The sequence below is a fragment of the Lentzea xerophila genome (assembly GCF_051094245.1).
GTDB lineage: Bacteria > Actinomycetota > Actinomycetes > Mycobacteriales > Pseudonocardiaceae > Lentzea > Lentzea xerophila.
The window spans coordinates 6537144-6767829 of sequence record NZ_CP194934.1; the positions used below are offsets into that span (position 1 = coordinate 6537144).

Below are 230686 nucleotides of genomic sequence, written 5' to 3' on the forward strand. Positions count from 1 at the left end.
GCAGGTCCATCCAGCGCTCGTGCAGGTCCGCCATCACGTCCAGCTCGACGAGCAGGACGGACAGCTCGGCCAGCGGGCTCACGCCCATGCGGTCCAGCGCGAAGCGGGCGGCGGAGACGATGGAACCCTCGTCGACTCCGACACCCGACTCGTTGGCGATCTCGATGCTCACGGCGCCTATCGTCCCCGCCGCTGGTTCCCCCGGCGCGCACCGGGTCCGTGGTGTTGCCCGTTCTGGTCGATGGTGTCCTGCTCGACCTGCCACTTCTCGTACGCGTCGACGATGTCGCCGACCAGCCGGTGACGCACCACGTCCTGGCTCGTCAGCACCGAGAAGTGCACGTCGTCGACCCCTTCGAGGATGTCCCTGACGACCTTCAGGCCGCTGCGCTGGCCGCCGGGGAGGTCGACCTGGGTGATGTCACCGGTGACGACCACCTTGGAGCCGAAGCCCAGCCGGGTGAGGAACATCTTCATCTGCTCGGGCGTGGTGTTCTGCGCCTCGTCGAGGATGATGAACGCGTCGTTGAGCGTTCTACCACGCATGTAAGCCAGTGGCGCGACCTCGATCGTGCCCGCCTGCGTGAGGCGCGGGATCGACTCGGGGTCGACCATGTCGTGCAGCGCGTCGTAGAGCGGGCGCAGGTACGGGTCGATCTTCTCGTAGAGCGTGCCCGGCAGGTAGCCCAGGCGCTCGCCGGCCTCGACGGCCGGGCGGGTGAGGATGATCCGGTTGACCTGCTTCGACTGCAGCGCCTGCACGGCCTTGGCCATGGCGAGGTAGGTCTTGCCGGTGCCGGCGGGGCCGATGCCGAAGACGATGGTGTTCTTGTCGATCGCGTCGACGTAGTGCTTCTGGTTCAGCGTCTTCGGCCGGATCGTGCGGCCGCGGCGGCTCACGATGTCGAGGCTCAGGACCTCGGCGGGCGACTCGGCCTCGTTCGCGCTCAGCATCGCGACGATGCGGCGGACGGCGTTCTGGTCGATGGCCTGGCCACGGCCCGCGAGGGTGATGAGCTCGGAGAAGACGCGTTCGGCGAAGGCCACGTCGGCGGGGTCGCCGGACAAGGTGATCTCGTTCCCGCGCACGTGCACGTCGGCGTCGAGCAGTTCCTCCGCGAGCCGGAGGTTCTCGTCGCGCGATCCGAGCAGCGTGAGCACCGCACCTTCCGGCACGGCGAACCGGGACTGACCTTCCTTGTTGCTCTGCTGTGTTTCTTCGGCCACGTGGCCCCGGCCTGCTTCCTGTCGCTCGGATCTGGTGCCGTCGATGCTAGTCCGGCCGAAAATGAGTGGCTACCGGATTGCTCACCGTGTGTGCTCAGGAATCGTGGAGATTCGCAGGCTTGGTGTCGACGACATACCCGAGTGCATGAAGCTCATCACGGACCGGGGTTGGGCGTGGACGCCCGCGCAGTGGGAGTTGATGCTCGAACTGGGTCCGGGTTTCGGCGCGTTCGACGCGACGGGGCTGCTCGGCACCGCGTTGACGACGCCGTATCCCGAAATCCAGGCGATCAGCGGCGTTCTGGTCGGATCATGGGCGGAACGGCGCGGAATCGGGACGGCACTGATGTCCAATATATTGGATATCAGACCGTCGGTTCTCTACGCGACTTCCATGGGTGAGCCGCTGTATGCCCGGCTCGGCTTTCACCCGGTCGGGGCCACGGCCGACTACCACGGCGTGTTTCCCGGATCCGCTCCCGGCGTGTCGCGGGAGGCGACCCCTGCCGACGGGGAGTCGCTGGCGGCGCTCGACCGCGAGGTGAGCGGGTACACACGGCCCGTGCTGTGGGAGCGGCTGCTGGACCCGTCGTCGCCGTATACGGTGCGGATGTCGGAGGCCGGCGTGATCGCCACCCGCCCGAACCCGGTGGGCCTGACCATAGGTCCGGTGATCGCACCCTCCGCCGCGGCCGCGTTCGAGATGATCGCGGACGTGTCCGCCGGCGCGGGCGAGGTCCGGGTGGACACGGACAACGCCGACGTGGCCGCGTTCCTGGTGGGGCAGGGCTTCGAGAAGCGCACCGGCGGCTGCACGTTGATGGTGCGCGGCACCGCGGACGTGCCGGGCGACCGCTCGCGCTACTTCGCACCCGCCTCGCACGCGTTGGGATGACTTGGGGATCTGGTGGAACTGCGACGACTGACGCTGGACGACCTCACCGCGTGCTCCGACCTGGCCGAGAGCCGGTCGTGGCCGCGCGAGGAGAACAAGTGGGAGTTCCTGCTGACCTACGGTGAGGGCTGGGGCCTGTTCGACTCCGAAGGCCTGGTCGGCACGACGATCGTGACGCGCTACCCGGAGCTGGCGTCGATCAGCATGGTGCTGGTCGCGGAACGCGCCGCGCGTCAGGGCCACGCGCGCCGGCTGGTATCCCATGTACTGGATACGGGTGTCTCGACGTTGTTCGCGACGGCGATGGGCCGTCCGCTCTACGAGCAGCTGGGTTTCCGCACCGTCGGCTTCACCGACATCCACGTGGGCACGTTCACGGGGCCGGTATCCGATATATCGCAGCTCGCGACAGCCGCCGACCTCGACGAACTCGTCGCGCTCGACACGAAGGCCACCGGCATCACCCGGCCGTACCTGTGGGAGTCGTTGCTCGCCATGGGCTCCGTCCGGATGTCCGAGCACGGCGTCGCCGGCTCGTGGCGCGTCCGCGACGACCTGCTGCTGATCGGCCCGGTGCTCGCGGACTCCCCCGCCGACGCGTGCGCGCTGATCGCCGACTCCGCCACAGGCAACGGCCGTGTGCGCGTGGACGTGCACGACCCGGAGGTGGTCGCGTTCGTGCGCGAACACGGCATGGAGTCGTGGGGCGAGTGCACCTGGATGGTCCGCAACGCCGAGCAGTTGCCCGGCGACCGCGCCCGCTACCACGCGCCGCTGTTGCAGGCCCTGGGTTAGAGGCGCTGGCCGCCCAGCAGGTGCAGGTGGGCGTGGAAGACCTCCTGCCCGCTGTCCGGTCCGGTGTTGAACAGCAGCCGGTAGCCCGTTTCGGCCACGCCCTCGGCTTCGGCGACCTCCTTCGCGGCGGCGAAGAGGTCGCCGAGCTGGTCACCGTTCAGGTCGACGGCGTTCGGCACGTGCTCGCGCGGGATGAGCAGCACGTGCACGGGCGCCTTGGGCTGGATGTCGCGGAACGCCAGCGTCGTCTTGGTCTCGTGGACGACCGTCGCGGGAATCTCACCGTCGACGATCCGGCAGAACAGACAGGACATGGCCCCGACGTTAGGCGAACAGCCGGTCCAGCTGCTCGTCGACGGCCTCGACCATGTCCTCGGCCGTGAGCTCGTCGGGTCCGAGCGCGTGGTGGATGTTGAGCCCGTCGATCAGCACGATGAACCGCCGGGCGGCCTTCATCGGCACGACGCCGTCCCGCAGTTCACCGGCTTCCCGCGCGGCGACGAGAACGCGCGCGATCCCGTCGTACAACTCGCGCGTGCCGAGGCGCTCCAACTCGTGCAGCGACGGTTCCACCATCGCCCGCGGCAGGAACGACAACAGCACCGCGGCCTCGACCCGGCGCTCGTCGTCCAGCGCCAGCATCTCGTGCGCGAAGCGCCGCAACACCTCCCGGTGACCGGCGGTGGTGTCGATCTTCTCCAGCCGTGCGATGAACCGCCGGTACGCGAGCTCCATCGCGAACCCCAGCAGGGCGTCCTGCGTCGGGAAGTAGTGGCGCAGCGACCCGCTCGACCACCCGGACTCCGCCGCGACGGCACGCACGGACGCGCGGTCTATCCCGTCCCGCCGCACGATGCGCCAGACCGCCTCAGCGAGTTCGCGGCGGCGCTGCTCGTGGTCGACAACCTTGGGCACCGGCTCCCCTTCTACCTGCCGCGCGCGAGCCGGACGACCGCCGCGCGACACCTCTCCCACGACTCGGTGCCCGGCGTGATCATGTCCATGTGCCCGGCCCCTTCCACGACGACGAGCTCGGCCTGCGGCTCGGCGGCGCAGAACCCGATCGCCTGCCGCACCGGAACGTCCTCGTCCTGGTCACCGTGCACGCAGATCACGGGCTTGCCGATGGGCACCAGCGCGGCCGGCGAGGCCTCCGCGAACTGCTCCTCGGTGCACAGCTCCAGCGCCCGGGGTGTGATGTCCTTGGTGAAGTCCAGCACAGCCGCCTGGGCCACCGCTCCGACCACTCGCGCGCTGTGCTTGGCCGCCCACACAGCGAGATGTCCTCCGGCGCTGTGGCCGAGCGTCACGACGGGCCCGATGTCGACGGCGTCGATGGCGGCGAGCACGTCCTGTCCCGTCCGCGGCCACCCACCGCCACCGCTCACGCGCCGGTATTCGATGTTCCAGACGGCGAATCCGTCGTTCACGAGCGCGTCCGCGAGCGGCCGCCCTAGTTCCAAGCCGTAGCGCTGGTGCCAAAAACCACCGTGAATGACGACAACGGCACCCTCAGCAACACCGTCGGGAAGGTAAAGCTCGCCGAACTGACTGGGGTGGTCACCGTAAGCAATTCTCTGCACACGCAGAAACTACGGGAAAGGCCACCGATCTTGTCGGACTCGTGGCGCGGGGTTTGAGCCTCGACCCCACGCTTTTGGTGCAGAGGCAACGACGGCGCGCAGCGCCAAGCAGCCAAACCCAAGAGGGATGCCCCCCCGCTGAACAGGGCCTTGCCGAGGCCGAAGGCGAGTTGCCCGCCGAACAGGGCCTGCCGAAGCCGAAGGCGAGGCGGCCGGGGGTCCGGGGGCTGGCCCCCGGCGCGGGGTTTGGGGGCTCGGCCCCCAAAAGACACGCTTTTGGTGCGAGCAGCGAAGGCGCGAAGCGCCGAGCAGGCAGGCACCAACCAAAAGGGGCGCCCCGCGGTCCGAAGCCTGGGGGTCGCTTCGCCGCGAGGCGCCGACGCCGGACCGAGGGGGGAGGTGTCCGGCGAGTCTTTTGGTCAGAAAGGCCTAATCGTCTACTCCGTTTCCGGATAGACCAATCAGCCCCTCTGCGAACTAGGGTAACCCCATCGGCCTGGGATTCGCTACAACTTCCGTCAAGCCAATCCATCCGATGTTCACCTGGGAAGTGATTGGGGTCACCACCGTGACGTGAGTACCCCAATGGCACCGAGAGCAACCGCGGCGGCGGTAGATGCACGCAGAACAGTTGGGCCCAATCGGACGATCCGCGCGCCCGAAGATCGCAAAGCGTCGAGTTCCTCGGGCGTGATCCCGCCCTCGGGACCGACGACGAGCAGCACATCTCCGGACGCGGGCAGCTCGACGTCGGCGAGGCGCTCGGTCGCGCTCTCATGCAACACGAGCGTCAACGCCGACGACGACACGCGATGAGAAAGCTGGTTCGTGCTCACGGGTTCGTCGACCACGGGTACCCGCGAACGGCGGGCCTGCTTCGCCGCCTCGCGTGCCGTGGAACGCCAGCGCCCCAACGCTTTCGCGCCGCGCGGGCCGTCCTCCCACTTCGCCACGCACCGGGCGGCGCGCCACGGCACCACGCCGTCCACGCCGGCCTCGGTGGCGAGCTCGACCGCGAGTTCGCCGCGGTCGCCCTTCACCAGGGCCTGGGCGAGCACCACGCGCGGCGTCGGTTCAGGCTCCGTCCAGCGCTCCACCACCCGCAAGGACAGGGCATCGCGCTCGACCGCGGCCACCGCGCACCGCACCTGGGTGCCGGAACCGTCGGACAGCACGAGCTCCTCGCCGACGCGCAGACGCCGGACCGTCGCGGCGTGGCGGCCTTCCGGGCCGTCCAGCACGAACTCCTCGCCCGACGGCAGCGCCGGGACGAGGAAGACGGGCAGGGTCACCGGTTGCCGCGGGAGGCACGCAGGCGGGAGAACAGTCCGCCGCCGCCCTTGCCGTTGTGGGACAACGAGGGCTCGCTCTCGCCGCGCAGCTCGGCCAGGTCGCGCAGCAGGGTCGCCTGCGCGGCGTCGAGCTTGGTCGGCACGACGACCTCGAGGTGCACGTGCAGGTCGCCGCGGCCGTCGACGCGGCCGGTGGAACGCAGCTTCGGCATGCCGCGGCCCGTCAGCACGAGCTGCGTGTTCGGCTGCGTGCCGGGGTCGATCTGAAGGTCTTCCTCGCCGTCCAGCGTCTTCAGCGGCAGCGTGGCGCCCAGGGCGGCCGTCGTCATCGGGATCTGCACCACGCAGTGCAGGTCGGCGCCGTCGCGTTCGAAGATCTCGTGCGGGTGTTCCTCGACCTCGACGTAGAGGTCGCCGGCCGGGCCGCCGCCGGGGCCGACCTCGCCCTGGCCCGCGAGGCGCACGCGCATGCCCTCGGCGACACCGGCGGGGATGTTCACGGAGATCGTGCGACGCGAGCGCGTGCGGCCGTCACCGGCGCACTGCTGGCACGGGTCGGGGATGACCTCGCCGAAGCCGCGGCACACCGGGCACGGGCGCGAGGTCACGACCTGGCCGAGGAACGAGCGCTGCACCGACTGGACCTCGCCGCGGCCGTGGCAGGTGTCGCATTGGACGGGCTTGGAGTTGTTCTGGGTGCCGGCGCCGTGGCAGCGGTCGCACAGGATCGCGGTGTCGACGGTCAGGTCACGGGTGGTGCCCGACGCGCACTCCTCCAGCGTCATGTCGAGCCGGATCAGGGCGTCGGAACCGGGCTGCACGCGGCTGCGCGGACCGCGGCCGCCGCCGGGCGTGGCGCCGAAGAACGCGTCCATGATGTCGCCGAGGCCGAAGCCGGCGAACGGGTCACCGCCACCGCGGCCACCGCCGCCCGAGTCGAGGGGATCGCCACCCAGGTCGACGACGCGGCGCTTCTCGGGGTTCGACAACACCTCGTAGGCGGCCGTCACCTCCTTGAAGCGTGCCTCCTCGTTGGGATTGACGTCCGGGTGCAGCTGCCTGGCGAGCTTGCGATAGGCGCGCTTGATCTCATCCTGTGTCGCGTTCTGCGAAACACCGAGGATGCCGTAGTAATCCCTGGCCACCTTGTTCGCTTTCATGTTCATCAATTACTTCAAGTACGTGTGGTCAACGACCGGTCAGGATCTCACCGACGTAGTTGGCAACCGCGCGTACGGCCGCCATAGTCCCGGGGTAGTCCATCCGCGTCGGTCCGACGACGCCGAGGCCCCCGAGCGGATTGTCGCGGCTGCCGTAGCCGATGGACACCACGGAAGTGCTGCGCATCTCAGCGGCCTCGTTCTCCTCACCGATGCGCACCAGCACGCGACCGGGGTCGCGGGAGGCGGCGAGCAGCTTGAGCACGACGACCTGTTCCTCCAACGCCTCCAGCACCTGACGCAGCGAGCCGGGGAAGTCGGTGATGCTTCGTGTGAGGTTCGCGGTGCCACCGAGCACCAGCCGTTCCTCCGGGTGCTCCACCAGCGTCTCGATCAGCACAGTAGCGACCCGCAGCATCGGGTCGCGCAGGTTCGTCGGAACCTCGTCGGGCAGCTCGGCGACCTTGGCGCTCGCCTCGGCCAGCCGCTGCCCCGCCATCGCCTGGTTGAGCACACCGCGCAACTGGCTCGTGTGCTCCTCACTGATCACGTCACCCAGCTCGACGATCCGCTGGTCGACGCGCCCGGTGTCGGTGATCAGCACCAGCATGAGCCGCGACGGCGTGATCGGCAGCACCTCCAGGTGACGCACGGCCGCACGCGACAACGTGGGCACCTGGATCACCGCCACCTGCCGCGTGAGCTGCGCGAGCAACCGCACGCTGCGCCGCATCACGTCGTCGAGGTCGATCGCCCCGTCGAGGAAGCTGCGGATCGCCCGCTTCTCCGCCTGCGAGAGCGGCTTGACCTCGCTCAGCTTGTCGACGAAGAGCCGGTACCCCTTGTCCGTGGGCACGCGACCGGCACTGGTGTGCGGCTGGGCGATGTAACCATCGTCCTCCAACGCGGCCATGTCGTTGCGCACGGTCGCGCTCGACACACCCAGGTTGTGCCGCTCGACCAGGGCCTTCGAACCCACGGGCTCCTGGTTGGACACGTAGTCGGCGACGATGGCGCGCAGCACCTCGAACCGACGCTCATCGGCGTTCACCGCTGTTCACCTCCGTGTCCACTACGCCGAGTTTACCCAGCCGGTTTCGTGAGGGGTGCCCGCTGCGGAAGTCGTGCTCGATCCGGGCTCCTGTTTTTGTCGGTGGTGGTCGCTAGGGTCCAAACCATGAAGGAGGACAGGCGCAGGCACCTGTCAGTGGTGAGGGACGGCGATCCACCGCCGACACCGGGCAAGGCCTGCCTGGTGCACAGCGACGACGAGTGGTGGCAGGGCACGGTGACGTGGGAGGACGCCCGGCGCGACGACGGGCTGTGGTGGGGCACCGTCACCTACCGCAAGGGCGGCCAGGTGCTCATCGAGGTGCACAGCCAGCACGACCTGCGCGCCCGCTGAGGTCAGGGCAGCAGGCGTCGCACCACGGCGTCGGCCAGCAGGCGGCCGCGGTCGGTCAGCACGCAGCGGTCGTCGGACGGCTCGAGCAGCCCGTCGGCGATCGCCTGCTTCGCCTCCTCGCGGCCGGCGTCGTCGAGCACGTCCATCGGCAGGCCCGAGGCGAGGCGCAGCTCCAGCAGCACCCGCTCCACGCGCTGGTCCTCGGGCGACAGCACCTCGCGGCCTGCCGCCGGCGACGCTCCGGAGGCCAGCAGGGACGAGTAGCGGGCCGGGTGCTTCACGTTCCAGAAGCGCACCCCGCCGACGTGGCTGTGCGCGCCGGGGCCGAAGCCCCACCAGTCGGCGCCCTTCCAGTACAGGACGTTGTGGCGGCACTGGGCCTCCACGGAGGTCGCCCAGTTCGACACCTCGTACCAGCTGAAGCCGGCACCGGAAAGAACCGAGTCGACCATCTCGTAGGACGACGCCAGCACGTCGTCGTCGGGCATCGGGAGGTCGCCGCGGCGGATGCGGCGGGCGAGGCCGGTGCCGTCCTCCACGATCAACGCGTAGGCGGACACGTGGTCCACGCCCGCGTCCAGCACGGCGTCCAGCGAGGCCGCCAGGTCCGAGGGGCGCTCCCCCGGCGTGCCGTAGATCAGGTCCAGGTTCACGTGGGAGAAACCGGCGACACGAGCCTCACGAGCGGCGTCGACCGGACGGCCTGGCGTGTGTTTGCGGTCGAGCACCTGCAGCACGTGCCGGGCCGCGGACTGCATGCCGAGTGACACGCGCGTGTATCCGGCGGACCGGATGCCTTCGAAGAACTCGACGGAGGTCGACTCCGGGTTCGACTCCGTCGTCACCTCGGCGCCGGGAGCCAGGCCGAACGACGCGCGCACCGCGCCCAGCACGTCCGTCAGGCCCGCGGCACCCAGCAGGGACGGCGTTCCTCCGCCCACGAAGACGGTCGAGACAGCCGGAGCGGATCCCAGCACCGCAGCGGCCAGGTCCAGTTCGCGGCGCAGCCCCTCCAGCCACGACTCGGGTGACGCGGACGAGCCGAGCTCGCCGGGCGTGTAGGTGTTGAAGTCGCAGTAGCCGCAGCGGGTCGCGCAGAACGGCACGTGCACGTAGATGCCGAACGGGCGGGAGCCGACACCGGTCAGGGCGGACGGGGGGAGCGAACCGTCGGCGGGCGCGGGCTCGCCTTCGGGCAAAGCGGAGGGCATGACTCCCAGTGTCCACCACGCCCCCCGAACGGCGGTGCCCAGCCAGGAGACATCTCTGTCGGTGACAGAAATATCACTCTGCGAAACCGGCGAAGAATGTCAACTTCCCCTGCGAAATCCCAGCATTCGGTTGGCGGTGGACCATGCTCTGGACGCCATGCACACTGAGGTCATGCATTCGACTGGAGTCCGCCTCGTGGCCCGCCGCCACGTCGACTTCCGTCGTGTCTCCAGCGCGATGTGCCGTCGTTCGGCCTGACCGCGCGCTGATTTGTTCCCGTCGGCGCCCGGCGCGCTGACGACGCCCCCACCACAAGCACCTCCGGGCTCGCACGCGCACCGAGCGCCTCAAACCCCGGAGGATGGCGATGGTCCCGCCGCAGACGTCACCGCGCGCCAAGCAGCGTCGCGGCGAGGGGCAGTGGGCGCTCGGTTACCGAGAGCCGCTGAACCCCAACGAGCGGAGCAAGAAGGACGACAACCCGCTCAACGTCCGCACCCGCATCGAGAACATCTACGCCCACGGCGGTTTCGACTCCATCGACCCGGCTGACCTGCGCGGGCGGTTCCGCTGGTACGGGCTCTACACGCAGCGCAAGCCCGGCATCGACGGCGGCCGCACGGCCACGCTGGAACCGGAAGAGCTGGACGACGAGTTCTTCATGATGCGGGTGCGCAGCGACGGCGGCGCGTTGACCACGCAGCAGCTCAAGGTCCTCGGCGAGATCTCGCAGACGTACGCGCGCGACACCGCCGACATCACCGATCGGCAGAACATCCAGTACCACTGGATCCGGATCGAGGACGTTCCCACGATCTGGCAGCAGCTCGAGGACGTCGGCCTGACGACGATGGAGGCGTGTGGCGACAGCCCGCGCGTCATCCTCGGCTCGCCGGTCGCGGGTATCGCGACGGACGAGGTGCTCGACGGCCAGCCGGCGATCGACACGATCCTCGAGCGCTACATCGGCGACCCGCGGTTCTCCAACCTGCCGCGCAAGTTCAAGACCGCCATCTCCGGCCTTCAGGACGTCGCGCACGAGATCCACGACGTCGCGTTCGTCGGCGTGCACCACCCCGAGCACGGTCCCGGCTTCGACCTCTGGGTCGGCGGCGGCCTGTCCACGAACCCCATGCTGGGCAAGCGTCTGGGCGCCTGGGTGCCGCTGGACGAGGTGCCGGACGTGTGGGAGGCGGTCATCAGCGTCTTCCGCGACTACGGCTACCGCCGGCTGCGGCACCGCGCGCGCATCAAGTTCCTCGTCGCCGACTGGGGCCCGGAGAAGTTCCGCCAGGTCATGGAGGACGAGTACCTCAAGCGCAAGATGATCGACGGCCCGGCGCCGGAGGTGCTGAACCAGCAGCTCGACCACGTCGGCGTGCACCGGCAGAAGGACGGCCTGTTCTACGTCGGCGCCGCGCCGGTCGCGGGCCGCGTGTCCGGCTCGATCCTGGTCGAGGTCGCGAAGATCGCCGAACGGGTGGGCTCCACGCGCGTCCGGTTCACGCCGCAGCAGAAGATCATCGTGCTGGACGTGCCCGAGGCCGAGGTCCCGGCGCTCAAGAGCGACCTCGCCAAGCTGGGCCTGCAGGTCGACCCGTCGCCGTGGCGGCGCGGGATCATGGCCTGCACCGGCATCGAGTTCTGCAAGCTCGCGATCGTCGAGACCAAGGCCCGCGCCAACGACCTCGTCACCCAGCTCGAAGCCAACCTCAAGGACATCGTCGACGGCGTCACGGCGCCGATCACCGTGCACATCAACGGCTGCCCCAACTCCTGCGCCCGCATCCAGACCGCGGACATCGGGCTGAAGGGCCAGATCGTCACGGACGACCAGGGCAACCAGGTCGAGGGCTTCCAGGTGCACCTGGGCGGTGGCCTCGGCCTCGACGCCGGGTTCGGCCGCAAGCTGCGTGGTCACAAGGTCACCGCGGAGGAACTGCCCGAGTACGTCGAGCGGGTCGTGCGGAACTTCGTTGCCCAGCGCGAAGAAGACGAGCGCTTCGCGCAGTGGGTCGGCCGGGCGGAAGAAGGTTCGCTGCGATGAGCGAGCGCGCGACGCCGTTCTACTGCCCCTACTGCGGTGACGAGGACCTCCGGCCGCAGGAGGAACCCAGCTACGCGTGGCTGTGCACCGGATGCCGCCGCGTCTTCAAGGTCTCGTTCGTCGGGCTCAACCTGCCACAGGAGGTGAAGAAGTGAGCGATCTCAAGGAAGACCTCAAGATCGTCGCCGAGGCCGCGCGGGAAGAGCTGGCGAACGCCTCCGCGACCGAAGCGCTGGAGTGGGTCGCGCGGACGTTCGGCGACAGCTACATCGTGGCCTCCAACATGCAGGACGCCGTGCTGATCGACCTCGCCGCCAAGGTGAAGCCGGACTTCGACGTGCTGTTCCTGGAAACGGGTTACCACTTCCCGGAGACCATCGGCGTGCGTGACGCGGTCGGTGTCGTCTACCCGGACGTGCGGATCGTCAACGCCGCCGCCGAGCAGTCCGTCGCGGACCAGGAGGCGGAGTTCGGCCTGCTGTACCAATCGGATCCGGCCAAGTGCTGCAACCTGCGCAAGGTCGTGCCGCTGCGCCGCGAGCTCGCGAAGTACGACGCGTGGGTCACCGGAGTGCGCCGGGTGGACGCGCCGACGCGGGCGAACACGCCGATCGTGCAGTGGGACGACCGCAACGGCCTGGTGAAGATCAACCCGATCGCGCCGTGGTCGGACGACGAGTTCAACGCCTACATCCGCGAGCAGGGCATCCTCGAGAACCTGTTGGTGCAGGAGGGATATCCCTCCATCGGCTGCCTGCCGTGCACCGCGAAGCCGTTGCCGGGACAGGACGCGCGCAGCGGCCGCTGGGCCGGTCAGTCGAAGACGGAATGTGGGTTGCACGGATGACAGTCACCAGAACCGCAGGCGCACTCGACACCCTGGGGCGCCTCGAATCCGAGGCGATCCATATCTTCCGCGAGGTCGCGGGCGAGTTCGACCGACCGGTGATCCTCTTCTCCGGTGGCAAGGACTCGACGCTGCTGCTGCACCTCGCGATCAAGGCGTTCTACCCGGCGCCGGTGCCGTTCCCGTTGCTGCACGTCGACACCGGGCACAACTTCGACGAGGTCATCGAGTTCCGTGACCGCGTTGTGGCGCAACACGGTCTGCGCCTGGAGGTCGCGAAGGTCCAGGACTGGATCGACGACGGCCGCCTCGAAGAGCGTCCGGACGGCACGCGCAACCCGCTGCAGACCGTGCCGCTGCTGGACTCCATCACGCAGCACAAGTTCGACGCGGTCTTCGGCGGCGGGCGGCGCGACGAGGAACGCGCCCGCGCCAAGGAGCGGATCTTCAGCCTGCGCACGGCGTTCGGCCAGTGGGACCCGAAGCGCCAGCGCCCGGAGCTGTGGAACCTCTACAACGGCCGGCACCGCGTCGGTGAGCACGTCCGCGTGTTCCCGCTGTCCAACTGGACCGAGCTCGACGTGTGGAACTACATCGAGCGCGAGGGCATCGAGCTGCCGGACATCTACTACTCGCACCAGCGCGACGTGTTCCTGCGCGACGGCATGTGGCTCGCCGAAGGCCCGTGGGGCACGGCGCGCGACGGGGAGACGTTGCTGCGCAAGACGGTTCGCTACCGCACGGTCGGCGACGGCTCCTGCACGGGTGCCGTCGAGTCCGACGCCGCCGACATCCACGCGGTGATCGCCGAGGTCGCCGCGTCCCGGCTGACCGAGCGCGGCGCCACGCGGGCCGACGACCGGCTGTCCGAGGCCGCCATGGAAGACCGCAAGCGGGAGGGCTACTTCTAAATGAGCGACCTGTTGAGGCTGGCTACCGCGGGCAGCGTGGACGACGGAAAGTCCACGCTCGTCGGCAGGCTGCTCTACGACACCAAGTCCGTGCTCGCGGACACGCTCGACGCCGTGCACCGCGCGAGCGCCGACCGCGGTCTCGCGACGCCGGACCTGTCGCTGCTGGTCGACGGCCTGCGGTCGGAACGCGAGCAGGGCATCACGATCGACGTGGCGTACCGGTACTTCGCGACGCCCAAGCGATCGTTCGTACTCGCGGACACCCCAGGCCACGTGCAGTACACCCGCAACACGGTCACCGGCGCCTCCACCGCGCAGCTCGCCGTGCTGCTCGTCGACGCGCGCAAGGGCGTCATCGAGCAGACCCGGCGCCACGCGGCGGTTCTCGCGCTGCTCGGCGTGCCCCGGCTCGTCCTCGCGGTCAACAAGATCGACCTCGTGGACTACGACGAGGTGACGTTCTCCCGCATCGCCAAGGAGTTCACCGCGCACGCCACCGCGCTCGGCTACACCGAGGACGCGGTCGTCGAGATCCCGGTGAGCGCTCTGGCCGGTGACAACGTCGTGGAGAAGTCCGCGAACACGCCGTGGTACTCCGGCCCGACTCTGTTGGAGCACCTGGAGACCGTGCCGGTCGAGCCCGACCCGCAGGACGCGCCGTTCCGGTTCCCGGTGCAGTACGTGATCCGCCCGCGCACCGCCGAGCACCTCGACTACCGGGGCTACGCCGGACTGGTCGCGGCGGGCACGGTCAAGCCGGGCGACGAGATCGTCGTGCTGCCGTCGGGCCGCCGTTCGACCGTCACGAAGATCGACACGGCGGACGGCGAACTCGCCGAGGCGGCGGCGGGCCAGTCCGTCACGCTGCTGCTGACCGACGACATCGACATCTCGCGCGGCGACCTGATCGCCACCGCGGGCAACGCGCCGACCGTCACCGACGACTTCGAGGCCACGCTGTGCTGGCTCGCGGAGAAGTCGCTGCGGCCCGGCGCCAGGGTTCTCGTCAAGCACGGCACGCGGACCGTGCAGGCGATGGTCACCGAGCTGCGCGACCGCTTCGACGAGCAGAACCTGTCCAGTGTGGACAGCCCGGCCTCGTTGGAGCTCAACGAGATCGGCCGCGTGACCCTGCGCCTCGCGGAGCCCGTCCCGCTGGACGACTACAGCTTCAGCCGCCGCACCGGATCGTTCCTGGTGATCGACGCGAGCGACGGGAGCACGCTTGCCGCCGGGCTGGTCGGGGCGCCGCTGCCGGAGCTGGACGGTGTCGCCGACGACGCGCTTGTCGGTGCGGAAGGAACACCGTGAACCTCCGCTCCGCTGTGGTCGCGGCACTCGTGCTGCTGACCGCGGTCAGCGCGTGCAGCCGTCGCGTCACCGACGACGAGCCCGTGGCGTCGAAGGGACCCGCGACCGAGGTCCGGCTCGGGTACTTCCCGAACGTGACCCACGCCGCCGCGCTGATCGGAGTCGAGAAGGGCTTGTTCACCAAGGAGCTCGGCACCACCAAGCTCACGACGCAGGCGTTCAACGCCGGCCCGGCCGAGGTGAACGCGCTGCTGGGCGACTCGCTCGACATCGCGTACATCGGCTCGGGTCCGGCGATCAACGCCTACTCGAAGTCCAAGGGTGAGACGGTGCGGCTGATCTCGGGCGCGACCTCGGGCGGCGCGCAGCTCGTCGTGCGGCCCGGGATCGACTCGGTCGAGGACCTCAAGGGCAAGACCGTCGCCACGCCGCAGCTCGCGAACACCCAGGACGTGGCGCTGAAGAAGTACCTGGCGCAGAAGAACCTCACCGGCCAGGTGACTGTGCAGAACGTGGAGAACGCCGCGTCGCTCGACCTGTTCAAGAGGGGCGACGTCCAGGCCGCGTGGGCACCGCAGCCCTGGGCCGCGCGCCTGGTCGAGGAGGCCGGCGCGAAGGTGCTGGTCAACGAGAAGGAGCTGTGGGAGGGCGGGCAGTTCCCGACCACGGTGATCATCGTGCGGACGAGGTTCCTCCAGGAGCACCCGGAGACCGTCGAGTCGGTGCTCAAGGGCCACGTCGCCGCCACCGAGTGGGCGAAGGCGAACGCCGCCGACGCCAAGACGACCGTCAACGCCGCGCTGGAGAAGCTCACGTCGAGGAAGCTCGGCGACAGCATCCTCGACGCCGCGTGGAGCGACATCGAGCTGACCACCGACGCGCAGGCCAGGCACTTCCCGCAGCTCGCGAAGGACGCCGTGACCGCCGGTGTGGCCGGCGAGACCGCGAACGTCGCCGGGTACGCCGACTTCACGGTGCTGAACAAGGTTCTTCAGGCACAGGGCAAGCCGATCGTGCAAGCAGCCGGACTGGACCAGAAGTAGCTCTGAGGGGACACGGACATGACCGCCACGCTCGAGACCACTGCTCTGTCCACGATGGACACCGCCGTCGAACTGGCGGGCGTCCGCAAGGTGTTCGGCCACGGCAACTCCGCGGTGGTGGCACTCGACGGGGTCGACCTCAAGGTCAAGCCCGGCGAGTTCGTCTGTCTGCTCGGCGCGTCCGGCTGCGGCAAGAGCACCCTGCTGAACATCGTCGCGGGCCTCGACGGTGCGACGTCCGGTGAGTTGCGGCTCAACACGTCCCGTCCCGCCGTGATGTTCCAGGAACCCGCGCTCATGCCGTGGCTCACCGCCACCCGCAACGTCGAACTGGCGCTGCGCTTCGCCGGCGTCGGCCGCCTGGCGCGCAAGCGTCGGGCGCTGCAACTGCTCGAACTGGTGCGGCTCGGCGACGTCGCGAACAAGCGTCCGCACGAACTCTCCGGCGGCATGCGCCAGCGCGTGGCCCTGGCTCGCGCGCTGGCGTCCACCACCGTGTCCCCGGACGGCGCCCCCGCCCTGCTGCTGATGGACGAGCCCTTCGCGGCCCTCGACGCCATCACGCGCGACGTGCTGCAGGCCGAGCTGATCCGCGTGTGGGAGACCACGAACACCGCGATCATCTTCGTCACGCACGACGTCCGCGAGGCCGTCCGGCTGGGCCAGCGCGTCGTGCTGCTGTCGTCGCGCCCCGGCCGCGTGGTGCGCGAGTGGGACGTGCGGGACTCGCGCGACGGGCTGCTGGACGAGATCAACACCCACCTCCGAGAGGTCATCAGTGGCCACGCCTCCTGACACGCTCGACAAGGTCGGCGCCGGCCTGGACGCGCTGGACGTGCCCGTAGAGGCGCACAAGCCGCCGTTGTGGCGCCGCTTCCTGAAGACGGGCGTGCCACCGCTCATCGCCTTCGCACTGCTCCTGGGCGTGTGGCAGGCGCTGTGGGCCTCAGCCCTGCTGCCCGAGTTCCAACTCCCCGCGCCGGTCAACGTGTGGAACGAGCTCGTCCGCTCGATCGGCACGGGCGAGGCGTTCAGCATCCTGTGGACCTCGTTGCACCGCGCGGTGTTCGGGTTCATCGCGGCGGTGCTGATCGCGACGCCGCTGGGGTTGCTGATCGCCAAGGTGCGGGTGGTGCGCGCGGCGATCGGGTCGTTGCTGACCGGCCTGCAGTCACTTCCCTCGGTGGCCTGGGTTCCGGCGGCGATCCTGTGGTTCGGCGTCACGCCGTCCACGATCTACTTCGTCGTGCTGATGGGCTCGGTGCCGTCCATCGCCAACGGCCTGGTGTCGGGAATCGACCAGATCCCGCCCCTGCTGCCGCGCGTAGGACGGGCCCTGGGCGCCGGAAGGCTGGCTTCCGCCCGCCACATCCTGCTGCCCGCCGCCCTTCCCGGCTACCTGTCCGGCCTGAAGCAGGGCTGGGCGTTCTCGTGGCGGTCGCTGATGGCCGCGGAGATCATCGCGACGTCACCCCAGCTGGGCACCGGTCTCGGCCAGTACCTGCACAACGGGTCGTCGCTGAACGACATCAACATGGTGATCGCGGCGATCTTCCTGATCCTGTTGGTGGGCATCGGGATCGAGCTGCTGCTGTTCCGCCCGCTGGAGCGCACCGTGCTGCGGGCTCGAGGCCTGACGGGGGCACTGTGATCCCGCTCGTCGCTGTCGCACACGGCAGCCGTGACCCGCGATCGGCCGCGTCGATCCACGCGCTGCTCGACGTCGTCCGGTCGCTGCGGCCGGAACTGGACGTGCGCGGCTGCTTCCTCGACCTGTGCGCGCCCCGGCTGAGCGACGTGCTGCGCGGCCCCTCGGTCGTCGTACCTTTGTTGCTGGGCAAGGCTTATCACGCCCGAGTCGACGTGCCGGCCGCCGTCGCCGAGTCGCGGGTTCCGGCCGTGGTGACCGACGTGCTGGGACCGGACCCTCGGCTGGAGTCGGCCGCGTTGCGCCGGCTGTCCGAGGCTGGAGTCTCGTTCGGCGACAAGTCTTTGGGCGTGGTGCTCGCCGGTGCCGGTTCGTCGCACGCGCCCGCGAACGAGGCCGTGGCTCGTGTGGCCCGGCGATGGGCGCGCGAGTCGGGGTGGGCCGGGGTCGAGGCGGCGTTCGCGTCCATCGCCTCGCCGACCGTTCCGGAAGCCGTCGAACGGCTGAAGGCTCGCGGTGCCACGCGGATCGCCGTCGCGTCGTGGTTCCTGGCGCCGGGGATGCTGCCGGACAAGGTCGCCGCGCTGGCCGGTGACGCCGTGGTGGCGCGGCCGTTGGGTGACGACGTCGAGGTCGCGCAGTTGGTGGTGGACCGGTACGACGAGGCGTTGGCGCGTCAGACGGTGGCCCGCTCAGCCTGATGACGGCTGCCGGTCGAGGGCTGAAAGCGCGAAGCCCAGGCAGCGACCGTCCGGACGCGCACCTGGGCTCACTTCTTCCACCTAGCGGCAGAAGCTAGGTGGCGATGATAGCACATTTGACCCCAACCGCTGCCACCCCCGAACGAGTGGCGAAATGCCCCTTCCGGCCGCCGCCGCAAGATCGAATGAGCAGGGCCGTTCGGGCGATGTGAAGTGTGAACTGTTGACGTGAAACCTACTCATGAGTAGTCAGGTGATTACGCCGCGTGCTGGAAGTGTCCCTCGTCCACTCATCGGGGAGAGGCCATGAAGCTAGCCGGAATCGCAGCAGTCGCACTGGTGCCGATGCTGATGTTCGCCACCACCGCGTCAGCTGATCCGCAGACCATCACCTACAAGCTCCGGGCGAGCGCCGCCGGGCAGTCGTCGGACTTCACGCTCGACCAGGGTGTCGACGCCTCGGCGCCCACGAGCGTCGCGCCGAACGGGGCACTCGCCGTCACCATCGACCCCGCGCCCAACACGATCCCGTCCGAGGCCGCCGGGCGGCAGGTGCGTGAGATCAAGGGTCTCGCGCTGAAGCTGCCGGTGCCCGCCAACTCGACGTTCCAGTCGGCGTCGCTGGCCGGCGGCTCCGGGCTGGGCGGCACGCCGACGGTCGCCTTGCAGGGCACCGACGTCGTGCTGAGCGTGCCCGGTCCGATCAAGGGCGGCGCGGACTTCGAGCTGCCGACCGTCACGATCAACCTGACGGCGGGCGGCTCCGGGACGATCACCACGCAGCTGGGTGGCACCAGCTACGACGCCCCGGGCCTCACCTTCACCGCCGTCGTCGTGGTCTTCGGGTTCCCGATCGACGCGGCCGCGAAGGGTTATCCGGACCCCAACCCGGTGCTGACGACCACCACGATCGGCTGACTGGTGCCCCACCCCCTGCCGGGCATCAGGAAGTAGCAGCGACCAGTTTGGTCATGGTGTCGAGCGTCGTGCGCAGGTCTTCGAGCGAGACCTGCGCACTGACGCGGTTCGCCCACTCGTGCTGCGCGTCCCGCAGCCGCGCGATCGCCTCGTAGCCCTCGGAGGTCGGCCGGACCAGCTTCGCCCGCTGGTGTGCGGGGTTCGGCAGGTACTCCGCCAAACCTTTGTCCACCAACAGGTCCGCGATCCGCTGCACGGACTGCCGCGCCAGCCCCATCTCCCGCGCGATGCCGGAGACGGACAACGGCTCGCGCAGCACCGCGCCGAGCACCTGCCACCACGCCGCGGTCAGCCCGACCGGCTTCGTCATCACCTCGGCCGCGTCGAGGAACGCCCCATACAGGCGGAAAGTCCTCATCACGACGTCGGTCAGCACATCACCCGACTCAGTCCTGGACACTCGCCACCAGCTTCCCGAACGCCTCGGCCGTGTCGTCGCGGTTGAACTCGTACCAGGCCTGCAACGTGCGCGGCGAGTACGCCTCCAGCTCCGCCAGCACCTCGCGCGCGAACTCCAGCGCGCTCGCGCCACCGGCCGTGATCACGCCTTCGGAGCGCACCACGCGTTCGTCGCGGTACAGCGAGGCACCGCCGTAGGAACCAAGCCCCTCCAGGAAGTTCGACGTGTGCGCCACGTCGTCCAGCAAGCCTTCCTCAGCGAGCCCGACCGTCGCGCCGCAGATCGCCGCGACCGGCTTGCCCGCCTCGCGGAACCGCCGCGCGAGCTTCCCGAACGCCGCCAGCGCGCCGCTCTCCCATCCGTCACCACCCGGCAGCACGAGCATCGCCGCGTCCTCCACCGAGACGTCTTCGAGAGCGATGTCCGGCAGCATCCGCACGCCGCCGATCGTGCGGACCGGGTCCGTCGTCAGGCCGACCGTCCTGATCTCGTAGCGGCCGGGCTGCAGCTGGAACCGCTGCATGCTCACCTGCGCCGCCACATGGCCGTACTCCCAGTCCGCGAGCTGGTCGTAGAGGCCGAGATACACCGTCCGCGTTGTCATGACAGTAGGCTGTCATAAGTGACAGCATCCTGTCAACAACGCCGGGAGCTAAGGTCAGCGACATGGCAGACGAGCTGGTCCACTACGAGGTGCAGCGCGGCATCGCGACGGTCACGCTGGACTCCCCCCACAACCGCAACGCCCTGTCCGCGCAGCTACGCCGGGAGCTCCGCGAGCACCTGACGACAGCGGCGAACGACGCTCAGGTGCGCGTGGTCGTGCTGACCCACACGGGCTCCGTGTTCTGTTCCGGCATGGACCTCAAGGAGGCCGCCGGCGCGAGCGCGGGAGACCAGGGCGTCAACGAGTTCCCCGCGATCCTCGAGCAGCTCTGGACCAGCCCGAAGCCGGTCGTCGCCGCACTCAGGGGCCCGGCCCGCGCGGGTGGCGTCGGCATCGTCGCGGCGTGCGACATCGCCATCGCCGCGAACGAGGCCACGTTCGCGTTCAGCGAGGTCCGGATCGGTGTCGTGCCGGCGGTCATCTCGGTGACCGTGCTGCCCCGCCTGCTGCCCCGCCAGGCGCACGAGCTGTTCCTCACCGGCGAGACGTTCGACGCGCCCAGGGCGGTCGAGATCGGTCTGCTCAACTCCGCGGTGCCGGTCGACGGCGTGGACGCGGAGGTCCGCCGCTACACGGACATGCTCGCGCTCGGCGCACCGAACGCGCTGGCGGCCACCAAGGAGATGTTGCGGCAGGAGCGGTCCACGAACCTCGGCGAGGTCTTCGCGGACATGCTGAAGCTGTCGGCCCAGCACTTCGGCGGACCCGAGGGCCAGGAGGGCATCACGGCGTTCCGGGAGAAGCGCAAGCCCTCCTGGGTTCCCACAGAGGATTAGAACCAGCCGGTGCACTCGATGACGCCCTGCGACGAACCGCAGGCGCGCATCACCTTGCCCTCGTTCTTGAACGCCTCGGTGTACTTCGCGGTGCCCGAGTCGATCCTGGTGTACCCGAGGAACCCCTCGTGCTCGGTGCCCGAGGGGTCCTTGCGGTCGGTCCAGATCTCCTCGCCGGGAGTGCCGGAGGAGATGCGGCCCCACGCGCACTGCGACTTGTTCGACGCGCGCAGCTCGATCACGCGACCGCTCTGCATCGTCACCGGGTTGTCGCCGTCGATCGTCTCGAACGGCGTGAAAGGCTTCTCCTGCGAGCAGTCCGGGTCACCGGCCCACGCCACGGCCGGACAAAGCACTGCGACTACTGCTACGACACCGAGCGCACAGCTCAAGCGACGGAATTGCGTTCCCATGGAACCGCACTGTCCACTCCGGACGGGAAACCCGCAGCGCCTGTCACCGTTCTGTGCGAATCACGCGCAGTTTCCGGTCACCTGATTCAGCGGTCCGTTTCGCAGCGTCACGCAGCACGTCCGCAACGGAGGAGTCCAGCTCCGCGGGCACGACCAGCACGTACTCGCCCTCGGGCAACCACGAGAGATCGGTCAGGCTGTCGTACAGCGCGTCCAGGTTCTGCCCGAACCAGCCGGGGAAGTCGAGCGCCTCGGCAATGGCCGCGATCGCCGCCTTCTTCTCCGAAACGAGAATGTGCCGCTTCACTTTGTCACGTCCACGACGACGAACGTCGAATAGTGGTCGCCGGTGTAGAAGACTTCCTTTTCCGAACCGGTCACGATGCGGCGCGCACCCCGGTCCTTACTGCCCGGCGTCGGCACCGTGTACTCCTTGTAGTACCCGGAGTCCTTGGCGGGCAGCCGCTTCTCGCGGTTCTGGAACGTCACGCCGTCGTTGCGCGGGTACGGGAACGGCCCGTTGGCCTCGATCAGCTTCCAGGTGGCGCCCGCCTCTGCGGGCAGCGAGGACAACGCCTCGACGTCCAGGCCCGACGACGAGCCGGGCACGGCCAGCCGGGACGCGGACGGCTGGTTGCTCGCGGGCGGCGTCTCCGAGGAGGTGGTGTCCTTGACGAACCACCCGACAACGACCAGTGCGATGAGCCCGACCAGTGCGACGGTCAGGCGGCGACCAGGACTCACGCGGCGACCTTCTCCGGTTCGGGCTCGGCGTCAGCGACCGACGCCGGGTTCTTCGCTCCCCAGTCCGCCACGCGGTCGATCAGCCGCGCCACACCCAGGCAGAGCGGCAGCACCACGATCATCACGACGGGAAACTGCACGGCGACGGGTAGCTGGACCACCCACAGCTCGACCCCGTCCCACCACTGCACCAGCCAGTCCACCAGCTCCACCCTAGTCTCGTGACGGGTGTCACGGCATTTGGCCACGATCCAGGTGGGTATGTTGCGAACCATGTTCGCCGTTTACGCAGCAGAACCCAGTCCCGAGAACCCGCTGGCCTCGCTTCGCGTCGGCGAGCGCCCCGACCCCGAGGTGCCGGACGGGTGGGTGCGCGTCGCGGTCAGGGCGGCCAGCCTCAACATGCACGACCTGTGGACGTTGCGCGGCGTCGGCATCAAGCCCGAGCAGTTCCCGATGATCCTGGGCTGCGACGGCGCCGGCACCCTCGACGACGGCACCGAGGTGGTGCTGCACTCCGTCATCGGCGACCCGAACTGGTCCGGCGAGGAGACCCTGGACCCGAAGCGCACGCTGCTCACCGAGAAGCACCAGGGCACGTTCGCCGACCACGTGATCGTCCCCGCCCGCAACGCGCTGCCGAAGCCGGCGGACCTGACGTTCGCCGAGGCAGCCTGCATGGGCACGGCGTGGCTGACGGCGTACCGGATGCTGTTCGTGAAGTCCGGCCTGCGCCCCGGCCAGACGATGCTCGTGCAGGGTGCGTCGGGCGGTGTGTCGACCGCGCTGATCCAGCTCGGCCGCGCCGCCGGGTTCCGCGTGTGGGTCACGGGCCGGTCCGAGGAGAAGCGGGCGCTGGCCCAGTCGCTGGGCGCGCACGAGACCTTCGAGTCCGGCGCCAGGCTGCCGGAACGGGTCGACGCGGTGTTCGAGACCGTCGGCAAGGCCACCTGGTCGCACTCGATGAAGGCACTCAAGCCCGGCGGCATCGTGGTGATCTCCGGCGCGACGTCCGGCGACGCCTCCGCGGCCGAGCTCCAGCGGCTCTTCTTCCTGCAGCTGCGCGTCGTCGGCTCGACCATGGGCACGCGCGAGGAACTGGGCGACCTGCTGCGGTTCTGCGCGCTCAACGGCCTCAAGCCGCAGATCGGCGCCGAGCTGAAGTTCGAGGACGCCGAGCAGGGCTTCCGTTCGATGCTGGAGGGCGACACCGCCGGCAAGATCGTGTTCAGCAGGCCGTAAACAGCCCGAAGAGCCAAAAATCGGTCCCCTGATTGGTGGGTTCGGACAAACCGCGTGACAGTTGACGCGATTAGGTTCGCCCGGACCCACCAACCACGGGAGCTGACGGCATGACGACGCAGGGCGTGTTCCGGCGCAAGCCCATCGAACAGATCTCGGAGGAGAGAGGCGACGGGCTCACCAGAACCCTGGGCCTGTGGCAGCTCACCGCGATCGGCATCGGCGGCATCATCGGTGCGGGAATCTTCTCCCTCGCGGGCGCCGTCGCGAACAAGACGGCGGGCCCGGCCGTGCTGATCTCCTTCCTCATCGCCGGTATCGCGAGCGCGGCGGCGGCGTTCTCGTACGCGGAGTTCGCGGGCCTGATCCCCAAGGCCGGCAGTGCCTACACCTACGGCTACGCGGTGCTGGGCGAGATCGTCGGCTGGTTCATCGGCTGGGACCTGCTGCTCGAGTACACCGCGATCGTGGCGGTGGTCGCCATCGGCATCTCTGGCTACTTCACCGAACTCCTCAGCTTGCTCAACATCCAGCTGCCGCAGTGGATGCTGGGCGCGCCGGGCACCGAGACCGGTGACATCGCCGCGGGGACGTACAAGGTGAACCTGTTCGCCGTGGTGCTGTGCCTGCTGATCGCGTACGTGCTGAACATGGGCATGAAGAACGCGGCACGGTTCGAGACCACGTTGGTGTACCTGAAGGTCGCCGTGGTGCTGCTGGTGATCGGCGTCGGCGTGTTCCACATCGACACCGACAACTACAACCCGTTCTTCCCGTTCGGCATCACGGGTGCGCTCACGGGTGCGGCGACGGTGTTCTTCGCGGTGTTCGGCTACGACGCGATGTCCACGGCGGCCGAGGAGTCGAAGGACTCGCAGCGGCACATGCCGAAGGCGATCATCTACTCGCTCGCGATCTCGATGGTGCTGTACGTGCTGGCCTGTCTGGTGCTGACGGGCATGGTGAACTTCAAGGACGTCGACGCGGAGTCCGCGTTCGCCACGGCGTTCGCCGACGTCGGCCTGCCCGCGCTCGGCATCATCATCAGTGTCGGCGCGATCCTCGGTATCACGACGGTGTTGTTCACGTTCCTGCTGGGCGCGGCCCGCGTCGGCTACTCGATGAGCCGCGATGGCCTGCTGCCGCGGTGGTTCGCGAAGACGCACCCGGTGAAGCACGTGCCGTCACGCATCACGTGGGTGCTGGGCATCGCCTCCGCGGTCATCGCCGGGTTCCTGCCGATCGCGGAGGCCGCCGAGCTCACCAACATCGGCATCCTGCTGGCGTTCGTCGTGGTCTGCATCGCCGTGATCGTGTTGCGCTACAAGCAGCCCGACCTGCCGCGCACGTTCCGGACGCCGGGCATGCCGGTGGTGCCGATCATCGGCGTGATCTTCTCGCTCTGGCTGATCACGTTCCTGACGCCGGAGACCTGGCTGCGGTTCGGTATCTGGTTCCTGGTCGGTCTGGTGATCTACTTCGCCTACTCGAAGCGCCACTCGCTCATGGAGCGTGAGTCCAAGCGCTGACCTGCTGGTCGAGCACGGACAACGGCACGGGTCCGAGCCCGATCACGAGGTCGTGGAACGCCCTGACGTCGAAGCGGTCGCCCAGCCGGGCGGCCGCTTCGGCGCGTACGCGCTGGATCTCCAGCCGTCCCACCATGTACGCGAGCGCCTGTCCCGGCGACTCGATGTACCGGTCGATCTCGGCGTTGATCTCGGGTTCCGGCATGACGGTGTTCTCGCGCAGGTAGTCGACGGCCTGCTGCCGCGTCCACCCGAACGCGTGCAGGCCCGTGTCGACCACCAGCCGCCCGGCGCGCATCGCGTCGAGTCCGAGCATCCCGAGGCGTTGCTCGTCGGACGAGTACAGCCCCATCTCGTCGGCGAGCCGCTCGGTGTAGAGGCCCCAGCCCTCCAGGTACGCCTCGATGAACGCGAACCGGCGCATGGGGTGCATGTCGGTCTCGGCAGCGATCGACAGCTGGTAGTGATGGCCCGGCACGGCCTCGTGGAACGCCGTCACCTCGGACAGCGTGCGGCTGCGTTCGGTGGCGCCCAACGGGTTCAGCCAGTACGTGCCGGGACGGGAGCCGTCCAGCGGAGCGGGCTGGTAGAACGCGATCGCCGCCGTCCGCCGTTCCGCCTCGTCGACCGGACGCACCTGGCAGCCGGCCTTCGGCATGCGACCGAACCAGTTCGGCGCCTCGGCCTCGGCCCGCGCGATGGCTTCGACAGCGCTCTCGACCATCTGGTCTTCGTTGTCCCACAACAGTTCCGTGCGCAACCGGCGGAAGATCTCCGGCACGTCCGTGGTGCCCCACACCCGCGAGCCGATCTCCGCGTACTCCTCGCGCAACGAGGCGATCAGGTCCACGCCCAGCCGGTGCAGCTCCTCCGGGGTGCGGGAGGTGGTCGTGTAGTTGCGGGCCAGGTTGGCGTAGTTCCGCTCACCGTCGGGCAGCCAGCAGATGCCCGGCCTGTCGTCACCACGGCCGTCCTCGACCGACGCCAGCACGTCGCGGAACCCGGCGACGGCCGTGCGGATCTCGGTGGAGTACTCCCCTTCCCACTCCTGCGCGGGCGAGGCCAGGAAGCTGTCCATGCGCCGGGTACCGGCTTCCAGGTGCCTGCGCAACGGCCTGCGGTCGGAGTCGCGAATCCGTTGCCCCGCCTGCCCGATGTACCGCGCCATCCCGGCGCGCCGCTGCGACACGTCGAGCTGCGACGCGACCATGAGCAAGCCGTTCACCGGCGCGCTCAGCCCGGTGGCGACGGTGTGCTCGACCAGCCTGGCGTCGATCCGGTCGACGATCGCCCGGCCCTGGTGCCTGATGACGGCGAGCGTCACCGGGTCCTCGTCGCTGGTCCCGGCGCGGCGCAGGACGTCGGCGATCCGCGCCCGCAGCGCCTGTTCGCCCTCGACGCTCAGGTCCTGCAGCTTGTCGTCCCAGCCCTCCAGGCCGTACATCGTCGGCATGAACGGCGACCAGTCCATGGCTGCCTGGAACATCTCGTCGGCGAGCGACATTCAGACCCTTCCCGACCAGGCGGTGACGAGCTTTCCGAGGGTGGACAACGGTACGACGCCGTTCTCCAGCACGAGGTCGTGGAACGCCCTGATGTCGAACCGATCGCCCATCGCCGCCCTGGCCTCGGCGCGCAGCCGCAGGATCTCCAGCCGCCCCACCATGTACGCCAGCGCCTGTCCCGGCGTCTCGATGTACCGGTCGACCTCACCGTTGATCTCCGTGTCGTCCATCACGGTGTTCTCGCGCAGGTAGTCGACGGCCTGCTGGCGCGACCACCCCAGCGCGTGCAGGCCCGTGTCGACCACCAGCCGGCCCGCGCGCATCGCGTCGAGGCCGAGCATGCCGAGCCGTGCCTCGTCGGAGGAGTACAGGCCCATCTCGTCGGCCAGCCGCTCGGTGTAGAGGCCCCAGCCTTCGAGGTAGGAGTCGATGAACGCGAACTTGCGCAGGTTCGACAGCTCGGTCTCGGCGGCGATCGACAGCTGGAAGTGGTGACCGGGAGTGGCTTCGTGGAACGCCGTCACCTCGGACACCGTGCGGCTGCGTTCGGTGGCGTTCAACGGGTTCAGGAAGTACGTGCCCGGACGGGACCCGTCGAGTGCGGCGTCGAGGTAGTAGGCGAACGCGGCGCTCTCCCGGTCGACCTCGGGCACGAACCGGACCTCGCAGCGCGCTTTCGGCAGCCGCCCGAACCAGTTCGGAGCCTCGGCCTCGGCCCGCGCGACGGCCTCCACCGCACTGGCGAGCATCTCGTTCTCGTCCGCCCACAACAGCTCCGTGCGCAACCGCCGGAAGATCTCCGGCACGTCGCTGGTGCCCCACACCCGCGAGCCGATCTCCGCGTACTCCTCGCGCAACGAGGCGATCAGGTCGAGCCCGAGCCGGTGCAGCTCGTCCGGGGTGTAGGCGGCGGTCGTGTAGTCGCGGACCAGCTTGCGGTAGTTCTCCTCGCCGCCGGGCAGCCAGCAGAGACCGGCCTGCGCGTCGTCACGTCCGGGCAGGTTCAGGAGGATCTCGCGGTACCGGGCGAACTCCCCGCGCACGTCCAGTTCGCCCTCCCACTCCTGCTTCGGGGAGGCGAGGAACCGTTCGACGTGCGCCGCGCCGTTCTCCGCATGCCGGCGCAACGGCCTGCGGTCGGTGTCGGTCAGCCGCTGCCCCGCCTGCCGCAGGAAGCGCGGGACCAGGTGCCGCCGCCGCGAGAAGTCCACCTGGGAGGTGAACCTCAGCAGGGACGAGACCGGCGCGTTCAGCCCTCTCGACACGGTGTGCTCGACCAGCCGCGCGTCGATCCTGGTGATGATCGAGGTGGCCTGGTGGCGGATCACGTCCCGCGCGACCGGGTCCTCGTCACTGGAGTCGACGCGATCGAGGATGTCCACCAGCCTCGCCCGCAACGCCTGGTGGCCGTCGACGCTGAGGTCTTCGAGCCGGTCGTCCCAGCCGGGCACGCCGACCAGCGTGGCGAACAGCGGGTCGAAGTCCATCATCGCGCGGAACGTCTCATCGGAGAGCGAGGTCACGCTCTCCTTCTTAGCCGCGCTGGAAGCGCTCTGCCAGCGAATTGACCACTTCCGTCAGCTCGTCGCCGAGCCGCTGAACGATCTCCGCCGCCGGTGCGGCCGTCGCGAGCGAGTACGTCGTGCCCGCCCACAACGACATCAGCTCCAGCTCACCGGTCGCGCGCAGCGGCTTCGTGAGGTGGTGCACGTTCGGGTACGCGGCAGGGGCGTGCGGGGTGTGCTCGATCAGGAACCGGTTCACGAGCCCGCGGGCAGGCCGGCCGCTGAACGCGCGCGTGAGCGCCGTGCGCCGCCCTCCTTCGGCGAGCGCTTCCCGTTGTGCCGCAGCGGTTCCCGCCTCCGGGCAGCCGAGGAACGCGGTGCCGAGCTGCGCCGCGACCGCCCCCGCGGCCAGCACGGCGGCGACGTCGGCGCCGGTGACGAGGCCACCGGTCGCGATCACCGGCAGGTCGACGGCGCTCTGCACGAGCCTGATGGCCGCGAGGATGCCATACAGCTCACCGCCACCGGGAGAGATGCCGTCGTCGCTGAACGTGCCGCGGTGACCGCCGGCGTCCGCGCCCTGCACGCACAGGACGTCCGCACCGATCTGCTTCGCCTGCCGCGCCTCGCTCGGCGTGGTGACCGTCACGACGATCGTCGATCCGGCCGCCTTGAGCCGCTGCACGTCGTCGACGTCGGGCAGGCCGAAGGTGAACGACACCACGGGAACGCGCAGCGCGAGGACCAGTTCGAGCTTCGCCGCGTAGTTGTCGTCGTCCCAGCGCGGCTCGCCGGGCACCGCGCCGACCTTCTCCGCGTAGGACGTGACCCGTCGCACGTACGACGAGATGTCCGCCGTCGGGCGCGGGCCGGGCACGAACAGGTTGACCCCGAACGGTTTGCTCGTGAGCTCGGTGGTGCGGGTGATCTTCTCCGCGAGCTGCTCCACCGTGAGGTAGCCGGCCGCGAGGAAACCGAACCCGCCCGCCTCGTTCACCGCGGCGACCAGCTCGGGAGTGGAGGCGCCGCCTGCCATCGGCGCGGCGATGACGGGCACGGCGAGCGTGTGGAACATGAGCCCAACTTAGTGGGATGACGCGGTAGGTGCCTGGTGGAGCCGCTGTGTCCTTGGCGACCCAACGGGCACCCGCTCCGAGCGCCGTCGGCGCCGCGTCCACTGTGGACGTGACGCCGACGGGTCCATCATCTAGGGCAGGGAGTCCAGATGAGGGGCAACGGTGTTCGCGAACTGCCAGTTGTTCGAGGCGTCCCAGTTGATCGACCACGTCATGGCGCCACGGATCGACGGCCAGGTCGTGCTCGGCTTGAACGTGCCGCAGTTCGTCCCGCGGGCGAGGCAGCTGAGCGCGTTGTTGACGTTGGACGGCGACTGGTAACCGCCACCGGCACCGGACGGCGACGCGGGCAGGCCGAGGCCGACCTGGTCGGCGCGCAGGCCGCTCTGCAACTGGATGCACGCGAGCGCGGTCAGGAAGTTGACCGTGCCCTGGGCGTGGACCTGCTGGTCGCAGCCGAGCATCGTGCCGGAGTTGTAGTACTGCATGTTGACGATGGTCAGGATGTCCTTCGTGGCCAGCGCCAGCTTGAAGTACTCGGCGTTGACGTTCTGCATGTCGATCGTCTGCGGCGCCATGGTGATGACGGTGCCGCCACCGGCGTGGATGCTGCGCAGCGCCTGCTCCATGTAGGTGGCGTTGACGCCGTTCTCCAGGTCGATGTCGACGCCGTTGAAGCCGTAGGTGGAGATCAGGCCCTTGACGCTGTTGGCGAAGTTCGTCGCCGCCGTCGAGTTGCCGACGCTGATCGTGCCCTTCTCACCGCCGACGGAGATGATCACCTTCTGACCGCGGCCCTGCAGCGTCTTCACGTCGGCACGGAACTGCGCGTCGGTGTAGCCGCCGAGCTGGCTGCTCAGACCGGGGTCGAGGTTGAACGCGACCTGTCCCTGCACCGCCGTCGCGTCGGCGAACGAGACCGCGACGATGTCGTAGGTGGTGGGGACGTCCGAGAGCCGGAGAGCGCGCGCACCGTTGTAGAAGTTCTGCCAGTAGCCCGTCAGGACGTGCTTGGGCAGACCGGTGTTCGGCGGGGTCGTGGTCGTGGTGGTGGTCGTCGTAGTGGTGGTGGTGGTGGTCGTGGTCGACGTCGTGGTGCTCGTGGTCGTCGGCGGCGTGCCGGGACCGTCGAGGCTCACGTCGTCGGCGTAGTACGCGGGCTGGCCGTACCAGCCGTGCAGGTAGATCGTGACACTGCCGGCACTGCCGCTGTTGAAGTCGACCGTGAGCTGGGAGAAGCCGCTCGTACCCGGCGTCCAGGTGTTCTTCTCCACGCCGCCGGTGACACCGAGGTAGACGTAGCTGCCCTGCACCCACGCACTCAGCTTGTAGGCCGTGTTCGGTTGCACCGTCACGGTTTGCTGGCACCGCGAGTTGCTCTGCCCCACCGGTGCGCCCTGGAGGGCGTACGTGCCGGTGCGCTTCGTGCTGTTGTTGACGCTCGTGCCCTCGGTGCAGGTCCAACCGCTGAGGTTGCCGGCCTCGAAGCCGCTGTTGGCCGCGAGGTTCGCGGCGGCGGCGCTGCCGTTGATCACCAACACCAGACCGGCGCAAGCGAACAGCGCGGACAGCAGCGCTATAGCTGCTCGTCTGGTCTTGGACATGGTCCACCTCCACACATCATGCGGCGACCATGTTGTGAGTTGGACTAAAAATGGACTAGACCACTACGCCGGGTCAAGCCCTGGTTTAGCTTGATGCGCGTGTTCATCCTCGAAGACGCCATCGCGATCGCCACCGCGGCCCACGACGGCCAGGTCGACAAGTCGGGCCGGCCGTACATCGGGCATCCGTTGCGGGTGATGGCCTCCGTGACGGGCGAGCACGAACGGATGGCGGCCGTCCTGCACGACGTCATCGAGGACACGCCGGTGACGGCCGCCGATCTCCTCGAACGGGGCTGCCCCGCGGTCGTGGTCGACGCGGTCGTGGCCCTGTCGCACCTCCCGGACGAACCACAGGAGGACTACCTGCGCCGCGTGGCCGCGAACCCGTTGGCACTCACGGTGAAGCGGGCGGACATCGGCGACAACCTCTCCCCCACCCGCATGGCCCGCCTGGACGCGGCCACGCAGGACCGCCTGAAGCTCAAGTACGCGCGGGCGCTGAGGTTGCTCGACCAGTACGTGAGCTAACTCGCCTTCTTCATCGGTACAGACCTCGTGAACAGGGTGTATTATCGAATCGTAACCAAGATTGGAAGGATCAGATGACCCGCCACGACCTGTCCGTGAAGTCCCTGCGCTCGAGCCTGGCCTCCCGCCGTGACGCTCGACTGAAGCGTCAGAGCCTGGAGCGGCAGTTGGCCAGCTACACCACCGAGAGCGACCGACTCGAACTGGACGCCATCCTGTCGCGCCACAGCGCGGAGGAGACCGGCGAACTGCGTTCGATCATCAACCGCCAGGCGATGGACCGCCTCCTGCGCTCCGCCTGACGAATCCCCTTGGGCCACCCCGGCAACGCTGCCGAGGGTGGCCTTCGCGTTTCCAGGGCTTGACAGAAGCGGAAAACAAGGCTAACGTTATATTTGTCAGGTGTGGGAGATCGAACTGCATCCAGAGGTCGACGGCTGGCTGCTTGACTTGGCTCGGACGGACCCGATGTCCGCGGACCTGGTCGAGTGCGCCATCGACCTTCTGGCGGAGCGAGGCCCGCAACTGGGGCGACCGCTCGTGGATCGCGTCAAAGGATCGCGATACCACAACATGAAAGAGCTCAGGCCGGGCTCAGCGGGAACGAGTGAAGTGCGGATCTTGTTCGTCTTCGATCCGGCACGATGCGCCGTTCTCCTGGTGGCGGGCGACAAAGCAGGCAGCTGGAACAGCTGGTACAACTCGAACATCCCGCTGGCAGAGCAACGATACGACGAGCATCTCGCGATCGCGGAGAAGAGGTGACGCATGGGCCGCTCGTGGAAAGACGTGAAGGCGGACAAGGAAGCCATCGACCACGCCGCCGGACGCGATGTCGAAGCCACCCGAACCACTGCGCGCAACCGGACGCAGGCGTACGTGCTGGGATTCCGGCTCGCCGAACTGCGCAAGAAGGTCGGTCTGACCCAGGTCGACGTGGCCGAGCACATGGGAGTCAGCCAGGCACGGATCAGTCAGCTCGAGCAGGGCGAAGTGGATCAGCTCGAGGTGGACACGGTGCGGAGGTACATCACCGCGCTCGGCGGCACGCTCAAGATCGTGGCTGACATCGACGGCGAAGACGTGAACCTCGCGACCAGCCAGGTCGCCTGAAGCGCGGTGACTCTCTCCTCCTGATCCCGTGCTAGAACAGCCTCTTGACGGTCAGCACGTTGTCCTTGCGCGTCTCTTCCTGACCGTCCGGCCCGACGAGCGGCCGTTCCACCACCTCGTCGGTGATGATGATCCAGTTGTCCTTGAGCGCGAGGTGGTCGAGGACGTCCTTGGTCGTCGGGAAGTAGTAGTCCTGGTGCTCGGACCACGACGGCGCGCCCGCGTGCCCGCCGATGATCAGGTGTCCGCCCGGCGCCACCGCCTGCGACGCCTTCCTGAGGATGCTGTTGCGCTCCCCGTCCTCCTCGACCGGCGAGTGCAGGAACTGCGCACTGACCAGGTCGTACAGTCCCTCGGGGAACGTGACCTTCAGGTCGTGCCGTTCCACCGAGATCTCGACGCCGGCGTCGTACGCGTGCTTGAGCGCGCGGTCCAGCGCGACCTGCGACACGTCGACGCCGAGCACGCGCCATCCCCTCTTGGCCAGCCAGATGGCGTCACCACCCTCGGCACACCCGATGTCGAGCGCGCTGCCGGGCGTGAGCCGCTCGGCCTCGCGCACCAGCAACGGGTTCGGCTTGCCGGACCAGACCTGGTCCCGCTCCGAGTAGAAGGTCTCCCAGAACTCCTGTGCGGTCGTCATGCTCCCAAGATGCCTCCAGCAGTGCCGTGCTGGCAATCTACGTTGCCGTTTTAGCAACGCCAGGCGGGAGGCGGAGGCGTCCGTCCTGGACTTCGGCGATCTGGTCGACCGAGGTCACGTGGGCGCGGTCGTGCGTGACCAGGACGGTGGCGGTCGCCTGTTGGTGGGTGAGGCGGGTGACGAGGTCGATGATCGCCGCACCACGTTCGTGGTCGAGGGCGCTGGTGGGTTCGTCGACCAGCAGGACGGTGGGGTCGTTCATCAGGGCGCGGGCGATGTTGACGCGCTGCCGCTGGCCCCCGGAGAGCTGGTGGGGGCGCCGTCCTGCCTCGGCGGTGAGGCCGACGGCGGCGAGCAGTCCCCTGGCCCGGTCGCGGGCCTTGACCGGGGAGCGGCCGTCGAGCTGAGCCATGACCTGGAGCTGTTCGGCCGCGGTGAGGGACGGCAGCAGGTTGGGCTGCTGGAAGACGATGCCGATCTTGTGGCGGCGCAGGTCGGTGAGCTCGGCGCGGGTCATGCAGGTGGTGGAGGTGCCGTCGATGGTGACGGTGCCGGTGTCCGGGGTGATGAGGGTGGCGGCGACGGCCAGCAGGCTGGACTTGCCGGATCCGGACGGGCCGACCACGGCGGTCAGGCTCCCCGCGGGGACGTCCAGGGTCACCTGGTCGAGAGCCGTCAGGCGGGAGTCGCCGTCGGGGTAGGTGAGGGTGATGCCGGTCAGGTTCAGGCTCATCGAACACCTCCCAATGCGGTCAGCGGGTCGACGGAGGTGATGCGGCGGACGGACAGGGCAGCTCCCGACGCGCCGAGCAGGATCATCACGGCGGCGGGGACGAGCATGGTGGCAGGGGTCAGGACGAACGGCACGGCCGAGCCGGAGATGACGGCTCCCAGTGCCGCGGCGAGGCCGGTGCCGATGAGCGTGCCGCCGGCGAGCAGGACGACGGCTTGCCCGAGAGCGTCCTTCAACAGGCCGGTCGTGGTGGCCCCCAGGGCTTTGAGAACGGCGATGTCGCCACTGCGCTGGATGGTCCAGACGGTGAAGAAGGCACCGATGACCAACGCGGAGATGGCGAACAGGAAGCCGCGCATCAGTTGCAGGGAGCCGTTTTCGGACGTGTAGCTGCCGATCGCGGACAGCGAGTCGTCCGTGGAGACCGTCTTCGTACCCACCGCCTGGTCCGTGGCCGTGACGTCGAGAGCGGAGGTGGTGCTCAGCGCGATCACCGTCGCCGCCGGGCTGTCGCCACCGGCCGGCGCGATCTTGCGCCAGACCTCGAGGCTGGTCCAGACGACCGGCGTGTGGCTGAAGAACGCGTCACCCGCCACGGCGGCCACCGTCAGCTGCTGCCCGGCCAGCGTGAGGCTGTCGCCGGGCAGTACTCCCAGGTCCTCGGCCGCGGTGGTGGACAGCACCGCGGAGTGCTCGCCGAGTTCACCGTCCGGTGCCAGGGCCGATCCCGGCCGGACCCCGAACGCGGAGACCCCGGCACTCCGGTCACCGGCGGCCGCCTTGGTGGTGGTGATGCCGAGCGGTTCGGCGCTGGTGACGCCAGGGGTGGCGGCCCAGCGCCGCCACTGCGTCTCGTCGACGGCCGAGTTGGCGTACGACAGGTCCTGACCACCGCTGGGAGCGGCGAAGGCGATCCTGTCGGCGGGCAGGCCGGTGATCGCGGAAACGTTCTGCCGGCCCAGCCCGGCGGTCAGTCCGGACAGCAGCCCGACCAGCAGGGTGATCAGCACGATGACGGTCCCCATCAGGACGAACCGTCCCTTGGCGAACTTCAGGTCTCTCCAGGCGACGAACACGATGTCCTTTCCGACGGAACTGGTGTGTGGCTCCACCGTCGCCGCCGGCCCCCAGTGACGGCATCTGCCCTGGGACGGCACTTTCCGGGCCGGAAGACGGCCCGCCGGTTCTACCTTTCGACAGAGGCGACCCCAGCCCCCTCTCCGTAGGCTGGACACACTGTGAACGCCGTCGCCCCCGCCCTGACGCCGACCAGCCGGGTGCTGGACTGGTGCCTGCATCTGCTGGTCACGGGCCTGCTCGCGCTGGCAGCCGGGCGGGCCGTCGCCGACGGCCGGGAGCAGGCCGGGCTGGTCGTCGCCGTGGCGGTGGTGTGCGCGCTGACCTACGCGGCGGGACCGCTGCTGCCTCGCATCCGCACGTCCCGCCGGGCCGCCGGCGGATGGCTGGCGACCGTGAGCGCGGTGTGGCTGGTGCTGATGGCACTGACACCCGACGGGGTGTGGGTCGCCTTCCCGCTGTACTTCCTCCAGCTCCACCTGCTGCCCCGCCGGGCCGGGCTGACCGCCGTGGCCGCGACCACGCTCGCCTCGATCACCGCCTTCGCCGCCCACCAGGGCTCACTCAGCCCGGCCATCGCGCTCGGCCCGGCACTCGGCGCCGCGGTCGCGGTAGCGGTCGTCCGGGGTTACCAGGCCCTGTACCGGGAGAGCGAACACCGCCGACGGCTGATCGACGAGCTCACCGCCACCCGCGCCGACCTGGCCGAGGTCCAGCACACCGCCGGAGTCCTGGCCGAACGCGAACGCCTGGCCCGCGAGATCCACGACACCCTCGCCCAGGGGTTCTCCAGCATCCAGCTGCTGTTGCGTGCCGCCGAACGGGCACTGCCCGGCACCGCGGTGAACGCCGCCCGCTACGTGGAGCAGGCACGCCAGGCCGCGGTGGACAACCTCGCCGAAGCCCGCCGCTTCGTCGCCGCCCTCAGCCCGCCCGCGCTGGACGACACCACCCTGGCCGGCGCTCTGGAACGCCTGTGCGCCAACACCAGCGCCCGCCACCAGATCACCGCGCACTTCCACCTCACCGGCGAGCCGGCACCGCTGCCGACCGCACACGAGGTCGCCCTGCTCCGCATCGCCCAGGCCGCCCTCGCCAACACCGTCCGCCACGCCCGCGCCAGGACCGTCGAGACCACCCTCAGCTACCTCGGCGACCACGTCGCGCTGGATGTCGTCGACGACGGCACCGGTTTCGACCCGGACCGGCTGCCCAGCCCCGACGCGGAGAACGGTGGCTTCGGACTGGCGGCCATGCGCAGCCGCACGCACGCGCTCGGCGGCACGCTCACCATCGAGTCCGCCCTCGGCCACGGCACCGCGCTGGCGGCTCGACTCCCCCTCAACCCACCCGGCGAGACCGAGGGCCATTCGTGACCGACGCACCCATCCGCCTGCTCCTCGCCGACGACCACCCCGTGGTCCGCGCCGGCCTCCGCGCCGTGCTGGAGACCGAACCCGGCCTGGTAGTGGTCGCCGAGGCCGCGACCGCAGAAGACGCGGTCGCCCGCGCCGCCGAGGGAGACATCGACGTCGTGCTGATGGACCTGCAGTTCGGCGCCGGCATGAACGGCGCCGAGGCCACCGCCGCGATCACCAGCCGGCCAGGCGGCCCGCGCGTCCTCGTCGTCACCACCTACGACACCGACGCCGACACCCTGCCCGCCATCGAAGCCGGAGCCACCGGCTACCTCCTCAAGGACGCCCCGCCCGAGGACCTGGCCGCCGCCGTGCGCACCGCCGCCGCCGGACGCACCACCCTGGCCCCCACCGTCGCCGATCGGCTGATGAACCGGCTGCGCACGCCCGACACCGCTCTGACCCGCCGCGAAACCGAGGTCCTCGTCCTCGTCGCCGGCGGCCTGTCCAACCGGGCCATCGCGCACCGGCTCCACCTCACCGAGGGCACCGTCAAATCGCACCTGGCACGGATCTACACCAAGCTCGGCGTCGACTCCCGTACCGCCGCCGTCGCCACCGCCACCGACCTCGGACTCATCCGCCGGTGACCAGGCAGGAACGACAAACGGCCGCGCTCCCCCAGGTCCGGGGGAACGCGGCCGTCAGTCGGTGAAGGCTACTTCTTGCCCTTCGGCTCATCAGTGGACAGCGCGGCGACGAAGGCCTCCTGGGGCACCTCGACGCGGCCGACCATCTTCATGCGCTTCTTGCCTTCCTTCTGCTTCTCGAGCAGCTTGCGCTTACGGGTGATGTCACCGCCGTAGCACTTCGCGAGAACGTCCTTGCGGATCGCGCGGATCGTCTCGCGGGCGATCACGCGGGCACCGATCGCGGCCTGGATCGGCACCTCGAACTGCTGCCTGGGGATGAGCTCACGCAGACGGGTAGCCATGCGCGTGCCGTACGCGTAGGCGTAGTCCTTGTGCACGATCGCGCTGAACGCGTCGACGGTCTCACCCTGCAGCAGGATGTCGACCTTGACGAGCTCCGCGTCCTGCTCGCCGGACTCTTCGTAGTCCAGTGACGCGTAGCCGCGCGTGCGAGACTTCAGCGAGTCGAAGAAGTCGAAGATGATCTCGCCGAGCGGCATGGTGTAGCGCAGCTCGACGCGGTCCTCCGACAGGTAGTCCATGCCGCCGAGCTGGCCGCGCTTGGACTGGCAGAGCTCCATGATCGCGCCGATGTAGTCGGACGGGGCGATGATGGTGCACTTGGTGATGGGTTCGTAGACCTCGGCGCGCTTGCCCTCCGGCCAGTCGGACGGGTTCGTCACGACGTGCTCGGTGCCGTCCTCCATCACGACGCGGTACACCACGTTCGGCGCCGTGGAGATGAGGTCGAGACCGTACTCGCGCTCCAGGCGGTCGCGGGTGATCTCGAGGTGCAGCAGGCCGAGGAACCCGCAGCGGAAGCCGAAGCCCAGCGCCGCGGACGTCTCCGGCTCGTACGTCAGAGCGGCGTCGTTGAGCTGGAGCTTGTCCAGCGCCTCGCGCAGCTCCGGGTAGTCCGAGCCGTCGACCGGGTACAGGCCGGAGTAGACCATCGGACGGGGTTCGCGGTAGCCGGCCAGCGGCTTCGTGGCGCCCTTGCGCTCCGACGTGACGGTGTCGCCGACCTTGGACTGGCGCACGTCTTTCACGCCGGTGATCAGGTAGCCCACCTCGCCGACGCCGAGGCCCTGGGACGGCTTGGGCTCCGGCGAGACGATGCCGACCTCGAGGATCTCGTGGGTCGCACCCGTCGACATCATCTTGATGCGCTCGCGCGGCGTGATCTTGCCGTCCACGACCCGGATGTAGGTGACGACGCCGCGGTAGGTGTCGTAGACCGAGTCGAAGATCATCGCGCGGGCCGGGGAGTCCGCCTCGCCGACCGGCGGCGGAACCTTCCGCACGACCTCGTCGAGCAGCGCCCCGACGCCGATACCGGTCTTCGCCGAGACCCGCAGCACCTCCTCGGGCTCGCAGCCGACGATGTGCGAGATCTCCTTGGCGTACTTGTCCGGGTCCGCGGCGGGCAGGTCGATCTTGTTCAGCACCGGGATGATGGTGAGGTCGTTCTCCATCGCCAGGTACAGGTTCGCGAGCGTCTGCGCCTCGATGCCCTGCGCGGCGTCGACCAGCAGCACGGCGCCCTCGCAGGCCTCCAGCGCGCGGGACACCTCGTAGGTGAAGTCGACGTGGCCAGGCGTGTCGATCATGTGCAGGACGTGGTCCTGCCCCTCGAGCTGCCACGGCAGGCGCACGTTCTGGGCCTTGATGGTGATACCGCGCTCACGCTCGATATCCATGCGGTCGAGGTACTGCGCGCGCATCGCCCGCGCCTCGACGACGCCGGTGAGCTGCAGCATCCGGTCGGCCAGGGTCGACTTGCCGTGGTCGATGTGCGCGATGATGCAGAAGTTCCGGATGAGATCCGGCGGCGTGAACGTCGTGTCGGCGAACGTGGTCAAGGCGGTCCTCAGCAGGAAATCGGACGGGTGTCCCCTTATGGTCCCATAGAGGTCGGCGTGCTCCGCACCACTAGGGTGCGTTCGTGCTGATGAACGGTGAGGACCCCCGTCCCGCGAAGGGCGCGGTCCGCGAGATCTTCGACGCCGCCAACGCCGCGAAGCTCGAGTACGAGCCCTCGCTGGACGGCGACGCGGACCCCGGTGAGGTCGTCTGGGCCTGGGTACCCTTCGAGGAGGACGCGAACCGCGGCAAGGACCGCCCGCTGCTGGTCGTGGGCCGCGCGAAGAGAGAACTGATCGCGTTGATGCTCTCGTCCAAGGAGCCGCGCGACGACTACATCGAGCTGGGTGCGGGCACCTGGGACCGCGAGGCCCGGCCGTCGTTCCTGCGCCTCGACCGCGTCTTCGCCCTCGACTCGGACGACGACATCCGGCGTGAGGGTGCCGTGCTGGCACCCGCCGCCTTCGGCCTGGTCGTGGACGCCCTACGCGAACGTCACGGCTGGCGCTGAACGAACACACGCCACGCGGGTGCGCTGAACATCAGCGTGCCCGCGTCGGCGTTCTTGGAGTCACGTACCAGGACGTCCTGAGCGATCGAGACCTCGACGCACTCGCCGTGCTCGGTTGCTCCGCTGTAGCTGCTCTTACGCCAGACGCGGTCCCCGGCCATCGTATTCCTCTCGCGGTGGGCTGACGTACTCCGCCAACTTCGTCCGCGATTGTCCCGCATCCAAGGCGACCTGCTCTAGGTGATTGAAGAGAAGCCTGGTCCGCGCGATGGCCCCCGGATCTTGCACAAGCAGATTCCCCAGGTCGCTTTCACTCAGGGCAACCGGCAGCACCTTGTCGTACTCCCAAAGCACGCATCCGGACGAGGGAACCACAACATCCGCGGGGACGATCCTGATGGCATGGGACTCGAACAAGAGCCTTGCGTACTGATCTTCCATGATCCGCTCGTCACCGACCCGCTGCCGTAGTGCCAGCTCATGGATGTAGAACACGCAAGTCGGCCGATCGCGTCGCCGCAGGATCGTCTGCCGATCCGTACGGATCCTCACGAGGTTCGGGATTCGTTCCTCCGCCACGAATCCGCCCACGCGGTACAACGCGTCGGCGTACTCAGAAGTCTGCACAAGACCTGGCAACGACAGCTGTGTGTAGCTGGTCATCGTCTTGGCCGTGGACTCGGCGAACACAACCGTGCGCAGATCCTCGTGCACCTGCACCACGTACTCGTCGAAGGCGTTCTTGTACCGCCTTCGGAAGTCCTCGAAGAAGTCGATGTCCTTGCCGCACATCGTCAGGTACTGCACCAGGTCGATCTCGCTGGCGCGCGCCTTGCCCTTCTCGATGTTGGTCACCTTGCTCGGGTGCCACCCCAGTTGCACGGCCAGGTGGGCACCGCCCAGATCGGTGCAGGTCTCTCGCAGCCGCCGCAGCTCGTCCCCCAACGCCCTGCTGCACGCGGTCGATGTGATCACAGTCATACGGCCGACGTTAGGGGTTGCCCCTGGTCCAAAGAAGAAGCTCATTCGGGTGAAAACGGTGCGCCCTATGCAAGTCGTGTGATGTCCACGGTGACCTCAAGCGCGGTCGCCGCCCCACCCGAGTAAATCCCCTTCAACGGCGCCACATCCGCGTAGTCACGCCCGAGCGCCACCCACACGTGCCGAGGCCCGACCGGAATCGCGTTGGTCGGGTCGTACCCCCACCAACCACCGGTCCACGCCTCGATCCAGGCGTGCGACTCACCACGCACCGTCTCTCGCAGCGCGCCGTCCTCCTTCGTGTGCAGGTACCCGGAGACATACCGCGCCGGAATCCCCATGCCACGCAACAACACCAACGTCAGATGCGCGAAGTCCTGGCAGACGCCCTTGCGTTCCCGCCACGCGTCGACCGCCGAGCTGTGCACGCCCGTCGATCCCGGCTGGTACTTGAGCTGCTCCCACACCCACTGCGACCCGGCCAGCACGGCCTCGGACGGGGTCCTGCCCTTCTTCAACTCACGGGACTTGGCCAGCAACTCGCGGTCGCGCGGCGTGTAGCGCGTGGGTTCGAGGAACTCCGTGTACCGGTCGAGGACGTTGTCCTGCTTCAGGTCCTGCCAGGTGCCGGTCGTCACCGGCTCGATCTCCGCGCTCGTCTCGACGACCGACGACGCGACGACCTTCAGTTCCGTATGCGGTGCGTGCAGGTCGAACGACGTGACCTCCGTGCCCCAGTAGTCGGTGTACCGATACGCACGGGTCGCAGGGCTCGTTTCGACGCGTGAGACCACCACGTTCTGACGGCGGTCACCGCGCGGGGTGAGCCGTGCCTCGTTGTACGACTGCACGACCGGTCCCTCGTACTCGTAACCAGTCGTGTGCACGACACGCACTCGCCAGCTCATGGTCAGCCCACCTCGGTGTTCGTCCAGGCGACCCACGGCGCCACGTGGAAGTACTGGGCCGAGACGGCCTCACCGACCTCACGGACCGTTTTCTGCAGCGCCGCAAGCCGTTTCGGCAGGTCGTCGAGCAGATCGCGCGGCCGCAGGAACTCCAGTTCGCTGCGCGCCTTGCCCAGCAACCGCAACGCCTCCGCCCGTGCGCCGACCCGCACCGACGGCTGGTTCTCCAACTGCTCCAGACACGCCTCCGCCTGCCTCAGCGCGTGGAACACCGAACGTGGGAACAGCCTGTCCAGCAACAAGAACTGCACCACTCTCGACGCGTCCAACGCACCGCGGTAGGTCCGGAGATACGTGTCGTGCGCCCCGGCCGACCTCAACACCGTCACCCAGCCAGGAGACGACGCCCGGTCCCCGACGTGCGCCAGCAGCAGCCGCACGATCATGTCCACCCGCTCGACCGACCGTCCCAGCACCAGGAACCGCCACCCGTCGTCCCGCGACATCGTGGAGTCGGCCAGCCCGGCGAACATGGCCGCCCGCTCCTCCACAAAGCTGAAGAACGCGTGCGGCCCCATCGTGCGCGCGTAGGTCTGCCGTTCCGCGACGGCGTTCCACATCGCGTTGAGGCACTCCCACATTTCGGTCGACACGACCTCGCGCGCGCCACGCGTGTTCTCTCGCGCGCTGTTGACCGACGACACGATCGAACTGGGGTTGTCCTTGTTGTACGCCACCAGTTCCGTCAACGACCACACGTCGAACTGGTCCGCCCCGACCGGCGGCGTGATGCCGAGGACGGTGAGGAGCTGCCGCGATGTCGCGTCCGGGTCGACAGTGGCGTCCTCCAGCAGCTGGTGGACTGAGACGTCCAGGATGCGCGCCGTGTCGTCCGCCCGTTCGACGTAACGGCCGATCCAGTACAGCGACTCCGCGTTGCGTGCCAGCATGCCGCGCGCCTCCCTACTGCTGCTGTTGTTGCTGTTGCTGGGAAGTGGTCAGCTCCGGCCCCTGCTCGGCCGCCGCGGCCTCCATTTCGGACGGTCCGGCGAGTCCCGGTTCCGCGAGCTCCCGCTCCTGCGTCGACGACTTCGCCGCCAGCACCCACGTGTCCTTGGAACCGCCGCCCTGGGACGAGTTCACGACGAGACTGCCCTCCGGCAACGCGACGCGCGTCAACCCACCCGGCAGCACGAAGATGAAGTTGCCGTCGTTCACCGCGAACGGCCGCAGGTCGACGTGCCGCGGCGCCAGCTTGTCGCCCACCTTCGTGGGCACGGTGCTCAGCTGCACGACGGGCTGCGCGATCCACCCGCGTGGGTTGCTCCTGATCCGCCTCCGCAGCGAGGTGAGCTCCTTCGCGCCGGCGTCCGGTCCGAACACGATCCCGTACCCGCCCGACCCCTCGACGGGTTTGACCACCAGTTCGTCGAGCTTGTCGAGCACGTGCGCCCGCTCGTCCGGCAACCAGCAGCGGAACGTGTCCACGTTGGACAGCAACGGTTTCTCGCCGAGGTAGTACTGCACGATCTCCGGCAGGTAGGTGTAGACGAGCTTGTCGTCCGCCACCCCGTTGCCCACGGCGTTGGCGACGACGACGTTGCCCGCCCGCGCCGCGTTCAGCAGTCCCGCGATGCCCAGTACCGAGTCCGGCCGGAAGTGCACCGGGTCCAGGAAGTCGTCGTCGATGCGCCGGTAGATGACGTCGACCTGCCGCTCGCCCTCCGTCGTCCGCAGGTACACGAAGTTGTCGCGGCAGAACAGGTCTCGCCCCTCGACCAGCTCCACCCCCATCTGTCGTGCCAGCAGCGAGTGTTCGAAGTAGGCGGAGTTGGCCAGACCAGGCGTGAGCACCACGACGTTCGGGTCGGCCGCGTTGGGCGCGGCGGCGCTGCGGAGCGCTCGTAGTAGGTGAACCGCGTAGTCGCCCACCGCGCGCACGCGATGCCGCGCGAACAGGTCCGGGAACACCCGCGCCATGGTGCGGCGGTTCTCCATGACGTAGGAGACGCCGCTCGGGCACCGCAGATTGTCCTCGAGGACCCGGAACGTCCCCTGCTCGTCCCGCACCAGGTCCACGCCCGCGACGTGGATGCGCACCCCGTTCGGCGGACTGATTCCGGCCGCCTCGCGGTGGAAGTGCTCGCAGCTCGTGATGAGACGCCGCGGCAACACTCGGTCCCGGACGATCTGCGCGTCACCGTAGATGTCCGCGAGGAACATCTCGAGCGCCCGCACCCGCTGAACGATGCCCTTCTCGAGCTTCGACCACTCGCCGGCCGTGATGATCCGCGGGATCAGATCGAGCGGAAACGGCCGTTCCTGCCCGGACAGCGAGAACGTGATGCCTTGGTCGACGAACGCCCGGCCCAGCGCTTCACTTCGCGCGTTCAGCTCGTTGAGCTGCGACGGAGCCACCGACTCATACAGCGCGCGGTACGCGGATCGCACCCCGTTGTCGGTGGAGAACATCTCGTCGTAGGCGTCAGCGTGCGGCCGTTGCGGGTTCAGGTACCCGTTGAACAGCTCACCGAGCCTCGGTGTCGTGACCGTGCGGCTGCGGCGCGGTCCTGAGGTGCGGGCCCGGTGCTCCATGGTCCACATCTTCACCCTGTTCACGGCGATTTCGCACTAGTCCGACCGGACAGAAACCTCCCGGAAACGAAACCCGGTCCTATCCCGACCATGGAGGCGTGACCTCAGCCGAGCCGCCGCGGATGGAACTCGAACGCACGATCGAGTTCGACAAGCCCATCACCGAGTTGGTCATCGACAACTCGTCCCCGCAGAACCCCGTGCTGTGGGTGTTCTTCGCCGAGGGCAACCCGGAGACGGTCCTGACGAACACGGGCGAACGGCACGCGAGCGAAACCACCATCAGCCTCAGGAACGCCGCCCGCCCCCAACGATCGCTGCGGGTCGCGGACCTGGTGGCCAGAGCAGACGGCACGGACGTCGTCGTCCTCGGCAACGGCGAGGAGATCCGCCGGCTGACCGGGCACTCCACCCCGGTCACCACGTTGACGCTGTGCCCGACCGCGGGCGGGCCGCTGGTGGTGTCGGGAAGCGAGGGCGGCACGATCCGGATCTGGAACCCGCGCACCGGCGAGCTGGTGCGGGGAAGTCAGCCGGCCCGCGTCACCGTGCTCCTCGCCTACCTCGGCCTGGACGGACGTCCGCGCATCGCGTCCGCCGGCCCGACGGGCAAGGTACGCATCTGGAACCCGCGCCTGCCCGCACCCTCCCGAGCCGGATCGGTGGCCATCCGAGGCTTCAACGACCGTGTCGCCCCGGATGACCTGCTCGGCCGCCGCACGCTCGCCGACACGTTCAGCCACCTGCTCAGCGTCGACGACAACGGACCGACCGTGATCACGGTCGAGGGTGCCTGGGGTTCGGGCAAGAGCACGCTGCTGGACTTCATCCGCCGTGCCCTGGCCACAGAGCCCGAAGACGCGCCCGACGGCCCGAAGCTGACGGTGTCCGCCGCCACCTGGATGCTGTTGTGGCCGCGCGAGCGCACGCCGGCGAAGAAGACGCCGACCAAGCCGTTGGTCGTGACGTTCAACCCGTGGCGGCACCAGTCGAGCGAACAGGTGTGGGCGGGCCTCGCGAAAGCCGTCGCGGCGGGCGCCGAACCCGCGCTCATGCCGGACCAGGACGCGAAGGAGCGGTACTGGTTCGAGAGGAACTCCGACCGCGTCGATCGCCGTCATCTCCAGCGCCAGCTGGTGAAGCGGATCTACTCACCGGTGTCGTCGCTGGCCGTCATCGGCGTCGCCGTGGCTCTCCTGGGGCACCTGACCAGGATGAACCTCTGGTGGGCGTGGATCCCGGCGGTGTCGATAGGTGTCGCCGGCCTGCTGCACACCGCGTGGCGGTTCTTCTTCGCGAGAGCGTCGGCGTTCCTGCCGGGCGAGCTGTTCGCGGGCCCGGTCGCCAGCAACGCCTTCTCCAGCACCACAGTCGATCCGTTGATCCGCGACCCCTACTACCACGCCAAAGCCGGGTACCTGTACCTCGTGCAACACGACGTCAAGGCGTTGCTGGAGGACCTCAAGGGCCACGGCTACCAGGTTGTACTGCTGATCGACGACCTCGACCGGTGCATGCCGCGGACGACGGCCCAGGTGTTCGAGGCCATCAACGTGTTCCTGTCCGACGACTTCCCCACGACGCGCTTCGTGCTGGGCCTCGACTCGTCGGTGGTGGCCTCACACGTCGACCACGCCTACAAGGAGCTCGCCGACGCGAAGATCGTGACGCATCCTGACGACCCGAGTCCGGGTTGGACGTTCCTCCGCAAGCTGGTCCAGCTCCCCGTGCGGTTGCCGCGCACGACCGAGGACAACATCGACAACGTCCTGCTCGACCAACTCGGAGCAGTGCACAGTGACGAGCTCGACCTGACGCCCCTGCCGAGTTCCGGAAACGGTACGACCACCGCACCGGCGGTGACCGAGGTGCCCGAGCAGCTGGTCGTGGCGATGGAGCGTCACCACCAGGTCCGCGACCACCTCAGACGCCGGCTCATGGCGCAGCCCGAGCAGTCGGTGCGGGAGGAGAAGCGACTGCTCAACGTCTGGCAGTTCTACCTGCGCGTGCTCGGCTCGGACGTGCCGCAGGCGTGTCACCTGGTCGCCGTCGCCGAGATAGCCACGCGCTGGCCGGCCTACCTGCATCGGCTGCGCGGCCGATGGCAGGACCTGGCCGACGCGGTCCACGACGACATCCGGTGGGGCGCCACGATCGCCAAGCTCGGGTACGGACACGACGACCGCAAAGCCGCGGCGAACCTGCGGGAGCTGCTGCGGGACTGCGACGCACAGGCGGTCGCGGGGCTGGCGAACAGATTGTTCTGAACATGAAAATGCCCTGCGGGGAGCGCTTGTGGCGCTCAACCCGCAGGGCAAATTAAGTTCGGCGGCGACCTACTCTCCCACACCGTAACCAGTGCAGTACCATCGGCGCAGAAGGGCTTAACTACCGGGTTCGGAATGGGACCGGGTGTTTCCCCAACGCTATAACCACCGAAACACTATGAAATTACAACCTGAACCCCGAACAGCCGGGTTCGATCGGTCCTGGTTGTTCTTCCAGAACCGCACAGTGGATGCGTAGCGTCTTTGTAACAAGTCCTCGGCCTATTAGTACCAGTCAGCTCCAACCGTTACCGGTCTTCCACCTCTGGCCTATCAACCCAGTGGTCTAGCTGGGGGCCTTAACCCACGAAGGGTGGGATACCTCATCTTGGAACGAGCTTCCCGCTTAGATGCCTTCAGCGGTTATCCCTTCCGAACGTAGCCAACCAGCAATGCTCTTGGCAGAACAACTGGCACACCAGCGGTCCGTCCGTCCCGGTCCTCTCGTACTAGGGACAGCCTTCCTCAAGTATCCTACGCGCGCGGCGGATAGGGACCGAACTGTCTCACGACGTTCTAAACCCAGCTCGCGTACCGCTTTAATGGGCGAACAGCCCAACCCTTGGGACCTACTCCAGCCCCAGGATGCGACGAGCCGACATCGAGGTGCCAAACCATCCCGTCGATATGGACTCTTGGGGAAGATCAGCCTGTTATCCCCGGGGTACCTTTTATCCGTTGAGCGACCACGCTTCCACAAGCCATGGCCGGATCACTAGTTCCGACTTTCGTCCCTGCTCGACCCGTCAGTCTCACAGTCAAGCTCCCTTGTGCACTTGCACTCGACACCTGATTGCCAACCAGGCTGAGGGAACCTTTGAGCGCCTCCGTTACTCTTTGGGAGGCAACCGCCCCAGTTAAACTACCCACCAGGCACTGTCCCTGATCCGGATCACGGACCGAGGTTAGACATCCAATACGACCAGAGTGGTATTTCAACGATGACTCCACACTGACTGGCGTCAGCGCTTCACAGTCTCCCACCTATCCTACACAAGCCGAATCGAACACCAATACCAAGCTATAGTAAAGGTCCCGGGGTCTTTCCGTCCTGCCGCGCGTAACGAGCATCTTTACTCGTAATGCAATTTCGCCGGGCCTGTGGTTGAGACAGTCGAGAAGTCGTTACGCCATTCGTGCAGGTCGGAACTTACCCGACAAGGAATTTCGCTACCTTAGGATGGTTATAGTTACCACCGCCGTTTACTGGCGCTTAAGTTCTCAGCTTCGCCCCGAAGGACTAACCGGTCCCCTTAACGTTCCAGCACCGGGCAGGCGTCAGTCCATATACATCGTCTTGCGACTTCGCATGGACCTGTGTTTTTAGTAAACAGTCGCTTCTCGCTGGTCTCTGCGGCCGTCTCGCCCTAGCCTGCAAGAGGCTTCAAGCGCTACGGCCCCCCTTCTCCCGAAGTTACGGGGGCATTTTGCCGAGTTCCTTAACCACAGTTCGCCCGATCGCCTCGGTATTCTCTACCTGACCACCTGTGTCGGTTTGGGGTACGGGCCGCGTGAAAGCTCGCTAGAGGCTTTTCTCGGCAGCATGGGATCACTCTACTTCGCCTCAATCGGCTACGCATCACGTCTCAGCCTATGTGAAGCACGGATTTGCCTATGCTTCGGCCTACACGCTTGCACCAGTACTACCACTCACTGGCGGAGCTACCCTCCTGCGTCACCCCATCGCTTGACTACTACAAGTTCAGGTCCCGCGCTCCACAACCCAGCTAGTCCCGAAGGACATCGCCGAGCGCTTCGGGCGGTTAGTATCACAAGGTTCATCATGGGCGCGTTCACACGGGTACGGGAATATCAACCCGTTGTCCATCGACTACGCCTGTCGGCCTCGCCTTAGGTCCCGACTTACCCTGGGCGGATTAGCCTGGCCCAGGAACCCTTGGTCATCCGGCGGACGAGTTTCTCACTCGTCTTTCGCTACTCATGCCTGCATTCTCACTCGCATAGCGTCCACGGCTGGATTACTCCGCCGCTTCAACCGCTACACGACGCTCCCCTACCCATCCCGAGTCAAGCTCGAAATGACACAGCTTCGGTGGTGTGCTTAAGCCCCGCTACATTGTCGGCGCAGGACCACTTGACCAGTGAGCTATTACGCACTCTTTAAAGGGTGGCTGCTTCTAAGCCAACCTCCTGGCTGTCTGTGCGACCCCACATCCTTTCCCACTTAGCACACACTTAGGGACCTTAGCTGGCGTTCTGGGCTGTTTCCCTCTCGACTACGAAGCTTATCCCCCGCAGTCTCACTGCCGCACTCTCACACCACGGTATTCGGAGTTTGGTTGATTTCGGTAAGCTTGTGGGCCCCCTAGACCATCCAGTGCTCTACCCCCGCGGTGAAACATACGACGCTGCACCTAAATGCATTTCGGGGAGAACCAGCTATCACGGTGTTTGATTGGCCTTTCACCCCTAACCACAGCTCATCCCCCAGGTTTTCAACCCTGGTGGGTTCGGGCCTCCACGCGGTCTTACCCGCGCTTCACCCTGGCCATGGCTAGATCACACCGCTTCGGGTCTAGACCACGCGACTCAAGCGCCCTATTCAGACTCGCTTTCGCTACGGCTACCCCACACGGGTTAACCTCGCCACGTAGCACTAACTCGCAGGCTCATTCTTCAAAAGGCACGCCGTCACCCCTAAAGGCTCCGACGGATTGTAGGCACACGGTTTCAGGTACTATTTCACTCCCCTCCCGGGGTACTTTTCATCTTTCCCTCACGGTACTAGTCCGCTATCGGTCACCAGGGAGTATTTAGGCTTAGCGGGTGGTCCCGCCAGATTCACAGCGAATTTCACGAGTACGCTGCTACTTGGGAACACTCTAAACAGACGCTACGTTTTCGAGTACGAGGGTTTCACTCTCTACGCCCGTGCTTTCCAGACACGTTCCTCTAACGATGCGTTTTCTGACTGTTTGCTAGCTCGGCAGAACTAGCCAAGAGGTCCCACGACCCCGCGAATGCAACCCCTGCCGGGTATCACACAGACGCGGTTTAGCCTCATCCGCTTTCGCTCGCCACTACTCACGGAATCACGGTTGTTTTCTCTTCCTGCGGGTACTGAGATGTTTCACTTCCCCGCGTTCCCTCCACATACCCTATGTGTTCAGGTATGGGTGACCCCACATGACTGGGGCCGGGTTTCCCCATTCGGAAATTCTAGGATCTCAGCTCGGTTGACAGCTCCCCTAGACTTTTCGCAGTCTCCTACGTCCTTCATCGGCTCCTGGTGCCAAGACATCCACCGTATGCCCTTACTAACTTGCTACAAAGATGCTCGCATCCACTGTGCAGTTCTCAAAGAACAATCAGACCCACCAGAACCACTGCGAACGCCGGCCTGACCAAAGCCAGGTGGTCCATCCGCGTCTGATGACCGATCACTGAAAGACACAAAAAGCGTGTTCCCTCAGGACCCAACAGCGTACCGATCCGTTCACCCAGCCCCCCGATGACCTTTCCACGCAGGCGAACCTGCAGTACTCACTCATCCGGCAACCGGACGTCTAGCCAGCCAGCATCCACTAATGAGCCCTACCTCGCTTAAGCGAGTGCAGGTTCTGACCAGCGCTGAGACGTTCGCTCAGAACACTGGTAGATGCTCCTTAGAAAGGAGGTGATCCAGCCGCACCTTCCGGTACGGCTACCTTGTTACGACTTCGTCCCAATCGCCAGTCCCACCTTCGACCGCTCTCCCCCTTGCGGGTTGAGCCACGGGCTTCGGGTGTTACCGACTTTCGTGACGTGACGGGCGGTGTGTACAAGGCCCGGGAACGTATTCACCGCAGCGTTGCTGATCTGCGATTACTAGCGACTCCGACTTCACGGGGTCGAGTTGCAGACCCCGATCCGAACTGAGACCGGCTTTATGGGATTCGCTCCACCTCACGGCTTAGCAGCCCTTTGTACCGGCCATTGTAGCATGTGTGAAGCCCTGGACATAAGGGGCATGATGACTTGACGTCATCCCCACCTTCCTCCGAGTTGACCCCGGCAGTCTCCCATGAGTCCCCGGCATTACCCGCTGGCAACATGGAACGAGGGTTGCGCTCGTTGCGGGACTTAACCCAACATCTCACGACACGAGCTGACGACAGCCATGCACCACCTGTGAACCAGCCACAAGGGAGGCTCTATCTCTAGAGCTTTCTAGTCCATGTCAAGCCCAGGTAAGGTTCTTCGCGTTGCATCGAATTAATCCACATGCTCCGCCGCTTGTGCGGGCCCCCGTCAATTCCTTTGAGTTTTAGCCTTGCGGCCGTACTCCCCAGGCGGGGTGCTTAATGCGTTAGCTGCGGCACAGAGGGCGTGGAAGCCCCCCACACCTAGCACCCACCGTTTACGGCGTGGACTACCAGGGTATCTAATCCTGTTCGCTCCCCACGCTTTCGCTCCTCAGCGTCAGTGTCGGCCCAGAGACCCGCCTTCGCCACCGGTGTTCCTCCTGATATCTGCGCATTTCACCGCTACACCAGGAATTCCAGTCTCCCCTGCCGAACTCAAGTCTGCCCGTATCGACCGCAGGCTTGGGGTTAAGCCCCAAGTTTTCACGGCCGACGCGACAAACCGCCTACGAGCTCTTTACGCCCAATAAATCCGGACAACGCTCGCACCCTACGTATTACCGCGGCTGCTGGCACGTAGTTAGCCGGTGCTTCTTCTGCAGGTACCGTCACTTGCGCTTCGTCCCTGCTGAAAGAGGTTTACAACCCGAAGGCCGTCATCCCTCACGCGGCGTCGCTGCATCAGGCTTTCGCCCATTGTGCAATATTCCCCACTGCTGCCTCCCGTAGGAGTCTGGGCCGTGTCTCAGTCCCAGTGTGGCCGGTCACCCTCTCAGGCCGGCTACCCGTCGTCGCCTTGGTAGGCCATTACCCCACCAACAAGCTGATAGGCCGCGGGTCCATCCCATACCGCCGGAACTTTCCACCCTCCACCATGCGGTAGAAGGTCGTATCCGGTATTAGACCTCGTTTCCAAGGCTTATCCCAGAGTACAGGGCAGGTTACCCACGTGTTACTCACCCGTTCGCCGCTCGTGTACCCCGAAGGGCCTTACCGCTCGACTTGCATGTGTTAAGCACGCCGCCAGCGTTCGTCCTGAGCCAGGATCAAACTCTCCAATAAGGATTGTGTGATCGCTCCAGACGGAATATGTCTGGCATCTATCTTCTCAAAGGAACTACCTCGACGAGGAGGTAATTCATATATTACTGGCTGTGTTTCGGCACGCTGTTGAGTTCTCAAAGAACACGCGCTCACCGGATCCAATCTCCGTTTCCGGAGACATTCACTCGGGGCTTGTGTTGCTGAAGCTTATTGGTCTTGCCAGCCGGTGTCAAATCTGCCTCTCAGAGGCTCTTCTTCTTCCGGTTTTGCCAGGCTCGTTCCGGTTTGTATTTCCGGCCCGCTTCGCTCTGACATGGAGAACATTACACGGGGGTGTTTCGATCTCCAAATCGGGGGTCCTGGTGGCCGCGAGACGTGCGGCCACCAGGACAAATGCGTCCGTCAGGGCGCTGAGACCCCGACATCGGCCTTCGTCAGCGGCTTCCGCACGGCCGACGAGCTGTACTCGTCCGCCCCGGCATCGGGCTTGCCCGAGCGCGACTGCGGATCGAAGTCCCTCGTGACATACGAGTACGTACCCGCGGAAGAGTCGATCGCCGGGCTCCCGGACGAGAGACGCAGCAGGCCGTTCGAGTCGCGCACCAGCTTCGGGTCGACCGAGCGGTAGCCGGACGGGATGCCGGCGGTGCCGCCCCACACGATGTTGCCCTCGTACCTGACCGTCGAGCCGCTCATCATGTCGATCAGCTTGGAGGACGAACCCTGGATGACGTTGTTCGCGAGTACGCAGTCCTTGGGTGCATAGGTACCGGTGTCGCTGTCGACCACGGCGCCCGTTCCGATCAGGGTGTTGAACGCGACCGTCACGCGGTCGGGACGGTCGTGCGACGTGGAGCTCGGACCGCTGTCCTTCTCCGACCCCTTGCCGAACACGATCGCCCGGTCGCCGGTGTTCTGCACGTAGTTGTTGAACACCTTGTGGTCGTTCCCGTGGAACCGGATGCCGCTGCCGAACAGCAGGTTGCCCTCGACCGTGGTGCGGTGGCCGTGACGCAGGACGATGTAGCCCTTGCTGTCGCGGATCGTGTTGAAGCGGACCGTGTTGTCCGAGGCCTTGACGGAGATGGCCTCGGGATCGCCGTTCGCCTTCTCGAACAGGTTGTGCTCGATCACCGCGTACGCCGACTTCGACTGCTTGTGGCTGTAGCCGAGCCGGATCGACTCGCCGCCGTTCGCGCCGGAGAAGCTGTGGTTGTAGAAGTAGTTGTGGTGGATCCAGGTGCGCTGGGCGATCTCGCTGCCCGGCCCGGTGATCTGCAGGTACACGCCCTGGTTGCTGCGGTTCGAGAACGTGTTGTGGTCGACCTGGACGTCGTTGGCGCTCACGGTGAGCGAGGCGCCGTCCTTGTCGCCGTTGTAGGTGTTGCGGGTGATGCGCGTGGCCTGCGCCTCGACGGGAACCGTCATCGAACTGGTTCCGTTGAAGACGAACCCTTCGATCGTCACGTCCCGGACGGCCCCCAGTTCGAAGCCGCCGCGCGTGAACACCGTGCGGCCGGCGTTCTTCGCGGCGACGGTGATGCCCGACTTCGTGATCTTGATGGGCCGCTCGGCGGTGTGCACGCCCTCGGCCAGCACGATGCGCTGGCCAGGTCGCGCGGTGTCGATCGCGGCCTGCAGGGAGGACACGGTCGACACGCCGACGACAGCCGCGAAGGCAGGCACGTGGACGAAGGACGACAGCAGGGCGGCCGCGCCGACTGCGGCCAGTGATCGGATCATTCGCCAACTCCGGTGTTGGGTCGTCGGCGGCGGTAGAAGGGAAGCTACCGCAAAACTCCGGCAGGTGGGGTAGTCCGATACAACCCCAGGGCCGTGTCGAGGGACGGCACCCGCTCCAGTTGTCCGATGTCTGCGACCGGGAACCACTGCGCGAGGTCGGTCGTGCCACCTACCTCATGGCGCAGCTCGCCACCCACGATCCGGACCTCGTACATGATCCGAAGAGCGTGGTAGTCGCGGTCGGGCTCCTCGCGGAGCTCGGAGTCGATGCCCAGCAGGCGGACCACCTCGACGGTGAACCCGGTCTCCTCCTCGACCTCCCGGATGACCCCGTCGTACGGGTGCTCGCCGTGGTCGATGCCGCCTCCGGGCAGGATCCAACGTTTGCCCTTTGGGCCAAGCCAGCGGGCCAGCAGGATCTCGTCGTCCTCGTTGATGCACACCCCGTACGCCGCCACGCGCTGCTTCTTCGCCCTCATGCGATCCAGCCTAACTGGCGATCACCCCGAAAAAGTGATATCACTTAGCTACTACTTCGATAGGGGGACCTGGATGAGCGCGACGGTTGAGACGACGGTGCACATGCCTGCACCCGTAGTGCGCGAGAAGCACGCACGGGACTTGCCCGGTCTGCCGATGTTCTTCGCAGGATTGGTGGTGTACGCGGTGGGCGTGTGGCTGCTGGTCGACGGTGTCATCCGCACGGCGGCGGACGGCCGTGACCCGTCCGGCGCGATCATCGTGGTGATGGTGCTGCTGTTCCTCGCGGGATCGCTGGTCCTGAAGGGGCTCTTCACGGTGGCGCCGGGCGAGGCGCGGGTGCTGCAGTTCCTCGGTCGTTACGTGGGCACGGTGCGCACGGACGGTCTGCGGTGGGCGAACCCGCTCACCACGAGGGAGAAGATCTCCACCCGGATCCGCAACCACGAGACGCAGACGCTCAAGGTCAACGACGCGGACGGCAATCCGATCGAGATCGCGGCCGTGGTCGTGTGGCAGGTCGAGGACACCGCGCGCGCACGGTTCGAGGTGGACGACTTCGTGCGGTTCGTCGGCATCCAGACCGAGACCGCCGTGCGGCACATCGCGACGAGCTACCCGTACGACAACCACGACGAAGCTGGTCTGTCACTGCGGGAGAACGCGGACGAGATCACCGAGACGCTCGCGATCGAGATCTCGGCACGCGTGCAGTCCGCGGGCGTGAAGGTGATCGAGTCACGGCTCACCCACCTCGCGTACGCGCCGGAGATCGCCCACGCCATGTTGCAGCGGCAGCAGGCGGGCGCGGTCGTGGCGGCACGGACGCGGATCGTGGAAGGCGCCGTCGGCATGGTCGAGCTCGCACTGCAGCGGCTCGCCGAGCAGCACGTCGTCGAGCTCGACGAGGAACGCAAGGCGGCGATGGTCTCGAACCTGCTCGTCGTCCTGTGCGGTGACCGCTCCACTCAGCCCGTGGTGAACGCAGGGTCGCTCTACACCTGATGGCAGATCGCAAAAGCGTTCTGCTCAGGCTCGATCCGGCCGTGCACGACGCGTTGAGCAGGTGGGCGAACGACGAGCTGCGCAGCACCAACGCGCAGATCGAGTTCCTGCTGCGGCGTGCGCTGGCGGACGCGGGACGGCTGCCCGGCGAGGCGAAGAAGATGCCTCGCCGGGGCAGGCCACCGAAGAAGCCCGACGACGAACCAGAGGATCCGGCCTAGTGGTGTGGCTCCGGGCCACACCACTAGAACTCCGGTGGTGCCTCCAGGTCATGGGCGCGGAAGAGCACGGCGTGCTCGACGCCCATGACCTCGCCGCTCATCGCGAGGAACTTCGGGATGAAGTCGGCGGGAGCGGGGTGGTCCGGGAGTGCGGCCAGGTACGCGGCGTGTGCCTCGAGTGAGGCGACGCCGCGGCGCAACGGGTCACCGGTCACGTCGACGCCATGGGTGGCGCCCGAGCCGGCGAACCCGGGGGTGATGTACCAGCGTGCGGAGTGCGGTTCGAGACCTTCGTCGTCGATCTGTTCCGGGAAGACCCAGCGGTTGCCCGCGTCGCGCAGCGCGTCGAGGGTCGCGAGCCCGGCCGCGCGGTGGTCGGCCTGGTCGAACCCGTAGGGCGTCTCGACCTCGAAGCTGCCGCCGAGCACGACGTCCGGTTTGAACCGGCGGATCTCCCGGCAGATGTCGCGGCGCAGGTCGAGGCCGTAGACGAGGACGCCGTCCGGATGTTCGAGGACGGTCAGGTGCCGCACGCCGACCACCGCGCAGGCGGCCTGCTGTTCGGCGACGCGCAGGCGTGCCGTCTCCTCGGGTGGGTTCGGCATCCCCGCCTCGCCGCGGGTGAGCAGGAGGTAGCCGACCTCGATGCCGCGCTCGATCCAGCGAGCGACGGCGGCGGACGTGCCGTACTCCATGTCGTCGGGGTGCGCGACGACGCAGAGCACGCGCCGGAATGACTCCTCCGGAAGGGCAGGCAGTGTCATGCCGTCCATCCTCCCGCGCAGGACGGGCCCGGTCTCCGCATTTGCGGAAAACCGGTCGCCGGCGTAAGGCGTCCCCGCACCTCTGAACAGGCGTTTCACCTGCATGAAACCGCTTTCGCCGAGTTCCGCCGTTCGGGGGTGTTTCCGTCCACCTCCGCCACGCGATCGTGGGCGGCGGGCGCACGGGAACGTGGAGGAGTCTTGTCGTTCTTTTCCCGCAGGCGCGCCGGTTGCGGCGTGCTGGGCGTTGCTGTGGTGATCGCGTCGCTGACCCCGGCCGGAGGTCTGGCGGCGGGCAAAGAGATCTATTTGGACAGTCGGGCGTCGACGGAACGGCGGGTCGAGGACCTGCTGCGCAGGATGACGCTCGAGGAGAAGATCGGGCAGATGGCCCAGATCCGCGTCGGGAAGGTGCGCGGTGACTGCAACAACGTCAACGGGCCGTTGGTCGAGTCCTGCCTGAAGGCGGTGCTCTCGGACGCGCACGTGGGTTCGATCCTGTCCGGTGGCGGTGACGCGCCGGTCGAGAACACGCCCAGGGCGTGGGCCGAGATGAACAACGCGATCCAGCGCTATGCGTTGGAGAAGAACAGGTTGAAGATCCCGATCATCTACGGCGCGGACGGCGTGCACGGGCACAACAACGTCGTCTCCGCCACGATGTTCCCGCACCAGATCGGGCTCGGCGCGACGTGGAATCCCGGCCTGCAGGAGCAGATCGGGGTGTCCGCTTCGAAGGCGTTGCGCGCCACGGGTGTCTTCTGGAACTTCGCGCCGGTCTCGGACATCGCGCGCGACACGCGTTGGGGTCGTTACTACGAGACCTACAGCGAGGAGCCGTTCCTGGCCGGGCAACTGGCGGCCGCGAACGTGCGCGGGCAGCAGTCCAAGGTGGACGACACCGCGCAGCTGACCGCGACGGCGAAGCACTTCGCGGGTTACTCGGCGCCGGCGAACGGGCACGACCGCGCGGCCGCGCAGATCCCGGTCCGGCAGCTGCAGGACCTCGTGCTGCCGCCGTTCCAGGCGCAGTTCGACGCGGGCGTGAAGACCGTGATGATCAACTCCGGGTCGATCAACGGTGTGCCGGTGCACGCGTCGAAGTACATGCTGCAGACGCAGCTGCGTGACCGCATGGGGTTCCGGGGCGTCGCGGTCTCGGACTGGCAGGACATGAGGTACCTGGTGGACCGGCACAAGGTCGCGCCCGACTACAAGACCGCGATCGCGATGAGCGTCAACGCCGGCGTGGACATGGCGATGGAGCCGTCGAACGCGGCCGAGTTCACCTCGCTGCTGCTGGCGAACGTGAGGGACGGCTCGGTGTCGCGCGGGCGGATCGACCAGGCCGTGCGGCGGGTGCTGAAGCTCAAGTTCGACCTGGGGCTGTTCGAGAAGCCGTACGTGGACCCGGCGAAGGCCGACGGCAACGTGGTGAACGTGGACCGCTCGCTCGCGCGTCAGGCGGCCGCCGAGGGCACCGTGCTGCTGAAGAACGACGGCGTGCTGCCGTTGCCGACATCCGCCAGGAAGATCGTCGTGACCGGGGAGACGGCGGACGACGTGCGCCGTCAGCTCGGTGGCTGGACCGTCGAGTGGCAGGGCGTGCCGGACGACTCGCCGTTGCCGCCGACCGCGACCGTGCTGACCGGTGTCCGTGAGGCTGTCCCTGGTGCGTCCGTCGTGCACGCTGCGACTCCTGCTGCCGCGGTGGCTGCCGCTGCCGATGCGGACGCGGTCGTCGTCGTCCTGGGTGAGAAGCCCGGTGCGGAGGGTCCCGCCGACACGGAGAACCCGGTGCTGACGCCGGAGCAGCAGGCGTGGGTGGACGCGGTGCAGGCGACCGGCAAGCCGGTGGTCGTGGTGCTGCTGACCGCGCGCCCGCAGGTGCTCGGGGCGGCGGCGGACGCGAACGCGCTGGTCGCGGGCTGGTTGCCGGGCAGCGAGGGCGGCAGGGCGATCGCCGACGTGCTGTTCGGCGCGGTCAACCCGAGCGGCAGGCTGCCGGTGTCGTGGCCGAAGGCACTGGGCGACCCGACGCTGACCTACGACCAGCTGCCGGGCGCGAACACCTCGGCGGGCGCGAAGTACGACCCGCTCTACGCTTTCGGGCACGGGCTGTCGTACACGTCGTTCACGACCTCGGGGACCTCCGTGTCCGTTGATCGTCGTGATGGCGTGGTGAAGTTCACGGTGGCGAACACCGGCGGGCGTGCGGGGGCTGTCGTGGTGCCGGTCTACGTGCGGCAGCCGGCCTCCCCGGTGCTCACGCCGGACCTGCGGCTGGTGGGCTTCAGCCGCGTGGAACTCGCCGCGGGGCAGTCCAAGCAGGTCGAGGTGCCGTTCACGCTCTCGCAGCTCGCCCTGACCGTCGGCGACGTGGACGGTGACGGACGTCGTGAGGTCGCCCGCGGCGGCTACGAGGCCGTGGTGGGTGCGGAGAAGGCCACTTTCGCGGTGCGCTGAGCTGGCCTGATATCCTTCGTCGTCGTGAACGCGCGGCTCTCCGCCGTGGAGGAGACCCGGCCCTTGTGGCCGGTGCCGACGAAGCGCGTCACGAACTCCGGTTTCGACAAGAAGGGTGATGTCGCATGGCGAACATCAAGTCCCAGCTCAAGCGGATCAAGACCAACGAGAAGGCGCGCCTTCGCAACAAGTCGGTCAAGTCGTCCCTGAAGACGGCCATCCGCAAGTTCCGCGAGGCTGCCGAGGCCGGTGACAAGGCGAAGGCCCTGGAGCTGCTGCAGGACGCGTCCCGCAAGCTCGACAAGGCCGCCACCAAGGGCGTCATCCACGCCAACCAGGCCGCCAACAAGAAGTCGGCGATGGCCCTGCGCGCGAACGCCCTCGAGGGCTGATCTCGCTCGTAGAGCTCGCTTCGAGCTTCTGAAAGGGCTCCACTTCCTCCGGGAGGTGGAGCCCTTTCGCATTCGGTGCCGCGCACGGTAGGCGTAGACCCCATGGAATCGCTGCCGCGCATCGACTTCTTCGAGCTCCACGACCTCGAACGCACCCCGGCTGTGCTGCGGACCCTGCACACGGAGTCGATCGCGTTCATCTACGTGCTGACGGACGCCGCGCGGACGTACGCACGGCCGTTGGCACTGGCTCTGCGCTCGGGCGCGGACCACCGGATCGTCGATCTTTGTGCGGGCTCCGGCGGACCGGTGCCGCTCATTCAGCGCCGGCTGCACGCAGAGGGCGTCCACACCCAGGTCACGCTGACGGACCTGGTGCCGAACGTCCGCGCGTTCGAGCGCGTGGCCGCCGAGAACCGGCGCCGCCTGCCCGATTCGTGCTGCTCAGTGGACTACGTGACCACTCCGGTCGACGCCACGGACTGCCGGGTGGAGGGGACGCGCACGATCTACGGCGCCTTCCACCACTTCCCGCCCGCGCTCGCCACGCGCATGCTGCAGAACGCCGTCGACACCCGTCAGCCGATGGTCGTCGTCGACACCAAGCGGTCGTTCGTCTACCCGCTGCTCTTCCCGTTCCTGCTCACGCTGGCCGTGCTGGTGTCGGCGCCGTTCCAGCGCAATCCGCTGCCGCGCTACCTGCTGCGACTGGTGCTGACCTACGTCGTGCCGGTGCTGCCGTTCATGATGTTCTTCGACAGCGTCGTGTCGTTCCTGCGCATGTACGGACGCGCGGAACTACGTCGGATGGTCGACGGCCTGGACGGCACCGAGTCGTTCACGTGGACGATCGGCGTCGAACCCGGCTTCACCGGAGCCCAGTACCTGATCGGGATCCCGCGCGCCCAATGATCTGCGCGGTGACCTCGCCCGGTGATCTCTCTGGTCAGCGGCGGCCGTGCGAGGCGACGATCCGCAGCACGGCCCGCTCCAGCGCGTAGTCGGCGTCGGCCGCCACGCCCTTCACATCGGCGTTCAACCCCGCGACCACCTGCATAGCGTCGGCGAGACCCGACTGGTCCCAGCCGCGGGCCTGCGCCTGCGCCTTCTTGATCTTCCACGGCGGCATGCCGAGCGGCCCGGCCAGGCTGAACGGGTCGGCGCGCCCCACCGCGGACACGCGCGCGACCGTGCGCACCGCGTCGGCCAGCGCGTCCGCGACCAGCACGTGCGGCACGCCCAGCTGCATGGCCCAGCGCAACGCCTCCATGGCACCCGCGCGGTCACCCGTGACGGCCTTCTCCGCCACGGCGAACCCGGTCACCTCGGCCTTGCCCTGGTGGTAGCGGCGGATCTCCTCGACCGTCACCTTGCCGTCGGTGTCGGAGACGAGCTGCGACGCCGCCGCTGAAAGCTCACGCAGGTTCGTGCCGACCGCGTCGATCAGCGTGGCGACGGCCTCCGGGTCGATCTTGCCGCCCGCCTGCCGCACCTCGTTGCGCACGAACGCCTCGCGTTCGGCGGACTTGGTGACCTTGGCGCACTCGGTGACCACGGCACCGGCCTTCTTCAGCTGTCCCGGCAGGTCCTTGGCCGCCTTGCTGCGACCACCACCCGTGTGCACGACGACGAGCGTGACCCCGTCCGCGGGCGCCTTGACGTAGGAGAGCACCGTGTCGGCGACCTCCTTGCTGATGTCCTGCCCGTTCTGCAGGACGATCACGCGCCCCTCCGCGAACAGCGACGGGCTCACCATCTCGGCCAGCTCGGGAGGCGTGAGATCAGTCACCTGCACACGGGTCAGGTCGGCGTTCGGATCGACCTTGCGTGCCGCCTCGAGAGCCGCCCGAACAGCACGTTCGACCAGCAGCTCCTCCTCGCCGACGACGAGGTGCAGTGACTCCGGTGCGCTCACGCTCCGCATCCTCCCACGTCTCGGATCGTGGGCATCTGTGGCTGAGCAACGGAGTGATGCCGTAGCTTGGTGGCCACAACTGAACACCGCTCATCCAGAGGGGCAGAGGGACCGGCCCGTAGAAGCCCCGGCAACCGGCGTCAGCGCGCTATGCGCAGACGATCACGGTGCCAATTCCGACCCGTTCGATTTCGCGGGAAAGATGAGGAGATACCTCGCGATGACTGCTGTCTCTGTGCCCACGAGCACCAAGTTCGACCTCGGCCCCGCCCGCGCACTGCTGTGTCGGGAGTGCGGAAATGAGACTCCTCTCGCTCCTGAGTACGCCTGTCTGGAGTGTTTCGGGCCGCTGGAAGTGGCCTACGACTTCGGCAAGATCCGGCGCGAGGACATCGAAGCCGGCCCCAGGTCGATCTGGCGCTACCGCGGCCTCCTTCCCGTTCCGTCCACTGTGGAACAGCACCCGAACACCGATCCCGGCGGCACCCGCCTGGTCGAGGCGCACAACCTCGCCAAGGCCCTGGGCGTCCGCAAGATCTGGGTGAAGGACGACACCGGCAACCCCACCCACTCGTTCAAGGACCGCGTGGTCGGCGTCGCGCTGGCCGCAGCCCGTGAGCTGGGCTTCAAGGTGCTGGCCTGCCCGTCCACCGGCAACCTGGCGAACGCCGTCGCCGCGGCCGCCGCCCGTGCCGGCTGGAAGTCGGTCGTTCTCGTCCCCTCCAATCTCGAGCGCGCCAAGATCCTGATGAGCGCCGTCTACGAAGGCGCGCTGATCGCCGTCGACGGCAACTACGACGACGTGAACCGCCTCGCCCAGGAGCTCGCCGCGGAGAACGAAGACTGGGCGTTCGTGAACGTCAACGTCCGCCCGTACTACGCGGAAGGCTCGAAGACCCTCGGCTACGAGGTCGCCGAGCAGCTCGGCTGGCGCCTGCCCGACCAGATCGTCGTGCCGATCGCGTCCGGCTCGCAGCTCACCAAGGTCGACAAGGCCTTCCGCGAGCTCGGCCAGCTCGACCTGGTCGAAGCCACCCCGTACAAGGTGTTCGGCGCGCAGGCCACCGGCTGCTCCCCGATCTCCGCCGCCTTCAAGGCGGGCCACGACGTCATCCGCCCGGTCCGCCCGGACACGATCGCCCGCTCACTGGCGATCGGTGCCCCGGCCGACGGCCCGTACGTGCTCGACGCGGTGCGCCGCACCAACGGCGCCATCGAGGACGTGACCGACGAAGAGGTCGTCGAGGGCATCAAGCTGCTCGCCCGCACCGAGGGCATCTTCGCCGAGACCGCCGGCGGCGTGACCGTGGCGACGGCGAAGAAGCTGATCGAGTCGGGCCAGCTCGACCCGGACGCCGAGACCGTGCTGCTGATCACCGGCGACGGCCTCAAGACCCTCGACGCGCTCGGCGACACGATCGGCCCGCGCGCGACGGTCCCGCCGTCCGCGGAAGCCGTCATCAAGGCACTGGGTTAACCACCTCCTCCCGGACGGGATCTCCCTGGCTCACATGGAGATCCCGTCCGTCTTCAGCCAGGATGTCCGCGGGAAGCGCTGCAGGCCGTCCACCACGTGCGGCCCGACCCGTTCGACGTCCGCCCGCCACGCCACCACCCGCTGCGGCCACGGGGCTTCCGCTTTGAGCCCGTTGTAGTGGTAGCTGTGCCAGACGTGAGGCGCGATCCGCAGGCCGCCGTCGAACACGTGCTCCGCGACAAGGTCGTAGGCCTCCTCCGGTTTCGCGGTCTTGGTGGGCGGCAGCACGTGCGTGGCCGTCGCCCTGTAGGTGACGGCGCGTGTGCCGTCTTCGAGCGTTTCGCAGATGTAGTAACCGAAATCGGGTTTGAGTTCGTCGTGCGGCCACGGCGTCGCCGAGTAGTTCATCTGCCACAGCGCCCACGCGAGTCCTGGCGTGCCACCGGGAATCGGGTAGCGCGCGTTGAACAACCTGATCCAGACCATCTCTTCTCCTTCGTACGACTCGGTTCCCCGGCAACACAGCCAGGTCTCCGTCCTTGTCCGTGCGCAACACCAACGCACCGCCCGCCCGCAACACGTCGATCACGTGCGGACTCGGGTGCCCGTACCTGTTGCCCGTGCCGACACTCACCAGCGCCACCCGTGGCCGCACGGCCTTGAGGAACGCGGGCAGCGAGTACCGCGACCCGTGGTGCGGCACCTTGAGCACCTCGGCGGCGAGGTCCCGCTCCCCCAGCAACGCCGCCTGGCCGGCCAGTTCGACGTCACCGGTGAGCAACACCCGGCCTGCCCTCGTGTGTGCCTTGAGCACGAGCGAGTAGTCGTTCACCGTCGTGTTCCCGTCCTCGGCGACCGGCGGCCGCCGCGGTCCCATCACCTCCATCTCCAGTCCGGGCAGGGCGAACCGCTCGCCCGCCTTCGGTTCCACGACCCGCACGTTGCGGGCACGGGCTTGCCTGCTGACCTCCCTCCACGCCCACGCGGGCTCTTTGAGCGGCCCGACCGCGATCGCACCCACCGCACGCCCGGTGAGCACGGCCTCCAGGCCGCCGACGTGGTCCGCGTGCAGATGCGTCAGCACCACCAGCGGAATCCTCTTGACCCCCAACGTCTTCAGGCACCGATCCACCGCGCCGGGGTCAGGCCCGGTGTCGACGAGCACCGCGGTCTCGGCGTCGTCCGTGGCGAGGACCAGCGCATCGCCCTGCCCCACGTCACAGCTGTGGACCTTCCACCCGTCCGGCGGCCAGACCGGCGCCACGACCCTGAGCGGCACCAGCACCACGAACCCGCCGACGAGCACCGCGACGACCAACGTCCGCGTCTTCTTGAGCCACAGCAACAACACCACCACGGCGGTGACGACGGTCAGAGCGATCGCCCCGACCCAGCCGTCAGGCCAGCCGACCGCCGCACCGGGCACGGCGGCCGCCTGCCGTCCGACCTGGACCAGCCACGTCACCGCGGGACCGGCCACGCGGGTCACCACCTCGGCCGCCGTGGACGAGAGCGGCGCCACGACCGCCGCGACGACACCCAGCACCGTCGCCGGCGCGACCACCGGCCCGGCGACCAGGTTGGCCACCACCGAAACCAGGCTCACCTGCCCGGACAACCCCGCCACCAGCGGAGCCGTGGCCAGACTCGCCGCCATCGGCACGACAATCGCTTCGGCCAACCCGTTCGGCACGCCACGGCGTTTGAGCGCCCGCGCCCACCTCGGCGCAACGAGCACCAACGCCGCCGTCGCCACCACGGACAACGCGAACCCGGGATCACCGCCCAGCGCCGGATCGTGCATCACCAGGACGAGCACCGCGGCCGCGAGACTCGGCACCGCGGACCGTTCCCGTCCCAGCACCAACGCCAGCAACACGACAGCTCCCATGACCGCGGCCCTGAGCACGCTGGGCTCAGGCCCGGCGAGCACCACGAACCCCAGGAGCGCCACCATCGCCGCCACTGCGGCTTTGCGTGGCCCGAACCGCCTTGTCAGCAGGTAGACCGCACCGCACACGATGGCGAGGTTCGCGCCACTCACGGCGAGCAGATGGGCAAGGCCCGCAGTCCGGAACTCCTCGACGACGCGCGGCACCATCTGCTCGGTGTCGCCGACCACGAGCGCCGGCAGCAACCCGGCCTCCTCGTCGCCGAGGACCGCACTCGCTCGTCGCAGACCATCACGGTGCTCGTCGGCCCAGGTCTGCCAGGCCGGTGGCGACCGCGGGTCGATCGGCGGCCCTCTGACTCTCAGCAACGCCGACGCCAGGTCGCCACCTCTCGGCGGGGCGAGCGTGCCTTTGACCGTGACCTCCTGACCTGGCAACAGATCCCGCCACTTGTCCGCCGGTGCCAGCAGCACGAGCTGGGCGCCGCTTGCCGTTGCCCTGATCACCACGTTGTCGACGCCTGCCTGGTGACCGCCGAAGCCCGCGGCCCTGATGCCCTTCGGCCTGGTGGTGAGCTCGACGACCAGGGTGGTGCCGCGCCCTTCGTTGGCGGCCAGGCGAAGCGGGTGGGTCTCGGCTCGCAGGACGTGGCCGCCGACCCAGGCCGCGGCCACCGGTCCGGAGATCAACAGGGCGATCGCGCAGGTGCGGGTCCACCACGCTCTCCGCCACGCGGCCAAGCCGATGGCGCCGGCGGCCAGGCCGGTGATGACTGCCGCCTGCCAGCTCAGGAAGAGGCCGGCGATGGCGGTCGTCCACACCGCGGCTGCGGCTGGGACGAGGCGGTAGTCGTTCGTTATCTGGTGTTTGCGGACCACCGGTGCCTCCGTTGGTCGGTCGGAGGTTTGGGGTCACGGGTGGGGCTTCCTTGGCGGGGGCGGGGAAGTCTGGGGCGTGGGGCTGGGCCGCGGTGGGGAAGCGCTTGCGGCTGGATGAGCGGGCGGCTGCCGGTCGGGTGGTGCCAGGCGGTCTCGATGCGGGACTGGCGGGTGATGCGGACGGACGGCATGGCTTTCTCCGGTTGGTGGGTAGGGAGGGATGCCCGGCGGGGCCGGGCTTGCCGGGCGTGAGTGGGGGTGGCGGATCGGGCGACGAATCACGGCTCGGACCGCGTGGCGAGCGACGCCGACCGGACCACGTGACTCGGACTGGCCGGAGCTGGCGGCTGGGTTCTGCGCTGAGCGGCAGCAGGTTCGCTCTGGACGGTCACCGCACAGGTGATGGGTGAGGTGAGCCGGGAGGACTGTTCGCCGGTGGAGCGGCAGGAAATCAGGGGCGGACCGTTGCCGCGCAGAGGCGGCAGGGCGGCTTCGCCGGAGCGGGAGGGGTGGGTGGGGCTGGGTTCGGTGGCGGGAGTGGGGGCGGCGGGACTGGGTTGGCCGGCGACAGTGAAGGCGGCGGGGCTGGGTTCCGTGGCAGCAGTGGGGCTGGGTCCAGTGGGAGGGAGGCCGGGTTCGGCGGAAGCGGGGCCAGCCGAAGCGGGTGCGGTGGGAAGGCCGCCAGCAGGTGGCGGATTACTGCGGCTAGCGGGCGGCCGGCGCGGCGGGCCGTTGTGGGGTGGTGGAGGGGGAAGGCGATGGTCAGTGGGCGTGACGGGCGGGTGTGGTCGAGGGGTGTGAGGGGTGCGGGGCGGGTCAGGAGGTGGAACTGCGCCCTGACGTGGTGGTAGAGGGCCAGGACCGTGGCGGTGAGGGTCATGTGTGGACCAGGTCGGCGAGTTTGGCGAGCTTCGAGTCGCCGATGCCTTCGACCTCGCGGAGTTGGTCGACCGAGGCGAAGGGGCCTTTGCGGTTGCGGTGGTCGACTATGCGCTGGGCCGTCACCGGGCCCACGCCGGGCAGGGCGTCCAGTTCGGTGGCGGTGGCGGCGTTCAGGTTCAGCTTGGACGGGACGGCGCCTGCCGGGGCGACCGCTGGGGGTGGGATGCCCACCGCTATCTGTTCGCCGTCGGTGAGTTTGCGGGCCAGGTTCAGGTTGTGCAGGTCGGTGCCGGGCTTCGTGCCGCCGGCCAGGCGGATGGCGTCGGCCACGCGGGCGCCCGACGGTGCCGTCACCAGGCCTGGGGACGCGACCTCGCCGATCACGTTCACGACCAGTTCGGGGGCGGGGGCCGAGGTGCTCACCAGCGCGAGGTCCGGGGCGGGTTCGGCGTCGGGGCTCCGCCACCAGCTGCCCAGGCCGATCACGGCGCACGCCACGGCCACGCCCAGGGCCAGCAGGCCTCGGCGAGGGAGGCGGGGCAGGTGGAAGCGGCGACGGGGCGGGCCGTGTTCGTCCGAGTCCTCTGATCGTGCGTACACCAGGGTCGGGTCGGCTCTCACCTTGTCCGCCAGGGCGGCCAGGCGTTCGTTCGGGAGGGTGTCCGGGTGGGAGCGGGGGAACATGCGAGTGACGTTACGGAGCGGGGTGGGTGGGGAGGTGGGGTGAACTCCGTGGCTGTGGATTACTCGCGGGTTGTGGACAGGTCGCGATCACTCGCGCCTCGGGAACGGGGAATTGTCGGGGGTCTATGGGAGACTGTCGGGTCCTCCCGGCAGCGCCACGACACCCAGCACCCCTGGGCCCGTGTGCGCGCCGATCACCGCGCCCACCTCCGAGATCACGCATCCCGTCGAGCCGGGCAGCCGTTCGTCCAGGCGGGTCGCCAGTTCGGCGGCGCGTTCGGGAGCGGCGAGGTGGTGCACGGCCAGACCGACGGGGCCGTCCCCCGCCGCGGCGGCCGCCAGGTCGACCAGGCGGCCAACGGCACGGCCCATCGTGCGCACCTTCTCCAGTGGCACGATCCGGCCGTCGTCCATGTGCAGCAACGGTTTCACGGCCAGCGCGGTCCCCACCAGCGCCGCCGCCGTGCCGATCCGCCCGCCCCGGCGCAGGTGCTCCAGCGTCTCGAGGCAGAAGAACATCCGCGTCTGCTGAGCGGCGGAGGTGGCCGCTTCCTCCACCTCGGTGTGCGAGCACCCGGCCGCAACGGCCGCGCACGCGCGCAACACCGAGAAACCGAGCCCCATGCCCGTCGAGCGCGAGTCGACCACGCGAACGCGCGAAGAACCGACCTCTTCGGCGGCAAGCCGTGCGGCCTCCCACGTCCCGGAGAGCTCACGAGAGAGATGCACGGACACGACCGCATCCGACGACGACAGCACATCCCGGTACACGGCGGCCATCTCGCCAGGCGTCGGACGCGACGTGGTCACCCGGCGGTGCTCGGCGAGGGCACCGGCCAGTTCGGACGGACCGAAGTCGACACCGTCGAGGCGGCCGGCACCGTCCACCGCCACGTGCAACGGCACCACGGTGATCGAATGGCGCTTCGCGAACCCCTCGGGCAGATATGCCGTGGAGTCGGTGACGATGGAGATGCGCACGAGCGACGAGCCTACGGGGCTCACTCCTCCGAGGGACTCAACGCCACGGACGAGATGACGCCGGGCGAAGAGATCAACTCCGCCATCGCCTTGCCCACGAGCTCATGGCCCTCCCAGCCCCAATGCATCCCGTCCGGATTACCGGCACCGGACCGCACGTGCTCCCCGATCACGGCAGGCAGGTCCAGCAGCGGCACTCCCGCACCCGCGGCCCAGCCACGCACAGCCGCGACCGCAGCCGCGTGGCCCTGATGCGCATAGGCGTAGGTTTCCGCCCGGTGCACCGACGGCACGATCCCGACCGCCGGCATCGTGTACTGGAGATTGCGGACCGACTGCAGCATGTCCCGCAGGTACCGCGCGGTCAGCGCGGGAGGCAGAGACGCGCGCGTGTAAGGCGCCAACCGCGGTTGAAGCTCCTGATAGCGCGCACGCACCCACCGCCGCAGCCAGTCCGGCCGCACATAACGCAGCCCCTCACGCAGGTACGTGGGCAACGGCGAGGGCAACGTGTCCATGCTGCCCACCGCGAACACCAGCACGTCCGTGCGGGGCAGCAACGACCAGATCCGCGGGTCCCCGGTCAACGCCCACCAGGCGTCCCTGGCCGTCCACCCGAACCCGGCCGCCAGCTCCGCCGAACCACCCAGCTCGGCGGCACAGATGTTGTGCCACAGCCGCGGGTGATCAGCGGGCAACGGCCCCGACGGCCCGAAGAACGACAGCGAGTCGCCGAGGACCAGCAGTCTCAACGCGTGGTGCCCGCGTTGTACGACGACAGCCGCCACCGGTCGTTGCGCCGGGTGAACACGGTCCAGTGGCAGTTCGAGATGCCGCCGAGCTGCGACCAGTTCTCCACCGGCAGGTCGAGCAACCGCCCGGTCAACGCGCTGATCAGGCCACCGTGCGCACACAGCAGCACGGTCTCGGAGAACTCCGCGTCGACGTCCCGCACGACCTGGATCGCCCGCTCCGCCACCTCGACGCGCGACTCACCGTCCGGCGGCGTGTAGGTCGGGTCGGTGCGCCACACCGTGACGGCGCCCGGCCACTCCCGCTCCACCTCGGCGGTGGTCAGGCCCTGCCACTTGCCCAGGTGGGTCTCGCGCAGCCGCTCGTCGATCCGCAACGGCACGTCCGCGGACGTGGTGAACACCCGCGCGGTGTCACGCGCGCGTTGCAGGTCGGAGGCGACGACGATCTCCGGTTCGAACCCGGCGAGCACCGGCACGGCGAACCTGGCCTGGTTCAAGCCGGTCTCGGTGAGCGCCGAGTCCAGATGACCCTGCAGACGACCTGTCGCGTTGTAGTCGGTCTCACCGTGCCGCCACAGCACGAGCCGGCTCAGGGCCATCAGCTACCTCATTCAGCCGTGGACTCGGCGGGGACGTCCGCTTCGAACTCGATGCGCGGGCAGTCCTTCCACAGCCGCTCCAGGCCGTAGAAGCTGCGCTCCTCGACGTGCTGCACGTGCACCACGACGTCGACGAAGTCCAGCAGCACCCACCGGCCCTCACGGGCCCCTTCGCGGCGCACCGGCTTCGTGCCGGCCTCCCGCAGCTTCTCCTCGATGTTGTCGACGATCGCGCCGACCTGCCGCTCGTTGGGAGCGGACGCGATCACGAACACGTCCGTGATCACGAGCTGGTCGGAGACGTCGAGCACCGTCACGTCGTGCGCCTTCTTGTCGGCCGCTGCGTTCGCCGCGACCAGCGCCAGCCGTCGTGCCTCGTCGGTGGCTGCCACGTCACTCCTCTGACTTCCGGCGGGCGTCGATACGCCCACACGAGTTACTGAGGGTACCGGCGCACGCCAACGGGTACTTCGCGCCCACGCATGACGAAGGCCACCTCAGCGCCCTGAGGTGGCCTTCACCGGTGCCGAAGCTTAGAGCGGGCGGACCTGCTGGGCCTGCGGCCCCTTCTGGCCCTGACCGACCTCGAACTCGACCTTCTGGTTCTCTTCGAGCGAACGGAACCCCTTGGACTGGATCTCCGAGTAGTGCACGAAGACGTCAGCCGAGCCGTCGTCGGGGGCGATGAAGCCGAAACCCTTCTCGGCGTTGAACCACTTCACGGTGCCTGTAGCCAAAGTCTTGCCTTCCACGAACCAGCAACAACCCGCTGATTGTTGCTCCCCGCGCGCTCGGATGCACGCAAAATCCACTCGAACGTGGTCACGACTCGGAGTACAGGCCCGTTTTCGCGATGTACTGGACCACCCCGTCCGGAACCAGGTACCACACAGGCTGACCCGACGCGGTCCTGGCACGACACCCCGTGGACGAGATCGCCATGGCCGGGACCTCGACGAGCGAGACGGACCCCGGCGGCAGGTGGTGGTCGTTCAGCACGTAGCCCGGACGGGTGACACCGATGAAGTGGGCGAGGTCGAACGCGTCCGCCGCGCGCTTCCACGACAGGATCTGCTCCAGCGCGTCGGCGCCGGTGATGAAGAACAGGTCGGCGTCCGGGTGCTGCTTCGAGAGGTCGGTGAGCGTGTCCACCGTGTACGTGGGGCCCTCGCGGTCGATGTCGACCCTGCTGACCGAGAACCGGGGGTTGGACGCGGTGGCGATGACCGTCATCAGATAGCGGTCCTCGGCGGGGGAGACCTCCCGCGACGCCTTCTGCCAGGGCTGACCCGTCGGCACGAAGATCACGCGGTCCAGGTCGAACCTGGACTGCACCTCGCTGGCGGCCACGAGGTGGCCGTGGTGGATGGGGTCGAACGTGCCACCCATGACGCCGATGCGCATCGAAACAGCGTAGACCGGCGCCGGGCCGCTCCCATGGCCCAGCGCCGGTCGTGCTGATCACACCGCACGGCCCAGGGGGAGGACGGGCCGTTCGGGTCGCGGCCCACCCCGAAGCAGAGCCGCGCGCACTGGAGGAACGCGGGGACCGCTCCCCCATGACGCGACTGGCCCAAGATTTTTCTCACCAGGCGACGACGAGCCTCAACGGGCCCCTGACCAGCGAACCCTTGCGGAACTCGACGGGTTCCGCGAGCCGCAGACCGGGCATCCGGCGCAGCAGGGTGCCCAGGGCGACGTGCAGTTCCATCCGCGCGAGCTGCGAGCCGAGGCAGAAGTGGATGCCGTGCCCGAACTGCAGGTGCTGGCCGACCTCGCGCTCCAGGTCCAGCTCCGCGCCGCCGGGGTACACCGACTCGTCGTGGTTCGCCGACGACACCACCACCAGTACGGCGTCGCCCTCCTTGACCAGCGCGTTGCCGACCTGGACGTCCTCGGTCGCGATGCGCGTGAAGCCGGCACCACTACCCAATGGGATGAACCTCAGCAGCTCCTCGATCGCGTTCGGCAGCGTCTCCGGGTTCTCCCGCAGGCGTTCCACGGCGTCCGGGTGCTCGAACAACGTGACGACGCTGTTCGCGAGCATGTTCGCCGTCGTCTCGTGTCCTGCGACCAGCAACGTGATGCCGAACCGGACGAGCTCGTCTTCGGTCAGCCGGTCGTCGTTGTCCCGTGCGACGACCAGTGCGCCCATCAGATCGTCCGTGGGATGTGCACGGCGCTTCGCCACAAGTTCGGTGAAGTAGGCGTGCAGCTTCATCATGCCGTGCATCGCCTCTTCAGGCGTGTAACCGCCGACCGTGGACAGCACCTGGTTCGACCACATGCGGAACTCGTCGCGGTCCTCGAACGGCACCCCGAGCAGCTCGCAGATGATCGTGATCGGGAACGGCATGGTGAAGCCCTCGACCAGGTCACCGGGGTTGTCCAGGCGGTCGAGCAGCTCGTCGGTGATCTGCTGCGCGCGCGGCCGCAGCTCCTCGATCCGGCGCACCGTGAACGCCTTGGAGACCAGCCGGCGCATGCGTGCGTGGTCCGCGCCGTCGTGCGTGAGGATCGACCCGCCCGGTGCGATGAGGGGCTGCATCCTCGGCACGTCCCGGCCGACCGTCCGCGCACGGCTGAACCTTGGGTCACCCAGGACGAACTTCGTCTCTTCGTAGGACGTGACAAGCCAACCCTCGCCGCCGTACGGATACGTCACGCGCGTGACGGGCTCTTCACGCCGTAGACGTTCGTAGGTCGGATCGAGGGTCAGGCCGTCGGTTTCGGAGAACGGGTAGGTGGGAGCCATGTCTCCGAACGTAGAGCTACGCCTTCGGGCGTGTGTGTCCTTCGCCCCACACGACCCATTTAGACGACGTCAGCTCGGACAGTCCCATCGGACCGCGGGCGTGCAGCTTCTGCGTGGAGATGCCGATCTCCGCACCCATGCCGAACTCGGCGCCGTCGGTGAAGGCCGTGGAGGCGTTGACGAACACCGCCGCCGCGTCCACGCGGGTCGTGAACTTGCGTGCTGCCGCGACGTCGTTCGTGACGATGGCCTCGCTGTGGCCGGAGCCGTAGGTCGCGATGTGCTGCACCGCCTCGTCCAGCGAGTCGACGACCTTGGCCGCGATGTCGAGGCTCAGGTACTCGGTGCCCCAGTCGTCGTCGGTCGCCGTGACGACGTCCGGCTGCTGGGCGAACTGCTCGTCGCCGTGGATCGTGACGCTCTCCTGCTGCAACGCCTTGGTGATGCGCGGGACGAAATCCGCCGCGACGTCCTTGTGCACCAGGAGTGACTCCGCCGCGTTGCACACGCTCGTGCGTCGTGTCTTGGCGTTGAGGACGATCGCCTCGGCCATGTCGAGGTCGGCGTGGGCGTCCACGTAGACGTGGCAGTTGCCGACGCCGGTCTCGATCGTGGGAACCGTGGCCTGCTCGACGACGGCGTTGATCAGGCCGGCGCCACCGCGCGGGATCACCAGGTCCACCAGGCCGCGCGCGGTGATGAGGTGCGTGACGGACGCGCGGTCGTGGCACGGCAGGAGCTGCACGCAGTCGGCCGGCAAGTTCACGCTTTCGAGTGCGTCGCGCAGGACGGCGACGAGCGTGGTGTTGGAGTGCTCGGCGGTCGAGGAGCCCCGCAGCAGCGCGGCGTTGCCCGACTTCAGCGCGAGCCCGGCGGCGTCGACCGTGACGTTCGGGCGGGCCTCGTAGACCATGCCGACGACGCCCATCGGGACGCGGACCTGCTTGAGCTCGAGGCCGTTCGGGAGGATGCCGCCGTTGAGCACCTGACCGACCGGGTCGTTCTGCCCGGCAACGGTTTCGAGGCCCTTGGCCACGCCTTCGATGCGGGTCTCGTCGAGCGCGAGGCGGTCGAGGATGCCCTCCGGGAGACCCGCTGCCCTGCCTGCTTCGAGGTCCTTCGCGTTGGCCTCGATGATCTCCGGCGCGCGCCGGCGGAGCGCGGCGGCCATCTCGAGAAGCGCGGCGTCCTTGCGCTCACGGGTGGCGAGGACGAGTTCGTCGGCGGCGACGCGGGCGCGGCGGGCTGCTGCGTGCACCTGGTCGCGCAGGTCATCAGTCACGCTGCACAGCTTACGACCAGCGACAATCACAATTGTCAGACCCGCCTGGCAAGCTTGCTTCCACGACCACGACCGATCGTGCGAGTTCGCGTCGGTCGTCCGGCCACCGGTTCAGGTCAACCGCCGAAGGCGATTCGGCCCGAACCGGTGGCTGGACGACCGACTTCCCGGCGAACTCGCCGCCGCTGCGGAGCAGCGGCCGACAAACACAGGCTGGCAAGCTTGCTCCCCATGGACGACATCGCACTGCGAGAACTGGCGGAGGAACGGCTCCGGGCACTGGCGGGCCCGCAGGCCGTGCTGCGCGAGGACCAGTGGACCGCGATCCACACGCTCGTGGCCCAGCGCCGCAGAGCTCTCGTCGTCCAGCGCACGGGCTGGGGCAAGTCGGCCGTGTACTTCATCGCGACGGCGTTGCTGCGTCAGCTCGGTGAGGGCCCCACGGTCATCGTGTCGCCATTGCTCGCGCTGATGCGCAACCAGATCGACGCCGCGGCGCGGGCGGGTGTACACGCGGTGACGATCAACTCGGCGAACCCCGGCGAGTGGGACGCCGTGCAGCAGCAGGTCGCAGCCGGCGAGGTCGACGTGCTCCTGGTGAGTCCGGAACGGCTGAACAACCCTGATTTCCGCGACTCGGTGCTCCCGTCGCTGACGGCGTCGGCGGGCATGCTCGTCGTCGACGAGGCGCACTGCATCTCGGACTGGGGACACGACTTCCGGCCGGACTACCGCAGGCTGCGGACGTTGCTGACGGAGCTGCCACCGGGCGTGCCGGTGCTGGCGACGACGGCCACGGCCAATAACAGGGTGGTCCACGACGTCACCGAGCAGCTCGGGCTCGGCGCCGACGAGGGCACCCTGGTGCTGCGCGGCCCGCTGGACCGCGACAGCCTGCGCCTGTCGGTCGCCCTGCTGCCCACGGCCGAGTCCCGCCTCGGGTGGCTCGCGGAACAGCTCGACCGCATGCCCGGCTCCGGGATCATCTACACCCTCACGGTCGCGGCGGCGGACGACATCGCGGCGTTCCTCGCCTCGCGTGGCTTCGCGGTGGCGGCCTACTCAGGCAAGACCGAGCCCGCCGAACGCGAACGCGCCGAGGAGGACCTCCTCGGCAACAGGGTCAAGGCACTCGTCGCCACCTCCGCCCTCGGCATGGGGTTCGACAAGCCGGATCTGGGCTTCGTGGTGCACGTGGGCGCCCCGTCGTCCCCGATCGCGTACTACCAGCAGATCGGCCGGGCAGGCCGTGGTGTCGAACGGGCCGAGGTGGTCCTGCTGCCAGGCCACGAGGATCGCGACATCTGGGCGTACTTCACGTCGCTGGCGTTCCCGCCCGAGGTGGTGGTGCGCCAGGTGCTGTCCGCGCTCGACGGTGCGGGCAGGCCGCTCTCGACGGCGGCGCTGGAGCCGATGGTCGAGCTGTCGCGCGGCAGGCTGGAGGTGGTGCTGAAGGTGCTGGACGTCGACGGCGCGGTCCGGCGCGTGAAGGGCGGCTGGGAGTCGACGGGCCGGCCGTGGGAGTACGACGGCGAGCGGTACGCGCGCATCGCGGAAGCGCGCAAGGCCGAACAGCAGGTGATGGTCGACTATCTCCGCACCGGTTCGTGCCGGATGAAGTTTCTGCAGGACCAGCTCGACGACCCGACTTCGCACGAGTGCGGCCGCTGCGACAACTGCACGGGCGAACGCCTGTCGGTCGAGGTGTCCGAGGTGGCGGCGGAAGCGGCCCGCGAACGGCTGCTGCGCCCCGGCCTGGACGTGGCGCCGCGCAAGATGTGGCCGACGGGCATGGGCGCGATCGGCGTCCCGCTGTCCGGCAAGATCCCCGCGGCCGAGGTGGCGGCGACGGGCAGGGCGCTCGGCAGGCTGACCGACATCGGGTGGGGCAACCGCCTGCGCGACCTGCTCGCCGACGGGAGCGACCGCGAGATCCCGGACGACGTCTTCGCGGCCTGCGTGAAGGTGCTCTCGGCCTGGGGCTGGGACGAACGCCCTGTCGGCGTGGTGACGGTCGGGTCGCGCAGGCGCCCGCAGCTGGTCGGCAGCTTCGGCCAGAAGATCGCATCCATCGGCCGGCTGCCGCTCCTGGGCACGGTCTGGCTCGGGGAGTCGACGCACCGGGCCAACAGCGCGCAGCGGCTGGCCGGGCTGGTGCGGTCGGGCGAGACTCCGGACCTGTCCGGTGTGGACGGTCCGGTTCTGCTGGTGGACGACCACATCGACACCGGGTGGACGATGACGGTGGCAGCTCGGATGCTCAGGAAGGAGGGGGTGTCCGCGGTACTGCCGTTCGCGCTGGCGGTGACGAACTGACGTAAGCCGGGGCGCTTCTCCGGCGCGGTGTGGCACTGTCGTCGCCATGACTCCGGACGTCGTGCGGTTCCGGCAGGCCGACCTGCTGTCCGGCCTGTACCGGCGGTTCGGGCCGGTGGTGCGGGTGGGTCCGTACACGTACCTGCTCGGGCCCGAGGCCAACCAGTTCCTGTTCGCCCACTCCGAGCTGTTCGAGGTGGAGCGCGCGTTCCAGTCGTTGGTGCCGGTGGACGGGCCTACGTCGTTGATCGTCAGCGACGGCGAGGACCACAAGCGCCGGCGGCGGTTCGTGCAGCCCGCGTTGGCGCACCGACAGATCGCGGGTTACGTGCCGGTGATGTGGGCCAACGCGGAGGCGGCGCTGGACGCGTGGCGGCCGGGCGAGGTCGTCGACGCCTACCAGGAGTTCCGGAGGGCGATCCGGCGCAGCACCATCCACGCGTTGTTCGGGGAGGAGCTGGCTCGGGACTCGGACTTCTTCGGCGCTCACCTGCAGGTGCTGATCAACCTGATCGACCGCAACCCGGCGGTCGTCAAGGTGCTCAGGACGCTGAAGGCGCCTGCCTGGCGCGACGCGATGAGGGCGCGCAGGGCCGTGGACGCGCGGGTGTACCAGGCGATTGAGGAGACGCGTCAAGGCAAGACGGCCGGTGACGTGCTCACCTCTCTCGTGCAGGGCGACGGGCTGAGCGACCTGGAGGTGCGCGACCAGATCGTCACGCTGATCGCGGCCGGGTACGAGACGACCAGCGGCGCCATGGCGTGGGCGGTGTTCAACCTGTTGCGGCACAACGGCGTGTGGGAGCGCGCCAGCGAGGACGACGAGTACCTGGGCAACGTCGTCAACGAGACGCTCAGGTTGTATCCCCCGGCGGTGGTCTCGGCACGGGTGGCGGCGCAGTCGTTCGAGTTCGCCGGGAAGAAAATCAAGCAGGGCACGTTCCTGCTGTACAGCCCGTACGTCACGCATCGGCTGGCCGAGGTGTGGCCGGACCCGCTGCGGTTCGACCCCGACCGGTGGGAGCGCAAGCCGGCACCGCACGAGTTCCTGCCGTTCGGCGGTGGTCCGCACCGCTGCATCGGCGCGGGGCTCGCGACGACGGAGCTGTCGGTGATGCTGAAAGCGTTGCTGCAGCGGCCGAAGCCGGAACTGCTCCCCCAGCGCATCACGCCGACCGGTCTCGCCGCGATGCGTCCCAAGCACGGCCTCAGAATCCGAGCAGCAGGATGACCGCCGAGGCGAGGCACGCGACGGCGCGCACGTGGTTCCAGATCGTCCACTTGCTCAGGTACTCGGGCCAGTAGGCGTCGTCCGTCTGCTCGAGACGGTTGTTCATCGGCACGTTGACGACCATCGTCAGCACGAAGCAGCCGACGATGTAGAGCAGGCCGCCGACGACCCGGCCCTGGAAGACCTCGACGGCGCTCAGGACCACGGTGCCGACGAACAGCAGCAGGAACACCGGGTTCTGGATGCGCACGTTGATCCGGCGCATGGCACCGCGGGCGTGCTCGGGCGGCAGGTCCGCGAGGCCCGGCATGACGGCGACGGAGAAGGCGAAGAACAGGCCGGCCAGCAGACCGGTGGCAGCGACCGTGATCAGCGTGATTGTCCCCATGCCGGTAACTCTGGCCGGAATCAGGCGGACTCTCAATGCCAATTCATCGCGCGGTCTTGCTCGTTCGTCCAGAATCAACGCCATGACCGACGCGCTGGGCGAAGCACTGCACTTGTTGAGGATGTCCGGCACCTTCTACTGCCGCAACGAGCTCACCGAGCCGTGGGGCGCGACGATGCCCGACATGGCGGACTGCCTGTGGTTCCACGTGCTCACCAGCGGTCGCTGCGACGTCGAGGTCGACGGTGAGGTCACCTCGCTCGAACCCGGCGACGTGCTGCTCGTCCCCGGCGGACAGCGCCACCGGCTCTTCCACGGCGAGGCGGAGTCGCCGGTCGTCACGACGTTGCCGCACACGTTCGAGACGGAGAACTACGCGATTCTGCGGCATGGCGGCGGTGGAGCCGTGACACATCTTGTGTGTGGCGCGGTGCGCTTCGACCACCCGGCCGCGAAGCATCTCATCGACATGTTGCCGCACGTGCTGTACGTGCGGCGCGCCGACCACATGCGCGCCACGATCGACCTCATGGCCGTCGAAGCGCGGAACCTGCACCCCGGCGGCGAAGCGGTCATCACGAGGCTCGCGGACGTGCTGGTGATCCAGACGATCCGCTCGTGGCTCGCCACCGATCCCGCGGCGCGCACCGGTTGGCTGGGAGCGTTGCAGGACAAGCAGATCGGGCAGGCGCTGGCGTTGATCCACCGCGATCCCGCGCAACCGTGGACGGTCGAACGGCTCGCGCACCACAGCGCGATGTCCCGCTCGGCGTTCGCGGCGCGGTTCACCGAACTCGTCGGCGAACCGGCGATGCGTTACGTCACGCGATGGCGCATGCACGTGGCCATGAACCGGCTCAAAGACCGCGACAGCACGGTCAGCGAGATCGCGCGCGGCCTCGGGTACGAGTCGGAGGCCGCGTTCAGCCGGGCGTTCAAGCGGATCGTCGGGGTGTCGCCTGGTCAGGCGCGGGCGGGCTGAAGCAGGTCCCAGCGGTTGCCGTAGAGGTCCTCGAACACGGCCACGCGACCGTAGACCTCGTCGCGCGGCGTTTCGAGGAACCGCACCCCGAACTCGGTCATGCGGGTGTGGTCGCGGTCGAAGTCGTCGGTGTGCAGGAAGAACCCGACGCGGCCGCCGGTCTGGTCGCCGACTCGTGCGGCCTGGCGATCCGAGTCGGCCTGAGCCAGCAGCAGGGACGCGCCCTCGCCCGCCGACACCACCACCCAGCGCTTGTGCCCCTGCGGGATATCCTCGACCAGCGTGAACCCGAGTCCTTCCACGTAGAAGCGGATCGCCTCGTCGTAGTCGCGGACCACCAACGTCACCAAGCTCAATGAACGCATGCCGACGAGTATCGACGACGAGTGGATATTCGCTTCGAGCACTGTATGTGATTGGGTGCGTCTATGGCGGTTACTTCGGAGACGCATCGACTGCCCGTGCGCACGCTTGTCGCCTCGTCGGCCGGCAACGCCGTCGAGTGGTACGACTGGGGCATCTACACGGCGTTCAGCATCTACTTCGCCACGCAGATCTTCCCCGCGGGCAACGAGGCCGCCGCGCTGCTGAGCACGTTCGCGACGTTCGCGCTCGCCTTCTTCTTCCGCCCGCTCGGCGGGTATCTGCTGGGGCGGTTCGCGGACCTCAAAGGCCGCCGCACGGCGATGCTGCTGACGATCGTGCTGATGTCGGGTGGCTCGGTCATGATCGGTCTGCTGCCGACGTTCGAGCAGGTCGGCTGGCTCTCACCGGCGCTCCTGGTACTCGCTCGCATCGCGCAGGGCATGGCCCTGGGCGGGGAAGTCTCGAACGCGTCGGCGTACCTGGCGGAGATCGCGCCCGCCACCCACCGCGGGCGGTACTCGTCGTTCTTCTACATCTCGACCGGCGCGGCGGTGCTGATCGCGTCGCTGCTCGGGTTCTTCCTGTCGCGCAACCTCGACAAGGCCGCGATGGCCTCCTACGGCTGGCGCGTGCCGTTCCTGATCGGTGGCGTGCTCGGCCTGATCGGGTTGTGGCTGCGCCGGGAACTGAAGGAGACCGAGCAGTTCGAGGAGAACAAGGCCAAGGCCGAAAGCCTGCGCAACCCGTTGATGATGACGCTCAAGGAACACCCGAAGGCCGTCGGGCAGCTCATCGGCATCACGCTGCTGTCGACGCTGAGCTTCTACACGTTCTTCTCCGCACTGACGCCGTTCGCGGTGAAGACCAAGGGCGCCAACGACATCGACGTGTTCCTGGCGCTGTCGATCGGCACGGTGGTGTTCATCGCGCTGCAGTACCCGATGGGGTGGATGGCGGACCGTTACGGGCGCAAGCCGCAGATGCTCGTGTGGTCGGCGGCGATGGCGTTGCTGGTCGTGCCGTTGTCGACGCTGGTCAAACCCGGTCTGGCGAACCTGGTGGTCGTGTTCGCCGTGGGGCTCGGGCTGTACACGGCGCTCACGTCGATCGCGCCCGCGATCATGAGCGAGCTGTTCCCGACTGAACTGCGCGGGCTCGGCATCGGCGCCTGGTACAACCTGACGGTCGCGGTGTTCGGCGGCACCGCGCCGCTGGTCATCCAGGCCGTGGGCGGGACCGTGTTCTTCTGGTACGTCGCGATCGCCGCCGTGATCACGTTCCTGGTGGTCCTCACGCTGCCGGAGACGAAGGGCGTGGAGCTCACCTAGCCAGCGGCACCAGATCGTCCGCGTGCACGACCTCGCGGCGCTGTTCCTCCGGCAGGTCGTGGGTCTTGCGGCCGATCAACGACGGCAGCTCGGCGGAGTCGTAACCGGCCACGCCGCGGGCCACGACCTCGCCCGCGAGGCTGACCAGCTCCACGACGTCGCCCGCCTCGAAGTCGCCGTCGACGCCGGTGATGCCCGCCGCCAGCAGCGAACGGCGGCGGCCGACGACCGCGGCCACCGCGCCGTCGTCGAGGTGGAGGCGGCCGTTCGCGTCGGTGGCGTAGCCGAGCCAGAAGCGGCGCGCGGTGAGGCGCGAACCCGTGGCGGCGAACGCGGTGCCGACGTCGGCGGAGGCCAGGGCGCGGTGTGCTTCGGTGGCGCCGGTCAGCAGCACCGGGATACCCGCGGAGGACGCCAGCCGCGCCGCGGCGAGTTTCGAGGCCATGCCGCCGGTTCCCAGTCCGGACGCGCCGGCGGTGCCGGCCTGCACACCGTCCACATCGGACGCCGAGGCCACCTCGGAGATGCGGACGGCTCCCGGCTTGCGGGGGTCGCCCGAGTAGAGGGCGTCCACGTCGGACAGCAGGAACAACGCGTCGGCGCCGACGAGGTGGGCGACCAGAGCGGCGAGGCGGTCGTTGTCGCCGAAGCGGATCTCTTCGGTGGCAACGGTGTCGTTCTCGTTCACCACCGGCACGGCGCCCAGCGCCAGCAACCGCGAGAACGTCCGCTGGGCGTTGCGGTAGTGGGCTCGGCGGACCACGTCGTCGGCGGTCAGCAGGACCTGGCCGACGGTCAGCGAGTAACGACCGAACGAGTTCGCGTACGCGTGCGCCAACGTCAGCTGGCCGACGCTCGCCGCGGCCTGCTGGGTGGCGAGGTCACGCGGGCGCCGGGACAGCTTCAACGGCGCCAGACCGGCGGCGATCGCACCGGACGACACCAGCACGACCTGGCTGCCCGCCGCGGCACGGGCGGCGAGGGCGTCGACCAGCGCGTCGAGACGCGCCGGATCGAGGCCACCCTCCGCCGTGGTCAGTGAGGAAGAACCGACCTTGACCACGATGCGGTTCGCCGAGGCGATCGCGGTTCGAGCCGGTGAGACCACGGGGGCCGTCACGGATTTACTCCTCGTCGAAGTCGTCGCCGCGCTCTCCGGGCGCGCGGCGGGCCTTCTTGAGGGCCTTGCGCTCGTGGGCGCCGATGCGGTCGTTGCGCTCGAGGCGGGCGTCCGTGCCACGTCCGGTCATCGTCATCGCGATGCCGGCCGGGGTGGTCGGTTCCCAGTCGAAGATCAGGTCGCCGATGGTGACCTGGCAACCGGGAACAGCGCCCATCTTCACGAGCTTGTCCTCGACGCCCAGCCTGTTCAGGCGGTCCGCGAGGTAACCGACGGCTTCGTCGTTGGAGAAGTCGGTCTGGCGGATCCAGCGCTCCGGGCGTTCGCCCTTCACGATGAAGCCACCCTCGACCGAGGGGTCCTCGGTCACGGTGAAGCCCTCGTCGTCCACGGCGGTCGGCCGCAGCACGATTCGGGTCGATTCCTTCTTCGGCTGGGCCTCGCGGTACTCGCGCACGACCTCGGCCAGCTTGAACGTCAGCTCGCGCAGACCCTTGCGGGACACGGTCGACACCTCGAAGACCGGCAGGCCGCGGGCCTCGATCTCCGGGCGGACGATGTCGGCCAGGTCCTGGGCGTCCGGGATGTCGACCTTGTTGAGGATCACCACGCGCGGCCGGTCGGCGAAGTTGCCGCCCAGCGACGGGGTGTACTCCGCGAGTTCCTTCTCCAGCGCGTCGATGTCCGCGATCGGGTCGCGGCCCGGCTCGTACGTGGCGCAGTCGACGACGTGCGCGAGAACGGCGGTGCGCTCGATGTGGCGCAGGAACTCGAGACCGAGGCCCTTGCCCTGCGACGCTCCGGGGATCAGGCCGGGGACGTCCGCCATCGTGAAGATGGTCTCGCCCGCGGTGATCACGCCGAGGTTCGGGACCAGCGTCGTGAACGGGTAGTCGGCGATCTTCGGCTTGGCCGCGGACAGCACCGAGATCAGCGACGACTTGCCCGCCGACGGGAAGCCGAGCAGGCCGACGTCCGCGACGGACTTGAGCTCCAGCACCAGGTCACGCGTCTCGCCCGGCTCACCGAGCAACGCGAAACCGGGGGCCTTGCGAGCCTTCGACGCGAGCGAGGCGTTGCCGAGACCACCACGGCCACCGGCGGCGGCGATCAGCTGGGTGCCCTCACCGACGAGGTCCGCGACGATCTCGCCGGACTCGGTCAGCACGACGGTGCCGTCCGGGACGCGCAGGATCAGGTCCTCGCCGTTCGCGCCGTCGCGGTTCGCACCCGCGCCCGCCTTGCCGCTGGTGGCGGAGGCGTGCGGGCGGAAGTGGAAGTCCAGCAGGGTGTGCACCTGCGAGTCGACGACGAGGATGACGTTGCCGCCACTGCCTCCGTTGCCGCCGTCCGGGCCGCCGAGCGGCTTGAACTTCTCGCGGTGCACTGAAGCACAACCGTTGCCCCCGTTGCCGGCGGCAGCGTGGATCACCACCCGGTCTACGAAGCGGGCCACGGAACTACTTCCCTTCAAAAGTCTGAACAAAGCAACGAGGGGCGGTGCCGGATGACCGGTCCCGCCCCTCGCAGAGGTCTAACTACGTCGCGGAACGGTCCTCAGACCGTGGCCGGAACGATGTTGACGGTCTTGCGACCGCGCTTCATACCGAACTCCACCGCACCCGGCAGCAGGGCGAACAGCGTGTCGTCCTTGCCGATGCCGACGCCGACGCCGGGGTGGAACTTGGTGCCGCGCTGGCGGATCAGGATCTCGCCGGCCTTGACGACCTGACCGCCGAACCTCTTCACACCCAGGTACTGGGGGTTGGAGTCACGGCCGTTGCGGGAACTGGATGCACCCTTTTTGTGTGCCATGAGAAGTCAGGTCCTCACTTACCGGTGATGCCGGTGACCTCGACACGGGTCAACTTCTGACGGTGACCCTGCCGCTTGTGGTACCCGGTCTTGTTCTTGAACTTGTGGATGCGAATCTTCGGGCCCTTGGTGTGCTCGACGACCTTGCCGGTCACCGAGAACTTCTCCAGAGCCGCCGCGTCAGCGGTGACGTCAGTGCCGTCGACCACGAGCAGCGTCTGGAGGGAGATTTCGGTGCCCGGCTCGCCCTCGAGCTTCTCGACCTCGACGATGTCGCCGACAGCGACCTTGTACTGCTTGCCGCCGGTCTTGACGATCGCGTACATCAGGACGGAAGTCTCCTGCTACTCGATGGTGACGGGCCATGCGCCAACCAGTCTGGGAAGGTGTTTCCACCAAAAGGCACCAGGGGAGGCACACGACAGGACCCGTCGGATGGCGGGCCGTTCACAAGGTTACGGGAGTGGGTACCGCAGGAGCAAACCGGGGTGCCCTGATCACGTTCCCGCAGGCTGTGCGGTCCCTCACAGCAGTCCTCGCCAACGCAAGCGGGGACCTTTCGTACCGGCTGGCAGTACGAAAGGTCCCCGCTTGGGAACAGCGTTGGCGCGTCAGTCTTCCTGGACCGGCGGGCCCGCGGGACGCGACACGGCGCGACGCCTGCGGGTGGTGGTGACCACCGGCGGGGGCAACTGGACCTCGGGCTGCTTGGGCACCTCGACGACCACCGGCGGGGACGCCTCGGCCGCCGTGGGGGCACCGGCGGCACGCTTGGCCGCACGACGCCGCGGACGGGCCGCAGGAGGCTCCACAGGGGCCACCGGGGCCGCTGCGGCGGGTTCGGGTGTGGAGACCGGCTCCGGGGCCGCTGCGGGCTCCTGCTCCGGCTCCGGCTCGGCTACCGGCCGCTGAGCGCCGATGCGGCCCGTCACGGCGGGCTGCTGCACGGGCTCGGCGACCGCGGGCCGCTGGGCGCCGATGCGTCCGGTCACCAGGGGCTGCTCGGCGACGGGTTCCGGGGTGACCGGCTCGACGAGCTCCTCGGCCGCCTCCTCGATCACCACGGGCTCGGGCTCGGCGACGACCACGGGGTCGACCTCGACCGGCTCCGGGTCCTCGGCGACCTCGTGCGGCACGTGTCCGTTGAGCGCCTGCTCCTCGACCACCACCGCGTCGACGACGGCCTGCGGCTCCTTGTCGCGGCCACGACGGCGGCGGCGACGACGGCCGGGGCCCTCGTGCTCCTGGTCCGCGGCGACCACGTCCTCGGACGTGTCCTCCGGCTCACCGGATTCGACGACCTCGGGCTCGACCGGTGCCTCGACCGGCGCCTCGACGACCTCGGTGGTCTCGGCCGCCTGGTCGCCACCCTTGTTGCGGCGCGACTTGCGGCCACCGCTCTGAGCCTGCTGCTGCTGGCCGCCACCGTTGCCACCGCCGTGCGAGTGCACCGGCTCGGTGGACACGACGACGCCACGGCCGCGGCAGTGTTCACACGTCTGGCTGAACGCCTCGAGCAGGCCGGTGCCGACCCGCTTGCGGGTCATCTGCACGAGACCCAGCGAGGTGACCTCGGCGACCTGGTGACGCGTGCGGTCGCGGCCGAGGCACTCGGTCAGGCGGCGCAGCACCAGGTCGCGGTTCGACTCGAGCACCATGTCGATGAAGTCGATGACGATGATGCCGCCGATGTCGCGCAGCCGGAGCTGGCGGACGATCTCCTCCGCCGACTCCAGGTTGTTGCGGGTGACGGTCTCCTCGAGGTTGCCGCCCGACCCGGTGAACTTGCCGGTGTTGACGTCGATGACCGTCATCGCCTCGGTGCGGTCGATGATCAGGTAACCACCCGACGGCAGCCAGACCTTGCGGTCGAGCGCCTTCATCAGCTGCTCGTCGATGCGGTACTCGACGAACGCGTCGTTGTTGCCGACGTGCTTCTTCAGGCGGTCCTGCAGGTCCGGCGCCACGTGGCGGACGTAGCCGTCGATGACGTCCCACGCCTCGTCGCCCTGGACGACGAGCTGGGCGAAGTCCTCGGTGAACAGGTCGCGGACGACCTTCACCAGCAGGTCCGGCTCCTCGTAGAGCAGCGTCGGCGCCTTGGTGGAGGTGCTCTCGGACTTCTCCTTGATGACCTTCCACTGGGCCTGCAGACGCGTGACGTCGCGGCCGAGCTCCTCCTCGGAGATGCCCTCCGAGGCGGTGCGGATGATCACGCCGGCGTCCTCGGGGACGACCCTCTTCAGGATGTCCTTGAGACGCTTGCGCTCGTTGTCCGGCAGCTTGCGGCTGATGCCCGTGGCACCGCCGCCCGGCACGTAGACCAGGAAGCGGCCGGGAAGGCTGATCTGGGTGGTGAGGCGGGCGCCCTTGTGGCCGACCGGGTCCTTGGTGACCTGGACGAGCACGGAGTCGCCGCTGCTCAGAGCCTGCTCGATCTTGCGGGACTTGCCCTCGAGACCGGCTGCGTCCCAGTCGACCTCACCGGCGTAGAGCACGGCGTTGCGGCCGCGGCCGATGTCGATGAACGCGGCTTCCATGCTCGGCAGCACGTTCTGCACGCGGCCGAGGTAGACGTTGCCCACGATCGAGCCGGAGCCCGACGACGTGACGAAGTGCTCGACCAGCACGCCGTCTTCCAGCACGCCGATCTGCGTGCGGTCGCCGCGCTCGCGGACGACCATCGTGCGGGCCACGGCCTCGCGGCGGGCCAGGAACTCGGCCTCGGTCAGGACCGGGGCACGGCGGCGGCCGGCCTCGCGGCCGTCACGGCGGCGCTGGCGCTTGGCCTCGAGGCGCGTCGAGCCGCGGATGCTGCGCACCTCGCTCTGCGCGGCCTCGGAGTCGGCCTTGTCGTCCCGCGCGTCGCGGGACTCGCGGACGTGCACGACCGTGTTCGGCGGGTCGTCCTCGGCCAGCACCTCTTCGTCCGCGCCGGTCTTGCGGCGACGGCGACGGCGGCGACGGCGGGTCGAGCTCTCGTCGCCCTCGTCCTCGGTCTCGTCGGCGGCTTCGGTCTCCGCCGCGTCCTCGGCGTCCTCGGCCGGAGCCTCGTCGGTCTCCTCGCCCGTCTCGGCGTCCGTGCCCTTCCCGCGGCCACGGCCACGGCGGCCACGGCGGCGACGACGACGGCTGTCGCTCTCGTCGTCCCCGTCGGCCTCGGCCTCCGCCTCGGCGGCGTCGAGCTCGTCGGCGGCGATCTCGCCGACGGACTTCTCGTCCTGAGCCGGCTCCTCCTCGACGACGAACGGCGACGCCTGCGCCTTGGGCCGTTCGATCGGCTGCGGCGGCAGGAACACCGCGCTCGGCGCGGCGAAGATCGGCGCGAGCGCCGGTGCCTCGAACGCCGGGACCGCTGGGGCCTCGTAGTCCTCGGTGACCTCGCCGGTGACGACGTCGTCCCAGTCCACCAGGGTCTCGGCGACCTTCAGCGCGACGTCGCGGCTGACGCTCGACTGCGCGCTCCTGGCGACCTCACCGAGGTCGGCCAGCGCCGTCATCACGTCCTTGCTGCTGACATCCAGCAGCTTCGCCAGCGCGTGCACCCGCAACTTGTCCGGCAGATCCGCCAGCTCAGGGCGCGCGGCAACCACACCCTGCCCGCCGGTTCCACCGGCAGGCTTTTCCGTGTTCGACATGCAGCTCCTCCACCCCCGGGCGCGTCCCGTGAGGACGCGGCCGCGCAGGGGCCTCTCTTGTCTCTCTCCACCGCTGCTCGCGGCGGGAATCCTTGCCTAGCGCGCAGCGGCGTGGCGCCTCACAGGGCGCACGCTTGCGCAGGTCCTACGACGACGCCGCTGTCAGCGCCGCTCCTCCTGTATGCATCGCGGCCGGACGGTTCCTCCGCTGGTCAGGACTCTCTGTCCTGCTGGAGCGGGTCCACCAGCCTGCCCTCGCCGTCGAGCCGTCCCTGCGCCATCCGGGTTGCTCTCGCAGGTACCGGCGGCACGAGGTCGGCCACGACGCGAAGCGCATTCAGCACGTCGTCGGGTCGGACGGTAGGCGTTACCTGCCGTACGACCGTCATGAGTATCCCACACGGTTGTGACAATGCGGACTCATCGTGTCCGGCGTCGCTCGAACGTGGTTCGACCAGCGCCGACACCACGGCGGGCCGCACGTCGAGCATCTTCGTGCCGTTCTTGGTGAGCCGCTCGACCTCGACGGACTCGGCCGCGAGGAAGACGCTCACCGCCTTCGCGAGCTCGTCCGGCTCGATCCCGTCGAGCTCGATCCGCCACTCGCTCGCGTCGATGCGCTCGGTGAGGTTGCCTCCCTGCGACTGGACGATGTCGACCACGTCGATGCCGGGCGGCAGCGCCTCGTCGAGCGCGACCTTGAGCGCCACCGGGTCGACCCGTTCGACCACCGACACCTCGACGTACTCCGCCTCGCTGGCGACGCCGGTCGGCGCCGCGCCGACCCATGACACCTTCGGGTGAGGGCTGAACCCCTGCGAGTACGCCATGGGTACGCCTGCGCGGCGCAGCGCACGTTCGAACGTGCGAGCGATGTCGCGGTGCGAAGTGAAACGCAGCCTCCCCCGCTTGGTGTAGCGGAGGCGCAGCTTCTGCACGGCGGCGGCCGACGGGTTGTTGGGCAGGTTGCGGCTCAGTGGTGCTCCCCGAGTGGTGTTCCGACGGGTGAGCGGTCCCATCGGCGCAGGCTGTTCGTCCGGTAGGACGGTACCGTGAACCTGATTCAGAACGTTCAGCTTGTCTAGATCGTTGCGCGTGGCTACGGTCCGGCTGACTGGACGCCCTGCCCACCTGGAGGTCCCTGGTGCCTCTGCTCCACCGCGCGCGAGCGGCGGCGACGACCGCGTTGCTCGCAGCCGGGTGCATGGCGGCGTCCCTGCCCGCGACCGCGCAGCCCTGGGTCACCCCTGCCGCGCCCGCGTGCATCCAGCCTGGTCCGCTGCTGCGCTACCTGGTGGTGTTCTCGCAGCTCACGACCCCTGAGATGGCGGACGCGGAGATCGCTGAGGCGTGCGGCACCACGACCGTCTACTACCCGGAGATCTCGGTCGCCGTCGCGACCTCGCCGGACCCGTCGTTCCTCAAGCTGATCGGCCCGCAACGCGCGTACAGCGCCCAGGCCGAGAGCGCCGCCAAGCGGTCGCCGAAGCGCAAGAAGGACGACACGGAACTGCTGCGGCCGTCGGGTGTGCGCTCGGGCGCGCAATGGGACATGGATCTCATCAAGGCGCCGGCCGCACACGAGATCACCACCGGATCCAAGTCCGTCGTCGTCGGCGTGCTCGACTCCGGCGTCGACGCCCGCCACCCGGACCTCGTGGCCGCGCTGGCACCCGAGCTGTCCGCGGGCTGCCTGACCGGCAAGCCCGACCCGGCGCCGTCCGCGTGGGCCCCGACGACCTCCGCCCACGGCACGCACGTCGCCGGCACCATCGCCGCCGCCGACGACGGCCGCGGCACCACGGGCGTCGCACCGGGCGTGCGCATCGCGTCCGTGAAGGTCGTCGACGACGACGGGTTCATCTACCCCGAGTACGCGGTGTGCGGGTTCATGTGGGCCGCCGCGCGGAACATGACGATCACCAACAACAGCTACTTCATCGACCCGTACCTGTTCACGTGCCAGAGCGAGCCCGGTCAGCGCGTCGTCTACGAGGCCGTGCGGCGGGCCGTCGACTACGCGACCTCGCGCAACGTGCTGACGGTCGCCGCCGCCGGGAACGCCGCCGCGGACCTGTCCCGGCCGGGTCGCGACTCGATGTCGCCGACGAACGGTGAGGCGCAGACCCGCCCGGTCGACTCCCGCTGCGTGGTGCTGCCGGCGCAGCTCAAGAACGTGGTCGGCGTGTCGGCGGTCGAGTCGACCAAGACCAAGGCCGGCTACAGCTCCTACGGGCTGGGCGCGATCGACGTGACGGCGCCGGGTGGTGACCCGCGCACGCCGACCGGGTGCGTGCTGTCCACCGTGCCGTCCGGCTACGACTACTCGTGCGGCACGTCGATGGCGGCTCCGCACGCGGCCGGGGTGGCGGCGCTGATCGCGTCGGTGCATCCCGACACCGACGCGGTGTCGCTGGGGCGCATGCTGAACGCGCAGGCGGAGACGCTGGCCTGTCCCGCCGACTACGACCTCAACGGGACGGGTGTGCAGGACGCCTTCTGCACCGGGTACTCGGAGTACAACTCCTTCTACGGCCACGGACTGGTCGACGCACTGGCCGCCGTAAGCAAGTGATCGTCGCCGCCTGCCTGCGCGACGGCTCGGGCGGCGGTCCGACCCTCGTGCCGGCCGACGGGGACTTCACGGCCGGCAGCCGTCACGCAGTGACGTCGTAGGCCCTGAGCTGGACCATCAGCGGCAACCCGTTGTCGTGGATCGTGTAGCCGATCTGCACTGACCGTGCCGCCGTGTGCCAGCCCTTGACGTAGTCGTACGGGTACCACTCGTCGAGTTCGGCGACGGGGATCGCGCCCGGCAGCCACCCCTCCGCACGCTGCTCGAACAACTCGCGCAACGCGTCCATCCGCGGCCGGGCCAGCGCTTCCAGCTGCTCGTAGTCGTTGCGTTCGTCGTCGTCGAGATCCAGCTCCCACAGCTCGAACGTGAGCTCCCAGACGATCGTGCCCTCGTGGTCGGCGACGCTCGACGTGACGTCGCCGAGGTCCACGTCCCGCACGGCGCCGGCCAGGCCGGCCTGCGTCCAGTCCACGTGGGACCGGAGGAGGCCGAGCACCTGGTCGAGCACCTCCGCGTCGGTCACCCCGAGGTCAGCGTGGGGTTCTTCACCGGCGAGCCGATGCCGACCGGAGAGATCGGCAGCAGCTTGCGGCCCGTCGGACCGACCTCGATGTCCGTGCCCATCGCCGGGCAGACACCGCAGTCGAAGCACGGGGTCCAGCGGCAGTCGTCCTGCTCGCGCTCGTCCAGCGCGTCCTGCCAGTCGGCCCAGAGCCATTCCTTGTCGAGGCCCGAGTCGAGGTGGTCCCAGGGCAGGACCTCCAGCTCCTCGCGCTCACGGGTGGTGAACCAGGCGAGGTCGACGCCGAGCGGCTCCAGCTCCCGCGCGGCCATGGCGGTCCAGCGGTCGTAGGAGAAGTGCTCGCTCCAGCCGTCGAACCGGCCGCCGTCGCGCCACACGGCCTCGATGACCTTGCCGATGCGGCGGTCACCACGGCTGAGCAGGCCTTCGATGAGGCTGGGCTTGCCGTCGTGGTAGCGCATGCCGATGTTGCGGCCGAGGCTGCGGTCGGCGTTGACGGCCTCGCGCAGCTTGCGCAGGCGGTCGTCGACGACGTCCGGGTCGCACTGCGGCGCCCACTGGAACGGCGTGTGCGGCTTGGGCACGAACCCGCCGATCGAGATGGTGCAGCGGACGTCGTTGCGGCCACTGGCCTGCCGGCCCGCGCGGATGACGTTCTTGGCCATCTCGGCGATCTGCAGGACGTCCTCGTCCTCCTCCGTCGGCAGACCGCACATGAAGTACAGCTTCACCTGCCGCCAGCCGTTGGAGAACGCGGCCGACACCGTCCGGATGAGGTCCTCTTCGGACACCATCTTGTTGATGACCCGGCGCATCCGCTCGCTGCCGCCCTCGGGCGCGAAGGTGAGACCCGAGCGCCTTCCGTTGCGGGACAACTCGTTCGCGAGGTCGATGTTGAACGCGTCGACGCGGGTGCTCGGCAGGCTCAGGCCCGTGTTCGTGCCCTCGTAGCGGTCCGCGAGGCCCTTGGTGATCTCGGCGATCTCGCTGTGGTCGGCGCTCGAGAGGCTGAGCAGCCCGACCTCTTCGAAGCCGGTCGCCTCCAGGCCCTTCTGGACCATGGCGCCGATGCCCTCGATGGACCGCTCACGCACCGGGCGGGTGATCATGCCCGCCTGGCAGAACCGGCAGCCGCGCGTGCAGCCGCGGAAGATCTCGACGCTCATCCGCTCGTGGACGCTCTCGGCGAGCGGCACCAGCGGCTGCTTCGGGTACGGCCACGCGTCGAGGTCCATCGTGGTGCGCTTGAACACGCGGTACGGGACCCGGTCGCGGTTGGGCACGACGCGCTGGATGCGGCCGTCCGGCAGGTACTCCACGTCGTAGAAGCGCGGGATGTACACGCCACCGGTCTCGGCGAGCCTGGTCAGCACCTCGTCGCGGCCGCCGGGGCTGCCCTCGGCCTTCCACGCCTTCACGATCTCGGTGATCTCGAGGACGGCCTCCTCGCCGTCGCCGAGCACCGCCGCGTCGACGAAGTCCGCGATCGGCTCCGGGTTGAACGCCGCGTGCCCACCGGCGACCACGATCGGGTCGTCCTCGGTGCGGTCCGCGGCGTGCAACGGGATGCCCGCGAGGTCGAGCGCCGTCAGCATGTTCGTGTAGCCCAGCTCCGTGGCGAAGCTGATGCCGAACAGGTCGAACGCCTTCACCGGCCGGTGCGCGTCCACCGTGAACTGCGGGACGTCGTGCTCGCGCATGAGCGCTTCGAGGTCCGGCCACACCGCGTAGGTGCGCTCGGCGAGCACGTCCGGCAGCTCGTTGAGGATCTCGTAGAGGATCATGACGCCCTGGTTGGGCAGGCCGACCTCGTACGCGTCGGGGTACATCAATGCCCAGCGCACGGACGCCGCGTCCCAGTCCTTGACGGTCGCGTTGAGCTCCCCGCCGACGTACTGCACCGGCTTGGAGATCCGTGGCAGCAGTGGCTCCAACCTGGGGAAAACAGACTCGACACTCACACGACCAGAGTAACGGCCTCCCGGCGGTGCAGCCGAATCGCGTGCCGGAACGGAATTCTGGTCAGTCCAGCAACAACTTCCCCAGGCGCCTCGCCGCCACCACCGTTCCCACCGCCGCCAGCACCGCGAAGTACGCGACGTGGCCGAGCAGGTCCCAGCCGACGACGCCCAGCGTGAGCCCGCGCATGAGCTCGATGGCGTGGTAGAGCGGCGTCCAGCTGACCACCGCCTGCAACCAGCCGGGGTACACCGACAGCGGGTAGAACGTCGTCGAGAACAGGAACAGCGGCAGCACCGCGAGCTGCACGAGGTCGAAGTCCTGCCACGACCGCATGAACGTCGTCGCCGCCATGCCCACCGCGGCGAACGCGAACGCCACCAGCAGCGCCGTCGGCAGCGCCAGCAACGCCCACGGCGAGACGATGAGCCCCATCCCGAGCATCACGGCGAGGAACCCCGCCGAGTACAGGCCGCCCCGCAGCAACGCCCACGCGATCTCGCCGATCGCGATGTCCATCGGCCCCATCGGCGTCGTGAGCATCGCGTCGTAGAGCTTCACGTACTTGAACTTGAAGAACACGTTGAACGTCGCGTCGTACACCGCCCCGTTCATCGCGCTCGCCGCCAGCAGCGCGGGCGCCACGAACGCCGCGTAGCTGATCGGCTGCCCGTCCGGCCCGGCCACCGACGTCACCATCTGCCCGAAGCCCAGCCCCAGCGACCACAGGAACAGCAGCGGCTCGAACGCCCCGCCGACCAGCACGAACCACGCCCGCCGGTTCACCACCGCCGCCCGTTCGACGAGCATGCTCGCGCGCCTGCCGTACAGCCCCGGCGGGATCACGCGCCACAGCAGCCCGACGCTGGCGGGTTTCGCCTGGTCGGCGCGGTCGAGTGTCCGCGTCATGTCACACCGCCAGCCTTCGGTGGAAGAAACGAACGCCGAGCGCGACACCCACAGCGACCAACGCACCGAGGTACGCGATGTGCCCCAACGCCGGTAAGAGGTCCAACGTGCCGAACGTCATGCCTCGTGCGAGCTCGATGCCGTGCCACGCCGGGGTGAGCCACACCAGCGGCACCAACCAGTCCGGCAGCTGGCTGACCGGGAAGAACGCGCCGGTGAACAACGTCATCGGCATCAGCACGAACCGGAAGATGTTCGTGAAGGCGTCCGGCTTGTCCAACGTCGCGCTGTACGCCACCAACGGCGTGCTGAACGCCAGCCCCGCCAGGGTCGCGAACGGAATGGCGAGCAGGATGCCCGGACCGGCCGCCGCGCCGAGTGCGGCGGCGATGCCCACGAACACCGCCGACCGCAGCAGCAACTGCGAGCCGATCCACATCGTCTGCGAGTAGAGCACCTGCGCCGGCGTGATCGGCGTGGAGACCATCGCGACGAACGACTTCTGCCACATGAACTGCGACATGACCGTATACGTCGACTCGAACGTGGCCCCCTGCACCGCCGTGACCACGACCAGCGCCGGTGCGAGGTACTGCAGGTACGGCACGCCACCGAGCAACGCCGTCGACTGCACCTGCGACCCGAACCCCACCCCGAGCGCCACGAGGAACAGCACCGGCGTGAGGAAACTCGACACCGCCGTGGCCCGCCAGTTGCGCCGGTACCACGTCCAGGTCTTCTCGAACCCGAACCAGGAGGCCCTCAACGTCTCCATCAATCCACCAACGTCCTGCCGGTGAGGCGCAGGAACACGTCCTCCAGCGAACTGCGCCGCACCAGGCTCTGCACCGGCTGAACCCCGTGCTCGTGCACCTTCGCGAGCGTGTGCTCACCATCCCGCGTGTACAGCAACAGCCGGTCCGGCAACACCTCGACCCGTTCGGCGAACGCGGTCAGGTCCGGTTTCTCCGCCCCTGGCTGGAACCGCAGCTCCAGCACCTCCCTGGTGGAGTACCGGCTGATCAACTCACTGGGCGACCCCTCGGCCGCGATCCGCCCGCCGTCCATGACCACGAGCCGGTCGCAGAGCTGCTCGGCCTCGTCCATGTAGTGCGTGGTGACGATGAGCGTGACGCCGTCCTGCTTCAACCGGAACAGCCTGTCCCACAACAGATGCCGCGCCTGCGGGTCCAACCCGGTGGTCGGCTCGTCGAGCAGCAGCAGCTCCGGGTCGTTCACGAGGGACCTCGCGATCGTCAGCCGCCGTTTCATCCCGCCGCTGAGCGGCTCGACCTCGTGGTCCGCCCGGTCGGAGAGCTGCGCGAACTCGAGCAGTTCCACGGCCTTCTCCCGGCACTTCTGCCGCGACATCCCGAAGTACCGCCCGTAGATCTGCAGGTTCTGCCGAACCGTCAGCTCCGTGTCGAGGTTGTCGAGCTGCGGCACCACGCCGAGCCGCGCGCGGATCTTCGGCCCGTCCCTGCCCGGATCCATGCCGAGGACCTTGAGCTCCCCACCCGTGCGCCCGGAGATGCACGAGATCATCCGCATGGTCGACGACTTGCCCGCCCCGTTGGGCCCCAGGAACCCGAACGCCTCACCTCTGCGCACCTCGACATCGATGCCGCGCACGGCCTCGAACGACCCGAAGTGCTTGGTCAGGGCCTTGGCCTCGACGAGGTTCTCCACCCGTCCGACGTTAACGAACAGGTCTGACAATTTTCGACGCAATTACGATCGCCGCATGCCCACCCGCGAACTCCGCTGGCTCACGGAAGCCGACGACCACCTGCGCGCCGAGATCCACACCGTCGTGCACGACGTCGTCGCGGCCGGTGGCGCGGTCGGCTACCACGAACCCCCGACGCTCGACCGCGTCTCGTCGTGGCTCGACGGCGTCCTGAAGCAGGTCCGCGACGGCGACGCCGCCTTCACCGTGGCCCTGGTGGACGGCGTGGTCCGCGCCGTGGGCCTGTGGCGCCGCGGCTCGACCGCCGTCTTCCAGCACCGTGCCGAGATCCAGCAGATCATGGCCCACCCGTCCGCACGCGGCCTCGGCCTCGGCCGCCTGGTGGTCGACGGACTGATCGCGAACGCCCGTGCGCAGGGCATCGAGATCGTGATGCTCGGCGTGCGCGGCAACAACCACGGCGCCATCGAGCTGTACGAGAGCCTCGGGTTCCGGGAGTGCGGGCGGATGCCGAACGCGATCGCCGTGGGCGCTGAGCGGTGGGACGACGTGTGGATGTACCTGCCGCTCGGCTACCCGGAGGGCACCGTCCTCAACGGAGCGAAGCCGGGCGGTCTGGGCGGAAGCCCGCGACGGGCCTGACCCACGCGAGGCCGGAGGCGAGCGGCGAGGCCGGAGGCGAGCCGTACCGCCCTTCAGCGCGCGGGCCGGGTGGGGTGGTTTCGTCACGACTCGTGACGAGACCACCCCACCAACGCAAGCACCAACGCAACAGCAAGCCGCCGTAAGCAACCGGCGTGCCATCAACCCGCCGACGGCGCCGGCCCGGTTTCAGATCAGATCGGCGGGGTTTGGGGCAGCGCCCCAAGAAAACCACGCAACCAGCTCGCAATCAGCGCAATCGAAAAAACGGTCCCCGGAGCCGGCAGCTCCAGGGACCGTCGACAACGAACGATCAGAGGTTCGGGAACCAGATCTTGATCTCGCGCTCCGCCGACTCGGCCGAGTCGGACCCGTGCACCAGGTTGTACTGCACCTCGGTCCCGAAGTCGCCGCGGATCGTGCCCGGCGTGGCCTTCTCGACCGGGTCGGTACCGCCCGCGAGCTGGCGGAAGGCCGGGATGGCACGGACACCCTCGACCACCAGGGCGACCAGCGGGCCGCCGGTGATGAAGTCGACGAGGTCGCCGTAGAACGGCTTGCCGTCGTGCTCCGCGTAGTGCTGCTCAGCGGTGGCGCGGTCGGCGGTGCGCAGCTCCAGCGCGGCGAGCTTCAGGCCCTTGCGCTCGATGCGGGCGATCACCTCGCCAACGAGACCACGGGCAACGCCATCGGGCTTAACGAGAACCAGGGTGCGCTCGGACACGACGGTGTGACTCCTTGAAGAACAGGTACGGGATGTGGCCACCAGGGTAGCTACCCGCCCGTGCCGGACGACGCGCGGAGCACCGCAGCGCCGGGACCGCGACGACGACGTGCGGTTCCGGCCGGCCTGGAACCCATGCGCGATCATTCCCGGGATGAGCGCAAAGCACACCGGGTCCGCTCTGACCGGCGCCGCCGTCCTGTTCGTCCTCCTGCGACTGCTGGCCGTGAGCCACTACGACTGGCATACGAGTTTTGCCCTGCTCCACACACTCGAGCTGGATGACGCCCCGGGACTGTTCCTCGGCACGTTCATGGCCGACGACCGCATCAGCACGGTCCTGCTGATGATCGTCACGCCGGCGACGTTCTTCTTCTACCTCCGCACGCGCAAGGACCCCGAGCGCGCGAACACCACGGCGCTGCTCACGCTGATCGTGCTCATCGCGTTGATGGTGTCCCACACGCTGACGTACCACCGCTGGTGGCTCTCGGCCGGTGCCGTGGCGATCGGTGCGGCCATGGTGCTGGCCCTTCGCAACGCGCGGTGGCTGCTGAAGTGGTTCGCCTGGATCCTGGCCGGATCCGCGCTGGTGGTCGCCGCCGTCGTCAGCACGCCGTGGGTTCCCAAGGAGCGGATCAACGACGCGGAGGAGGTCTACGTGTTCGAGACGAGCCCTGGCTTCCTGAAGGTTCTCAAGGCAAAGGACCGCAAGTTCGCCATTCTGCGCACCGAGGAAGTCCGGAAGCGCGAGGAGCTGGCCGACCACTAACCACCTCAAGCGCACCGAGTCCGGGCCGCAGATCTGGGCTCGAAGCAGAAAGGTGTGCGATTCGAGAGAATCGCACACCTTTTCCGAACGCGGCCGGTTCAGACCCAGTCCGCCTCGATTCCGCGGGCACGCAGCGTTTCCAGCGCCTCCTCGTTGCCCGTGTAGAACAGCGTCATCGACTTCAGGTTGGGAAAGTGCCGCAGGTCGGCGAACTCGTCGACGTCGAACAGCGCGTCCTCGCCGTCCCAGTTCGGCGCGATCTCGAGGTAGATCTCGTTGCCGCCGTCCATCTCGATCTCGGTGATCTTCTCCGCGAGCTCGGCGGGTACCTCCAGCGCCTCGAAGTAGGCCAGAGCCTCGGGCACCGCCTCGAAGCTCCCGTCGTCGTAGGTAAAGCCCTGCTCGGCGGCGTACTCGCGCAGGTTGAACCTCGGCAAGAGCTCCTGGTTGTACATCAGCTCCTGGACGACGGCGAGCTTGAAGTTGGCGTCGGCGAACGGAATCGGTTGGCTCATGCCCGAACCATAAGCGGCGATGATCGCGAGTTCACCGATAACAGATCAATGCACCAGGACTGGCCCGGCGTCGCGCGACACCGCGACCTGCCTCAGCACGAACACCGCCAGGCCGAGGGCCACCGCCACGAGCGCGGAGGAGATCCAGAAGGCCAGGTGGAAGCCCGAGGTCAACGCCTCCAGCCGCCCGACCCCGGAGGCCAGCAACGACGACGTGTAGGTGGTCGAGGTCGTGGCCAGCACCGCGAGTCCCAGAGCGCCTCCCACCTGGGCGGTCGTGTTCACCAGACCGGAGGCCAGGCCCGCCTCGTCGTGTGCGGCGCCGGACATCGCCAGCGTCATCAACGCCGGGAACGACAGGCCCATGCCGACGCCCATCGGCGCCACCGCGGGCAGGATGTGCGTCACGTACGAGCCGTCCACCGGCACCTGGGTGAACACCAGCATGCCGACCAGCATCAGCGACAGGCCCAGGATCAGCATGTTCCGCTCGCCGAACCGGGCGTTGAGGCGGGCCGAGAGCGACACCGAGAACACCGCGATGGCCCCGGCGACCGGCATGAACGCCAGGCCGATCTGCAACGGCGTGTACTGCAGCACCAGTTGCATGTAGAGCGTGCCGAGGAAGAACAGTCCGAACATGCCGGCGACCATCGAGATCTGCACGAGGTTCGCGCCGGTCACGTTGCGCGATTTGAACACCCGCAACGGCAGCAACGGCTTCGCAGCGGTCCGCTGGCGCTGGACGAACCCGGCCAGCAGAGCCAGTGCGACGGCACCCAGCCCCAGCGTGTGGGCGGAGCCGAAGCCGTAGTGCTCGGCCTTGACGATCGTGTAGACGCCGAGCATCACCGCGCCCACGATCAGCAGCGCGCCGAGGACGTCCGCGCCCTCCCGCAGGCCGAGTCCCACCGAGTCGGGCACCAGGCGCACGGCCGCGACGGCGGCCACGATGCCGATCGGGATGTTCACGAAGAAGATCCAGTGCCACGACATGGCGTCGGTCAGCACGCCGCCGAGCAACAGGCCGAGGGACGCGCCCGCCGCCGCGACGAAGCTGAACACGCCGATGGCGCGCCGCTGCTCGCCGGGCTCCGGGAACATCGTGACGACCATGCCGAGCGTCACGGACGTGGCCAGCGCACCGCCCGCACCCTGCACGAACCGGGAGATGATCAGCATCTCGGCGCTGACGGAGATGCCGCACAGCAGCGACGCGACCGTGAAGACGCCGAGGCCGATCAGGAACACCTTCTTGTGCCCGATCAGGTCGCCCAGCCGACCCGCGAGCAGGAGCAGACCGCCGTAGGCGATCAGGTACGCGTTCACCACCCAGGCCAGACCGGCCTGGCCGAACTTGAGGTCTTCTTCGATCGCGGGCAGCGCGACGTTCACGATCGTCTGGTCCAGCACGATCATCAACATGCCTGCGCACAACACGATCAGCGCGAGCCAGCGCGAGTCGGTCTTCGGTCCCCCTGAGGTCATGAGAGGAACCGTAACAGATAGTTTTTTACGGGACTATCTTTTACCCAACGGCATGACGCAGAGCACGCTTGCGCGGTGGCTTCTCACACGGCACAACGGTGCCCAGCCGACCTGCGACCAGCCTCGTCAGGCCGTTGACCAGGCCGTTTCGCTCGTCCTCAGGCAACGAGCCCAGCACGCTGGACACGACCTCGACGTACAGGGCGTCGGCCCTCGCCACGATCTCGCGACCCAGATCAGTCACGGCGACAACGCGCGCGCGACGGTCCGTGGGTGACGGCATGCGTTCGGCGTAACCAGCCGATTCGAGCGCGTCCATCGTCACGACCATGGTCGTCTTGTCGATGTCGATCATGTCGGCGATCTCGGTCTGCGTGCGCCCCGCGCCCAAGGCGCTGGACAACACGCAGCGGGCTCGCGGAGTCAGTCCGATCTCCGCGAGCCTTGCCGTCAGTTCGGTCTCCAGTGCGTGACCCGCTCGATGCAACAGCATCATCAGGTCGGTACACCCCTCCGCGCCCATGAGCACGACCGTACCAAATAGTCTCGAATCAAACTATTTTCCGACTGAACTACCTTTCCAGGACCACGACCGAGCGCGCCGCTCCCACCCGCTTCTCCGTGGTCACCGGCCGCCAGTCGCCGGCGGGCAACGAGACGAGACGGTCCGTCGGGTGAGGGTTGATCACCACGAGCACGCCCCGGCGAGCACCGTCGACGTCCGGCCCGGCCGTGTCGTCGATGTGCATGACGATCACGCCGGACTCCGCGGCCGGGAACGACACCTTCTGCTGCACCAGGTCCGCGTCACCCAGGGCGAACAGAGGCGACGACTGGCGGATCCGCAGCAGTTCCAGGGTCGCGTCCAGCGAGGCCTTCATGTCCGCCGGTGACGGCTTCGCCAGGCCCAGCAACGGCTTCGCGTACGGCCACTTCGACTCGTTGTCGGCCTTGGGCGGCAACCCGCGACCAAAACCGTTGTCGCGCAACGACGGGTCGTACGGGTTGAACCAGTCCCCCGAGTCGTAGCTGTTGCGGTCCAACGACTTCGAGCGCAGGAACTCGGTGCCCGCGTGCATGAACGGACGGCCCTGCCCGAGCAACGCCGGTGCCAGCGCCACCGTCTGCATCTTCACGCGGTCGGCCATCGACGTCTCGGGCTTCAGCTTGTAGGTCAACGCGTCGAACAACGTCTCGTTGTCGTGCGCGTCGACGTACGTGATCGCCTCCAACGGCTGTCCGGTGTACCCGGCGGCGGAGCCGTTGTAGTTCACGTCCCGGCCGGCCACCTCGGGCCCGGCCGTCGACCGGAACCGGTACGACGCCATGTTCCCGGCCATGCCGAGCTTCACCAGGTCGCTGTAGTTCTCCAGCCGTGCGGCCACGTCACCGTTGGCGGGCGAGGAGTTCACGTCGTCGGCCAGGCCGGAGCCGATGCCCTGCACGCGCGGGTCCTCGTCGAACGGACCGCCGCCGCGCACCGCGTCGCGGAGCCGGTCGCTGAACGTGCCGATGCCCGTCCCTGCCATGTTCGCCTGGGTGGCCTGCTCGAACCGGGCGTTGCCGGCGACCTCGCCGAACTCCCAGCCCTCGCCGTAGACACCGATCTTGCGCCCGTCCACGCCGTCACGTTCGACGGTCAGCGCGTCCAGCGCCGCGCGCACCGCGAGCATGTTCGCCTTCGGGTGGTGGCCCATCAGGTCGAACCGGAACCCGTCGACCTTGTAGGTGCGGGCCCAGCGCACCACGGAATCCACGACGAGCTTGCCCATCATGGCGTTCTCGGTCGCGGTGTTCGCGCAGCACGTGGAGTTCGCGACCGAGCCGTCGAGGTTGAGCCGCTGGTAGTAGCCGGGCACGACCTTGTCCAGCACGGACGTCGGTGCGTCGCCGAACGCCGCCGTGTGGTTGTAGACGACGTCCACCACCACGCGGTTGCCGTTGTCGTGCAACGACTTCACCATCTCGCGGTACTGCTTCGAGCGCGCCCAGCCGTTCTGCGCGTCCGCCGTGGCGTACGAGCCCTCGGGCACGTCGTAGTGGAACGGGTCGTAGCCCCAGTTGAAGCCGTCCTTGCCCGCCACCGCACCGACGCAGGCCTGCTGCTGGTCGGAGTCCGCCGGCAACGACGGCAGGTCGCAGGCCGGAGTGGCCTGGTCCGAGCGCTTCTCGGGAATCGTCGCGATGTCGAACGTCGGCAGCAGGTGCACGGTGTCCATGCCCGCCGCGGCCAGCGTCCTGAGGTGCTTCATGCCGATGGAGTCGCGGTGCGTGAACGCCTTGTACGTGCCGCGATCCGCCGCCGGGACGGACTGGTCGTTGATCGAGAAGTCCCGCACGTGCAGCTCGGTGATCGCGCCGCCGATGCCCTTCGCGACATCCTTGGACCAGCCGGCAGGCATCGACCGGCTGTCCTTGAGGTCCGCGAACTGCGAGTGCGTCGAGTTCACCGACAACGCGACGGAGTACGGGTCGGTGACCACGACCGTGCGCTGCCAGTTGGTGACCTCGAACTGGTAGTACTTGTTCTTCCAGTTGCCCGAACCGGACCACGAGCCCGAGGCGTCGTCGCGCTTGAGCCGCACGACCTTCCTGGGCTCACCGGCCGGCTCGTCGAACAGGCGCAGCTTCACGTTCTGAGCCGTCGGCGCCCACAGCCGGACCGACGCGCGGCCGTGGTCGAACGTAGGTCCGAACGTCAGTTTCGTTGCCGCGGCGGCATAACGGTCGTCGAGCACGCCCGCGATCTGCACGCTCGTGCGGTGCCGGATCGCGCCACCCGCGTCGACGTGGACGGCGGAGAGCTTGTCGCGCAACGCCTCGTCCACGAACCCGCGCACCGCGAACACCGGCTTGCCACGCAGGTGCGGGAACTGTGCCGGAACCTCCTCGGTCGCGGGCGCCAGCCGCAGCACCCGTGAGCCGTACTCGAGGCGGTAGCCGTCGGACTGCACCGAAGGCACGTCCCACACGACCCTGTCCTTGGAGATCCAGATCGCCTTGGCCTTGGTGAGGTCGTCATCGGCGGCCGGACCGGCGTTGGGCGGCAGCAGGTAGGTCTCGTCGCCCTGCAACTGCCACACCTCGTTCCCCTTCTGCCCCAGGTCGAGGAACTGGTCGGGGCCGGGGTCCTTGGTGTCGCCGCGGTGGATGATGTAGCTCAGGCCCGCCGCACCGGCCGCGAGCGGCACCGACCAGTACACGCCGAACGCGTCCCGCCCGTCCGGCACCCGCGACTGGTTCCAGCCCGGTGACGGCTCCGCGGAGCCCGTCCAGTGGTACATCGTCCAGTCCGTGTAGTCGCCGTCCGGGCGGTGGTAGTGGATCACCGCGCGGTTCTCGGCGGCGGCACGAGTGGCGTGCACCTTGCCGTTCGCGACCCACGCGTGGCCACTGGTGAACTTGCCGGACGCCTCCACGGTCGTGCCGCGCACGACGGAGAAGTCGGTGGTGGGCGGGAGTTCCGCGATGCCGTTGGTGAAGGGCACGTCACCCCGTCCGGCAACGCGAACCGCAGCACCGGACGCGTCACCGACGTAGTGCACGACCGCCTTGCCCGTGGCCGCCTGTTCGGACGGGTGCACGGACGGATCGCCCTGCTTCAGCCACACCTCGGGCGTCACGCTCGGGTCGACGAACCGGTCGGCCGAGGTGTCCTTCTCGTCGCCCTTGTGAGCGATGATCCCGACCGACTTGGCGCCGGGCTTGAGCTTGATCCACGCGAAGCGCCCGTAGGCGTCCTCCCCCGCGAACGGCAGCGGCGCGTTCCACTCGGTCGGCGTCTCCACGTCGCCCCAGACGTGCAGGCCCCAGCCGTCGTAGTTGTCGCGGGCGTAGTGCACGACCAGCCAGTCCGGGTTCTTCGTGCCGGGATCCGGGAGCGGCGGCGCGGCCACCAGCGTCACGTTCGCCCCGTCCGCGCCGATCTCGCCGGACTTCGCCACCACACGCAGTTCGACGCGCTTGCCGGCGGCCGCGCCCGGAAGCGCCGACAGGTCGGCGAAGACCCGGTACGGAGCGGCGTCGTCGGTGCCGAGGACGGTCCAGTCGCGGGTGCCCTCGACGCGCGCGGCGAACGTGGCGGCGGCGTTGGGCGCGCCGATGCCGTCGGCGCGGAGCTCGACGCGCTCGTCCAGCATGGTTCCAGCGGCCGGGGCCACCAGGACAGGCGCCGGCTTCGACTTCACGACGTCGCTGGTTCCCTTGAGCACCACCGACGACAGCGCGGGCACGGTCACCGTGACGCGGCCGTTCTGGACCTGGGCGTTCTCGAACCCCGACGACGACACGGGAACGGTCACGGTGGCGGGCGAGGTGCCCGCGTTGGCGACGACGAGGTGTTCGCGGCCGAGGATGCGGCTGAACGCGAACACGTCACCGTCGGCGTACCGGAGCACCTGGTTGCCGTCGCGCCACACCGGATCGCGGTCGACCTGCTCCGCCAATCCCTTGAGTTGCTGGTACAGCGGATGTGCGGTGTTGAAGTTCTCCACCGCACCCGTGCGGTCCGACCCGACCAGCTTCTCCGCCATGTACTCCGGCGTCTTCGAGGCGAACATGTCCTGGCGTGCGAGCTTGTCGCCACCAGTGCCCGCGAACCCCTGCTCGTCGCCGTAGTAGACGACGGGGTTGCCGCGCCACAGGTACATCAGCGTGTTGCCGAGCTTGAGGCGCTCCAGCAGTTCCGCGTCCGAGATGCCCGGCCGGTCGTTGCGGATCATCCACGCGACGCGGCCCATGTCGTGGTTGCCGAGGAACGTGGGCAGCGAGGAGGCGTTGGAGTCGGCGTCGGTGTAGCGGTCGTCGTCGAGCAGCACCTCGCCGAGCCGCTGGGAACCCTTGCCGGACAGGAAGCTCAGCGCGCTGCTCTGGAACGGGAAGTCCAGCGTGGCCTGCATCCTGCCGTCGGTCGTGTACTTCGAGGTGTTCTCCGGCGAGGAGTCGAAGACCTCGCCGAACACGAAGAAGTCCTTCTTGCCCTTACGGTTCGCGTACTGCTTGACGTGCGGCGCGAGCGCCTGCCAGAACTCCAGGTTGACGTGCTTGACGGTGTCGACGCGGTAGCCGTCGATGTCGAGCGTGTCGATCCAGCTGGTGAAGATGTCCTTCATGCCGTTGACCACGCGCGGGTGCTCGGTCATCAGGTCGTCGAGGCCGGAGAAGTCACCCTGCTCGCTCGACTCGCCGGAGAACGTCGAGTCGCCGCGGTTGTGGTAGAGCGTGGAGTCGTTGAGCCACAACGGGAACTTCGTCGGGCCTTGCCTGACCGGCGTGTACGGGAAGGACTTCTGGGCGTCGAGCTTCGGGAAGTCCTTGCGGCCCGCGTAGTCGGCGATGTCGAACGGCGTGCCGGAAGCATCCAGGTACGGCTGCGCGCCGGTCGAGACGTACTGGGTCTTGTTCTCCGCGTACTTGATCACGTCGGCGGTGTGGTTCGCCACGATGTCGAAGAAGACCTTGATGCCACGCCGGTGCGCGTCCCTGATCAGGTCGCGCATCTCCTGCGTGGTGCCGAAGTGCGGGTCCAGCTTCGTGAAGTCGAGGGTCCAGTAGCCGTGGTAGCCGGCGCTGTCGCCCTGCACCCAGCGGTTGAGGAACATCGGCGTCATCCAGATCGCCGTGATGCCCATGCCGTCGAGGTAGTCGAGCTTCTGGTGCAGGCCCTTGAGGTCGCCGCCGTGGTAGAAGCCCTTGTCGGCGGGGTCGAACCCGTGTTCGGCGGCGTTCGAGCGGCCCCGGTCGTTGCGCGGGTCGCCGTTCGCGAACCGGTCGGGCATCACGAAGTAGAAGCGCTCACCCCGCAGGTCGTCGCGCTTGGGCGGCAACGCGAGCCTCGCGTCCCCGTCGCGCACACCGGGCGCTATGTCCACCACCTCTCCCACGGCAAGACGTTGCGGTGGAGCGGCAACGGCCTGGACCGGTGTGAGGGGCAGTAAAGCCAATGCAGCGAGCGCGGCGACGACCCGACGCATCGCGACCTCCTTGTCGCAACTTCTTGCAGAGTTGCTGCACGAAACCACGACAAACAGCGGGAAACAATACGTCGGACCCTGCAAATATTTGCGATCAGGCCGCTGGGCGCTTGTACGTGATCGCCAGGCGCAGCGGATGTGAGCGCCACTCGTTCACGGCCATCCCGGCGATCAGGCCGATGCCCACGACGGACTCCCGCGTCGCCGGCGCACTGCGGCTCGGCGATCCCGCGAGCGGTCCTTCCGTGGGCGGCGGTGAGAACTGGGCGATGACCACCTGCTGCCCGTCGTGCGGCTGCACGGCCAGCAGGACGTGCGGGTCGGCCTGCTCCCCCTGGTTCTGGGCGGGTTCGAGGGAGAGGTACTCCCCGCGTTCCGCCGCCTCGCCGCACATCAGACCGGTCCACCTGAACGCGTCCAGGACGTCCTCGTCGGACAGCTCGGCGTCCGCCTCGGCGAGCGTGACCTGGACCAGGTGCGTGCCGTGCGCGGTCATCTCGCCGTTAGTCGTGAAGCGGTCGGGGATCATGGCCTCGCCGGTGGCGACGTCGATGAGGAGCATGTCGCGGAACCGGGTGTCCGCGAGCGGCGACCGGCCCATGAGACCGCGGCCGAGCATCTCCTTCAGCTTCGGGTCGGTCATCCGCCAGTACGTCGTCTCCTCGCCGATCTGCAGGCCGACGAAGTCCTTGACCGGCAGGCTGGGCAGCGCGGTCACCAGCGTCTGGCCCGGCGCGACCGGCGGTGGTGCCTGGACGCGGAACGGCGGCAACGACGCGAACTGCGGGTCCACCCGTGCCGTGCGGACGACGTGGTGAGCCCAGGCCCGCACGCGCGACAACGGGTGGTCGGGGAACCTCGCGTCGAAGCGGGGGTCGTCGCCCGCGTGGAACGGCAGCACGCCCTGCAGCTCCGGCGCGTACGGGTGTGGCCTCGTCCAGTTCTCGAACCCGATCTCGGCCGCCAGCACGGCCTCGCGCGCACCCGTCATGCCGCGCTCCAACGCCCCGAGCTGCAACACGGCGCTGCAGTTCGCCTTGGGGATGGTGAAGGATCCGGCGAAGACCTGCCCGTTCGGCTGGTTCGGCAGCGGCATCTTGACGATCCGCAGCAACGCCGGCACCCCGTCGAGCTGGACGACGTGCGCCTCGACCAGGCATCCGGTCTCGCCGTGCAGCAAGGCGAGGTCGTGCCGGAGCCTGGGCAGGTCGTCCAGCCCGGCGGGCAGGTCGGGGACCAGGCCGTAGTAGGTCAGATCGGCCTGGTCCCCGCTGGGATGCTGCCAGGTGTTCTGGTCGAGCTGCCGGAAGCCGGTGGTGTCGAACGAGATGGGCACGCACCGACACTACGGCGAACGTCAGGCGGCCCTGAGCGTTTTGGACCAGAGCGAGACGCCCGTCGCGTCACGCAGCCACACCGTGAGCTCCTCGCGCGTCGCCTTCACCTCGCCGAAGTGCTGGAACCCGTCCAGCGGCGTGGTGTTGGCGGCGGGCGGAGCGTGCACGAACACCGCCTGCGGGCCGAACGTCGGGTCGAGCGTGTTCGGGCCGAACGCGCCGGAGTGCAGCGGGCCGGACACGAACTCCCAGAACGGGTCGAAGTCGCCGACGGCAGCGCGGTCCGGCGAGTAGTGGTGTGCCGCGGTGTAGTGGACGTCCGCGGTGAGCCACACGGTGTTGCGGACCCGGCGCTTCCTGAGCTCCCGCAGCACCCAGGCGATCTCGTGCTCACGGCCGTTGGGCGCGCCCGGCAGGCCGTTCGCGACACCCTCGATGTCGTTGCCGTCCGGCACGGTGAGACCGATCGGCAGGTCCGCCGCGATGATCTTCCACGTGGCCTTGCTGCGGCTGAGGCCGTCGACGAGCCACTTCGCCTGCTGGGCACCGAGGATCACGCCCGGCTGGTCCTTCGGCGCGGTGTTGCGGTCCTTGTAGGTGCGCATGTCCAGCACGAAGATCTCGACGTTGCGGCCGTAGGAGAACTTCCGGTAGACCCGGCCGTCGACGGCGCGGTGCCGGTCGAGCGGCATCCACTCATGAAACGCCTGGAAAGCGCGCTGCGCCAGCACGTCCACGCGCTTCTCGGTGTACTGCGGCAGGTCGAGAATCTCGCCGGGGTACCAGTTGTTGGTGACCTCGTGGTCGTCCCACTGCGCGAACATCGGCACCTGCGAGGCGAAGCGCTTCACGTTCTCGTCGAGCAGGTTGTAGGCGAACTGGCCGCGGTACTCGTCGAGCGTCTCGGCGACCTTGGACTTCTCCGGGGTGACGACGTTGCGCCAGACCCGGCCGTCCGGGAGGACGACGGACTCCTTCATCGGGTTGTCGGAGTAGACGCTGTCGCCGCTGTGGATGAAGAAGTCGGGCCTGCGGTCGGCCATGGCCTTGAAGATCGGCATGCCGCCGATGTCGGGGTTGATGCCCCAGCCCTGACCCGCGACGTCACCGGACCACACGAACCGCACCTCGCCGCGGCCGAGCGGGGCGGTGGTGAAGCTGCCCGTGAGCGGCTCGCTGCGGGTGCGGCCGTGCAGGTCCTCGGCCGTGACGCGGTAGTAGGCGGTGCGGCCCGGCAGGAGGCTGTTCACGCGGACCTGGCCGGTTCCGCCTGTCTCCGGTGTGAGCAGCGGGCCGCGAAGCCTGCGGGAGAGGCGGAACCCCGGGTCGTTGGACACCTCGACGAGCATCCGGGACGGACGGTCGGCGCGGGTCCACACGATGCCGCCGTCCCAGGTGACGTCGCCGGACTGCACGCCGTGGGTGAGGATCGGGCGGTCGGTCCTCGCGAGGCTGATGCCCGAGGGCACCAGCGCCGCGGCCGTGCCGAATGCGCCTGCCTTGAACAACGTGCGACGGTCGAAGGTCATGCGCGGTTTCTAGTCGCCGGTTCTGACCGGCGGCCCAACCCGAGGTGAACTTCAGCAGCGCAGGTCGGTCCAGCCCGACCGGTAGCCGCCGTCCGGCGTGGTGACGCTCGCGACCGCGCGGGTGCACTTGTCGAGCGTGGCCGCTCCGGCACCCCAGAGCTCCTGGTTGGTCCCGCTGCGGGTGGCGCCGCCGGGGTACTCCTCGCCGCCCTCGATCACCGCGATCCAGTTGGAGACGCGGAAGGAGTGGTTTTTGGCGTAGGAGTCCCAGACCCAGGTGTAGGCGTAGTTCTTGCCGCACCCGGCGAACTGCTTGACCGACGCGATGGTCGCGCCGTTGTACTTGACGTAGCCGGTGGTGCCGATCTGCTTGGCAGAGGCACAGCCGGGGACGGTCTCGGCGTTGGCGGTACCCGAGCCGATGCCGGCGGACAGCAGCGTCGCGGCCAGTGCGGCGGCGATGGCGAATGGCTTTCTCACGGCCGCGACGCTGGTGCAGTCCGGTTAGGCGGCGGTAAATCGTCGATGGGGGGAGCTTTCCTCAACCTGAGGTTGACGAAAGCTCCCCTCATCAACCTCAGGTCAGGCGCTTGAGCCAGTCGGTGATGATCTGGCGCGACGCCGGGGTGGCGTGCACCCACGTCTGGTGGTTCTGGTCGGTGTAGCGGACCACGAGCCAGCGGCCGTCCTCGAAGTCGATCGTGGTGAGGAAGGTCTTGGCGCGCTGCCTGCCCTCGGGGCCACGCCTGGCCGAGTACAGCTTCGCCGTGCCCCTGCGGGGCTGGGCGAGGAGCTGGCGCAGCGAGATCGACGGCGACGCCTTGCCCGGCTGCGGCGTGTTGATCTCCGACGCGTGCACGTTGATCGACGCGCCCTTGCCGGCCGGGACGTCCGGCAGCTGCATCGCGAGGACCTCCCGCGCGTTCTCCGGCCGGATCGGGTGCAGCTGCACGAACCCGTTGTCGTGCACAGCAAGCACGCCGTGCTGCGCGTTCGCCGCCACGACCACCGGCCTGGTCTCGTTCGGGGTGACCGCGATCCACGCCGAGTAGTCGTTGTCCGCCTCGGCGATCAGGTGCAGCGTGCCCCGGACGTCCGGGTGGTCGAGCCCGACCCGGCGCAGCTCACCGATGACGTCGCGCTCGATGAGCACGCGCTCGTCCTCGGTCTCACCGGGCGAGTCGACGGAGAGCGCGGGGTGGTACGCCCCCAGCTTCTCCTGCCTCCACAGCACGTCGAAGGCGAGGTCGGACAGTTGGATGGACGACCGCAGCACGTCACCCCCCGATCGTCGGCGGTGCGACCATCGGCATGTCGCCGATGATCTCGTTCGTGTTCTCCTCGGTGATGAGGTAGTCGGCGGACTTGTGCTCCAGGTCGTCCTCGCCCTGGCCCTTCGCGCCGTGACCACCCATCCCGCCCATGCCGGCCGCACCTGCCCGGCCGGCCGCACCCGCTGCCGCCGCACCGCCTCGGGTGCCGGCGTTCTGGCCGGTCTCCCCCATGCCGCCGAACACACCGGCCTTGCCGCCCGGCTGCTGGGCCGCCGTGCCGCTGCCCGTGCCGGTTCCGATGCCTGTGCCGCCGAGGCCGCCGGTGCCGAACTTGCCGCCGGCTGCCGGGCCGCCGGCCTTTCCTGCTCCGCCGGGGCCGCCGGGACCACCAGGGCCTCGACCGCTGCCACCGGGTCCGCCGGGTGAGCCGGGGCCGGGGATGGTCGGGCGGACGGGCACGCCGACGGGCGGGAGGCCGGTGTTGGCCGGCCGGTCGATCACGCTGCCGACCGGGGGCTTGCCGACGCCGGTGAGGTTGTCTCCGCCGGGCTTGCCGGTGCCGCTGGTGCCGGTGTTGTCGGCCCAGCTGGTGGTGGTCTGGTCGCCGTTGGGGGTGGGCGCGGTCCAGCCGGTGCTGGTCGTGGCCGGCGTGCTGGTGGAGGTCGGGAAGCCCGACGGGTTCGACGAGCGCGTGGTGGTGCTGCTCGTCGCGGTCTTGTCCTCGCCGTTGTCGCCGCCGGTGTTGATGACCTCGACGTTCAGCGTGTCGGCCGTGACGCCGGGGAACTGCTTGGGCAGCTCACCGCGGTTGGTGTTGCTGGCGCTCTGGAACTCGCTGTAGACCTTGCGGTTGTGGGCCTCTTCGGCGTTGTAGCTGTTGACCTTGTCCTCCGTGTCGGTGTCCCACGGAGTCACGTCGTCCCACAGGTCCGTGTCCGGCCTGGTCGCCGGCATTTCCTTGAGCTGAGCCTTGTTGTAGTTGAACTGGTAGACCTGGTTGGACAGTGAGCGGTCGGCCTGCCGCAGCGCGTCCTGCATCTGGACCATGGCCTGGCTGATCGGGTTGGCGGCGGCCTGTGCGGCGTCCGCGCTGGCACCGGTCCACGCCTCACCGAGGGTTTCGCCGACCTTCTTGAGCCGCGCTTCGACCAGGGTGTAGCTCTTCTCCAGCTCCACGGCCTTGTCCGCGGCGAGCTGTGCCGTCGCGGTGCCTGGCCCGCCGTGCATCTGGGCGTAGATCTGAGCTCCGGAGAACCCCTCTGCGCGGGTGTTGTCCTCCGAGAAGCAACTGGGCGCGGGCCGTGTCATTACGCACCTGCCTTGATCGTCGTGATGGCCAGGTTCGCGAACTCGGTCACCCCGGCGCACGGGTCCGCGAAGTACTTGCTCTTCTCATCGCTCTGAATGGTGAAGAGGATCACCCTGTCGTCGGACGCGCCGACGAAGATCTCACAGCTGCCCTCCGTGCGCTGGTCCACGGCGAGGGCGATGACCGCCGGGTGTCCCTGGACCTCCGGCTGCGGCTCGAACACGGGATAGGTCGAGCCCTTCTTGGCGTAGATGGACTCGAGGTTCGTGCCGTCGGGAAGAACGATCACGCCCGGAGACATCTCCGCATCGGTGATCGAGCCGGGCCACAGGCAAGCGGGCCCAGGCGCCGTGGTGTTCACCGAACCCACCACCCCCGGCAGCCCGTATGCCTGCAACTGGGCCGCGGTGACGACACCGCACGGATCAGCCTCGGCGGCCTTCAGGTCGAGCGGGTTCGACACCTTGGGTGCCGCGGCACTGTTGCTCGTGCTGGTCGGTTGCGGAGCGTTCGTCGGAGTACCGTCGCCACCACCGCTGCTGTCGCAGCCCGCCAGCAGAACTAGTGCGGTGGTGCCGGCGACGACAGTTCGGATGCGCAACGGCTCAGTCCTTCGGCTTGAGGTTTGCCTGGTTGCCCTGCTCGGTCTGCTCGTACTGGGCGAGCGTCGCCTTCAGGTTTCGGATCCGGGTCTTCAACGTGTCCTGCAACTGCTTGTTCGACGTCTGGTGCGCCGCTCCGGAGGTGACAGCCCAGTTGTTGTAGACCTTGCTCGGCATGTCTTTTCCGGCGGCCTGGACGGCGATCAGCGCCTTGCCCGTGTCATGCGCCTTCAGGAGGTCGACGAGGACGGCCTCGTACTCCTTGATGGCAGCGCGCAGTGTGTCCAGATCGACCTTGGTCCCACTCATCCCCAGTGCCCTCCTGCAGATTTCGTGCGTCAAGCAGCATAGCGCCAGGTCGCGGCACGCGTCTCGGTTTCAAAGCACGATCGAGTGAACAAGACGAAACGCTGTTCTCCGACGCCTTTTCGTCACTGGAGAATCGATTGCCGAATTGCGCCCGGTCCGGAAATAGCTCGTCTGCGAGCGCTACGAGCAGCTCGCCGAGAAGTGGCAGGCCGGGGCCTGACCGCGGTCGCGCGGTCAGGCCTCCTCGGCCTGTTGTTGTTGCGCGGGGAGCCTGCCCTCGGCCATGCGCTTGAGCAGGTCCTTGCGCAGCCACAGCAGGTATGTCCACACCAGACCGAAGATCACGCCGATCACGCCCATCGCGGGCAGCAGCAGCCACGTCGCGATCAGCAGCACGTGCAGGCCGACGACCGCGGCGATCGCCCACGGACGACGGACGAAGGCGCACATCGCGATGAACAACGCGATGAAGCCGAACGCCACCCAGCCGACCAGCGACGTGACGCCGCCGTGCAGCTTCGCGATCACCGGCAGGGCCAGGGCGACGACGATGACCTCGAGGATCAGCGTGCCGGCCATGATGCCCCGGAACGCCTTCATCGGGTCTTTCTTGAGCGGAGCGGGGGCCGGGGAGGTCATGCCGGCTCCTTTCCGAACAGTGCGCGGGCCTCGCCGGCGGTGACGACCGAGCCGGTGACGATGACGCCGCCGCCGGACAGTTCGTCCTCGGTGAGGTGGATGGCTTCCTCGATGGCGTCGTCCAGGCGCGGACGCACCTCGAAGCGGTCCTCGCCGAAGATCGGGACCGCGATGCCCGCCAGCACGTCCGGGTCCATGGCGCGCGGGGACGAGTTGGTGGTGATCACCAGTTCCTGCACCACCGGCTCCAGGGCCGCGAGAATGCCCTCGGCGTCCTTGTCGGACATGACGGCCACGACGGCGACCAGCTTGCGGAAGCCGAACTCCGACTCCAGCGCCTTGGCCAGCGCCGCCGCGCCGTGCGGGTTGTGCGCGGCGTCGACGAAGACGTTGGGCGTGGAACGGACCCGTTCCAGGCGACCGGGTGTGACGACCGAGGCGAAGCCCTCGCGGACTGCCTCGACGTCGATCTGGCGGTCGGGGCCGGCGCCGAAGAAGGCCTCGACGGCCGCGAGGGCCAGCGCGGCGTTCGCTGCCTGGTGTTCGCCGTGCAGCGGCAGGAAGATGTCCTCGTAGACGCCGCCCAGGCCCTGCAACGTGATCATCTGGCCGCCGACCGCCACCGCGCGCGACATCACGCCGAACTCGCTGCCGAAACGGGCGATCATCGCGTCGACCTCGGCCACGCGCGCGAGGATCACCTTCATGACCTCGGCCGTCTGCTCGCCGACGATGGCTACCGAACCCGGCTTGATGATGCCGGACTTCTCCACCGCGACGTCCTCGGGACGGTTGCCGAGGTACTCGCTGTGGTCGACGCCGATCGGGGTCAGCACGGCGATGCGCGCGTCCACAATGGACGTCGCGTCCCACGTACCGCCCATGCCGACCTCGACCACGGCCACGTCCGCCGGCGCTTCCGCGAAGGCGGCGTAGGCCATGCCGGTGAGCACCTCGAACTTGCTCATCCGGATCTCGGACCGGCTGTCGACCATCGCGATGTACGGCTCGATGTCGCGGTAGACCTCGACGTAGCGCTCGGGGCTGATCGGCTCGTTGTCGATGCTGATCCGCTCGGTCGCGAGTTGCAGGTGCGGGCTCGTGTACCGGCCGGTGCGCAGGCCGATGCGCGTGAAGAGCGCATCGACCATGCGCGACGTCGACGTCTTGCCGTTCGTGCCCGTCAGCTGCACGACCGGGTACGACGTCTGCGGGTCGCCCAGCACGTGCGCCAGCGCCTTGATCCGCTCCAGCGACGGCTCGAGCTTGGTCTCGGGCCACCGCTGGTTGAGCTCGTTCTCGACGTCGAAGAACTCGTCGAGGTTGGTGTCCACAGTGCTTATGCCTCCGGCAGCGCGGCCAGGCGCTCGTTGATGCGGGCGATCTCGGACTCCGCCATGGCCTTGCGCTGCTCGATCTTGGCCTTGACGTCGGCGGGCGCCTTGGCGAGGAACGCCTCGTTGCCCAGCTTCTTCGTCGTGCCGTCGAGCTCCTTCTGCGCCACGGCCAGGTCCTTCGCGAGGCGCTTGCGCTCGGCGGCGACGTCGATCGCGCCGGACAGGTCCAGCTCGACCTTCACCGCGCCCGCCGGCAGACCGACCTCGAGCGTCGCGGAGACGGTGAACTCCTCGCCCGGCTCGGTCAGCCGCGTCAGGGCGCGGACCGACGGAACCTGGTCGACGAGGCCGACGCAGCAGGCGCCGCGGACCTTGCCCGCGACCTTCTGCCCCGGCTTGAGGCCCTGCTCGGAGCGGAACCGGCGGATCTCGGTCGCGAGCTTCTTGAGGCCCTCGACCTGCGCCACCGCGTCCGCGTCCCGCTCGGCGCCGGACGCCTTCGGCCACTCGGCGATCACCAGCGACTCACCGCCGGTCAGCGACGTCCACAGCGTCTCGGTGATGAACGGGATCGCCGGGTGCAGCAGCCGCAGCAGGACGTCGAGGACGTGCCCCAGGACCGACTGCGTGGCCTCGGCGCGGCCGTCCGCGATCTGGACCTTCGCGATCTCCAGGTACCAGTCGCAGAACTCGTCCCACGTGAAGCTGTACAGCGCCTCGCAGGCACGGGAGAACTGGAACGCCTCGAAGTTGGCGTCCACAGTGGACACCAGCGCGTCGAGCTCGTCGAGGATCCAGCGGTCGGCCGCCGTGAGGTCGGAGCGGTCCGGCAGCGGGCGGGCCACGGTCGCGCCGTTGGCCAGCGCGAACCTGGTGGCGTTCCACAGTTTCGTGGTGAAGTTGCGGGAACCGGCCGCCCACTCCTCGGCGACGGCCATGTCCGAACCGGGGTTCGTGCCGCGCAGCAACGTGAACCGGGTGGCGTCCGCGCCGTAGCGCTCCATCCAGTCCAGCGGGTCGATGCCGTTGCCCTTGGTCTTCGACATCTTCTTGCCGAACTGGTCGCGGATCAGGCCGTGCAGGAAGACGTCGTTGAACGGCTGCACACCGTCCATCGCGTACAGGCCGAGCAGCATCATCCGGGCGACCCAGAAGAAGATGATGTCGTAGCCGGTCGACAGAACCGAGGTCGGGTAGAACTTCCGGAGGTCCTCGGTGGACTCCGGCCAGCCCAGCGTCGAGAACGGCCACAGGCCCGAGGAGAACCACGTGTCGAGGACGTCCTCGTCCTGGCGCCAGCCCTCGCCGGTCGGCACCTCGTCGTCCGGTCCGACGCAGACGACCTCACCGTTCGGGCCGTAGAAGACCGGGATCCGGTGGCCCCACCACAGCTGGCGCGAGATGCACCAGTCGTGCAGGTTGTCGGTCCAGTCGAAGTACCGCTTGCTCATCTCGGCCGGGTGGATCGTGGTGCGGCCGTCACGCACGGCGGCGGACGCCTCGGCGGCGAGCGTCTCGACCTTGACCCACCACTGCAGGGACAGGCGCGGCTCGATGACCGTGTCGCACCGCGAGCAGTGCCCGACGGCGTGGACGTACGGCCGCTTCTCCGCGACGATCCGGCCCTCCGCGCGCAACGCGGCGACGATCGCCGGACGCGCCTCGAACCGGTCGAGCCCCTCGAACGGGCCGTGCGCGGTGATGGTCGCGCGGCCGTCCATGATCGTGATGTTCGGCAGGTCGTGCCGCTGGCCGATCTCGAAGTCGTTCGGGTCGTGGGCGGGCGTGACCTTGACCGCGCCGGTGCCGAACTTCGGGTCGACGTGCGTGTCGGCGACGATCGGGATGCGACGGCCGGTCAGCGGCAGCTCGACCTCGGTGCCGATGAGGTGCCGGTAGCGCTCGTCGTCCGGGTGGACGGCGACCGCGGTGTCACCGAGCATCGTCTCGGCGCGCGTGGTCGCGACGACGATCGAGCTCTCCCCGTCGCCGTAGCGGATGGAGACGAGCTCGCCGTCGTCGTCGCTGTGGTCGACCTCGACGTCCGACAGCGCCGTCTGGCAGCGCGGGCACCAGTTGATGATCCGCTCGGCCTGGTAGATCAGGCCGTCGTCGTACATCTTCTTGAAGATCGTCTGGACGGCGCGCGACAGCCCCTCGTCCATGGTGAAGCGCTCGCGCGACCAGTCGATGCCGTCGCCGAGCCGCTTCATCTGGTCGAGGATCTTGCCGCCGTACTCCTCTTTCCACTCCCAGACGCGCTCGACGAACTTCTCGCGCCCGAGGTCGTGCCGCGACATGCCCTGCTTGGCCAGGTCGCGCTCGACGGCGTTCTGCGTCGCGATGCCGGCGTGGTCCATGCCCGGCAGCCACAGCACCTCGTAGCCCTGCATGCGGCGGCGCCTCGTCAGCGCGTCCATCACGCTGTGGTTCATGGCGTGGCCCATGTGCAGGCTGCCGGTGACGTTCGGCGGGGGCAGGACGATCGTGAACGGCGGCTTGTCGCTCTTGACGTCCGCCTCGAAGTACCGCCGTTCGACCCACCGCTGGTACAGCTCCGCCTCTACCTCCGCCGGAGTCCACGCGGCGGGGAGGTCAGGACGCTGGGTTGCGGTGTCGAGTTCAGTCACAGCTGACAAGTCTACGGAGCCGGGGGTATCGACTTGAAACGAGATACCTGATAACGGCCCGGCGACGATTCGAACGGGTCCGCCGGTGGCGCTCCCCTGGTGATCAATGATGTGCGCCGGACATCTGGGGGAACCTTGCAGTACGACCTTGAAGATCATCCCGACCTGAAGGACGCGGGCTGGATTCGCGCCGCGAACAGACGGGCCAAGCGGGACATCCGCAAGCAGCGCCTGCAAGCACGAATGCGCAGGCACGGCGGCAAGATCGTGTCCGCCGTCGCCCTCGTCGTCATCGGCGCGGTGGTGTTCGGGCTCTACCAGACAGGCAGGTTCGGCGACGTCCGCGACATCTCGCTGCCGGACGTGGATTTGCCCCACGTGGGCGCGAACGTGGAGATCCCGTTCGCGAACACGCCGGCCGAGCAGTGGGCCGACGGCGAGAAGGGCATCGTCGCACCGGACGCCAACCCGGTGTTCGAGCAGGTCAAGCAGGCCATCATCGCGTCGCGGCTGGACCCGGCCACGCTCAGTGAGCACAAGCCGGACAGGTTCGTCGCGATGCTCTCCCCGCAGATGCGCGAGCACGTGGCGAAGGACGGCCTCGCGAGCTGGGTGACGAGCCTCAAGCCGGGCACGAAGCTGCTGCCCAACGGCATCAAGGTGTCCGGGAGGATGTCGCTCGGCGAGAAGGACGGTTATCCGGCCGTGATGACGGACTACGTGTTCGCGTACGCGTTCGAGCCGCCGGACCCGAAGAAGCTGATGAGTCAGCTGGACATGGTCGCGGCCACCCGCGAGCAGGCCACGTACCTGGTCATGCCGGACGGCCTGTGGCTGTCCTCGCTGGACAACTACTACTACTCGATGGGGTGCAAGGCGGCCAAGGAGGGCTTTCTCGCGCCGCAGTTCACCGAACCCATCCCGCTGACGTCCACGGGCGCACCCGGCGACGAGAAGAAGTACTTCTCCGTCGACACCGCGATCCCGACCGACATGTCCTGCGATTGATCACTCTTTCAGGGGTGCCGGAGCGTAGTGACGGCGCTCACAATTGACCGTCACGGACCGTTCAACCCCTTGGGGCCCGTGATGGCGGCGCCGCCGCGTTCTTCGGGGGCGCTGGCGGCGCCGACGTCGATCGGCGTTGAATGAACCCATGAGCAGCAAGCCTCCGCAGCACGACGTCGACGAGTCCGCGCTCGAAGTCAGCACCCCCAAGACATGGGCGGCGGGAATTCCCGGTGTGCTCGTGTCGCTCGACCGCGCGGTCGAGCAGATGGGTGTCGGCCGGACCGTCAAGACGTTGCGCCTGCTCAACCAGCGTGAAGGGTTCGACTGTCCCGGTTGCGCGTGGCCCGAGCCGCAGGGTCACCGCAAGATGGCGGAGTTCTGCGAGAACGGCGCGAAGGCCGTCGCGGAGGAGGCCACCAAGCGGCGGATCGGGCCGGAGTTCTTCGCCGCGCACTCCGTCGAGAGCCTGCGGACGAGGACGGACTACTGGCTCGGCCAGCAGGGCCGGCTCACCGAACCGATGGTCCTGCGGCCCGGCGCGACCCACTACACGCCGATCGGCTGGGACGCCGCGTTCACGCTCATCGCCGAGGAGCTGACCTCGCTGTCGTCCCCCGATGAGGCGATCTTCTACACGTCGGGCCGCACCAGCAACGAGGCCGCGTTCCTCTACCAGCTGCTGGTCCGCTCGTTCGGCACCAACAACCTGCCGGACTGCTCGAACATGTGCCACGAGTCGTCCGGCTCGGCGCTCAACGAGGCCATCGGCATCGGCAAGGGCTCGGTGTCGATCAAGGACTTCGACCTCGCCGACCTCATCGTGGTCATCGGCCAGAACCCCGGCACGAACCACCCGCGCATGCTCAGCGCCCTCGAGGACGCGAAGAAGAACGGCGCGAAGATCATCGCGGTCAACCCGCTGCCGGAAGCGGGCCTGATGCGGTTCAAGAACCCGCAGAACGTCGCGGGCGTGGTCGGCCGCGGCACGGCGTTGTGCGACGAGTTCGTGCAGATCAAGGTCGGCGGCGACCAGGCGCTGTTCCAGGCGATCGGTCACCTGCTGCTGCAGTGGGACAAGCTCGACAAGGACTTCATCGGCACCAAGACGCACGGATTCGAGGCCTACGCCGAGAGCCTGCGCGAGCTCGACTGGGACCGGGTGGTCGCCGCGACCGGCCTGACCCGCGAGCAGATCACCCGCGTGGCCGGGATGTTCGTCGACTCGAAGGCCACGATCGCCTGCTGGGCGATGGGCCTGACGCAGCACAAGCACAGCGTGCCGACGATCCGCGAGATCACGAACGTCATGTTCCTGCGCGGCATGATCGGCAAGCCGGGCGCGGGCCTGTGCCCGGTGCGCGGCCACTCGAACGTGCAGGGCGACCGGACCATGGGCATCTACGAGAAGATGCCGGAGAAGTTCCTGCTGGCGCTGGAGAACGAGTTCAGCATCTCCGTGCCGCGCAAGCACGGCTTCGACACCGTCGACGCGATCAACGCGATGCGGCACGGCCGCGGCAAGGTCTTCATCGCGATGGGCGGCAACTTCGTGAGCGCCACCCCGGACACCCCGGTGACCGAGAAGGCGCTGGAGCAGTGCTCGCTGACGGTGCACGTCTCCACGAAGCTCAACCGCTCGCACGTGGTGCACGGGAAGACGGCGCTGATCCTGCCCGCCCTGGGCCGCACCGAGAGCGACGTGCAGCACTCGGGCGAGCAGTTCGTGACGGTCGAGGACTCGATGTCGGTCGTGCACCGCTCGCGCGGCCGCCTCAAGCCCGCGTCGGACCAGCTGCTGTCCGAGGTGTCGATCGTCTGCCGGCTCGCGCGCAAGACGCTCGGCGCCTCGCACCCCGTCGCGTGGGAGGAGTTCGAGAAGGACTACGACGTCATCCGCGAACACATCTCCCGCGTCGTGCCGGGCTGCACCGACTACAACACGCGCGTGCGCCAGCCCGATGGCTTCGTGCTGCCGCACCCGCCGCGTGACTCGCGGGAGTTCGCGACGGCGACCGGCAAGGCGAACTTCACGGCGAACGAGATGACGGTCATCGAGGTGCCGGAAGGCCGGCTGCTGATGCAGACCCTGCGCAGCCACGACCAGTACAACACCACGATCTACGGCCTGGACGACCGTTACCGCGGCGTGAAGGACGGCCGTCGCGTGGTGTTCGTGAACCCCGCCGACATCGCCGCGCTCGGGTTCACCGACGGCCAGATGGTGAACATCGTGTCGGAGTGGAAGGACGACCCGACGGGCGTCGTCGAACGCCGCGCCGACGCGTTCCGGATCGTCTCCTACCCGACGGCGCGCGGGTGCGTGGCGACCTACTTCCCCGAGGCGAACCCGTTGGTGCCGCTGGACTCCAAGGCGGACATCTCGGGGACGCCGACCTCCAAGTCGGTGATCGTGCGGCTGGAGCCCGTCGCCTGACTCAGGCGTGCCGGACCCGGACGAAGAGCCTTAACCGGCGTCGTTCGGGTCTGGCCGCCACGTGTTCGGACTTCTTGGCGAGCCGGCGCGCGGCCGCGTCGGCCTCGAACTCCTGCTGACGGTACTTCGCGATAGCAAACGCATCGTGGTGCGGGAACACAGGCGTTCTCCTTCAGCTCGTTTATTCGGGTGCGACCGTGTGGCTCAGGAAGAACCTGACGGCTCGCGCGCCGTCCGGTCGCAGCGACTCGTCGAGGCGGCGCTCGTCGTACTTGTCCAGCAACGCCTGCAGCTCCGCCACGTACGCCGCGGACTCCTCGGCGGTGAGGAACTTGACGGTGCCCTCCGTGCCGACCGACGCACGCCACTCCTCCGGCAGGTGCTCGCGCTGCCGCAGACGTTCCCGCGTGCGCTCGAACTCCTGGTCCAGGTAGGCCATCGCGGCGGCCTCGGCCGCCATCGCCGCCTCGCCCTCGAGCCCGTCCGACGAGATCTCCTGGCGCTTCCTGACCAGCTGCCACGGCTTCTGCCGCCCGGGACCCTCGACCTCGGTGACGAAGCCGTACTTGGCCAGCATGTTCAGGTGGTAGGAGCAGCTCGCGACGCTTTCCCCGAGCTTCTCGGAGCACTGCGTGGCGGTGCGCGGCCCTTCCTCGGTGAGCAGTTGGATCAGCTTCCACCGGAAGGGATGGGACAGCGCACGCAGCGCTTTGGGATCGGTGAGCTGAGCCTCGGTCATGAGGCCAAGGTACGCGTATCAAGAACCCTTTAGCAAGGTTCCTTGATATAGAAACCCTTAGGTAGCGGTCACCAGTCGGGCGAGTTCCTCGCGACGGCCGTGACCAGCGGCAACGACTCGATCACGGGCACCCGCAGCAGCTCGGCGGGCACGTCCGGGTCGCGCACCGGCTCGATCAGCTCGCGCAGCAACGCCCCGACCACGTCGTCCGCGGACTGGTCGACCTCGTGGATGAGGTCGCGCAACTGGTCGGCGGCCTCGTTGAGGACCCGCGGCCGCTGCGGTTCCTCCAGCATCAACGCCGCCAGCCGCAGGACCCGGCGGCAGGTCCGCAGCCGCAAGCTCCTGCTCGCGGACTCGCGCGTACCGGCGAGACCCAGCCGGCCGCGCGTGCGTTCGATCCACGGCTCGACCGTCTCGCGCCGCCAGATGGGACCGGACGCGAGCTCCGCGTCCGGCTCGGGGATGCCGTGCGAGCGCCGTTTGCGCCACACCGCCACCAGCTGCCGGCTCAGTCCCATGGCGTCGGCGATCTCGGCGATTCCGTAGAAGTCCCCCACGCCGCACACTGTAACCAGAGATGACGGCAAGTGTCATCAAACATGTCTCACAGGCGTTCGAGCACCGCCCGCGCCGCGTTGTGGCCGCCGATGCCGCTGACCCCGCCGCCACGCCGGGACCCCGCTCCGCAGACGAAGACGTTGTCCACGTCGGTCTCCACGCCCCACGTGCCGACCTGCTCGTCGCTCTCGGCGAACGGCCAGTCGAGCTCGCCGTGGAAGATGTTGCCGCCGGGCAGGCCGAGCTCGTCCTCCAGGTCGAGCGGCGTGCGGGCCTCGATGCACGGCTCACCGTTGCCGTCGACGGCGAGGCAGTCCTGGATCGGCTCCACCAGGTGGGCGTTGAGCTGGTCGAGGTAGCGCTGGACTAGCTCGTCGCGCAGCCGCGTGTTGCGGCCCGCGAACAACGACGCCGGCAGATGCAGGCCGAACAGCGTCAAGGTCTCGTGACCCGCGAGCGACGGCCCCAGGATCGACGGGTCGGTCAGCGAGTGGCAGTACATCTCGCCGGGCAGCACCGACGGCACCTGCCCGGCGGCGCTCTCCAGGTACGCGGTCTCCAGCTGGTCGTACGACTCGTCGAGGTGGAACGTGCCGGCGAACGCGAGCCGCGCGTCCACACCGGACTTCAGCTCCGGCAGCCTGCGCAGCAGCATGTTGATCTTCAGCTGGCAACCGGGGGCGTCCTGGACCTCCTGGCCCCGCAACCGTCCCAGCACCGAGGGCGCCACATTGGACAGCACGAACCGGGCCTCCGCGACCGAGTCCCCATACGCGACGGAGGCCGTCTTCCCGTCCGCCTCGATGGACGTGACCTCGGCGCCGGTGACGATCCGCGCCCCGGCCTCGCGCGCGGCCCGTTCGAGCTCCGCGGTGACGGCACCCATCCCGCCGACCGGCACCTTCCACTCGCCGGTCCCGTTGCCGATCACGTGGTAGAGGAAGCACTTGTTGGCGCGCAACGAATGCAGCGACGAGTGCGTGCCGATCAACGCGTCGGTGGCGACGACGCCGCGCACCAGGTTGTTGTCGAACAGCTCCTGCAGCGTCGCGCCGATCGGTCGTTCGAAGACCTGGTCCCACAACCGGCCGCGTGCCACCGCGTCGACGTGCACGCGCAGGTGCTCACGCGGCACCAGCGGTTCCAGCAGGGTCGGCGCCAGTGCGGCGGCCATCGCCTCCAGGTCGGCGTACCAGCGCTGCCACCGCTCCCAGTCGTCCAGCGAGCCGCAGACGGCCTCGAACGACGTCACGGTCGCGGCGCCGGGCGTGCGTTCGACGAGGAGTCCGGTCTTGCCGTTCGGTGTGTACGAGGAGGCCGCGCGCGACTTCAGCGCCAGGTTCAAGCCCAGGTCGGACACGATCTGGTCCGGCAGCAGCGACACCAGGTACGAGAACCGCGACAGCCGGGCGTCGACGCCCTCCCACGGTGACGCGCTGACCGCCGCCCCGCCGACGTGCGGCAGCTTCTCCAGCACCCTGACCGACTTCCCCGCCCGTGCGAGGTACGCGGCCGCCACCAGCCCGTTGTGGCCGCCCCCGACGATCACGACGTCGTCCATGCCCCGAGATCCCTCCCACGTAGCCTGGTCGGTGGGGAACATAGCGGTCCGAAGGAGATGTGCACATGGGCCGAGTGACGGTGCGCCGAGCGGTCGAGCGGGTGTCGCCGAGCGGTCGGCGCCGCAGGGTCGACGCGCTCGCCGCCGAGGAGCCGCTGGAACTGAGGGTCAACGGGAAGGCGTTGGCCGTCACGATGCGCACGCCCGGTCAGGACGTCGAGCTCGCGCACGGCTTCCTGCTCAGCGAGGGTGTCATCGGGACGTCGGAGGACATCTCGATCGCCCGGTTCTGCGAGGGCACCGGGCCGGACGGGATGAACACCTACAACGTGCTGGACATCGCGCTGGCCGAGGGCGTGCCGCCGCCGGACACCGGGGTGGAGCGGAACTTCTACACCACGTCGTCGTGCGGGGTGTGCGGCAAGGCCGCCCTGGACGCGGTGAAGCTCAAGACCCGCTACTCCCCCGCCCTGGATGAGGTGCGGGTCACACCCGAGGCGTTGACCGGCTTCCCCGACGCGCTGCGGGAGCGGCAGAAGGTCTTCGAGAGCACCGGCGGGCTGCACGCGGCCGGGTTGTTCGTGAACGGCGAGCTGCTGGTCGTGCGCGAGGACGTGGGCCGCCACAACGCCGTCGACAAGGTGCTGGGCTGGGCGGTGCTGCAGAACCTCGTGCCGTTGCGCGGCGCGGTGCTGATGGTGTCCGGGCGGGCGTCGTTCGAGCTGGTGCAGAAGGCCGCCATGGCCGGGATCCCGGTGCTCGCGGCGGTGTCGGCGCCGTCGTCGCTCGCCGTCGAGCTGGCCGAGGAGCAGGGCATGACGCTCGTCGGGTTCCTGCGCGGCGACTCGATGAACGTCTACACCGGTGGGGAGCGCGTGCTTGAGACCGCTTGACGGCGTCGTGGTGGTGAGCCTCGAGCAGGCCGTCGCCGTGCCGTACGCGACGCGGCTGCTGGCCGATCTCGGCGCACGGGTCATCAAGGTCGAACGGCCAGGTACCGGCGATTTCGCACGCCACTACGACTCGGCGTGCGGCGAGGTGTCGTCGTACTTCGCGTGGACGAACGCCGGCAAGGAGTCGGTGTCCCTGGACATCTTCCACCCGGACGGCCGCGAGGTGCTGGACCGGCTCGTCGCGCGCGCTGACGTGCTGCTGTGCAACCTGTCGCCGCGCGTGTGGTCCCGCCTTGCCCTGGAGCTGCCTCCGGCTTTGGTCGTCGGCGAGCTGTCCGGATACGGCTGGGACGGCCCGTACGCGGATCGCAAGGCGTTCGACGCGCTGGTGCAGTCCGAGGCCGGGCTGGTGTCGCTGACCGGCGAGGGCGACGTGGTGGCGCGGGCCGGCATCTCGGTCGCGGACATCGCGGCCGGCGTCCAGCTGCAGGCCGCGGTGCTGGCGGCGCTGCTGCAGCGGGCTCGGACCGGTTCCGGTGCGCGGCTGCGGTTGTCGCTGTTCGAGGCGATGGCCGAGTGGATGCACCAGCCGATGCTCTACGCCGCCGGCACGGGTGCCGCCGCACCGCGGTCGGGCGCGCACCACCCGAGCATCGCGCCGTACGGGCCGGTCGCCTGTGCGGACGGCGCCGTGCACCTGGCCGTGCAGAACGACGGCCAGTGGCACCGGCTGTGCGGGCTGATCGGCCTCGCCGCGCAGGAGAGGTTCGCCACAGTGGCCTCCCGCGTCGAGCACCGCGCGGAGCTGCAGAAGATCCTCGAACAGGCGTTCGCGGGCCTCACCGCGGCGGAGCTGCTGACCGCGCTGGACGAGGCCGACGTGCCGGCCGCGCTGACCCGGCCGATCACCGAACTGGCTACCCACCCGCAGCTCGACACGTGGGTTGACGTGCGGGTTCCCGGCGGAACCGCGCGGATGCTGCCACCGCCCGTCGCCGGGTTCGAGTGGTCGCCGGGCGCGGTTCCGGCACTCGGCGCACACAATGATCACGTGCTGAGGTGGCTGGGCTATTCGGAGGAGGAACTGTCCTCGTTACGCGTGCGTTCCGTCCTCTAGATGTGATGTCCAGGGACGTTGTTCCGGACGTGATGGCCTGTCGTGAAGACAGGTGAAGGCCTCTGGATGTGAAGTGGAGCTGTCTAGGAACCGCTTCACACACCGGAGGCCTTCGTGTCCCACCCTAACGCCACGCTGACCCCACGGACTCGACTGCGCTTGGCTCGCCTGATCGTGGAACAGGACTGGCGGCCCGCCGAAGCGGCGAAGATGTTCATGGTCGCGGAGCGAACCGCACGCAAGTGGGCCGCCCGCTATCGCGACGAGGGCGGGGCCGGGATGCTCGACCGCAGCTCGCGTCCGCGTCACAGCCCGAACCGCACACCCGAACCGCTCGTGCGGCAGATCGTGCTCCTGCGCTGGCGGCACCGGCTGGGCCCGGTCCAGATCGCGGGCCGGCTGGGCCTGGCCGCCTCCACCGTGCACGCCGTGCTGGTGCGCTGCCGGATCAACCGGCTCTCCCGCATCGACCGCGTCACCGGCGAACCCCTGCGCCGCTACGAACACCCCCACCCCGGTTCGCTGATCCACGTCGACGTCACCAAGTTCGGCAACATTCCCGACGGCGGCGGACACCGCTTCGTCGGACGCCAGCAAGGCGACCGCAACAAGCGAGCCATGCCAGGCCTGCCCAAAGGCAAAGACTACAAACCCTTGACCGGCAAAGCCTTCCTGCACACGGTCGTCGATGACCATTCCCGCATCGCCTACGCCGAAATCCACACCGACGAACGAGGCGACACCGCTACCGCCGTCCTGCGCCGCGCGACCGCCTGGTTCCGCGAGCACGGAGTCGTTGTCGAACGAGTCCTGTCCGACAACGGCTCCGCCTACCGCTCCTTCGCCTGGCGCGACGCCTGCGCAGAACTTGGCATCCGGCACAAACGCACCAGGCCCTACCGGCCTCAGACCAACGGCAAGGTCGAACGCTTCCACCGCACCCTGGCTGACGGCTGGGCCTACGCCCGCCACTACCAGTCAGAAACCGAGCGCCGAACCGCCCTGCCCGGCTGGATCCATTTCTACAATCACCACCGAGCCCACTCCGCCCTCGGAGGCCAGCCACCCATCACCCGGCTGACCAACCTCCCTGGACATCACATCTAGAGGGGGAAACGGGGAATGGCGCCCGCGCGATGAGGTGAGCATGGGGGATCCGAGGTACAGCCGCCGCACTCTGCTCGCGGCGATCGGCGTGGTGATCGCGACGGCGGCAGGCGTCGTGACGTACGTGTCGTCGTCCTCGCCGTCCACCGAGCAGCAGATCGCCACCGCGGACCGGGTCAGCAACAAACCGGCCGCCAAGGCGACGCTGCGCTTCGAGCGCGTCTACTCGAAGGCCCGCCGCCGCGAGGTCACCCTCGCCTTCTACCTCCCGACCGGCCCGAACCCCCGCGGCCTGCCGATGTCGATCCTGCTGCACGGCCTGCACGGCAACGCCAGGCACGCCGCCGTGGGCAACCTCGCCGACGTCCTCTCCGCCGCCGTCGCCAAGGGCTCGGTCCCGGCGTTCGGCTTCGTCGCGGTCGACGGCGGCGACCACTACTGGCACGAGAACGTCTCCGGCGACGACCCGATGGCCATGCTGCTCGACGAGGTCCCGCGCTGGCTCAAGGAACGCGGCTACGGCGAGCCGTTCGCCGTCACCGGCGTCTCGATGGGCGGCTTCGGCTCCCTGCTCTACGCCCGCCGCCGGGCCGAACGCGGTGACCCGGTGGCGGCCGCCGCGGCCATCTCCCCCGGCCTGATCACGACGTGGCCGGAGATGGCCAAGCGCCGGGCGTTCAAGAACGAGAGCGAGTGGGCGTCGCTCGACCCGTTGCGGCATCCCAGGTCCACCGGCTCGACCGCGCTGGGCGTGTGGATCGGCGACCGCGACCGGTTCCTCGAGGGCACCCGCCGGTTCATCCGCGAGGTGCGGCCCGAGGTGGGCACCGTGAAGGAGGGCGGGCACGACGACGGCCTGTACCGCAAGGTGACGCCCGACGTCGTGCAGTTCCTCGCCAAGTACGCGAAGCGCGCGGTCTAGCCGCGGCAGGCCGCCCAGCTCCAGGGAAGCTGATCGACCTCTTCGGTCTAGCGCGGTGAGAGCGGCACCGTCTTCGACCGCACCCACTTGAGGACCGACGGCCATTCCCCGTAGCCCGCGTCGATGTTGACGTGCGCCGCCCCCGGCAGGACGTCGATCTCGATCCGCAACGCCTCGGCCAGCTGCTTGGCGGCCTGCATCGAGCAGTACGGGTCACCCTCGCCCGCGACCAGGCGGGTCTCGGTGGCGGCGCGGCGCAGGCTCGCCGGGTCGAGCGGGGCCGGGAAGAACGACTTGATGGCCGGCTCCGGGTAGTCCAGGGCGGGCGGGGCGACGAGCAGCACGCGGTCGACGTGGCCGATGTCCTCGCGGGCGGCGTGGTGCAGCCAGAGGTAGCAGCCGAGCGAGTGCGCGACGACGACCCGTTCCCGGTCGGCCGGCGCTGCTTCGAGGTGGGTGTCGAGCTCGCGCAGCCAGGTGTCGCGGTCGGGCGCGTCCGGGTCGCTGAAGTGCGGCAGGTCGGCGAGGCCACCGTGCTCGGACACCGTCTGGGCCAGCCAGCGCTGCCAGTGGCCGGGGCCGGAGCCGGTGTAGCCGTGGAGCAGGAGCACGTGAGGCAGCGACATGGCTCCACCTTAGAACGACGAACGGGGCGCCGGTCGGATGACCGGCGCCCCGCGCGAAGGATCGGACTAAGCGGACTTCTCGCGACGTTCGCGGCGCGAGGGCTGCCGGGCCACGATGGTCGGGTTCACGTTCTCCTTCACCGTCTGCTCGGTGATGACGACCTTGGCGACGTCCGTGCGGCTCGGGATGTCGTACATCACCGGGAGCAGGACCTCTTCCATGATCGCGCGCAGACCGCGAGCACCCGTCCCACGCAGGATCGCCTGGTCGGCGATCGCTTCGAGCGCGGTCTTGGTGAACTCGAGCTCGACGCCGTCCATCTCGAAGAGCTTCTGGTACTGCTTCACCAGGGCGTTCTTCGGCTCGGTGAGGATCATGACCAGCGACGGCTTGTCGAGGTTCGTGACGGAGGCGACCATCGGCAGACGCCCGATGAACTCGGGGATCAGGCCGAACTTGATCAGGTCCTCCGGCATGGAGTCGGCGAAGAAGTCCGACGCCTCCACCTCGGCCTTGGAGCGGACCTCGGCACCGAAGCCCAGGCCTCGCTTGCCGACCCGGTCCTGGATGATCTTCTCCAGACCGGCGAAGGCACCGGCCACGATGAACAGCACGTTCGTCGTGTCGATCTGGATGAACTCCTGGTGCGGGTGCTTGCGGCCGCCCTGCGGGGGCACCGATGCGGTGGTGCCTTCCAGGATCTTGAGCAGTGCCTGCTGGACGCCCTCACCGGACACGTCGCGCGTGATCGACGGGTTTTCACTCTTTCGAGCGATCTTGTCGACCTCGTCGATGTAGATGATGCCCGTCTCGGCGCGCTTCACGTCGTAGTCGGCGGCCTGGATGAGCTTCAGCAGGATGTTCTCGACGTCCTCACCGACGTAGCCGGCCTCCGTCAGCGCGGTCGCGTCGGCGATGGCGAACGGAACGTTCAGCATCTTCGCGAGCGTCTGCGCGAGATAGGTCTTGCCACACCCCGTCGGACCGAGCATCAGGATGTTCGACTTCGCCAGCTCGACACCGTCGTCACGACCCTCGCGCCCGCGGTCGCCCGCCTGGATGCGCTTGTAGTGGTTGTAGACGGCGACGGAGAGGGTTCGCTTGGCATCACTCTGGCCGATGACGTACTGGTCGAGGAACTCGTGGATCTCGGCGGGCTTCGGCAGCTCGTCGAGCTTCACGTCGCCGGCTTCGGCCAGCTCCTCCTCGATGATCTCGTTGCAGAGATCGATGCACTCATCGCAGATGTAGACGCCGGGGCCGGCGATGAGTTTCTTCACCTGCTTTTGGCTCTTTCCGCAGAAAGAGCACTTCAGCAAGTCGCCGCCGTCACCGATACGCGCCATGACCGCTGACCTATGTCCCCTCCGGCGCACACCTGCTGTAGTGCGCCTGCTGACTTGCTGTGGCAGTCCCACTGGCTGTGGGTGCTGAGCCCGTTCTCCTGACGGTACCTGGCCCACCCCGTTTCAGGGGAGGACCAGCGTCCCCCGACGGCCCGATCAGGCCAGACAACCGGTCACATCGGCGTGTCGGGTGAGGAGGACCGTGCCGGGGGATGGGATGTCCCAGCCCCCGAGACAGGCCCCTGGGGTCTGGGGTGTCCCCAGATGAACACCGGACGTCGGGGGCGGCGAGCGCTCTTCGCGAGCACACTCCTCCTCCGCCGTCCGCCTGGGGGTGTCCCCAGACAAACACAGGAGACGGGGGCGAGGCGAGCGCTCTTCGCGAGCACACCTCGCCCCTCCGCCGACCTCAGGACTTGGCGGAAAGCTTGCGGTAGGGCAGCACCGTGTCGACGATGCCGTACTCCTTGGCCTCCTCGGCCGTCAGGATCCGGTCGCGCTCGATGCTCTCGCGGACCTCCTCTGCCGTCCGGTTCGTGTGCCGCGCGAGGGTGGACTCCATCAGGCGGCGGACACGCTGGATCTCGTTCGACTGGATCTCCAGGTCGGACACCTGACCGTACGCACCCTCCATGGAGGGCTGGTGGATCAGGATTCGCGCGTTGGGCAGCGCGTGCCGCTTACCGGGCGTTCCAGCCGCGAGCAGCACGGCCGCGGCGGAGGCCGCCTGGCCGAGGCAGTACGTCTGGATGTCCGGGCGGACGAACTGCATGGTGTCGTAGATGGCCATCAACGAGGTGAACGAGCCACCCGGCGAGTTGATGTACATCAGGATGTCGCGGTCCGGGTCCTCGGACTCGAGCACCAGCAGCTGTGCCATGACGTCGTTGGCCGAAGCGTCGTCAACCTGCACGCCGAGGAAGATGATGCGCTCCTCGAAGAGCTTGTTGTACGGGTTCGACTCCTTCATGCCATAGCTGGTGCGCTCGACGAACGACGGCAGCACGTACCGCGACTGAGGCATGTGGAACTGGCTCACTTGAGGTCTCCTAGCTGACGTCAGTTGTTCGAGTCGCCGACGGGCTGGGCCCTGGTGACGACCTTGTCGACGAAGCCGTACTCGAGTGCTTCCTGCGCCGTGAACCAGCGGTCGCGGTCGGAGTCGCGGGTGATGGTCTCGAGCGTCTGGCCGGTGTGCTCGGCGATGAGCTCGGCCATCTCGCGCTTGGTGCGCGTCAGCATGTCCGCCTGGATCGCGATGTCCGCGGCCGTACCGCCGACACCGGCCGACGGCTGGTGCATCAGGATCCGGGCGTGCGGGAGCGCGTGGCGCTTGCCGGGCGCGCCCGCGGAGAGCAGGAACTGCCCCATCGAGGCCGCGAGGCCCATGGCGTACGTGGCCACGTCCGGCTGGATGAGCTGCATCGTGTCGTAGATGGCCATGCCCGCCGTGACGGAACCACCCGGCGAGTTGATGTAAAGCGTGATGTCCTTCTCGGGGTCCTCAGCGGCGAGGAGCAGCAGCTGAGCGGTGATCTGGTTGGCGATGCCCTCTTCGACCTGTGATCCCAGGACGATGATCCGCTCGCGGAGCAGCCGCTCGTACACCGAGTCGTTGAGGTTCATCCCGGCGGTGGCCGACCGCATCTCGGGGGTCGGGAAGGAGTGCTGCGTCACGTCTGCCTGCCTAACTCCAGGTGGAACGAATCTGGATGCCAAAACTCTCTGCGATCGACCTTAACGAAGACGGGCGGCGTCAGATGCCCGACACCGCCCGCGTTCGCTCAGGGCTGTATTTGTTGGCGCTCGCCCGCTCGCGCGGCGAGGTCGTCGAGAAGCCGGCCGTCCGGCCGACTCGCTCGCACCGAAACGGGCTTCGCCGATGCCGGCACGAGCGGGTGACCGGACGACCGGACGACCTCGCTACTCCTGGCCGTCCTCTTCGGACTTGGTCTCGCCGAAGAGCTCGTCGAGGTCCAGCTTCTCGCCGGCCGTGTCGCTGACCTCGGCCTGGCGCACGACGCTCGCGAGCGCCTTGCCCCGGCGGACGTCGGCGAAGATCGCGCCGAGCTGACCGGACTGCTGCGCGCGCTTGACGTACTCGTCGGGCGAGATGCCGAAGCGCTGCGCCTGGTAGATGATCCGCTCGGTCAGCTCACCGTCGGACACCGTGACCTGCTCGGCGTCGGCGATCGAGTCGAGCACGAGCTGCGTCTTGACGGCCTGCTCGGCGGCCTTGCGCAGCTCGGCGTCGAACTCCTCCTCCGACTGGCCCTGCTCCTCGAGCCAGGCCGCGAACTTCGCGTCGTCGTGGTCGAAGGCGTGCACGGCGTCGTGCTTGCGGGCGTCGATCTCGCCCTGGACGATGCCCTCGGGCAGCGGGACCTCGGTGGTCTCCAGCAGCGCCTCGAGGACCTTGTCGCGGGCCTGGACGCCCTGCTGCATCTTCTTGACGCGGCCCAGGCGGGTCTCCAGGTCGGCCTTCAGCTCGTCGAGGGTGTCGAACTCGCTGGCGAGCTGCGCGAACTCGTCGTCGAGCTCGGGGAGCTGGCGCTCCTTGACGGAGCTCAGCACGACGGTGACCTCGGCCTCGCGGCCCTCGTGCTCACCGGCCACGAGCGTGGTGGTGAAGGTCTTGGTGTCGCCCTCGGACGCACCGACGAGAGCGTCGTCGATGCCCTCGACGAGCTGGCCGGAGCCGACCTCGTAGGACAGGCCGCTGGTGCGGGCCTCCTCGACCTCTTCGCCGTCGACGGTCGCGGACAGGTCGACGATGACGAAGTCACCGGTCTCGACCGGGCGGGAGACACCGGTCAGCGTGCCGAAGCGAGCGCGGAGCTCGTCGAGCTGCGTGGTCACGTCGGAGTCGGTGACCTCCTGCTCGTCGACGGTCACGGCGAGCTCGCCGAACGCGGGCACGGTGATCTCGGGGCGAACGTCGACCTCGGCGGTGAACTCGAGGGTCTGCCCGTCCTCGATCCTGGTCACCTCGAAGTCCGGACGACCGAGCGTGCGCACCTCACCCGCGTTGACCGCCTCCAGGTACTTGGCCGGGATGGCCTCCTGGATGACCTCGTCCAGCACCGGAGCGCGGCCGATGCGGTTCTCCAGAACCTTGGCGGGGGCCTTGCCCGGACGGAAGCCGGGGATGCGGACCTGCTTCGCGAGCTTCCGGTACGCCTGGTCGAAGTTCGACTTGAGCTCGTCGAACGGCACCTCGACGTTGATCCGGACCCTCGTCGGGCTCAGGTGCTCGACGGTGCTCTTCAACGTGGACTCCTCGTAACGAACAAGAACGTGCAAGACAGCCGGTACCGCCACACGGGACGCCCGGATTCTTAGCGAGTCTAGGCGAGGCCCGTGCTGTGACCGCCGCCACCCCGCTTTGGCCGGTCACCGCCCGCCCTGGGCGTGGCCGATCGGGTGCGCATGGGGGTTCAGGCGAACAGCAGGCCCTCCAGCCACCGTAAAGAACTCGCCGCCCACTCGCAGTCCGCCGGGGGCACCGGACGCGCCAACGCCGCCGCGGCCTCCCAGGGCGACTGGCGCCTTTTGTTCGCCTGGCGAAAGGCTTCACTGAAACGAGTCGCCCAACTACGGCCCGTCGAAGACCGTCACGACAATTTCACTCTTTCGGCGGAAAGCACCTTTCGCGACCGATCAAGATGACTCCATAAGCACCAATCACGCCAGCTCAGGGGGCAGGTAGCGTTACTGCTCCCGCACCATCCGTAACAGGACCACGGGAACAAACGAGAAAAAGTCGTCGCACCGTTTTACCCCGAGGATCCGCCTGATGGAGACACGCCAGCTTCTCGCGTTCACGACCGTGGTTCAGACAGGGAGCTTCACCAAGGCCGCTGCCACGCTCAACTGCTCGCAGCCGACCATCACCACCCGCATCAAGGCGCTGGAGGAGGGCCTCGGGGTCGTCCTTTTCCGACGCCTCCCCCGAGGTATCCAGATGACCTCCGCTGGCGTGGAACTACTCCCGTTCGCGCGAAACATCATCAACCTCACCGAAAAGGCCCGAAAAGCCATAACGATGAACGGCGAGCCGCACGGCAAACTCGTCATCGGTTCCGCACAGAGTTTGACCGACTACCGTCTGCTACCGCTCATCGAATACATGTGCTGGCGCTACCCGTCGGTCCAACTCTCGCTGCACTCGCGCAACGCGCTGAACAACCTGAACTCGGTCCGCGACGGCCAACTGGACTGCGCCTTCTTCATCGGGGCGATAGAACCCCGTGAAGGTCTGGAGACCACCGTTCTGTGCCCCGAGCCCCTCGTCATGGTCGCGGGCCCGAACCACATGCTCGCCCAGCGCCAGGCACTCACCGAGGACGACTTCACCAGCAGCACCCTCATCCGGGCGGAGAACGGCGCCTCGTACCACGAGCTCTTCGAACACTCCCTCGGCTACGACGACACCCGCGCCCCCGTCCTGGAACTGGACTCGGTGGACGCCGCCAAACGCGCCGTCGCCTCCGGCCTGGGCATCGCCCTGATGCCCGAGGTGACCGTGTCCGCCGAGCTCTCCGACGGCAGGCTGGTCCGCTTGCCCTGGTCCCCGACGTTCCGCGTGTACACGCAGTTCGGCTGGCGCCAGGACAACTCGACCAACCCGGCGGTGACGGCACTGGTCTCGGCGGCCGCCCAGGTGGTCAGCGACCAGGTCGCCTCCCTCACCTGACGCGCGCCTGAGGCGCCACCCCGGAACTGCCCCGCACCACCAGCTCGGGCAGCACGTCCTCGACGTCGGACGGCGTGGCCCCGCCGATGACGGCGACCAGCGCCCGAGCCGCCCGAGCCCCGAAGGCGAAGGTGTCCCGGGACAACGCGGTCAACCGCCCGTGCTGGCACAGCACCGAGTCGTCCCAGGCGACGATCGACAACGCGGCAGGCACCTCGACCCCCATCGAAGCGGCCACCTCGGCTCCGGCCACCGCCATCACGTCGTTGTCGTACACGATCGCCGTAGGCGGCTCGTCCGCGGTCAGCAGCGAACGGGTAGCGGCGGCCCCGGACTCGGCCGTGTAGTCCCCGGGAACCACCACACCGTCCACAACGGACGATGCGAACGCCGCATCCCGCCGCACGGTGTGCAACAACGACGACAACCCGGCCACCCGAGCGATCCGCTGATGTCCCAGCGACTTCAGGTACTCCACCACCGAGGTCATGGCCGCGTAGTCGTCAGCCCACACGGAGGCCAGCGCCCCGTGGTGCCCGGCCCCACCGACCACCACGGCCGGCAGCCCGAGGGACGGCATCAGCTCGATGCGGGGATCCGACACCAGCAGGTCCACGAGGAACACCCCGTCGACCCGGTGCTCGGCCCACCACCGCCGGTAAAGCTCGATCTCGGCATCGCGGGACTCCACGACCTGCAGCAACAACGCGCAGGACATCTCGGACTGCATCCCGGCGATCAGCTGGAAGAAGAACGCCTCATCGCCCAGCGCCCGAGGCGGCCGCACGAGCACTAGCCCGACCGCGTCGGCGGACGCCGACGAGAGCGCCCGGGCGGTCACCGACGGCCGGTACCCCAGGGAGGACGCGACCTCCAGCACGCGCGCCCGAGTCGCCTCCGACACGCCCGACCGGCCGTTCAAGGCCAACGACACAGCACCCTTGGACACCCCGGCCGCCGCGGCGATGTCCTTGATCGTCGGCCTTTTCACCGCACGCACCCTGTCCAGAACGAGACAACAAGACGTTCGGAGGCTAGCCGGAGATAAACCGGTTTAGCTAGGGTCCGCGACCAAGGAGGTGGGTGTCAATGAAGAGGCGCACGTTCCTCGCGGCCCTGGCGGCGGTGCCCGTGGCGGGCTGCGGCCTGTCCGGTACGTCCAGCACGTCCGCAGGCGGAAACGGCCAGGTCAAGGGCGAGATCACGTTCCAGACCTGGTCCCTCAAGCCCAAGTACACCGACTACGTCAACGGTGTCGTCGACGCGTTCCAGAAGCAGCACCAGGGCACCTCGGTGAAGTGGGTCGACCAGCCCGCGGACGGGTACCTGGCCAAGGTCATGGCGGACGCGAGCGCGGGGAGCCTCCCCGACGTCATCAACGTGCCACCGGACCTCAGCTTCCCGCTCGCCAAGGCAGGCCAGCTCGTCAACCTCGACGAGTCGCTGAAAGACGCCAAACCCGAGTACCTCGAGAACGCCTGGCAGGCGTTCGAGATCCCCGGCAAGGGCGGCTGCTACGGCTTCCCGTGGTACCTCAACACCGGCCCGATCTTCTACAACAAGGCCCTGTTCAGCCAGGCGGGCCTCGACCCGGACAAGCCACCGACGAACTTCACCGAGCTCGAGGCCACGGCGCTCAAGCTCGCCGAGAAGAAGATCGCGATCCTCGGCCAGACCCCGAGCATCGCCGACTTCGGCCTGTACGGCGTCAAGCTGTTCGAGAACGACAAGTTCACCTTCAACGAGCCCAAGGGCGTCGAGTTCGTCGAGAGCTACAAGCGCATGTACGACGCGGGCGCGCTGATCCCCGAGGCGCTCACGCAGAACTACACCGGCGCCGGCGCGAAGTTCATGGCCCAGCAAACGGCGATGAACGCCGGCAGCGCGTACGACCTCGGCAAGTTCAAGACCGACGCGCCGAGCCTCTACGCCAACATCGGCATCACCACGCCCATCACGAACACGGGCAGCGCCAACATGTTCCTGCACGGCGTGAGCGTGCCGAAGAGCAGCAAGAACCAGGCGACGGCGCTCGCGTTCGGCCGGTTCCTCACCAACGCCGAGAACCAGGTGAAGTTCGCCAAGCTCGCGTCGATCTTCCCCAGCACGTCCCAGGGCGGTGACGACCCGTACTTCACCACGGAGGACGGCACCGACGAGGCACGCGTGCGGGTCGCGGCGGCCAAGCAGCTCAAGACCGCGGTGAACTACACGCCGGTGCAGTTCAGCGACCAGATGCGCGAGGCGCTCCTGCAGCAGCTGGCCGACGCGATGCTGGGCAAGAAGTCGCCGAAGCAGGCCCTGGACGACGCCGTCGCCGAATGCAACCGGCTCCTCAAGTAGGCAGCACATGACCCATCGCCCGTACACGCCGTGGCTGTTCCTGGCCCCAGGACTGGCCATCTGCCTGGCGTTCGTCATCTTCCCGTTCCTGAACATGATCGTGCTCGCGTTCACCGACGCGAGCGCGCTGGGCGGCGGCCAGTTCACCGGCGTGGACAACTTCGTGCGGATGGTCCAGGACCCGAAGTTCTGGGCGGCCGCGCGCAACAGCCTGCTGTACATGGCGGGCGTCGTCCCGCCGCTCGTGCTGTTGCCGCTGCTGATCGCGATGCTCGCGCAGAAGGTCGTGCCGGGCATCGGGATCTTCCGGACGGCGTTCTTCACGCCGGTGATCGCGTCCACGGTCGTGGTCGGGCTCATCTGGACGTGGCTGCTCGACAGCCGCGGCCTGGTGAACAGCGTCGTGGAAGCCCTGGGCGGCACCAGGATCGGGTTCCTGACCGACTCGACGCTCCTGCTGATCAGCTCGATGGTGGTGACGGTCTGGCGCGGCCTGGGCTACTACATGGTCATCTACCTGGCCGCGCTCGCGAACGTGCCGAAGGACCTGCACGAGGCCGCGATGGTCGACGGCGCGGGGCCGATCAGGAGGTTCTGGTCGGTCACCGTGCCCAGCCTCCGGCCGACGATGGTGCTCGTCGCGGCACTGAGCGCGGTCAACGGGTTCCGCGTGTTCTCCGAGATCTACCTGCTGTCCGGCGGCACCGGCGGACCGGGCGGGGCGAGCACCACGCTGGTGATGCTCATCCAGTCGGTCGGCCGCGGCCTCACCGGCGAGGTCGGGTACGCCTCGGCGCTGAGCGTCGTGCTGTTCGTCATCCTGCTGGGCCTGCTGCTGGTCACCCTCAAGCTCAACCGCAGGGAGGACCAGCTGTGACGCGCGCGCACCTCTACCTGGCACTGCGCTACCTCGCGCTGCTCAGCATCCTCGCGATCAGCATCGGCCCGTTCCTGTGGCAGTTCGCCACGAGCATCAAGGGGCCGACCGAGGACGTCTTCGTCCCCGACTTCATCCCGGACGACCCGACGTTCGGCAACTACGCGGCCGTGGCCGACGTGGTGCCGGTGTGGTCGTTCGCGCTCAACTCCCTCGGAGTGGCGAGCGTCAACGTCATCACGAACTGCCTGGGCGCGGCCATGGCCGGCTACGCCCTGGCACGGCTCAAGTTCCGGGGCCGCAGGTTCGCCGCGGTGATCTTCGCCAGCAGCATCCTGGTGCCGTTCGAGGCGATCATGATCTCGCTTTTCCTGGTGATGCGCGGCCTCGGGCTCACCAACACGCTCACCGCGGTCGTGCTGCCCGGCGCGATCGCCGCGCTCAACGTCCTGTTGCTGCGCAACGCCTTCCTCGCACTCCCCGCCGAAGTCGAGGAAGCCGCGGTCATCGACGGCGCCAACGCCTGGCAGCGCTTCACCCGCCTCGCGCTGCCGTCGGTGAAGGGCACGCTGGTCGTGGTGGCGCTGTTCTCGTTCATGTTCAGCTGGGACGACTTCCTCTGGCCGCTCATCGTCCTGAGCGACCAGGAGAAGTACACGCTCACCATCGGTCTCGCGTACCTCCAGGGCACGTTCGTGCAGAACCAGCGGCTGGTGGCGGCGGGCACGATCATCGCCGTCGTCCCGCTGATCCTCCTGTTCCTGTTGCTGCAGAAGCACTTCTTCCGCGGAGTGGGAGAAGGCGCGATCAAGGGCTGACACCCCCGAGGAGCTCAACCTTGCGTTTCGGCGTGAACTACACCCCTTCCCAGGGCTGGTTTCACCACTGGCTCGACTTCTCCCTCGACGACGTGAAGGCCGACTTCGAGTCCATCTCGAACCTCGGCCTCGACCACGTGCGGGTCTTTCCGCTGTGGCCGGTGTTCCAGCCCAACCGCGGTCTGGTCCGTCCCCAGGCGGTCGAGCAGCTGGCCCAGATGCTCGACGCCGCCCACGAGACAGGCCTGGACGTGCAGGTCGACGTGCTGCAGGGCCACCTGTCGAGCTTCGACTTCTACCCGTCGTGGGTGCAGACCTGGCACCGCCGCAACATCTTCACCGACGCCGACGTGGTCAGCGGGCAGAAGTTCTACGTCCGCACGCTCGCCGAGGCGCTGCGGGAGAAGCCGAACTTCCTCGGCTTCACCCTGGGCAACGAGGTCAACCTGCTCACCGAGTCCAACCCCTGCACGCCCGAGCAGGCCGGTGAGTGGATCGACGCGCTCCTCGCCGAGTGCGAGAAAGCCGCACCGGGCCACCCGCACGTCCACTCCGAATACGACGCCGTCTGGTACGAGAGCGAGCACGCGTTCCTCCCGGAGCACGCGGCCAACAAGGGCGCGATGACGACCGTGCACTCGTGGGTCTTCAACGGCACCGCGCAGCGCTACGGACCGCTCAGCCCGGAGAGCGTCCACCACGCCGAGTACCTGGTCGAACTGGCGAAGGCGCACGCGAAGGACCGGCAGCGGCCCGTGTGGTTGCAGGAGGTCGGCGCCGCCCAGCCCGAGATCAGCGCCGAGCAGGCGCCCCAGTTCGCGGAGCAAACGCTTGCGAACGTGCTGACCTGCTCGAACCTGTGGGGCATCACGTGGTGGTGCTCGCACGACGTCGACCGTGCGTTGGTGGACTTCCCCGAACGCGAGTACGAGTTGGGGTTGTTGACGACGGAACGCAAGGTCAAGCCGCTCGGCGAGGCGATCGCCCGGATCGTGCGCGACGCGGTGCACGAGCCGGCCGGGCGCACGCCGATCACGCTGCACGGCGACCGGCCCTCGTGGGGTCCGGGCGGCGCTTTCTTCGACGAGTGGATGAGCCTCGCACGCGCCGGTGTGCGGGCCTCGATCGAGCTGGGGTGAACAGGTGCACGACGAACGCGCGCTACTGGAAGAACGACTCAACCGCACGCTGAAGGAACGCATCCGCCCGGCCGTCTACGGCGAGACCGCACCACTGGAACTGGCCGTCTGGACCGTGCCGGACGAACCCGTCCCGGTGGCCGAGGCCCTGGCTGCCACCTACGCACCCGCGAGCGTCGGCGACGCGTGGGGCGCACCGTGGAGCACGAGCTGGTTCCGGCTGACCGGCACCGTTCCGGAGGAGTGGCGGGGCAGGCAGGTCGAGGTCGTGCTGGACCTCGGCTTCACCCATCCCGGTCCCGGCTTCCAGTCCGAGGGCCTCGCCTACACCGCTGACGGACTGCCGATCAAGGGAATCGAGCCGCGCAACACCTACCTGCCCGTCGACGGCTCGGAGGTGCTGTTCTACCTTGAAGCCGCCGGCAACCCGACGATCCTCGACTTCCACCCGTTCCTGCCGACCCCGCTGGGCGACAAGGAGACCGCGGGCACCGAGCCGTTGTACAAGATCCTCAAGGCCGAGCTGGCGGTGTTCCAGCCGCAGGTGTGGCACCTGATGCTCGACATCGAGGTGCTCCAGTCGTTGATGAAGGAACTCCCGGGCCACGACCCGCGCCGCCACAAGGTCCTGCACGCGCTGGACCGGGCGATGGACGCGCTGGACCTGAACGAGGTCGCCGCGACCGCTGACCTCGCCCGCGCGGAACTGGCCGGCGTACTCGCCTTGCCCGCCAACGCCTCAGCTCACAAGGTCTCGGCGATCGGCCACGCGCACATCGACTCCGCATGGCTGTGGCCGCTGCGCGAGACCGTCCGCAAGTGCGCGCGCACCTTCTCGAACGTCACGAAGCTGATGGACGAGTACCCGGACTTCTACTTCGCGTGCTCGCAGGCGCAGCAGTACGAGTGGATGAAGGAACACCACCCGCACGTGTGGGACCGCGTCCGCGAGAAGGTCCGCAGTGGACAGTTCGTGCCGGTCGGCGGCATGTGGGTCGAGTCGGACACGAACATGCCCGGCGGCGAGGCGATGGCCCGCCAGCTCGTGCACGGCAAACGCTTCTTCCTCGACAACTTCGGCGTCGAGACCGAGGAGGTCTGGCTGCCGGACTCGTTCGGCTACAGCGCCGCGCTCCCCCAGCTGATCAAGCTGTCGGGCTCGCGCTGGTTCCTCACCCAGAAGCTCTCGTGGAACCAGATCAACAAGTTCCCGCACCACACGTTCTGGTGGGAGGGCATCGACGGCACGCGGATCTTCACGCACTTCCCGCCCGTCGACACCTACAACTCCTCGCTGTCCGGCGAGGAGCTCGCCCGCGCTTCGAGGCAATTCGCCGAGCACGCCAAGGCCTCGCGGTCCCTGGTCCCGTTCGGCTACGGCGACGGCGGTGGCGGCCCCACCCGCGAGATGATGGAGACCGCGCACCGCGTCGCGAACCTCGAGGGCTCGCCGACCGTCCGCGTAGAGCCACCACGCGAGTTCTTCCAGGCCGCGCAGGACGAGTACCCGGACGCGCCGGTGTGGGCGGGCGAGCTGTACCTGGAGAAGCACCGCGCCACCTACACCACGCAGGCCAAGACCAAGCAGGGCAACCGCCGCAGCGAACACCTGCTGCGCGAGGCCGAGCACTGGTCCGTGGCCGCCGCTCTCGCCGGCCACGAGTACCCGTACGACGACCTCGACCGGTTGTGGAAGACCGTGCTGCTGCACCAGTTCCACGACATCCTGCCCGGCAGCTCGATCGCCTGGGTGCACCGCGAGGCCGAGGCCACCTACGCCCGCGTGGCGTCCGAGCTGAAGGCCCTGACCTCCCGGGCCATCGACGCGCTCAAGGGTGACGGCGACGACGAGCTGACGTTCGACGTGCTGGGCGGCGACGCACCCAGGCCCTTCGTCGCTCCGGTCGACGGCGTGCTCGACAACGGCCGCCTGCGCGTCACGATCGACTCCGAGGGCATCGTGCTGTCGGTCCTCGACCTGGAGGCCGGCCGCGAGGTCCTGCCGCCGCACGGGTTCGCCGGCATGCCGCAGCTGCACCGCGACAACCCGAACCAGTGGGACGCCTGGGACATCGACCCGTTCTACCGCAACTGGAAGGCCGACCTGATCCCGTCCGAGCGCGTCGACGCTTCCGACGGTGTGGTCGTCCGGGCGAAGTTCGGCGACTCGGTGCTCACCCAGACCATCCGGCTGCGCGAGGGCGCCAAGCAGCTCGACTTCGACACCGAGGTCGACTGGCAGGAACAGGAGAAGCTGCTCAAGATCGCGTTCCCGCTGGACCTGCGCGCCGAGGTCTCCACGGCGGAGACCCAGTTCGGCCACCTGCACCGCCCGGTGCACACCAACACCTCGTGGGAGGCCGCGAAGTTCGAGATCTGCGCCCACCGCTACCTGCACGTCGGCGAACCCGGCTACGGCGTCGCGGTGGTCAACGACTCGACCTACGGCCACGAGGTCACCCGCACCACCCGCGACGACGGCGGAACCACCACGACCGTGCGCCTGTCCCTGCTGCGCGCACCCAGGTTCCCCGACCCCGAGACCGACCAGGGCGAGCACCGCTTCCGCTACGCCCTCGTGGTCGGCGCGGGCATCCCGGAGGCCATCGACGCCGGGTACCGCATCAACCTGCCGCCGCAGTCCGTCCGCGGCTCGAACGCACCGGAACCGCTGGTGCGCACGAACAATCCCGCGGTCAGGGTCGAGGCCGTGAAGCTGGCCGACGACCGGTCGGGCGACGTCGTCGTCCGGCTCTACGAGGCGCACGGCGGCCGTGCCCGCGCCTCGATCAGCACCTCCTTCGCCCACCGCGGCATCCAGGAGACCGACCTGCTCGAACGCCCCCTGGCCGACGCGTCCGCCGAGGTGGTGCTGCGCCCGTTCCAAGTGATCACCCTGCGATTCACGAGGTAGCGCATGAAGAAGCTGTTCCTGGCCCTGCTGCTGGTGGCGCTCGCCGCGCCACCGGCCCAGGCGGCCACCCAGAAGCGAACCGTCGTCTACTACCAGACCCAGTACAGCAACGGCGCGACCGGAACGTACGTCTCGTCGAAGCCCCTGGTCGACCGCAGTACCGGCGTCACGGACGTCCTCGTCGCCGCGATCCACCTCAACGACAACAAGGTCGTCCACCTCAACGACCACCCGCCGTCGCACTCGCGGTACACGCGGATGTGGCAGGACCTCGCCGCGATGCAGGCCCGCGGCGTCAACGTGATCGGCATGGTCGGCGGCGCCGCGCCGGGCTCGTTCACGAGGCTCGACACCCGCTTCGACGAGTACTACCCGTTGTTGCGGGACACGATCCGCACCTACAAACTCAACGGCGTCGACCTCGACGTCGAGGAGCGGATGTCGATCGCAGGCATCCGCCGCGTGATCGACCGGCTGAAAGCCGACTTCGGCGCGAACTTCATCGTCACGCTCTCGCCGGTCGCCTCGGCCCTGTGGGGTGGCGGCAACCTGTCCGGCTTCAACTACGAGGAGCTCTACCGCAGCCACGGCTCGAAGATCGCGTGGTTCAACGGCCAGTTCTACAACGGCTGGGGCAACGCGGGCAGCACCGCGCACTACGACCAGATCATCAACCGGCGGCTGATCCCGGCGAACAAGGTCGTGCTCGGCACGCTCACCAACTCGGCCAACGGCGGGTCGGGTTACGTCAGCATGTCGACCCTCAGGAACACCGTCACGAGCCTGAAGAACAAGTACGCCAACTTCGGTGGTGTGGCGGGCTGGGAGTACTTCAACTCGCTGCCCGGCGGCACCGCGCAGCCGTGGCGGTGGGCAGCGGACGTGACAGCCATGCAGAAGTAGGCCGAACGGCGCAATTCGGGCGGGGTGTGCAACGAGCACCCCGCCCGTTGCGATTAAGGCCGGGGTACCTCCGGCCAGTGGGCTCGAGGTTCTGGGGACTTGGGGGGGATTTTCGCATGCCTTCTTGCAGATCACTGGCGGTCGCGGCCGCCGTGCTGATGGGGGTGCTGGTGCCCGGCGTGGCACACGCGGCACCACCGTCCAACGACGACTTCGGCGCGTCGACGACGATCACCGCCCTGCCGTACTCGGTCGAGCAGGACACGACCGAGGCGACCAAGGCGGCCGACGACCCGTACGCCTGCCAAGGTGACGGCCTCACCGGTTCGGTGTGGTTCACCTACACCGCGACCGAGAACGGCCTGCTGCGCCTGAAGACCGAGGGCAGTGACAGGGACCTGCACGTCACGACGTTCACCGGTGAGCGCGGCGACCTCAAGCAGGTCTGGAATCCCATGTGGGACGGCTGCACCACCAGCAGGACCACGCCGATCACGTTCCCCGCGACGGCCGGGACGACGTACCACTTCATGGTCAGCGGCAACGGCACGCCCGGCGGTGCGCTGAAGCTCGCGCTCGACCGGATCGCTCCGGTGGCCAACGACGACTTCGCGAACGCGCGGCCGGTGACCTCACTGCCGTTCAGCGCGCCCAAGCCGGACTTCACGCTCGCGTCGGCCGAGCCGGACGAGCCGGCACCGACGTCGTGTTCCGGCAGCCAGGGCCTGCCGTCCGTCTGGTACGCGTTCACGCCGACGCGGACGCAGTCGCTCGTGGTCAAGATGGACGCGAGCGGCGGCGGTCCGTACGGCGCCGTCTACGAGGGCACGTCGCTACCCGAGCTGCGGATGCTCGCCTGCGTCACCGGCTACCACTACAGCGGCAAGGCCGTCGGAGTCACCGAGGGCAGGACGTACTACATGCAGGTCACCGGCCTCAACGACCGCTACCCGTCGCCCGCGACGCTGCGGCTGTCCGAAGCGGCCCCGTTGCAGACCGAGCTCTACGGCTCGTCCGAGGAGCGCCCGCTCTACGAGACCATCGGGTTCTCGGTGCGGCACAACAACTCCTACGAAGCGCCGGTGACGACCTCCTGGGACTTCGGTGACGGCACGACCGCGCCGCCGAGCACGGAGACGAGCCAGCAGCACAAGTACGCCAAGGACGGCGAGTACACCGTGACGGTGAACTCGACCTCCTCGGACGGCCGCACCAGCAGCGACACCACCGTGGTCAAGATCAAGACCCACGACGTCGGGATCACCAGGTTCGCGGTGCCCAGCTCGGCCAGGGCCGGACAGCAGAAGACGATCACGGTGCAGGTGGCGAACACCAGGTACCTGGAGAAGCCGACGGTCACGCTCTACCGGTCGGACGGCGACTCGTGGGAACAGGTCGGCCAGCTGTCGATCGAGGTGCCGGCACACCCGACCCGCAAGGTGAACTTCCCGTTCGCCTACACCTTCACCCCGGAGGACGCCGCGATCGGCAAGGTCACCTTCCGCGCCGTGGTCCTGCCGTGGCCGACCCAGGACGCCCGTGAGCAGGACAACGAGGTGATCGCGATCGCGACCACCGTGCATCCCGCCGCCACCGTCGCCGCCGCCGCGCTCACGATCTGACCTGGGGGAATCATGAGACAGCTCACCAGACTGCGCCTGGCCGCGGTGGCCGTGGCGGCGCTGACCACGTTCGCACCCGGCGTCGCCCACGCGGACACGCCGGCCAACGACGACGTCGACGGCGCCACCGAGATCACCGCGCTGCCCGCCACCACGACGGTCGACACCACCGGTGCCACCAAGGCGTCCGACGACCCGAGCATCTGCAACTACCAGAGCTACCACTCCGTGTGGCTGCGCTTCACCGCGACCGCGGACGGCTTGGTCAAGCTGTCCAACACGAGCGAGCGGTACGCCACGTTCTACGGGGTCTTCACCGGCACGCGCGGCGCGCTCACGCCCGTCCCGGGTGCCTGCACCACCCCCGGTGAACGGGAGAAGACGTTCAGCGTCAAGGCGGGCACGACCTACCACCTCGCCGTGGTCGAGCACTACTCCGGCTACCCGGGCCCGGTGACGCTGGCGATGATGTCGGTGCGCGCCGCTCCGAACGACGACCGGGCCGCGGCCGCGCCGATCACGTTGCCGTCGCGGATCGAGGGCGACCTCACCCGCGCGACACCGGAACCGGGTGAGGTGCCGCCGAGCTGTGACGCGACCGCGACCCAGTCGCTCTGGTACAGCTACACGGCGACGCGTTCGCGCTGGGTCAGCCTGTCCGCGTACTACAACTCGATCAGCGTGCACCGCGCCACCGACCCGTCCGAAGTGGACTGCTTCCCCTCCGGCGGCAACTCGAACGGCTCGGTGTTCGCGGCGACCGAGGGCGAGACGTACCTGGTCCGGGTGGCGCGTTCCGCGCGGGAGGCGGCGACGTTCTGGATGGACGTGGAAGAGGCCGCGCCGATCAGGCCGACCGCCTCGAACAGCCGCTACCAGCCCTCGGCGCTCGACAACCTCTCGTTCCAGATCTCCTCGGGCGACCCGCACGGCAGGGACGTCACCAGCGGAGTGATCGACTTCGGCGACGGCACCACGAAGAACTACGTGGCGTACGAGGAGGTCCGGCACCAGTACGCGCGGGACGGCGTGTACACGGTGACCATGACGGGCTCGACCCGTGACGGCCGCACCGGCACCGGTACCTCCACGGTCACGATCGACACGCACGACGTGTCGGTGGCCGCGTTGTCGGTGCCGTCCTCGGTGCGGGCGGGTCAGACCAAGCCGATCAAGGTGTCGGTCGCGAACACGCGGCAGACCGAGAACGTCCGGGTCACCCTCTACCGGGTCAGCGAGACCGGTGGCTACGACGAGCAGATCGGTCAGACGGTCCAGCGGGTGGCGGCATCGCCGACCGGCAGGGTCGACTTCCCGTTCGCCTACACCTACACCGCGAAGGACGCGACGCTGGGCAAGGTGACGTTCCGCGCGGTCGCCGCGCTGGAGAACTGGAACCTGCGCGAGGCGAAGCCGGACGACAACGAGGCCCGTGCCACCACGGCCACCGTCCGGCCCGCGGCCAGTGCGAGCGCTCTGGTCAACTGATAGGTCCTGGCCTCTGAACAGGGGCCAGGTGAGGCGCCCGCCGGGATTGTTCCTGGCGGGCGCCTCGTCTGTTTCGTCGCAGGTGAGCGTGTAGCCGGCGAAGCGCGGCAGGCTGACGCGTCCGCCTGCCGCGACTGATCACGCGCCGAGCGGGCCACCCGTCCGTACCGCCTGAGAGGCACGGCCACTGGCTTGCCCCTTACCCCGCCGATCGGACCCGTTTCGCCCCTGCCTCAGCGGCCGGGTAAGGGGTCCTGCGGCGGTTGCCTGGGTGATCGCCCGATGTAAGGGGTCACCCCTCAGGAGCAATCTCATCGTTGTCAGCAAGACCGAGTGAGAAGCACTGAGGAGTGAGTCAGATGGAGTGGACGCCCGAAGCGATCAAGGCGGAGATGGACTACCGGCAGGAAGCCCTGCGGGAGGACGCCCGCCGGACCCGCGAGTACTACCTCCACGGCGGGAAGCCGCGTTCGTGGTGGCACCGCATGACACACCGCCACGAGCCTGAGGTTTCCGCCGGACAACAGGCTGCGTGATGCCGGGGGTAGTCGTAGGGGGTGTGGTCCCTCTCGTCCAGGAACCACACCCCCTACGGCTCATGCGCTACGCCTTGGCGGGCAGCCACGCCTTGATCTTGTCGGCGTTGGCGTCCGCCCACTTCTTGGCGGCGTCCTCGGGCTTCATCTTGTCCTCGGCGATGTACTTCGCCACGGTGTTCTGGTCCTCGTTGGTCCACTTGAAGTTCTTGACCAGCTGGAAGGCCGGGCCGTTCGCGTCGGCGAACTTCTTGGACACGATCTTGTCGAGGTCGTAGTCCGGGTAGTCGCAGGCGACCTTCTCGGCGTCGGCGTCACAGCCGGCCGTGTACGGGGGCAGCTTCACCTTCTCGAGCTTGACCTCGTTGAGCAGCCACTGCGGCGAGTAGAAGTAGCCGATGACCCACTTCTTGTCCTTCTCCGCCTGGCGGAAGGCCTGGATCAGCGCGGTCTCGCTGCCGCCGTAGACGACCTTGTAGTTGAGGTTCAGGTTCTTCACCAGAGCCTCGTCGTTGGTCACGAACGACGGGTCGCCGTCGAGCAGCTGGCCCTTGTCGCCGGACTCGGAGGTCTTGAACTGCTCGGCGTACTTGTTGAGGTTGTTCCAGTCGAGGATGTCGGGGTGCTCCTTGGCGAGCCACGGCGGCACGTACCAGCCGATCTGGCCCTTCACCCCCGTGGAGCCCGCGCTGACGGCGGTCTTCTGCTCGTCGATGTACTTCTTGCGCAGGTCGTCGTGGCCCCAGTTCTCGACCACCGCGTCGACCTCACCGGTGCCGAAGCCCTGCCAGGCGACCTCTTCCTTGAGCTCCTTCTTGGTGACCTTGCACCCGAGCTCCTTCTCGGCCACGTACGCGAGGACCGCCGCGTTCGCCTCGTAACCGACCCACGGGTTGATCGCGAGGTTGAACGTGCCGCAGTCGCCGGTCGCACCCGTAGAGGTGTCACCGACCTTGGCGCCACCGCAACCAGCAAGGGCGAGTGCTCCGACGAGCACTGCTCCCAGCACGCTGTGCCTAGCCACTTTCCGAACCTCCTAGTTGGTCCACCGCTTGGCTGCCGCCTGGGTGAGGCGGTCGAGCATCACGCCCAGCACGACGATCGCGACACCGGCCGCGAGCCCCTTGCCGTAGAGCTGGCCCTGTGAGAACCCGGCCACCACGTCGTAGCCGAGCGCGCCGGCGCCGACGAGACCGCCGACGACGACCATGGAGAGCACGTAGATCAGCCCCTGGTTGGCCGCGAGCGTCAACGCGCCGCGTGCCATCGGGAGCTGCACCTTCACGATCGTCTGCCACGAGCTCGACCCCAGCGCCGTGGACGCCTCGACGGTCGCGGGCGACACCGCGCGGACCCCGTCCGCGATGATCTTGATGGCGACCGGGGCGGCGAACACCACGGCCGCGATGATCGCGGTGAAGCGCGACGCGGAGAACAACGCCAGGAACGGCACGAGGTACACGAACGCGGGCATGACCTGTCCCGCGTCGAGGATCGGCCGGACGAACCGGTCCACCCGCGTGCTGCGTCCCATCCAGACACCGACGACGATCCCGAGGAGCATCACCAGGATCGTGGCGACCAGGGTGGACGCCAGCGTGATCATCGAGTCCTGCCACAGCCCGGTCGCGATCAGCAGGCCGAGGCACGCGGCGGAGACCACCGCGCTGCGGACACCACCGATCAGGAACGACAGCGCCACGATCACCAGTGCCACCAGGAACCACGGCGACTCGGCGAGCAGGGCCTGCAGCGGGTTGATCAACGCGAACGTGACGAAGTCCTTGAAGCCGCCGGTGATCACCGGCAGTGAGTCCTGCACCCACTCGGTCACGGCCGTCGCGCCCTGCCGGATCGAGCTGCCGATCTCCACGTCCGACTGGAACTCCGCCGCCCACAGGTAGGTGTAGGAGAGGTACACGCAGACGCCCGTGACGCCGAGTCCGCCGAACAGCGCCCAGCGCGGCAGCTTGCGGCGCTCGGTGGCGCCGGTCGTCACGCGGTCCAGCACGATCGCCAGCACCACGATCGCGAGGCCCGCGTTGAACGCCGTGCCGACGTCGAGCGTCTGCAGCGCCTTCACGACCGTCTTGCCGAGACCCGGCGCGTCGATCAGCGCGGCGATCGTGACCATCGACAGCGCGGCCATGATCGTCTGGTTGACGCCGAGCACGATGGTCTTGCGCGCGGACGGCAGCAGCACCTTCGTCAGCGTCTGCTTCCGCGTCGCGCCAAGGGACTCCGAGGCCTCGACCGTGGTGCGTGGCACCGAGCGGATGGCGTGCGCGGTGATCCGGATCGCGGGCGGCGCCGCGTAGATCAGCGTGGCGATCGTCGCGGAGGCGGGACCGATCAGGAAGAACAGCGTCAACGGTGCCAGGTAGACGAACGTCGGCATCGTCTGCATGAAGTCGAGCACCGGCGTCACGACCCGGTTGGCCCGATCGGACAGTCCGGCCCAGATCCCCAGCGGGACGCCGAAGAGCAGTGAGATCGTGACCGCGGCGAGCGTCAGGGACAGGGTGTCCATGCTCTCCTGCCACAGCCCCTGCAGGCCCAGGAACACGAAGCCCGCGACGGCGAGCAGCGCGATCCGCCAGCCGGCGACCGCGAGGCTGACGAAGCCCGCGATCGCGACCACGCCGAGCCAGCCGATCACCGGCACCGGCCGGCCGAACGACGGCTGCGCGATCAACGCCTGGATGAAGGTCACGAACTCGTCGATGACGAGCCGGATCTCGTTGAAGAAGTAGAGGAACACCGGGTTGGAGTTCCTGGACGCGCCGACCGCGTCGTTGACGCTGTTGACCCATCGGTGCAGCGGGGTGAGCGCGGAGGCATCCAGCGGCAGCGTCCCGACGTTGCGGAACACCAGCCACAGCACCAGCCAGGCGAGCACGATCCCCGCGACGATGAGGGGTTTGCGCGGTAGCTGCCGTGGGGCGGCGACGGCGACCATCACGCCTCCCCGGCTACGACCCCGAGGATCTCCTCGTCCGCGACGACACCGAGCAGTTCGCCGTCCCGCACGACCTTCACCGGCTTGTCGGCACCGAGCACGCTGCGCACCGCTTCCCGCACAACGGTTTCCGGCGACAGCTCGGGTCCGTCCAGCTCGTCGTCGGGACGGGGCGGCCGCATGATCCACTTCAGCGTCAGCACGTTCGAGCGCGGCACGTCCCGCACGAAGTCGCGCACGTAGTCGTCCGCGGGCGCGCCGACCAGCTCGTCACCGGTGCCGACCTGCACGACCTTGCCGTCGCGCATGATCAGGATCCGGTCGCCGAGCTTGAGCGCCTCGCTCAGGTCATGGGTGATGAAGACCATCGTCTTGCCGACCTCGCGGTGCAGCCTGATCACCTCGGACTGCATGTCGCGCCGGATCAGCGGATCGAGCGCCGAGAAAGGTTCGTCGAAGAACAAAACATCAGGATCGCCCGCGAGTGCGCGCGCGAGGCCGACGCGTTGCTGCATACCACCGGACAGCTGGTCCGGATAGGACTTCTCGTAGCCCGTCAGGCCCACCAGGTCGATCACTTCCTGGGAGCGCTCCCCGCGTTTCGCGCGCGGTACCCCGCGGATTTCCAGCCCGTACCCGACGTTGTCGGCCACAGTCCGGTGCGGGAGCAGTCCGAAGTGCTGGAACACCATGGAGAACTTGTTCCTGCGCAGCTCGCGCAAGCGTTTGGCGTCCGCCTCGAGAATGTTCTCGCCTTCGAACGTGATCGTGCCCGCGGTCGGTTCCACGAGCCGCGTGAGACAGCGGACCAGTGTGGACTTGCCCGACCCGGACAGGCCCATGACCACGAACATCTCCCCCGGAGCGACGTCGAAGTCCACTCCGCGCACGGCCGCGACGGCACCGGTGCGGTCCATCAGTTCCTGCCGTGACAACGATTTCAGCTCGTCCGACGCCGCCACTTGGGACGCGTTGGGGCCGAACACCTTCCACAGGTCCCTGACCGAAATCACGGGATCCACGCCAAACCACTCCGACCTGTTGCGGACTGCGCACACCGTTCCTCGATGCGCGACAGCATTGACCTTCACACGGGTACGGTCAAGGGGCGATACAAAGTCGATCCTTTGTGGACAACCAATCATCCCACGACTTGACGTCATCTGATCGATGGGGAAAAGCTGAACGAAGCGGTCTCCTGTAACCGCTCGTCCCCTCGACGAGGAGCTGTTCGTGCAAGCCCCCAGAATCGCTCTGGCAATGACACTCGTGTTGACGGTTGCCGGATGTGGCAGTGGATCGACGGCGTCACCGCGCTCCAGTTCGGCAGCCCCGACCGAGCCTTGCGGCTCCGTCACCATCGCGGTCAACCCGTGGGTCGGTTACGAGGCGAACGCGGCCGTGGTCGCGTACCTCGCCGAGACGCGGCTCGGCTGCAAGGTGACGAAGAAGGAGGTCGACGAACAGACGGCCTGGCAGGGCCTCGACTCCGGCGAGATCGACGTGATCCTGGAGAACTGGGGTCACGAGGACCTGAAGCAGAAGTACATCGAGGAGAAGCGCACCGCCGTGCGGGTGGGCCCGTCCGGCAACAAGGGCGTGATCGGCTGGTACGTGCCGCCGTGGATGAAGAAAGAGTTCCCGGACATCACGAACTGGCAGAACCTCAACAAGTACGCGGACAAGTTCAAGACCGCGGAGTCCGACGGCAAGGGCCAGGTGCTCGACGGCGACCCGTCGTTCGTGACCAACGACGAGGCACTGGTCAAGAACCTGGGCCTCAACTACAAGGTCGTCTACGCGGGCAGCGAGCAGGCGCTGATCAAGGCGTTCCGCCAGGCCGAGGAGAAGAAGACGCCGCTGATCGGCTACTTCTTCGAGCCGCAGTGGCTGCACCTCGACATCGAACTGGTCAAGGTCGACCTGCCCGCCTACACGGCCGGCTGCGACGCGGACGCGACCAAGGTCGCCTGCGACTACCCCCGCTACGAGCTCGACAAGATCGCGTCCAAGAAGTTCATGGAGTCCGGCGGCCCGGCGGCCCGGCTCGTGAAGAACTTCCAGTGGAGCAACGACGAGCAGGACACGGTCGCGTCGTTCATCGCGAAGTACAAGATGTCGCCGGACGAGGCGGCGAAGCGGTGGATCGAGGCCAACCCGGACCGGGCCGAGGACTGGCTCACGAAGGCCAAGCCGTAACTTTCGTCCTCACTGCCTGCCCCGGGACCACCACTTCTCGTCGGGCCCGGAGATGTCCTCGACGCTCAGCCGGCGAACCGACCCCGCCCGCCTGAGCCGGGCCACCAGCTGGTCCTCCCGTTGCGCGAGCCGGCGGTAGATCTCCACAGCGGAGGTCTCCTGCCGGCTCTGCTGTTCTCCGCGCCGGTCCTGCCGCAGCCTTTCGACGGTGCGCCAGTTCCCGAGGAACTCGAGCGTGAGGTCCACGACGGCCTGCCCGGCGTGGGCGGTGAGGGTGTCGGCGGGCGAGGCGAACCGGCCCGCGTGGAACGCCAGGTTCCTGGTGACGTAGAGCCACTCCAGCACCGCTGCGGCGGTGTCCTCCTGCTCGCGCAACCAGTCCGCCAGGAGCTTCGAGTCCGCGAGCCTCGCGCGCCAGAGCTCGGTGAGGTCCTGAACGAGTCCGCCCTCGTTCTCGGCCAGCGCGGTGACCGCGTCCTGGGCGGCCCGCAGCCGGTCGTCCGGGCGGTTGTGGCCGACCAGCACCTCCAGCCACGCGTCCACGGACTTCAGGTGGTGCTTCACGCCGGTGGTCGGCACCTGCGCGTCGAGGGGCCCGCGCAGCTCGGTGTCGTGGTTGGTGACCACGACGTGCAGGCTGATGAGGTGCTGCCGCAACATCTGCAGCGCACACGCCTTGGCCAGCCACGCGATCTTGCTCGGGTCGAGCCCGGTCGCCTCCAGCGCACTCCACGCGAGCCCGGCGCTGGCCATCGGCGCGTCGACCTGGCGGGCGAGGTTCGCCACCCGCATCGCACTGCGCAGCTCGGCCGGCCAGTAGGCGGTGAGCGGGTAGGCGTTGTTGACCGTGCGCTGGTGCTCGGTTCCACGCGTGACCCGTCCGGCGGGGCTGCTGACCTGCCAGACCGGCGCGATGTGCAACTCGGTGAGCCGCTCCCCCGCCGCATACTGGTCGAGCACCTCGTTGAGGATCCTGCGGCCCCTTTGCGCGGCCGTGTGCACGTCCGCGGCCTCGACCGGCAGCCGCACCAGCACCGACGAGCCGTCGACCGCGCCGGCCAGGAAGTCGTCCTTCGGCAACCTGTTGCGGTGCAACGGCTCCTGCCGCGCCTGCGGCAGCAGCTCGTCCAGGTGCCGCAACACCCGCGCGCCCCGCACGACGAACGCCACGACGTGCCTGCGCCGTTGCGGCCACAGCACCTCCCCGAGGTCGGCGCCGGGCTTCTTCAGCCACCGCAGCAGGTCCGCCCGCAGCTGCCTGCCGTCGCGGCCGTGTACTGCCACGACGACCGCCACCTCGGCGATCATCCTGGCGCGCAACGGAAGTTCGACACCGTTCCACAGTGGAGTGACCCACTTCCGCACGGCCTTGCGCAACGCCCGCGGGTCGAGCTTCGCGGCAGCGGCGGCCGTGACCTGAGGATCGAGCTTCTGGCCGTCGGCCGCGATGGCCGCGTCGACCTGCACGAGGATCCTGCGGGCCTTGGCGAGCTCCAGCCCGCCACCGTGGGCGTAGGCGGGCTTGGCGGCGTCCATGCACGCGATCGAGGTGGCGATGATGCGACGCAACAGGTTCCACCGCGGCTGGTCCTCGGTCGCGTGACTCTCCAACGCGGTCTGCGCACGGGTGACGGCGAGAAACGCGCTGTTGAGCCCCGCCACGTGCTCACCGAGATGCGCGTCGGGGTCGAGGGCGCGCAACACACCCTGCAGCAACGCCCGTTGCCCGCGATCGAGCTTGGCGTCGTCGAACGCCTGCCGCAGCCGGGCGTCGAGGTACTGGTAGCGCACGTGACGCACGATAGAGGGCATGGACAACCGGAAAGCGGTCTTCACGGGCACGAACGGCCAGGCACTCGCGGGCCGGCTCGAACTCCCCACGGGCGACGTCGTGGCGACCGCCGTGTTCGCGCACTGCTTCACCTGCGGCAAGGACTCGGTCGCGGCCACGCGGATCTCCCGCGAGCTGGCGGCACGCGGCGTAGCGGTCCTGCGCTTCGACTTCACCGGCCTCGGCCAGTCCGGCGGCGACTTCGCGAACACCACGTTCACCTCCAACGTCGACGACCTCGTCTGCGCGGCCGGCCACCTGCGCGACACCATCGGCGCCCCGAGCGTCCTCATCGGACACTCACTGGGCGGTGCCGCCACACTGGCCGCAGCACACCGCATCCCGGAGGTACGCGCCGTCGTGACGATCGGCGCCCCGGCCGACACGACCCACGTGGAACACCTGCTCGGCTCGTCCAAAGCGGAGATCGAGGAACACGGCGTCGCCGAGGTCCTGCTGGCCGGACGACCGTTCCGGATCAGCAACGGCTTCCTGCACGACATCAACCAGCACGACCAGACCGCCTGCATCGCCGGCCTCAACCGCGCGCTGCTCGTCATGCACTCCCCGCAGGACGACACGGTGGGCGTCGACAACGCCAGGCTCATCTTCGACTCGGCCCGCCACCCCAGGTCGTTCGTCTCCCTGGACGGCGCCGACCACCTGCTGACCGACCACGCGGACGCCACCTACGTGGCCGAGGTGCTCGCGGCGTGGGCGAGCCGGTACCTCGCTCGTTGAATGCGAAAACCCGCAGCGATGAGTCGCTGCGGGTTTCGTCAACCGATCGGGGCGACAGGATTTGAACCTGCGACCCCCCGCTCCCAAAGCGGGTGCGCTACCAAACTGCGCCACGCCCCGGTTGTACGTAGCTTACCGCCACCCGCTAAAGTAGTGATCGCAGCCCCACACGGGGCCGCAACGCGGGCGTAGCTCAATGGTAGAGCCCTAGTCTTCCAAACTAGCTACGCGGGTTCGATTCCCGTCGCCCGCTCGCGGCCGAGGCCGACCTATGTCTGCGGAGAGCGCAGACCTTGGTCGGCCTCTCGGCTTTTTTCTGGGGGCCGAGCCCCCAGACCCCCACGCCGGGGCCCGCCCCCGGACCCTCATCCCCCAGGTCGCCTTGCCGGAATCCCCTTGCCTTGGCCCCGCCAATGTTCCGGGCGCGGCCGAGGCCGGCCATGTACTGCGGAGAGCGCAGACCTTGGTCGGCCTCTCGGCTTTTTCCTGGGGGCCGAGCCCCCAGACCCCCACGCCGGGGCCCGCCCCCGGACCCCCATCTCCCTGGGTCGCCTTGCCGGGATCCCCTTGCCGCGGCCTCACGAAGCCCTGCTCGCGGCCGAGGCCGACCTATGTCTGCGGAGAGCGCAGACCGTCTCGGCCTTTTCTTGGGGGCCGGGCACCAAAGCCCCTCCCCCGGCCCCGGCGGATATCGGGCTGGACCTCGGGCGTCCATCCAGGACCCGCGCGCATTGGGCACCCACGCCGCGCGGGCGTGGGTTGTTGGCGGCTGTCATGTTGTTGGCATGGTTTTGGCGTCGACTGGTTTGTCAAACGTCAATACGCTGCTCCTCACCGTGAGTGAGGAGCATCACGTCAATGCCGCAGATCTTCATCAACTACCGCTCGTACGACGAGCCCACCACGGCGGTGCTCGTGCACCGTGAGCTGGCCGCTCGGTTCGGTGCTGACGAGGTGTTTCTCGGCAGCACCGCCATCCCGTCCGGCGCCGACTTCACCCGCGCGCTGCTGACCGGGGTGCGCACGGCGCGGGTGCTGCTGGCGATCATCGGCACGCGTTGGCTGGCGGCGCCGGACTCCCGTGGCGGCCGGGCGCTGGACCGGCCCGACGACTGAATGCGGGTGGAGATCGCGGAGGCGTTCCGCTGCGGCGTCACCGTGATCCCGGTACTGGTCGGCGAGGCGTCGCGGCTCACGGACGTGCCGCTGCCGTCCGACATCGCCGCGCTGGCGCGGTGCCAGTACCTGCGGCTGCGCGCCGATGACGCGGAGTACGACCTGCGCCGGATCGTGGACGAACTGGAAGGGCACGGCCTGCGCAAGAAGCCCGCTCGGCACAGCGACGTGACGATGCGCGCCCGCGCGTCCGGGCACGGCAGGGTGTACCAGGCCGGTGGAGATCAGGTGATCAACGAATGAACATGCGCGGGCGGGCGTCCGGGCGCGGGCGCGTCTACCAGGCACACGGGGACCAGCACTTCCCAGGGAACCACCAGCACCAGCACGACTACGACGAGACCGGCATCAACGGGCTCTTCCACGGCCGTGGTCCGGGACGGCTCGTGATCGTGGCCGGGATGGCCATCGCCGGCTTCGGGTTCGTGGGATGGGCCTCGATCGTGTTCGGGTTCTGGCACCGCCACGAGGCGCCGGCGGACATGGGGTCGATGCTCGGCACGGTGCTGCCGTCCGGGCTGCCGGTGGGTGTCGTGTACTTCATCGGCTTCGGGCTGGGGGCCGTGCTGATGAAGGTGGGCTCCTCGATGGCCAAGGCATCGGCGAGAAACGGCGGCTACCTGGGCCACCTCATGGTCACCGTGGTGCTGCTGGCACTCGTCGGCGTCGCCGCCGCGGCGGTGCTGTCCGGCGCCACCTGGGACGCGGTGGCCCCCGACTTCACGCGCTGAACCTGGCCGCCGCACGGGATCTGACACGCTACGGGCTCGGCGAGCACCCGTGGAGGCGTCACACCATGCGGCTGGAACAGATCGTGATCGACAGCAACGACCCGAGCCGGCTCGTCCGGTTCTGGGCGGAGTTGCTCGGCGGTGAACCGGTGAACCGCGAGCTCGGCTGGGCGCACGTCGAACCGCCGGGTGGCGTGCGGATGTCGTTCCAGCCGGTGCCGGAGCGCAAGGACGTGAAGAACCGGCTGCACCTCGACTTCGAGGTCGACGACATCGAGGCCGCGGTCGTGAGGGCGACGAGTCTCGGGGCGTCGCGCGAGGGGCTGGTCGTCACGGACGAGAAGGGCAGCTTCCAGGTGATGCGGGACCCTGAGGGCAACGAGTTCTGCTTCGTCCACTGAGAACTTGTGGGATCGCGAGGACCACCAGCGGCACGCCGATCGCGAAGCTGATGAGACACCGGACGGGCAAGAAGAACAGAGTCCAACGCAACCAACAGGCGGTACCAATACGATGCCGGTGTGACCGATTGCCTGTTCTGCCGCATCGTCGCGGGCCAGATCCCGGCGACCGTGGTGGCGGAGACCGACACGACGCTCGCCTTCCGCGACATCGACCCCAAGGCGCCCACGCACCTCCTGGTGATCCCCAAGGAGCACCACAGGGAGATCGGCGACGTCGACCCGGTGCTCGCGGGGCAGATCCTCGCCACCGCGCACCAGGTCGCGAAGGCCGAGGGCATCGACGAATCCGGCTACCGGCTCGTCTTCAACACCGGCAGGGACGGCGGCCAGACCGTCTTCCACGTGCACTGCCACGTCCTGGGCGGGCGCGGCCTCAGCTGGCCCCCGGGCTAGCCGGGCCGGGGATGGCCATCTCCCGCACGAACCGCGCGTCGACCGGGTCGCCGTGGCCCGGCACGACGATCCGCGGGTTCAGCTCCAGCACCCGGTCCAGGACGGCACGCCAGTTCGACGGCGTCGCGTCCGGACCGGCCTGAGCGGGAGCGCCCTGCTCCACCAGGTCGCCCGCGAACACCACCCCGGCGTCCGGCACGTGCACGACCACGTCGTGCGAGGTGTGCGCCGGGCCGAAGTGGTGCAGGTCGACCCGGCGGCCACCGACGTCCAGCGTGACGAAGTCGCGGAACGTGTGCGTGGGCGCGATCAGCCTGCCCTCGAACGGTTCCGCGTAGTACTTCGCGCGGTCCTCGAGCAGGCTCTCGTCCACCGAACAGTCCTCGTGCGCCCACACCTCGCACGGCAGGAACGCCTCGGTGGCCAGCACGTGGTCGAAGTGGTTGTGCGTCAGCACGATCCGCGACGGGCGGACCTCGCGCGCGAGCGCCGGGTCCATGCCGGAGTCCACGAGCAGCAAGTCGCCCGATCCGGTGATGAGACCGAGCGTGAGATCCAGCTCGGTGTGCCGCCGGACGAACACTCCGTCCGCGATCTCGATCACCGCAGCACCCCGTCGACCAGCATCGGGACGGCGGTGCTCACCCCGACCTCCACGGCCAGGTCCACGTCGGCGGCGTGCCCGTTGCCGATCAGCTCCCGGCCCGACCCGCACGCTCTCACCGCGGCGGCGACATCGGTGTTCCGGAACGCCGTGGCCGCGAGCAGCGCCTCAGGCGAAGCCGTCCCGTCCAGCGCGGCCAGGACCGCCCCCGCGCCCAGGTAGTCCTCGACGCACGGCCGCAACGGCCCGAACTCGCGCGGGCCGGAGCGCAGGATGTCGAGCCCCCACCGTTCGCCGCCGGGGACGACCCCGATCGTCTCTCCCAGCTCAGCGGCACGCGCGGCCACCGCCGAGGCGTTGCGCAGGCAGGCCGCCAGCACGTGGGCACCGGTCTCGGCCGCCAGCGCGCACAGGTTCGACCCGTTCGGCGACGGCAGCTCGACCAATCCCGTGCTCCCGACGAGTGACGCTGGTCGCAGCGTCTTCCCGGAAGCAGGCTTCCACCGCGACGGCCGGACCTGGCCGCCGTTGCCGACGACCAGGTCGACGGACGTCGTGAACGACAGCACGTCGACGACGATCAGCACGTCACAGCCCCGCAGCGCGGTGACGCCGTCGGGCCCCCACTCCAGCCTCAGCTGGTACCCCTCCTGGCTGAACACGCCGACCATCGTGTCAGACTCCGTGACGTGCGCGTTTATCTGGCAGCAGACCACGCTGGCTTCGAGCTGAAGTCCCATCTGTCCATGGCTCTCAAGGAGCAGGGTTACGAGGTCGTCGACGTCGGCGCCCACGAGTACGACGCCCAGGACGACTACGTCTCGTTCTGCACCGACGCCGCCGAGCGGGTCGTCGCCGACCCCGGCAGCCTCGGAGTCGTCATCGGCGGTTCGGGCAACGGCGAGCAGATCGCCGCGAACAAGGTGAGGGGCGCCCGCGCCGCGCTGGCGTGGAACATCGCCACCGCGCAGCTCGCCCGCGAGCACAACGACGCCCTGCTCGTCGGCATCGGCGCTCGTCAGCACACCACCGAGGAGGCGACCGAGATCGTCTCGGCGTTCCTGAAGACGCCGTTCTCGGGTGAGCCGCGGCACCAGCGCCGCATTGATCTGGTCAGCGCCTACGAAAGCAGCGCTGACGAGAACAAGCGTGCCTGAGGGTCACACGCTGCACCGCCTCGCACGGCTGCACCAGCGCCGGTACGCGGGCAAGCCCGTGGCCGTCACGAGTCCACAGGGACGCTTCGCGGCGTCCCTCGTGGACGGCCGCAGGCTCGTTCGCGCCGAGGCACACGGGAAGCACCTCTTCCACGTCTACGGCCCGGACGCGATCGTGCACGTCCACCTCGGGCTCTACGGGACGTTCACCGAGTCGCCGCTGCCGGTGCTGCTACCAGTGGGCCAGGTCCGGATGCGGATGGCCGGCGAGACGCACTGGACCGACCTGCGCGGCCCGACCGCGTGCGAGGTGCTGAACTCCGCCGAGGTCAAGACGATCCGCGAACGGCTCGGGCCCGACCCGTTGCGCAGGGACGCCGACCCGGACCGCGCCTACGAGCGGATCATCCGGTCGAAGCAGCCGCTGGCCGTGCTGCTGATGGACCAGAAGATCCTCGCGGGCGTCGGCAACGTCTACCGCGCCGAGGTGCTGTTCCGGCACAACGTGAACCCGCTGCTGCCCGGCGACAAGGTCAGCCGCGAGCTGTGGGACACGATCTGGGACGACCTGGTCGTGCTGATGAAGGACGGCGTGAAGGTCGGCCAGATCAACACCGTCCGGCGCGAGCACATGCCCCGCGCCATGGGCCGTGCACCGCGCGTGGACCGGCACGGCGGTGAGGTGTACGTCTACCGCCGCGCCGGGGATCCGTGCCTGATCTGCGGCACCGGGGTCCTGACCACGGAACTGGCGGCGCGCAACCTGTTCTGGTGCCCCGCCTGCCAGCCCTGAGGATCGACTCCGGAAAAGGGGTGGCCAGGGGTTTTGGGGTGCGGCTGGAAAGTGCTCAGTTCGTGAGCACTTTCCGCGGCTAGAAGTCGAAGCCGCCGCCCATGTCACCGAAGTCGAAGCCACCGGTGTCGCCCATGTCGGCGGCACCGCCCATGTCGCCACCGAGGTCACCGGCACCCATGTCGCCCATGCCGTAGTCGCCGACGCCGTGCATTCCCGAGAACATGGCGTCCATCAGCAGGAACGTGCCCATGCCCCACGCGCCGGCCACGAGCGCGGGCTTCCACCACGGCTCGGAGTACCAGCCACGCGGCACCGGGCGCCCGGCGACCATCCCACCGGGGTAGTAGTAGGGCGTGCCGGAACCGGACTGCGGCGACGCGGCGTACTGGTGGCCCTCGACCATGACCTTGCGGTCCTCGCTGACGGCACCCGCCTGCTTCTGCCCGGTGATCTCGGGCAGCGCGGGGCCGGGGTCCATGCCCATGGCCTCACGCGCCGCCCGCACGTAGTGCAGGCCTTCCATCGCGGTCTGGGTGACCAGCCGGGCCTGCGGGATCGTGCGGGCCTGCTCCATCTGCGAGCCGGCGGCGGTGAAGCGCTCGGACGCGTCCGCCATCGCCTGCGTGGAGGCCGTGTTGCTGCCGGTGAGGCTCATCACCTGCCCGCCCAGCCGCTCGACCCAGCGGCGTGCCTCCGCCTTGGCGTCGTCGAGCTCACGCGCCTTGCGCGCGTTGCTCTGGCTGACCAGGTAAAACACCCCTGCGACCAGCAGTACCAGCACTACAACCCACACGATGGTGCCCACGGCATTACCTCCCACGCCAGGTAAACCGTCAACGAGCAACCACAGCCGTGAGTTCCGTCAGAACACCTCCGGACAGTGCGGCTCACACGTGCCGAGGAACGCCAACGTCAAGGCATCCACGTGACCGGGCGTGTGCTCGACCACGCGGTGTGCTCGTTTGAGCACGGAAAGCCGTACGCCACCGAGGAAAGCACTGCCGAGCGCGGCGACGTCGAGCGACACGTCCGCAGGGTCCTCGGTACGCGCCACGACCGCCTCGCCGTTCTTGACGGTGAGGCGCCAGCGGCCGGAGTTCCACGGGCAGAAGGAGTCCTCGACCTCGATCACACTGTCCACATCGGACGAATAGCGCCGCAGCGGCAGCGCGCGGCCGACGTCGACGATCCGCAACCACAGCGCGTCAGCGAGGTCACGACCCACCTTCCGCGGGTCGTCGACCATGTGCAGGATCGGGTCGTCGGCGGCGGTGTAGAAGGAGATCTCCGCCGCCAGGTCGATGTCCAGGAGGAACCGGTACAGGTCCGCGTACGCCTGCTCGGACTCGCACACCAGTTCCTTCACGTGCAGCTGGTTCTGCGGCCCGCGGGGGCCACCCCCGGCCTTGACCCGGAACACCACGTACCCCTCGGGGTGCAGGCAGTACCGGAAGGAGGTCAGGCCGTCGCGATCGGCCTCGCGGTCGGCGAGCTGCACGTCCCAGGTGGCGTCGACCCTGCTCAGCCAGCCGACTCGCGTGCGACGCACCCGGTCGTGCACCTCACGCATGAACGGCAGCGCCTCTTCGCGGGTGACCTGCCGGATCCGGGTGTCGCTCACCGGGACGCCGGGGTGAAACGCCATCCGCGTCGGCATCGTCATCCGGTTGAAGCTGCTGGCCAGCTCGCCGTAGCCGAACCGGCGGTAGATCGACCCCTCGGACGCCCAGAGGATCGCGATTGGTTCGCCGTTCTCGTGCATGCCGTGCAGCTGCGTCTTCATCAGCAACGACGCGACGCCCCGCCGTCGATGGCCTGGTTTGACGGTCACGACGGTCACGGCGCCGACCGGTGCCTGAACGGTGCCCGGCACGGTCATCTCCCGGCTGAGGATCCCCGCGGTGCCGATGATCTCGTCACCGTCGAGGACCACGTGCGTGCGGTCGTTCTCGAGGATCTTGAGCCACTTGCCGTCGACGTTCTCGGGGTCGTCGAGGAACGCCCACGCCATCACCCGCCGAAACTCGGGAAGGTCGGATTCGGTGATGATCCTGATACTGAGCGCCGGGTCAGCCATGGCAGCAGTGATACAACGCCACGGCGGCTCGCGCAGCTCAATTACCGCTGGACCGACTTGACCTCGCAGAACTCGTCCAGCCCGAACCGCCCGAACTCACGGCCGTTGCCCGACTGCCGGTAGCCACCGAACGGCGCGCTCGTGTTGAACGCGGCGGCGTTGATGTCCACCTGGCCGGTGCGCAGCCGCTTGGCCACGCGAAGAGCACGGTCGGTGTCCGCGGAGAACACGCCACCCGCCAGGCCGTAGATCGTGGAGTTCGCGATCCGCACCGCGTCGTCCTCGTCGGTGTACGGCATGACCGACAACACCGGTCCGAAGATCTCCTCCTGCGCGATCGTCATCTCCGGCGTCACGCCACCGAACACCGTCGGCGCGACGTAGAAACCCTGCGGCAGCGGGGCTTCCGGTCCACCGGCGGCGAGCGTCGCGCCTTCCTCGACACCCTTGCGGATGTAACCGACCACCCGGTCGCGCTGCGCCTTCGACACCGCCGGCCCGATGCGCGTCGACGGGTCACCCGGATCCGCCGAGGTGTACTTCGCGGCGGCCGCCGCGGCCAGTTCGACGGCCTCGTCGTGACGGGCGGCGGGCACCAGCAGACGGGTCCACGCGCTGCACGCCTGGCCGTTGTTCATGAACGAGTTCGCGACCGCGATCTTCACCGCGCGCCCGAGGTCGGCATCGTCGAGCACGATGCAGGCGGACTTGCCGCCCAGTTCGAGGGCGACCCGCTTGACCGTCTCGGCGGCGACGGCGGACACCCGGCGGCCGGCGCGGGTGGAGCCGGTGAACGACACCATGTCCACGTCCGCGTGCGCGGCCAGCGCCTCACCGACGACCGGCCCGGTGCCGTGCACCAGTCCGAAGACGCCCTCGGGAACAGCAGCCGTGATGATCTCGGCGAGCAGGTCCGCGGTCCCCGGCGCGAGCTCGCTCGGCTTGAGCACCACGGTGTTGCCCGCGGCGAGCGCCGGAACGACCTTCGCGACCATCTGCTGCAGCGGGAAGTTCCACGGCGTGATGGCGGCGACGACCCCGACCGGCTCGCGGAAGATCAGCGAGTTGCCGATCTCCTCCGGCTCGAAGTAGCCGCGCTCCAGCACGTCCGCGACACCCTCCGCGATGGCGATGGGGTTCGCGACCTGCACCTTTCGGCTGAACGTGAGGGGTGTGCCCATTTCCCTGGTCATGGTCGCCGCGAGCTCGTCGGCACGGGTGCGCAGGCCGTCGATGATCGTCCGGACGACCTTCGCCCGCTCCTCGACCGAGGTCTGCGACCACGCCGGGAAGGCGGCCACCGCGGCGGCCACGGCCGCGTCGGCGTCGGCCGGTGTGCCCTCGGCGAGTGTGCCGATGACTTCCTCGGTGGCGGGGTTGACGACCTCGATCACGAGAGCCCTCCAGGTGGATGTGACACCACTGCACTGACAACGCGTCAGCCTGTCACATCATCTGGCGGCGGTCACGCTCAGGCAGGCGCCATCGCACCTCCGAGCCGCCGCTCACGCAGCACGCGCAGGTGCACCGCCGCCCACGTCCGATACGGCCGCCATGCCTCGGACACCTCGGCCAGCGGCCTGCCGTACCGCTTACGGACCTCGTCGTTCAGCTTGGACTCGTTGTGCGGCACGGCGTCCGGAGCGTTCGCCCCGCGCAACACGACCAACTCGGCCGCGAACGGCCCCAGCCCCTTGACCTGCTGCACCGCCAGCACGGCAGCCGCGGGCTTCATCGCACGCAGGGTGACCGCGTCCAGCAGCCCGTCCAGCGCCGCCTCGGCCACCGCCCGCAGGTACTCGGGCTTGCGACCGGGCAGGTCGAGGTCGAGCGCCAGCAACTCCGCCGGGGCCGGGAACACGCCGTCCCGCGCCAGCGAAGCCCTCAAGGCGGCCGCCTGCGACATGCGGACCCGCTGCGACAGCACCGACCACGCGGCCGCCTCGTACGGCGAGTAGAACCCGCACGGCCGCAAACCGGGCAGCTCGGCCTGGGCCGCGGCGATCACCGGATCCCGCGCACCCACCTCCGGCCACTCCCGCCCGTCGACGTCGAGCGACAGGAACCGGCAGACCTGGGCCGCCGCCAGGTCCAGGTCGCCGCCACCGCTCAGCTCCAGAACGGCAGTGGCGCCGCGCTGGGTCACGGAGACCGAAGCACGGCGCCACTCACCCTCGACCAGGAACGCCGACCGCAGCGCCTCGCCCTCGCGGTGAGGCAACGCGGACGGGGTGAAGCCCTCCCAGAACTCCCTGGACGTCGCCAACGACCAGGGCCCCTGAACTGCGACTTCGACGCGGTGGTGTGCCATGTCTCACGACGCTAGCGACCACCCCTGACAAAAAACGCGGCCGGAGGACTCAGCTGAAGTCCAAGTCACCCGTCCGAGTGCGCTTCAGCTCGAAGAAGTACGGGAAGCCGGCGAGCATCCGGGCACCGTCGAAGATCGTGCCCGCGTCCTCACCCCGCGGGATCTTCGTGAGCACCGGGCCGAAGAACGCGACGCCGTCGATGTGGATGGTCGGCGTGCCGACGTCCATGCCGACCGGGTCCATGCCGCGGTGGTGGCTCACCCGCAGTGCCTCGTCGTACTCGGTCGAGGTCGCGGCCTCGGCGAGCTCGGCCGGCAGCTCGGCGTCCGCGAGCGCCAGCTTGATGATCTCGTCGAAGTCCTGGTTGCCTTCGTTGTGAATGCGCGTGCCCATCGCCGTGTACAGCCTCGGCAGTACTTCGTTGCCGAACTTCTGCTCGGCGGCGATGGCGACGCGAACCGGTCCCCAGCCCTTGGTCATGAGGTCCTTGTACTGCTCGGGCAGGTCGCGGCCCTCGTTCAGCACGGAAAGACTCATCACGTGGAAGCTCAGGTCGATGTCGCGGACCTTCTCCACCTCGAGGATCCACCGGGAGGAGATCCAGGCGAACGGACAGAGAGGGTCGAAGTAGAAGTCGACCTTCGCCTTGTCGGCCATGCGTGCCCCTTCGATCGCGTTCTGTCGCGTTGGGTGCGGTTATCGCCCCATCAGCCCAACGAGATCACCCTGTCATCTCTTCCCGTACGCCGGTTCCGTGATTGGATGCGGGAGTCATAACCATTCCCGACGACGTCAGCGCGTAACCAGACGCGTGGCAGACGAGGTGACCAGTGGCCGCGCCCAACCTCACCCGCGACCAGGCTCAGGAACGTGCTGAGCTGCTGGAAGTGGAGTCCTACCGGATCGAGCTGGACCTGACCGACGGCGGCGGAAAGCCGGGTACGGACACGTTCCGCTCCACCACCACCGTGGTGTTCCGAAGCCGGACTCCGGGTGCTTCCTCGTGGATCGACATCGTGGCGGCGACCGTGCACCGCGCTGTGCTCAACGGCAGCGAGCTCGACGTCTCCGAGTACCGCGAGGAGGACGGCATCAGGCTGCCGGACCTCGCGGAGACCAACGAGCTCACCATCGAGGCCGACTGCCGGTACATGAACACCGGCGAGGGGCTGCACCGGTTCGTCGACCCGGTCGACGGCGGCGTGTACCTGTACTCGCAGTTCGAGACCGCGGACGCCAAGCGCATGTTCGCGTGCTTCGACCAGCCCGACCTCAAGTCCGTCTACTCGATGAAGGTGACGGCACCGCACGACTGGAAGGTCATCTCGAACGGCGAGATCACCGCCACCGAGGCCGGCGAGGGCGGCGCGGACGTGCACACGTTCGCCACCACCAAGCCGATGTCGACCTACATCGTGGCGCTGGTCGCCGGGCCTTATGCCGAGTGGCTCGACGAGTTCGTCGAGGGCGACTTCCGCATCCCCCTCGGCATCTACTGCCGCGCCTCGCTCGCTCCCCACATGGACCACGAGCGGCTGTTCACCGAGACCAAGCAGGGCTTCGGGTTCTTCCACAAGGCGTTCGGGGTGCAGTACCCGTTCGGCAAGTACGACCAGTGCTTCGTGCCGGAGTTCAACGCGGGCGCGATGGAGAACGCGGGCTGCGTCACGTTCCTCGAGGACTACGTCTTCCGCAGCCGCGTCACCCGCTACCTCTACGAGCGGCGCGCCGAGACCGTGCTGCACGAGATGGCGCACATGTGGTTCGGCGACCTGGTGACCATGCGCTGGTGGGACGACCTGTGGCTGAACGAGTCGTTCGCCACCTGGGCGTCCGTGCTCGCGCAGGCCGAGGCCACCGAGTACCGCCAGGCGTGGACGACGTTCGCGAAGATCGAGAAGTCGTGGGCGTACCGGCAAGACCAGCTGCCGTCGACCCACCCCGTCGCCGCGGACATCTCCGACGTGCAGGCGGTCGAGGTCAACTTCGACGGCATCACCTACGCCAAGGGCGCTTCGGTGCTGAAGCAGCTCGTCGCGTACGTCGGGCTGGAGAACTTCCTGGCGGGCCTGCGGGTCTACTTCGGCAAGCACGCCTGGGGCAACGCCACGCTGGCCGACCTGCTGGGCGCGCTGGAGGAGGCGTCGGGCCGCGACCTGTCGTGGTGGAGCGCTCAGTGGCTGGAGACGACGGGCCTGAACCTGTTGCGCCCCAAGTTCACCGTTGACGCTTCGGGCAAGTTCACCGAGTTCGCGGTGCTGCAGGGCGGCGCGCGTCCGGGTGCCGGCGAACTGCGCACGCACCGCATCGCGATCGGCGTCTACGACGACGACGGCTCCGGCAAGCTCGTCCGCACGCACCGCCACGAGCTGGACGTGACGGGCGACCGCACCGAGGTCCCCGAGCTCGTCGGCGTGCACCGCGGCAAGATCGTGCTGGTCAACGACGACGACCTCACGTACTGCACGATGCGCCTCGACCCCGACTCGCTGGCCGCGCTGATCGACCACATCTCCGACATCGCCGAGCCGCTGCCGCGCACGCTGTGCTGGTCGGCCGCGTGGGAGATGACCCGCGAGGCCGAACTGAAGGCCCGCGACTTCGTGAACCTGGTGCTCGGCGGACTGCACTCCGAGTCCGAGGTCGGTGTGGTGCAACGGCTTCTGCTGCAGGCGCAGACCTCGCTGTCGTCCTACGCGGACGACTCGTGGCGCGCGGAGGGCTGGCGCCGGTTCGTCGCGAAGGCGCTGGAACTGGCCCAGGCCGCGGAGCCCGGCTCCGACCACCAGCTGGCGTTCGTCAACGCGTTGGCGTCGTCGGTGCTCGACGACTCCACTTTGGACGTCCTGCGCGGCTGGTACGACGGTTCGGCCGTGCTGGAAGGCCTGGACGTCGACACCGACCTGCGCTGGCGGCTGCTGCAGGCGCTGGTGGCGCACGGCAAGGCGGACCTCGCGGAGATCAACGCCGAGGAGGAGCGCGACCCGACCTCCACCGGCCACCGCCGGGCCCAGTCGGCCCGCGCCCTGCGCCCGACCACCGCGGCGAAGGACGAGGCCTGGGACCGCGCCGTGAACGACGACGACCTGCCCAACGCGGTCAGCGAGGCGATCATCGCGGGCATCTCGCACCCCGGTCAGAAGGAGCTGCTCGCGCCGTACGTCGAGCGCTACTTCCGTGACGTGAAGGGCGTGTGGGACCGCCGCTCCTCCGAGCGCGCGCAGTCGATGGTCGTCGGCATGTTCCCGGCGTGGTCGATCGCGAAGTCCACTGTGGAGGCCGCTGACGCGTGGCTCGCGGACGAGCACCCGCCGGCCCTGCGCCGGCTGGTGTCCGAGGGTCGGGCCGGCATCGTGCGCGCGCTGGCCGCGCAGGAGTTCGACCGCTCCTGACGAGCTGAAGTGGAAGCCCCGCAACACGTTCGCGTGTCGCGGGGCTTTCGCATAACGTCAGGAAGCATGATCGGTGAACTGGTGGAGCGCTGGCACCGCGGCTGGATCGCGGCCGACGGGCTGACGTCCGAGTACCGCGACGGCTACCTGGTCGTCCACGTGGACCGGCCGCAGCGGCGGTTCGAGTGGATCGCGACGGACGACGCCGAAACCACCGCGATGGCCAGGATCGTGGCAGCCACGAGCGAACCGAACTGGCTGAGCGTCCCCACGCACGAGCCGCAGAGGGTCAGCGCGGAACTCGAAGCGGCCGGAATGGTCGTGGCACGGCCCGACGAGACGTTCATGAGGCGCGCGCTGGCGGGCCACCCGGTACCGGAACCGCCCGCGGGCTACGCGGTGGAGGTGACCAGGAGCCCGGTGATCGGCGTGCGGGTGCTGGCGGACGGTGAGGTGGCGGCCAGCGGGTTGATGGCCGTCGTGGGCGAAGACGCTGTCGCGCACCGCATCGAGACCGCGGACGCGCACCGGCGGCGTGGCCTCGGCAGTGTCGTGATGGGCGCGCTGGTCCGCGAGGCGGTGCAGGACGGGGCGAGGACCGGGTTGCTGTTCTCGTCGACCGAGGGCGTGCACCTCTACCGCAAGCTGGGCTGGGAGAAGATCTCGGACCTCGTCGTCGCGCGGAACACGGTCAGCCCGTAGAACGCGAACGCCCCCGGCGTCACACCGGGGGCGTTCGGGAAACGTGGTCAGGAACGCGGTGCGTTGCCCGCCTGGTCGGTCAGCATGCGCAGACCCGAGATGAGACCGCCCGCGAGGTCGCCCTCCTTGAAGGACGCCACCATGCTCATCACCGCGAGCTTGGCGCCGCGGTCGGCGAGCCGGCGGTGCGACTCCTCGCCCGTCACGACCTCTACGACGCGCTCGCCCGGCGACACGGCCACGAGGACGTGGTGCGTCGGGCGGTCGGTGGAGGCGTGCAGCTCCTGCGCGCGCTCGTGGGCGTTCGCGCCCAGGTCGCCCAGGTACACGCTGAAGTCGAGGCCCGTGCTGCGGCTGGACAGCGTGAGCGCCTCGTCCAGCTGTGCGAGCTGGGCCGGCGTGAACGGCAGTTCCGGCGCCTGCGGCTCGTACATCTTCGCCGCGGACACCCGGCCGCTGTTCGTCACGACGGTGCCGACGGGCAGCGTCGACGGGTCGACGGCCTCGATCGCCTTACCAGTTGCCACGGGCACCTCCCTTGGCCGTTGAACCCGAGGTAGCGGGCTCGGCGGCAGTGTGGTGTCCAGCGCTCAACCCAGCCGGGTTCGCGCTCCACCACACCGGGGCGTAGCCCCACTCCTGGCCAGGCCGGTACCGGGGAATCCGGGTGGCCTTTGGCCTCACCGTCAGCAGCGTGATCACGCCGTAGATCGCCAGCGGGATCAGCGCGAAGACGAGAACGGTCTCCACGATGGTCACGGCGGGTACGGTAGCCGACCTGCGCCGCGGGTGAGCGGCCGGGCCAGCAAGATCGCGGTCAGTGCGACGATCGCGCCCGCCAGGACGTAGACGGTCCCCAGCGACGTCGCCGCGGCGAGTGGTCCGGCGAGACCCGCGCCGAGCGGCGACAGTCCCCAGGCGAGCACCCGATATGAACTGGTCACCCGCCCCATCATCGGACCGGGCGTGAGTCGTTGCCGCCGGGTCGCGGACAGCACGTTCCAGCCGGCGGACGCCACGCCGAACAGCACGGCCGCGAACACGGCCACCACCAGCCACGGCGTGAGGCCGAACAACGCGAACCCCGCGCCGAGCAACGCGAGGAACCCGACCATGACCCGGCCCGCACCCCAGCGGGACGCGAGCCGCGGGGACACCCAGGCGCCTAGCAGAGCACCGGCCGCCATGCACATGACGAGGCCGGGAACCACCGGTTCGGCGAGGCCCAGTACCTGGATGGAGTAGAGCGCCAGCATGGCGTTGATGGCCGCCGCACAGAAAGCTGTAATTGCAACGGCAACTACCAGTGACCGCAGTCCCGGCGTGCGCACGAGGAACCGCGCCCCCTCGGCCAGCTGCCCGCGAAGATCACCTGAGGAACGGCCGGGGGCGACGTCCGGCACGCGGGACACGAGCACCGCGGCCACGGCGAACGAGAGCGCGTCGAGCGCGAAGCAGGCCGCCGGAGCCCACCAGAACAGCGCCGCGGCGGCCAGCGGACCGGCCAGGTCCATGCCGACCGTCTCGACCGTCACGAACCTGCTGTTCGCCGCCTCCAGCCCGGCCGGGCCGGCCAGTTCGACCAGGAGCACCTGCGACGCCGAGTCGGCGAACGTCTCCGCCGAGGTCAGCACGAAAGCCGTGGCGCACAAGACGACGACCGTCGCGTGTCCGGTGTGGACCGCCAGCGCGAGCAGTCCGGTCACCCCGGCGCGCAGCCAATGTGCCACGACGACAACGGTTCTGGGCTGCCAGCGGTCCACGAGCGCCCCGGCGGGCAGCGCGACGAGCAACCACGGCAGCGTCATCGCGACGGCCACGGCGGATACAGCGAGCGGACTTCGGGTACTCGAGGCGGTGAACAAGGGCAACGCGACAATGCGAACGCCATCCCCGACGAGCGACACCGCCCAGGCTGCGGTGAGGTCCCGGAAACCGCGTCCACGCACGCCACCGATGCTATGACGCATGTCACGTTTCACTGGTTTGAACGCTACCGAGCGTGTCCATACCGGCCAGTAAGGGCAATGAGTGCTCTCGTGCGGCGCAGCGGTTACACCCGGTCAGGCCTCACCCGGTCGGCGGCGAACGGGTGCCGGTTTGGGGTCTTGTTCCTGGATCACCCAGCTCTTAGCTTTTCACCTATACGGGTCTTGCGCACCCGTCCCGAGAGTCCCGGAGGACACAAAATGTTCACGATTACCCGCCCCCAGGCCGTGACCTTCACTCTTCCGAGCTACAAGGACGATTCAGTGCGTATCACCGCCAGTGACTCCGTCCGGATCACCATGGACGACTCCGTTCGGATCACCGCGAGCGATTCGGTGCGGATCACCGCCCGCGACTCGGTCCGCATCACGATGGACGACTCGGTGCGCATCACGGCGAGCGATTCGGTCAGGATCACGTGCGCCGACTCCGTCCGGATCACCGCTCTCGACGACTCCGTCCGGATCACCGCGCAGCAGGACTCGGTGAGGATCACCGCGCGTGAGGACTCCGTGCGCATCATCATGGACGACTCGGTCCGCATCACGGCGCACGACGACTCGGTGCGCATCACGATGGACGATTCCGTCCGGATCACCGCGCACGACGACTCCGTGCGCATCACGGCACGCCGGAACGACTTCTCCCTCGCGGCCTGACCGAACGGGCAGATCAGGCCGCGGGTTCACCCAGGTACGGCAACCACTGGGGATCGGCCTCGGCCACTCCGGCGAGCAGCCGCCAGTGCGGGCCGCGTGGCGCCGCGGGCACGACGCGCAGCCGCCAGCCCAGTTCGGACAGCAGCTTGTCCGCCTTGCGGTGGTTGCACTTCGCGCAGCAGGCGACGCAGTTGGTCCAAGTGTGAGGTCCGCCACGCGAGCGCGGCACGACGTGGTCGATCGTCTCGGCCCGCCCGCCGCAGTAGGCGCAGCGATAACGGTCGCGGTGCATGAGCCCGGCACGGGTCATCGGCACGCGGCCTCGATAAGGCACGCGAACGTAGGTGCTCAGCCTGATCACGGACGGCACGAGCACCTCGGACTTCGACGAGTGCAGCACCAGCCCGGAAGCGTCCCCGTGCACGACTTCGGCTTTCCCGCACACCACGAGGACGACCGCCCGGCGCAGCGACAACGCCGTGAGCGGCTCGAACGTGGCGTTGAGCAGCAGTACCTTGCGTCTTCCCCAGGGGAACACCGCCGGCGCCGGACCGGAACCTCCCCCGTCTCGATCCCCGTCCCGCACCGCACGCAGCTCGGGCTGATTTCGGCATGGGGGGACCGTCGGCGCCGTCTCGCCGGTCAGCGAGGCGCCGATAGGGGTCGGTTGTCGGTCTGGCACGCGACCACCTCCACCGGTTCAGCCATAGGAGACCACACATACCAGGAAAAAATCACGTGTGATAAGTGACGCGTCATGGATGTGTGATCGAACTCGGGATGAAGCCACTCCCTATCGGAAGTCGTTTTCAATCAGCCGCTACCCTTGACAAGGTGACCGAGGCCCCCTCCACTCCACTGCCTGCGACGATCACCTACCCGATCGCCGAGCGGCTAAACATCGCCGAGCAGATCCACGGGCGCGAAGTCGCCGATCCCTACCGCTGGCTCGAGGATGTGGCTGACCCCCGCACCGAGTCGTGGTCGCGGGCGCAGGACGTGCTCGCCCGCTCCTGGCTGGACGCGATGCCCGGCCGCACGCGCCTCGGCACGAGGCTCAAGGAGCTGATGCGGACGGGGTCGGTGTCCACGCCGACCTGGCGCGCGGGCAGGGCGTTCTTCACCCGCCGCGGTCCCGAGCAGGACCACCCCGTCGTCATGGTGCGCGAGCCCGGCGGCACCGAACGCGTGCTGCTCGACGTGAGCGTGCTCGACCCGTCCGGCAGGACCACCCTGGACGGCTGGTCGCCGAGCCTCGAGGGCACGCGCCTGGCGTACCAGGTGTCCGTCGGCGGCAACGAGCACTCGCTGCTGCACGTGATGGACGTCGAGTCGGGCGAGCTCATCGAGGGCCCCATCGACCGGTGCCGCTACTCCGCGATCGGCTGGCTGCCCGGCGGCGAGGAGTTCTACTACGTCCGCCAGCTCGACCCGGCGCTGCTGCCCGAGGACGAGAAGCTGTTCCACCGCCGCGTGTGGCGCCACCGCGTCGGCACCGACCCGGACACGGACCTCAACGTGCACGGTGACGACCAGGCGCACACCTTCTACTACACGCTGAACCTCTCCCACGACGGCCGCTGGCTGGTCGTGAGCGGTGCGCCCAGCACGGTGAAGCACGACTCCGTGTGGATCGCGGACCTGCACGGCGACGGCGCGCTCCAGCCGGTCATCCTGTCCGATGCCCGCGTGCAGTGCTCGGCGTCCGTCGGGCGTGACGGCAGGCTCTACCTGCACACGAACCACGGCGCGCCCCGGCAGCGCCTCTGCGTCGCCGACCCCGCGAACCCCACCGAGTGGACCGAGCTGATCAGCGAGGAGCCGGACTCGGTGCTCGACGGCGTGCGCTGGCTCGACGGCGACCTGGTCGTCCTGCGCACCAGGCACGCGGTGTCCGAACTGCACCTGCACGACGCCGCGACCGGTGCTCACAAGCAGGAGATCCCGCTGCCCGGCACGGGTTCGCTGCACGGCATGACGGTCGTGGACGTGCACACCGATCATGACCAGGACACGCTGTGGTTCGGGTGGACGGACTTCGTGACGCCGCAGTCGGTGTTCCGGTACTCCAAGGCCTCGGGCGAGACCGTGCTGCACGAGGCCGCGCCCGGCCGCGTCGAGCTGCCGGCGGTGACGACGCAGCAGGTCGCGTACGAGTCCAAGGACGGCACGACGGTCCGGATGTTCGTCGTGAGCGGCGAGCAGAAGCCCGACCTGCCCCGGCCCGCGCTGCTCACCGGCTACGGCGGCTTCGCGATCGGCCGCGGCCCCGGCTACAGCGCGACCACGCTGGCGTGGGTCGAAGCGGGCGGCGTGTGGGTCCACGTGTCGTTGCGCGGCGGCGACGAGGAGGGCGAGGACTGGCACGTCGCCGGTATGCGCGCCAACAAGCAGAACGTGTTCGACGACTTCCACGCCGCCGCGGAACGCCTGATCCGCGACGGGTGGACCACGCCGCAGCAGCTGGCGATCATGGGAGGCTCCAACGGCGGCCTGCTCGTGGGTGCCGCGCTGACCCAGCGCCCGGAGCTCTACGCGGCCGTGGTGTGCTCAGCGCCACTGCTCGACATGGTGCGCTACGAGAAGTTCCTGCTCGGACGGCTGTGGGCCGACGAGTACGGCAGCGCGAGCGACCCCGAGGAGCTGGGCTGGCTGCTCTCCTACTCTCCTTATCACCGAGTGGTAACGGACGTTGAGTACCCTTCGGTCTTGTTCACGGTGTTCGAGTCGGATTCTCGTGTGGACCCCAACCACGCCAGGAAGATGTGCGCGGCACTGCAGCACGCTTCGTCAAGTGATCCGACCAAGCACCCCGTGCTGATCAGGCGCGAGACCGAGGTCGGTCACGCGGGCAGGTCGGTCAGCCGGACGGTGGCTCTCGCCGTGGACCAGCTGACGTTTCTCGCGAATGCCACCGGCATGGAGTTGTAGGAGGGCACGACCACGTGACGAGTCCCGTGGACGACATCTCGAACAGAACCGCGCAGGCGGTGGGTTTCTTCGAGAAGTACGGCCCAATGATCCTCGGGGGCGCGATCAAGATCGTTCTGATCATGGTCGCCGCCTTCATCCTGAGGGCGATGCTCCGCAAGGTCATCGACCGGATCACCATTCCCGGCAAGGAAGGCAAGAAGCCGAGGCTGCTCAGGCCGTTGCGGGAACGCGCACCCCAGGCGCTCGGGAACCTCGTCTCCGAGCGCCGGGAGCAGCGCGCCCGCACGATCGGCTCGGTACTGAAGTCGATCGTCACGATCCTGATCTTCGGAATCGCGTTCCTCGAGGTCATGATCGTGGTGGGCATCAACATCACGCCGATCCTGACCTCGGCGGGCATCCTGGGCGTCGCCATCGGTTTCGGCGCCCAGAACCTGGTGAAGGACTTCCTGTCCGGCATGTTCATGCTGCTGGAGGACCAGTACGGCGTCGGCGACGTCGTCGACCTCGGCCCGTCGATCAGCGGCACCGTCGAGGCGGTCGCGCTGCGCACCACGACGATCCGCGACACGGGCGGCACGGTCTGGTACGTCCGCAACGGCGAGATCCTGCGCGTCGGCAACTCGTCGCAGGGCTTCGCGGTCGCCGTCGTCGACCTGCCGCTGAGCTACGGCGCGAACCTCGCCGAGGCCACCCGGGTGCTCGAGCGCCGGGTCGCCGAGGTCGCCGAGAAGGAACCGTTGAAGAACGACATCACGGCCAAGCCCGAGGTGCTCGGCGTGGAGAAGTTCACGCCGGAGGGCATCACCCTGCGGGTCACCGCGAAGACGCGCCCCGGCCGCCAGTGGGCGGTCCAGCGCAACCTGCGCGCGCAGCTCATGCCCGCGCTGGAGGAAGCGGGCTTCACGGCCAAGTAGGCGGAGTGAGTTAGAACACCCATTCGAGACGATGATCACCCGGCGTCCTGCCAGTTCACACGCCTATGGCACAACGAACACCCGGGGCGGCCTGCGCGCGGTGGCTCGCGTGAGTCAGGATGGGTGGGTGGGAAACCCCGTGAGCTTCTTCGAACAGGTCGGTGGCGAGGAGACGTTCCACCGCATCGTCGCGCGCTTCTACGCCGAGGTGAAGTCCGACGAGATCCTCCTCCCCCTCTACCCCGAAGAGGACCTCGGACCTGCGGAGGAACGGCTGCGGCTGTTCCTCATGCAGTACTGGGGAGGCCCCCACACCTACTCGGAGAACCGGGGCCACCCGAGGCTGCGGATGCGCCACGTGCCGTTCAAGATCGGTCCGCTCGAACGCGACGCGTGGCTGCGCTGCATGCGGATCGCCGTCGACGAGGCCGGCTTGGACGAGGCCCACCGCAAGCAGCTCTGGGACTACATGGAGATGGCCGCGAACAGTCTGATGAACAGCTTCAACTGAACGCCCATCACCCGAACGAGTCCTTTGGCAGCGAGACGAATGGCAGGATGACCCCCCGTGCGACGATCCTCCGACCTCACTCCCGAGATCGCCGAAGAGTCCGCCTGGTGGCGTGACGCCGTCTTCTACCAGGTCTACGTGCGCTCCTTCGCCGACTCCAACGGCGACGGCGTCGGCGACCTGGACGGCATCCGATCCCGGCTCGGCTACCTCGAACTGCTCGGTGTCGACGCCCTGTGGCTCACCCCGTTCTACCGTTCGCCGATGGCCGACCACGGCTACGACGTGGCCGACCCGCGTGACGTGGACCCGCTGTTCGGCGACCTGGCCGCGTTCGACCGGCTGGTGGCGGACGCGCACGAGCACAACATCAGGGTGACGGTCGACCTCGTCCCGAACCACAGCAGCGACCTGCACGAGTGGTTCCAGGAGGCGCTGCACGCCGGTCCGGGCAGCATGGAACGCGCCCGTTACATCTTCCGCGAGGGCCGCGGCTTCGACGGCTCGCAGCCGCCGAACAACTGGGTGTCCGTCTTCGGCGGCCCCGCCTGGACCCGCGTGCCGGACGGCCAGTGGTACCTGCACCTGTTCGCGCCGGAGCAGCCCGACCTCAACTGGGAGCACCCGGAGGTCCGCGCCGACCTGGAGCACACGCTGCGGTTCTGGCTGGACCGCGGGGTCGACGGCTTCCGCATCGACGTGGCGCACGGCATGGCCAAGCCAGAGGGCCTGCCGGACATGGAGATCCGCACACAGGCTCCGGGTGTGCTGTCCGACGACGCGCACGACCCGCGCTTCGACAACGACGGCGTGCACGAGATCCACCGCATGATCCGCAAGGTCATGGACGGCTACCCCGGCACGATGGCCGTCGGCGAGATCTGGGTGAGGGACGACGAGCGGTTCGCCGCGTACGTCCGTCCCGACGAGCTGCACCTGGGCTTCAACTTCCGGCTGGTCGAGGCCGACTTCGACGCCGACGCGGTCCGTTCGGCCATCGAGCACTCGCTGGGTGCCGTCGCGCTGGCCGGCACGTCCGCGACGTGGACGCTCTCGAACCACGACGTCGTCCGGCACGTGACCCGCTACGGCGGCGGCGCGGCAGGCGAGCAGCGGGCCCGCGCGATGACGCTGGTCGAGCTGGCGCTGCCGGGCGTGATCTACCTCTACAACGGCGAAGAGCTCGGCCTGCCGAACGTGGAGCTGCCGGACTGGGCGCTGCAGGACCCGACCTGGGAGCGCTCCGGCCACACCGAACGCGGCCGGGACGGCTGCCGCGTGCCGATCCCGTGGGAGGGCACCAGCCCGCCGTTCGGGTTCTCCACCGCGGTGAACACCTGGCTGCCGCAGCCGAACGAGTGGGCCCACCTCACGGCCGAGGCGCAGCTGGAGGACCCCGGTTCGATGCTGTCGCTGTACCGCCAGGCTCTGGAGCACCGGAAGTCCAACGCGGGCTTCGCCGGTGACGAGCTGGAGTGGTACGGCGCCCCGGCGGGCTGCTTCGCGTTCCGGCGCAAGGGTGGCGGGCTGATCTGCGCCCTGAACACCTCGGGCGCGTCCGTGCCGCTGCCTCCCGGTCAGGTGCTGCTGTCGTCCGGTCCGATGGACGGCGACCAGCTGCCCCCGGACACCGCCGTCTGGCTCGTCTGATCCGCTGACGCGACAAGGCCCCTGGGACGCGTCCCAGGGGCCTTGTTCTCGTTCTCGGACGTTCTCAGACGAGCAGCGGCAGCATCGAGTGCCGGCGCCGGACCACCGCGCCGTACCGGGCGTCGATCCGCAGCCACGAGTCGGTCGCGGTGACCCGGACCTCGCCGTCCTCGCCGAGGAAACCCATGCCCGACAACGCGAAGAGGACCCGCAGCGGGATCTTCACGTCCAGTCCGGACCCGCTGACCGTCAGCACCGTCTGGTCCAGCAACGAGGCCGGCGGCGTGCCCTGCGGCCCGGTGTTGTCCCGCGCGACCTCGACGCCCTCGTCCGCGAGCTTCGCGATGACCTCGACCGGCAGCCGGTCCACCATCAGCCAGCCGTCGGCGGGCGGCAGGGCCGAGCGCCACATCAGGTCCTTGGCCGGGCCGGGGTCGATGCGTTCGTCGCGCATGACCGCGAGGCCCGTCAGCAGCTCAGAGCCGGACACCGTGACGTCGGCCGGGTTCGCTTGTCCCGCAACGGTTCGCGTGGCGAGCGCGTCGAACGGCGTGGCGACCCACGCGTCGAGCAGCTCCTCGTTGCGGTTGCGCAGCCGCACCACCGACTGCCCGTCGAGGCGCACCGCGCGTGCGGCGAACGCCCCGAGGTCGTCTCTCTCGGCCGCGTCGGCCAACACCAGCTCAGGCACCATTTCCCCCTGCCCGCCACCCGGCGAGAAAGTCGCGCTCGGCCTCGGTCAGCCGGCGCGGACGTGCGGTCGTCACGTTGTAGGGCGCCATGAGCGTCTCCGCCCTGACGACCACCGGGCTGTTCACGTCACGGCTGCCGCGCACCACGTAGTCGAGCGTCAGCGACGCGGACTTGAGCTCCCGCACCGACATCTCGACGATGATGTCCTCGCCGGTGAAGACGATCGGCGCGAGGTAGTCGACCACGAGCTTCGCCACGACCATGCCCTCGGCGAGTTCCTTGACGCCGTGGCGGGCCGCCTCGGTGAACAGCAGCTCGATGCGGGCCTCTTCCAGCAACGTCACCGTGTTCGCGTGGTTGACGTGGCCGAACGCATCCATGTCCGACCATCGCGGCCGCACACCAGTGACGAAGACACCCATGCAGGGACCCTACCGCTCACGATCGCCCGAACCTTCACAGGACCTCCACACCAGCCGATTGAAATTCGATAGGCAACTCTCGATACTCGATCTATGTCTCGTGCACTGGTGATCTTCCTGCAGGCCCTGCTCGCCCTCGCGTTCCTCGGCGGACTGTTCGCGCAGATCGTGGTGATCCCGACGGTGGCCGCGGACGAGGTCGCGCTCTTCCCGCCCTACGAGTCCGTGAGAGTGCCGTTCGTCGCCTCCGCGATCGTCTTCATCGCGTGTCTCCAGGTCCTGGCGGTGGCGTTGGGAGGAATGCTGCACAAGGCGGGCAACGGCACCGTGTTCGAGTCCGGTGCGCTCACGTGGACGAACATCGCGATCGGTGCCATCGTCGCCGGCGCGGTGGTGCTCGCCTGGCTGTTCGTCTACGTGACGTTCGCCGACATCCCCTCGCCCACCGACGGCATGGACACCCTGGGTCTGTGGATGGGGTCCGCCGCGGGCACGGTCGCGGCGGTCGGTGTGGCCTCGCTGGTCGTCGTCGGGCGGCAGTGGCTGCGTCGCGCGATCGCGCAGCGCGCGGAACTGGACCAGGTCGTCTGACCCGCCGGAAAAGTGCCGGGGCGCCGCGGAGGGGATTCCGCGGCGCCCCGGTTTTTCAGCTGTCGCGCACTACCTGACCATGCTCCGCACCTGGCGGGCGGCGACGGACAGGGTGGCCAGGTCCAAGCGGTGGACCCGGTTGATCTCCTCCAGCGCACCACGCGAGCGAGCCAGGCGGGAGCTGTTGGCCTGCTCCCACTTGGTGATCTTCTCGCTCGCGGTGTCGCCCTCGTCGCTCGCCCGCAGCACGTCGAGCGAGATGGCCCGCAGCGACGAGTAGAAGTCGTCGCGGAGAGCCAGGCGGGCCAGGGCGTGCCAGCGGTTGCCGCGCTCCAGGTTCGTCACCGAGTCCAGCATGTGGTCGATGTCGAGGTGGTCGGACAGCGCGAAGTACAGCTCTGCCGTCTCGCGGTGCGAGCGCTCCGGGCCCGCGCCGCCGGTCGGGCCGAACTCGCGTTCGGCGAGCTCGGCGATCTCCGTGACGTCGAGCAGGCCGTACATGTAGAGCAACGCCGCGACCTTGCGGGCCAGCTCGGCCGGGACGCCCTGTTCGACGTACCGGTCCGCCTTGACCGCCACGACGTCGTACTCCTTGCCCTGCAACAGGTCGAAGGCGTACGGGCTGAGCTCGGAGACCACGCCGCGGAAGCGGTTGATCGTCGAGCCCACCGGCAGCGGCTGCGGGCGGTTCGAGAGCAGCCAGCGCGACGCGCGGTCGAGCAGGCGGCGGGTCTCCAGCACCATGCTGTCCTGCACGTCCGTCGGCACCACGTTGTCGAGCGCCTGGATCTCACGCCAGATCGACGGCAGGTCGAAGACCTCGGTGACCACGGCGTACGAGCGGACGGCGTCCGTCGCCGACGCGCTCATCTCCTCGGCCAGGCGGAAGGCGTAGGAGATGCCACCGCCGTCGACGACCTCGTTGACGACGACCGTGGTGATGATCTCCTTCGCCAGCGGGTGGTTCGGGATCGCCAGGCCGAAACGCTCGCGCAGCAGGGTCGGGAAGTAGTCCGGCAGCTTGTTCTTGAACGTGTCGATCGTCGGGATCTCGCTCGCGAGCAGCTCTTCCTTCAGCGTGAGCTTGGTGAACGCGAGCAGCGTGGCGAGCTCCGGCGAGGTGAGGCCCTGGCCGCTCTTCTCCAGCGCCTTGAACTCCGCCACGCTCGGCATGGCCTCCAGCTTGCGGTTGAGCGCGCCGCGCACCTCCAGGTCGGCCGTGAGACGCGCGTGCACCGACAGCATCGGTGCGGCGTGCGCCCGGCTGACGCCGAGGACGTTGTTCTGCGAGTAGTTGTCCGCCAGCACGAGCTCGCCGACCTCGTCGGTCATCTCGCCGAGGACCTCGTTGCGCTGCTGCTGCTCCAGCGACCCCTCGCGGACCAGGTGGTCCAGCAGGATCTTGATGTTGACCTCGTGGTCGGAGCAGTCGACGCCCGCGGAGTTGTCGAGCGCGTCGGTGTTGACCTTGCCGCCGGCCCGCGCGAACTCGATGCGGCCGCGCTGGGTGAGACCCAGGTTGCCGCCCTCACCGATGACCTTGACCCGCAGTTCGGCGCCGTCGACGCGGATCGCGTCGTTCGCCTTGTCGCCGACGTCGGCGTGCGACTCGGTCGACGCCTTGACGTAGGTGCCGATGCCGCCGTTCCAGAGCAGGTCGACCGGCGCGAGCAGGATCGCCTTCTTGAGCTCCGGCGGGGACAGCTTCTCCACGCCCTCCGGCAGCCCCAGCGCGACGCGGGCCTGCTCGGACAACGGGATCGACTTGGCCGTGAGCGGGAAGACGCCGCCGCCCTCGCTGATCAGCGAGCGGTCGTAGTCGTCCCACGACGAGCGCGGGACGTTGAACAGCCGCACGCGCTCGGCGAAGGAGGCGCCGGCGACCGGGTTCGGGTCGATGAAGATGTGCCGGTGGTCGAACGCGGCCACGAGCCGGATGTGCTCGGACAGCATCATGCCGTTGCCGAACACGTCACCTGACATGTCGCCGATGCCGACGACCGTGAACTCCTCGGTCTGCGTGTCGACGCCGAGCTCGCGGAACGAGCGCTTCACGCTCTCCCACGCACCCTTGGCCGTGATGCCCATGGCCTTGTGGTCGTAGCCGATCGAGCCACCGGACGCGAACGCGTCGCCCAGCCAGAAGCCGTAGCTCTGGCTCACGCCGTTCGCGATGTCGGAGAACGTCGCGGTGCCCTTGTCCGCGGCCACGACCAGGTACGTGTCGTCGCCGTCGTAGCGCACGACCTGCGGCGCGGGCACGACCTCGTTGTTGATCAGGTTGTCGGTGAGGTCGAGCAGGCCCGAGATGAACATCTTGTAGCAGGCGATGCCCTCGGACATGAAGTTCTCGCGGTCGATGCCGGGGTCACCCGTCGGCGCGATCGGGCGCTTGACGACGAAGCCGCCCTTGGCGCCGACCGGCACGATCACCGCGTTCTTCACGGCCTGCGCCTTGACCAGGCCGAGGATCTCCGTGCGGAAGTCCTCGCGGCGGTCGGACCAGCGCAGACCACCGCGCGCGACGCTGCCGAAGCGCAGGTGCACGCCCTCGATCCGCGGCGAGTACACGAAGATCTCGAACTTCGGCCGCGGTGCCGGCAGGTCCGGGATGGCCTGCGGGTCGAGCTTGACCGAAAGGTACGGCCGCGCGTTGCCGTCCGCGTCGCGGAAGAAGTAGTTCGTCCGCAGCGTGGCGTTGATCATCGAGAGCAGGCTGCGCAGGATGCGGTCCGCGTCGAGGCTCGTCACGTCGTCGATGAGCTTGCCGGTCTCGACGACCATCGTCTCGGTGCGGTCGGCGCGCGTGGCGTCGTCGAGCCGCGGGTCGAACCGGGCCTCGAACAACGCGACCAGCGCGATCGCCACGCTCGTGTGGCCGAGCACGGCGTCCTCGATGTAGTCCTGCGAGTACGGCGTTCCCGCCTGGCGCAGGTACTTCGCGTACGCGCGCAGCATCGCGGCCTGCTGCCAGGTGAGCCCCGCCTGCAGCACCAGCGAGTTGAACCTGTCGACCTCGGCCTCACCGCGCCAGACCGCGGCGAACGCGTCCTGGAACCGCACCCGCACGTTGTCGAGGTCGGCCTCGGACAGCTGCGACAGCGCGGCCTTGTCGATGCGCAGGCCGAAGTCGTAGATCCAGCACTGCACACCGTCTTCGCGAGCGATCTCGTACGGCCGTTCGTCGACCACGATCACGCCCATGCGCTGCAGCATCGGCAGCACGTCGGACAGCGTGATGCCCTCGCCGGTCACGAAGATCTTGAAGCGGCGCTCCCCCGCCTCGGCCCCCTCGGGCACGTAGAACACCATGTCGAGGTCGCCCTCGACGAGCGCCTCGATGCGCCGGTAGTCCTCGAGGCCCGTCGCGGCCGGGAAGTCCTCCTTGTAGGCCTCCGGGAAGACCGCGGCGAACCGCTGGCCCTGCTCCGTGGCCGACTCGGCACCCAGCTCGCCGCTGTCACCCGTGACGGCCTCGACCATCCGGTCGTCCCAGCTGCGGACGGCCTCGGCGAGCTTGCCCTGGATCGCGTGGACGTCCGGCTCCAGCGTGCGCGCCGGGTCCGTGTGCACCATGAAGTGCACGCGGGCGAGAGCGGACTCGCCGATGCGCGCGCTGTACTCGAGGTTCAGGCCACCGAGCTCGGCGAGCAGCACCTCCTGCATCGCGAGGCGGCTCGTCGTCGTGTAGCGGTCACGCGGCAGGTAGACCAGGCACGAGAAGAAACGGCCGAACGGGTCGCGACGCAGGAACAGCCGCAACCGCCGCCGTTCCGCGAGCGCGATGACGCCCGTCGTCGTCTGGTAGAGCGTTTCGGTGTCGACCGAGAACAGCTCGGTGCGCGGGTAGTTCTGGATCACCTCGAGCATCCGCTGGCCCGAGTACGACTGCAGCGGGAAGCCCGCGCGGTGGATGACCTCGCGCACCCGGCGCTCGATCACCGGGATGTCGAGCACGTCCTCGTGCAGCGCGGTGGTGCTGAAGATGCCCAGGAACCGGTGCTCACCGGAGACGTTGCCCTCGGCGTCGAACGTCTTCACGCCCACGTAGTACGGGTAGACGCTGCGGTGCACGCTGCTCTGTGCGCTCGCCTGCGTCAGCACCAGCAGCTCGGGGCTGAGCGCCTGCGCGCCGTTGTCCGGCCCGGCGGTGAGGCTGCGCGCCGCGAGGCTGTCCTGCCGCAGCACACCGAGCCCGCTCGCGAGCACCGCCCGCAGCGCCGGCTCACCGTCGTCCTGCACCAGCTCGTACTGCCGGTAGCCCATGAACGTGAAGTGACCGTCCGCGAGCCACTTGAGCAGCTTCGAGCCGTCCGTGGTGGCCTCGGTCGAGTCCTTCTCCAGCTCGTCGGCCAGCTGCAGCGCCGTGGTGACCATGCGGTCGGTGTCCTCGACGACCTCGCGGACGTCGGTCAGCACCGTCAGCAGCCGGGTCTCCAGCTCGCGGGCACGATCGGGGTCGGTGATGAGGTCGACCTCGATGTTCATCCACGACTCGGCCAGCGCGTCGGCGGGCGGGTCGGCGGGATCGGCGGCCGGCAGCACCTCGGTGCGCTCACCGGTGACCGGATCACGGCGGACGACGACGATCGGGTGCACGACACGCTGCACCTGCACCCCACCGCGCGTGAGCTCGGACGCGACCGAGTCGACGAGGTAGGGCATGTCGTCCGTCACGACCTGGACGACGGTGACAGGACACTGCCACCCGTCGGTCGAGCGCGTCGGGTTCAGAATGCGCACCGCGGCGCGTCCGGGAACGCGGCTCTCGGCGAGCTGGTAGTTCGATCGCACCGCTCCGACCAGGTCCACCGGGTCGTCGTCGTTGACTTCCTCGGCGGGCACGTGCCGGTAGAAGAGGCGGATCAGATCAGCGAGTTCGGGGGCATTGGCGGCGGCCCGTTCGATCAGCTCGTCACGGACCTGCTCAGGACTGGCCGTTCGACTGCCATCCCCCGCGGCGGCTACCGCGGAGACGTCGTCGGTTCGGGTCGGGGCTCCAGTCGAGGTCATCTTCAGGCGACTCCACGCTATCCGGCACCTCTGTGTGCCGGGTCCGACTCCACCCTAGATGGGGTGGCGGCCGTCACCGGCAACGGGAGGGGCACTGACGAACCACTGAATCGAGGGCTGAATCGAGTCACATCATCAGTGGCGGCAACGCATTCCGCACCATCGCCGCGCCACGCCTGCACCCGGCTCCGACCTGCGGGCGCGAGCCCGCCGAAGGTTAATTCCGTGGCACACCACCGTTCACCGGCCCGACGTCCTGCCGACCGCCGAACCGCGTCAGTCACGTACCCGTCCGGTGCCGGCCGATCAGATCCGGCGCGGATGGGTTGGGCAAGGCTTGAGGTGTGGCGCTGGCCACCATCACGCCCCCGGCAACGTCCATCCGGCAGGCTCGTCCGGGCGGACGGGCCCGTCCGGGCGGACGCGGCGGATGGGGCCGGTGGTCTCGCTGTCCGGGGCGGCGGCCACGGGGACGATGGGGCCGGTCTTCTCCTGCTCGGACTCCGCTCGCGGCTTCGCCGGTAAGTAGGGCTCCGAACCCGGCCCGGTGTCGCCGGCCGGCTCCGCTGGGAGTTGCTGGGAACCGAAGTACAGGCCTGGGTGGGTCGGGGTGTCGGAGGTGGGTGCGGCCTTCGCCTCCGTGTCGTGCTGGAGGCCGAAGGACAGGCTCGGTCGGTACGGGGTGTCCGAGCTGGGTGCGGCCTTCGTCTCCGAGTCCTGCTGAGCGCCGAACGACAGGCTAGGTCGGTATGAGGTGTCCGAGCTGGCTTTCGCGTCCCTGTCCTGCTGGACACCGAAGGACAGGCCCGGCTGGTACGAAGTGTCCGAGGTGGGCACTGCCTCCGCCGGAGGTGTCTGCTGCGCGCCGAACGCCTGTCCTGACTGAAAGGGCGCGCCGAAGCTGGGCGCGGCATCTGCCGCCGGATCCTTCGCGCCGAACGGTTGACCTGTCCCGAAGGAGGCGTCCGAACTGGGCGGGGTTTCCGCCGCTGGACCCCGCCGCCCCCCGAAGGACTGACCTTCCTCGAACGGGCTTTCCGCTGGAGAGTCCTGCTGCACACCGAACGACCGACCGGTCCCCGCCGGAACGAACGGCTCCCCCCGGCGAAAGGGAGAGTCGGTCGCGGCGGGCGGCTCGGGTTCGGCCGGGCTGTCCGGGAGGGCGGGCTGCTCCGCGGTGGCGGGGCTTTGCGGCGCCGGGCCGGCGTCGTCGGCGGACCAGTCCGGGGCGCTGAGGTCGGCCGCTTCGACCTGTTCCTCGTCGGAGCGGCGGCCCGTCTCGTAGGCGACGAGCGCCTCGGCCAGCAGGTCGGCGAGGCTCAGGTCGCTCGGCCTGCGGCGGCTGCTCGGGCGGCCCGTCCGGTCGCCGGGCTCGCTCGGGGACTCGGTGCCCGTCGCGTCGACTGCCGGTTCGCCGGTGGCCGGCGAGGCGGCGGTGTCGGACGCCACCTGGTCCGCTTGTGCCGGCGGTTCGGGCTGGGTGGCGAAGTAGTCGTACTGCGTGGCCGGGTTCGGCTCGGTGCCCTCGCCCGAACCCGCGGCCGACGTGGCGGGGTCCGGCGGAGCGGACGCGTCCGGTTGTGCGGCGAGGCCGGGCTGAGCTGCCGGACCGGGTGGCGTCGGCTGGTTGGGCCGGGTGTCGTAGCTGGTCTCGGTGCCCACGGCGGACTGGGCTTCGAAACCTGGCTGGGTCCCGAAGCCGGACTGCGTGCCGAAGGTCTGGGTCCCGAAGCTCGACTGCGTGCCGAACCCGGCCTGCGTGCCGAAGCTGGTCTGGGCGCCGGAGGCCGGCTGGGCGCGTTCGGGCCGCGCGGGTGGCTCGTCGGCGGGACGGGACATGCGTACCGAGACCGTCGGGACGTCGGTGGCGTCGTCTTCCACGTCGGCCGCGCTCAGGAAGGTGCTCGACAGCAGGTCCGGTTCCGGCGCCTGCGGGATCTCGTCCTGGACCGGCACCGGCGGCATCGGCTCCGGGATGGGCGGCAGCGGGAGTGGCTTGTGCTCGGGCTCCGGTTCCTCGGCTGGGGGTTCTGCCGGGGGTGGGGTGGGGATGGAGGCCGTGGGCGGCTTCGGGGTGCTGAAGTCGAGCGAGCCGAAGTCGAGGTCGGGGAGCTTGCGCTCGTCCGGGTCGGCGGAGGCCGGGAAACCTGCCGCTGGTGTGGTGAGCGGGTAGGCCGGCTCGTCCAGGTGGGGGCCGAAGTCCGGCGCGGCCGGGAGGCGGGAGAACGCCTCGGCCATGACTGGTCGGCTGGGGCGGTCCGGCATGTCGGGAGACGCCGGGGTGTTCAGGTCCGCGAAGTAGTCCGGGCGAGCGGGTGCGGAGCCTTCGAAGAAGTCGCGCGGCTGCGCCGGTTCCGCGGCGGGCTCCTTCTGGCGCAGGCCGGACGGAGGTTCCACGCGCCACGACGGAGCGTCCGGCTTCGGCTCGGCGTCGGGGGCACGGCGGCGGCCACCTGCTCGCAGACCTTGGGCCTTGAGCATGTCCAGCACGCTCTCCGACTGTGATCTGGAGGCTTCCTCGCGCGCGGCGGTCTCCGCGCGGGCCGCCTCTTCGCGGGCTGCGGCTTCCCGGGCCGCCTCCTCGCGTTCGACGGCCAGGCGGGCGACCTCCTGGTGCGCCGCTTCCTGACGTGCGACGTCCCGGCGAACCGCCTCCTGGCGGGCGGCCTCGCGCCGGGCCTCTTCCTGGCGCACCGCCTCCAGGCGTGCGGCCTCCTGGCGCATCGCTTCCTGCCGGGCGGCTTCCTGGCGGGCCGCTTCCTGACGCGCGGCCTCCTGGCGCGCAGCCTCCTGGCGCGCAGCCTCCTGGCGGGCGGCTTCCTGACGCTCGAGCTCCTGGCGGGCCGCTTCCTGGCGGGCGGCCTCCTGCCGCGCGGCTTCCTCCGCGGCCTGGGCCTCGCGCTCCGCCTGGGCTCGTTGTTCGGCGCGGGCCTGGCGTTCCGCCTCGATCTGGCGGCGGGCCTCGCGCTGCAACTCCATGAGCTGCTGCTCGACCTTGCGCTTGCGCTCCTGCTCCACGGTCAGCTGCGGGGACTGGGCCTGTGTGGGCTGCGGCTGGGACTGGGGCTCGGGCTGGGGGGACTCCGGTTGCGGAGCCGGAGGCTCTTGCAGGACAGGGATCTCGGCGATGGTCGTCGGCCGGTCGTCGTCGATCTCGCCGGCGGCGACGCGGGCGGCACGGCGGCGACCGCTCACCATCGCGCCCGCCGAGGCGATCAGGCCGGAGGCGGGGACGGTGCGGTCGGAGGAGGAAGGAGAGGAGGAGGAAGACGCAGGCAGGGATGCGGGTGGCGGTTCCACGGGTTCCGGGCTCTTGTCATCGGGCTCGCCGAACGGCTGGACCATGCGCCACCGGTCGGCGGCGTGTTGTCGGGCCGCGGACAAACCGTCCACGGTCATGTCTTCGGCAGCGCGCCGGGCACGCTTGACGTTAACGCCATCGCCCTTGCGGACCTGGACCGGGCGCCACTGCCGGAGTTGTTGCTTCAGTGCGGCGGACAGGACGCCGTCGGTGACCACCTGTCCGCCCTCGATCGGACGGAGCAGGCTCGCCAGTTGCTGGTGCAGGTCGGCCGGCTGGCGGTGGACGCCGGAGAACTCCGCGGCGAGCCGGGCGCGGACCGCGTAGACGGCGCGGGCACGGCGGCGTTCGGCCGCGTGGGCCGAGCGCAGGTTCGTCAGCGCTTCGGCCAGTTCCCCGGAGATCTCGTGCACGTGGGCCAGCGCCAGCAGGCTTTCCGCCAGCAGCGTGTCGAGTTGGTGGCGTTCGGCGCTCGCCGCGGCCTCCCGCAGCATCTCGCGGGCCAGCGCGACCCTGCCGGCGGGCAGGTGCACGCGGGTGGCCAGGGCCAGGCGCAGCCAGCCCGACGTCGACGCCGACGGCGCGCGCACCGGGCGCTCCAGCATCGGGGTGCCGACGTCGCTCGCGTCGCGCATGCGGTTCGCGTCCATCAGCGAGAGCACCAGCTCCAGCGTGAGCCGGCCGAGGCCCAGGCCGCTGTCCGCCGATGGCTCGGTGAACCTGCTCAGCAGGTCCAGGCCTTCACGTGCGGCACCGATGGCGGCGGCGATGTCGCCCCACCGGCGGTGCTGGGCGGCCTGCACCGCGCGGATCAGGCCGCGCAGCAACAGGCGGGTGTCGTCGTCGAGCGACTCGTCGGCGACGTAGAGCTGGTCCGCCTCGGCGAGCGCCCTGGTGGGTTCGTCGCCGCGGCCGACCGTGACGAGGCATTCGCTGGCCTGCACCAGAGCCGACGCCCGCAGTTCCGCGGGCACGTCCGGCGCTTCCAGCACGGGGATGGCCGCCGCGAACCCCGTCAGAGGCGCGCCCACGGACCGCGCGCACGCCGCGAGCTCGACCCGCAGCAGCCACGCGATCTCGTGCTCACCGGCGGCCTCGGCCGCCTTCAAGGCGTCGATCGCCCGATCGGCGATGCGGACGCCGCGGCCGACGCGGTTGCCCGCGAAGACCACCAGCGACTCCGCCCGGAGGCGGTCGGCTTCGTCGTGACGGGCGGAGGCGAGCGCGAGTGCGCGCTCGCCGAGCACCAGAGCGAGCTCCGGTGCCCGCCAACGCAGCCGCCAGGCGGGCACGACCAGCGTGCTCACCTCGACGTTCGCCTGCGTCTCGCCCCTCGCCGCCACGACGTCAGCCGTTGCCCTCTCAGTCGCGTGTCAGCTTGCGGTAGGTGACACGGTGCGGCCTCGCGGCGTCGGCACCCAGGCGTTCGAGCTTGTTCTTCTCGTAGCCCTCGAAGTTGCCCTCGAACCAGTACCACTTCGACGGGTCTTCGTCCGTGCCCTCCCACGCGAGGATGTGCGTGGCGACGCGGTCGAGGAACCACCGGTCGTGGGAGATGACCACGGCGCAGCCGGGGAACTGCTCGAGAGCGTTCTCCAGCGAGCCCAGGGTCTCGACGTCCAGGTCGTTCGTCGGCTCGTCCAGCAGGATCAGGTTGCCGCCGAGCTTGAGCGTGAGCGCGAGGTTGAGGCGGTTGCGCTCACCACCGGACAGCACGCCCGCGGGCTTCTGCTGGTCCGGGCCCTTGAAGCCGAACGCGCTGACGTACGCGCGCGAGGGCATCTCGACGTTGCCGACGTGGATGTAGTCGAGCCCGCCGGACACGACCTCCCACACGTTCTTCTTCGGGTCGATGCCGCCGCGGTTCTGGTCCACGTACGACAGCAGGACCGTCTCGCCGACCTTCACGTCACCGGCATCGGGCTGCTCGAGACCGACGATGGTCTTGAACAGCGTCGTCTTGCCGACGCCGTTCGGGCCGATGACGCCCACGATGCCGTTGCGCGGCAACGTGAACGACAGACCGTCGATCAGGACCCGGTCGCCGAAGCCCTTCTTCAGCTTGTCGACCTCGACCACGACGTTGCCCAGGCGCGGGCCCGGCGGGATCTGGATCTCCTCGAAGTCGAGCTTGCGGGTCTTCTCCGCCTCGGCCGCCATCTCCTCGTAGCGGTCGAGACGCGCCTTGGACTTGGCCTGGCGGGCCTTGGCACCGGAGCGCACCCACTCGAGCTCGTCCTTCAGCCGCTTCTGCAGCTTCTGGTCCTTCTTGCCCGAGATCGCGAGCCGCTCGGCCTTCTTCTCCAGGTACGTCGAGTAGTTGCCCTCGTAGGGGTGGGTCTTGCCCCGGTCGATCTCGAGGATCCACTCGGCCAGGTTGTCCAGGAAGTACCGGTCGTGGGTCACGGCGAGCACGGCGCCGGTGTACTGCGCGAGGTGCTGCTCCAGCCACAGGACACTCTCGGCGTCCAGGTGGTTGGTGGGCTCGTCGAGCAGCAGCAGGTCGGGCTTGCTCAGCAGCAGCTTGCACAGCGCGACGCGGCGGCGCTCACCACCGGACAGCTTGGTGACGTCGGCGTCCGGCGGCGGGCAGCGCAGCGCGTCCATCGCCTGGTCGAGCTGCGAGTCGATGTCCCACGCGTTGGCGTGGTCGAGCTCCTCCTGGAGCTTGCCCATCTCCTCCATCAGCTCGTCGGAGTAGTCGGTCGCCATCAGCTCGGCGATCTCGTTGAAGCGGTCCAGCTTCACCTTGATCTCGCCCAGGCCCTCCTGGACGTTGCCGAGGACGGTCTTCTCCTCGTTGAGCGGCGGCTCCTGCTGCAGGATGCCCACCGTGTAGCCGGGGGCCAGGTAGGCCTCACCGTTGCCAGGTGTGTCCAGCCCCGCCATGATCTTGAGCACGCTCGACTTGCCGGCGCCGTTGGGACCGACCACACCGATCTTCGCGCCGGGGTAGAACATGATCGTGACGTCATCGAGGATGACCTTGTCACCGTGCGCCTTGCGCACCTTTTTCATGGTGTAGATGAACTCGGCCATGGCGGCGATCGTAGAGCGGTGCCCGGAGGCTCCTGACCTCGGTCGCCGACAAGCGGGCGCTCACCCCCGGATCAAGCGTCACGCGACTCGGTGACCTGCTCGTTCCGTTCGAACGTGAACGACTCTCGGCGATCGGTCCTCAGCGGCCCCGATCTACGAGCTTCCCTCCTTCTTCCTGGTTCGCGGTACGTGCATCTTCTCCGGCGGCACCCCCGGATCGGGTGGGTTCCCGAACTCCGCGCGCTCGTTTGCCCCGAACGGCTCAAACCCGCTCAGAACGGGATCGGCTCCTCCGCGAGGTCTTCGGCAACGCGCGGTTCAACGACCGGAGCGGAGCCGAGTGACTGCACCCGGCTCAAGTCCAGCCCGACGTGCAACGCGTCGACGCTGAACGCCTGCCGTTTCACATCGTCCTTCTCGTAATAGCGCATGCGCAGTTTGCCCTGGACGATCACGGGATCGCCCTTGGACAGCGTGGTCTTGACGCTGTCGGCGAGCTTGCGCCAGCACGAGACACCGAGCCACACCGACTCGCCGTCCTCCCAGTCGCCGATCGACGTGTTGTAGCGGCGCTCAGTCGAGTTGAGGCGGAAGTACGCGTTCGTCTTGCCGTCCTCACCGTGCTTGTACGAGATCTCACTCGCCACATGACCAACGACGGTGACCATCGTGGAATTCCAGGACATCGGGCTCGCCTCCAGGTTGTGGGTTGCCGGTCCAGGTTGCCGGAGGAGCCGGGAGGTACGGGCGGGGCGGACGTGGATCTGTGGATTACTCGTGGGTTGTGGACAGGTCGCGATCTTGGAGCACCTCGAACCGCGAAATCGTCGGGGCCGCGTGCTAGGGGCCGGTAGCGAAGTCGATGTTCGCGATGGCCGGGCACAGCCGGACGACCCACAGACGACACGCTCGAGCGGAGCGAATGAGTGAGCGCACACTCATTGACATGAGTGAGGACTCACTCATACAGTTGCAGACGTGTCAGAGGAACCACGCCGCCGCCGCGCACCCGCGATGAGCCCGGAAGATCGCCGTGAGGCGATCGTCCAGGCCACGCTGCCGCTCGTGGTGAAGGCCGGCGCGAACGTCACCACCAGCCAGATCGCCGCCGCGGCCGGAATCGCGGAAGGCACGGTGTTCCGCGTCTTCAAGGACAAGGCGGAACTGCTCGACACGTGCATCCAGCGCGCACTGCACTCCGACGAGGAGATCGCCCGTCTCGAAGCGATCCCGGCGGACGTGCCGCTGGAGGAGCGACTGACCGCGGGAGTGGCCACGTTCAGCGGATACCTCGACCGCATGTGGGGTGTCATCGGCGCGCTACGCGAGTCCGGCTACCAGCCGCGCGACGAGGACCACAAGAAGCACAAGGGACCGCCGATCGGCATGCAGCAGCTGACCACCGCCATCGCGGGCCTCTTCGGTGACGTGGAGCTGCGCGTCAGTCCCGACCTGGCCGCGCGGATGCTGCTCGGCGCCGTCTTCACGAACCGGATGGGCGCGGGCTTCGGCGAGACCGCGGCCGAGCCCGCCGCCATCGTCGAGCTTTTCCTGCACGGCGCACTCAAGGGGGAGACAAGATGAGTGAGTTCATGATCGAAGCCACCGAGGTGGGCAAGAGGTTCGGTGACGTGAACGCGCTCGACGGCGTGAGCGTCACCGCGAAGAAGGGCTCCGTTCTCGGGCTCCTCGGCCACAACGGCGCCGGCAAGACCACGCTGGTGAACGTCCTCACGACGATGCTGCCGCCGTCCGGTGGCAGCGCGAAGGTCGCGGGGTTCGACGTGGTGAAGCAGAGCCACGAGGTCCGCAGCCGCATCGGCCTGACCGGCCAGTTCGCCGCCGTCGACGAGCAGCTCAGCGGCCACGACAACCTCGTGCTGATCGCCCGGCTGCTCGGTGCCGGCCGCAAGCAGGCCCACCAGCGCGCGGACGACCTGCTGGAGCAGTTCGACCTCACCGACGCCGCCAGGCGCAACGCCAAGACCTACTCCGGCGGCATGCGGCGACGTCTCGACCTGGCCGCCTCGCTGGTCGGCAGCCCCGAGGTGCTGTTCCTGGACGAGCCGACCACCGGCCTCGACCCCGCCAGCCGCCTCGCGATGTGGGAGATCGTCGAGAAGCTCGTCGCCGACGGCACGACCGTGCTGCTCACGACGCAGTACCTCGACGAGGCCGACCGCCTCGCCGACTCGATCACCGTGCTGTCCCACGGCAAGGTCGTCGCGTCCGGAACGTCGGCCGAGCTCAAGGCGCAGGTCGGTCAGCGCACGGTCACCGTCACGCTCGACTCGGCGGCCGAGGTGAACACCGCGCTGAAGGCGATCGGCTCCGTGGGGCTCCACCCCGTGGCGGAAGGCCTCACGCTCACGACCCCCGTCAGCGCGTCACGCGACCTGGCGACGGTCGTGCGCGCGTTGGACGACAACGGCTTGGAGGCGCACGAAATCGGCCTCAAAGAGCCCACGCTCGACGACGTCTACCTCACTCTCGCCGCGAACTAGGGGGAATCATGGCGACCTTGACCTGGCACGGCAGCAGCTACCCGACACAGGTTCTGGTGCTGACTGGCCGTTCTCTGCGCGCACTGCTGCGCACGCCCGCACTCGTCTTCTTCAGCGTGCTGCAGCCGTTGATCATGCTGACGCTGTTCAGCCAGATCTTCAGCAGCATCACGTCCACGGCGAACTTCCCGCCGGGCATGAGTTACATCAACTTCCTGCTGCCCGCGATCCTCGTGAACACCGCGATGCAATCCTCTCTCGCGTCCGGCATCGGACTCGTGCAGGACATGTCGAACGGTGTGCTCGCACGGTTCCGTTCACTGCCCATCCGGCCGAGCACGGTCTTGTTGGCACGCAACCTGTCCGACGCGGTGAGGACCGCGTTCCAGCTGGTGCTGATGATCGCGTTCGGCGTCCTGGTGTTCGGCTTCCGCCCCGACGGCGGCATGCTCGGCACCCTCGCCGCTCTGGGCCTGGCGCTCGTCGTCGGGTGGGCGCTGAGCTGGGTGTTCATCGCGATCGCCGCGTGGGTGCGCAAGGCCGAGCTGATGCAGACCGTCGGCTTCCTGGCGATGTTCCCGCTGATGTTCGCGTCCAGCGCGTTCGTGCCGGTCAGCGGTCTGCCGGGCTGGCTGCAGGCGATCGCGAAGGTCAACCCGCTGACCTACGCGGTCGACGCCGCCCGCAGCCTGGCGCTGGCCCACCCCGTCACCGGAGTGGTCGGCGCACTGGTCACGAGCGGCGCCATCGCGGCGGTCGGCGCGTTCTTCGCGATCCGCGGATTCCGCCGCCCGCTGTCGCTTTAGCCCTTCTCGGCGATCTTGCGGAGCATCGCGTTGTAGGCCTCGAGGTCGGCGTCGCCATCGGCGTCGGCCTTGCGGTCCAGCCGCTTCGCGTCCCGGCCGTCCTGCCGCGCCCACTGCGTGAGCAGGGCGACCATGACCACGAGCAACGGGATCTCCCCCGCCGCCCACGCGATGCCGCCGCCGAGTCGCTGGTCCTCCAGCAGGTTCTGCACCCACGGCAGCGCGAGGCCCCGGTAGAACTGCTCGCCGATGACGTTCGCGGAGCTCATCAGCACCACGCCGAAGAAGGCGTGGAACGGGATCGACGCGAACAGCAGCCCCAACCGGCCGAGGTGCGGCAGCTTGTTCGGAGCCGGGTCGACGCCGATCACGGGCCAGTAGAAGACGTACCCGGCGAGGATGAAGTGCGCGTTCATCGCGAGGTGCGCCCAGTGGAACGGCAACGCGGCCTCGAACAGCCCCGAGAAGTACAACGCGTAGAACGACCCGACGAACAAGCCCAGCGCCACGAACGGGTTCGTCAACGCGCGCGCGACCGGTGACTGCACGAACGCCAGCAGCCATTCGCGCGGACCCGGCACCTCTTTGCCGACCGGCAGCGCGCGCAACGCCAGCGTGACCGGTCCGCCCAGCACGAACAGGATGGGCGTCAGCATGGACAGCACCATGTGCGCTTCCATGTGCACGCTGAACATCGCCGGCGAGTACCGGCCCATGCCCGACGACGTCGCGAACAGCAGCGAGAAGCAGCCGCAGAGCCACGCGACCGTGCGGCCGACCGGCCACTTGTCGCCACGCTTGGTCAGCCTGCGCACGCCCAGGACGTACAGCAGCGCGAGGGCGAGCGCCGCGGTGCCGAAGACCAGGTCGAAGCGCCAGTCGAACAGGATGCGCGCGAGCGTCGGCGGTCCGGCGAGGTCGTAACCGATCGCGATCTCCGTGCGGCTGGGCAGTTCCAGGCTGCCGCCGGGCGGAGGTGTGCGGGCCAGCGCCACGGCCAGGCCGATCGTGAACATCATCAGCAGGACTTCGAGGCCGGCGAGCTTGAGCAGCGCGTGCGGCTTCCCCTCGGCCACGCCCTTCACGCCGCGTTCGCGCTGGAAGTAGCCGAACACGCCGAGCAGCAGCAGACAGGCCAGTTTCCCGAGCGTCAGCCAGCCGTAGGTGGACGTCACGAGATCGGCCGGGGTGATGCGCACGAGTGCGTTCACCACGCCCGAGACGGCCATGACGATCCAGCAGACCAGCGCGATCTTCGAGAACCTCGTCGCGGCGAGCGGAAGGTGCGCGCCGCCACGCCTGCCGTGCGCGAGCAACGCGATCAGGCCGCCCACCCACAGCACCGCCGCCACGAGGTGGAACAACAGGCTGTTCGTCGCCATGTCGTGCGAGCCGCCGGACGACGAGTGGCCGGTGACCGCGACCGGCACCAGCGCGAAGATCGCCCCGAACAGCAGGACGGCCGTCCATCCCCACGACAACACCAGACGGCAGCCGAGTGCGAGCAACGCCACGATGATCGCCGTCAGCAGCCACGCCTTGGACTGCTCCAGCAGCATCGCCGTCGCGATCATCTGGCTGAGGCTGAACGAGCTGACCGGCCGGTCGATCGCGGCCGCCGTGGTGAACGGCACAGACAGAACGGCACCGACCAGCCACACCAACGCGAACCACCCGGCGGTGCGCATGGCCGCGTAGCCGTCCGCCGCGAGAGTGCCGGACTTCTGCGGTGGCACGAGGAACGCCGCCAACAGCAACGAGCCGATGGTCACCACCGCGCCCGTCTCGGTCAGCACGCGCACGATCAGCAGCCCTGCAGGAGGGTTTCCCTCGAACGAGCTCAGTGCGACGGCGGCGAGGGCGGCCACCGCGAAGCCGATGACGACGAGGGGCACCAAACCCGTTCTGGTGGAGCGTTCGATTGGCACGTCCTGGAGCCTACGACCCTCTAGTGTTGCCGCGTGTGAGACGTTCTCTCCTCCTCCTGCTCGTCCTGGTCTCAGTCACCGGCTGCGCGTACTCCATCCAGGGCGAACCCATCGGGGTGCCGCTGCCGCCCCTGGCCATCGCGACACCGCGCAAGACCGAGGGCGTCGACCCGTGCGCGCTCATCACGGAGAAGGAGCTCAAGCCGATCGGCACGCTCAAGGTCAAGCCGGCGCCGCGGGCCGAGATGAAGAACTCGTGCCTGTTCACGCTCAACGAGAACGTGTACGTGCTGGTGGCGGTCCCTTATCGCTCGTTCGACGACTCCAAGGACTCGCAGAAGTCGGGACGTGAGGTGCTGACCGACAAGCACGCCACGTGGCTCAGCTGCGGTCAGCAGGAGATCGACATGGTGTGCACGGCCACCATCGCGGTCACGCGTGGGGAGTCGCTGCTGGTCGCCATCGGCATGAGCGGCGGCGTCTCGGAGACCAAGGCCCGCGACACGCTGGCGCCGCTCGCCCAGCAGGCGCTCAAACGCGTGCCGTCCGTCTAGCGGCCCGCCTGGCCAGCCAGGTCGCCGGGATGATGAGCGCGGTGACCAGCGCCACGAACCCGAGCGACACCACGAGAGAACTGACGTGTGCGAGGCCGCCCACGATCGGCGGACCCGCGAGGAACCCCGTGTAGGCGATCGTCGTCACCAGCCCGAGCTCACGTTCGCCGCCGCTGCCGTCGGCGCGTTTTCCGGTCTCGCTCGCGAGGTCCATGACCACGGGGAACGAGAACGCGAGCCCCAGCCCGGCCAGGCCGAACCCGACGTAGCCGGCGGCCGGCGCGGGTGCCAGCACGGTCAGCGCCAGGCCCGTCGCGGCGAGACCACCACCCGCGGCGAGCAGGCGATGCGGGCCGAGGACGCGTTGGATCGGTTCGCCGAACCACCGTGCGAGCCCCATCGTGACCGAGAAGACCGCATAGGCGTACGCGGCCGCCGCGTCCCCCATGCCTCGCTCACGCACCATGAACAACGCCGACCAGTCCGCCGCCGCCCCTTCCGCGATGGCACTGCACAGCGCGACGCTCGCCAACAGCCAGAGGACCGGGCTCTTGACCACACTGCGGCGTTCGGTGACTTCCTCCCTATGACGCTCCCCTACTCCTCCGGGGATCGTCCTCGCGATGAGCGCGGTGATGATGACGCCGACGAGTGCCGCTGCCAGGAAGTGCCTCATCGGCGTCCAGTGCGCCTGAGCAGCGGCGGCGCTGCCCAACGACCCGATGAGGCCACCGACGCTGAAGCCCGCGTGGAACTGCGGCATCAACGGCCGCCGCAGGTCGCGGACGACGACGACCGCGGCGATGTTCATCGACACGTCCATCGCGGCGATGCTCGCTCCCAGTGCGACCAGCGTCAGCCCGAACTGCAGCGGCGACTGCGATAGCGCGAGCACGGGCAGAAGCAGCGGACTGAGGAGGCTGCTCGCTATCAGGACCCCACGCGACCCGTGGACAGCGCAGATCCGCGCCGCCAGCGGTGCGGTGCAGGCCAGGCCGACGCTCGCCCCGAGCAACGCCAGGCCGAGGCTGCCCACCTCCGCGCCGATCTGCTCGGCGAGCGCGGGCACGCGGGCCGCCCAGGTGCCGAAGACAGCGCCGTTCAGCAGGAAGACGACGAACGTGGCCAGGCGTGGAGACATGCCCGCCAGCATGACTGAAGCGCTTCAGCATCGCCAGCGGTTTGACTGCGATCTCTCGCATACGATGCGTCCGTGGACTCCGACCGCCGACGCAGGCCGACGCTGGACACCGTCGCCGCCGCGGTCGGGGTCTCCAGGGCAACGGTGTCGAACGCGTACAACCGGCCCGACCAGCTCTCGTCGTCGTTGCGCGAACGCATCCTCGAAACGGCGCGGTCGCTCGGCTACGCGGGCCCCGACCCCGTCGCGCGCTCACTGGCGACCCGCTCGTCCGCGGCCGTGGGTTTCATGCTGCCGCAGGGGCTGTCCGGCGCGTTCTCGGACCCGGCGCTGTCGATCGTCCTCGACGGCCTCGCCTCGACCGTCGACGGCCACGACCACAGCCTGGTCCTGATGCCGGGCGACGCCACGGGCGGTCCGCGTCCCTCGATCGTGACGCGCGCCCAGGCGGACGTGATGGTCGCCTACTCCCTGCCGGACTCGGCACCCGCCCTGGACGCCGTCGCCGCCCGCGGCCTGCCGCTCGTGGTGATCGACCAGCCGGTGCTGCCGGCCTCGGCGCGGGTCGAGGTGCAGGACTACGCCGGCACGTGCGCGGCGGCGTCACATCTGCTGGAGCTGGGGCACACGCGGTTCGGGGTGCTGACCTTCGCACTGCACCCGGACGGGGCATCCGGACCGGTCTCGTACGAGCGCCGTTCGGCCGTGCCGTTCCGCGTGAGCCGCGACCGACTGGGCGGCTACCTCGACACTTTGGAAAAAGCCGGGGTGAAACCGGACAATGTTCCGGTGTGGGAGGCGCGCGGCAGTGATCGCGAGCTCGGACGTCTAGGCGCGCGGTGGTTGCTCACCGGCACGCCGCGCCCGAGCGCGTTGCTGTGCACGTCGGACCAACTGGCCTTCGGCGCCCTCCAAGCGGCCCGCGATCTGGGTTTGACCGTCCCGGGGGACATTTCGGTCGTCGGCTTCGACGACGTCCCCGAAGCGGCCTACAGCGACCCGCCGCTGACTACTGTGCGTCAACCCCTGGCCGACAAGGGCCGCCGAGCCGGTGAACTGGCCCTGAAATTACTGGCCGGCGGTAGACCCCCACGGCCGACGAGACTCGACGTTTCCCTCGTGGAGAGAGCTTCGACGGCCCCACGGACGTGATCCGCGTCACGTTTAGACTGTTTTCGTCAACCATTTGGACGTAGGGCGGAAACGGTCGATCGACTCCGGACGATGTGTCCGGTGGGGGGCATCGGCTGCCACGCTTCGTGGCCGCTTTCGCACCCCTCCAGCCTCTGTAGCTCAGTGGAGAGAGCGAGGGACTTCTAATCCCGAGGTCGCAGGTTCGAATCCTGCCAGGGGCGCTGGAAAAGGTGGCCGCTGACCTGCATGGACAGGTCAGCGGCCACGTTCGTTCTCGATCTTGACCCTGCTTTGTGGAGCCAGTTCGGACGAGGCTGGTGCGGAAGTTACTTCGCCGTGCCCCGCCGGTCCGCCAGGAACGGGCTCGACCAGGTGCTGCCCGGGCCGCGGAACTGGGCGTTGGAGACCACCTCGCCGTCGGCCGGTTTGCGTGCCACGACGACGATGTTGAACGGGCGGAACGCCTCTACGGCGGTGATCTGCAGGCCCATGTGGTCCACCAGTTCGACCAGCAACGCGGTGTCGAAGACGTGGTGGTGCATGCCGCGGAACTTCAGGTTGTCGGCGCACCGCTCCTCGAAGGCGGCTCGGCTGCCGGCCTCGGCGTCGCGGGACATGTCGTGCAGCGCCAGGATCTCCGCCAGGTGCGTGGTGTCGGTCTCCGGCGTCTTCTGCTCGAAGTCCTCGATCATGTGCGCGAGCGTCGTGACGGGGCGATTCCGGTCGAAGGTGCCCTCCAGGTGCGGGGCGATGAGGACCAGGGTGCCCTGGTCCTTGAGCACGCGGATCCATTCCGACAGCGCCAGGATGGGGTTGGCGGTGTGCTCGACAACGTGTGAGGAGAGCACGAAGTCGTAGGTCTCGTCCGCGATCATGTTCAGGTCGGTCGCTTCGGCGACGTACTGGACGCCGGGTTCGTGCTGATCGTCGTAGCGGAACGTGGCGCCCTCGACGATCGAGCCTTCCCAGAGCGTCTGGGCGCTGAAGTTGCAGTTGTCGATCCGGGCGGCGTCCGGATAGACGGGGACGAGGCCGCCCTGCTTGAAGAAGCGGGTCGGTCCGCCGATCTCCAGGCCGATCTTGTCGAGGAAGAGATGACGGGCGGTGTCGTAGGAAGCCATCCGAGGTGGAAAGACTCGATCGTGCACGGCGGTGATCAGGCCGCCCACGCCGTCGTTCTTCAGAGTCGCCAGCGCTGCTTTGATCGTCACCGTGTTGATCATCGTGAACCCTCACCTTGATCGCCTGGTTGCCGCGACATGCTAACGCTTGGCGGCGCGGGTTCTACCCTGCTTCGACGTCCTATGGAAAGGCGCGGCGCAGGGCCGATTCAGGCTGTGGGCAGGAAGTCGCGCGCGAGGCGGCTGACCTGCGGCCGTGACGCTGACCAGGCGGGTTAGGGTGCCGCGTGGACAAGACTCGGTTGGGCGTCGCACTCGTCGCCGTCGTGCTGGTGGCGCAGACGCTGGCCGCGCTCCTGTGGAGCCCCGACGCGACGCTGACCGGCATCGCGCTCGCCTTCAACGCCGTGGCCGCGGTGTCGACGGTGCTGCTCGTGCGGCGGGGCGGGCGGGCCGCCTGGGCGGTGGGCGGGTGGTGTGCCGGGTTCTTCGGGTGGCACGTCCTCGGGCTCGGTGAGCTGGCCGGCTGGTGGACGACCGGGCTGGAAACCGCGTTTCTCATCGCGTCGCAGTACCAGCTGTCGGTCGTCTACCAGGCGGTCATGGCGACGGCGGCCGGGTTTGCCGTGCACCTGTTGTTGCCGCGTCAGCGCCAGGCGTTGGACACGTAGGTGTCGAAGCTGGTGGCCGGGCGGCCCAGGAGGCGGGCGATGTCGTCGGTCGGGGTGGCCAGCAGGCCTGCGCGCATGCCCTCGAACATGCCGTTCAGCTCGGCGGCCACTTCCTCGGGAACGCCTTGGGAGAGCAGGGAGTCGCGGTACTCGTCAGGGGTCAGCCTGACCAGTTCCACCGGGCGGCCGGTCGCTGCGGCGATCTTGGCGAGGGCGGTGGCGAACGTGATGGTGTCCGGGCCGGTGAGGTCGTAGGTCTGGCCGTCGTGTTCGCCGTTGGACCTCAGCACGAGGGCGGCGACGTCGGCGATGTCCCGCACGTCCACGAACGGTTCCGGGGTGTCGTCGACGGGCAGGGAGAGGCGGCCCGCCTGGACTTCTGGCTGCCAGACGTCCTCGGAGAAGTTCTGGGCGAAGTTGTTGGCGCGCAGGATGGTCCACGGCAGGGCGCTCGCACGGACCGCCTTCTCCGCGGCGTGCATGCCCTGGAAGACGTGCTCCGGGGTCTGGTCCAGGCCGCGGCCGGAGAGCAGGACAAGGCGGCGCACTCCAGACGCTGCCGCCAGGTCGGCGAACGGTGCGGCGGCGGCCGGGTTCTCCGGCGCGATCACGTAGGCCGCGGTGACGCCGTGCAGGAACGGTTTCCAGGTGGACTCGTCGTTCCAGTCGAAGCCGGTGGAACGGGAGGCGCCGCGGACCTTCACGCCGGCGGCCTCGAGGGCGGGGACCACGCGGCGGCCCGTCTTGCCGGTGGCGCCCAGGACCAGGATCTCTTGTGTCATGCGAGCCAGCCAACCCGGTTCGGATCCGAGAGGACATGGGCGAGAGTTCATCGATGATGTTCGATCATTCGGCCGGTATCGTGGAGGCATGGAGCCGTTCGACGAACTGCTGCGCGGCGTGCGCGCGGATGGTGCTGGGGTGCGCCGGACCGAGATCGACGGAACGCGGGTGTTGCCCGGACTCACGTTGTACGCGGTGGCTTCTGGCGAGATCAGCGTTTTGGGCGAGACCGCCAAGGCCGGGGACATCGTGGTCGTGCAGGAGGCCGTTGCCGCCGAGGGGCACGCCTCGGTGGTGAGCGGGACGTACGAGATCAAGGGGGCGGTGGCGCGCCGGCTCACGGCGGTGCTGCCGGACGCGCTGGTGGCTCCGGGCACCGACGAGTGCGCCGCGTTCTACGGCGCCGTCGGCACCGGCGCTCCCGGGGTTGTGACGGATCGGTTGCTGGACTGGCTGATGGTGTGCGCGCTGCGGGAGTGGTTCGACCGCGAGCACGGCGGCGGGTGGCTGGGGGCTCAGGCGGACGAGGTGGTCGGGCCGGTGTTGCGGGCGATGCACGCGCGGCCGGAGAAGGCGTGGACGCTCGCGTTGCTGGCCAAGGAGGCCGGGGTGGCGCGGACGACGCTCGCCGGCAGGTTCGCCAAGCTGGTCGGGGTGCCGCCGCTGACGTACCTGACGGAGTGGCGCATGTCGGTGGCGGCCGACCTGCTGGCCGAGTCGGGAGCCACGGTGGCCTCGGTGGCACGCAAGGTCGGGTACGCGGACGCGTTCGGGTTCAGCGTCGCGTTCAAGCGCGTGCACGGGCTGAGCCCGAGCGAGTGCCGCACCCGTTGCGCCGCGACCGCGTGACGTCCAGGCAGCAGCGCACGAAGTCGGCGGCGGCGTCACCGGCGTCGGGCAGCCACGCCACAGCGATCTCGCTGGGGCTCACGCCGGAGACCGGCACGTAGACGATGTCCGGGCGGGAGTGGAAGCGGGGCGTGGACGCGGGGACCAGCGCGATGCCGTAGCCGCTCGCGATCGCGCTCAGGAACTCGTCCGGCCGCTCCGTCACGGCACCGACGCGCACCTCGCGACCGTCCCTTTCGGACAAGGCCAGCCAGTGTTCGCGCCAGGTCCCCCGCAACGCCGGCGCGACGATGACCGGGTCGTCCCACAGCTCGGGGAAGTCGATCTCGGCGCGCCCCGCCAGCGGATGCGCGGAAGGCAGTGCCACGCAACGGCGTTCGCGGAACAACACCCGCACCCCGAACGACTCGTCGCCGGGAAAGGGCAGGCGTAGCAACGCGACCGGCACCTCCGCCGACGCGAGGCCCGCCGTCGGGTCCGACCACGGGGCCTGCCGCAGGTCGACCCGCCAGCCTGCCCGGACCCTGCCGAACGCGGAGACGATCTCCCCCGTCGCGTCGTTCGCCGCGCTGGCCAGGAATCCGACGCGCAGCACGCGGGCGGCGCTCCTGGTCTCGCTCACCGCGACGTCCCAGCCTGCAAGCAACGGTGGCACGCGCGCGGCGAGGGCGTGCCCCGCGTTGGTCAGCGTCATACCGGTGCTGGACCTGGTGAACAGCCGCACGCCCAGCTGCGTCTCCAGGTGCTTCAACTGCTTGGTCAGCGACGGTTGCGACACGAAGAGCCGCTGCGCGGCGCGCGTGAGGTTGCCCTCTTCGGCGATGGCGGCGAAATAGCGCAGCAGCCTCGTGTCCACGTCCATGCCGCCAGATTATGAAGACCGGCATCAACCACAAGTGAACGGACTGCTGATCACGGATACGGCCAGCCGTTCGGCGTGCACACCTTCCCGTCGCGCGGGATGACCGCGCCCTGAGGCACGCCGTTGGTGATGCGCACGATCTCGTCGTTGGACACGCTGAACGTCTGCTGCATCATCACCGGCGCCGGCCCACCCGCGACACTGCACGGCCGGTGTCCCTGGCCGAACGCGTGCCCCACCTCGTGGTTGATCAGGTAATGGCGGTACGAGGTCAGGTCCGGCAGGAAGGCGACGGCACCGCGGAACCAGCGGGCCGCGCTGAGGTAGACGAAGTTGCCGTCGCGGCACGAGACGTCGACCGGGATCTCGAAGCCGCAGACGGACCGTGCGGTCTGCTGCGACACCAGCCTGACCCGCACCGAGGCCGCACCGGTGACGCGCCGGACCGAACGCTCGCCACGGGCGGTCCAGCCCCGCGGGTCGGTCAGGGTGGCGTCCACGAAGGCCGAGAAAGCCTGCTCGTCCACGGTGATGCCGTTCTCGACCTCCACTGCGTAGGTGCGCAACGGGCCCGTTCCCACGACCGCGCCCGTACCGGGGACCTCGTGGAACGTACCGGCGCCGGACACCGGGAAGTCGGGACCGTCAGGCAGGTCGGAGCTGGACGCGTACACACGGGGCGGAGGCGCCACTGGGGCCGATGGGATCGGCACGGGCGTCACCGACGAGGTGGTCGTCGTGGTCGGAGCGGCCGCGGGCGACGTCTCGCCTGCCATCTGCGTTGTCGTCAGCAGCACGGCCGTCAGCGCCACGGCCCCCAGAACCAGGTGCACCTTCATGCCGGCAACGCTCGCGGGAACTGATGAAGAACCTGTTTACGTCCCGCTTGACTGTCGTGAAGACCTGCATACTGCGACCTGTGTGTGCCCACATCCTCGTGGCGGAGGACAACGTCCACCAGGCAGAACTCGTCCGCCGGTACCTCGAGCACGACGGGCACTCCGTGGTGGTCGTCCACGACGGACGGGCGGCGATCGACGAGACACGGCGCCGCAACCCGGACCTGCTGGTGCTGGACGTGATGATGCCGCTGGTCGACGGCATCGACGTGATGCGCGCCGTCCGCGCCGAGTCGGACGTGCCGATCGTGCTGCTCACCGCGCGGTCCACCGAGGACGACGTGCTGCTCGGGTTCGACCTGGGCGCGGACGACTACATCACCAAGCCCTTCCGCCCGCGGCAGATGGTCGCGCGCGTGCGGACGATCCTGCGGCGCACCGGGCGCGCGCGGGAGACGAACGTGACGGTGCTCAAGGTCGGCGACCTGACCGTCGACCCGATCCGGCACGAGGTCCGCCTCTCCGGCGAACTGGTCAGCCTCACGCCCGCCGAGTTCCGGTTGCTCGCCAAGATGGCCGCACAGCCGCAACGGGTGTTCACGCGCGAGCAGTTGCTGGAGGACGGGTTCATCACCGCGCGCACGGTCGACGTGCACATGATGAAGCTGCGCCGCAAGATCGAGCAGGACTCGCGCCGGCCCGAACGACTCCTCACCGTCTACGGCATTGGTTACAAGCTCGTATGAACAGCCTGCTGGTCCGGTTCTTCCTGTTCTCACTGGTGATCGCGGCCTGCTCGATCGCGGTCACGGCCTGGCTCGCGAGCCAGGCGACGACCGGCGCGATCCGGCAGGAGCAGGGAGAGGCGCTGGCGACGGACGCGCAGATCGTCGACGAGCTGCTGAAGTACGCGGCCACGCACAAGAACTGGGACGGCGCCTGGTCCGAAGTGGACGGAGTCGCGCAGAGGTTCGACCGCCGCATCGCCCTGACCGACCGCGACGGCAGGAAGGTGCTGGACACCGGCAACGACACCGCGCCACCGCTGCCCGTCACACCGAAGGCACTCATCGACCCGTTGAACGTCAACGGCAAGATCGATCCGCAGGCGGTCGGGCCGTTCAAGCTCACCGACGAGGAGTACCGCACGCTGCACGCCTACGCCGAGCAGCTCCCCCAGTGCAACAACAAGATCGAGGTCGTGGACGCGCCCAACGGCCGACCACGGCTCTCCAGCCTGGAACCAGGCCATTTCACGCTCTGGGACGACTGCGAGGCCGGCGAACGCCTCTACGCGCTCACGGAGACGGAGAAGGCCGCCTACGGGCAGCTCCAGCAGCTCTTCACGGAGTGTCTCGGCCGCCTGTACCCCAACGCCCAGGTGGACAGGACGCCGAGTCCGGTGCGGCTCGACTGGGAGTACACGATCATCCGCGACGCGCCGCCGCAGACGGTGGGGTGCATGGACAGCGCCCGTCGTGAGCAGCTGCGGCCGTTCGTCGCCGAACCGGTGAACCTGTTCCTCACCTCGCCGACCGGCGCCGAACCGGCGTCGATCGACCTGTCGACGACCGGCGCCACCAGGATCACGCTGGTGGCACTGGGAATCCTCGCGATCGCCGGGTTCGCGTCCTGGGTGACCGCGACCCGGTTGGTGCGGCCGATCCGGGCGCTCACCGCCGCCACGAAACGCACTGCGGAAGGTGACCGGTCGGCACGGGTGGACGGCGGCGCGGGCGAGATCGGTGAGCTGGCCCGGTCGTTCAACGCGATGTCGGAGAAGCTCGCCGAGACCGAACGGCAGCGGCAGGCGATGGTCAGCGACGTCGCGCACGAGCTGCGCACGCCGTTGGGCAACATCACCGGCTGGCTGGAGGCGACGCAGGACGGGCTGGCCGAAGCGGACCCGCACCTGATCGGCATGCTGCTGGAGGAGTCCCTTCTGCTGCAACGGCTCGTGGACGACCTGCACGACCTCGCGCAGGCCGACGCGGGCACGTTGCGGCTGCACCCCGAGCCGATCGCGCTGGACGACGTGGTGGACCAGGTCGTGAACGCGCAGCAGAACCGCGAGATCCTGCTGCGCGCCGAGACCACGCCGGTGCACCTCAGCGCGGACCCGGTGCGGCTGCGGCAGGCGCTCGGCAACCTCGTCGCGAACGCCGTCCGCTACACCTCGCCGGGCGGCGAGGTCGTCGTGAAGCTCTTCCGGCAGCAGGACAACGCGATCCTCGAGGTCGCGGACACCGGCACCGGGATCGCGCCCGGAGACCTGCCGCACGTGTTCGACAGGTTCTGGCGCGCCGACAAGTCCCGCAGCCGCACCACGGGCGGCAGCGGGCTCGGGCTCGCGATCACGCGGCACCTGGTGGAGGCCCACGGCGGCACGGTGTCGGTGACGAGCACGCTCGGCGAGGGATCGACGTTCCGGATCAGCCTGCCGGCGGCAGGAGGCCCAGCAGGTCCATGTTGATCATCGCGCCGGCCTGGGCGCCCTGGGCGGCGGCGACGACCACGATGGCCGACGGGTCCGTGACGTTGCCCGCCGCGTAGACGCCGGGAACGCTCGTGCGTCCCTTCGCATCCGTGCGGACGAACGGGCCGACGGGGGTTTCCTCGGTCTCCGCGCCCAACGCGAGCAGGAGCTCATCGCGTGCCTTCATCGGTGCGGAGTACACGAGTGCGTCGGCCGGTACCCGCTTGCCGTCGGAGATCACCGCGACCAGCCGATCGGCCTCGACCTCGATGCCGTCGACGGACGGGACGTGCGTGACGTCGTCCGACCACTGCCCGACCAGCGTGACCTTCATCTCCTCGCCGAACACCACGAGCTTCTGGTCGCGGACCTCGTAGCCGTGGCAGTACGGGCAGCCGAAGACGTCGCGGCCCCAGCGGTCGCGCAGGTTCTCGGGCACCTCGTCGACCAGGCCGGTCGCGAACAGCAGGCGCTTCGCCGTGACGACTCGGCCGGACAGCTCGACGGTGAACCCGTCATCGGTGCGAGTCACGCCGCGCACGTCGTCGTTGACGACCTCTCCGCCGTAGCCCTCGACCTCAGCTCGTCCGTGCTTCAGCAGCTCCAACGGCGAGAGGCCGTCACGAGAGAGGTAGTTGTGCATGTGCGCGGCCGGCGCGTTGCGCGGCTCGGCACCGTCGACCACTAGCACGCTGCGGCGTGCCCTGGTCAGAATCAGGGCGGCACTCAGCCCGGCCGATCCCCCGCCAATGATCACCACTTCGTAGTTCATGCTCCCAGCGTGCGGTCGACAGTCCCGTTTCGGCAAAGTAAGTTGCTGTTATGGCAATAACCGTGGGGCAACGGCTCGCCACGTTGCGGGCCGAGCACGACCTGACGCTGGCGTCGCTGTCCGAGATGACCGGCATCTCGAAGTCGACGCTGTCCCGGCTGGAGACCGACCAGCGCAAGCCGACGCTGGAACTGCTGCTGCCGTTGTCGCGGACCTACCAGGTGTCGCTGGACGACCTGGTCGGCGCGCCCGAGGTGGGCGATCCCCGCGTCACGATGAAGCCGCGAGAGCTCACCAACGGCCGCATCGGCATCCCGCTGACCAGGTCGATCGGCCCGCTGCAGGCGTGGAAGATCGTCATCACGGCCACGGAACTGCACGAGCCGCAGGTGCACGAGGGCTACGAGTGGTTCTACGTGCTGAGCGGGCGGATCCGGCTGCGCCTGGGCGAGCAGGAGGTCGTGCTGCGCGCCGGCGAGGTGGCGGAGTTCGACTGCCGCCAGCCGCACACCTTGAGCAGCGCGGACGGGGCGCCGGCCGAGATCATCAGCCTGTTCGGCAAGCAGGGAGAACGCCTCCACACCCGCGCGGCGCCGCCCGACAGGTCATAGTGGAGGCATGTGCCGAAACATCCGGGTGCTCCACAACTTCGAACCGCCCGCCACGTCCGACGAGGTGCAGGCCGCGGCGCTGCAGTACGTGCGGAAAGTGAGCGGGGCAGCGAAACCGTCGAGCGCGAACCAGGCCGCGTTCGACAAGGCGGTCGCTGCCGTGGCGGCGGCGACGCAGGAACTGCTCGACGCGCTGGTGACCTCCGCGCCGCCGAAGGACCGCGAGGTCGAGGCAGCGAAAGCGAAAGCACGCTCTGCTGAGCGCTACGGCCGTTAGTTGCGCACGCGGGTGTCGAGGTACATGCAGATCAGCTTGGCCGCGATGCCCGCGGAGCCGACGATGAAGGCCTGGTCGGGACCGAGCGTCACGGCGATGGCCCACAGCAGCAGCGCGATCAGCACGAGGATGACCGTCACCTGCGCCGCGTGCGACCAGCGGGCGGGGTGGACGAGCCATCTCGCCGACTCCCGCGGCTGCGGAACCTCCACGTCACCCGCTCTATCGGGTGAACGCTCCGCCTTGACCGCCATCGCGCTCCCTCGCCGCAATTCCTCCTGACGACCCCATTCTCCAAAGTTGATCTTTCACGGAGTGTTACTTCCGCTGATCGTGCGGTGAGCGTTCAGTGAGCGTCGGTGAACGGCAGACGAACGGTCATCCGCGCGATCAAGCGCAGGTCCGTCACGGTCCGTTTATCGATTGCGATCAAGGTCGCAACCCTACGTGTAACCCACTCGGGTGACGGTTCGACGCTACGTAGCCGATAGGCCGTTCGGAGCAGCGCCGTTTTTGTCAGACCTCTCCGATAACGTCAGGTGAAGATCGCGGTACGAGGGGAGAATGCGTTGCCGGACAACAACGTCAGCGTCACCGCACTGTCGTTCACCGAGTACGTCATGAGCGGCCAGCGTGGACGCATCAACATCGTGTCGGAACAGCGGGGGATGTACCTGGCCTCCGACACCAGGGTGTGCGGGTTCTACAACCCGATCCGCGACGCCATGCGGCGAGCGGTCAACTCGACCGAACCGGAGATCGAGCTCAAGAAGGCGATCATGAACGCCAACCGTACGGGCCAGCCGCGGGCGTTCGAGGAGATCGCCGACGGCTTCCTGCCCTGGCTGGCGTCGTTCAAGGCGACCGGGGTGCCGGTGGAGGGTGCCACCTACCGCGCCGGCGAGCTGACCTTGAAGGTGCGGCCGCACCTCGGGCTGCGCAAGAAGGACGGGTCCACCTACGCGGTGCTCGTGCACACCAAGGAGACGCCGCTGACGAGGGAGGCGGCGAACGTCGGGTTGCGGATCCTGCAGCACACGGTCGCGGACACGCTGCCGGGCGCCACGCCGATGGTGCTCGACGTACGGCGCGGCAAGGCGTACCAGATGCCGGCGCGGACGAACCTCGGGAAGCTCGACGTGCTGATCGCGGCCGAGGCCATGGGGTACGTGACGCACTGGAAGCTGTCGGGGCTGTTCGAGTCCGTTCAGGTCGGGTAGAGCAACCGGCGACGCGGCCCGTCTGGGGGTCGGGCCGTGTCGTCGCACGACACCATCAGCAGGTCCGCAGCAGTGCGGCCAGTGCGTCGTGCTCCGCCTGGTCCACCGTCAGCCTGTAGGTGATCTTCACCGAGATCCAGTGCTGCGCGTAGGTGCACCAGTAGGCCTCGACCGGCGGCTTCCACTTCGCCGGGTCCTGGTCGCCCTTGGAGCGGTTGGACTTCGCGGTCACCGCGATCAGCTGGATGCCGCCGAGGTCGTTGGCGAACGCCTTGCGCTCGTCGTCGGTCCACTTGTCGGCGCCGGAACGCCAGGCCTCCGCGAGCGGCACGGTGTGGTCGATGTCGACGTCGCCGGCGTCCTTCACCACCACGTTGTCGTAGACACTGGTCCACGTACCGGAGGTCGCCTTGCAGTCCTTGTCGGACTTCACGTCGGCACCCTGGCGCTGCAGCACGATCTCCCTGGTGTCACAGGAGTTTCCCTGCGAGGCCCAGTGCGGGAAGCGGTCGCGGCTGTAGCCGGCCATCTTGCTCTCCGGCGCGATCCGTAACGCGCCGAGGTCGGCCGAACCAGCGGGAGCGGTCCCGGTGGGCGCGGGCGGGTTCTCCTGGGAGGACTGGAGATTCGTGAGGTACCAACCGACCGCCACGAGCAGGACGAAGACCACCAGTGACGTCACCGCCGCGCGATTCATGCGCCCATGATCGACCATGCTGATCACGGACCGGTCACCCGGCCCGTGATCAGCACGGCGGCGTCACGGCCGGGAAGTCAGGTAACCGCCCATGTTCTTGAAGTACTCGTGCGCCTTGAGCTCGGTGCCGTCGGCGGTGCGAACCTTCTTGACCAGCAACGCCTTGCTGCGGCCACGCCGGGCCTCGGCGCCCGCGACGATCGCCACGCCGTCGCCCTCGCGGTAGAAGATCCGGCCGGGTGTGCCGCCGTAGACCTCCGCGGAGACGTCCGCCTCGATGATCTCCAGGCGCCGGCCGCGGTGGAAGCAGAACGCGCTCGGGTACGGCGCGCACTGCGCGCGCACCAGGCGGTCCAGTTCCTCGGCGGTCCAGGAGAAGTCGATCCGCAGGTCCTCCTCCGCGCGCTTGTGGAAGAACGAGGCCTGCGAACGGTCCTGCTTCTGGAAGTCCGTGCGGCCGGACGCGATCTCGGCGAGGCCGTCGACGGTGATCGGGCCGAAGAGCTCCAGCGTCTTCTCGAACAGCACCGCCGTCGTGTCGCGCGGGCCGACCGGGACCGAGCGCTGCAGCACGATGTCGCCGGCGTCGAGCGTGTCGTCCATCATGTGCGCCGTCACGCCGACTTCCTTCTCGTCGTTGAGAAGCGCCCAGATCAACGGCGAGAAGCCCGCGTACTTCGGCAGCAACGAGTCGTGCACGTTCAACGTGCCGTGCTTGGGCAGCGCGAAGACCTGCGGCGGGATCCAGGTCCGCCAGTTGCAGGCGACGATCACGTCGGGCTCGGCGGCCTTGAGCCTGTCGAGCAGTTCCTGGTCCTCCGGGCGTTCGCGGACGACGACCTCGACGCCGTTCTCGCGCGCCAGGTCCTCGACCGAATCGCTCCAGACCTTCTCGTACGCACCTTCACCCTTGGGGTGGGTCACCACCAGGACGACCTCGTGCTCGGACGCCAAAAGTGCCTGCAGGGTGCGATGACCCCAGGTCTGGAACCCGAACATGACGACCCTCATGGGGGTGTCCTCCTTCACTCCGGTGCGATACGGTCAGGCTAACCTAACTGAAGGCTTGCGCAGGTAGCTTAGGCTGCCCTAAGTTCGGTGCTCATGCATCCGATCTACGACATCGTCGGTATCGGGTTCGGTCCCTCGAACCTGGCGCTCGCCATCGCTCTGACCGAGCACAACGAGCAGGCCGAAACCCCCGTCACCGCGGTGTTCCTGGAACGTCAGCCGGCGTTCGGCTGGCATCGGGGCATGCTGCTCGACGACGCCACCATGCAGGTGTCGTTCCTCAAGGACCTGGTCACCATGCGGAACCCGGCCAGCCGCTTCTCGTTCCTCTGCTACCTGCGCGACCGCGGCCGGCTGATCGACTTCGTGAACCACAAGAACCTGTTCCCGCTGCGCGTCGAGTTCCACGACTACTTCGAGTGGGCCGCGGCGCAGGTCGACGACGTGGTCGCCTACGGCACCGAAGCCGTTGGCGTGGAAGCGATCCAGGACGACCTCTTCCAGGTGACAACAGCCACTGGTGACGTGTACCACGCCCGCAACCTCGTCTTCGCCACCGGACTGCGCCCGGCCGTGCCCGAGGGCATCGCGCTGTCGGACCGCGTGTGGCACAACAGCGAGTTCCTGCACCGCGTCGGCGCGCTGAAGAACCCGGAACGCTGCGTCGTCGTGGGCGCCGGGCAGAGCGCCGCGGAAGCCGTGGCGTACCTGCACCGCGAGTTCCCCCGCGCCGAGGTGTGCTCGGTGTTCTCCCGCTACGGCTACTCCCCCGCGGACGACAGCTCGTTCGCGAACCGGATCTTCGACCCCGAGGCCGTCGACCACTACTACGACGCCCCGGACGCCGTGAAGCAGCGGTTGATGGACTACCACCGCAACACCAACTACTCCGTGGTCGACGTCGACCTGATCGCGCAGCTCTACCGCACCGAGTACCAGGAGAAGGTCCTGGGCACGCAACGCCTGCGGATGATGAAGATGACCCGGCTCGTCGCCGTCGAGGAGTCCGCGGACGGCGCCCGCGCGGTGATCCAGTCGCTCGTCACCGGTGAGCAGGAGTTCGTCGACACCGATCTCGTGCTCCTCGCGACCGGCTACGACGAGGCCGCGCCGATCCTGGGTTCGCTCGACGAGGCCTGCACCCGGGACGAGACCGGTCGGCTCGTCGTGGGCCGCGACTACCGGCTGCGGACGTCCTTGCGCGGCGGCCTCTACCTCCAGGGCGGCACCGAGCACTCGCACGGCATCACGTCGTCGCTCCTGTCCAACGTCGCGGTGCGGTCAGGTGAGATCCTTGCTTCCGTGCTGACCAACACTCCTGTACCGGTCCTCGCGACCGCGTGAAACTGGATCTGAAGCTGACGGGCTGCCGGGCCATCACGATGGACCCGGCACGCCCCGCCGCGCACACGATCGGCATCTGGCAGGGCCGCATCGCCGGACTGGACGAGCAGGTCGCCGGCCTGCCCGCCACCGAGACCGTGGACCTCGGCAACGCCGTGGTGCTGCCCGGTTTCATCGACACCCACACGCACCTCGCGTGGAACGGGCGGCGGACGATCGACATCACCGGGCTGGCGACGGTCGCCGGGGTCCTCGACCGCCTCACCGGTGCTCCCGGTGCGGGCTGGATCGAGGCGTCGGGCTACGACCGCCGGATCATGGACCGGCCCCTGACCGCCGCCGACCTCGACCTGGTCAGCGGCGGCCGGCCGGTGTACGTGGCCGACCTGTCCGGGCACGCGTGCGTGGTGAACTCCGTGGTGCTGCGGCAACTCCCGGACATCACGAGCGACGGCTGGCTGACCGAGAACGAGCAGCTGGCCGCGCGGACGTTGCGGCTGCCGTACTCGCTCGACGAGATCACCGCCGAGCTGCACGAGAGCGCGCGGCAGGTGCTGGCCGAGGGCGTCACGATGTGCGCGGAGGCGGGCATCGGCGCGGGCCTGATCGCCAGCAGCCCGCTGGAGGCCGCCGCCTACCAGCGCGCCCGGCTGCCGATCCGGGTGCAGCTCATGGTGTCCGCCCACGTCCTGCACGAGGTCGCCGCCGACCCGGCGGACCGGATCCCGCGGGCGATCGACCTGGGCCTGCACACCGGGTTCGGCGACGACATGCTGTCGATCGGCGCCATGAAGCTGTGGACCGACGGCGGCATGATCGCGCGGACGGCCGCGTTGACCGAGCCGTACGCGGGAACGGGCAACACCGGTCAGCTCGCCGAGCCCGAGGAGTTCATGCGGGCGGCGATCGTCGACGGCCACCACGCCGGCTGGCAGCTCGCGATCCACGCGATCGGCGACCGCGCGATCGACTTCACCCTGGACGCGGTGCAGGAGGCTCAACGGCAACGCCCGCGCGCCGACGCCCGGCACCGCATCGAGCACTGCGGCCTCGTCCGCCCCGAGCAGCTCGGCCGGATCGCGGCGCTCGGCCTGGTTCCCGTCGTCCAGCCGACTTTCCTGCACGCCTACGGCGACGACTACAGCGAGATCATGGGTGCGAAGCGAGCGCCGTGGATGTACCGCGGGCGGTCGTTCCTCGACCACGGGATCACCGTCGCGGGCAGCTCGGACCGGCCGGTCGCGGACGGGGCACCATTGCGCGCCATCGAGTTCATGGTGCGGCGCCGTTCCTCCGGTGGCCGCGCGGTCGGCCCGGACGAGGCGATCACCGTCGAGGAGGCGATCCACGCGTACACGCTCGGCAGCGCCTACGCCTGCCGCAAGGAACACGTGCTGGGCAGCCTCACGCCGGGCAAGCTCGCGGACCTCGTCGTGCTCGGCGACGACCCGCGCACGAGCGACGCGATCGCGGAGATCCCCGTGCTGGCCACCATGGTCGGCGGCACCCTCATGACTCAGCGATCTTCTTGATCACGGCCGGCTCGTCCCGCTGAGAGACGGGCACTCGAGGGCTACTGCAGGTGGAACGTGGCGGCCAGCGTCGTGAGCCGGTCGGTGACGTCGGCGTGGACGTTCGTGCGGCGGACCCAGTTCTGGCTCCCCGACGACGCCGACGGCGGTGCGCCCAGCGGAGAGACCGCGTCCGTGACGCCGTACTCCAGCCGGTACGCGAGCACCGCGATCGCCGACTCCAGCCAGAACGACGGATCCGGCGTGGGGATCTCCCCAAGGCCAACGCGGAACCACACCGGCATCCGCGCGTACTGCCCGAGCGCAGCCGAGATGCGTTGGGCGGCCGCGTCCCTGATCTCGCCGCGCGCCTTGTCCCCCGCGAGCACGGCCTCGGTGCGCCACTCCTCCGCGGCGGCGTCCTCGTCGGCCGCCAGCCGCTCGGCCGCACGCCGGGCGCTCGCCTCGTTCGCGTTGATCAGCCATTCCATCTGCCGGACCTCGTGCGACAACGCGTCCCGCTCGAACCGGGGCACCCGCCCACCGTCCAGCTTGGACCTGGCGTCGTCGCGGCGGGCCTTGAGTCCTTCGAACTCCAGCACTTCCTGCCTCAGCTCGACCCGCGCCGGATCGGCGAGGATCTCGTGTTCGGCGTCCCACGCCCGGCGCAACGCCTCGACCAGTGGCGCGATGTCGTCCGCCACCGCGTCGAGGTCGGCCAGCGGTCCGTCGCCGGCACCGGACAGCCGGCGTTCCAGCACCGTCAGACGGGCGGTGACGCGTTCGAGCTCCGCCGAGAGCTGACCGACATGACTGATCAACGTGGCGACCTGCGGCTCGACCACGTCGAGCCGTTCCTTCTCCGTGGGCACGCGACCAGCGAACCGGACCCGACCGGCCGCGCCAAGGCAGTGGTCACCGAATGCACGCATTAGAGACGCACTTCCGCCCGACCGAGGCACCCGGCTCTCACGCACCGTCACGACCATGAGTGAAGTCAGGCGAAACGAGGTATTAATGACAGATGGCGACCTCTACGACCGAGACCGAACGCAAGTACGAGGCCCCATCGGACGCGAGTCTGCCGGACCTCACCGAGATCACCGGCGTGGCGACCGGCCCGGAGGAGTTCGACCTCGAAGCCACGTACTTCGACACGGACGACTACCGCCTGGCGCGCGCCGGCGTGACGCTACGCAGGCGAGTCGGCGGCTCGGACGAGGGCTGGCACCTGAAACTCCCGGCAGGCGAGGACTCCCGTCAGGAACTCCGCGTTCCTCTGGGCCGCGCGGTGAAGAAGCCCCCGAAGGACCTCTCCTCCCTCGTCCGCGCCCACACCCGCGGCAACGACCTCGCCCCGGTCGCCGAGATCCGCACCAACCGGCGCCGCTGGCAACTCAGCAACGGCAACGGCGAAATGCTCGCCGAGGTCGTCGACGACGTGGTCACCGCCCAGACCATGGGCGCGCGGACCACGACCACCTCGTGGCGCGAGATCGAGGTGGAGCTGGGCGAAGGCGGCGACCGCGACCTCCTCGACACCGTGGAACGCCACCTCGGCGACGCGGGCATCCGCCCGTCGTCCTCGAAGTCCAAGCTCTCCCAGGTGATCGGCGTCGAACGCGACTCCGGCCCTGCCCTCGGCAAGAAGCCGACGGCGGGCGACGTGGTCCTCGCGTACCTCTACGAACAGCGCGCGGCCCTGCAGAACCAGGACCCCCGCGTGCGCCGCAACGAGGACGACGCCATCCACCAGATGCGCGTCGCCACCCGCCGCATGCGCTCGGCGCTGCAGGCCTTCGGCAAGATCGTCGACCGCGACCGGACCCGCGCCCTGACCGACGAACTGAAGTGGCTGGCCGGAGTCCTCGGCAACTCCCGCGACCTGGAAGTGCTCCGGACGCGCTTCGAGGACGGCCTCCACGCCCTCGCACCCGAGGTGGTCCTGGGCGACGTCGCCGCTCGCCTGACTCGGCACTTCGCCCCGCTGGAAGCCAAGGCGCACAAGGACTCCGTGGCCGCGCTGGACAGCAGGCGCTACTTCACCCTCCTCACCACGATCGACGCCCTCCTCACCGATCCTCCGCTGACTTCCTCCGCCTCCGGCAAGGCGAAGGACGTCCTCCCCCGGCTGGTCGAGAAGGCACGCCACCGCCTGGACGTCCGGGTGGAAGCGGCACTCGCCACCAACGACAGCGACGAGCCCCTGCACGAGGCCCGCAAGGCGGCCAAGCGCCTGCGCTACTCCGCCGAGGTGGCCGAACCCGCACTCGGCAAGCACGCCAAGGCCTTGCGCAAACGCGCCAAGGACGTCCAGACCCTTCTGGGCGAACACCAGGACTCGGTGGTGGCGCGGCCGGTGCTGCTGGAACTGGGCAGGGGCGACGAGAACGGCTTCACGTTCGGCCTGCTGTACGGCAAGGAAGTGGAGCTGGCGCACCGGACGGAGGCAGAGCTCCCGGCCCTGTGGCGCAAGCTGGGCAAGGAACATCTCTGACCACACGTTCGGGAGGGCTCACCCGGATTGGTCTGAACCTTGACACCGAAACCCGCCCCTGCGACCGTGACGACTCGCCGCCACCACAAGGCACACCTGGAGGATGGCGTTGAGGACGAAACGACTGCAGGCCGCGGTGGCGGCGCTGGTGATCGCCGGATCGGGAGTGCTGGTGACCGAGACAGCCAACGCGGAGCAAGCCACGGGCAACGCCCCCAGCACCCTCCACGAACTGGTCCCCCAACCCGTCCAGGTGCGGCCGCGCGCGGGCGTGACGTTCACCCTCACGGCGGCAGCGAAGATCCAGGTGAGCACCCCGGCGGCCCGCGGAGCGGCGGAACTCCTGGCCGGCATCCTCCGCCCCTCGACGGGCTACCCGCTCCCGGTCACGGACGAGATCTCCGGCACCGGCATCGTCCTGACCAGCGGCGCGGATCCCGTCACCGGCCCGGAGGGCTACCGGCTGGACGTCACGCCGAAGCAGGTCGTGATCCGCGCCGGCTCGGCGGCCGGCCACTTCAACGCCGTCGCCACCCTGCGCCAGCTCCTCCCCGCCAGGATCGAGGCGAAGACCAGGCAGCAGGGCCCCTGGACCGTGCCCGGCGCGAGCATCGCCGACCACCCGCGCTACCACCACCGCGGCGCGATGCTCGACGTCTCCCGGCACTTCTTCACCCCTGACCAGGTCAAGCGCTACATCGACCAGATCGCCGCCTTCAAGATCAACTACTTCCACCTCCACCTCAGCGACGACCAGGGCTGGCGCCTCGAGATCAAGAGCTGGCCGGAACTGACGAGGATCGGCGGCAGCACCGAGGTGGGCGGCCGGACCGGAGAGTTGTTCTACACCCAGGAGCAGTACCAGGACCTCGTCCGCTACGCGGCCGGCCGGGGCATCACCGTCATCCCGGAGTTCGACATGCCGGGCCACACCAACGCCGCCCAGGCGAGCTACGCCGAACTGAACTGCGACGGCAAGAAGCGCCCGCTCTACACCGGCACCGAGGTCGGCTTCTCGTCCCTCTGCGTCGACAAGGACATCACGTACAGGTTCATCGAGGACGTGATCAGGGAGGTCTCCGCGATCACGCCCGGCCCGTACCTCCACATCGGCGGCGACGAAGCACTCAGCACGCCCGACGCCGACTACGTGACGTTCATGAACCGCGTGCTGCCGATCGTGAAGAAGTACGGCAAGACGACCGTGGGCTGGCACGAGTTCATCAAGACCACCAAGGACACCGCGCTGATCCCGCAGTTCTGGGGCACGACGACCACCGACGCCAACGTGGCCGCCGCGGCGAAGCGGGGCAACAAGGTCCTGATGTCACCGGCGAACCGGATCTACCTCGACATGAAGTACGACGAGAACACCGAGCTCGGCCTGGACTGGGCGGGGCTGGTCGAGGTCAGGGACGCCTACGGCTGGAACCCCGGCGCCTACCTCGACGGCGTCACGGAGTCCGACGTCCGCGGCGTTGAAGCTCCACTGTGGACGGAGACCATCCGGACCTCGGCCGACATCGAGTACATGGCGTTCCCGCGGCTCCCGGTGGCGGCCGAGCTCGGCTGGTCGCCGGCCAGGGTCCACGACTGGGACCGCTTCGCCCCACGCCTGGGCGCACAGGGTCCGCGCTGGAAGATCCAGGGCATCAACTTCTACCCGAGCGCGCAGGTGCCGTGGAAGAAGTGACCCCAGCGCGCCAATCCTAGAAGCCGCTCTGCCCGCGGTCGGAGTAGCTGACGAGCAGGTGCTTCACACGGCGGTACCCGGCGAGCGCGGCGGTGTTCGCCGGGTACGCGTGGTAGTTGTTGACCCACACCCGCTCGGCGCGCAGGTCGTGGCCGACGTTGTGCGCCAGCGCGAGGTCGCGGCACCAGACGCCGGCGCCGAGCTGGGCGGTGGCCTCGTTGGCGATCTTCAGGGCGTCGTCGCGGTCGTCGAACCTCGTCACCGACACGACGGGACCCAGCACGTCGTCGGCGAACACGGCGGAGCGGTGGTCACCCTCGAGGATCGCGGGCCGGACGAAGTGGCCGTCGGCCTCGCCCCCGGTCACCAGCCGCGCGCCCTCGGCCTTGCCGCGCTCGATGTGGGCGAGCACCCGGTCGCGTTGCGCCAGGCTCACGACAGCGCCGACCGTCGTGTCCGTGTCGAGCGGGTCGCCCGACCGAAGCTGCTGGGTGCGCTCGGTCGCGAGGTGCAGGAGCTCCTCGTAGGCGGCCGTCTGGATGAGCGCGCGCGACGGGGCCGTGGCGGTCTCGCCCTGGTTGGCCGCGAACATCGCGAACCCCTCCAGCGCCTTGTCCAGGAAGCTGTCGCGCTGCGCGACGACGTCGGAGAAGAAGATGTTGGGGCAGCGGCCGGAGACGACGCGGTGGTCGTCGGAGCCGGTGACGACGTTGACCACGCCGGGCGGCAGGAGGTCGGCGATCACGCCCAGCAGCACGTGGATCGACGCCGGCGTCTGCTGCGCGGGCTCCAGCACCACGGCGTTGCCGGCGGCCAGCGCTGGCGCGAGCACGCGGCCGGCGTTCATCAGCGGGAACGTCCACGGGAGCCGCTCGTGCACCACGCCGAGCGGCTGGAACGTGCGGTAGTCGCAGGTGTCGGGCCCGAGCTGCTCGACCTGGCCGACCTCGGTGCGGATGACGGCGGCGAACTGGCGGAACTGCTCGATCAGCAGCGGCACGTCGGCGACCAGGGCCTCGCGGACCGGCTTGCCGTTGTCCCAGGTCTCGGCGACGGCGAGTTCGGTGGCGTGCTCCTCGATGCGGTCCGCGACCTCGCCCAGCACCGTGGCGCGCACTCGCGCCGTGGTGTTCCCCCACGCCGGCGCGGCGCTGCTGGCCGCGTGCAGTGCGCGCGCCCGGTCAGCGTCGGTGCCGCGGGCGACCTCCGTGAACACCTCGCCGGTCACCGGCGTGACGTTCTCGAAGTACTCGCCGGAGACGGGCGAGACGTAGTCGCCGCCGATGAAGTGGTCGTACCTCGGCCGGTACGCGACCACACTGCCGGGCTGGCCCGGTGCCGCGTACTGCGTCATTTCGACTCCTGCTGGTGAAGGCCCGCTGGAAGACCGGGGTGGGGGAAATGAGAAAGTAGGCACCAGAACGTTGCATGCTCGTTGCAAGCCGTGGATGGGGCAGTGAGCCACGAACCCGGACAACACGCACTGTTGCTGAGTCGCGTGAGAGATGCCGTGTTGAGCGGTACTCGCACGGCAACTTCGCCACGCTCGGTGATTTCGGCGTCGTGGCAGCGGTCACTCGCCGCCAACGTCGATCCCGACCTGCACACGGCCCCGCGGGTGTTCGGTGCCGACGAGCTTCCCGACCTGCGCGAACGGCATCCGCTGCACCCGTCGCTGCCACTGCTGCGCGAGACGTTGCTGGGCTTCGCGGAGGAGGCGAAGCACATCATGATCGTCGCGGACGCCCAGGGCCACGTCCTGTGGTGCGAGGGCTCCAAGGACACCCGCGGCAGTGCCGAGGACGTCGGTCTGGCCGAGGGAACGCTCTGGTCGGAGGGTGCGGCGGGGACGAACGGGATGGGCACCGCGCTGGCGGTGAACTCGCCCGTCACGGTCCACTCGGCCGAGCACCTGGTGCGGACCTACCACCACTGGACCTGCGCGGCGAGCCCCATCCACGACCCCGACAGCGGTACCACGATCGGGGTCGTCGATCTCAGCGGGCCAATTGAGACCGTCCACCCCTCGATGGTGGCGCTGGTGTCCGCGTCGGCCCGGCTCGCCGAGTCGGAGATGCTCGCACGGATGCACGCGCAGGACGAGGAACTGCGGTCGCGCAACATGCGACACCTGATCGCGTTGCGCGGCGAACCCGGCGCGCTGCTCAGCCCGACCGGACGGGTCGTCGCCGTCGAGCCGTACGGGCTGCTGCCGTCGCGGGTCGACGTCTCCACGGACCGGGTGCGGCTGCCGGACGGCCGGGAGGCGGTGCTCGAACCACTCGCCCACGGCTACCTGCTGCGCATCCCCCGGCAGCGGCACGTGCGGCGCAGCGTGCTGTCGCTGTCGTTCCTGCTGCCGGAACCCAAGGTCGTGCTGGACGGCCGCGAGGTGCCGATCTCGTTGCGGCACGCCGAGATCCTGTGCGCGCTGGCATTGCAGGGCAGGCTGTCCGCCGACCAGCTCGCGCTGCGCCTCTACGGCGAGCGCGGCAATCCCACGACCGTGCGCGCCGAGCTGCACCGGCTGCGCGCCCAGCTCGGCACCGACGTGCTCGCGACCAGGCCGTACCGGCTCACCGCCGACGTCGAGACCGACTTCCTGGCGGTGCGGTCCGCGTTGCAGGACGGCGACGTGCCGCTGGCCGCGAGCAGGTACCGCGGTTCACTGCTGCGCCGCTCCGAGGCGCCGGTCGTGCTGGCCGAGCGGGACGATCTCGCGACCGGTGTGCGCACGGCGGTGCTGTCGCGCGGCGACGCGAACGCGTTGTGGGCGTTCACCCAGACCGACTCGGGAGAACACGACGCCGAGGCACTGGAACAGCTGGTCAGGCTACTGCCGCCGCACGACGTCAGGCTCGCCATCGCCAGTGCGCGCCTGAGGAGACTCAGTCAGGACGATTGACAAGAGTCTCAAGAACTGAATATCTTCCCAACTAAGAAACTTAGTAGGGGAGGCTGTCATGTCCAAGAGGGGTATACGGGCGCTCATCATCGGCGCGGGGACCGGTGGCCTGTGCCTGGCGCACGGGCTGAAGAAGGCCGGCGTGGACGTGGCGCTGTTCGAACGCGACCGCACACCGCGCAGCATGCTGATCGGCTACCGGGTCGGGATCAGCCCGGACGGCAGCAAAGCGCTGCACAGCTGCTTACCGGAGGACGTCTTCGCCGAGTTCGCCCGCACCACCGCCCGGCCGCCGGTGCGGATCAACATGCGGACCGAGAAGTACGCGGAACTGCTGGTCGGCGACCTCCCCGAGCAGCGCGACGACAGCCGTGGCGAGAAGTCCGTCAGCCGGATCGCGATGCGCACGGCGTTGCTGGGCGGCCTCGACGACGTCGTCCGGTTCGACAAGACCTTCACCCACTTCACCCAGCACGACGACGGCACGGTCACCGCGTTCTTCGACGACGGCACGTCCGAGACCGGTGACGTGCTGGTGGGCGCGGACGGCGCACAGTCCAGGGTGCGCCGGCAGTACCTGCCGGACGCCAAGGTCGTCGACACCGGCATCACGTCGATCGCCGGCAAGCTGCCGCTCACCGAGGAGAACGCGAAGCTGCTCCCTCCCCTGGCGGACGGTGCCGTCACGCTGCTGTTCGGGCCGCGCGGCGAGTTCGTGATCATCCACGTGATGCGCTTCGACGGCACTGGTGCCGAGGACGACTACATCATGTGGGGCTACGCGGCCTCGCACGACAAGTTCCCGGACCTGAAGGGGATGAGCCAGGCCGAGCTCAAGCAGGTCGTGCTGAACCTGACGCCGAAGTTCCACCCGGACCTGCGCAAGCTCTTCGCGCTGGCGACGCCGGAGACCGTGTTCCAGATCAAGGTCCGCACGTCCGAGCGGCTGCGTCCGTGGCAGCCGAGCACCGTCACGATGATCGGCGACTCGGTGCACCTGATGACACCGGGCCGCGGCATCGGCGCGAACACCGCGCTGCGCGACGCGGAGTTGTTGTGCCGCAAGCTCATCGAGGCGCAGCGAGGCAAGAACGTCGTGCAGGCGATCTCCGAGTACGAGCAGGAGATGATCGAGTACGGGTTCGCGGCCGTGGAGGCGTCGCGCGAGATGATGGACGGCACCAGCCTGGTCCACAAGCCCGTGATCGGCCGGATCGCCGCGGCGTTCTCGCGGACGTTCCTGCGCGTGACCAACGCCGTGCCCGTGCTCAAGCGGAAGATGCTGGCCGCGGACGCGGCCGAGCGCGATCACGTAAGTTCTGCGCATGAGGTTGTTCACGCCCGGTGAGGTCGTGGTGCGGCGTGAGGTGCTGCACGGCAAGGTCTGGTCGGAGATGCCGACCAGGGTGGTCGCCGACGAGCCGGGGCTGCTCGCGGTGTTCGTGGAGCCGGGCACCAGACTCACCTACCCCGATCACCACCACCCCCACCCGTGGGACACGCCGGACCGCGGCGTCTGGCGCGGGCACGGCAAACTCATGCTGCACCGCCCGCAGGACGCCTACTCCGTCGACCTGTTCTGGAAGGGCGAGGACAGGACGTTCGGCAACTACTACCTGAACCTGCAGGCCCCCTACCGCCGCGTCGAGGACGGGTTCGAGACCCTCGACCACGCCCTGGACTACACGCTGGCGCCGGACGGCACGTGGGAGCAGCGCGACCTCGACGAGTTCGAGGACCAGGTCGCGTCGGGCAAGTACTCCGCGCGGGAGGCCGAGGAGATCAGGGCCGAGGGGCTCAGGATCGAGAAGATGCTGGCGTCCGGCGAGATCTGGTGGGACCCGGCCTGGGCGTCCTGGCAGCCATGAGGGTCCGCCCGCTCACGTTCGACACGCTCGTCGCCGAGATCGTCACCCGCGTCGGCGCGCTGGACGGCCGGGCGCGCGTGCTGGTCGACGGGGCACCCGCCGCCGAACCGGCCAAGCTCGCGGATGCGGTCGTGGAACCGTTGCGCTCCCTGGGCCGCGCGGTGCAGCGGGTGTCCACTGAGGACTTCCTGCGACCGGCGTCGGTGCGGCTGGAACACGGCCGCACCGACCCGTACTCGTACCGGCACGACTGGTTCGACTTCGCCGGGTTGCGGCGCGAGGTGCTCGATCCCGCGCTGGAGGGCAAGGTGCTGCCGTCGTTGTGGAACGCGGTGACCGACAGGGCCAGCCGCGCCGAGTACGTGGACGTGCCGGAGAACGGGGTCGTGCTCGTGGACGGCACGCTGCTGCTGGACCGGTGGCTGCCCGCCGAGCTCACCGTGCACCTGTGGCTCTCCCCCGGCGCGTTGCGGCGCAAGACCGCCGAGCAGTGGACGCTGCCCGCGTTCGACGACTACGAACCGGTGGCGGACCTCTTCGTCCGCTACGACCACCCTGAACGGCCAGGTCTGGTCGAGTCGTGAACCACTCTGCCCGCCGCGGACATACGTGGGGCAGAGAGGAGGGTCCGTGACCGACGAAGAACTCTGGGGGCAGGTCCGGGCCGGTGTGAGCGAGGCGTTCGGGCAGCTGTTCGAACGCCACGCCCAGGCCGTGTTCGCCTACTGCCTGCGCCGCACCGGTACATGGGCGGTCGCCGAGGACCTGGTGTCCGTGGTGTTCATGGAGACTTGGCGCAAACGCACGTCCGTGACCGTGGAGGACTCCTTACTGCCGTGGCTCTACACCGTCGCACTGGGTGTCACCCGCAACCACCAACGCGCCCGCACGCGGTACAAGGCCGCGCTGGGCAAGGTTCCGCCGCAGCACGCCGACGACGACCACGCCGATGACGTGGCACGGCGGGTGGACGCGGAAGCCAGGACTCGGGAGGTGATCGCGGAACTGGAGAAGCTGTCCGCCGGGGAACGGGAGGTGCTGGAGATGTCCGCGTGGTCGGACCTGAGCCAGGCGCAGATCGCCCAGGTGCTCGGCATCCCGGTCGGCACGGTGAAGTCCCGACTCGCTCGCGCGCAACGCACCGTGCGTGGCGCTCTGGTTGAGGAGGCGTTGTGAACATCACCCCCGACATCCCGCAGCTCGACCCGATGCGGCTCCAGGTCCGCAAGCACGCGCTGCTGAACGAGATCAGCTCGAAGCCGTCCCGCCGCTGGTGGCGCTTCGCCGTGCCCGCGACGGCTCTCGTGGCCGCCGTCGCCGTGACGCTGGTGCTGTGGACGCCTACGAACCAAGACGCCTCCGCCGCGTGGACCGCCGAACCGAGGGCACCCGGTGACCTGGCACCCGTGCTGGCGGAGTGCGGGAAGACGCTCGACCAGCACGACGCGGAGCGCGGGGTGGAGGGGCGCCCGGTCTGGCCCGCCCCGCGCGAGGTGTCGGCCACCGACCAGCGCGGCAGCATGACGATGGTGCTGTTCACCGATCCTCGGTCCGACCTGCTGTGCTGGGGGACGCCGAACGGCGTGGGCACGGGCGGCAGAGGCGGCGCCGAGGAACGGGAACCGCTCGGCGACCGGCTGTTCGCCGATTTCACCGTGCGAATCGGCATGACGGACGTGTACAGCCGCAACAGCATGAAGGTCCTGACCGGCCGGGTGAGCCCGAAAGTCGGCAAGGTGGTCATCGGCACCGAGGACGGGCTGGAGGTGACCGCGAGCATCGGCAACGGCTGGATCGTGACGTGGTGGCCGAGTCTGGGCGAGCCGAAGCAGGTCAAGCTCTACGACGGCGCGGGCGGTCTCCTGGAGACCGCCCCCATTCCCGTCAAGTCCAGGTAACCTGCAAGGCATGTGGCGGCCGGAGACCAAGCAGCGAGCGATGCTGGTGCTCGCGGTCTTCCTGCCTGCCCTCTACGCCTTCACGTTGTTCTCGTCGCCGACCGAGGTCGTCGCGGCCGTGACCGCGCTCGCCCTCGCGTTGATCGTGGTCGTCGCGCTGGTGCCGCTCTCCGTGGCGCCGGCGCGGTCGCTCGCGATCCGGGAACGAGCCCAGCGATCGGCCCAGCTGCGCCTGCGCAACCCCGACGCCGCTGGCAGGCCCCGTCCCCGAGCACCGGGATGCCGGACGTTCTGACACGTCCCTTCCCAACTCAAGACGGAGAAACAACCCCTTGTTCGCTGACCTGGGCGCTGCCCTGGCGAGCTTCGGCATGCCCCCGCTCGCCATCGTCGGATTCACGATCGTCGTGCGGCTCGCGCTGCACCCGCTCTACCGCGCCGCCGTGCGCGGCGAGAAGGCCAAGGCCAGGCTCGCGCCGGAGATCCAGAAGCTGCAGAAGAAGTACGGCAAGGACCTGATGCGGTTCTCGGAGGAGTCGCAGAAGGTCTACCGGCGCAACGGGGTCTCGATGTTCGCGGGCATGCTGCCGATGCTCGCGACGATCCCGTTCTTCATGGTCATCTACCAGGTGGTCACCACCCCCAACCCCTTGTTGGAGGGGACGATTTTCGGGGTTCCGCTCAGTGCTCACTTCATGAGCAGTTTCGCGTGGGTCTTCTTCGTGCTGTTCGGGCTGCTCGCGGTGGTGGCCTATCTGACCGTGAAGTGGCAACAGTCGCGGATGACCACCACGCCCACTCCGGGGTTCATGACCGGGCTGATCAAGGTGCTGCCGTTCGGGACGATCCTGGTGGCGGCGTACCTGCCGCTGGCCGCCGGGCTGTACCTGCTCACCACGACGACGTGGACGATCGCGGAACGGGCGCTGCTCTACCGCATCCTGAGCTGAAGCTGGGCGACGAGCCGCACGAGCGGGTCGTCGAGGTCGAGGTCGATGCGCCTCAGCCGGTACCGCAACGTGTTCGGGTGGACGTGCAGCCGTTCCGCGGCGGCGCGCACGTCCCCCAGCGCGTCGAGGTAGGCCAGCAACGACTTCGCGAGCTCCGGGTCGAGCGCGTCGATCCTCGGGTCCCTGATGCGCGGGTTGTCCTGCAACAGAGCCAGGATCTCGCTCACGAGGACCTGCGAGCGGACGTCGGCGAGCGTCGCCACCTCGGCGTCGAGGTCGCGGGCCATCGCGTCCAGCACGCGTTCGGCCTCCTGGCGGGAGATCCGCACGTCGTCCAGAGTGGACACCGTCGAGCCGACCGCTGCCTGGACGGACGTGTGCAGATGCCGTCGTGCCGTGGTGACGATCTCCCTGGTCAGGCTGAGGAGCTGGGCGTTCGGGGCGAGGTCCGGGAGCAGGACGTAGGTGCGGCCGCCGGACTCGCTGACCAGGGCGCTGCGCCGGTACGCCGCCGCGTGCACGGAGATCAGGCCGGTCATCTCGGCGCGGCGGAGCTCGTGTTCGCTGCGGTCGACCTCGCCGCCGCGCAGCGCGAAGACCACCACGGCCGCGGGTTTGCCCGGGTCGGCGCCGATCTGACCGGCGACCGTGGCGGCGTCCATCCGGCCGGTGAGCAGCGCGGCGAGGAGGTTCTCGCGGAACCTCGACGTGGGCTGGTTGCGCTGCTGGATCAGGTGCGGGGCGGTGACGCGGGCGGCGCCGAGCAGCGCCCGTTCCGCCTGCTCGGTCAGCGGCTGGTCGCCCTCCTGCACCCAGATCGTGCCGAGCGGCTGCGAGCCCGCGTGGATGCCGACGGCGATGCGGCGGCGGATGCCGAGCTCGGGGCGTTCGTCGATGCGCACGACCTCCTCTCCCGAGCGGAGGAGGTTGTAGACGCCCCACTCGCGCAGCATCTTCAGGTACGGCTCCGGGCCCTGACGGCCGAGGATGGAGAGCCGGCGCAGCTCGTCGACCTCGTCGGACGAGCGGGAGTAGGCCAGCACGCGACTCGCGGTGTCCTCGATGCTGACGATGCCGCCGGTCAGGGTGGCAATCGTCTGCGCGAGCGCGAACAGGTCGCCGAGGACCTCGCCGTCGTCGGTCGTGGTCGTGAGAACGCCCTTGGCGAGCGACTCCAGGTGGCCCCAGCGGACCTCCGCCCTGACCTCCAGCAACGCGACACCCGCGTCCGTTGCCGCCTGTTCGAGCACCGGGGAGCTCTCCTTGACCGCGATGGCCGCGGCTTTCGCTCGTCCGGCGGCTCTGATCAGCGGCAACGCGGCCCGGCCGCGGGCTCCGATCAGCAGGGCCAGGTCGCCCTGAGCGACGTCCGGCGGATCGTCCGGATCCATGATCACGACGTCGCGCACGTCGACCTCCAGGCCGTTGGGGGCGACCTGCAGTTCGACGAGCGGATCGCCGAGCGCGATCAGGAGGTGCCGGAGGCTCATGACTGTTCGATCGTACATCTGACCTGGTGAATCTTGGCGGTTCGCACAATCGGGGCGAGGTCACGCGGACTTACGGTTTGCGTACCGACGCTGATTCAAAGAGGAGTTGCGAGTGGACGCGGTCACCCAGGTTCCCGCCCCGGTCAACGAGCCGGTCCTGCAGTACGCCCCCGGTACCCCGGAGCGTGCTGAGCTGCAGGCCAAGCTGGTCGAGCTGCAGAAGGAGCCGCTCGATCTGACGCTGACCATCGGTGGCGAGCAGCGCATGGGTGGCGGCGAGCGTGTCGACGTCGTCCAGCCGCACAACCACCGCTCGGTCCTCGGCACGCTGGCCGGCGCGACCCAGCAGGACACGACCGACGCCCTGCGCGCGGCCCGCGAGGCCGCCCCGGCGTGGCGCGCGATGTCGTTCGATGACCGCGCGGCGATCATCCTGCGCGCGGCCGACCTGCTCGCCGGCCCGTGGCGCCAGACGCTGAACGCCGCGACGATGCTCGGCCAGTCGAAGACCGCGATCCAGGCGGAGATCGACTCGGCGTGCGAGCTGATCGACTTCTGGCGCTTCAACGTGCAGTTCGCCCGCAACCTGCTGGCCGAGCAGCCGATCTCGTCGCCCGGCGTGTGGAACCGCACCGACCACCGCCCGCTCGAGGGCTTCGTCTACGCGATCACGCCGTTCAACTTCACCGCGATCGCCGGCAACCTGCCGACCGCGCCCGCGCTGATGGGCAACGTCGTGCTGTGGAAGCCGTCGCCGACCCAGTCGTTCGCCGCGCACCTCACCATGCGGCTGCTGGAGGAGGCGGGCATGCCGCCCGGCGTCATCAACCTGCTGCCGGGTGACGGGCTCGCCGTGTCCGAGGTCGCGCTGAACTCCCCCGACCTCGCGGGCATCCACTTCACCGGATCCACCGCGACGTTCCAGAAGCTGTGGGCGCAGGTCGGCTCGAACATCGCGAACTACCGCTCGTACCCGCGGATCGTCGGTGAGACCGGCGGCAAGGACTTCATCCTCGCCCACCCGTCGGCCGACCCGGACGTGCTGCGCGTCGCGCTGATCCGCGGTGCTTTCGAGTACCAGGGCCAGAAGTGCTCCGCCGCGTCGCGCGCCTACGTGCCGCGCTCGGTGTGGAACAAGATCAAGGACCAGTTCCTGGCCGAGGTCGAGGCGCTGACCTACGGCGACGTCACCGACTTCTCGAACTTCGGTGGCGCGGTGATCGACCGCCGCTCGTTCGACAAGCTGTCGGGCGTGCTGCAGGCCGCCCGCGCGGACTCGTCGCTGGAGGTCGCCGCCGGTGGCACCGCGGACGACTCGGACGGCTTCTTCGTCCGGCCGACCGTGCTGCTCGGCTCCGACCCGGCGAACTCCGTGTTCACCACCGAGTTCTTCGGCCCGGTGCTCGCGATCCACGTGTTCGAGGACGCGGACTACCTGACCGTGCTCAAGCAGATGGAGAGCGCGGCGCCCTACGGTCTGACCGGCTCGATCATCTCCCGTGACCGCGCCGCCGTGGCGCACGCGCAGGAAGAGCTGCGGTTCGCCGCCGGCAACTTCTACGTCAACGACAAGCCCACCGGTGCCGTCGTGGGCCAGCAGCCGTTCGGCGGCGGGCGCGCGTCCGGCACGAACGACAAGGCGGGGTCGGTCCACAACCTGCTCCGCTGGGTCAGCCCGCGGTCGATCAAGGAGACCTTCGCGGCGCCCACCTCTCACCTCCACCCGCACCAGGGCTGACACCCAAGCCCTTCCTGAAGTGAGGGGAACGTCCTGGCGCCACAAGCACCGGGACGTTCCCCTCACCTTTCACACCCTGAGGACGTGAACCATGTTGCGCTCCAGCCTCCTCCTGGCGTCCCGCAGCGCGGGTGCCCGCAAGCTCGTCGAGTCGACGCCGCTGACCCGGCCCGTCGTCGAGCGGTTCGTCGCCGGTGCCGACGTCGGCTCGGCGATCCGCGCGACCGCCGAGGTGCTCGGTGACGGTCGTCTGGTCACGCTGGACCACCTCGGTGAGGACACCGTCGAGGAGTCGCAGGCAGGCGACACCGTCGAGGCGTACCTGACGCTGCTGGCGCGGCTGGAGTCGTCCGGGCTCACCGAGGGCGCCGAGGTGTCGGTCAAGCTCTCCGCGGTCGGCCAGTCGTTGCCGGTGGACGGCGAGAAGATCGCGCTGGAGAACGCCCGGCGCATCTGTGCCGCCGCCGCTGTCGTCGGCACGACCGTGACGCTGGACATGGAGGACCACACCACCACGGACTCCACGCTGGGCATCCTGCGGGAGCTGCGGGTGGACTTCCCGTGGGTGGGTGCGGTGTTGCAGGCATATTTGAAGCGCACCGAGCAGGACTGCCGCGACCTGGCGTACTCCGGTTCGCGGGTGCGGCTGTGCAAGGGTGCGTACCAGGAGCCCGCTTCCGTCGCGTACCAGGACAAGCACGACGTCGACCTGTCGTACGTCCGGTGCCTGAAGATCCTGATGGAGGGTCAGGGCTACCCGATGGTGGCCTCGCACGACCCGCGCCTGATCGCGATCGCCGCCGACCTCGCGTCCGCGCGCCCGAAGGACTCCTACGAGTTCCAGATGCTGTACGGCATCCGGCCCGAGGAGCAGCGCCGCATCGCGGCCGAGGGCAACCGGATGCGCGTCTACCTGCCGTACGGCGACGAGTGGTACGGCTACTTCATGCGCCGGCTCGCGGAGCGCCCGGCCAACGTGGCGTTCTTCGCCCGGTCGCTGCTCACGAAGAGCTGAGCGCCTCGACCGTTTCCAGGGCGAACCCCAGCTTCACCGGCTCACCCGCCTCGCGGTAGATCTCGACCGCGCGGTGGGTGAGCCGAAGTGCTTTCCCCACCTCGTACTTCGTCTCGGCGCACAGGCGGCCGTAGATCGTCAGCGTGTCGGCGTAGTCGGGTTGCCGGTCGAGGTCGAGCCCGGTCATGTGCCACAGCACGATGGCCGTGTGCGCGGTGTTCCTCGCTTCTTCTTTCCGTTCCGCGCCACGGAGTCTGCACGCGTGCTGCTGGACGGCCGAGAGGTAGACGGTGGGCGGGGTCTTCGTCATCAGAGCCCGGCAGACGCCGATCGCGAACTCGGACATCGCCAGTGCTCGGACGTGGTGGTCCAGTTCGGACAGTGCGCGGGCGGTGGACTGCAGCGGCGGAGCCAGTTTCGCGCCGAAGAACTCGACGAGCTGCGACGGCAGCCGGTGGCAGAGCTCGAGGCATTCGTCGGCGGTGCGCAGTGCCTCGTCGTCCCGGCCCTGCAGGAGCTGCCGCGTGACGAGGATCGCGAGGGCGGCCACGAGGTCGGCCTGGTTCCAGACGAGGTCCTCGGCGGCCAGCTCCCGGTACACCGCGACGGCTTCCTCCGCCGCACTGGTGTCGCCGACGACCTGGGCGACGTTGAGCAGGGCGGACCCCAGGCCCTTGCGGTCCCCCGTCTCGCGCCACAGCATCACGGCCTCCCGCGCGGTGAGCGCGGCGTCCACGTCGTCGGCCAGGTCCCGCAACGCCTGGCTGCGCCGCGTCAACGCCTCGGCGAGGTCGGTGCCGAACGTCGCGGGGTTGACGACGGCGAGGCGGCGGAAGAGGTCGACGGCCTCCTTCAGCGTCTCGCTCGCGGCCTCGGCCCTGCCCAGGTCGACGAGCATCGCGCCCGCCGCGACGAGGTTGCGCGCGAGCTCCGGTTCGAAGCGCGGGTCCTCCTGGGCGAGCACCCGCCAGTTCGCGGTGGCGAGCTGCATCGAGTCGGCCGCGTGCTGCTTCCGGCCCTCGACGTGGAAGCGGCGGGCCATGGCGGCGGCGACCCGTGCGAAGTCGGCACGAAACAGGGCGGGGTGGTTCTTCGCCAGCTCCTGGAAGAGCAGGGTGGCGCGGCTGAGGGCGGTCATCGCGGCCTCGTCCCGGCCGAGCGCCTGGTAGCGGTAGCTGATCTGCTCCAGGGCCGAGGCGAGCTGCGGGGTGGTCTCCGGGTCGTCGAGCGCGATCTCGTGCCAGAGCGCGATGGCCTCCTCGGAGACGGCGAGCACCTCGTCGTTCCGCTTGGCGTTGATCAGCCTCAGGCCCAGGTCGCCCAGCGCGTCCGCGAGCAGCGGCCGGTTCTCGCGGTCCTGCCGCACCAGCTCGCGGTAGCACCCGACCTCGGCCTGGGAGGCCTCGACGGACTCCTGGCGCAGACCGCACAACATCGTGCGGGCACTGAGCATCCCGTACATCTCGGCACGTTCGAGGACGTCCTCGGCACGGTCGACGAGCCGCCGGGTGAGGATCGAGGGGATCGCGTCGGTGGCGAACCGCTCGTCGCGGAAGATCATGCGCGCGATGTGCTCGAGCGTGGCGAACGACCCGATCTCGGCGGCGATCCGGAGGCTGTCCCTGGCCATGTCGCGCACGATCTTCGGGTCGTGCGCGATGACCTCGTCGAGCTTGGGCCGCAACGCCGGCCACCGCAGCGCCGCGCGGGCGAGCAGGTCGGGGTCCGGCGTGTCCGGGGTGGCGACCGCCAGGTAGTCCTCCGCGATGCGACCACACTTCCGGCCGGTGTCGTGCCGCAGCAGCCGGCGGACCAGCTGGGTGCGGTTCACGTCGCACGGATCGCCGTGCACCACGGTCAACGCGGCCATGTGCAGGTCGAGGACCGTCTCCCGGGCGATGTTCGGCGGCGGCTCGTCCGGCGCGGTGACGTCGAGCTGCTTGGCGAAGTGCTGACAGGCCAGCGTGAACGACTCGGCGCGGTCGTCGAGCGTCGGCGCCAGCGCGGCGTCGGTGACCTCGTGGTCGAAGTCCGCGATGCGCTGGCGGATGGACGACCACCACCAGCCCGTGGTCCTCGCCCCCAGCAGCACCCGCGTGCGCGCCGGTCCGTGCCGGAGCGTGTCCTGCAGCCGCAGGAAGACGTCGTTCCAGGTGAGGCGATCGGCGTCGTCGACCACCAGCAGCCTGCCGTGCACGTCGTCGTCCCAGTGCTCCTCCCGGAAGTGCTGGAGCAGCCTGGTCTTGCCCGCGCCGGCCGGTCCGTGCAGCAGCAGTGACGCCTGGGGCACGGGGCTGTCGCGCCAGAGCGTGAGGTCGTGCAGTTCGGATTCTCTGCCGTGGAAGGGGACCACCTGGTGGGTGGGATCCAGCAGTCCGGCGACGCTGAGTGCTCGGTCCACGGCTTCATAGTCGGCCGGTGATCAGGCGAGGGACAGCAAGACCACACCATCGTGGCCTTTTCCCGTTTTTCCTTCACTCCATTGCCTACTGGCTTGGACGTGCTCCAACGGCTACTTGGGGCGGCCCAGGTGGCGGGCGGCGGGTGGCGGGTGGCAGCGGGCCGTTCGGACTCGCACGGAGCGGCCAATGCGGAGAGCCAGGAGCAGGCGCCCCGGCGCTTCCCTCGGGGGTTCACCCTCGCTGTACTGGTTACTCGTTCAAAACACAGTTCAAAACACTGCACAATCTCAGGTGTGCTGGTTGCCCTCGTCCCGGAAGCGGACGGCGCGGGCCGGTGGCAGAAGCTGAACGAAGACGGGACGCCCGCGGGTCCCGCGATGGCGGCTTCGTCGCTGGCCTCCGCCGTCGCGTCGCTGGAGCGCGCCCACCGGCCGCGCTGGGTCTGGGCGGACACGTCCGAGGTCTACCCTCCTCTGCTCGACGCCGGTGTGCGGGTCGACCGGTGCTGGGACCTGCACCTGACGGAGGCGTTGCTGCTCGGCACCGAGGGCCGGCATCGCGAACCGAAGGAACTGCCGGGGGCGTTGGCGCGCGTGCTCGGTGTTGCGGCACCGGCCGACGCCGGGCCGCGCAAGAAGGACGTCGAGCTGACGTTGTTCGAACCGGAGCCGGTGCTGCTGCCCGGCGACACGGACCCGCTGGCCGCGTTGTCGATGGTCTTCCGGGCGCAGCAACGGAATCCGGCGCTGGGGCTGTTGATCGCGGCGGAGTCGGCGTCGGCGTTGGTGGCGGCGGAGATGACGCACCACGGGTTGCCGTGGCGGGAGGACGTGCACACCCGGATCCTGGAGGAGGTCCTCGGGCCGCGTCCGGCTCCCGGAGCGCGGCCGAAGTTGTTGCAGGACCTGGCGGATCAGATCCAGGAGGCGTTCGGCGGCAAGGAGATCAACCCGGACGCGCCGGCCAGCATCGTGCGGGCGTTCGCGCGCGCGGGCGTCGAGGTGCCGTCCGCGCGGCGGTGGGTACTGAAGAAGATCGACCACCCGGCCGTTGCGCCGTTGCTGGACTACAAGGAGCGCGCACGGCTGTGGGTGGCGCACGGCTGGACGTGGCTCGACACATGGGTCGAGGGCGGGCGGTTCCGGCCGGATTACGTCGTCGGTGGCGTGGTCACGGGGCGGTGGGCGTCGCGTGGCGGAGCGGCGTTGCAGATCCCGCGGCTGATGCGGCAGGCGGTGATCGCGGACGACGGCTGGTGTCTCGTGGCGGCGGACGCGTCGCAGCTCGAACCCCGGATTCTCGCCGCGCTGTCAGGAGATTCGCGGCTGATCGACGTGTGCGGGGACGACGATCTCTACGCGGCGCTGGCGGCGGACTCGTTCTCCGGTGAGCGGTCACGGGCGAAGATCGCGATGCTGTCGGCGATGTACGGCGGCACGTCCGGTGAGGCCGGGCCGCTGCTCGCCGTGCTGCGCAAGAGGTTTCCCGTCGCGGTCGGTTACGTGGAGGCGGCGGCGCAGGCCGGCGAGCAGGGGCGGATGGTGCGCACGCGGCTGGGACGCACGTCGCCCACGCCGTCCGCGGCCTGGCAGGAGCTGACCGGCGGCGCGGACGACGCGGGGGACGTGTCCCGCTCGTCGCGGCAGGCGGCGCGGAACTGGGGCCGGTTCACCCGCAACTTCGTGGTGCAGGGCAGCGCGGCGGACTGGACGGCGGCGCTGCTGGGCGTGCTGCGCAGCAGACTGCCCGCCGACGCGCACCTGGTGTTCTTCCAGCACGACGAGGTGCTCGTGCACTGCCCGCGCGAGGACGCGGCCGCCGTGACCGAGGCGATCGCCGCGGCGGGCCGTGAGGCGACGCGGCTGCTGTTCGGTGAGACATCGGTGCGCTTCCCGATGAACGCCGTCCCGGTGACCTGCTACGCCGACGCCAAGTGAGACCGCGTCTCGGGGTGCCGCGGGCAGGACCAGTCACCTCGCCGCCAGGAAGAGATGTTCCGCGTTGGATGCCGGCCTCGACCGGATCAGGCAGCTCCTCGGCATCGTGATGCCCCGCCAGCCACGGCGTGAGGCAGGCCTGGCCGGCGACCAGTCCAAACGAGACGCGGCACAACCTGGAGCGTTTTGTTCTGTTAGTCCG

212 protein-coding genes, 3 tRNA genes, 3 rRNA genes and 1 riboswitch (1 of these 219 running past the window's edge) are annotated in these 230686 nt (G+C 68.9%); of the genes, 99 read left to right on the forward strand and 119 right to left on the reverse strand.

Annotated elements, in window-relative coordinates; all coding sequences use genetic code 11:
* A protein-coding gene (gene ybeY / locus ACRSBM_RS31040) for an rRNA maturation RNase YbeY (protein ID WP_434448756.1) crosses the window boundary here: on the reverse strand, nt 1-172 show its 5' end (the start). 374 nt of this gene lie to the left of the window's left edge; the window shows 172 of its 546 coding nt (coding positions 1-172); its start codon is at nt 170-172; the stop codon falls past the left edge of the window.
* Nucleotides 173-177: 5 nt separating this feature from the next.
* On the reverse strand, nt 178-1227 hold the full coding sequence (locus ACRSBM_RS31045) for a PhoH family protein (protein WP_434448758.1): 1050 nt from the start codon (nt 1225-1227) through the stop codon (nt 178-180).
* Nucleotides 1228-1372: 145 nt separating this feature from the next.
* Between ACRSBM_RS31045 and ACRSBM_RS31050 the strand changes: the two genes are divergently transcribed.
* Together ACRSBM_RS31050 and ACRSBM_RS31055 are read left to right on the forward strand one after the other, a co-directional pair.
* Nucleotides 1373-2122: a hypothetical protein gene (locus ACRSBM_RS31050; RefSeq protein WP_434448759.1), complete on the forward strand. Its 750-nt coding sequence runs from the start codon at nt 1373-1375 to the stop codon at nt 2120-2122.
* A 12-nt stretch (nt 2123-2134) separates the two neighbouring features.
* Nucleotides 2135-2917: a GNAT family N-acetyltransferase gene (locus tag ACRSBM_RS31055; RefSeq protein WP_434448761.1), complete on the forward strand. Its 783-nt coding sequence runs from the start codon at nt 2135-2137 to the stop codon at nt 2915-2917.
* Here the strand turns inward: ACRSBM_RS31055 and ACRSBM_RS31060 are convergent.
* The 6 genes from ACRSBM_RS31060 to hrcA form a co-directional block, all read right to left on the reverse strand.
* Complete coding sequence (locus tag ACRSBM_RS31060) at nt 2914-3231, reverse strand: histidine triad nucleotide-binding protein (RefSeq protein WP_434448763.1); 318 nt, start codon at nt 3229-3231, stop codon at nt 2914-2916. The genes ACRSBM_RS31055 and ACRSBM_RS31060 overlap by 4 nt on opposite strands.
* 10 nt (nt 3232-3241) lie before the next feature.
* Nucleotides 3242-3832, reverse strand: a complete 591-nt coding sequence (locus ACRSBM_RS31065) for a TetR/AcrR family transcriptional regulator (protein WP_434448765.1) — start codon at nt 3830-3832, stop codon at nt 3242-3244.
* 11 nt (nt 3833-3843) lie between these two features.
* Entirely contained in the window at nt 3844-4500 is a 657-nt protein-coding gene (locus ACRSBM_RS31070) for an alpha/beta hydrolase (protein ID WP_434448767.1), read from the reverse strand.
* Nucleotides 4501-5060: 560 nt separating this feature from the next.
* Nucleotides 5061-5792, reverse strand: coding sequence for a 16S rRNA (uracil(1498)-N(3))-methyltransferase (locus tag ACRSBM_RS31075; protein WP_434448769.1), 732 nt, complete (start codon nt 5790-5792; stop codon nt 5061-5063).
* Nucleotides 5789-6937 carry a molecular chaperone DnaJ gene (dnaJ, locus tag ACRSBM_RS31080; protein ID WP_434453282.1) on the reverse strand — a complete coding sequence of 383 codons (1149 nt, stop codon included), beginning with the start codon at nt 6935-6937 and terminating at the stop codon, nt 5789-5791. The genes ACRSBM_RS31075 and dnaJ overlap by 4 nt, the downstream gene beginning before the upstream one ends.
* Before the next feature lie 43 nt (nt 6938-6980).
* Nucleotides 6981-8003, reverse strand: a complete 1023-nt coding sequence (gene hrcA, locus ACRSBM_RS31085) for a heat-inducible transcriptional repressor HrcA (protein ID WP_434448771.1) — start codon at nt 8001-8003, stop codon at nt 6981-6983.
* A 126-nt stretch (nt 8004-8129) separates the two neighbouring features.
* Between hrcA and ACRSBM_RS31090 the strand changes: the two genes are divergently transcribed.
* Nucleotides 8130-8357: a hypothetical protein gene (locus ACRSBM_RS31090; RefSeq protein ID WP_434448773.1), complete on the forward strand. Its 228-nt coding sequence runs from the start codon at nt 8130-8132 to the stop codon at nt 8355-8357.
* A 2-nt stretch (nt 8358-8359) separates the two neighbouring features.
* Here ACRSBM_RS31090 and hemW read toward each other — a convergent pair whose 3' ends face one another.
* Nucleotides 8360-9568, reverse strand: a complete 1209-nt coding sequence (gene hemW, locus ACRSBM_RS31095; RefSeq protein ID WP_434448775.1) for a radical SAM family heme chaperone HemW — start codon at nt 9566-9568, stop codon at nt 8360-8362.
* Between the two features lie 368 nt (nt 9569-9936).
* Between hemW and ACRSBM_RS31100 the strand changes: the two genes are divergently transcribed.
* The 10 genes from ACRSBM_RS31100 to ACRSBM_RS31145 all read left to right on the forward strand — a co-directional run bounded on the left by ACRSBM_RS31100 (nt 9937) and on the right by ACRSBM_RS31145 (nt 18998).
* Nucleotides 9937-11616, forward strand: a complete 1680-nt coding sequence (locus ACRSBM_RS31100; RefSeq protein ID WP_434448776.1) for a nitrite/sulfite reductase — start codon at nt 9937-9939, stop codon at nt 11614-11616.
* On the forward strand, nt 11613-11771 hold the full coding sequence (locus ACRSBM_RS31105) for a hypothetical protein (RefSeq protein WP_030472080.1): 159 nt from the start codon (nt 11613-11615) through the stop codon (nt 11769-11771). The genes ACRSBM_RS31100 and ACRSBM_RS31105 overlap by 4 nt, the downstream gene beginning before the upstream one ends.
* Complete coding sequence (locus ACRSBM_RS31110; protein WP_434448778.1) at nt 11768-12463, forward strand: phosphoadenylyl-sulfate reductase; 696 nt, start codon at nt 11768-11770, stop codon at nt 12461-12463. The genes ACRSBM_RS31105 and ACRSBM_RS31110 overlap by 4 nt, the downstream gene beginning before the upstream one ends.
* Nucleotides 12460-13374, forward strand: a complete 915-nt coding sequence (cysD, locus tag ACRSBM_RS31115) for a sulfate adenylyltransferase subunit CysD (protein WP_434448780.1) — start codon at nt 12460-12462, stop codon at nt 13372-13374. The genes ACRSBM_RS31110 and cysD overlap by 4 nt, the downstream gene beginning before the upstream one ends.
* A complete protein-coding gene (locus ACRSBM_RS31120; RefSeq protein WP_434448782.1) occupies nt 13375-14688 on the forward strand; it encodes a sulfate adenylyltransferase subunit 1 in 1314 nt (437 codons plus the stop codon).
* A complete protein-coding gene (locus ACRSBM_RS31125) occupies nt 14685-15731 on the forward strand; it encodes an ABC transporter substrate-binding protein (protein ID WP_434448784.1) in 1047 nt (348 codons plus the stop codon). The genes ACRSBM_RS31120 and ACRSBM_RS31125 overlap by 4 nt, the downstream gene beginning before the upstream one ends.
* Before the next feature lie 18 nt (nt 15732-15749).
* A complete protein-coding gene (locus ACRSBM_RS31130) occupies nt 15750-16526 on the forward strand; it encodes an ABC transporter ATP-binding protein (protein WP_434448786.1) in 777 nt (258 codons plus the stop codon).
* The gene (locus ACRSBM_RS31135; RefSeq protein ID WP_434448788.1) at nt 16510-17382 is read left to right on the forward strand and encodes an ABC transporter permease; all 873 of its coding nucleotides are present in this window, start codon (nt 16510-16512) and stop codon (nt 17380-17382) included. Before ACRSBM_RS31130 ends, ACRSBM_RS31135 begins: the two co-directional genes overlap by 17 nt.
* Complete coding sequence (locus tag ACRSBM_RS31140) at nt 17379-18080, forward strand: sirohydrochlorin chelatase (protein WP_434448790.1); 702 nt, start codon at nt 17379-17381, stop codon at nt 18078-18080. Before ACRSBM_RS31135 ends, ACRSBM_RS31140 begins: the two co-directional genes overlap by 4 nt.
* A gap of 306 nt (nt 18081-18386) precedes the next feature.
* Entirely contained in the window at nt 18387-18998 is a 612-nt protein-coding gene (locus ACRSBM_RS31145; protein WP_434448792.1) for a cyclase, read from the forward strand.
* A 25-nt stretch (nt 18999-19023) separates the two neighbouring features.
* Here the strand turns inward: ACRSBM_RS31145 and ACRSBM_RS31150 are convergent, their stop codons facing one another.
* The gene (locus tag ACRSBM_RS31150) at nt 19024-19458 is read right to left on the reverse strand and encodes a MarR family winged helix-turn-helix transcriptional regulator (protein ID WP_434448794.1); all 435 of its coding nucleotides are present in this window, start codon (nt 19456-19458) and stop codon (nt 19024-19026) included.
* The gene (locus tag ACRSBM_RS31155; protein ID WP_434448796.1) at nt 19445-20062 is read right to left on the reverse strand and encodes a DJ-1/PfpI family protein; all 618 of its coding nucleotides are present in this window, start codon (nt 20060-20062) and stop codon (nt 19445-19447) included. Before ACRSBM_RS31155 ends, ACRSBM_RS31150 begins: the two co-directional genes overlap by 14 nt.
* 62 nt (nt 20063-20124) lie before the next feature.
* Here ACRSBM_RS31155 and ACRSBM_RS31160 point away from each other — a divergent pair, with 62 nt between their 5' ends.
* Complete coding sequence (locus ACRSBM_RS31160; protein WP_434448798.1) at nt 20125-20901, forward strand: enoyl-CoA hydratase-related protein; 777 nt, start codon at nt 20125-20127, stop codon at nt 20899-20901.
* Here ACRSBM_RS31160 and ACRSBM_RS31165 read toward each other — a convergent pair.
* From ACRSBM_RS31165 to ACRSBM_RS31180, 4 genes are all read right to left on the reverse strand, one after another.
* Nucleotides 20898-21242 (reverse strand): hypothetical protein, encoded by a 345-nt coding sequence (locus tag ACRSBM_RS31165; RefSeq protein WP_434448800.1) that lies wholly within the window; start codon nt 21240-21242, stop codon nt 20898-20900. The genes ACRSBM_RS31160 and ACRSBM_RS31165 overlap by 4 nt on opposite strands.
* 115 nt (nt 21243-21357) lie before the next feature.
* Nucleotides 21358-21621, reverse strand: a complete 264-nt coding sequence (locus ACRSBM_RS31170) for a barstar family protein (protein ID WP_434448802.1) — start codon at nt 21619-21621, stop codon at nt 21358-21360.
* Nucleotides 21618-22058: a ribonuclease domain-containing protein gene (locus ACRSBM_RS31175; protein WP_434448803.1), complete on the reverse strand. Its 441-nt coding sequence runs from the start codon at nt 22056-22058 to the stop codon at nt 21618-21620. Before ACRSBM_RS31175 ends, ACRSBM_RS31170 begins: the two co-directional genes overlap by 4 nt.
* Entirely contained in the window at nt 22055-22261 is a 207-nt protein-coding gene (locus ACRSBM_RS31180) for a hypothetical protein (RefSeq protein ID WP_434448805.1), read from the reverse strand. The genes ACRSBM_RS31175 and ACRSBM_RS31180 overlap by 4 nt, the downstream gene beginning before the upstream one ends.
* Before the next feature lie 70 nt (nt 22262-22331).
* Between ACRSBM_RS31180 and ACRSBM_RS31185 the strand changes: the two genes are divergently transcribed.
* Both ACRSBM_RS31185 and ACRSBM_RS31190 read left to right on the forward strand, forming a co-directional pair.
* Nucleotides 22332-23300: a quinone oxidoreductase family protein gene (locus ACRSBM_RS31185; RefSeq protein ID WP_434448807.1), complete on the forward strand. Its 969-nt coding sequence runs from the start codon at nt 22332-22334 to the stop codon at nt 23298-23300.
* A 110-nt stretch (nt 23301-23410) separates the two neighbouring features.
* On the forward strand, nt 23411-24829 hold the full coding sequence (locus ACRSBM_RS31190) for an amino acid permease (RefSeq protein WP_434448809.1): 1419 nt from the start codon (nt 23411-23413) through the stop codon (nt 24827-24829).
* On the opposite strand, the gene ACRSBM_RS31195 is transcribed toward ACRSBM_RS31190, so the two are convergent.
* The 4 genes from ACRSBM_RS31195 to ACRSBM_RS31210 form a co-directional block, all read right to left on the reverse strand.
* Nucleotides 24804-26333: a DUF885 domain-containing protein gene (locus ACRSBM_RS31195; protein ID WP_434448811.1), complete on the reverse strand. Its 1530-nt coding sequence runs from the start codon at nt 26331-26333 to the stop codon at nt 24804-24806. The two genes, ACRSBM_RS31190 and ACRSBM_RS31195, sit on opposite strands and share 26 nt — an antisense overlap.
* Nucleotides 26334-27857, reverse strand: coding sequence for a DUF885 domain-containing protein (locus ACRSBM_RS31200; protein WP_434448813.1), 1524 nt, complete (start codon nt 27855-27857; stop codon nt 26334-26336).
* Nucleotides 27858-27867: 10 nt separating this feature from the next.
* Nucleotides 27868-28914, reverse strand: a complete 1047-nt coding sequence (locus tag ACRSBM_RS31205) for a nitronate monooxygenase (protein ID WP_434448815.1) — start codon at nt 28912-28914, stop codon at nt 27868-27870.
* A gap of 132 nt (nt 28915-29046) precedes the next feature.
* A complete protein-coding gene (locus ACRSBM_RS31210) occupies nt 29047-30519 on the reverse strand; it encodes a chitinase (protein ID WP_434448817.1) in 1473 nt (490 codons plus the stop codon).
* A gap of 99 nt (nt 30520-30618) precedes the next feature.
* On the opposite strand from ACRSBM_RS31210, the gene ACRSBM_RS31215 reads away from it, so the two are divergent.
* From ACRSBM_RS31215 to ACRSBM_RS31230, 4 genes are all read left to right on the forward strand, one after another.
* The gene (locus ACRSBM_RS31215) at nt 30619-31050 is read left to right on the forward strand and encodes an HD domain-containing protein (protein WP_434448819.1); all 432 of its coding nucleotides are present in this window, start codon (nt 30619-30621) and stop codon (nt 31048-31050) included.
* Between the two features lie 74 nt (nt 31051-31124).
* Nucleotides 31125-31352, forward strand: coding sequence for a hypothetical protein (locus tag ACRSBM_RS31220; RefSeq protein ID WP_434448821.1), 228 nt, complete (start codon nt 31125-31127; stop codon nt 31350-31352).
* A 100-nt stretch (nt 31353-31452) separates the two neighbouring features.
* The gene (locus ACRSBM_RS31225; protein WP_434448823.1) at nt 31453-31815 is read left to right on the forward strand and encodes a type II toxin-antitoxin system RelE/ParE family toxin; all 363 of its coding nucleotides are present in this window, start codon (nt 31453-31455) and stop codon (nt 31813-31815) included.
* A 3-nt stretch (nt 31816-31818) separates the two neighbouring features.
* Nucleotides 31819-32163: a helix-turn-helix domain-containing protein gene (locus tag ACRSBM_RS31230; RefSeq protein ID WP_030474387.1), complete on the forward strand. Its 345-nt coding sequence runs from the start codon at nt 31819-31821 to the stop codon at nt 32161-32163.
* 31 nt (nt 32164-32194) lie between these two features.
* Here ACRSBM_RS31230 and ACRSBM_RS31235 read toward each other — a convergent pair whose 3' ends face one another.
* The 3 genes from ACRSBM_RS31235 to ACRSBM_RS31245 are packed head-to-tail and all read right to left on the reverse strand — an operon-like array spanning nt 32195 to nt 34615.
* On the reverse strand, nt 32195-32806 hold the full coding sequence (locus tag ACRSBM_RS31235) for a class I SAM-dependent methyltransferase (RefSeq protein ID WP_434448825.1): 612 nt from the start codon (nt 32804-32806) through the stop codon (nt 32195-32197).
* Nucleotides 32807-32843: 37 nt separating this feature from the next.
* Nucleotides 32844-33539: an ABC transporter ATP-binding protein gene (locus ACRSBM_RS31240; RefSeq protein ID WP_434448827.1), complete on the reverse strand. Its 696-nt coding sequence runs from the start codon at nt 33537-33539 to the stop codon at nt 32844-32846.
* Nucleotides 33536-34615, reverse strand: a complete 1080-nt coding sequence (locus tag ACRSBM_RS31245; protein ID WP_434448829.1) for an ABC transporter permease — start codon at nt 34613-34615, stop codon at nt 33536-33538. Before ACRSBM_RS31245 ends, ACRSBM_RS31240 begins: the two co-directional genes overlap by 4 nt.
* Before the next feature lie 162 nt (nt 34616-34777).
* On the opposite strand from ACRSBM_RS31245, the gene ACRSBM_RS31250 reads away from it, so the two are divergent.
* Nucleotides 34778-35992, forward strand: a complete 1215-nt coding sequence (locus ACRSBM_RS31250; RefSeq protein ID WP_434448831.1) for a sensor histidine kinase — start codon at nt 34778-34780, stop codon at nt 35990-35992.
* Nucleotides 35989-36624, forward strand: a complete 636-nt coding sequence (locus tag ACRSBM_RS31255; RefSeq protein WP_434448833.1) for a response regulator — start codon at nt 35989-35991, stop codon at nt 36622-36624. The genes ACRSBM_RS31250 and ACRSBM_RS31255 overlap by 4 nt, the downstream gene beginning before the upstream one ends.
* Nucleotides 36625-36692: 68 nt before the next feature.
* Here the strand turns inward: ACRSBM_RS31255 and lepA are convergent, their stop codons facing one another.
* Nucleotides 36693-38528: a translation elongation factor 4 gene (gene lepA, locus ACRSBM_RS31260; protein WP_434448835.1), complete on the reverse strand. Its 1836-nt coding sequence runs from the start codon at nt 38526-38528 to the stop codon at nt 36693-36695.
* A gap of 89 nt (nt 38529-38617) precedes the next feature.
* Here lepA and ACRSBM_RS31265 point away from each other — a divergent pair, with 89 nt between their 5' ends.
* A complete protein-coding gene (locus tag ACRSBM_RS31265; RefSeq protein WP_434453285.1) occupies nt 38618-39040 on the forward strand; it encodes a type II toxin-antitoxin system PemK/MazF family toxin in 423 nt (140 codons plus the stop codon).
* Here the strand turns inward: ACRSBM_RS31265 and ACRSBM_RS31270 are convergent.
* The 5 genes from ACRSBM_RS31270 to ACRSBM_RS31290 form a co-directional block, all read right to left on the reverse strand.
* Nucleotides 39025-39201, reverse strand: coding sequence for a DUF397 domain-containing protein (locus tag ACRSBM_RS31270; protein WP_434448837.1), 177 nt, complete (start codon nt 39199-39201; stop codon nt 39025-39027). The two genes, ACRSBM_RS31265 and ACRSBM_RS31270, sit on opposite strands and share 16 nt — an antisense overlap.
* Nucleotides 39176-40021 (reverse strand): helix-turn-helix domain-containing protein, encoded by an 846-nt coding sequence (locus ACRSBM_RS31275; protein WP_434448839.1) that lies wholly within the window; start codon nt 40019-40021, stop codon nt 39176-39178. The genes ACRSBM_RS31270 and ACRSBM_RS31275 overlap by 26 nt, the downstream gene beginning before the upstream one ends.
* 65 nt (nt 40022-40086) lie before the next feature.
* Nucleotides 40087-40929 carry a transglutaminase family protein gene (locus tag ACRSBM_RS31280; protein ID WP_434448841.1) on the reverse strand — a complete coding sequence of 281 codons (843 nt, stop codon included), beginning with the start codon at nt 40927-40929 and terminating at the stop codon, nt 40087-40089.
* 2 nt (nt 40930-40931) lie between these two features.
* On the reverse strand, nt 40932-41879 hold the full coding sequence (locus tag ACRSBM_RS31285; RefSeq protein WP_434448843.1) for an alpha-E domain-containing protein: 948 nt from the start codon (nt 41877-41879) through the stop codon (nt 40932-40934).
* 13 nt (nt 41880-41892) lie between these two features.
* On the reverse strand, nt 41893-43524 hold the full coding sequence (locus ACRSBM_RS31290; protein ID WP_434448845.1) for a circularly permuted type 2 ATP-grasp protein: 1632 nt from the start codon (nt 43522-43524) through the stop codon (nt 41893-41895).
* Between the two features lie 98 nt (nt 43525-43622).
* Here ACRSBM_RS31290 and ACRSBM_RS31295 point away from each other — a divergent pair, with 98 nt between their 5' ends.
* Entirely contained in the window at nt 43623-45791 is a 2169-nt protein-coding gene (locus ACRSBM_RS31295; RefSeq protein ID WP_434448847.1) for a P-loop NTPase fold protein, read from the forward strand.
* Nucleotides 45792-45847: 56 nt separating this feature from the next.
* Here the strand turns inward: ACRSBM_RS31295 and rrf are convergent.
* The 5 genes from rrf to ACRSBM_RS31320 form a co-directional block, all read right to left on the reverse strand.
* Nucleotides 45848-45964: ribosomal RNA gene (rrf, locus tag ACRSBM_RS31300) — 5S ribosomal RNA — on the reverse strand.
* 92 nt (nt 45965-46056) lie between these two features.
* Nucleotides 46057-49140, reverse strand: a 23S ribosomal RNA gene (locus ACRSBM_RS31305).
* A gap of 341 nt (nt 49141-49481) precedes the next feature.
* Nucleotides 49482-50998: ribosomal RNA gene (locus tag ACRSBM_RS31310) — 16S ribosomal RNA — on the reverse strand.
* Together the 16S, 23S and 5S rRNA genes form the textbook arrangement of a ribosomal RNA operon.
* Nucleotides 50999-51382: 384 nt before the next feature.
* Complete coding sequence (locus tag ACRSBM_RS31315; protein ID WP_434448849.1) at nt 51383-52723, reverse strand: polysaccharide lyase 6 family protein; 1341 nt, start codon at nt 52721-52723, stop codon at nt 51383-51385.
* Nucleotides 52724-52767: 44 nt separating this feature from the next.
* A complete protein-coding gene (locus ACRSBM_RS31320; RefSeq protein ID WP_434448850.1) occupies nt 52768-53202 on the reverse strand; it encodes an NUDIX hydrolase in 435 nt (144 codons plus the stop codon).
* A gap of 73 nt (nt 53203-53275) precedes the next feature.
* On the opposite strand from ACRSBM_RS31320, the gene ACRSBM_RS31325 reads away from it, so the two are divergent.
* Nucleotides 53276-54208 (forward strand): SPFH domain-containing protein, encoded by a 933-nt coding sequence (locus tag ACRSBM_RS31325; protein ID WP_434448853.1) that lies wholly within the window; start codon nt 53276-53278, stop codon nt 54206-54208.
* Complete coding sequence (locus ACRSBM_RS31330) at nt 54208-54429, forward strand: hypothetical protein (protein ID WP_434448855.1); 222 nt, start codon at nt 54208-54210, stop codon at nt 54427-54429. Before ACRSBM_RS31325 ends, ACRSBM_RS31330 begins: the two co-directional genes overlap by 1 nt.
* Nucleotides 54430-54452: 23 nt before the next feature.
* Here the strand turns inward: ACRSBM_RS31330 and ACRSBM_RS31335 are convergent, their stop codons facing one another.
* Nucleotides 54453-55202: a PIG-L deacetylase family protein gene (locus ACRSBM_RS31335; RefSeq protein WP_434448857.1), complete on the reverse strand. Its 750-nt coding sequence runs from the start codon at nt 55200-55202 to the stop codon at nt 54453-54455.
* Nucleotides 55203-55394: 192 nt separating this feature from the next.
* Here ACRSBM_RS31335 and ACRSBM_RS31340 point away from each other — a divergent pair, with 192 nt between their 5' ends.
* The 3 genes from ACRSBM_RS31340 to ACRSBM_RS31350 all read left to right on the forward strand — a co-directional run bounded on the left by ACRSBM_RS31340 (nt 55395) and on the right by ACRSBM_RS31350 (nt 58963).
* On the forward strand, nt 55395-57659 hold the full coding sequence (locus ACRSBM_RS31340; RefSeq protein ID WP_434448859.1) for a glycoside hydrolase family 3 N-terminal domain-containing protein: 2265 nt from the start codon (nt 55395-55397) through the stop codon (nt 57657-57659).
* A gap of 125 nt (nt 57660-57784) precedes the next feature.
* Complete coding sequence (gene rpsT, locus ACRSBM_RS31345; RefSeq protein ID WP_166047155.1) at nt 57785-58051, forward strand: 30S ribosomal protein S20; 267 nt, start codon at nt 57785-57787, stop codon at nt 58049-58051.
* 102 nt (nt 58052-58153) lie between these two features.
* Nucleotides 58154-58963 (forward strand): hypothetical protein, encoded by an 810-nt coding sequence (locus ACRSBM_RS31350; RefSeq protein WP_434448861.1) that lies wholly within the window; start codon nt 58154-58156, stop codon nt 58961-58963.
* Nucleotides 58964-58997: 34 nt separating this feature from the next.
* Here ACRSBM_RS31350 and holA read toward each other — a convergent pair whose 3' ends face one another.
* Nucleotides 58998-59975 carry a DNA polymerase III subunit delta gene (gene holA / locus ACRSBM_RS31355; RefSeq protein WP_434448863.1) on the reverse strand — a complete coding sequence of 326 codons (978 nt, stop codon included), beginning with the start codon at nt 59973-59975 and terminating at the stop codon, nt 58998-59000.
* A gap of 78 nt (nt 59976-60053) precedes the next feature.
* Nucleotides 60054-60175, forward strand: a riboswitch (SAM riboswitch).
* Between the two features lie 11 nt (nt 60176-60186).
* On the opposite strand from holA, the gene thrC reads away from it, so the two are divergent.
* On the forward strand, nt 60187-61443 hold the full coding sequence (gene thrC / locus ACRSBM_RS31360; RefSeq protein WP_434448865.1) for a threonine synthase: 1257 nt from the start codon (nt 60187-60189) through the stop codon (nt 61441-61443).
* On the opposite strand, the gene ACRSBM_RS31365 is transcribed toward thrC, so the two are convergent.
* The 10 genes from ACRSBM_RS31365 to ACRSBM_RS31410 form a co-directional block, all read right to left on the reverse strand.
* A complete protein-coding gene (locus ACRSBM_RS31365) occupies nt 61427-64213 on the reverse strand; it encodes a DNA internalization-related competence protein ComEC/Rec2 (protein WP_434448867.1) in 2787 nt (928 codons plus the stop codon). The genes thrC and ACRSBM_RS31365 overlap by 17 nt on opposite strands.
* A gap of 876 nt (nt 64214-65089) precedes the next feature.
* The gene (locus tag ACRSBM_RS31370) at nt 65090-65779 is read right to left on the reverse strand and encodes a helix-hairpin-helix domain-containing protein (protein ID WP_434448869.1); all 690 of its coding nucleotides are present in this window, start codon (nt 65777-65779) and stop codon (nt 65090-65092) included.
* Between the two features lie 123 nt (nt 65780-65902).
* The gene (locus ACRSBM_RS31375; RefSeq protein ID WP_434448870.1) at nt 65903-66760 is read right to left on the reverse strand and encodes a DegV family protein; all 858 of its coding nucleotides are present in this window, start codon (nt 66758-66760) and stop codon (nt 65903-65905) included.
* A gap of 20 nt (nt 66761-66780) precedes the next feature.
* Nucleotides 66781-67512: a diglucosylglycerate octanoyltransferase gene (gene octT / locus ACRSBM_RS31380; RefSeq protein WP_434448872.1), complete on the reverse strand. Its 732-nt coding sequence runs from the start codon at nt 67510-67512 to the stop codon at nt 66781-66783.
* Complete coding sequence (locus ACRSBM_RS31385; protein WP_434448874.1) at nt 67509-68114, reverse strand: histidine phosphatase family protein; 606 nt, start codon at nt 68112-68114, stop codon at nt 67509-67511. Before ACRSBM_RS31385 ends, octT begins: the two co-directional genes overlap by 4 nt.
* 8 nt (nt 68115-68122) lie before the next feature.
* Nucleotides 68123-68506 (reverse strand): ribosome silencing factor, encoded by a 384-nt coding sequence (gene rsfS / locus ACRSBM_RS31390; protein WP_053735595.1) that lies wholly within the window; start codon nt 68504-68506, stop codon nt 68123-68125.
* 141 nt (nt 68507-68647) lie between these two features.
* Nucleotides 68648-68851, reverse strand: a complete 204-nt coding sequence (cspE, locus tag ACRSBM_RS31395) for a transcription antiterminator/RNA stability regulator CspE (protein ID WP_030468099.1) — start codon at nt 68849-68851, stop codon at nt 68648-68650.
* Between the two features lie 85 nt (nt 68852-68936).
* On the reverse strand, nt 68937-69518 hold the full coding sequence (nadD, locus tag ACRSBM_RS31400; protein ID WP_434448879.1) for a nicotinate-nucleotide adenylyltransferase: 582 nt from the start codon (nt 69516-69518) through the stop codon (nt 68937-68939).
* A 181-nt stretch (nt 69519-69699) separates the two neighbouring features.
* Nucleotides 69700-70869, reverse strand: a complete 1170-nt coding sequence (locus ACRSBM_RS31405) for a cytochrome P450 (RefSeq protein ID WP_434448881.1) — start codon at nt 70867-70869, stop codon at nt 69700-69702.
* A 16-nt stretch (nt 70870-70885) separates the two neighbouring features.
* On the reverse strand, nt 70886-72184 hold the full coding sequence (locus ACRSBM_RS31410) for a glutamate-5-semialdehyde dehydrogenase (protein WP_434453288.1): 1299 nt from the start codon (nt 72182-72184) through the stop codon (nt 70886-70888).
* Nucleotides 72185-72382: 198 nt separating this feature from the next.
* Between ACRSBM_RS31410 and ACRSBM_RS31415 the strand changes: the two genes are divergently transcribed.
* Together ACRSBM_RS31415 and ACRSBM_RS31420 are read left to right on the forward strand one after the other, a co-directional pair.
* Complete coding sequence (locus ACRSBM_RS31415) at nt 72383-74467, forward strand: RecQ family ATP-dependent DNA helicase (RefSeq protein WP_434448883.1); 2085 nt, start codon at nt 72383-72385, stop codon at nt 74465-74467.
* Nucleotides 74468-74513: 46 nt separating this feature from the next.
* Nucleotides 74514-75698, forward strand: coding sequence for a cytochrome P450 (locus ACRSBM_RS31420; RefSeq protein ID WP_434448885.1), 1185 nt, complete (start codon nt 74514-74516; stop codon nt 75696-75698).
* On the opposite strand, the gene ACRSBM_RS31425 is transcribed toward ACRSBM_RS31420, so the two are convergent.
* Nucleotides 75676-76086: a DUF1772 domain-containing protein gene (locus ACRSBM_RS31425; protein ID WP_434448887.1), complete on the reverse strand. Its 411-nt coding sequence runs from the start codon at nt 76084-76086 to the stop codon at nt 75676-75678. The genes ACRSBM_RS31420 and ACRSBM_RS31425 overlap by 23 nt on opposite strands.
* A gap of 82 nt (nt 76087-76168) precedes the next feature.
* Between ACRSBM_RS31425 and ACRSBM_RS31430 the strand changes: the two genes are divergently transcribed.
* Nucleotides 76169-77068: an AraC family transcriptional regulator gene (locus tag ACRSBM_RS31430; RefSeq protein WP_434448889.1), complete on the forward strand. Its 900-nt coding sequence runs from the start codon at nt 76169-76171 to the stop codon at nt 77066-77068.
* Here ACRSBM_RS31430 and ACRSBM_RS31435 read toward each other — a convergent pair.
* Nucleotides 77050-77433, reverse strand: coding sequence for a VOC family protein (locus ACRSBM_RS31435; protein WP_434448891.1), 384 nt, complete (start codon nt 77431-77433; stop codon nt 77050-77052). The genes ACRSBM_RS31430 and ACRSBM_RS31435 overlap by 19 nt on opposite strands.
* A gap of 63 nt (nt 77434-77496) precedes the next feature.
* On the opposite strand from ACRSBM_RS31435, the gene ACRSBM_RS31440 reads away from it, so the two are divergent.
* A complete protein-coding gene (locus ACRSBM_RS31440; RefSeq protein ID WP_434448892.1) occupies nt 77497-78762 on the forward strand; it encodes an MFS transporter in 1266 nt (421 codons plus the stop codon).
* Here ACRSBM_RS31440 and proB read toward each other — a convergent pair.
* From proB to ACRSBM_RS31470, 6 genes are all read right to left on the reverse strand, one after another.
* The gene (gene proB, locus ACRSBM_RS31445) at nt 78755-79882 is read right to left on the reverse strand and encodes a glutamate 5-kinase (protein ID WP_434448894.1); all 1128 of its coding nucleotides are present in this window, start codon (nt 79880-79882) and stop codon (nt 78755-78757) included. The two genes, ACRSBM_RS31440 and proB, sit on opposite strands and share 8 nt — an antisense overlap.
* Nucleotides 79883-79886: 4 nt before the next feature.
* Nucleotides 79887-81338, reverse strand: a complete 1452-nt coding sequence (obgE, locus tag ACRSBM_RS31450) for a GTPase ObgE (protein ID WP_434448896.1) — start codon at nt 81336-81338, stop codon at nt 79887-79889.
* Nucleotides 81339-81439: 101 nt separating this feature from the next.
* Nucleotides 81440-81697, reverse strand: coding sequence for a 50S ribosomal protein L27 (gene rpmA / locus ACRSBM_RS31455; RefSeq protein WP_434448898.1), 258 nt, complete (start codon nt 81695-81697; stop codon nt 81440-81442).
* A 14-nt stretch (nt 81698-81711) separates the two neighbouring features.
* Complete coding sequence (rplU, locus tag ACRSBM_RS31460; protein WP_030468121.1) at nt 81712-82023, reverse strand: 50S ribosomal protein L21; 312 nt, start codon at nt 82021-82023, stop codon at nt 81712-81714.
* A gap of 285 nt (nt 82024-82308) precedes the next feature.
* A complete protein-coding gene (locus ACRSBM_RS31465; protein WP_434448900.1) occupies nt 82309-85335 on the reverse strand; it encodes a translation initiation factor IF-2 N-terminal domain-containing protein in 3027 nt (1008 codons plus the stop codon).
* Between the two features lie 212 nt (nt 85336-85547).
* Nucleotides 85548-86273: a TIGR03936 family radical SAM-associated protein gene (locus tag ACRSBM_RS31470; RefSeq protein ID WP_434453291.1), complete on the reverse strand. Its 726-nt coding sequence runs from the start codon at nt 86271-86273 to the stop codon at nt 85548-85550.
* Between the two features lie 206 nt (nt 86274-86479).
* Here ACRSBM_RS31470 and ACRSBM_RS31475 point away from each other — a divergent pair, with 206 nt between their 5' ends.
* Entirely contained in the window at nt 86480-87910 is a 1431-nt protein-coding gene (locus tag ACRSBM_RS31475; protein WP_434448902.1) for a S8 family peptidase, read from the forward strand.
* A gap of 82 nt (nt 87911-87992) precedes the next feature.
* Here the strand turns inward: ACRSBM_RS31475 and ACRSBM_RS31480 are convergent, their stop codons facing one another.
* The 5 genes from ACRSBM_RS31480 to ACRSBM_RS31500 form a co-directional block, all read right to left on the reverse strand.
* Complete coding sequence (locus ACRSBM_RS31480; protein WP_434448904.1) at nt 87993-88436, reverse strand: hypothetical protein; 444 nt, start codon at nt 88434-88436, stop codon at nt 87993-87995.
* Complete coding sequence (locus ACRSBM_RS31485; protein ID WP_434448905.1) at nt 88433-90397, reverse strand: TIGR03960 family B12-binding radical SAM protein; 1965 nt, start codon at nt 90395-90397, stop codon at nt 88433-88435. Before ACRSBM_RS31485 ends, ACRSBM_RS31480 begins: the two co-directional genes overlap by 4 nt.
* Before the next feature lie 61 nt (nt 90398-90458).
* Nucleotides 90459-91304: an ABC transporter permease gene (locus tag ACRSBM_RS31490; RefSeq protein ID WP_434448907.1), complete on the reverse strand. Its 846-nt coding sequence runs from the start codon at nt 91302-91304 to the stop codon at nt 90459-90461.
* Nucleotide 91305: 1 nt separating this feature from the next.
* On the reverse strand, nt 91306-92079 hold the full coding sequence (locus tag ACRSBM_RS31495; protein ID WP_434448908.1) for an ABC transporter permease: 774 nt from the start codon (nt 92077-92079) through the stop codon (nt 91306-91308).
* Complete coding sequence (locus ACRSBM_RS31500) at nt 92079-92993, reverse strand: ABC transporter ATP-binding protein (RefSeq protein WP_434448910.1); 915 nt, start codon at nt 92991-92993, stop codon at nt 92079-92081. Before ACRSBM_RS31500 ends, ACRSBM_RS31495 begins: the two co-directional genes overlap by 1 nt.
* Before the next feature lie 55 nt (nt 92994-93048).
* Between ACRSBM_RS31500 and ACRSBM_RS31505 the strand changes: the two genes are divergently transcribed.
* The gene (locus tag ACRSBM_RS31505) at nt 93049-93636 is read left to right on the forward strand and encodes a GNAT family N-acetyltransferase (RefSeq protein WP_434448912.1); all 588 of its coding nucleotides are present in this window, start codon (nt 93049-93051) and stop codon (nt 93634-93636) included.
* Nucleotides 93637-93949: 313 nt separating this feature from the next.
* Here ACRSBM_RS31505 and ndk read toward each other — a convergent pair whose 3' ends face one another.
* Nucleotides 93950-94360 (reverse strand): nucleoside-diphosphate kinase, encoded by a 411-nt coding sequence (ndk, locus tag ACRSBM_RS31510; protein ID WP_089928249.1) that lies wholly within the window; start codon nt 94358-94360, stop codon nt 93950-93952.
* A 154-nt stretch (nt 94361-94514) separates the two neighbouring features.
* On the opposite strand from ndk, the gene ACRSBM_RS31515 reads away from it, so the two are divergent.
* Nucleotides 94515-95132 (forward strand): hypothetical protein, encoded by a 618-nt coding sequence (locus ACRSBM_RS31515; protein ID WP_434448914.1) that lies wholly within the window; start codon nt 94515-94517, stop codon nt 95130-95132.
* Nucleotides 95133-95230: 98 nt separating this feature from the next.
* Here ACRSBM_RS31515 and ACRSBM_RS31520 read toward each other — a convergent pair whose 3' ends face one another.
* The 14 genes from ACRSBM_RS31520 to ACRSBM_RS31585 form a co-directional block, all read right to left on the reverse strand.
* Nucleotides 95231-95647 (reverse strand): DUF6892 domain-containing protein, encoded by a 417-nt coding sequence (locus tag ACRSBM_RS31520; RefSeq protein ID WP_434448916.1) that lies wholly within the window; start codon nt 95645-95647, stop codon nt 95231-95233.
* A 45-nt stretch (nt 95648-95692) separates the two neighbouring features.
* Nucleotides 95693-97135, reverse strand: coding sequence for a DHA2 family efflux MFS transporter permease subunit (locus ACRSBM_RS31525; RefSeq protein ID WP_434448919.1), 1443 nt, complete (start codon nt 97133-97135; stop codon nt 95693-95695).
* A 40-nt stretch (nt 97136-97175) separates the two neighbouring features.
* Nucleotides 97176-97628, reverse strand: a complete 453-nt coding sequence (locus ACRSBM_RS31530; RefSeq protein WP_434448921.1) for a MarR family winged helix-turn-helix transcriptional regulator — start codon at nt 97626-97628, stop codon at nt 97176-97178.
* Nucleotides 97629-97707: 79 nt separating this feature from the next.
* Entirely contained in the window at nt 97708-103107 is a 5400-nt protein-coding gene (pulA, locus tag ACRSBM_RS31535; RefSeq protein ID WP_434448923.1) for a pullulanase-type alpha-1,6-glucosidase, read from the reverse strand.
* A gap of 94 nt (nt 103108-103201) precedes the next feature.
* A complete protein-coding gene (locus ACRSBM_RS31540; protein ID WP_434448925.1) occupies nt 103202-104443 on the reverse strand; it encodes a hypothetical protein in 1242 nt (413 codons plus the stop codon).
* 21 nt (nt 104444-104464) lie between these two features.
* Nucleotides 104465-105973, reverse strand: a complete 1509-nt coding sequence (locus ACRSBM_RS31545; RefSeq protein ID WP_434448927.1) for an alkaline phosphatase D family protein — start codon at nt 105971-105973, stop codon at nt 104465-104467.
* 51 nt (nt 105974-106024) lie between these two features.
* On the reverse strand, nt 106025-106453 hold the full coding sequence (locus ACRSBM_RS31550; protein ID WP_434448928.1) for a hypothetical protein: 429 nt from the start codon (nt 106451-106453) through the stop codon (nt 106025-106027).
* Between the two features lie 97 nt (nt 106454-106550).
* Entirely contained in the window at nt 106551-107249 is a 699-nt protein-coding gene (locus ACRSBM_RS31555) for an ESX secretion-associated protein EspG (RefSeq protein ID WP_434448930.1), read from the reverse strand.
* A gap of 1 nt (nt 107250) precedes the next feature.
* On the reverse strand, nt 107251-108555 hold the full coding sequence (locus ACRSBM_RS31560) for a hypothetical protein (RefSeq protein WP_434448932.1): 1305 nt from the start codon (nt 108553-108555) through the stop codon (nt 107251-107253).
* Nucleotides 108555-109157, reverse strand: a complete 603-nt coding sequence (locus tag ACRSBM_RS31565) for a DUF3558 domain-containing protein (RefSeq protein WP_434448934.1) — start codon at nt 109155-109157, stop codon at nt 108555-108557. Before ACRSBM_RS31565 ends, ACRSBM_RS31560 begins: the two co-directional genes overlap by 1 nt.
* 4 nt (nt 109158-109161) lie before the next feature.
* Nucleotides 109162-109467: a PE domain-containing protein gene (locus ACRSBM_RS31570; RefSeq protein WP_434448935.1), complete on the reverse strand. Its 306-nt coding sequence runs from the start codon at nt 109465-109467 to the stop codon at nt 109162-109164.
* A gap of 234 nt (nt 109468-109701) precedes the next feature.
* Nucleotides 109702-110106: a DUF4233 domain-containing protein gene (locus ACRSBM_RS31575; RefSeq protein WP_434448936.1), complete on the reverse strand. Its 405-nt coding sequence runs from the start codon at nt 110104-110106 to the stop codon at nt 109702-109704.
* Nucleotides 110103-111449 (reverse strand): bifunctional tetrahydrofolate synthase/dihydrofolate synthase, encoded by a 1347-nt coding sequence (gene folC, locus ACRSBM_RS31580; protein WP_434453294.1) that lies wholly within the window; start codon nt 111447-111449, stop codon nt 110103-110105. The genes ACRSBM_RS31575 and folC overlap by 4 nt, the downstream gene beginning before the upstream one ends.
* Nucleotides 111446-114073, reverse strand: coding sequence for a valine--tRNA ligase (locus tag ACRSBM_RS31585; RefSeq protein WP_434448938.1), 2628 nt, complete (start codon nt 114071-114073; stop codon nt 111446-111448). The genes folC and ACRSBM_RS31585 overlap by 4 nt, the downstream gene beginning before the upstream one ends.
* Before the next feature lie 135 nt (nt 114074-114208).
* Between ACRSBM_RS31585 and ACRSBM_RS31590 the strand changes: the two genes are divergently transcribed.
* A complete protein-coding gene (locus tag ACRSBM_RS31590) occupies nt 114209-115081 on the forward strand; it encodes a hypothetical protein (protein ID WP_434448940.1) in 873 nt (290 codons plus the stop codon).
* 148 nt (nt 115082-115229) lie between these two features.
* Complete coding sequence (locus ACRSBM_RS31595; protein WP_434448942.1) at nt 115230-117518, forward strand: FdhF/YdeP family oxidoreductase; 2289 nt, start codon at nt 115230-115232, stop codon at nt 117516-117518.
* 1 nt (nt 117519) lies between these two features.
* Here ACRSBM_RS31595 and ACRSBM_RS31600 read toward each other — a convergent pair whose 3' ends face one another.
* From ACRSBM_RS31600 to ACRSBM_RS31615, 4 genes are all read right to left on the reverse strand, one after another.
* Nucleotides 117520-117678 (reverse strand): hypothetical protein, encoded by a 159-nt coding sequence (locus tag ACRSBM_RS31600; protein ID WP_434448944.1) that lies wholly within the window; start codon nt 117676-117678, stop codon nt 117520-117522.
* 21 nt (nt 117679-117699) lie between these two features.
* Nucleotides 117700-118257 (reverse strand): winged helix-turn-helix domain-containing protein, encoded by a 558-nt coding sequence (locus ACRSBM_RS31605; protein WP_434448946.1) that lies wholly within the window; start codon nt 118255-118257, stop codon nt 117700-117702.
* A 68-nt stretch (nt 118258-118325) separates the two neighbouring features.
* Nucleotides 118326-118817: a hypothetical protein gene (locus ACRSBM_RS31610; protein ID WP_089922227.1), complete on the reverse strand. Its 492-nt coding sequence runs from the start codon at nt 118815-118817 to the stop codon at nt 118326-118328.
* Nucleotides 118818-118864: 47 nt separating this feature from the next.
* Complete coding sequence (locus ACRSBM_RS31615) at nt 118865-120379, reverse strand: phytoene desaturase family protein (protein ID WP_434448948.1); 1515 nt, start codon at nt 120377-120379, stop codon at nt 118865-118867.
* Nucleotides 120380-120444: 65 nt separating this feature from the next.
* On the opposite strand from ACRSBM_RS31615, the gene fdhD reads away from it, so the two are divergent.
* The 4 genes from fdhD (at nt 120445) to ACRSBM_RS31635 (ending at nt 124418) form a co-directional block, all read left to right on the forward strand.
* A complete protein-coding gene (gene fdhD, locus ACRSBM_RS31620) occupies nt 120445-121272 on the forward strand; it encodes a formate dehydrogenase accessory sulfurtransferase FdhD (RefSeq protein ID WP_434448950.1) in 828 nt (275 codons plus the stop codon).
* The gene (locus ACRSBM_RS31625; protein ID WP_434448952.1) at nt 121259-122389 is read left to right on the forward strand and encodes a CaiB/BaiF CoA transferase family protein; all 1131 of its coding nucleotides are present in this window, start codon (nt 121259-121261) and stop codon (nt 122387-122389) included. The genes fdhD and ACRSBM_RS31625 overlap by 14 nt, the downstream gene beginning before the upstream one ends.
* 114 nt (nt 122390-122503) lie before the next feature.
* Complete coding sequence (locus ACRSBM_RS31630) at nt 122504-123496, forward strand: IS481 family transposase (protein ID WP_434448954.1); 993 nt, start codon at nt 122504-122506, stop codon at nt 123494-123496.
* A 40-nt stretch (nt 123497-123536) separates the two neighbouring features.
* Complete coding sequence (locus ACRSBM_RS31635; RefSeq protein ID WP_434448955.1) at nt 123537-124418, forward strand: alpha/beta hydrolase; 882 nt, start codon at nt 123537-123539, stop codon at nt 124416-124418.
* A gap of 47 nt (nt 124419-124465) precedes the next feature.
* Here ACRSBM_RS31635 and ACRSBM_RS31640 read toward each other — a convergent pair whose 3' ends face one another.
* The 5 genes from ACRSBM_RS31640 to tig form a co-directional block, all read right to left on the reverse strand.
* Entirely contained in the window at nt 124466-125044 is a 579-nt protein-coding gene (locus ACRSBM_RS31640) for an RBBP9/YdeN family alpha/beta hydrolase (RefSeq protein WP_434448956.1), read from the reverse strand.
* 66 nt (nt 125045-125110) lie between these two features.
* Nucleotides 125111-126391, reverse strand: coding sequence for an ATP-dependent Clp protease ATP-binding subunit ClpX (gene clpX / locus ACRSBM_RS31645; RefSeq protein WP_093605708.1), 1281 nt, complete (start codon nt 126389-126391; stop codon nt 125111-125113).
* Between the two features lie 409 nt (nt 126392-126800).
* Nucleotides 126801-127415, reverse strand: coding sequence for an ATP-dependent Clp protease proteolytic subunit (locus tag ACRSBM_RS31650; RefSeq protein WP_188134676.1), 615 nt, complete (start codon nt 127413-127415; stop codon nt 126801-126803).
* A 35-nt stretch (nt 127416-127450) separates the two neighbouring features.
* Nucleotides 127451-128038, reverse strand: coding sequence for an ATP-dependent Clp protease proteolytic subunit (locus ACRSBM_RS31655; RefSeq protein WP_434453297.1), 588 nt, complete (start codon nt 128036-128038; stop codon nt 127451-127453).
* 276 nt (nt 128039-128314) lie between these two features.
* Nucleotides 128315-129661 carry a trigger factor gene (gene tig, locus ACRSBM_RS31660; protein WP_434448957.1) on the reverse strand — a complete coding sequence of 449 codons (1347 nt, stop codon included), beginning with the start codon at nt 129659-129661 and terminating at the stop codon, nt 128315-128317.
* A gap of 526 nt (nt 129662-130187) precedes the next feature.
* Between tig and ACRSBM_RS31665 the strand changes: the two genes are divergently transcribed.
* Entirely contained in the window at nt 130188-131087 is a 900-nt protein-coding gene (locus ACRSBM_RS31665) for a LysR family transcriptional regulator (protein WP_434448958.1), read from the forward strand.
* Here ACRSBM_RS31665 and ACRSBM_RS31670 read toward each other — a convergent pair.
* On the reverse strand, nt 131080-132078 hold the full coding sequence (locus ACRSBM_RS31670) for a LacI family DNA-binding transcriptional regulator (protein WP_434448960.1): 999 nt from the start codon (nt 132076-132078) through the stop codon (nt 131080-131082). The two genes, ACRSBM_RS31665 and ACRSBM_RS31670, sit on opposite strands and share 8 nt — an antisense overlap.
* 98 nt (nt 132079-132176) lie before the next feature.
* Between ACRSBM_RS31670 and ACRSBM_RS31675 the strand changes: the two genes are divergently transcribed.
* The 9 genes from ACRSBM_RS31675 to ACRSBM_RS31715 all read left to right on the forward strand — a co-directional run bounded on the left by ACRSBM_RS31675 (nt 132177) and on the right by ACRSBM_RS31715 (nt 143727).
* On the forward strand, nt 132177-133430 hold the full coding sequence (locus ACRSBM_RS31675) for an ABC transporter substrate-binding protein (RefSeq protein ID WP_434448961.1): 1254 nt from the start codon (nt 132177-132179) through the stop codon (nt 133428-133430).
* 7 nt (nt 133431-133437) lie between these two features.
* Nucleotides 133438-134307: a carbohydrate ABC transporter permease gene (locus tag ACRSBM_RS31680; RefSeq protein WP_434448963.1), complete on the forward strand. Its 870-nt coding sequence runs from the start codon at nt 133438-133440 to the stop codon at nt 134305-134307.
* Entirely contained in the window at nt 134304-135125 is an 822-nt protein-coding gene (locus tag ACRSBM_RS31685) for a carbohydrate ABC transporter permease (protein ID WP_434448965.1), read from the forward strand. Before ACRSBM_RS31680 ends, ACRSBM_RS31685 begins: the two co-directional genes overlap by 4 nt.
* Nucleotides 135126-135157: 32 nt before the next feature.
* Complete coding sequence (locus ACRSBM_RS31690; RefSeq protein WP_434448967.1) at nt 135158-136264, forward strand: glycoside hydrolase 5 family protein; 1107 nt, start codon at nt 135158-135160, stop codon at nt 136262-136264.
* A gap of 4 nt (nt 136265-136268) precedes the next feature.
* Nucleotides 136269-139178 carry an alpha-mannosidase gene (locus tag ACRSBM_RS31695; protein WP_434448969.1) on the forward strand — a complete coding sequence of 970 codons (2910 nt, stop codon included), beginning with the start codon at nt 136269-136271 and terminating at the stop codon, nt 139176-139178.
* A 3-nt stretch (nt 139179-139181) separates the two neighbouring features.
* Nucleotides 139182-140081: a glycosyl hydrolase family 18 protein gene (locus ACRSBM_RS31700; RefSeq protein ID WP_434448971.1), complete on the forward strand. Its 900-nt coding sequence runs from the start codon at nt 139182-139184 to the stop codon at nt 140079-140081.
* A gap of 116 nt (nt 140082-140197) precedes the next feature.
* A complete protein-coding gene (locus ACRSBM_RS31705) occupies nt 140198-141703 on the forward strand; it encodes a PKD domain-containing protein (RefSeq protein WP_434448972.1) in 1506 nt (501 codons plus the stop codon).
* 12 nt (nt 141704-141715) lie between these two features.
* Nucleotides 141716-143191, forward strand: a complete 1476-nt coding sequence (locus ACRSBM_RS31710; protein WP_434448974.1) for a PKD domain-containing protein — start codon at nt 141716-141718, stop codon at nt 143189-143191.
* Between the two features lie 359 nt (nt 143192-143550).
* Nucleotides 143551-143727, forward strand: coding sequence for a hypothetical protein (locus ACRSBM_RS31715; protein ID WP_434448976.1), 177 nt, complete (start codon nt 143551-143553; stop codon nt 143725-143727).
* A gap of 67 nt (nt 143728-143794) precedes the next feature.
* On the opposite strand, the gene ACRSBM_RS31720 is transcribed toward ACRSBM_RS31715, so the two are convergent.
* From ACRSBM_RS31720 to ACRSBM_RS31730, 3 genes are read right to left on the reverse strand one after another with little or no spacing between them, the layout of a single operon-like run.
* Nucleotides 143795-144751 carry an ABC transporter substrate-binding protein gene (locus ACRSBM_RS31720; RefSeq protein ID WP_434448978.1) on the reverse strand — a complete coding sequence of 319 codons (957 nt, stop codon included), beginning with the start codon at nt 144749-144751 and terminating at the stop codon, nt 143795-143797.
* 12 nt (nt 144752-144763) lie between these two features.
* Complete coding sequence (locus ACRSBM_RS31725; protein ID WP_434448980.1) at nt 144764-146686, reverse strand: ABC transporter permease; 1923 nt, start codon at nt 146684-146686, stop codon at nt 144764-144766.
* Nucleotides 146686-147708 carry a quaternary amine ABC transporter ATP-binding protein gene (locus ACRSBM_RS31730; protein ID WP_434448982.1) on the reverse strand — a complete coding sequence of 341 codons (1023 nt, stop codon included), beginning with the start codon at nt 147706-147708 and terminating at the stop codon, nt 146686-146688. Before ACRSBM_RS31730 ends, ACRSBM_RS31725 begins: the two co-directional genes overlap by 1 nt.
* Nucleotides 147709-147946: 238 nt before the next feature.
* Between ACRSBM_RS31730 and ACRSBM_RS31735 the strand changes: the two genes are divergently transcribed.
* Nucleotides 147947-148885, forward strand: coding sequence for an ABC transporter substrate-binding protein (locus tag ACRSBM_RS31735; protein WP_434448984.1), 939 nt, complete (start codon nt 147947-147949; stop codon nt 148883-148885).
* Nucleotides 148886-148894: 9 nt separating this feature from the next.
* Here the strand turns inward: ACRSBM_RS31735 and ACRSBM_RS31740 are convergent, their stop codons facing one another.
* Nucleotides 148895-150676: a hypothetical protein gene (locus ACRSBM_RS31740; protein WP_434448985.1), complete on the reverse strand. Its 1782-nt coding sequence runs from the start codon at nt 150674-150676 to the stop codon at nt 148895-148897.
* 19 nt (nt 150677-150695) lie between these two features.
* On the opposite strand from ACRSBM_RS31740, the gene ACRSBM_RS31745 reads away from it, so the two are divergent.
* Entirely contained in the window at nt 150696-151457 is a 762-nt protein-coding gene (locus ACRSBM_RS31745) for an alpha/beta hydrolase family protein (protein WP_434448987.1), read from the forward strand.
* A 46-nt stretch (nt 151458-151503) separates the two neighbouring features.
* On the opposite strand, the gene ACRSBM_RS31750 is transcribed toward ACRSBM_RS31745, so the two are convergent.
* Nucleotides 151504-151577 (reverse strand) — tRNA-Pro (locus tag ACRSBM_RS31750).
* Between the two features lie 62 nt (nt 151578-151639).
* Between ACRSBM_RS31750 and ACRSBM_RS31755 the strand changes: the two genes are divergently transcribed.
* From ACRSBM_RS31755 to ACRSBM_RS31780, 6 genes are all read left to right on the forward strand, one after another.
* Nucleotides 151640-151710, forward strand: a tRNA-Gly gene (locus ACRSBM_RS31755).
* 605 nt (nt 151711-152315) lie between these two features.
* Complete coding sequence (locus tag ACRSBM_RS31760) at nt 152316-152573, forward strand: hypothetical protein (protein ID WP_434448989.1); 258 nt, start codon at nt 152316-152318, stop codon at nt 152571-152573.
* 6 nt (nt 152574-152579) lie between these two features.
* A complete protein-coding gene (locus ACRSBM_RS31765) occupies nt 152580-152876 on the forward strand; it encodes a hypothetical protein (RefSeq protein ID WP_434448990.1) in 297 nt (98 codons plus the stop codon).
* A complete protein-coding gene (locus ACRSBM_RS31770) occupies nt 152873-153364 on the forward strand; it encodes a hypothetical protein (RefSeq protein ID WP_434448992.1) in 492 nt (163 codons plus the stop codon). The genes ACRSBM_RS31765 and ACRSBM_RS31770 overlap by 4 nt, the downstream gene beginning before the upstream one ends.
* 65 nt (nt 153365-153429) lie before the next feature.
* Nucleotides 153430-153765, forward strand: a complete 336-nt coding sequence (locus ACRSBM_RS31775; RefSeq protein WP_434448993.1) for a VOC family protein — start codon at nt 153430-153432, stop codon at nt 153763-153765.
* A gap of 120 nt (nt 153766-153885) precedes the next feature.
* On the forward strand, nt 153886-154221 hold the full coding sequence (locus ACRSBM_RS31780; RefSeq protein ID WP_434448995.1) for a histidine triad nucleotide-binding protein: 336 nt from the start codon (nt 153886-153888) through the stop codon (nt 154219-154221).
* Here the strand turns inward: ACRSBM_RS31780 and ACRSBM_RS31785 are convergent.
* Entirely contained in the window at nt 154202-154825 is a 624-nt protein-coding gene (locus ACRSBM_RS31785; protein WP_434448997.1) for an MBL fold metallo-hydrolase, read from the reverse strand. The genes ACRSBM_RS31780 and ACRSBM_RS31785 overlap by 20 nt on opposite strands.
* Nucleotides 154822-155496 carry a 2-phosphosulfolactate phosphatase gene (locus ACRSBM_RS31790; RefSeq protein ID WP_434448999.1) on the reverse strand — a complete coding sequence of 225 codons (675 nt, stop codon included), beginning with the start codon at nt 155494-155496 and terminating at the stop codon, nt 154822-154824. Before ACRSBM_RS31790 ends, ACRSBM_RS31785 begins: the two co-directional genes overlap by 4 nt.
* Before the next feature lie 18 nt (nt 155497-155514).
* On the opposite strand from ACRSBM_RS31790, the gene ACRSBM_RS31795 reads away from it, so the two are divergent.
* On the forward strand, nt 155515-155982 hold the full coding sequence (locus tag ACRSBM_RS31795; RefSeq protein ID WP_434449001.1) for a ribose-5-phosphate isomerase: 468 nt from the start codon (nt 155515-155517) through the stop codon (nt 155980-155982).
* Nucleotides 155975-156775, forward strand: a complete 801-nt coding sequence (locus ACRSBM_RS31800) for an Fpg/Nei family DNA glycosylase (RefSeq protein WP_434449003.1) — start codon at nt 155975-155977, stop codon at nt 156773-156775. Before ACRSBM_RS31795 ends, ACRSBM_RS31800 begins: the two co-directional genes overlap by 8 nt.
* Before the next feature lie 79 nt (nt 156776-156854).
* Here the strand turns inward: ACRSBM_RS31800 and ACRSBM_RS31805 are convergent, their stop codons facing one another.
* The 5 genes from ACRSBM_RS31805 to ACRSBM_RS31825 all read right to left on the reverse strand — a co-directional run bounded on the left by ACRSBM_RS31805 (nt 156855) and on the right by ACRSBM_RS31825 (nt 161824).
* The gene (locus ACRSBM_RS31805) at nt 156855-157583 is read right to left on the reverse strand and encodes a hypothetical protein (protein ID WP_434449004.1); all 729 of its coding nucleotides are present in this window, start codon (nt 157581-157583) and stop codon (nt 156855-156857) included.
* Between the two features lie 57 nt (nt 157584-157640).
* A complete protein-coding gene (locus tag ACRSBM_RS31810) occupies nt 157641-158855 on the reverse strand; it encodes a GNAT family N-acetyltransferase (RefSeq protein ID WP_434449005.1) in 1215 nt (404 codons plus the stop codon).
* A 41-nt stretch (nt 158856-158896) separates the two neighbouring features.
* Entirely contained in the window at nt 158897-160249 is a 1353-nt protein-coding gene (locus tag ACRSBM_RS31815) for an aldehyde dehydrogenase family protein (protein ID WP_434449007.1), read from the reverse strand.
* A gap of 77 nt (nt 160250-160326) precedes the next feature.
* Nucleotides 160327-161166 carry a DNA-3-methyladenine glycosylase family protein gene (locus ACRSBM_RS31820; protein ID WP_434449009.1) on the reverse strand — a complete coding sequence of 280 codons (840 nt, stop codon included), beginning with the start codon at nt 161164-161166 and terminating at the stop codon, nt 160327-160329.
* Nucleotides 161167-161215: 49 nt separating this feature from the next.
* Nucleotides 161216-161824: a mycothiol-dependent nitroreductase Rv2466c family protein gene (locus tag ACRSBM_RS31825; protein WP_434449011.1), complete on the reverse strand. Its 609-nt coding sequence runs from the start codon at nt 161822-161824 to the stop codon at nt 161216-161218.
* A gap of 173 nt (nt 161825-161997) precedes the next feature.
* On the opposite strand from ACRSBM_RS31825, the gene pepN reads away from it, so the two are divergent.
* Nucleotides 161998-164559, forward strand: coding sequence for an aminopeptidase N (gene pepN, locus ACRSBM_RS31830; protein ID WP_434449013.1), 2562 nt, complete (start codon nt 161998-162000; stop codon nt 164557-164559).
* A gap of 66 nt (nt 164560-164625) precedes the next feature.
* Nucleotides 164626-165261, forward strand: a complete 636-nt coding sequence (locus ACRSBM_RS31835) for a GNAT family N-acetyltransferase (RefSeq protein WP_434449015.1) — start codon at nt 164626-164628, stop codon at nt 165259-165261.
* A 47-nt stretch (nt 165262-165308) separates the two neighbouring features.
* Here ACRSBM_RS31835 and ACRSBM_RS31840 read toward each other — a convergent pair whose 3' ends face one another.
* From ACRSBM_RS31840 to ACRSBM_RS31850, 3 genes are read right to left on the reverse strand one after another with little or no spacing between them, the layout of a single operon-like run.
* Complete coding sequence (locus ACRSBM_RS31840) at nt 165309-165788, reverse strand: DUF5130 family protein (protein WP_434449017.1); 480 nt, start codon at nt 165786-165788, stop codon at nt 165309-165311.
* Nucleotides 165775-166020 (reverse strand): aa3-type cytochrome oxidase subunit CtaJ, encoded by a 246-nt coding sequence (gene ctaJ, locus ACRSBM_RS31845; protein ID WP_434449020.1) that lies wholly within the window; start codon nt 166018-166020, stop codon nt 165775-165777. Before ctaJ ends, ACRSBM_RS31840 begins: the two co-directional genes overlap by 14 nt.
* Complete coding sequence (locus ACRSBM_RS31850) at nt 166017-167210, reverse strand: MFS transporter (protein WP_434449022.1); 1194 nt, start codon at nt 167208-167210, stop codon at nt 166017-166019. The genes ctaJ and ACRSBM_RS31850 overlap by 4 nt, the downstream gene beginning before the upstream one ends.
* A gap of 303 nt (nt 167211-167513) precedes the next feature.
* On the opposite strand from ACRSBM_RS31850, the gene ACRSBM_RS31855 reads away from it, so the two are divergent.
* Nucleotides 167514-167909 carry a DUF2345 domain-containing protein gene (locus ACRSBM_RS31855; protein WP_434449024.1) on the forward strand — a complete coding sequence of 132 codons (396 nt, stop codon included), beginning with the start codon at nt 167514-167516 and terminating at the stop codon, nt 167907-167909.
* A gap of 13 nt (nt 167910-167922) precedes the next feature.
* On the opposite strand, the gene ACRSBM_RS31860 is transcribed toward ACRSBM_RS31855, so the two are convergent.
* A complete protein-coding gene (locus tag ACRSBM_RS31860) occupies nt 167923-168591 on the reverse strand; it encodes an HNH endonuclease (RefSeq protein ID WP_434449025.1) in 669 nt (222 codons plus the stop codon).
* A gap of 152 nt (nt 168592-168743) precedes the next feature.
* Between ACRSBM_RS31860 and ACRSBM_RS31865 the strand changes: the two genes are divergently transcribed.
* From ACRSBM_RS31865 to ACRSBM_RS31880, 4 genes are all read left to right on the forward strand, one after another.
* Complete coding sequence (locus ACRSBM_RS31865; RefSeq protein WP_434449027.1) at nt 168744-170840, forward strand: prolyl oligopeptidase family serine peptidase; 2097 nt, start codon at nt 168744-168746, stop codon at nt 170838-170840.
* Between the two features lie 86 nt (nt 170841-170926).
* On the forward strand, nt 170927-171760 hold the full coding sequence (locus ACRSBM_RS31870) for a mechanosensitive ion channel family protein (protein ID WP_434453300.1): 834 nt from the start codon (nt 170927-170929) through the stop codon (nt 171758-171760).
* Nucleotides 171761-171887: 127 nt separating this feature from the next.
* Nucleotides 171888-172271, forward strand: a complete 384-nt coding sequence (locus ACRSBM_RS31875) for a globin (protein ID WP_434449029.1) — start codon at nt 171888-171890, stop codon at nt 172269-172271.
* A gap of 57 nt (nt 172272-172328) precedes the next feature.
* Nucleotides 172329-173921: a glycoside hydrolase family 13 protein gene (locus ACRSBM_RS31880; RefSeq protein ID WP_434449031.1), complete on the forward strand. Its 1593-nt coding sequence runs from the start codon at nt 172329-172331 to the stop codon at nt 173919-173921.
* 64 nt (nt 173922-173985) lie between these two features.
* On the opposite strand, the gene ACRSBM_RS31885 is transcribed toward ACRSBM_RS31880, so the two are convergent.
* Nucleotides 173986-174612: a hypothetical protein gene (locus tag ACRSBM_RS31885; RefSeq protein WP_434449033.1), complete on the reverse strand. Its 627-nt coding sequence runs from the start codon at nt 174610-174612 to the stop codon at nt 173986-173988.
* The gene (locus ACRSBM_RS31890; RefSeq protein ID WP_434449035.1) at nt 174605-175036 is read right to left on the reverse strand and encodes an acyl-CoA thioesterase; all 432 of its coding nucleotides are present in this window, start codon (nt 175034-175036) and stop codon (nt 174605-174607) included. Before ACRSBM_RS31890 ends, ACRSBM_RS31885 begins: the two co-directional genes overlap by 8 nt.
* A gap of 93 nt (nt 175037-175129) precedes the next feature.
* On the opposite strand from ACRSBM_RS31890, the gene ACRSBM_RS31895 reads away from it, so the two are divergent.
* Nucleotides 175130-175627, forward strand: a complete 498-nt coding sequence (locus ACRSBM_RS31895; RefSeq protein WP_434449037.1) for a DUF2975 domain-containing protein — start codon at nt 175130-175132, stop codon at nt 175625-175627.
* Between the two features lie 69 nt (nt 175628-175696).
* Here the strand turns inward: ACRSBM_RS31895 and ACRSBM_RS31900 are convergent, their stop codons facing one another.
* From ACRSBM_RS31900 to ACRSBM_RS31915, 4 genes are all read right to left on the reverse strand, one after another.
* Nucleotides 175697-180640: an NAD-glutamate dehydrogenase gene (locus ACRSBM_RS31900; protein WP_434449039.1), complete on the reverse strand. Its 4944-nt coding sequence runs from the start codon at nt 180638-180640 to the stop codon at nt 175697-175699.
* 360 nt (nt 180641-181000) lie between these two features.
* Nucleotides 181001-185284 (reverse strand): histone H1-like repetitive region-containing protein, encoded by a 4284-nt coding sequence (locus tag ACRSBM_RS31905; protein ID WP_434449041.1) that lies wholly within the window; start codon nt 185282-185284, stop codon nt 181001-181003.
* Nucleotides 185285-185303: 19 nt separating this feature from the next.
* Nucleotides 185304-186980, reverse strand: a complete 1677-nt coding sequence (gene ettA, locus ACRSBM_RS31910) for an energy-dependent translational throttle protein EttA (protein ID WP_434449043.1) — start codon at nt 186978-186980, stop codon at nt 185304-185306.
* Between the two features lie 272 nt (nt 186981-187252).
* Nucleotides 187253-187648: a single-stranded DNA-binding protein gene (locus tag ACRSBM_RS31915; RefSeq protein WP_434449045.1), complete on the reverse strand. Its 396-nt coding sequence runs from the start codon at nt 187646-187648 to the stop codon at nt 187253-187255.
* Nucleotides 187649-187958: 310 nt separating this feature from the next.
* Between ACRSBM_RS31915 and ACRSBM_RS31920 the strand changes: the two genes are divergently transcribed.
* From ACRSBM_RS31920 to ACRSBM_RS31930, 3 genes are read left to right on the forward strand one after another with little or no spacing between them, the layout of a single operon-like run.
* Nucleotides 187959-188564, forward strand: coding sequence for a TetR/AcrR family transcriptional regulator (locus ACRSBM_RS31920; protein ID WP_434449047.1), 606 nt, complete (start codon nt 187959-187961; stop codon nt 188562-188564).
* Nucleotides 188561-189484 carry an ATP-binding cassette domain-containing protein gene (locus ACRSBM_RS31925; RefSeq protein WP_434449049.1) on the forward strand — a complete coding sequence of 308 codons (924 nt, stop codon included), beginning with the start codon at nt 188561-188563 and terminating at the stop codon, nt 189482-189484. Before ACRSBM_RS31920 ends, ACRSBM_RS31925 begins: the two co-directional genes overlap by 4 nt.
* A gap of 8 nt (nt 189485-189492) precedes the next feature.
* Entirely contained in the window at nt 189493-190290 is a 798-nt protein-coding gene (locus tag ACRSBM_RS31930) for an ABC transporter permease (protein ID WP_434449051.1), read from the forward strand.
* Here the strand turns inward: ACRSBM_RS31930 and ACRSBM_RS31935 are convergent.
* Nucleotides 190287-192218 (reverse strand): cytochrome c oxidase assembly protein, encoded by a 1932-nt coding sequence (locus ACRSBM_RS31935; protein WP_434449053.1) that lies wholly within the window; start codon nt 192216-192218, stop codon nt 190287-190289. The genes ACRSBM_RS31930 and ACRSBM_RS31935 overlap by 4 nt on opposite strands.
* Before the next feature lie 35 nt (nt 192219-192253).
* Here ACRSBM_RS31935 and ACRSBM_RS31940 point away from each other — a divergent pair, with 35 nt between their 5' ends.
* Nucleotides 192254-192772, forward strand: a complete 519-nt coding sequence (locus ACRSBM_RS31940; protein ID WP_434449055.1) for a hypothetical protein — start codon at nt 192254-192256, stop codon at nt 192770-192772.
* On the opposite strand, the gene ACRSBM_RS31945 is transcribed toward ACRSBM_RS31940, so the two are convergent.
* A complete protein-coding gene (locus tag ACRSBM_RS31945; protein WP_434449057.1) occupies nt 192750-193913 on the reverse strand; it encodes an MFS transporter in 1164 nt (387 codons plus the stop codon). The two genes, ACRSBM_RS31940 and ACRSBM_RS31945, sit on opposite strands and share 23 nt — an antisense overlap.
* Before the next feature lie 72 nt (nt 193914-193985).
* Here ACRSBM_RS31945 and ACRSBM_RS31950 point away from each other — a divergent pair, with 72 nt between their 5' ends.
* Together ACRSBM_RS31950 and ACRSBM_RS31955 are read left to right on the forward strand one after the other, a co-directional pair.
* A complete protein-coding gene (locus ACRSBM_RS31950) occupies nt 193986-195065 on the forward strand; it encodes a LacI family DNA-binding transcriptional regulator (RefSeq protein ID WP_434449059.1) in 1080 nt (359 codons plus the stop codon).
* Between the two features lie 130 nt (nt 195066-195195).
* Nucleotides 195196-195268 (forward strand) — tRNA-Arg (locus tag ACRSBM_RS31955).
* Nucleotides 195269-195373: 105 nt separating this feature from the next.
* Here the strand turns inward: ACRSBM_RS31955 and ACRSBM_RS31960 are convergent.
* A complete protein-coding gene (locus ACRSBM_RS31960; protein WP_434449061.1) occupies nt 195374-196270 on the reverse strand; it encodes a methyltransferase domain-containing protein in 897 nt (298 codons plus the stop codon).
* Between the two features lie 185 nt (nt 196271-196455).
* Between ACRSBM_RS31960 and ACRSBM_RS31965 the strand changes: the two genes are divergently transcribed.
* The gene (locus ACRSBM_RS31965; RefSeq protein ID WP_434449063.1) at nt 196456-196839 is read left to right on the forward strand and encodes a hypothetical protein; all 384 of its coding nucleotides are present in this window, start codon (nt 196456-196458) and stop codon (nt 196837-196839) included.
* Here ACRSBM_RS31965 and ACRSBM_RS31970 read toward each other — a convergent pair.
* Nucleotides 196815-197621, reverse strand: coding sequence for an NmrA family NAD(P)-binding protein (locus ACRSBM_RS31970; protein WP_434449065.1), 807 nt, complete (start codon nt 197619-197621; stop codon nt 196815-196817). The genes ACRSBM_RS31965 and ACRSBM_RS31970 overlap by 25 nt on opposite strands.
* A gap of 88 nt (nt 197622-197709) precedes the next feature.
* On the opposite strand from ACRSBM_RS31970, the gene ACRSBM_RS31975 reads away from it, so the two are divergent.
* Nucleotides 197710-198471: an AraC family transcriptional regulator gene (locus tag ACRSBM_RS31975; protein ID WP_434449067.1), complete on the forward strand. Its 762-nt coding sequence runs from the start codon at nt 197710-197712 to the stop codon at nt 198469-198471.
* Here the strand turns inward: ACRSBM_RS31975 and ACRSBM_RS31980 are convergent.
* Nucleotides 198410-199333, reverse strand: coding sequence for a LysR family transcriptional regulator (locus ACRSBM_RS31980; RefSeq protein WP_434449069.1), 924 nt, complete (start codon nt 199331-199333; stop codon nt 198410-198412). The genes ACRSBM_RS31975 and ACRSBM_RS31980 overlap by 62 nt on opposite strands.
* A 50-nt stretch (nt 199334-199383) precedes the next feature.
* Nucleotides 199384-200172, reverse strand: a complete 789-nt coding sequence (locus ACRSBM_RS31985) for a DUF3152 domain-containing protein (protein ID WP_434449071.1) — start codon at nt 200170-200172, stop codon at nt 199384-199386.
* 80 nt (nt 200173-200252) lie between these two features.
* On the opposite strand from ACRSBM_RS31985, the gene ACRSBM_RS31990 reads away from it, so the two are divergent.
* Both ACRSBM_RS31990 and ACRSBM_RS31995 read left to right on the forward strand, forming a co-directional pair.
* The gene (locus ACRSBM_RS31990) at nt 200253-200918 is read left to right on the forward strand and encodes a response regulator (protein WP_434449073.1); all 666 of its coding nucleotides are present in this window, start codon (nt 200253-200255) and stop codon (nt 200916-200918) included.
* Entirely contained in the window at nt 200915-202645 is a 1731-nt protein-coding gene (locus ACRSBM_RS31995; protein WP_434449075.1) for a sensor histidine kinase, read from the forward strand. The genes ACRSBM_RS31990 and ACRSBM_RS31995 overlap by 4 nt, the downstream gene beginning before the upstream one ends.
* On the opposite strand, the gene ACRSBM_RS32000 is transcribed toward ACRSBM_RS31995, so the two are convergent.
* On the reverse strand, nt 202605-203420 hold the full coding sequence (locus tag ACRSBM_RS32000) for an NAD(P)/FAD-dependent oxidoreductase (protein ID WP_434449077.1): 816 nt from the start codon (nt 203418-203420) through the stop codon (nt 202605-202607). The two genes, ACRSBM_RS31995 and ACRSBM_RS32000, sit on opposite strands and share 41 nt — an antisense overlap.
* Before the next feature lie 50 nt (nt 203421-203470).
* On the opposite strand from ACRSBM_RS32000, the gene ACRSBM_RS32005 reads away from it, so the two are divergent.
* Both ACRSBM_RS32005 and ACRSBM_RS32010 read left to right on the forward strand, forming a co-directional pair.
* On the forward strand, nt 203471-204031 hold the full coding sequence (locus ACRSBM_RS32005; protein ID WP_434449079.1) for a helix-turn-helix domain-containing protein: 561 nt from the start codon (nt 203471-203473) through the stop codon (nt 204029-204031).
* Nucleotides 204032-204038: 7 nt separating this feature from the next.
* Complete coding sequence (locus ACRSBM_RS32010) at nt 204039-204308, forward strand: DUF2277 domain-containing protein (RefSeq protein ID WP_434449080.1); 270 nt, start codon at nt 204039-204041, stop codon at nt 204306-204308.
* On the opposite strand, the gene ACRSBM_RS32015 is transcribed toward ACRSBM_RS32010, so the two are convergent.
* Nucleotides 204305-204520 carry a hypothetical protein gene (locus ACRSBM_RS32015; protein ID WP_434449082.1) on the reverse strand — a complete coding sequence of 72 codons (216 nt, stop codon included), beginning with the start codon at nt 204518-204520 and terminating at the stop codon, nt 204305-204307. The genes ACRSBM_RS32010 and ACRSBM_RS32015 overlap by 4 nt on opposite strands.
* 327 nt (nt 204521-204847) lie before the next feature.
* Between ACRSBM_RS32015 and ACRSBM_RS32020 the strand changes: the two genes are divergently transcribed.
* A complete protein-coding gene (locus ACRSBM_RS32020) occupies nt 204848-205528 on the forward strand; it encodes a hypothetical protein (protein ID WP_434449084.1) in 681 nt (226 codons plus the stop codon).
* A gap of 55 nt (nt 205529-205583) precedes the next feature.
* Here ACRSBM_RS32020 and ACRSBM_RS32025 read toward each other — a convergent pair whose 3' ends face one another.
* Both ACRSBM_RS32025 and ACRSBM_RS32030 read right to left on the reverse strand, forming a co-directional pair.
* Complete coding sequence (locus ACRSBM_RS32025; protein WP_434449086.1) at nt 205584-206225, reverse strand: HNH endonuclease family protein; 642 nt, start codon at nt 206223-206225, stop codon at nt 205584-205586.
* 63 nt (nt 206226-206288) lie between these two features.
* Entirely contained in the window at nt 206289-207236 is a 948-nt protein-coding gene (locus ACRSBM_RS32030) for a methionyl-tRNA formyltransferase (protein ID WP_434449088.1), read from the reverse strand.
* A gap of 93 nt (nt 207237-207329) precedes the next feature.
* On the opposite strand from ACRSBM_RS32030, the gene ACRSBM_RS32035 reads away from it, so the two are divergent.
* Together ACRSBM_RS32035 and ACRSBM_RS32040 are read left to right on the forward strand one after the other, a co-directional pair.
* Nucleotides 207330-208580 (forward strand): lysine N(6)-hydroxylase/L-ornithine N(5)-oxygenase family protein, encoded by a 1251-nt coding sequence (locus tag ACRSBM_RS32035; RefSeq protein WP_434449090.1) that lies wholly within the window; start codon nt 207330-207332, stop codon nt 208578-208580.
* The gene (locus tag ACRSBM_RS32040) at nt 208577-210112 is read left to right on the forward strand and encodes an amidohydrolase (RefSeq protein ID WP_434449092.1); all 1536 of its coding nucleotides are present in this window, start codon (nt 208577-208579) and stop codon (nt 210110-210112) included. Before ACRSBM_RS32035 ends, ACRSBM_RS32040 begins: the two co-directional genes overlap by 4 nt.
* A gap of 41 nt (nt 210113-210153) precedes the next feature.
* Here the strand turns inward: ACRSBM_RS32040 and ACRSBM_RS32045 are convergent, their stop codons facing one another.
* Nucleotides 210154-210963, reverse strand: coding sequence for a hypothetical protein (locus ACRSBM_RS32045; RefSeq protein WP_434449094.1), 810 nt, complete (start codon nt 210961-210963; stop codon nt 210154-210156).
* A gap of 152 nt (nt 210964-211115) precedes the next feature.
* On the opposite strand from ACRSBM_RS32045, the gene ACRSBM_RS32050 reads away from it, so the two are divergent.
* Together ACRSBM_RS32050 and ACRSBM_RS32055 are read left to right on the forward strand one after the other, a co-directional pair.
* Entirely contained in the window at nt 211116-212588 is a 1473-nt protein-coding gene (locus ACRSBM_RS32050) for a CHAD domain-containing protein (RefSeq protein WP_434449095.1), read from the forward strand.
* Nucleotides 212589-212691: 103 nt separating this feature from the next.
* Nucleotides 212692-214281, forward strand: a complete 1590-nt coding sequence (locus ACRSBM_RS32055; RefSeq protein WP_434449097.1) for a beta-N-acetylhexosaminidase — start codon at nt 212692-212694, stop codon at nt 214279-214281.
* A gap of 16 nt (nt 214282-214297) precedes the next feature.
* On the opposite strand, the gene ACRSBM_RS32060 is transcribed toward ACRSBM_RS32055, so the two are convergent.
* A complete protein-coding gene (locus ACRSBM_RS32060) occupies nt 214298-215635 on the reverse strand; it encodes an aldehyde dehydrogenase family protein (RefSeq protein ID WP_434449099.1) in 1338 nt (445 codons plus the stop codon).
* A gap of 195 nt (nt 215636-215830) precedes the next feature.
* On the opposite strand from ACRSBM_RS32060, the gene ACRSBM_RS32065 reads away from it, so the two are divergent.
* The 8 genes from ACRSBM_RS32065 to ACRSBM_RS32100 are packed head-to-tail and all read left to right on the forward strand — an operon-like array spanning nt 215831 to nt 221902.
* Nucleotides 215831-217186, forward strand: coding sequence for a GAF domain-containing protein (locus tag ACRSBM_RS32065; RefSeq protein WP_434449101.1), 1356 nt, complete (start codon nt 215831-215833; stop codon nt 217184-217186).
* Nucleotides 217187-217244: 58 nt separating this feature from the next.
* Entirely contained in the window at nt 217245-218534 is a 1290-nt protein-coding gene (locus ACRSBM_RS32070; protein WP_434449102.1) for an FAD-dependent oxidoreductase, read from the forward strand.
* On the forward strand, nt 218512-219054 hold the full coding sequence (locus tag ACRSBM_RS32075; RefSeq protein WP_434449103.1) for a DUF402 domain-containing protein: 543 nt from the start codon (nt 218512-218514) through the stop codon (nt 219052-219054). The genes ACRSBM_RS32070 and ACRSBM_RS32075 overlap by 23 nt, the downstream gene beginning before the upstream one ends.
* The gene (locus ACRSBM_RS32080) at nt 219051-219638 is read left to right on the forward strand and encodes a uridine kinase (protein WP_434449105.1); all 588 of its coding nucleotides are present in this window, start codon (nt 219051-219053) and stop codon (nt 219636-219638) included. Before ACRSBM_RS32075 ends, ACRSBM_RS32080 begins: the two co-directional genes overlap by 4 nt.
* Nucleotides 219639-219684: 46 nt before the next feature.
* On the forward strand, nt 219685-220230 hold the full coding sequence (locus tag ACRSBM_RS32085) for an RNA polymerase sigma factor (protein WP_434449107.1): 546 nt from the start codon (nt 219685-219687) through the stop codon (nt 220228-220230).
* Nucleotides 220227-220952: a hypothetical protein gene (locus ACRSBM_RS32090; protein WP_434449109.1), complete on the forward strand. Its 726-nt coding sequence runs from the start codon at nt 220227-220229 to the stop codon at nt 220950-220952. The genes ACRSBM_RS32085 and ACRSBM_RS32090 overlap by 4 nt, the downstream gene beginning before the upstream one ends.
* Nucleotides 220953-220962: 10 nt before the next feature.
* A complete protein-coding gene (locus tag ACRSBM_RS32095; protein ID WP_434449111.1) occupies nt 220963-221247 on the forward strand; it encodes a DUF6412 domain-containing protein in 285 nt (94 codons plus the stop codon).
* A gap of 37 nt (nt 221248-221284) precedes the next feature.
* Nucleotides 221285-221902, forward strand: a complete 618-nt coding sequence (locus ACRSBM_RS32100; RefSeq protein WP_434449113.1) for a YidC/Oxa1 family membrane protein insertase — start codon at nt 221285-221287, stop codon at nt 221900-221902.
* Here the strand turns inward: ACRSBM_RS32100 and ACRSBM_RS32105 are convergent.
* Nucleotides 221884-223392, reverse strand: coding sequence for a PucR family transcriptional regulator (locus ACRSBM_RS32105; RefSeq protein ID WP_434449115.1), 1509 nt, complete (start codon nt 223390-223392; stop codon nt 221884-221886). The genes ACRSBM_RS32100 and ACRSBM_RS32105 overlap by 19 nt on opposite strands.
* Nucleotides 223393-223504: 112 nt before the next feature.
* Here ACRSBM_RS32105 and pruA point away from each other — a divergent pair, with 112 nt between their 5' ends.
* Both pruA and ACRSBM_RS32115 read left to right on the forward strand, forming a co-directional pair.
* Nucleotides 223505-225130 (forward strand): L-glutamate gamma-semialdehyde dehydrogenase, encoded by a 1626-nt coding sequence (gene pruA / locus ACRSBM_RS32110; RefSeq protein ID WP_434449117.1) that lies wholly within the window; start codon nt 223505-223507, stop codon nt 225128-225130.
* 91 nt (nt 225131-225221) lie between these two features.
* A complete protein-coding gene (locus ACRSBM_RS32115) occupies nt 225222-226145 on the forward strand; it encodes a proline dehydrogenase family protein (protein ID WP_434449119.1) in 924 nt (307 codons plus the stop codon).
* Here the strand turns inward: ACRSBM_RS32115 and ACRSBM_RS32120 are convergent.
* Nucleotides 226132-228546, reverse strand: coding sequence for a hypothetical protein (locus ACRSBM_RS32120; protein ID WP_434449121.1), 2415 nt, complete (start codon nt 228544-228546; stop codon nt 226132-226134). The two genes, ACRSBM_RS32115 and ACRSBM_RS32120, sit on opposite strands and share 14 nt — an antisense overlap.
* A gap of 294 nt (nt 228547-228840) precedes the next feature.
* Here ACRSBM_RS32120 and ACRSBM_RS32125 point away from each other — a divergent pair, with 294 nt between their 5' ends.
* Complete coding sequence (locus tag ACRSBM_RS32125; RefSeq protein ID WP_434449122.1) at nt 228841-230484, forward strand: bifunctional 3'-5' exonuclease/DNA polymerase; 1644 nt, start codon at nt 228841-228843, stop codon at nt 230482-230484.
* Nucleotides 230485-230686: the final 202 nt, after the last annotated feature.

Coding starts and splice junctions, on each gene's coding strand:
- ACRSBM_RS31050 (WP_434448759.1), top strand. CDS start 1,373: ATGAAGCTCATCACGGACCGGGGTTGGGCGTGGACGCCCGCGCAGTGG.
- ACRSBM_RS31060 (WP_434448763.1), bottom strand. CDS start 3,231: ATGTCCTGTCTGTTCTGCCGGATCGTCGACGGTGAGATTCCCGCGACG.
- ACRSBM_RS31090 (WP_434448773.1), top strand. CDS start 8,130: ATGAAGGAGGACAGGCGCAGGCACCTGTCAGTGGTGAGGGACGGCGAT.
- hemW (WP_434448775.1), bottom strand. CDS start 9,568: ATGCCCTCCGCTTTGCCCGAAGGCGAGCCCGCGCCCGCCGACGGTTCG.
- ACRSBM_RS31100 (WP_434448776.1), top strand. CDS start 9,937: ATGGTCCCGCCGCAGACGTCACCGCGCGCCAAGCAGCGTCGCGGCGAG.
- ACRSBM_RS31105 (WP_030472080.1), top strand. CDS start 11,613: ATGAGCGAGCGCGCGACGCCGTTCTACTGCCCCTACTGCGGTGACGAG.
- cysD (WP_434448780.1), top strand. CDS start 12,460: ATGACAGTCACCAGAACCGCAGGCGCACTCGACACCCTGGGGCGCCTC.
- ACRSBM_RS31120 (WP_434448782.1), top strand. CDS start 13,375: ATGAGCGACCTGTTGAGGCTGGCTACCGCGGGCAGCGTGGACGACGGA.
- ACRSBM_RS31130 (WP_434448786.1), top strand. CDS start 15,750: ATGACCGCCACGCTCGAGACCACTGCTCTGTCCACGATGGACACCGCC.
- ACRSBM_RS31145 (WP_434448792.1), top strand. CDS start 18,387: ATGAAGCTAGCCGGAATCGCAGCAGTCGCACTGGTGCCGATGCTGATG.
- ACRSBM_RS31155 (WP_434448796.1), bottom strand. CDS start 20,062: ATGACAACGCGGACGGTGTATCTCGGCCTCTACGACCAGCTCGCGGAC.
- ACRSBM_RS31160 (WP_434448798.1), top strand. CDS start 20,125: ATGGCAGACGAGCTGGTCCACTACGAGGTGCAGCGCGGCATCGCGACG.
- ACRSBM_RS31185 (WP_434448807.1), top strand. CDS start 22,332: ATGTTCGCCGTTTACGCAGCAGAACCCAGTCCCGAGAACCCGCTGGCC.
- ACRSBM_RS31190 (WP_434448809.1), top strand. CDS start 23,411: ATGACGACGCAGGGCGTGTTCCGGCGCAAGCCCATCGAACAGATCTCG.
- ACRSBM_RS31195 (WP_434448811.1), bottom strand. CDS start 26,333: ATGTCGCTCGCCGACGAGATGTTCCAGGCAGCCATGGACTGGTCGCCG.
- ACRSBM_RS31205 (WP_434448815.1), bottom strand. CDS start 28,914: ATGTTCCACACGCTCGCCGTGCCCGTCATCGCCGCGCCGATGGCAGGC.
- ACRSBM_RS31210 (WP_434448817.1), bottom strand. CDS start 30,519: ATGTCCAAGACCAGACGAGCAGCTATAGCGCTGCTGTCCGCGCTGTTC.
- ACRSBM_RS31220 (WP_434448821.1), top strand. CDS start 31,125: ATGACCCGCCACGACCTGTCCGTGAAGTCCCTGCGCTCGAGCCTGGCC.
- ACRSBM_RS31230 (WP_030474387.1), top strand. CDS start 31,819: ATGGGCCGCTCGTGGAAAGACGTGAAGGCGGACAAGGAAGCCATCGAC.
- ACRSBM_RS31235 (WP_434448825.1), bottom strand. CDS start 32,806: ATGACGACCGCACAGGAGTTCTGGGAGACCTTCTACTCGGAGCGGGAC.
- ACRSBM_RS31240 (WP_434448827.1), bottom strand. CDS start 33,539: ATGAGCCTGAACCTGACCGGCATCACCCTCACCTACCCCGACGGCGAC.
- ACRSBM_RS31265 (WP_434453285.1), top strand. CDS start 38,618: ATGAACGGTGAGGACCCCCGTCCCGCGAAGGGCGCGGTCCGCGAGATC.
- ACRSBM_RS31270 (WP_434448837.1), bottom strand. CDS start 39,201: ATGGCCGGGGACCGCGTCTGGCGTAAGAGCAGCTACAGCGGAGCAACC.
- ACRSBM_RS31275 (WP_434448839.1), bottom strand. CDS start 40,021: ATGACTGTGATCACATCGACCGCGTGCAGCAGGGCGTTGGGGGACGAG.
- ACRSBM_RS31280 (WP_434448841.1), bottom strand. CDS start 40,929: ATGAGCTGGCGAGTGCGTGTCGTGCACACGACTGGTTACGAGTACGAG.
- ACRSBM_RS31285 (WP_434448843.1), bottom strand. CDS start 41,879: ATGCTGGCACGCAACGCGGAGTCGCTGTACTGGATCGGCCGTTACGTC.
- ACRSBM_RS31290 (WP_434448845.1), bottom strand. CDS start 43,524: ATGGAGCACCGGGCCCGCACCTCAGGACCGCGCCGCAGCCGCACGGTC.
- ACRSBM_RS31315 (WP_434448849.1), bottom strand. CDS start 52,723: ATGATCCGATCACTGGCCGCAGTCGGCGCGGCCGCCCTGCTGTCGTCC.
- ACRSBM_RS31320 (WP_434448850.1), bottom strand. CDS start 53,202: ATGAGGGCGAAGAAGCAGCGCGTGGCGGCGTACGGGGTGTGCATCAAC.
- ACRSBM_RS31325 (WP_434448853.1), top strand. CDS start 53,276: ATGAGCGCGACGGTTGAGACGACGGTGCACATGCCTGCACCCGTAGTG.
- ACRSBM_RS31330 (WP_434448855.1), top strand. CDS start 54,208: ATGGCAGATCGCAAAAGCGTTCTGCTCAGGCTCGATCCGGCCGTGCAC.
- ACRSBM_RS31335 (WP_434448857.1), bottom strand. CDS start 55,202: ATGGACGGCATGACACTGCCTGCCCTTCCGGAGGAGTCATTCCGGCGC.
- rpsT (WP_166047155.1), top strand. CDS start 57,785: ATGGCGAACATCAAGTCCCAGCTCAAGCGGATCAAGACCAACGAGAAG.
- ACRSBM_RS31350 (WP_434448861.1), top strand. CDS start 58,154: ATGGAATCGCTGCCGCGCATCGACTTCTTCGAGCTCCACGACCTCGAA.
- holA (WP_434448863.1), bottom strand. CDS start 59,975: ATGCGGAGCGTGAGCGCACCGGAGTCACTGCACCTCGTCGTCGGCGAG.
- thrC (WP_434448865.1), top strand. CDS start 60,187: ATGACTGCTGTCTCTGTGCCCACGAGCACCAAGTTCGACCTCGGCCCC.
- ACRSBM_RS31370 (WP_434448869.1), bottom strand. CDS start 65,779: ATGTTCCCCCGCTCCCACCCGGACACCCTCCCGAACGAACGCCTGGCC.
- ACRSBM_RS31385 (WP_434448874.1), bottom strand. CDS start 68,114: ATGGCCCTGAGCCGGCTCGTGCTGTGGCGGCACGGTGAGACCGACTAC.
- nadD (WP_434448879.1), bottom strand. CDS start 69,518: ATGCGCATCGGCGTCATGGGTGGCACGTTCGACCCCATCCACCACGGC.
- ACRSBM_RS31405 (WP_434448881.1), bottom strand. CDS start 70,869: ATGGCTCCCACCTACCCGTTCTCCGAAACCGACGGCCTGACCCTCGAT.
- ACRSBM_RS31415 (WP_434448883.1), top strand. CDS start 72,383: ATGGACGACATCGCACTGCGAGAACTGGCGGAGGAACGGCTCCGGGCA.
- ACRSBM_RS31420 (WP_434448885.1), top strand. CDS start 74,514: ATGACTCCGGACGTCGTGCGGTTCCGGCAGGCCGACCTGCTGTCCGGC.
- ACRSBM_RS31425 (WP_434448887.1), bottom strand. CDS start 76,086: ATGGGGACAATCACGCTGATCACGGTCGCTGCCACCGGTCTGCTGGCC.
- ACRSBM_RS31430 (WP_434448889.1), top strand. CDS start 76,169: ATGACCGACGCGCTGGGCGAAGCACTGCACTTGTTGAGGATGTCCGGC.
- ACRSBM_RS31435 (WP_434448891.1), bottom strand. CDS start 77,433: ATGCGTTCATTGAGCTTGGTGACGTTGGTGGTCCGCGACTACGACGAG.
- ACRSBM_RS31440 (WP_434448892.1), top strand. CDS start 77,497: ATGGCGGTTACTTCGGAGACGCATCGACTGCCCGTGCGCACGCTTGTC.
- rpmA (WP_434448898.1), bottom strand. CDS start 81,697: ATGGCACACAAAAAGGGTGCATCCAGTTCCCGCAACGGCCGTGACTCC.
- rplU (WP_030468121.1), bottom strand. CDS start 82,023: ATGTACGCGATCGTCAAGACCGGCGGCAAGCAGTACAAGGTCGCTGTC.
- ACRSBM_RS31465 (WP_434448900.1), bottom strand. CDS start 85,335: ATGTCGAACACGGAAAAGCCTGCCGGTGGAACCGGCGGGCAGGGTGTG.
- ACRSBM_RS31490 (WP_434448907.1), bottom strand. CDS start 91,304: ATGACGCGGACACTCGACCGCGCCGACCAGGCGAAACCCGCCAGCGTC.
- ACRSBM_RS31495 (WP_434448908.1), bottom strand. CDS start 92,079: ATGGAGACGTTGAGGGCCTCCTGGTTCGGGTTCGAGAAGACCTGGACG.
- ACRSBM_RS31505 (WP_434448912.1), top strand. CDS start 93,049: ATGCCCACCCGCGAACTCCGCTGGCTCACGGAAGCCGACGACCACCTG.
- ACRSBM_RS31515 (WP_434448914.1), top strand. CDS start 94,515: ATGAGCGCAAAGCACACCGGGTCCGCTCTGACCGGCGCCGCCGTCCTG.
- ACRSBM_RS31520 (WP_434448916.1), bottom strand. CDS start 95,647: ATGAGCCAACCGATTCCGTTCGCCGACGCCAACTTCAAGCTCGCCGTC.
- ACRSBM_RS31525 (WP_434448919.1), bottom strand. CDS start 97,135: ATGACCTCAGGGGGACCGAAGACCGACTCGCGCTGGCTCGCGCTGATC.
- ACRSBM_RS31530 (WP_434448921.1), bottom strand. CDS start 97,628: ATGCTGTTGCATCGAGCGGGTCACGCACTGGAGACCGAACTGACGGCA.
- pulA (WP_434448923.1), bottom strand. CDS start 103,107: ATGCGTCGGGTCGTCGCCGCGCTCGCTGCATTGGCTTTACTGCCCCTC.
- ACRSBM_RS31545 (WP_434448927.1), bottom strand. CDS start 105,973: ATGACCTTCGACCGTCGCACGTTGTTCAAGGCAGGCGCATTCGGCACG.
- ACRSBM_RS31560 (WP_434448932.1), bottom strand. CDS start 108,555: ATGACACGGCCCGCGCCCAGTTGCTTCTCGGAGGACAACACCCGCGCA.
- ACRSBM_RS31570 (WP_434448935.1), bottom strand. CDS start 109,467: ATGAGTGGGACCAAGGTCGATCTGGACACACTGCGCGCTGCCATCAAG.
- ACRSBM_RS31575 (WP_434448936.1), bottom strand. CDS start 110,106: ATGACCTCCCCGGCCCCCGCTCCGCTCAAGAAAGACCCGATGAAGGCG.
- ACRSBM_RS31595 (WP_434448942.1), top strand. CDS start 115,230: ATGAGCAGCAAGCCTCCGCAGCACGACGTCGACGAGTCCGCGCTCGAA.
- ACRSBM_RS31605 (WP_434448946.1), bottom strand. CDS start 118,257: ATGACCGAGGCTCAGCTCACCGATCCCAAAGCGCTGCGTGCGCTGTCC.
- ACRSBM_RS31615 (WP_434448948.1), bottom strand. CDS start 120,379: ATGGACGACGTCGTGATCGTCGGGGGCGGCCACAACGGGCTGGTGGCG.
- fdhD (WP_434448950.1), top strand. CDS start 120,445: ATGGGCCGAGTGACGGTGCGCCGAGCGGTCGAGCGGGTGTCGCCGAGC.
- ACRSBM_RS31635 (WP_434448955.1), top strand. CDS start 123,537: ATGGGGGATCCGAGGTACAGCCGCCGCACTCTGCTCGCGGCGATCGGC.
- ACRSBM_RS31640 (WP_434448956.1), bottom strand. CDS start 125,044: ATGTCGCTGCCTCACGTGCTCCTGCTCCACGGCTACACCGGCTCCGGC.
- clpX (WP_093605708.1), bottom strand. CDS start 126,391: ATGGCGCGTATCGGTGACGGCGGCGACTTGCTGAAGTGCTCTTTCTGC.
- ACRSBM_RS31650 (WP_188134676.1), bottom strand. CDS start 127,415: ATGCCTCAGTCGCGGTACGTGCTGCCGTCGTTCGTCGAGCGCACCAGC.
- ACRSBM_RS31655 (WP_434453297.1), bottom strand. CDS start 128,038: ATGCGGTCGGCCACCGCCGGGATGAACCTCAACGACTCGGTGTACGAG.
- ACRSBM_RS31665 (WP_434448958.1), top strand. CDS start 130,188: ATGGAGACACGCCAGCTTCTCGCGTTCACGACCGTGGTTCAGACAGGG.
- ACRSBM_RS31675 (WP_434448961.1), top strand. CDS start 132,177: ATGAAGAGGCGCACGTTCCTCGCGGCCCTGGCGGCGGTGCCCGTGGCG.
- ACRSBM_RS31680 (WP_434448963.1), top strand. CDS start 133,438: ATGACCCATCGCCCGTACACGCCGTGGCTGTTCCTGGCCCCAGGACTG.
- ACRSBM_RS31700 (WP_434448971.1), top strand. CDS start 139,182: ATGAAGAAGCTGTTCCTGGCCCTGCTGCTGGTGGCGCTCGCCGCGCCA.
- ACRSBM_RS31705 (WP_434448972.1), top strand. CDS start 140,198: ATGCCTTCTTGCAGATCACTGGCGGTCGCGGCCGCCGTGCTGATGGGG.
- ACRSBM_RS31710 (WP_434448974.1), top strand. CDS start 141,716: ATGAGACAGCTCACCAGACTGCGCCTGGCCGCGGTGGCCGTGGCGGCG.
- ACRSBM_RS31715 (WP_434448976.1), top strand. CDS start 143,551: ATGGAGTGGACGCCCGAAGCGATCAAGGCGGAGATGGACTACCGGCAG.
- ACRSBM_RS31725 (WP_434448980.1), bottom strand. CDS start 146,686: ATGGTCGCCGTCGCCGCCCCACGGCAGCTACCGCGCAAACCCCTCATC.
- ACRSBM_RS31735 (WP_434448984.1), top strand. CDS start 147,947: ATGACACTCGTGTTGACGGTTGCCGGATGTGGCAGTGGATCGACGGCG.
- ACRSBM_RS31745 (WP_434448987.1), top strand. CDS start 150,696: ATGGACAACCGGAAAGCGGTCTTCACGGGCACGAACGGCCAGGCACTC.
- ACRSBM_RS31760 (WP_434448989.1), top strand. CDS start 152,316: ATGCCGCAGATCTTCATCAACTACCGCTCGTACGACGAGCCCACCACG.
- ACRSBM_RS31770 (WP_434448992.1), top strand. CDS start 152,873: ATGAACATGCGCGGGCGGGCGTCCGGGCGCGGGCGCGTCTACCAGGCA.
- ACRSBM_RS31775 (WP_434448993.1), top strand. CDS start 153,430: ATGCGGCTGGAACAGATCGTGATCGACAGCAACGACCCGAGCCGGCTC.
- ACRSBM_RS31790 (WP_434448999.1), bottom strand. CDS start 155,496: ATGGTCGGCGTGTTCAGCCAGGAGGGGTACCAGCTGAGGCTGGAGTGG.
- ACRSBM_RS31810 (WP_434449005.1), bottom strand. CDS start 158,855: ATGGCTGACCCGGCGCTCAGTATCAGGATCATCACCGAATCCGACCTT.
- ACRSBM_RS31820 (WP_434449009.1), bottom strand. CDS start 161,166: ATGGCACACCACCGCGTCGAAGTCGCAGTTCAGGGGCCCTGGTCGTTG.
- ACRSBM_RS31825 (WP_434449011.1), bottom strand. CDS start 161,824: ATGGCCGACAAGGCGAAGGTCGACTTCTACTTCGACCCTCTCTGTCCG.
- ACRSBM_RS31835 (WP_434449015.1), top strand. CDS start 164,626: ATGATCGGTGAACTGGTGGAGCGCTGGCACCGCGGCTGGATCGCGGCC.
- ACRSBM_RS31870 (WP_434453300.1), top strand. CDS start 170,927: ATGATCCTCGGGGGCGCGATCAAGATCGTTCTGATCATGGTCGCCGCC.
- ACRSBM_RS31890 (WP_434449035.1), bottom strand. CDS start 175,036: ATGGGTGTCTTCGTCACTGGTGTGCGGCCGCGATGGTCGGACATGGAT.
- ACRSBM_RS31895 (WP_434449037.1), top strand. CDS start 175,130: ATGTCTCGTGCACTGGTGATCTTCCTGCAGGCCCTGCTCGCCCTCGCG.
- ACRSBM_RS31900 (WP_434449039.1), bottom strand. CDS start 180,640: ATGACCTCGACTGGAGCCCCGACCCGAACCGACGACGTCTCCGCGGTA.
- ettA (WP_434449043.1), bottom strand. CDS start 186,980: ATGGCCGAGTTCATCTACACCATGAAAAAGGTGCGCAAGGCGCACGGT.
- ACRSBM_RS31915 (WP_434449045.1), bottom strand. CDS start 187,648: ATGGTCACCGTCGTTGGTCATGTGGCGAGTGAGATCTCGTACAAGCAC.
- ACRSBM_RS31925 (WP_434449049.1), top strand. CDS start 188,561: ATGAGTGAGTTCATGATCGAAGCCACCGAGGTGGGCAAGAGGTTCGGT.
- ACRSBM_RS31930 (WP_434449051.1), top strand. CDS start 189,493: ATGGCGACCTTGACCTGGCACGGCAGCAGCTACCCGACACAGGTTCTG.
- ACRSBM_RS31945 (WP_434449057.1), bottom strand. CDS start 193,913: ATGTCTCCACGCCTGGCCACGTTCGTCGTCTTCCTGCTGAACGGCGCT.
- ACRSBM_RS31960 (WP_434449061.1), bottom strand. CDS start 196,270: ATGATCAACACGGTGACGATCAAAGCAGCGCTGGCGACTCTGAAGAAC.
- ACRSBM_RS31970 (WP_434449065.1), bottom strand. CDS start 197,621: ATGACACAAGAGATCCTGGTCCTGGGCGCCACCGGCAAGACGGGCCGC.
- ACRSBM_RS31975 (WP_434449067.1), top strand. CDS start 197,710: ATGGAGCCGTTCGACGAACTGCTGCGCGGCGTGCGCGCGGATGGTGCT.
- ACRSBM_RS31980 (WP_434449069.1), bottom strand. CDS start 199,333: ATGGACGTGGACACGAGGCTGCTGCGCTATTTCGCCGCCATCGCCGAA.
- ACRSBM_RS31985 (WP_434449071.1), bottom strand. CDS start 200,172: ATGAAGGTGCACCTGGTTCTGGGGGCCGTGGCGCTGACGGCCGTGCTG.
- ACRSBM_RS31995 (WP_434449075.1), top strand. CDS start 200,915: ATGAACAGCCTGCTGGTCCGGTTCTTCCTGTTCTCACTGGTGATCGCG.
- ACRSBM_RS32000 (WP_434449077.1), bottom strand. CDS start 203,420: ATGAACTACGAAGTGGTGATCATTGGCGGGGGATCGGCCGGGCTGAGT.
- ACRSBM_RS32005 (WP_434449079.1), top strand. CDS start 203,471: ATGGCAATAACCGTGGGGCAACGGCTCGCCACGTTGCGGGCCGAGCAC.
- ACRSBM_RS32010 (WP_434449080.1), top strand. CDS start 204,039: ATGTGCCGAAACATCCGGGTGCTCCACAACTTCGAACCGCCCGCCACG.
- ACRSBM_RS32025 (WP_434449086.1), bottom strand. CDS start 206,225: ATGAATCGCGCGGCGGTGACGTCACTGGTGGTCTTCGTCCTGCTCGTG.
- ACRSBM_RS32030 (WP_434449088.1), bottom strand. CDS start 207,236: ATGAGGGTCGTCATGTTCGGGTTCCAGACCTGGGGTCATCGCACCCTG.
- ACRSBM_RS32035 (WP_434449090.1), top strand. CDS start 207,330: ATGCATCCGATCTACGACATCGTCGGTATCGGGTTCGGTCCCTCGAAC.
- ACRSBM_RS32050 (WP_434449095.1), top strand. CDS start 211,116: ATGGCGACCTCTACGACCGAGACCGAACGCAAGTACGAGGCCCCATCG.
- ACRSBM_RS32055 (WP_434449097.1), top strand. CDS start 212,692: ATGGCGTTGAGGACGAAACGACTGCAGGCCGCGGTGGCGGCGCTGGTG.
- ACRSBM_RS32060 (WP_434449099.1), bottom strand. CDS start 215,635: ATGACGCAGTACGCGGCACCGGGCCAGCCCGGCAGTGTGGTCGCGTAC.
- ACRSBM_RS32070 (WP_434449102.1), top strand. CDS start 217,245: ATGTCCAAGAGGGGTATACGGGCGCTCATCATCGGCGCGGGGACCGGT.
- ACRSBM_RS32075 (WP_434449103.1), top strand. CDS start 218,512: ATGAGGTTGTTCACGCCCGGTGAGGTCGTGGTGCGGCGTGAGGTGCTG.
- ACRSBM_RS32080 (WP_434449105.1), top strand. CDS start 219,051: ATGAGGGTCCGCCCGCTCACGTTCGACACGCTCGTCGCCGAGATCGTC.
- ACRSBM_RS32095 (WP_434449111.1), top strand. CDS start 220,963: ATGTGGCGGCCGGAGACCAAGCAGCGAGCGATGCTGGTGCTCGCGGTC.
- ACRSBM_RS32105 (WP_434449115.1), bottom strand. CDS start 223,392: ATGAGCCTCCGGCACCTCCTGATCGCGCTCGGCGATCCGCTCGTCGAA.
- ACRSBM_RS32115 (WP_434449119.1), top strand. CDS start 225,222: ATGTTGCGCTCCAGCCTCCTCCTGGCGTCCCGCAGCGCGGGTGCCCGC.